The sequence below is a fragment of the Clostridium sp. AWRP genome (assembly GCF_004006395.2).
Classification (GTDB): Bacteria; Bacillota; Clostridia; order Clostridiales; family Clostridiaceae; genus Clostridium_B.
This window is the reverse complement of record NZ_CP029758.2, coordinates 1,787,814-2,018,499: the sequence shown is the minus strand read 5'-3', so window position 1 is coordinate 2,018,499 and position 230,686 is coordinate 1,787,814. Positions and strand designations below refer to the sequence as shown.

General features: G+C 30.6%; 231 protein-coding genes, 6 pseudogenes, 1 riboswitch and 1 other annotated feature (2 of these 239 only partly in view). Of the genes and pseudogenes, 64 read left to right on the top strand and 173 right to left on the bottom strand.

Features of this window, described 5'->3' with window-relative positions; translation table 11 throughout:
* The 32 genes from DMR38_RS09455 to DMR38_RS21785 form a co-directional block, all read right to left on the bottom strand.
* Positions 1 to 444 carry the start of a hypothetical protein gene (locus DMR38_RS09455; protein WP_127721035.1) on the bottom strand. It extends 651 nt beyond the left edge of the window, so the window shows 444 of its 1,095 coding nt (coding positions 1-444); its start codon is at positions 442 to 444; the stop codon falls past the left edge of the window.
* Positions 445 to 459: 15 nt separating this feature from the next.
* Positions 460 to 1,080 carry a YmfQ family protein gene (locus DMR38_RS09450; RefSeq protein ID WP_127721034.1) on the bottom strand — a complete coding sequence of 207 codons (621 nt, stop codon included), beginning with the start codon at positions 1,078 to 1,080 and terminating at the stop codon, positions 460 to 462.
* A 3-nt stretch (positions 1,081 to 1,083) separates the two neighbouring features.
* Entirely contained in the window at positions 1,084 to 3,282 is a 2,199-nt protein-coding gene (locus DMR38_RS09445; protein ID WP_127721033.1) for a pyocin knob domain-containing protein, read from the bottom strand.
* Position 3,283: 1 nt separating this feature from the next.
* Positions 3,284 to 4,354 (bottom strand): baseplate J/gp47 family protein, encoded by a 1,071-nt coding sequence (locus DMR38_RS09440; protein WP_127721032.1) that lies wholly within the window; start codon positions 4,352 to 4,354, stop codon positions 3,284 to 3,286.
* Between the two features lie 3 nt (positions 4,355 to 4,357).
* The gene (locus tag DMR38_RS09435) at positions 4,358 to 4,813 is read right to left on the bottom strand and encodes a DUF2634 domain-containing protein (protein ID WP_127721031.1); all 456 of its coding nucleotides are present in this window, start codon (positions 4,811 to 4,813) and stop codon (positions 4,358 to 4,360) included.
* Positions 4,814 to 4,836: 23 nt separating this feature from the next.
* The gene (locus DMR38_RS09430) at positions 4,837 to 5,166 is read right to left on the bottom strand and encodes a DUF2577 domain-containing protein (RefSeq protein WP_127721030.1); all 330 of its coding nucleotides are present in this window, start codon (positions 5,164 to 5,166) and stop codon (positions 4,837 to 4,839) included.
* A 15-nt stretch (positions 5,167 to 5,181) separates the two neighbouring features.
* Complete coding sequence (locus tag DMR38_RS09425) at positions 5,182 to 6,567, bottom strand: C40 family peptidase (protein ID WP_207670782.1); 1,386 nt, start codon at positions 6,565 to 6,567, stop codon at positions 5,182 to 5,184.
* A complete protein-coding gene (locus DMR38_RS09420) occupies positions 6,567 to 7,082 on the bottom strand; it encodes a hypothetical protein (protein WP_243124528.1) in 516 nt (171 codons plus the stop codon). Before DMR38_RS09420 ends, DMR38_RS09425 begins: the two co-directional genes overlap by 1 nt.
* A gap of 53 nt (positions 7,083 to 7,135) precedes the next feature.
* Positions 7,136 to 10,594 (bottom strand): transglycosylase SLT domain-containing protein, encoded by a 3,459-nt coding sequence (locus tag DMR38_RS09415; RefSeq protein ID WP_127721028.1) that lies wholly within the window; start codon positions 10,592 to 10,594, stop codon positions 7,136 to 7,138.
* A gap of 285 nt (positions 10,595 to 10,879) precedes the next feature.
* Positions 10,880 to 11,308: a hypothetical protein gene (locus tag DMR38_RS09410; RefSeq protein ID WP_127721027.1), complete on the bottom strand. Its 429-nt coding sequence runs from the start codon at positions 11,306 to 11,308 to the stop codon at positions 10,880 to 10,882.
* A gap of 11 nt (positions 11,309 to 11,319) precedes the next feature.
* Positions 11,320 to 11,757 (bottom strand): phage tail tube protein, encoded by a 438-nt coding sequence (locus DMR38_RS09405; RefSeq protein ID WP_175412963.1) that lies wholly within the window; start codon positions 11,755 to 11,757, stop codon positions 11,320 to 11,322.
* Positions 11,758 to 11,773: 16 nt separating this feature from the next.
* Positions 11,774 to 12,877: a phage tail sheath C-terminal domain-containing protein gene (locus DMR38_RS09400; RefSeq protein ID WP_127721025.1), complete on the bottom strand. Its 1,104-nt coding sequence runs from the start codon at positions 12,875 to 12,877 to the stop codon at positions 11,774 to 11,776.
* Positions 12,878 to 12,894: 17 nt separating this feature from the next.
* Positions 12,895 to 13,347 carry a DUF6838 family protein gene (locus DMR38_RS09395; protein WP_127721024.1) on the bottom strand — a complete coding sequence of 151 codons (453 nt, stop codon included), beginning with the start codon at positions 13,345 to 13,347 and terminating at the stop codon, positions 12,895 to 12,897.
* 3 nt (positions 13,348 to 13,350) lie between these two features.
* Complete coding sequence (locus DMR38_RS09390) at positions 13,351 to 13,785, bottom strand: HK97 gp10 family phage protein (protein WP_243124525.1); 435 nt, start codon at positions 13,783 to 13,785, stop codon at positions 13,351 to 13,353.
* Between the two features lie 11 nt (positions 13,786 to 13,796).
* Positions 13,797 to 14,195: a head-tail adaptor protein gene (locus DMR38_RS09385; protein ID WP_243124524.1), complete on the bottom strand. Its 399-nt coding sequence runs from the start codon at positions 14,193 to 14,195 to the stop codon at positions 13,797 to 13,799.
* Positions 14,196 to 14,239: 44 nt separating this feature from the next.
* Entirely contained in the window at positions 14,240 to 14,545 is a 306-nt protein-coding gene (locus DMR38_RS09380; RefSeq protein ID WP_127721023.1) for a head-tail connector protein, read from the bottom strand.
* 1 nt (position 14,546) lies between these two features.
* On the bottom strand, positions 14,547 to 14,657 hold the full coding sequence (locus tag DMR38_RS09375; protein WP_127721022.1) for a Rho termination factor N-terminal domain-containing protein: 111 nt from the start codon (positions 14,655 to 14,657) through the stop codon (positions 14,547 to 14,549).
* Positions 14,658 to 14,721: 64 nt separating this feature from the next.
* Positions 14,722 to 15,888 carry a phage major capsid protein gene (locus DMR38_RS09370; RefSeq protein WP_127723986.1) on the bottom strand — a complete coding sequence of 389 codons (1,167 nt, stop codon included), beginning with the start codon at positions 15,886 to 15,888 and terminating at the stop codon, positions 14,722 to 14,724.
* 9 nt (positions 15,889 to 15,897) lie between these two features.
* On the bottom strand, positions 15,898 to 16,704 hold the full coding sequence (locus DMR38_RS09365; protein ID WP_127721021.1) for a head maturation protease, ClpP-related: 807 nt from the start codon (positions 16,702 to 16,704) through the stop codon (positions 15,898 to 15,900).
* Positions 16,682 to 17,884: a phage portal protein gene (locus tag DMR38_RS09360; RefSeq protein ID WP_127721020.1), complete on the bottom strand. Its 1,203-nt coding sequence runs from the start codon at positions 17,882 to 17,884 to the stop codon at positions 16,682 to 16,684. Before DMR38_RS09360 ends, DMR38_RS09365 begins: the two co-directional genes overlap by 23 nt.
* A 17-nt stretch (positions 17,885 to 17,901) precedes the next feature.
* The gene (locus DMR38_RS09355) at positions 17,902 to 19,710 is read right to left on the bottom strand and encodes a terminase TerL endonuclease subunit (RefSeq protein ID WP_127721019.1); all 1,809 of its coding nucleotides are present in this window, start codon (positions 19,708 to 19,710) and stop codon (positions 17,902 to 17,904) included.
* Complete coding sequence (locus tag DMR38_RS09350) at positions 19,710 to 20,201, bottom strand: phage terminase small subunit P27 family (RefSeq protein WP_127721018.1); 492 nt, start codon at positions 20,199 to 20,201, stop codon at positions 19,710 to 19,712. The genes DMR38_RS09355 and DMR38_RS09350 overlap by 1 nt, the downstream gene beginning before the upstream one ends.
* A 124-nt stretch (positions 20,202 to 20,325) precedes the next feature.
* Positions 20,326 to 20,787, bottom strand: a complete 462-nt coding sequence (locus tag DMR38_RS09345) for an HNH endonuclease (RefSeq protein ID WP_127721017.1) — start codon at positions 20,785 to 20,787, stop codon at positions 20,326 to 20,328.
* A gap of 189 nt (positions 20,788 to 20,976) precedes the next feature.
* Positions 20,977 to 21,522 (bottom strand): site-specific integrase, encoded by a 546-nt coding sequence (locus DMR38_RS09340; protein ID WP_127721016.1) that lies wholly within the window; start codon positions 21,520 to 21,522, stop codon positions 20,977 to 20,979.
* A 69-nt stretch (positions 21,523 to 21,591) separates the two neighbouring features.
* On the bottom strand, positions 21,592 to 22,173 hold the full coding sequence (locus DMR38_RS09335) for a DUF4236 domain-containing protein (RefSeq protein WP_127721015.1): 582 nt from the start codon (positions 22,171 to 22,173) through the stop codon (positions 21,592 to 21,594).
* A gap of 213 nt (positions 22,174 to 22,386) precedes the next feature.
* On the bottom strand, positions 22,387 to 22,575 hold the full coding sequence (locus DMR38_RS09330; RefSeq protein ID WP_127721014.1) for a hypothetical protein: 189 nt from the start codon (positions 22,573 to 22,575) through the stop codon (positions 22,387 to 22,389).
* 66 nt (positions 22,576 to 22,641) lie between these two features.
* Complete coding sequence (locus DMR38_RS09325; protein ID WP_127721013.1) at positions 22,642 to 22,911, bottom strand: YjcQ family protein; 270 nt, start codon at positions 22,909 to 22,911, stop codon at positions 22,642 to 22,644.
* A 226-nt stretch (positions 22,912 to 23,137) separates the two neighbouring features.
* Complete coding sequence (locus DMR38_RS09320) at positions 23,138 to 23,470, bottom strand: hypothetical protein (protein ID WP_175412880.1); 333 nt, start codon at positions 23,468 to 23,470, stop codon at positions 23,138 to 23,140.
* 165 nt (positions 23,471 to 23,635) lie between these two features.
* A complete protein-coding gene (locus DMR38_RS09315; RefSeq protein WP_127721012.1) occupies positions 23,636 to 24,064 on the bottom strand; it encodes a sigma factor-like helix-turn-helix DNA-binding protein in 429 nt (142 codons plus the stop codon).
* A 100-nt stretch (positions 24,065 to 24,164) separates the two neighbouring features.
* Positions 24,165 to 24,320, bottom strand: coding sequence for a hypothetical protein (locus DMR38_RS21790; protein WP_175412962.1), 156 nt, complete (start codon positions 24,318 to 24,320; stop codon positions 24,165 to 24,167).
* Positions 24,321 to 24,426: 106 nt separating this feature from the next.
* A complete protein-coding gene (locus DMR38_RS09310; protein WP_127721011.1) occupies positions 24,427 to 24,705 on the bottom strand; it encodes a MazG nucleotide pyrophosphohydrolase domain-containing protein in 279 nt (92 codons plus the stop codon).
* Positions 24,702 to 24,863, bottom strand: a complete 162-nt coding sequence (locus tag DMR38_RS21785) for a hypothetical protein (protein ID WP_175412961.1) — start codon at positions 24,861 to 24,863, stop codon at positions 24,702 to 24,704. The genes DMR38_RS09310 and DMR38_RS21785 overlap by 4 nt, the downstream gene beginning before the upstream one ends.
* A gap of 421 nt (positions 24,864 to 25,284) precedes the next feature.
* Here DMR38_RS21785 and DMR38_RS09305 point away from each other — a divergent pair, with 421 nt between their 5' ends.
* Both DMR38_RS09305 and DMR38_RS09300 read left to right on the top strand, forming a co-directional pair.
* Entirely contained in the window at positions 25,285 to 25,500 is a 216-nt protein-coding gene (locus DMR38_RS09305) for a helix-turn-helix transcriptional regulator (RefSeq protein ID WP_013239786.1), read from the top strand.
* Between the two features lie 2 nt (positions 25,501 to 25,502).
* Complete coding sequence (locus DMR38_RS09300; protein ID WP_127721010.1) at positions 25,503 to 25,844, top strand: hypothetical protein; 342 nt, start codon at positions 25,503 to 25,505, stop codon at positions 25,842 to 25,844.
* Positions 25,845 to 26,183: 339 nt separating this feature from the next.
* On the opposite strand, the gene DMR38_RS09295 is transcribed toward DMR38_RS09300, so the two are convergent.
* From DMR38_RS09295 to DMR38_RS09240, 13 genes are all read right to left on the bottom strand, one after another.
* Positions 26,184 to 27,416 carry an IS256 family transposase gene (locus DMR38_RS09295; protein ID WP_127721009.1) on the bottom strand — a complete coding sequence of 411 codons (1,233 nt, stop codon included), beginning with the start codon at positions 27,414 to 27,416 and terminating at the stop codon, positions 26,184 to 26,186.
* A 921-nt stretch (positions 27,417 to 28,337) separates the two neighbouring features.
* Positions 28,338 to 29,054: a flavodoxin family protein gene (locus tag DMR38_RS09290; RefSeq protein ID WP_127721008.1), complete on the bottom strand. Its 717-nt coding sequence runs from the start codon at positions 29,052 to 29,054 to the stop codon at positions 28,338 to 28,340.
* Positions 29,055 to 29,216: 162 nt separating this feature from the next.
* Positions 29,217 to 29,906: a DUF2786 domain-containing protein gene (locus tag DMR38_RS09285; RefSeq protein WP_127721007.1), complete on the bottom strand. Its 690-nt coding sequence runs from the start codon at positions 29,904 to 29,906 to the stop codon at positions 29,217 to 29,219.
* Between the two features lie 32 nt (positions 29,907 to 29,938).
* On the bottom strand, positions 29,939 to 30,100 hold the full coding sequence (locus DMR38_RS21780; RefSeq protein WP_175412960.1) for a hypothetical protein: 162 nt from the start codon (positions 30,098 to 30,100) through the stop codon (positions 29,939 to 29,941).
* A 10-nt stretch (positions 30,101 to 30,110) separates the two neighbouring features.
* On the bottom strand, positions 30,111 to 30,350 hold the full coding sequence (locus DMR38_RS09280; protein ID WP_127721006.1) for a hypothetical protein: 240 nt from the start codon (positions 30,348 to 30,350) through the stop codon (positions 30,111 to 30,113).
* A gap of 32 nt (positions 30,351 to 30,382) precedes the next feature.
* Positions 30,383 to 31,402, bottom strand: coding sequence for a ParB N-terminal domain-containing protein (locus DMR38_RS09275; protein WP_127721005.1), 1,020 nt, complete (start codon positions 31,400 to 31,402; stop codon positions 30,383 to 30,385).
* The gene (locus DMR38_RS09270) at positions 31,392 to 32,156 is read right to left on the bottom strand and encodes a ParA family protein (protein WP_127721004.1); all 765 of its coding nucleotides are present in this window, start codon (positions 32,154 to 32,156) and stop codon (positions 31,392 to 31,394) included. Before DMR38_RS09270 ends, DMR38_RS09275 begins: the two co-directional genes overlap by 11 nt.
* 37 nt (positions 32,157 to 32,193) lie before the next feature.
* The gene (locus DMR38_RS09265; protein WP_243124521.1) at positions 32,194 to 33,222 is read right to left on the bottom strand and encodes a conserved phage C-terminal domain-containing protein; all 1,029 of its coding nucleotides are present in this window, start codon (positions 33,220 to 33,222) and stop codon (positions 32,194 to 32,196) included.
* A 152-nt stretch (positions 33,223 to 33,374) separates the two neighbouring features.
* Entirely contained in the window at positions 33,375 to 33,539 is a 165-nt protein-coding gene (locus DMR38_RS09260) for an aspartyl-phosphate phosphatase Spo0E family protein (protein ID WP_127721003.1), read from the bottom strand.
* Positions 33,532 to 33,963, bottom strand: a complete 432-nt coding sequence (locus tag DMR38_RS09255) for an HTH domain-containing protein (RefSeq protein ID WP_127721002.1) — start codon at positions 33,961 to 33,963, stop codon at positions 33,532 to 33,534. Before DMR38_RS09255 ends, DMR38_RS09260 begins: the two co-directional genes overlap by 8 nt.
* A gap of 17 nt (positions 33,964 to 33,980) precedes the next feature.
* Positions 33,981 to 34,193, bottom strand: a complete 213-nt coding sequence (locus tag DMR38_RS09250; RefSeq protein ID WP_127721001.1) for a hypothetical protein — start codon at positions 34,191 to 34,193, stop codon at positions 33,981 to 33,983.
* A 60-nt stretch (positions 34,194 to 34,253) separates the two neighbouring features.
* Entirely contained in the window at positions 34,254 to 34,748 is a 495-nt protein-coding gene (locus tag DMR38_RS09245) for a helix-turn-helix transcriptional regulator (protein WP_127721000.1), read from the bottom strand.
* 441 nt (positions 34,749 to 35,189) lie between these two features.
* Positions 35,190 to 35,408, bottom strand: coding sequence for a helix-turn-helix transcriptional regulator (locus tag DMR38_RS09240; RefSeq protein ID WP_127720999.1), 219 nt, complete (start codon positions 35,406 to 35,408; stop codon positions 35,190 to 35,192).
* Positions 35,409 to 35,561: 153 nt separating this feature from the next.
* On the opposite strand from DMR38_RS09240, the gene DMR38_RS09235 reads away from it, so the two are divergent.
* Complete coding sequence (locus tag DMR38_RS09235) at positions 35,562 to 36,038, top strand: helix-turn-helix transcriptional regulator (protein ID WP_127720998.1); 477 nt, start codon at positions 35,562 to 35,564, stop codon at positions 36,036 to 36,038.
* Positions 36,039 to 36,184: 146 nt separating this feature from the next.
* On the opposite strand, the gene DMR38_RS21775 is transcribed toward DMR38_RS09235, so the two are convergent.
* The 7 genes from DMR38_RS21775 to DMR38_RS09210 form a co-directional block, all read right to left on the bottom strand.
* On the bottom strand, positions 36,185 to 36,334 hold the full coding sequence (locus DMR38_RS21775) for a hypothetical protein (RefSeq protein WP_175412959.1): 150 nt from the start codon (positions 36,332 to 36,334) through the stop codon (positions 36,185 to 36,187).
* Positions 36,335 to 36,589: 255 nt separating this feature from the next.
* Positions 36,590 to 38,317 (bottom strand): hypothetical protein, encoded by a 1,728-nt coding sequence (locus DMR38_RS09230; protein WP_127720997.1) that lies wholly within the window; start codon positions 38,315 to 38,317, stop codon positions 36,590 to 36,592.
* Entirely contained in the window at positions 38,302 to 39,414 is a 1,113-nt protein-coding gene (locus tag DMR38_RS09225) for a hypothetical protein (protein ID WP_127720996.1), read from the bottom strand. The genes DMR38_RS09230 and DMR38_RS09225 overlap by 16 nt, the downstream gene beginning before the upstream one ends.
* Positions 39,415 to 39,699: 285 nt before the next feature.
* Positions 39,700 to 39,903, bottom strand: a complete 204-nt coding sequence (locus DMR38_RS21770) for a hypothetical protein (protein ID WP_127720995.1) — start codon at positions 39,901 to 39,903, stop codon at positions 39,700 to 39,702.
* Positions 39,904 to 40,108: 205 nt separating this feature from the next.
* The gene (locus DMR38_RS09220) at positions 40,109 to 40,633 is read right to left on the bottom strand and encodes a hypothetical protein (protein WP_127720994.1); all 525 of its coding nucleotides are present in this window, start codon (positions 40,631 to 40,633) and stop codon (positions 40,109 to 40,111) included.
* Positions 40,634 to 40,822: 189 nt separating this feature from the next.
* Positions 40,823 to 41,581 carry a hypothetical protein gene (locus DMR38_RS09215; RefSeq protein WP_127720993.1) on the bottom strand — a complete coding sequence of 253 codons (759 nt, stop codon included), beginning with the start codon at positions 41,579 to 41,581 and terminating at the stop codon, positions 40,823 to 40,825.
* 606 nt (positions 41,582 to 42,187) lie between these two features.
* Positions 42,188 to 43,411: a HEPN domain-containing protein gene (locus tag DMR38_RS09210; RefSeq protein ID WP_127720992.1), complete on the bottom strand. Its 1,224-nt coding sequence runs from the start codon at positions 43,409 to 43,411 to the stop codon at positions 42,188 to 42,190.
* 433 nt (positions 43,412 to 43,844) lie between these two features.
* Between DMR38_RS09210 and DMR38_RS21765 the strand changes: the two genes are divergently transcribed.
* The 3 genes and pseudogenes from DMR38_RS21765 to DMR38_RS09195 all read left to right on the top strand — a co-directional run.
* Positions 43,845 to 44,216 carry a hypothetical protein gene (locus tag DMR38_RS21765; protein ID WP_175412958.1) on the top strand — a complete coding sequence of 124 codons (372 nt, stop codon included), beginning with the start codon at positions 43,845 to 43,847 and terminating at the stop codon, positions 44,214 to 44,216.
* A gap of 86 nt (positions 44,217 to 44,302) precedes the next feature.
* The gene (locus tag DMR38_RS09200) at positions 44,303 to 45,904 is read left to right on the top strand and encodes a recombinase family protein (RefSeq protein WP_127720991.1); all 1,602 of its coding nucleotides are present in this window, start codon (positions 44,303 to 44,305) and stop codon (positions 45,902 to 45,904) included.
* Positions 45,905 to 45,949: 45 nt separating this feature from the next.
* Positions 45,950 to 46,234 (top strand): annotated as a pseudogene (locus DMR38_RS09195) (hypothetical protein); the annotation flags it as partial.
* 153 nt (positions 46,235 to 46,387) lie between these two features.
* Here DMR38_RS09195 and DMR38_RS09190 read toward each other — a convergent pair.
* On the bottom strand, positions 46,388 to 47,536 hold the full coding sequence (locus DMR38_RS09190) for a methyl-accepting chemotaxis protein (RefSeq protein WP_127720990.1): 1,149 nt from the start codon (positions 47,534 to 47,536) through the stop codon (positions 46,388 to 46,390).
* A 367-nt stretch (positions 47,537 to 47,903) separates the two neighbouring features.
* Between DMR38_RS09190 and DMR38_RS09185 the strand changes: the two genes are divergently transcribed.
* The 6 genes from DMR38_RS09185 to DMR38_RS09160 all read left to right on the top strand — a co-directional run bounded on the left by DMR38_RS09185 (position 47,904) and on the right by DMR38_RS09160 (position 53,777).
* On the top strand, positions 47,904 to 48,104 hold the full coding sequence (locus DMR38_RS09185; protein WP_127720989.1) for a helix-turn-helix transcriptional regulator: 201 nt from the start codon (positions 47,904 to 47,906) through the stop codon (positions 48,102 to 48,104).
* Between the two features lie 4 nt (positions 48,105 to 48,108).
* The gene (locus DMR38_RS09180) at positions 48,109 to 48,528 is read left to right on the top strand and encodes a hypothetical protein (RefSeq protein WP_127720988.1); all 420 of its coding nucleotides are present in this window, start codon (positions 48,109 to 48,111) and stop codon (positions 48,526 to 48,528) included.
* Between the two features lie 230 nt (positions 48,529 to 48,758).
* Complete coding sequence (locus DMR38_RS09175; protein WP_127720987.1) at positions 48,759 to 49,925, top strand: iron-containing alcohol dehydrogenase; 1,167 nt, start codon at positions 48,759 to 48,761, stop codon at positions 49,923 to 49,925.
* A gap of 183 nt (positions 49,926 to 50,108) precedes the next feature.
* Positions 50,109 to 51,584 carry a spore germination protein gene (locus DMR38_RS09170; RefSeq protein WP_127720986.1) on the top strand — a complete coding sequence of 492 codons (1,476 nt, stop codon included), beginning with the start codon at positions 50,109 to 50,111 and terminating at the stop codon, positions 51,582 to 51,584.
* The gene (locus DMR38_RS09165) at positions 51,581 to 52,675 is read left to right on the top strand and encodes a GerAB/ArcD/ProY family transporter (RefSeq protein ID WP_127720985.1); all 1,095 of its coding nucleotides are present in this window, start codon (positions 51,581 to 51,583) and stop codon (positions 52,673 to 52,675) included. Before DMR38_RS09170 ends, DMR38_RS09165 begins: the two co-directional genes overlap by 4 nt.
* A complete protein-coding gene (locus DMR38_RS09160; protein ID WP_243124516.1) occupies positions 52,653 to 53,777 on the top strand; it encodes a Ger(x)C family spore germination protein in 1,125 nt (374 codons plus the stop codon). Before DMR38_RS09165 ends, DMR38_RS09160 begins: the two co-directional genes overlap by 23 nt.
* A 52-nt stretch (positions 53,778 to 53,829) precedes the next feature.
* On the opposite strand, the gene DMR38_RS09155 is transcribed toward DMR38_RS09160, so the two are convergent.
* The 14 genes from DMR38_RS09155 to DMR38_RS09090 all read right to left on the bottom strand — a co-directional run bounded on the left by DMR38_RS09155 (position 53,830) and on the right by DMR38_RS09090 (position 68,339).
* Positions 53,830 to 54,333: a hypothetical protein gene (locus DMR38_RS09155; protein WP_127720983.1), complete on the bottom strand. Its 504-nt coding sequence runs from the start codon at positions 54,331 to 54,333 to the stop codon at positions 53,830 to 53,832.
* A 2-nt stretch (positions 54,334 to 54,335) separates the two neighbouring features.
* Complete coding sequence (locus tag DMR38_RS09150; protein ID WP_127723982.1) at positions 54,336 to 56,786, bottom strand: glutathionylspermidine synthase family protein; 2,451 nt, start codon at positions 56,784 to 56,786, stop codon at positions 54,336 to 54,338.
* A 71-nt stretch (positions 56,787 to 56,857) separates the two neighbouring features.
* Positions 56,858 to 57,232 (bottom strand): hypothetical protein, encoded by a 375-nt coding sequence (locus DMR38_RS09145; RefSeq protein WP_127720982.1) that lies wholly within the window; start codon positions 57,230 to 57,232, stop codon positions 56,858 to 56,860.
* 6 nt (positions 57,233 to 57,238) lie between these two features.
* Positions 57,239 to 57,856 (bottom strand): hypothetical protein, encoded by a 618-nt coding sequence (locus DMR38_RS09140; protein WP_127720981.1) that lies wholly within the window; start codon positions 57,854 to 57,856, stop codon positions 57,239 to 57,241.
* Positions 57,853 to 58,080 (bottom strand): hypothetical protein, encoded by a 228-nt coding sequence (locus tag DMR38_RS09135; RefSeq protein WP_127720980.1) that lies wholly within the window; start codon positions 58,078 to 58,080, stop codon positions 57,853 to 57,855. The genes DMR38_RS09140 and DMR38_RS09135 overlap by 4 nt, the downstream gene beginning before the upstream one ends.
* Positions 58,081 to 58,144: 64 nt before the next feature.
* Positions 58,145 to 58,963 (bottom strand): GDSL-type esterase/lipase family protein, encoded by an 819-nt coding sequence (locus DMR38_RS09130; protein WP_127720979.1) that lies wholly within the window; start codon positions 58,961 to 58,963, stop codon positions 58,145 to 58,147.
* A 77-nt stretch (positions 58,964 to 59,040) separates the two neighbouring features.
* On the bottom strand, positions 59,041 to 60,045 hold the full coding sequence (locus tag DMR38_RS09125) for an ABC transporter permease (RefSeq protein WP_127720978.1): 1,005 nt from the start codon (positions 60,043 to 60,045) through the stop codon (positions 59,041 to 59,043).
* Between the two features lie 16 nt (positions 60,046 to 60,061).
* The gene (locus DMR38_RS09120; RefSeq protein WP_127720977.1) at positions 60,062 to 60,976 is read right to left on the bottom strand and encodes an ABC transporter ATP-binding protein; all 915 of its coding nucleotides are present in this window, start codon (positions 60,974 to 60,976) and stop codon (positions 60,062 to 60,064) included.
* A gap of 210 nt (positions 60,977 to 61,186) precedes the next feature.
* On the bottom strand, positions 61,187 to 62,365 hold the full coding sequence (locus DMR38_RS09115) for an ROK family transcriptional regulator (protein ID WP_127720976.1): 1,179 nt from the start codon (positions 62,363 to 62,365) through the stop codon (positions 61,187 to 61,189).
* A gap of 194 nt (positions 62,366 to 62,559) precedes the next feature.
* Positions 62,560 to 63,927, bottom strand: a complete 1,368-nt coding sequence (locus DMR38_RS09110; protein WP_127720975.1) for a sugar porter family MFS transporter — start codon at positions 63,925 to 63,927, stop codon at positions 62,560 to 62,562.
* A 77-nt stretch (positions 63,928 to 64,004) separates the two neighbouring features.
* Positions 64,005 to 65,525, bottom strand: coding sequence for a xylulokinase (gene xylB, locus DMR38_RS09105; RefSeq protein WP_127720974.1), 1,521 nt, complete (start codon positions 65,523 to 65,525; stop codon positions 64,005 to 64,007).
* Positions 65,526 to 65,583: 58 nt separating this feature from the next.
* A complete protein-coding gene (gene xylA / locus DMR38_RS09100) occupies positions 65,584 to 66,906 on the bottom strand; it encodes a xylose isomerase (protein WP_127720973.1) in 1,323 nt (440 codons plus the stop codon).
* A 184-nt stretch (positions 66,907 to 67,090) separates the two neighbouring features.
* Entirely contained in the window at positions 67,091 to 67,597 is a 507-nt protein-coding gene (locus tag DMR38_RS09095) for a QueT transporter family protein (protein WP_127720972.1), read from the bottom strand.
* Positions 67,590 to 68,339, bottom strand: a complete 750-nt coding sequence (locus DMR38_RS09090) for a hypothetical protein (RefSeq protein ID WP_127720971.1) — start codon at positions 68,337 to 68,339, stop codon at positions 67,590 to 67,592. The genes DMR38_RS09095 and DMR38_RS09090 overlap by 8 nt, the downstream gene beginning before the upstream one ends.
* Positions 68,340 to 68,914: 575 nt before the next feature.
* Between DMR38_RS09090 and DMR38_RS09085 the strand changes: the two genes are divergently transcribed.
* The 3 genes from DMR38_RS09085 to DMR38_RS09075 all read left to right on the top strand — a co-directional run bounded on the left by DMR38_RS09085 (position 68,915) and on the right by DMR38_RS09075 (position 70,887).
* On the top strand, positions 68,915 to 69,343 hold the full coding sequence (locus DMR38_RS09085) for an EamA family transporter (protein WP_127720970.1): 429 nt from the start codon (positions 68,915 to 68,917) through the stop codon (positions 69,341 to 69,343).
* Between the two features lie 102 nt (positions 69,344 to 69,445).
* Complete coding sequence (locus DMR38_RS09080) at positions 69,446 to 70,288, top strand: DUF3307 domain-containing protein (RefSeq protein WP_127720969.1); 843 nt, start codon at positions 69,446 to 69,448, stop codon at positions 70,286 to 70,288.
* Between the two features lie 212 nt (positions 70,289 to 70,500).
* Complete coding sequence (locus DMR38_RS09075) at positions 70,501 to 70,887, top strand: SatD family protein (RefSeq protein ID WP_127720968.1); 387 nt, start codon at positions 70,501 to 70,503, stop codon at positions 70,885 to 70,887.
* An 11-nt stretch (positions 70,888 to 70,898) separates the two neighbouring features.
* Here DMR38_RS09075 and DMR38_RS09070 read toward each other — a convergent pair whose 3' ends face one another.
* The 12 genes from DMR38_RS09070 to DMR38_RS09010 form a co-directional block, all read right to left on the bottom strand.
* Positions 70,899 to 71,675: a SatD family protein gene (locus DMR38_RS09070; protein WP_137440571.1), complete on the bottom strand. Its 777-nt coding sequence runs from the start codon at positions 71,673 to 71,675 to the stop codon at positions 70,899 to 70,901.
* Positions 71,676 to 72,320: 645 nt separating this feature from the next.
* A complete protein-coding gene (locus tag DMR38_RS09065; protein ID WP_127720966.1) occupies positions 72,321 to 73,622 on the bottom strand; it encodes a pyrimidine-nucleoside phosphorylase in 1,302 nt (433 codons plus the stop codon).
* A 15-nt stretch (positions 73,623 to 73,637) separates the two neighbouring features.
* Positions 73,638 to 74,819, bottom strand: a complete 1,182-nt coding sequence (deoB, locus tag DMR38_RS09060) for a phosphopentomutase (protein WP_127720965.1) — start codon at positions 74,817 to 74,819, stop codon at positions 73,638 to 73,640.
* A gap of 23 nt (positions 74,820 to 74,842) precedes the next feature.
* A complete protein-coding gene (locus DMR38_RS09055; protein ID WP_127720964.1) occupies positions 74,843 to 76,027 on the bottom strand; it encodes a nucleoside transporter C-terminal domain-containing protein in 1,185 nt (394 codons plus the stop codon).
* A 260-nt stretch (positions 76,028 to 76,287) separates the two neighbouring features.
* Entirely contained in the window at positions 76,288 to 76,932 is a 645-nt protein-coding gene (gene deoC, locus DMR38_RS09050) for a deoxyribose-phosphate aldolase (protein ID WP_127720963.1), read from the bottom strand.
* Positions 76,933 to 77,076: 144 nt separating this feature from the next.
* Positions 77,077 to 77,475, bottom strand: coding sequence for a cytidine deaminase (locus tag DMR38_RS09045; protein WP_127720962.1), 399 nt, complete (start codon positions 77,473 to 77,475; stop codon positions 77,077 to 77,079).
* 94 nt (positions 77,476 to 77,569) lie between these two features.
* Complete coding sequence (locus tag DMR38_RS09040) at positions 77,570 to 78,541, bottom strand: sugar-binding transcriptional regulator (protein WP_279230809.1); 972 nt, start codon at positions 78,539 to 78,541, stop codon at positions 77,570 to 77,572.
* Between the two features lie 35 nt (positions 78,542 to 78,576).
* Positions 78,577 to 79,788, bottom strand: a complete 1,212-nt coding sequence (locus DMR38_RS09035) for an ABC transporter permease (protein WP_127720961.1) — start codon at positions 79,786 to 79,788, stop codon at positions 78,577 to 78,579.
* 1 nt (position 79,789) lies between these two features.
* Positions 79,790 to 80,497, bottom strand: coding sequence for an ABC transporter ATP-binding protein (locus tag DMR38_RS09030; protein WP_127720960.1), 708 nt, complete (start codon positions 80,495 to 80,497; stop codon positions 79,790 to 79,792).
* Positions 80,494 to 81,573 (bottom strand): efflux RND transporter periplasmic adaptor subunit, encoded by a 1,080-nt coding sequence (locus DMR38_RS09025; protein ID WP_127720959.1) that lies wholly within the window; start codon positions 81,571 to 81,573, stop codon positions 80,494 to 80,496. The genes DMR38_RS09030 and DMR38_RS09025 overlap by 4 nt, the downstream gene beginning before the upstream one ends.
* 275 nt (positions 81,574 to 81,848) lie before the next feature.
* Positions 81,849 to 82,532 carry a Yip1 family protein gene (locus DMR38_RS09015; RefSeq protein WP_127720958.1) on the bottom strand — a complete coding sequence of 228 codons (684 nt, stop codon included), beginning with the start codon at positions 82,530 to 82,532 and terminating at the stop codon, positions 81,849 to 81,851.
* A gap of 315 nt (positions 82,533 to 82,847) precedes the next feature.
* Positions 82,848 to 83,480: a TrkA C-terminal domain-containing protein gene (locus DMR38_RS09010; protein ID WP_127720957.1), complete on the bottom strand. Its 633-nt coding sequence runs from the start codon at positions 83,478 to 83,480 to the stop codon at positions 82,848 to 82,850.
* 342 nt (positions 83,481 to 83,822) lie between these two features.
* Here DMR38_RS09010 and dapB point away from each other — a divergent pair, with 342 nt between their 5' ends.
* Positions 83,823 to 84,650 carry a 4-hydroxy-tetrahydrodipicolinate reductase gene (gene dapB, locus DMR38_RS09005; RefSeq protein ID WP_127720956.1) on the top strand — a complete coding sequence of 276 codons (828 nt, stop codon included), beginning with the start codon at positions 83,823 to 83,825 and terminating at the stop codon, positions 84,648 to 84,650.
* 78 nt (positions 84,651 to 84,728) lie between these two features.
* Here dapB and DMR38_RS09000 read toward each other — a convergent pair whose 3' ends face one another.
* Positions 84,729 to 86,972 carry a cell wall-binding repeat-containing protein gene (locus DMR38_RS09000; RefSeq protein WP_127720955.1) on the bottom strand — a complete coding sequence of 748 codons (2,244 nt, stop codon included), beginning with the start codon at positions 86,970 to 86,972 and terminating at the stop codon, positions 84,729 to 84,731.
* 247 nt (positions 86,973 to 87,219) lie between these two features.
* Here DMR38_RS09000 and DMR38_RS08995 point away from each other — a divergent pair, with 247 nt between their 5' ends.
* On the top strand, positions 87,220 to 88,641 hold the full coding sequence (locus DMR38_RS08995; protein ID WP_127720954.1) for an SH3 domain-containing protein: 1,422 nt from the start codon (positions 87,220 to 87,222) through the stop codon (positions 88,639 to 88,641).
* A 117-nt stretch (positions 88,642 to 88,758) separates the two neighbouring features.
* On the opposite strand, the gene DMR38_RS08990 is transcribed toward DMR38_RS08995, so the two are convergent.
* A complete protein-coding gene (locus DMR38_RS08990) occupies positions 88,759 to 89,364 on the bottom strand; it encodes a TraR/DksA C4-type zinc finger protein (protein WP_127720953.1) in 606 nt (201 codons plus the stop codon).
* 135 nt (positions 89,365 to 89,499) lie between these two features.
* Complete coding sequence (locus DMR38_RS08985; protein ID WP_175412956.1) at positions 89,500 to 90,534, bottom strand: DUF362 domain-containing protein; 1,035 nt, start codon at positions 90,532 to 90,534, stop codon at positions 89,500 to 89,502.
* 175 nt (positions 90,535 to 90,709) lie between these two features.
* Here DMR38_RS08985 and DMR38_RS08980 point away from each other — a divergent pair, with 175 nt between their 5' ends.
* On the top strand, positions 90,710 to 91,549 hold the full coding sequence (locus tag DMR38_RS08980) for a MerR family transcriptional regulator (RefSeq protein ID WP_127720952.1): 840 nt from the start codon (positions 90,710 to 90,712) through the stop codon (positions 91,547 to 91,549).
* Between the two features lie 35 nt (positions 91,550 to 91,584).
* Here DMR38_RS08980 and DMR38_RS08975 read toward each other — a convergent pair whose 3' ends face one another.
* From DMR38_RS08975 to DMR38_RS08965, 3 genes are all read right to left on the bottom strand, one after another.
* Complete coding sequence (locus DMR38_RS08975) at positions 91,585 to 93,888, bottom strand: diguanylate cyclase (RefSeq protein WP_127720951.1); 2,304 nt, start codon at positions 93,886 to 93,888, stop codon at positions 91,585 to 91,587.
* A 177-nt stretch (positions 93,889 to 94,065) separates the two neighbouring features.
* Positions 94,066 to 95,085 (bottom strand): molybdopterin-binding protein, encoded by a 1,020-nt coding sequence (locus tag DMR38_RS08970; RefSeq protein ID WP_127720950.1) that lies wholly within the window; start codon positions 95,083 to 95,085, stop codon positions 94,066 to 94,068.
* Between the two features lie 17 nt (positions 95,086 to 95,102).
* Entirely contained in the window at positions 95,103 to 96,182 is a 1,080-nt protein-coding gene (locus DMR38_RS08965; RefSeq protein ID WP_127720949.1) for an XdhC/CoxI family protein, read from the bottom strand.
* Between the two features lie 487 nt (positions 96,183 to 96,669).
* Here DMR38_RS08965 and DMR38_RS08960 point away from each other — a divergent pair, with 487 nt between their 5' ends.
* On the top strand, positions 96,670 to 97,047 hold the full coding sequence (locus DMR38_RS08960; protein WP_013238448.1) for a BMC domain-containing protein: 378 nt from the start codon (positions 96,670 to 96,672) through the stop codon (positions 97,045 to 97,047).
* 10 nt (positions 97,048 to 97,057) lie between these two features.
* Positions 97,058 to 97,543, top strand: a complete 486-nt coding sequence (gene eutP / locus DMR38_RS08955) for a EutP/PduV family microcompartment system protein (protein WP_127720948.1) — start codon at positions 97,058 to 97,060, stop codon at positions 97,541 to 97,543.
* A gap of 216 nt (positions 97,544 to 97,759) precedes the next feature.
* On the opposite strand, the gene cooS is transcribed toward eutP, so the two are convergent.
* Positions 97,760 to 99,691, bottom strand: coding sequence for an anaerobic carbon-monoxide dehydrogenase catalytic subunit (gene cooS / locus DMR38_RS08950; protein ID WP_127720947.1), 1,932 nt, complete (start codon positions 99,689 to 99,691; stop codon positions 97,760 to 97,762).
* A 237-nt stretch (positions 99,692 to 99,928) separates the two neighbouring features.
* On the opposite strand from cooS, the gene sstT reads away from it, so the two are divergent.
* The 8 genes from sstT to DMR38_RS08910 all read left to right on the top strand — a co-directional run bounded on the left by sstT (position 99,929) and on the right by DMR38_RS08910 (position 108,154).
* Positions 99,929 to 101,164: a serine/threonine transporter SstT gene (gene sstT / locus DMR38_RS08945; protein ID WP_127720946.1), complete on the top strand. Its 1,236-nt coding sequence runs from the start codon at positions 99,929 to 99,931 to the stop codon at positions 101,162 to 101,164.
* A gap of 704 nt (positions 101,165 to 101,868) precedes the next feature.
* Positions 101,869 to 102,633 carry a histidine kinase gene (locus tag DMR38_RS08940; protein WP_243124514.1) on the top strand — a complete coding sequence of 255 codons (765 nt, stop codon included), beginning with the start codon at positions 101,869 to 101,871 and terminating at the stop codon, positions 102,631 to 102,633.
* Between the two features lie 12 nt (positions 102,634 to 102,645).
* Positions 102,646 to 103,290 (top strand): response regulator transcription factor, encoded by a 645-nt coding sequence (locus DMR38_RS08935; protein WP_127720945.1) that lies wholly within the window; start codon positions 102,646 to 102,648, stop codon positions 103,288 to 103,290.
* A gap of 24 nt (positions 103,291 to 103,314) precedes the next feature.
* Positions 103,315 to 104,451, top strand: coding sequence for an FtsX-like permease family protein (locus DMR38_RS08930; RefSeq protein ID WP_127720944.1), 1,137 nt, complete (start codon positions 103,315 to 103,317; stop codon positions 104,449 to 104,451).
* Positions 104,452 to 104,474: 23 nt separating this feature from the next.
* Positions 104,475 to 105,137, top strand: coding sequence for an ABC transporter ATP-binding protein (locus tag DMR38_RS08925; RefSeq protein WP_243124512.1), 663 nt, complete (start codon positions 104,475 to 104,477; stop codon positions 105,135 to 105,137).
* Positions 105,100 to 106,236, top strand: coding sequence for an ABC transporter permease (locus DMR38_RS08920; RefSeq protein WP_243124510.1), 1,137 nt, complete (start codon positions 105,100 to 105,102; stop codon positions 106,234 to 106,236). Before DMR38_RS08925 ends, DMR38_RS08920 begins: the two co-directional genes overlap by 38 nt.
* A gap of 131 nt (positions 106,237 to 106,367) precedes the next feature.
* Entirely contained in the window at positions 106,368 to 107,048 is a 681-nt protein-coding gene (locus DMR38_RS08915; protein WP_127720942.1) for a type II CAAX endopeptidase family protein, read from the top strand.
* Between the two features lie 227 nt (positions 107,049 to 107,275).
* Entirely contained in the window at positions 107,276 to 108,154 is an 879-nt protein-coding gene (locus DMR38_RS08910; protein ID WP_127720941.1) for a DMT family transporter, read from the top strand.
* Between the two features lie 112 nt (positions 108,155 to 108,266).
* Here the strand turns inward: DMR38_RS08910 and DMR38_RS08905 are convergent, their stop codons facing one another.
* The 3 genes from DMR38_RS08905 to DMR38_RS08895 form a co-directional block, all read right to left on the bottom strand.
* Positions 108,267 to 110,090, bottom strand: a complete 1,824-nt coding sequence (locus tag DMR38_RS08905; protein WP_127720940.1) for an aldehyde ferredoxin oxidoreductase family protein — start codon at positions 110,088 to 110,090, stop codon at positions 108,267 to 108,269.
* 350 nt (positions 110,091 to 110,440) lie between these two features.
* Entirely contained in the window at positions 110,441 to 111,142 is a 702-nt protein-coding gene (locus tag DMR38_RS08900) for a DNA alkylation repair protein (protein ID WP_127720939.1), read from the bottom strand.
* 72 nt (positions 111,143 to 111,214) lie between these two features.
* The gene (locus DMR38_RS08895; protein ID WP_127720938.1) at positions 111,215 to 111,685 is read right to left on the bottom strand and encodes a methylated-DNA--[protein]-cysteine S-methyltransferase; all 471 of its coding nucleotides are present in this window, start codon (positions 111,683 to 111,685) and stop codon (positions 111,215 to 111,217) included.
* A gap of 152 nt (positions 111,686 to 111,837) precedes the next feature.
* On the opposite strand from DMR38_RS08895, the gene DMR38_RS08890 reads away from it, so the two are divergent.
* Positions 111,838 to 112,626, top strand: coding sequence for a response regulator (locus tag DMR38_RS08890; protein WP_127720937.1), 789 nt, complete (start codon positions 111,838 to 111,840; stop codon positions 112,624 to 112,626).
* Positions 112,627 to 112,741: 115 nt separating this feature from the next.
* Here DMR38_RS08890 and DMR38_RS08885 read toward each other — a convergent pair whose 3' ends face one another.
* The 8 genes from DMR38_RS08885 to DMR38_RS08850 all read right to left on the bottom strand — a co-directional run bounded on the left by DMR38_RS08885 (position 112,742) and on the right by DMR38_RS08850 (position 119,908).
* Positions 112,742 to 113,131 carry a hypothetical protein gene (locus DMR38_RS08885; protein WP_243124509.1) on the bottom strand — a complete coding sequence of 130 codons (390 nt, stop codon included), beginning with the start codon at positions 113,129 to 113,131 and terminating at the stop codon, positions 112,742 to 112,744.
* The gene (locus tag DMR38_RS08880) at positions 113,121 to 113,717 is read right to left on the bottom strand and encodes a UbiX family flavin prenyltransferase (protein ID WP_127720936.1); all 597 of its coding nucleotides are present in this window, start codon (positions 113,715 to 113,717) and stop codon (positions 113,121 to 113,123) included. Before DMR38_RS08880 ends, DMR38_RS08885 begins: the two co-directional genes overlap by 11 nt.
* Before the next feature lie 32 nt (positions 113,718 to 113,749).
* Positions 113,750 to 115,249: a UbiD family decarboxylase gene (locus DMR38_RS08875; RefSeq protein WP_127720935.1), complete on the bottom strand. Its 1,500-nt coding sequence runs from the start codon at positions 115,247 to 115,249 to the stop codon at positions 113,750 to 113,752.
* A gap of 103 nt (positions 115,250 to 115,352) precedes the next feature.
* Positions 115,353 to 116,180, bottom strand: coding sequence for a MerR family transcriptional regulator (locus DMR38_RS08870; protein ID WP_127720934.1), 828 nt, complete (start codon positions 116,178 to 116,180; stop codon positions 115,353 to 115,355).
* A gap of 167 nt (positions 116,181 to 116,347) precedes the next feature.
* Positions 116,348 to 116,485, bottom strand: a complete 138-nt coding sequence (locus tag DMR38_RS08865; RefSeq protein WP_243124507.1) for a hypothetical protein — start codon at positions 116,483 to 116,485, stop codon at positions 116,348 to 116,350.
* 102 nt (positions 116,486 to 116,587) lie between these two features.
* A complete protein-coding gene (locus DMR38_RS08860; RefSeq protein ID WP_243124506.1) occupies positions 116,588 to 117,718 on the bottom strand; it encodes an alpha/beta hydrolase in 1,131 nt (376 codons plus the stop codon).
* Between the two features lie 37 nt (positions 117,719 to 117,755).
* Positions 117,756 to 118,340: a TetR/AcrR family transcriptional regulator gene (locus DMR38_RS08855; protein ID WP_127720933.1), complete on the bottom strand. Its 585-nt coding sequence runs from the start codon at positions 118,338 to 118,340 to the stop codon at positions 117,756 to 117,758.
* Between the two features lie 143 nt (positions 118,341 to 118,483).
* A complete protein-coding gene (locus DMR38_RS08850) occupies positions 118,484 to 119,908 on the bottom strand; it encodes a PLP-dependent aminotransferase family protein (RefSeq protein WP_127720932.1) in 1,425 nt (474 codons plus the stop codon).
* 95 nt (positions 119,909 to 120,003) lie between these two features.
* Between DMR38_RS08850 and DMR38_RS08845 the strand changes: the two genes are divergently transcribed.
* The gene (locus DMR38_RS08845; protein ID WP_127720931.1) at positions 120,004 to 120,486 is read left to right on the top strand and encodes a peptide deformylase; all 483 of its coding nucleotides are present in this window, start codon (positions 120,004 to 120,006) and stop codon (positions 120,484 to 120,486) included.
* Positions 120,487 to 120,607: 121 nt separating this feature from the next.
* Here the strand turns inward: DMR38_RS08845 and DMR38_RS08840 are convergent, their stop codons facing one another.
* Together DMR38_RS08840 and DMR38_RS21760 are read right to left on the bottom strand one after the other, a co-directional pair.
* A complete protein-coding gene (locus tag DMR38_RS08840; protein WP_127720930.1) occupies positions 120,608 to 122,416 on the bottom strand; it encodes a M28 family peptidase in 1,809 nt (602 codons plus the stop codon).
* A 12-nt stretch (positions 122,417 to 122,428) separates the two neighbouring features.
* Positions 122,429 to 122,605: a hypothetical protein gene (locus tag DMR38_RS21760; protein ID WP_175412955.1), complete on the bottom strand. Its 177-nt coding sequence runs from the start codon at positions 122,603 to 122,605 to the stop codon at positions 122,429 to 122,431.
* 199 nt (positions 122,606 to 122,804) lie between these two features.
* Between DMR38_RS21760 and DMR38_RS08835 the strand changes: the two genes are divergently transcribed.
* Positions 122,805 to 123,647, top strand: coding sequence for an aldo/keto reductase (locus tag DMR38_RS08835; protein ID WP_127720929.1), 843 nt, complete (start codon positions 122,805 to 122,807; stop codon positions 123,645 to 123,647).
* 218 nt (positions 123,648 to 123,865) lie between these two features.
* Positions 123,866 to 124,747, top strand: a complete 882-nt coding sequence (locus DMR38_RS08830; protein WP_127720928.1) for a Cof-type HAD-IIB family hydrolase — start codon at positions 123,866 to 123,868, stop codon at positions 124,745 to 124,747.
* A gap of 149 nt (positions 124,748 to 124,896) precedes the next feature.
* Here DMR38_RS08830 and DMR38_RS08825 read toward each other — a convergent pair whose 3' ends face one another.
* Positions 124,897 to 125,157 carry a hypothetical protein gene (locus DMR38_RS08825; protein ID WP_127720927.1) on the bottom strand — a complete coding sequence of 87 codons (261 nt, stop codon included), beginning with the start codon at positions 125,155 to 125,157 and terminating at the stop codon, positions 124,897 to 124,899.
* A 531-nt stretch (positions 125,158 to 125,688) separates the two neighbouring features.
* On the opposite strand from DMR38_RS08825, the gene DMR38_RS22270 reads away from it, so the two are divergent.
* Positions 125,689 to 125,856 (top strand): hypothetical protein, encoded by a 168-nt coding sequence (locus tag DMR38_RS22270; RefSeq protein ID WP_243124505.1) that lies wholly within the window; start codon positions 125,689 to 125,691, stop codon positions 125,854 to 125,856.
* 93 nt (positions 125,857 to 125,949) lie between these two features.
* Here the strand turns inward: DMR38_RS22270 and DMR38_RS08815 are convergent, their stop codons facing one another.
* Positions 125,950 to 126,861, bottom strand: coding sequence for a PhzF family isomerase (locus DMR38_RS08815; protein ID WP_127720924.1), 912 nt, complete (start codon positions 126,859 to 126,861; stop codon positions 125,950 to 125,952).
* A 338-nt stretch (positions 126,862 to 127,199) separates the two neighbouring features.
* Between DMR38_RS08815 and DMR38_RS08810 the strand changes: the two genes are divergently transcribed.
* Positions 127,200 to 127,556, top strand: a complete 357-nt coding sequence (locus DMR38_RS08810) for a winged helix-turn-helix transcriptional regulator (protein ID WP_127720923.1) — start codon at positions 127,200 to 127,202, stop codon at positions 127,554 to 127,556.
* 86 nt (positions 127,557 to 127,642) lie between these two features.
* Here DMR38_RS08810 and DMR38_RS08805 read toward each other — a convergent pair whose 3' ends face one another.
* Positions 127,643 to 128,233 (bottom strand): sugar O-acetyltransferase, encoded by a 591-nt coding sequence (locus DMR38_RS08805; RefSeq protein ID WP_127720922.1) that lies wholly within the window; start codon positions 128,231 to 128,233, stop codon positions 127,643 to 127,645.
* Between the two features lie 368 nt (positions 128,234 to 128,601).
* Here DMR38_RS08805 and DMR38_RS22265 point away from each other — a divergent pair, with 368 nt between their 5' ends.
* Together DMR38_RS22265 and DMR38_RS08795 are read left to right on the top strand one after the other, a co-directional pair.
* Positions 128,602 to 129,765: a hypothetical protein gene (locus DMR38_RS22265; RefSeq protein ID WP_243124504.1), complete on the top strand. Its 1,164-nt coding sequence runs from the start codon at positions 128,602 to 128,604 to the stop codon at positions 129,763 to 129,765.
* A 312-nt stretch (positions 129,766 to 130,077) separates the two neighbouring features.
* Positions 130,078 to 130,335: pseudogene (locus DMR38_RS08795) on the top strand (branched-chain amino acid transport system II carrier protein); the annotation flags it as partial.
* Positions 130,336 to 130,422: 87 nt separating this feature from the next.
* Here the strand turns inward: DMR38_RS08795 and ltrA (DMR38_RS08790) are convergent.
* Positions 130,423 to 131,736, bottom strand: a complete 1,314-nt coding sequence (gene ltrA, locus DMR38_RS08790) for a group II intron reverse transcriptase/maturase (protein ID WP_127720920.1) — start codon at positions 131,734 to 131,736, stop codon at positions 130,423 to 130,425.
* A gap of 499 nt (positions 131,737 to 132,235) precedes the next feature.
* Here ltrA (DMR38_RS08790) and brnQ point away from each other — a divergent pair, with 499 nt between their 5' ends.
* Positions 132,236 to 133,396: a branched-chain amino acid transport system II carrier protein gene (brnQ, locus tag DMR38_RS08785; RefSeq protein ID WP_279230814.1), complete on the top strand. Its 1,161-nt coding sequence runs from the start codon at positions 132,236 to 132,238 to the stop codon at positions 133,394 to 133,396.
* 122 nt (positions 133,397 to 133,518) lie between these two features.
* Here the strand turns inward: brnQ and DMR38_RS08780 are convergent, their stop codons facing one another.
* Positions 133,519 to 134,901, bottom strand: coding sequence for a radical SAM protein (locus DMR38_RS08780; RefSeq protein ID WP_127720919.1), 1,383 nt, complete (start codon positions 134,899 to 134,901; stop codon positions 133,519 to 133,521).
* Positions 134,902 to 135,031: 130 nt separating this feature from the next.
* On the opposite strand from DMR38_RS08780, the gene DMR38_RS08775 reads away from it, so the two are divergent.
* Positions 135,032 to 135,916, top strand: coding sequence for a LysR family transcriptional regulator (locus DMR38_RS08775; RefSeq protein WP_175412953.1), 885 nt, complete (start codon positions 135,032 to 135,034; stop codon positions 135,914 to 135,916).
* Positions 135,917 to 136,056: 140 nt separating this feature from the next.
* On the opposite strand, the gene asnB is transcribed toward DMR38_RS08775, so the two are convergent.
* Positions 136,057 to 137,646 carry an asparagine synthase B gene (asnB, locus tag DMR38_RS08770; RefSeq protein ID WP_127720917.1) on the bottom strand — a complete coding sequence of 530 codons (1,590 nt, stop codon included), beginning with the start codon at positions 137,644 to 137,646 and terminating at the stop codon, positions 136,057 to 136,059.
* 52 nt (positions 137,647 to 137,698) lie between these two features.
* Positions 137,699 to 137,976, bottom strand: a binding site (T-box leader).
* Between the two features lie 209 nt (positions 137,977 to 138,185).
* A complete protein-coding gene (locus tag DMR38_RS08765; protein ID WP_127720916.1) occupies positions 138,186 to 139,136 on the bottom strand; it encodes a LysR family transcriptional regulator in 951 nt (316 codons plus the stop codon).
* A 76-nt stretch (positions 139,137 to 139,212) separates the two neighbouring features.
* Here DMR38_RS08765 and DMR38_RS08760 point away from each other — a divergent pair, with 76 nt between their 5' ends.
* Positions 139,213 to 140,142, top strand: coding sequence for a 2-dehydropantoate 2-reductase (locus DMR38_RS08760; RefSeq protein ID WP_175412952.1), 930 nt, complete (start codon positions 139,213 to 139,215; stop codon positions 140,140 to 140,142).
* 191 nt (positions 140,143 to 140,333) lie between these two features.
* Here the strand turns inward: DMR38_RS08760 and DMR38_RS08755 are convergent, their stop codons facing one another.
* The 11 genes from DMR38_RS08755 to DMR38_RS08700 form a co-directional block, all read right to left on the bottom strand.
* The gene (locus DMR38_RS08755) at positions 140,334 to 140,948 is read right to left on the bottom strand and encodes an L-2-amino-thiazoline-4-carboxylic acid hydrolase (protein ID WP_127720914.1); all 615 of its coding nucleotides are present in this window, start codon (positions 140,946 to 140,948) and stop codon (positions 140,334 to 140,336) included.
* A gap of 60 nt (positions 140,949 to 141,008) precedes the next feature.
* Positions 141,009 to 141,695 carry a DUF4386 family protein gene (locus DMR38_RS08750; RefSeq protein WP_175412951.1) on the bottom strand — a complete coding sequence of 229 codons (687 nt, stop codon included), beginning with the start codon at positions 141,693 to 141,695 and terminating at the stop codon, positions 141,009 to 141,011.
* Between the two features lie 56 nt (positions 141,696 to 141,751).
* A complete protein-coding gene (locus tag DMR38_RS08745; protein ID WP_127720912.1) occupies positions 141,752 to 142,198 on the bottom strand; it encodes a MarR family transcriptional regulator in 447 nt (148 codons plus the stop codon).
* Positions 142,199 to 142,415: 217 nt separating this feature from the next.
* Positions 142,416 to 142,673, bottom strand: coding sequence for a DUF3795 domain-containing protein (locus tag DMR38_RS08740; RefSeq protein ID WP_127720911.1), 258 nt, complete (start codon positions 142,671 to 142,673; stop codon positions 142,416 to 142,418).
* 21 nt (positions 142,674 to 142,694) lie between these two features.
* Positions 142,695 to 143,216: an NUDIX domain-containing protein gene (locus DMR38_RS08735; protein ID WP_127720910.1), complete on the bottom strand. Its 522-nt coding sequence runs from the start codon at positions 143,214 to 143,216 to the stop codon at positions 142,695 to 142,697.
* Between the two features lie 34 nt (positions 143,217 to 143,250).
* Positions 143,251 to 144,753, bottom strand: coding sequence for a diguanylate cyclase (locus tag DMR38_RS08730; protein ID WP_127720909.1), 1,503 nt, complete (start codon positions 144,751 to 144,753; stop codon positions 143,251 to 143,253).
* A gap of 146 nt (positions 144,754 to 144,899) precedes the next feature.
* Entirely contained in the window at positions 144,900 to 145,094 is a 195-nt protein-coding gene (locus tag DMR38_RS08725) for a helix-turn-helix transcriptional regulator (RefSeq protein ID WP_127720908.1), read from the bottom strand.
* 525 nt (positions 145,095 to 145,619) lie between these two features.
* Positions 145,620 to 146,069 (bottom strand): flavodoxin family protein, encoded by a 450-nt coding sequence (locus DMR38_RS08715; protein WP_127720906.1) that lies wholly within the window; start codon positions 146,067 to 146,069, stop codon positions 145,620 to 145,622.
* Positions 146,070 to 146,191: 122 nt separating this feature from the next.
* On the bottom strand, positions 146,192 to 146,776 hold the full coding sequence (locus tag DMR38_RS08710; protein ID WP_127720905.1) for a DJ-1/PfpI family protein: 585 nt from the start codon (positions 146,774 to 146,776) through the stop codon (positions 146,192 to 146,194).
* Between the two features lie 102 nt (positions 146,777 to 146,878).
* The gene (locus DMR38_RS08705) at positions 146,879 to 147,382 is read right to left on the bottom strand and encodes a chromate transporter (RefSeq protein WP_127720904.1); all 504 of its coding nucleotides are present in this window, start codon (positions 147,380 to 147,382) and stop codon (positions 146,879 to 146,881) included.
* On the bottom strand, positions 147,379 to 147,993 hold the full coding sequence (locus DMR38_RS08700; protein ID WP_127720903.1) for a chromate transporter: 615 nt from the start codon (positions 147,991 to 147,993) through the stop codon (positions 147,379 to 147,381). Before DMR38_RS08700 ends, DMR38_RS08705 begins: the two co-directional genes overlap by 4 nt.
* A 132-nt stretch (positions 147,994 to 148,125) precedes the next feature.
* On the opposite strand from DMR38_RS08700, the gene DMR38_RS08695 reads away from it, so the two are divergent.
* From DMR38_RS08695 to DMR38_RS22625, 3 genes are all read left to right on the top strand, one after another.
* Positions 148,126 to 148,977 (top strand): LysR family transcriptional regulator, encoded by an 852-nt coding sequence (locus DMR38_RS08695; protein ID WP_127720902.1) that lies wholly within the window; start codon positions 148,126 to 148,128, stop codon positions 148,975 to 148,977.
* A gap of 313 nt (positions 148,978 to 149,290) precedes the next feature.
* Positions 149,291 to 149,860: a methyl-accepting chemotaxis protein gene (locus DMR38_RS08690; protein ID WP_347562542.1), complete on the top strand. Its 570-nt coding sequence runs from the start codon at positions 149,291 to 149,293 to the stop codon at positions 149,858 to 149,860.
* Between the two features lies 1 nt (position 149,861).
* A complete protein-coding gene (locus tag DMR38_RS22625; RefSeq protein ID WP_347562541.1) occupies positions 149,862 to 150,077 on the top strand; it encodes a hypothetical protein in 216 nt (71 codons plus the stop codon).
* Positions 150,078 to 150,275: 198 nt separating this feature from the next.
* Here the strand turns inward: DMR38_RS22625 and DMR38_RS08685 are convergent, their stop codons facing one another.
* The 3 genes from DMR38_RS08685 to DMR38_RS08675 form a co-directional block, all read right to left on the bottom strand.
* Complete coding sequence (locus tag DMR38_RS08685) at positions 150,276 to 151,241, bottom strand: alpha/beta hydrolase (RefSeq protein WP_127720901.1); 966 nt, start codon at positions 151,239 to 151,241, stop codon at positions 150,276 to 150,278.
* A gap of 41 nt (positions 151,242 to 151,282) precedes the next feature.
* Entirely contained in the window at positions 151,283 to 151,831 is a 549-nt protein-coding gene (locus DMR38_RS08680) for a MarR family transcriptional regulator (RefSeq protein ID WP_127720900.1), read from the bottom strand.
* A gap of 182 nt (positions 151,832 to 152,013) precedes the next feature.
* Positions 152,014 to 152,718, bottom strand: coding sequence for a 4Fe-4S binding protein (locus DMR38_RS08675; protein ID WP_127720899.1), 705 nt, complete (start codon positions 152,716 to 152,718; stop codon positions 152,014 to 152,016).
* Between the two features lie 784 nt (positions 152,719 to 153,502).
* Between DMR38_RS08675 and DMR38_RS22125 the strand changes: the two genes are divergently transcribed.
* Positions 153,503 to 153,940: a helix-turn-helix transcriptional regulator gene (locus DMR38_RS22125; RefSeq protein ID WP_207670781.1), complete on the top strand. Its 438-nt coding sequence runs from the start codon at positions 153,503 to 153,505 to the stop codon at positions 153,938 to 153,940.
* Positions 153,941 to 153,945: 5 nt separating this feature from the next.
* Here the strand turns inward: DMR38_RS22125 and DMR38_RS08665 are convergent, their stop codons facing one another.
* The 20 genes and pseudogenes from DMR38_RS08665 to DMR38_RS08570 all read right to left on the bottom strand — a co-directional run.
* Entirely contained in the window at positions 153,946 to 155,442 is a 1,497-nt protein-coding gene (locus tag DMR38_RS08665; RefSeq protein ID WP_127720897.1) for a hypothetical protein, read from the bottom strand.
* 115 nt (positions 155,443 to 155,557) lie between these two features.
* Entirely contained in the window at positions 155,558 to 156,013 is a 456-nt protein-coding gene (locus DMR38_RS08660; protein ID WP_127720896.1) for a GyrI-like domain-containing protein, read from the bottom strand.
* A 233-nt stretch (positions 156,014 to 156,246) separates the two neighbouring features.
* Positions 156,247 to 157,104, bottom strand: coding sequence for an HRDC domain-containing protein (locus DMR38_RS08655; RefSeq protein ID WP_243124502.1), 858 nt, complete (start codon positions 157,102 to 157,104; stop codon positions 156,247 to 156,249).
* A 348-nt stretch (positions 157,105 to 157,452) separates the two neighbouring features.
* On the bottom strand, positions 157,453 to 157,932 hold the full coding sequence (rlmH, locus tag DMR38_RS08650; RefSeq protein WP_127720895.1) for a 23S rRNA (pseudouridine(1915)-N(3))-methyltransferase RlmH: 480 nt from the start codon (positions 157,930 to 157,932) through the stop codon (positions 157,453 to 157,455).
* A gap of 88 nt (positions 157,933 to 158,020) precedes the next feature.
* A complete protein-coding gene (gene pepV, locus DMR38_RS08645; RefSeq protein WP_127720894.1) occupies positions 158,021 to 159,412 on the bottom strand; it encodes a dipeptidase PepV in 1,392 nt (463 codons plus the stop codon).
* A 520-nt stretch (positions 159,413 to 159,932) separates the two neighbouring features.
* Entirely contained in the window at positions 159,933 to 161,366 is a 1,434-nt protein-coding gene (locus DMR38_RS08640) for a glutamate synthase subunit beta (RefSeq protein ID WP_127720893.1), read from the bottom strand.
* Between the two features lie 11 nt (positions 161,367 to 161,377).
* On the bottom strand, positions 161,378 to 165,919 hold the full coding sequence (gltB, locus tag DMR38_RS08635) for a glutamate synthase large subunit (RefSeq protein ID WP_127720892.1): 4,542 nt from the start codon (positions 165,917 to 165,919) through the stop codon (positions 161,378 to 161,380).
* A gap of 233 nt (positions 165,920 to 166,152) precedes the next feature.
* The gene (locus tag DMR38_RS08630; protein WP_127720891.1) at positions 166,153 to 167,760 is read right to left on the bottom strand and encodes a polysaccharide biosynthesis protein; all 1,608 of its coding nucleotides are present in this window, start codon (positions 167,758 to 167,760) and stop codon (positions 166,153 to 166,155) included.
* Between the two features lie 42 nt (positions 167,761 to 167,802).
* On the bottom strand, positions 167,803 to 168,762 hold the full coding sequence (locus tag DMR38_RS08625) for an RluA family pseudouridine synthase (protein ID WP_127720890.1): 960 nt from the start codon (positions 168,760 to 168,762) through the stop codon (positions 167,803 to 167,805).
* A gap of 312 nt (positions 168,763 to 169,074) precedes the next feature.
* Positions 169,075 to 170,247: a M20 family metallopeptidase gene (locus tag DMR38_RS08620; RefSeq protein WP_127720889.1), complete on the bottom strand. Its 1,173-nt coding sequence runs from the start codon at positions 170,245 to 170,247 to the stop codon at positions 169,075 to 169,077.
* A 29-nt stretch (positions 170,248 to 170,276) separates the two neighbouring features.
* Positions 170,277 to 172,382 carry a cell division FtsA domain-containing protein gene (locus DMR38_RS08615; RefSeq protein WP_127720888.1) on the bottom strand — a complete coding sequence of 702 codons (2,106 nt, stop codon included), beginning with the start codon at positions 172,380 to 172,382 and terminating at the stop codon, positions 170,277 to 170,279.
* A 91-nt stretch (positions 172,383 to 172,473) separates the two neighbouring features.
* The gene (locus DMR38_RS08610) at positions 172,474 to 173,643 is read right to left on the bottom strand and encodes a HAMP domain-containing sensor histidine kinase (protein ID WP_127720887.1); all 1,170 of its coding nucleotides are present in this window, start codon (positions 173,641 to 173,643) and stop codon (positions 172,474 to 172,476) included.
* The gene (locus tag DMR38_RS08605; RefSeq protein WP_127720886.1) at positions 173,636 to 174,319 is read right to left on the bottom strand and encodes a response regulator transcription factor; all 684 of its coding nucleotides are present in this window, start codon (positions 174,317 to 174,319) and stop codon (positions 173,636 to 173,638) included. Before DMR38_RS08605 ends, DMR38_RS08610 begins: the two co-directional genes overlap by 8 nt.
* A 122-nt stretch (positions 174,320 to 174,441) precedes the next feature.
* Positions 174,442 to 174,903 carry a DUF4342 domain-containing protein gene (locus DMR38_RS08600; RefSeq protein WP_127720885.1) on the bottom strand — a complete coding sequence of 154 codons (462 nt, stop codon included), beginning with the start codon at positions 174,901 to 174,903 and terminating at the stop codon, positions 174,442 to 174,444.
* 132 nt (positions 174,904 to 175,035) lie between these two features.
* A complete protein-coding gene (locus tag DMR38_RS08595) occupies positions 175,036 to 175,596 on the bottom strand; it encodes a hypothetical protein (protein WP_127720884.1) in 561 nt (186 codons plus the stop codon).
* Positions 175,597 to 175,682: 86 nt separating this feature from the next.
* Positions 175,683 to 175,868 carry a hypothetical protein gene (locus tag DMR38_RS08590; protein WP_127720883.1) on the bottom strand — a complete coding sequence of 62 codons (186 nt, stop codon included), beginning with the start codon at positions 175,866 to 175,868 and terminating at the stop codon, positions 175,683 to 175,685.
* A 425-nt stretch (positions 175,869 to 176,293) separates the two neighbouring features.
* Positions 176,294 to 176,863 (bottom strand): 4Fe-4S dicluster domain-containing protein, encoded by a 570-nt coding sequence (locus DMR38_RS08585; RefSeq protein ID WP_127720882.1) that lies wholly within the window; start codon positions 176,861 to 176,863, stop codon positions 176,294 to 176,296.
* Between the two features lie 5 nt (positions 176,864 to 176,868).
* A complete protein-coding gene (locus DMR38_RS08580; RefSeq protein WP_127720881.1) occupies positions 176,869 to 178,242 on the bottom strand; it encodes a [FeFe] hydrogenase, group A in 1,374 nt (457 codons plus the stop codon).
* A gap of 35 nt (positions 178,243 to 178,277) precedes the next feature.
* On the bottom strand, positions 178,278 to 178,859 hold the full coding sequence (locus DMR38_RS08575) for a 4Fe-4S dicluster domain-containing protein (protein WP_127720880.1): 582 nt from the start codon (positions 178,857 to 178,859) through the stop codon (positions 178,278 to 178,280).
* A 298-nt stretch (positions 178,860 to 179,157) separates the two neighbouring features.
* Positions 179,158 to 179,324: pseudogene (locus DMR38_RS08570) on the bottom strand (hypothetical protein); the annotation flags it as partial.
* Positions 179,325 to 179,813: 489 nt separating this feature from the next.
* On the opposite strand from DMR38_RS08570, the gene DMR38_RS08565 reads away from it, so the two are divergent.
* Complete coding sequence (locus DMR38_RS08565) at positions 179,814 to 180,416, top strand: MerR family transcriptional regulator (protein ID WP_127720879.1); 603 nt, start codon at positions 179,814 to 179,816, stop codon at positions 180,414 to 180,416.
* Positions 180,417 to 180,491: 75 nt separating this feature from the next.
* On the opposite strand, the gene DMR38_RS08560 is transcribed toward DMR38_RS08565, so the two are convergent.
* From DMR38_RS08560 to DMR38_RS08500, 14 genes are all read right to left on the bottom strand, one after another.
* Complete coding sequence (locus DMR38_RS08560; protein ID WP_127720878.1) at positions 180,492 to 181,583, bottom strand: ABC transporter substrate-binding protein; 1,092 nt, start codon at positions 181,581 to 181,583, stop codon at positions 180,492 to 180,494.
* Positions 181,584 to 181,663: 80 nt separating this feature from the next.
* On the bottom strand, positions 181,664 to 182,458 hold the full coding sequence (locus tag DMR38_RS08555) for a DUF364 domain-containing protein (protein WP_127720877.1): 795 nt from the start codon (positions 182,456 to 182,458) through the stop codon (positions 181,664 to 181,666).
* A gap of 36 nt (positions 182,459 to 182,494) precedes the next feature.
* Positions 182,495 to 183,265, bottom strand: a complete 771-nt coding sequence (locus tag DMR38_RS08550) for a DUF364 domain-containing protein (protein ID WP_127720876.1) — start codon at positions 183,263 to 183,265, stop codon at positions 182,495 to 182,497.
* Positions 183,266 to 183,356: 91 nt separating this feature from the next.
* Positions 183,357 to 184,451: an ABC transporter substrate-binding protein gene (locus DMR38_RS08545; RefSeq protein ID WP_175412950.1), complete on the bottom strand. Its 1,095-nt coding sequence runs from the start codon at positions 184,449 to 184,451 to the stop codon at positions 183,357 to 183,359.
* Positions 184,452 to 184,529: 78 nt separating this feature from the next.
* On the bottom strand, positions 184,530 to 185,363 hold the full coding sequence (locus tag DMR38_RS08540; protein ID WP_127720874.1) for a radical SAM protein: 834 nt from the start codon (positions 185,361 to 185,363) through the stop codon (positions 184,530 to 184,532).
* Between the two features lie 22 nt (positions 185,364 to 185,385).
* A complete protein-coding gene (locus DMR38_RS22120) occupies positions 185,386 to 185,538 on the bottom strand; it encodes a hypothetical protein (RefSeq protein ID WP_207670780.1) in 153 nt (50 codons plus the stop codon).
* Between the two features lie 65 nt (positions 185,539 to 185,603).
* On the bottom strand, positions 185,604 to 186,425 hold the full coding sequence (locus DMR38_RS08535) for an ABC transporter substrate-binding protein (RefSeq protein WP_207670779.1): 822 nt from the start codon (positions 186,423 to 186,425) through the stop codon (positions 185,604 to 185,606).
* 102 nt (positions 186,426 to 186,527) lie between these two features.
* Positions 186,528 to 187,619: an iron ABC transporter substrate-binding protein gene (locus tag DMR38_RS08530; protein WP_127720873.1), complete on the bottom strand. Its 1,092-nt coding sequence runs from the start codon at positions 187,617 to 187,619 to the stop codon at positions 186,528 to 186,530.
* A gap of 207 nt (positions 187,620 to 187,826) precedes the next feature.
* Complete coding sequence (locus tag DMR38_RS08525; RefSeq protein ID WP_127720872.1) at positions 187,827 to 188,075, bottom strand: hypothetical protein; 249 nt, start codon at positions 188,073 to 188,075, stop codon at positions 187,827 to 187,829.
* 14 nt (positions 188,076 to 188,089) lie between these two features.
* Positions 188,090 to 188,176, bottom strand: a riboswitch (ZMP/ZTP riboswitch).
* Positions 188,177 to 188,303: 127 nt separating this feature from the next.
* Positions 188,304 to 189,089 (bottom strand): ABC transporter ATP-binding protein, encoded by a 786-nt coding sequence (locus DMR38_RS08520; RefSeq protein ID WP_127720871.1) that lies wholly within the window; start codon positions 189,087 to 189,089, stop codon positions 188,304 to 188,306.
* 51 nt (positions 189,090 to 189,140) lie between these two features.
* Positions 189,141 to 190,178, bottom strand: a complete 1,038-nt coding sequence (locus DMR38_RS08515) for an ABC transporter substrate-binding protein (protein WP_127720870.1) — start codon at positions 190,176 to 190,178, stop codon at positions 189,141 to 189,143.
* A 23-nt stretch (positions 190,179 to 190,201) separates the two neighbouring features.
* A complete protein-coding gene (locus DMR38_RS08510) occupies positions 190,202 to 190,735 on the bottom strand; it encodes a nucleoside-triphosphatase (protein ID WP_127720869.1) in 534 nt (177 codons plus the stop codon).
* Complete coding sequence (locus tag DMR38_RS08505; protein ID WP_127720868.1) at positions 190,732 to 191,808, bottom strand: iron ABC transporter permease; 1,077 nt, start codon at positions 191,806 to 191,808, stop codon at positions 190,732 to 190,734. The genes DMR38_RS08510 and DMR38_RS08505 overlap by 4 nt, the downstream gene beginning before the upstream one ends.
* Positions 191,809 to 191,881: 73 nt before the next feature.
* Entirely contained in the window at positions 191,882 to 193,099 is a 1,218-nt protein-coding gene (locus tag DMR38_RS08500; RefSeq protein ID WP_127720867.1) for a molybdopterin molybdotransferase MoeA, read from the bottom strand.
* Positions 193,100 to 193,563: 464 nt separating this feature from the next.
* Here DMR38_RS08500 and DMR38_RS08495 point away from each other — a divergent pair, with 464 nt between their 5' ends.
* Complete coding sequence (locus tag DMR38_RS08495) at positions 193,564 to 194,649, top strand: ABC transporter substrate-binding protein (RefSeq protein ID WP_127720866.1); 1,086 nt, start codon at positions 193,564 to 193,566, stop codon at positions 194,647 to 194,649.
* Between the two features lie 56 nt (positions 194,650 to 194,705).
* Here DMR38_RS08495 and DMR38_RS08490 read toward each other — a convergent pair whose 3' ends face one another.
* On the bottom strand, positions 194,706 to 195,170 hold the full coding sequence (locus DMR38_RS08490) for a hypothetical protein (protein WP_127720865.1): 465 nt from the start codon (positions 195,168 to 195,170) through the stop codon (positions 194,706 to 194,708).
* Positions 195,171 to 195,648: 478 nt separating this feature from the next.
* Here DMR38_RS08490 and DMR38_RS21755 point away from each other — a divergent pair, with 478 nt between their 5' ends.
* On the top strand, positions 195,649 to 195,906 hold the full coding sequence (locus tag DMR38_RS21755) for a hypothetical protein (protein ID WP_175412949.1): 258 nt from the start codon (positions 195,649 to 195,651) through the stop codon (positions 195,904 to 195,906).
* Positions 195,907 to 196,206: 300 nt separating this feature from the next.
* A complete protein-coding gene (locus DMR38_RS08480) occupies positions 196,207 to 197,181 on the top strand; it encodes an aldo/keto reductase (protein ID WP_127720864.1) in 975 nt (324 codons plus the stop codon).
* Between the two features lie 75 nt (positions 197,182 to 197,256).
* On the opposite strand, the gene DMR38_RS08475 is transcribed toward DMR38_RS08480, so the two are convergent.
* A complete protein-coding gene (locus DMR38_RS08475; RefSeq protein WP_065079469.1) occupies positions 197,257 to 197,643 on the bottom strand; it encodes a DUF6483 family protein in 387 nt (128 codons plus the stop codon).
* 252 nt (positions 197,644 to 197,895) lie between these two features.
* Here DMR38_RS08475 and DMR38_RS08470 point away from each other — a divergent pair, with 252 nt between their 5' ends.
* Entirely contained in the window at positions 197,896 to 198,588 is a 693-nt protein-coding gene (locus DMR38_RS08470) for a DUF421 domain-containing protein (RefSeq protein ID WP_127720863.1), read from the top strand.
* Positions 198,589 to 198,614: 26 nt separating this feature from the next.
* Here the strand turns inward: DMR38_RS08470 and DMR38_RS08465 are convergent, their stop codons facing one another.
* From DMR38_RS08465 to DMR38_RS08455, 3 genes are all read right to left on the bottom strand, one after another.
* Complete coding sequence (locus DMR38_RS08465; RefSeq protein ID WP_127720862.1) at positions 198,615 to 199,181, bottom strand: class I SAM-dependent methyltransferase; 567 nt, start codon at positions 199,179 to 199,181, stop codon at positions 198,615 to 198,617.
* Between the two features lie 135 nt (positions 199,182 to 199,316).
* Positions 199,317 to 199,889, bottom strand: a complete 573-nt coding sequence (locus tag DMR38_RS08460) for an L-2-amino-thiazoline-4-carboxylic acid hydrolase (RefSeq protein ID WP_127720861.1) — start codon at positions 199,887 to 199,889, stop codon at positions 199,317 to 199,319.
* Between the two features lie 47 nt (positions 199,890 to 199,936).
* Positions 199,937 to 200,668: an HAD-IA family hydrolase gene (locus DMR38_RS08455; RefSeq protein WP_127720860.1), complete on the bottom strand. Its 732-nt coding sequence runs from the start codon at positions 200,666 to 200,668 to the stop codon at positions 199,937 to 199,939.
* A gap of 344 nt (positions 200,669 to 201,012) precedes the next feature.
* On the opposite strand from DMR38_RS08455, the pseudogene DMR38_RS08450 reads away from it, so the two are divergent.
* Positions 201,013 to 201,120: pseudogene (locus tag DMR38_RS08450) on the top strand (FtsW/RodA/SpoVE family cell cycle protein); the annotation flags it as partial.
* Between the two features lie 415 nt (positions 201,121 to 201,535).
* On the opposite strand, the gene DMR38_RS08440 reads toward DMR38_RS08450, so the two are convergent.
* On the bottom strand, positions 201,536 to 201,997 hold the full coding sequence (locus DMR38_RS08440; RefSeq protein WP_127720859.1) for a spore coat protein: 462 nt from the start codon (positions 201,995 to 201,997) through the stop codon (positions 201,536 to 201,538).
* Between the two features lie 566 nt (positions 201,998 to 202,563).
* Between DMR38_RS08440 and DMR38_RS08435 the strand changes: the two genes are divergently transcribed.
* From DMR38_RS08435 to DMR38_RS08420, 4 genes are read left to right on the top strand one after another with little or no spacing between them, the layout of a single operon-like run.
* Positions 202,564 to 203,262, top strand: coding sequence for a YetF domain-containing protein (locus tag DMR38_RS08435; RefSeq protein ID WP_243124501.1), 699 nt, complete (start codon positions 202,564 to 202,566; stop codon positions 203,260 to 203,262).
* Between the two features lie 16 nt (positions 203,263 to 203,278).
* A complete protein-coding gene (locus DMR38_RS08430; RefSeq protein WP_127720858.1) occupies positions 203,279 to 204,001 on the top strand; it encodes a DUF421 domain-containing protein in 723 nt (240 codons plus the stop codon).
* 14 nt (positions 204,002 to 204,015) lie between these two features.
* On the top strand, positions 204,016 to 204,216 hold the full coding sequence (locus DMR38_RS08425) for a hypothetical protein (protein ID WP_127720857.1): 201 nt from the start codon (positions 204,016 to 204,018) through the stop codon (positions 204,214 to 204,216).
* A gap of 15 nt (positions 204,217 to 204,231) precedes the next feature.
* On the top strand, positions 204,232 to 204,426 hold the full coding sequence (locus tag DMR38_RS08420; protein WP_127720856.1) for a spore coat protein: 195 nt from the start codon (positions 204,232 to 204,234) through the stop codon (positions 204,424 to 204,426).
* Positions 204,427 to 204,595: 169 nt separating this feature from the next.
* On the opposite strand, the gene DMR38_RS22520 is transcribed toward DMR38_RS08420, so the two are convergent.
* Complete coding sequence (locus tag DMR38_RS22520; RefSeq protein ID WP_279230808.1) at positions 204,596 to 204,712, bottom strand: helix-turn-helix domain-containing protein; 117 nt, start codon at positions 204,710 to 204,712, stop codon at positions 204,596 to 204,598.
* A gap of 140 nt (positions 204,713 to 204,852) precedes the next feature.
* Here DMR38_RS22520 and DMR38_RS22515 point away from each other — a divergent pair.
* Positions 204,853 to 207,389: pseudogene (locus DMR38_RS22515) on the top strand (Tn3 family transposase).
* Between the two features lie 5 nt (positions 207,390 to 207,394).
* Positions 207,395 to 207,640 (top strand): annotated as a pseudogene (locus DMR38_RS08405) (FtsW/RodA/SpoVE family cell cycle protein); the annotation flags it as partial.
* A gap of 69 nt (positions 207,641 to 207,709) precedes the next feature.
* Here the strand turns inward: DMR38_RS08405 and rbr are convergent.
* The 9 genes from rbr to DMR38_RS22510 all read right to left on the bottom strand — a co-directional run bounded on the left by rbr (position 207,710) and on the right by DMR38_RS22510 (position 214,032).
* Complete coding sequence (gene rbr, locus DMR38_RS08400; protein ID WP_127720855.1) at positions 207,710 to 208,243, bottom strand: rubrerythrin; 534 nt, start codon at positions 208,241 to 208,243, stop codon at positions 207,710 to 207,712.
* A gap of 254 nt (positions 208,244 to 208,497) precedes the next feature.
* Positions 208,498 to 208,743 carry a hypothetical protein gene (locus DMR38_RS08395; RefSeq protein ID WP_127720854.1) on the bottom strand — a complete coding sequence of 82 codons (246 nt, stop codon included), beginning with the start codon at positions 208,741 to 208,743 and terminating at the stop codon, positions 208,498 to 208,500.
* Positions 208,744 to 208,777: 34 nt separating this feature from the next.
* On the bottom strand, positions 208,778 to 209,233 hold the full coding sequence (locus tag DMR38_RS08390; RefSeq protein ID WP_127720853.1) for a hypothetical protein: 456 nt from the start codon (positions 209,231 to 209,233) through the stop codon (positions 208,778 to 208,780).
* A 248-nt stretch (positions 209,234 to 209,481) separates the two neighbouring features.
* Positions 209,482 to 209,745 (bottom strand): DUF1858 domain-containing protein, encoded by a 264-nt coding sequence (locus DMR38_RS08385; RefSeq protein ID WP_127720852.1) that lies wholly within the window; start codon positions 209,743 to 209,745, stop codon positions 209,482 to 209,484.
* A 184-nt stretch (positions 209,746 to 209,929) separates the two neighbouring features.
* Positions 209,930 to 210,658 (bottom strand): AAA family ATPase, encoded by a 729-nt coding sequence (locus DMR38_RS08380; protein WP_127720851.1) that lies wholly within the window; start codon positions 210,656 to 210,658, stop codon positions 209,930 to 209,932.
* 147 nt (positions 210,659 to 210,805) lie between these two features.
* Positions 210,806 to 211,156: an SdpI family protein gene (locus DMR38_RS08375; protein WP_127720850.1), complete on the bottom strand. Its 351-nt coding sequence runs from the start codon at positions 211,154 to 211,156 to the stop codon at positions 210,806 to 210,808.
* 126 nt (positions 211,157 to 211,282) lie between these two features.
* On the bottom strand, positions 211,283 to 212,596 hold the full coding sequence (ltrA, locus tag DMR38_RS08370; RefSeq protein WP_127720849.1) for a group II intron reverse transcriptase/maturase: 1,314 nt from the start codon (positions 212,594 to 212,596) through the stop codon (positions 211,283 to 211,285).
* A gap of 862 nt (positions 212,597 to 213,458) precedes the next feature.
* Complete coding sequence (locus tag DMR38_RS08365; RefSeq protein ID WP_243124497.1) at positions 213,459 to 213,866, bottom strand: 3'-5' exonuclease; 408 nt, start codon at positions 213,864 to 213,866, stop codon at positions 213,459 to 213,461.
* Between the two features lie 31 nt (positions 213,867 to 213,897).
* Complete coding sequence (locus DMR38_RS22510) at positions 213,898 to 214,032, bottom strand: hypothetical protein (protein WP_279230807.1); 135 nt, start codon at positions 214,030 to 214,032, stop codon at positions 213,898 to 213,900.
* A gap of 140 nt (positions 214,033 to 214,172) precedes the next feature.
* On the opposite strand from DMR38_RS22510, the gene DMR38_RS08360 reads away from it, so the two are divergent.
* Positions 214,173 to 215,033, top strand: a complete 861-nt coding sequence (locus DMR38_RS08360; protein WP_127720848.1) for a carboxypeptidase-like regulatory domain-containing protein — start codon at positions 214,173 to 214,175, stop codon at positions 215,031 to 215,033.
* A 3-nt stretch (positions 215,034 to 215,036) separates the two neighbouring features.
* Positions 215,037 to 215,921 (top strand): carboxypeptidase regulatory-like domain-containing protein, encoded by an 885-nt coding sequence (locus tag DMR38_RS08355; protein ID WP_127720847.1) that lies wholly within the window; start codon positions 215,037 to 215,039, stop codon positions 215,919 to 215,921.
* A gap of 323 nt (positions 215,922 to 216,244) precedes the next feature.
* Here DMR38_RS08355 and DMR38_RS08350 read toward each other — a convergent pair whose 3' ends face one another.
* From DMR38_RS08350 to adhE (DMR38_RS08340), 3 genes are all read right to left on the bottom strand, one after another.
* Complete coding sequence (locus DMR38_RS08350) at positions 216,245 to 218,458, bottom strand: ATP-dependent helicase (protein WP_127720846.1); 2,214 nt, start codon at positions 218,456 to 218,458, stop codon at positions 216,245 to 216,247.
* An 86-nt stretch (positions 218,459 to 218,544) separates the two neighbouring features.
* Positions 218,545 to 221,184, bottom strand: a complete 2,640-nt coding sequence (gene adhE, locus DMR38_RS08345; RefSeq protein ID WP_127720845.1) for a bifunctional acetaldehyde-CoA/alcohol dehydrogenase — start codon at positions 221,182 to 221,184, stop codon at positions 218,545 to 218,547.
* A 156-nt stretch (positions 221,185 to 221,340) separates the two neighbouring features.
* Positions 221,341 to 223,953 carry a bifunctional acetaldehyde-CoA/alcohol dehydrogenase gene (gene adhE / locus DMR38_RS08340; protein ID WP_137440570.1) on the bottom strand — a complete coding sequence of 871 codons (2,613 nt, stop codon included), beginning with the start codon at positions 223,951 to 223,953 and terminating at the stop codon, positions 221,341 to 221,343.
* Positions 223,954 to 224,712: 759 nt separating this feature from the next.
* Here adhE (DMR38_RS08340) and DMR38_RS08335 point away from each other — a divergent pair.
* The 7 genes from DMR38_RS08335 to DMR38_RS08300 form a co-directional block, all read left to right on the top strand.
* A complete protein-coding gene (locus DMR38_RS08335) occupies positions 224,713 to 225,798 on the top strand; it encodes a GerAB/ArcD/ProY family transporter (protein ID WP_127720844.1) in 1,086 nt (361 codons plus the stop codon).
* A gap of 30 nt (positions 225,799 to 225,828) precedes the next feature.
* On the top strand, positions 225,829 to 226,029 hold the full coding sequence (locus DMR38_RS08330) for a hypothetical protein (protein WP_127720843.1): 201 nt from the start codon (positions 225,829 to 225,831) through the stop codon (positions 226,027 to 226,029).
* A 55-nt stretch (positions 226,030 to 226,084) separates the two neighbouring features.
* Entirely contained in the window at positions 226,085 to 227,686 is a 1,602-nt protein-coding gene (locus DMR38_RS08325; protein WP_127720842.1) for a spore germination protein, read from the top strand.
* 31 nt (positions 227,687 to 227,717) lie between these two features.
* Positions 227,718 to 228,905 carry a Ger(x)C family spore germination protein gene (locus DMR38_RS08320; RefSeq protein ID WP_127720841.1) on the top strand — a complete coding sequence of 396 codons (1,188 nt, stop codon included), beginning with the start codon at positions 227,718 to 227,720 and terminating at the stop codon, positions 228,903 to 228,905.
* Between the two features lie 275 nt (positions 228,906 to 229,180).
* Entirely contained in the window at positions 229,181 to 230,263 is a 1,083-nt protein-coding gene (locus DMR38_RS08310; RefSeq protein ID WP_127720839.1) for an endospore germination permease, read from the top strand.
* Positions 230,264 to 230,313: 50 nt separating this feature from the next.
* Complete coding sequence (locus tag DMR38_RS08305; RefSeq protein WP_127720838.1) at positions 230,314 to 230,532, top strand: hypothetical protein; 219 nt, start codon at positions 230,314 to 230,316, stop codon at positions 230,530 to 230,532.
* 26 nt (positions 230,533 to 230,558) lie between these two features.
* Positions 230,559 to 230,686, top strand: partial view of an endospore germination permease gene (locus DMR38_RS08300; RefSeq protein ID WP_127720837.1) — the 5' end (the start) only. Its footprint extends 958 nt past the window's final position; 128 of the gene's 1,086 nt are visible here — the first part of the coding sequence; the start codon lies at positions 230,559 to 230,561; its stop codon lies beyond the right edge, outside the window.

Here is a 230,686-nt window from a genome sequence, read left to right as displayed (position 1 = left end):
TATAGCAGCTATAATTTGATTCCATGTAGCTGTGGTACTAAGACCTTGTCCTTTGCTGTTTACGGCACTAATCGTACTAGATTTTACGCTAGTGCCAAATTGAAAAACCTCGTTAATTGCGGCCACTATAGTATCCTTTGCAGTGGTATTAAGCTTAGTCTTATCTCCAATACCATGAGCCATATTATCTGCCAAATGTGAACCAAGATCTGCCTTTACAACTTCTAAAGTTGTTCCATCTGCTGCTTTTATATCGCTTGCAGATAAAGTAACGGCACCTGTTTTATTATTTACAGATGTAATAGGAACTGTTATACTCCCAACCTTAGTTTCAACTGCTTTTAATTTAGAATCAATAACCTCTGCGTTATAATTTAGATCATCTATATTTACTACATCTGTTCCCTCTGGCTCTCTTAAAGCATAATTTGCTGTTGTTTTCATTTATATATCATCCTCCTATCCGTTATAAACTTTTAGGCTGTCCCATGTATTGGATTTAGCTTGGTCAACTGTAAGATTTTTATCTTTTAAGAAGTTCCAAACAGTATAAGTATATTTGATGTCATAGCCTAAGTGAGCTGGCTTTATATCCTCCAACATATGTTTAAAAGCTTCCATATTTTTAGGGATACCCTTAATTCCAATAAATTGTAGTGTAAAGCTATAGTTCTCCGGATACTGAATTACATCACATTCCCCACCTGAGAAAGCTTCTGCAGTATTTTTTATCATAGCAACGGTAGTTGTCCCAGATCCTCTTAGTTTTGCTTTTATAACTGCCCTTCTATCTTCATATGTTTTATTTAAATCTGTTGCAATCCCTAAAGGTGGCTCCCATATAATACTTAACCCCCATGTAGCAGTATCTATAAAAAATTGGTTAAGCAAATCTTGTTGATTATACCTAACCAGTCCCATTTCCCTAGCTGCACTATTTTCAATTTGGTTCATCATCTCAGTATTGCGGTACCATGGAGGTAAATGCTGCATTAGATCAGGAATATACGGTTTAATTTCTTCCTCATTTATTGTATTTTCTGCATATTTAATACTGCCATATAAATTATCACCATACATCTATTACACCCCCTTTAGGTCATTCCATGTAGTGCCAGTTTTATTTGTTAAAACTTTAGTCCATCCATCCCAACTACCGCCCCGCATAACTCTCATATAAATATTATTGGGAGCATTATTAGTACTTCCAGATCCAAAGCCTGTAGCATATTGTACACACCAACCAGTACCTTGATATTTTATAACAACAAAATAATACCATCCATTTGAGGGTGCATTAGTTACAGTACATCCTTGATAAAAACCAGTTGTCAAAAGATCGTTTAAATCTGTAGTACTTATATCTGTTACATTTGGCACAAAATCAGCAGCATGTTTTCCATCTACTGTATTTGAATTTCCTGCTGAATCCGCATACTCAGATTTATCAACTTTGCCATTGTTATTAGTATCATAGATACTTTTAAGCATATCCCCATATCCTGCATTACTCAATTCCTCGGATGTTACGAGTTTTTGTGATGTGCCTTTGTAGATAGCTCCATCAACAGGATCTATGGTAAATAAAATGGTTCCTGTATGAGTTCTAATTTCAAAATAAGTATTATTATTTTTAGTGTGCTTTCCTATTACATAGTCTGTTCCAGGAGCAGAAGTTACACGTAACCCACCAAAACTCTCATTTGAGCCACTTGCAGCATTGTCTCTAAGTTCTAATATCTTTCCAACACCATCTGGAATAATATTTATTACACTTGGTATATCATTTCTAACAAACTGAGAGCCATGTAAATTATCAATTGTATCTGCATTGCCTCCGTTAGCAGGCATACTTAAAGGAAAATCTGTTATATCTGATTTAACATGTACATGGACTTTTGGAGCTTGTGCATTAATACCATTAGTATCTAATGTTGCAACTCCACCAGTAACACCCATTTCAGTACGTTTTACCTGAGCGTCATCCGTAACATTAGAAAGTCCTACATCCGATTTAGTTGTACCATGAGGATTAGTACCACTACCAGGATGAATATATACTATAGTATCTTTCCCATCTACTTGTATATTCCCATTTGTAGTAGATGAATTTGTCTTATTCGCTCCTGTGCTTATACCATCCAATTTTGTTTTATAATCATTGCTAAAATCATTTGTAGATAGATCCTTTCCGGTGACTTTATCTACCTTATTACTAACTGTATTCCATAAGTTTCGTTCAGCAGCAGTTATATGTTTTACAGTATCTGATATGTGATTGTAAGCAGCATTCCAATTATCAATTAAAGTCTGTGTAATTATATCCAAAATGCCCTTATTTGAATGAGTGTGCTTTTTACTGTTCATATCGTCATGGTCTATCTTATCCTGTTTGGACATTTTGCCATCTGTTGTAGAAGATACAAGTGGAATTGAGTTCGCAGAAATAGGAATCCATGAGCTCCCATTATACTTATATGTTATATTGTCAGTGTCAACACTTACTGTCCACCCATCTTCAGGGTTAGGGTAAGTGGTTGCTAAATCATCATAAGTTGCCACATGCTCTTTATAATCTAAACTAGTTACTACCGCACTTATTTTATTGTCAATTTCATTTTTAGTATATTTATCATCCCAGTTAGGTTTATTGCTACTAACAGTATTAGTTAAAGTATTTTCAACAGCCTTTGCTCTTGTTACCTCTGAATTAAGATTATTTATTAAAGTGTTTTCAGCACTCGAAGCACGACTAGCTTCATTATTTAAATTTACAGTTAAAGCACTCTCAGAATCTTTTGCCCTTGTTATTTCTGAATTGAGGTTATTTTTAAGTGTAGTTTCTGACTCAGAAGCACGATCAATTTCATTATTTAAATTTGTAATTAAATCGCTCTCAGCTCCTGTTGCTCTTGATTTTTCTGCATTTAAAGCTGTTTGAGTATTTGTAATACTATCTTGAACTCTATTTATATCATCTGCTTCCACAGTATCACCTGTGGTTTCATAAGTAATATATAACGGCGTTATGTTTGAATATATTTTAATTATCTTTTTCCATGGAGTAATTGAAGGTGTCGAGAGTGTATAAGTATCTATTTTATTCCCTGTTAATTTGGAACCTGTATAGACGCTTAATGAAGATAAAGAAATATTATCATGTTGCAGTTCAGCTTCATAAACTCCATCTGCTAAATTTACTACTTCTTCTATAACGTAAGTATTTTCATCAAGCTTATTTAATTTGGAAGTGAATTTATCAATATTATTAGGATATGACATATCACACCCCCAAATTTATGGAACCTGATACTGGTATTTCTTCATTTGCTAATGGTACATTAATAGTCCCATTATTCAAAATCAAACTACTGCTGTCATAATCCAATACCCCTGGAGTACTAAACAATAAATTTCCTATTTTAGCATAAGAAATATAAGTGCTGTTAAATACTATATCATTTAAATAATTCTGAACTAAAGTAGTAAAACCATCTTGTACCTGCTGCAGTGTGTATCCTCCTGCCAAAACTATTTTAGCAGATGCATCTATTACCTTTTCTACTGCAGATACAACAGTTAAAGTTGCACCTATGGGTGCCTGCCCTTCTCCTTTTCCATCATCAGGATCTATATAATCTTTAACCTTTTGAATTAATTCATTATCTGCTGCCCTTTTATTTGAATTCATTATTATAGCTTTTACAGTACCATTGCCATTCCAAAGGGGAATTATCTTTGCATCTCCAACTCCTGTGACATCTTTGCACCAGTTTTTGTATTGATATTTGTTTCCAGATGTTGCTGGTGTCCTTAATCTTTCAAAGTATCTTTGCCTTAAGCTGTCGTCATTTTCTTCATCATATCCATTTGTTATAGTTTGTAAATTTGTTATAAATATAATGCCTTTAATTGTTACCGGCATCTGTGTAATAGCGTTTGATGGTACATTGCTGCCAGATCCAATCTGCAGAGCTTGTATAGGTATAGTTCCAGAATTAGTTATTGTAGTTTGCTTTGTACAAACAAATTGAATACCTGCAGGAGTTTGAAATATAGCTCCTTCACTTACTGTTGTGGTTCCATTTACAGTTAAATCTGTATGAGCATAACCACCAGGTTTTCTTGTTATTCCTGTACGCTGATATATAAATTTCTCAAGTTCGCTGTCACTTAAATTATTTACATCTAATTTGTCTAAAACTTTTTTTAAGTTCTTATAAGACTCAGCTTCTTCTATTGAGTAAGCTTTTGTTAAGTCATAAATAGGGTATCCTGCACTTTTTTCATAATCATCTGAAATATTATTTAACAAATCTTTTTGAATATTATCTTCTGTTTTATTCTCAAACAACTATTACACCTCACTTTCTGCATCAAGTATAGTAGCATCTTTTAAAGTTACCTTACATTTAATATCTATCTTGTCCTTAACTTGAGTAATAACGAAGTCATCAACTTTAGATATATATCTATGTTTAACAAGAGATTCACCTATTTCCCTTTGCAGTTCTGCAATAATAAAAATATTTAATTTTTGTCCTTTTAAATCTTCTATATTACAATAAAATTCAGTGCCTTTGTAGACACGATATTTATCTTTATAAGCTTTTACAATTAGAGCTATCCACTGTTCAACAGCTTCAAGCTCAGTAAGTTCTACTAGCTTCCCATCTTGTACGACAAATTGATTAGTTTTTAAGTCAACTTTAAAACACCTGCCAAGTTTTTTTACTTCAGTAGGTGTTTTATTTACTATATTATCTATTTGTTGTTGTAGACCAGGTAAAAACGGAAACATATCTTCAGCCATTAAAAAACCTCCTAGTCTGATTATTATAACTTATCTATAACAAATAATTTTCCTCCATCTTCTGTAGCTATAACTGCTACTCTATCCTTTTCTTTTAGCCCTTCGTGAGTAGCAGTTCCGGTTCCTGTATAATTACCTCTATCCGTTGTTACACTAACAGTTACATTCATCTTGTATTCTGTCGCATTTTTGCATATATATAAATTATCTCCACTAAATAGACCAGCTCCATTAAGTATGGAAATAGTAAGTGGATTAATACTTGTTACAGTACCTACTACAACACCTGTGTAGATTTCATTATTTCTTTTTTTAAACTCATTTGCTAATTTTACATCCCATCTAGCTCCCATACAAAACCTCCTGGATCAAGTTACACGAACTACACCACTACATTCACCTCTATAGTAATCACTTAATGTTGTTATTCTAACATTTGCACCTGTGTGTGGTGCCTCAATAAATTGATTGTTTCCAATGTATATTGCAACATGTCCTTTATTAAAAAAGAACACAAGATCACATGGTTGTATATTATCCAAGCTGACTTGTGTTCCTTCTCCAAACATTGTATAAGTATAAGGAGTAAGGCTTATCCCAAAATGTGCAAATACATAGCTTACAAAGCCACTACAATCAAAACCACTTGGAGTTTTCCCGCCCCAAACATAAGGCACACCTAAAAATTGTTTTGCATAGCTTATTATCTGATCTTGTTTACTGCTGTCACTACTTGTACTATTACTACTAGAGGATGATGAACCTGATTGACTTAACTGTTGAAGTAATGCAGGTTCTTCAAAACTTGCATTAGAAAAATCAATTGTAACCTGTATTTTATGGGTATTATTACTTAAATTATGTTGAGCTGACTTCACTTTAAAATAACCATTTACACCATATTTAGATATATCTACAGGTATACTTCGTTTAGCCCTAATATCTTCGCAACCTTCTATATCAGTTAAATTTAATGTTACTTCTCTGTTTGTTGCATCATAATTATTTAAATATTGATCTGCTAAATTTTGTGACTGTGCACTATTGGCCTTTTCAATACTTAAACTCTTAGTATATAAACCAAAAATATTTATATTGCTATCATCTTTTGCTGTTGCCATAATAGATCCGTCACTTTCCTCATTGCTTGTTACTATTACCTTATTAACCATACTTTCAAGGCTTCTACTTATTTCAAAGTCATTAGATATTTTATATTTACAATCTATTTTTAAATTGCTTAATTTATCAATCCATAGGACATTTCCTCGCATTTCTTTTATTATATCGTCACCTGTTTCTCCTGAACACTGTTTTAAAATATCCTCTATTATTTCATTTACGGTTTTTCCTTTATATAATTTTGATATTTTTGTTGCCAAAGGTATGCAAGCACCACCAATATTATATTTGGTCAAAAGTTGATATATAGCAGTTTTGGCATCACAATTAAATTGTATAGGCTCAACATCATTTCGGTTTAATAAATAGGCATAATCCATAGCTGTATAAGCACCTGTTTTGTCCTTATTAATCTTCTTAGTTATATATCCTTGAAATACTACTTTGGTATCTTTTTTTAAGACTATATGGCTTCTTCCTTCAGCTAAATCCAGTATAGAATCAAAAGTAAGTTGCACAGATATAGTATCCTGATCGTTTGTCCACTGAATATTATTTATATATGATAATATATCCACAAAATTTCCATTACCGTTATACCCAATAATATAATTTGTATATAAATACCACATTATTTTAATATTCCCCTTATACCATTTATGGCAGAACTTATAGCAGAATTTAAAGCATTTTTTGCAGGAGTTATATCTATTTTTATTGGGCATCTATACTCTTTAAATTCCACTTTATATAGAATGTCTTTATTCCTTCGTGGATGTTGACTCAAGCTTTCAACAGAAACCATCCAGTTTAAAATTTCAGGACTTATATTGTTTTTATTAATACCTCTATTCATAATGCACCTTATAGGCTTTTTTGAAATCATAGCTTGACTCCATAAATTAATCAAAAGGTATGGATTAATCTGACTTTGAGCCCATGGATATTTACCAGGATATTCAGGAAGAAATCCCTCAAGAGGGAAAGTTATCAAACTAACATTGCCTAAGATATTATAAAATCCATTATCATAGCTCTCAAACTCTTCGTTCTTTGCTGTTTTAGCTAATTCTGGCATGTTTTCTGGAAGTACTGGTAACTTGTATACCTCACTTCTATCCAAAGTACTAAAATAAATTTCAAACAATATATCACCTTCTTTTTTGTAAAATAAAAAGGAGGCTATTAATAAAAGCCACCTTATTGATTATCAATTACTGCTAATACTTTATTTCCAACATATTCTCCACATTGTTCCATGAATTCCTCATTACCTATTACATTACCTTTTACTATTACATATACTTTTATATCTCCCCTGCTTCCTAATATTTTTTTAGTATCACTCCCTTTATATACTTTACTTCCACCTCGTAGATCAACTACCTTACGGCCTGTAACTATTTCAGCTTCATATTCTCCAACCTCTGCTTTTCCTTCTTTTGAGCTTTGTGTTCCATTTGCATACCCAACATATGGTCTACCCTCAGCCAATGCCCTTACACCAGGTACATTGTATACAGATCCATAATCATGTTGAATTAGTTTTATACCTGCAGCAATGTTTGCAATAGGATTATAAATATCAGTCAATCCTGGCAGGTGATAATCAGACATATTTTCATCAATAAGTTGCATGAGCCCTTTTGAAGGATGGCCTGCCGCTGCGTTTGAGTCCCAAAGATTTATAGAATTCGGATCTCCGCCAGATTCATGCTGGATAATCTCAGCCAATGGCTCCGCCCAATCTGAGGATACACCAGTTAGAGCAATTGCAGCACTTATCCATTCTGCTACATTTCCTCCACCACTAAGAAAACCTAATCCATTTTGCATTATCCCTTGGAGCATTTTGCCTAACCCAGAAAGATTGCCAGTATCGATAAAATTTTCAATTATATTGCCTAAGGCTCCGCCTAGAGTTCCATTTGCCAAAGATGCAATATCCCCAAATATTTTCTTTATTACATCTCCTATGCCGCTACTTTTAAGTGAGTTAATAAATCCTTGCATAAAATGTATACCTACTTGAAACATTTTCCTACTTGGAGAACGTATGCCAAAAATATCTTTAACACCTTGCAGTACACTGGAAGCTAAACTTTGTGCTGTAGCAACTACGTTACTTGTTTGACTAGATATACCTGCACTTAATTGCTGTATAGCATTAATCCCCAAGGTATTATTTAGTGCAACAAAATTATTTATAGGTGTTGTAATATTAGTTGCCATATCTGTTACACCTTTTACAATGTTTGGAGTGGTATTAATGACACCTTCATTCATTCCATTAATAAAATCAGGCATCCATTGAGCGTATGGCTTTAAAGGGCCTTCATCTGGTGTACTAAAATGCAATATGCTTCTTATTTTATCTGCTATGTTTGAAGCTCCTTTTTTTACTGCATCTATTTTATCATTAATACCTTGTAAAAATCCTTGTATCATGTCATGTGCCCAAGTTGATGCCTTGGATGGTAAACTTGTAAAGAAAGAAACAAAACCTTGAAATTTTTGAGATATCCAAGAACCTATATTTACAATTGTATTAGATATACCATTTTTCAAACTTGTAAACATAGAAACACCAGATTGATATAACCTAGATGGTAATGTAGCAAACCAATTAATAATTGAATTCCATGTATTTATTATCCAGCTTACCACACCTGATACTATGCCTGATATCCCATTTCTAAAAGCATTCCATCCATTTATAGCTCCTAATTTTAGGTTAAGCCATAAACTGGAGAAAAAATTTCTAATACCATTCCAGATTGATTTTATGCCATTTACCATCCCAGTAAATAACTGTATTGCTGTTGTTCGTATAGCATTTATTACAGTGATTATAATTAATCTAATATTGTTTCCTATATTGCGAATGTCATTGCCTAGGCTTTTCAATATTTTAGAAATATCAGTCCTTACGCTTCCAAACTTACCACTAATTATATCCATGATAACTAAAACAACACCAAGAACTATAGTTTTAATGCCATTCCATATACTTGAGAATATGTTTCTTATAGAATTAAAAATAATTGTAATAGCTTGAATTTGAGATGAAAACTTAGTATTGACGAATGTAACTATAGAAGTAACCACAGTTGAAAATACTGATTTAATTCCATTCCAAATTGTACTTGCAGTTGTTTTTATTCCATTCCATACACTTACAGCAGTATTTGTTATTCCACTCCATAAGCCACTAAAAAAACTTCCAATACCTGAAAATATACTCTTTATTGTATTGCCAACATCTGAAATTACGTTTTTTACACCATTAGAAAAGTTGCTAGCTCCTTGTGTAATACTGCTCCAAATTCCTGTGAAGAAATTTTTTAAAGGAGTCCAATTTTTTATTACTATATAGGCTATTGATGCAATTACAGTTATCGCTATTATAAAAGGTACTGCATTGACAGGTACACTAAATATTGACGAAAGTAGTTTTCCTGCTTTACTTAAACCTTGTAGTCCTTCAACTCCTTTTTTTATATCCTTTATAGTTCCTTGAATCTTTACACCTTCTTGTACAAATTTAGTAGCAATTAAAGCTCCACCTAATCCAGCTAAAATAGTTTTTGTGGCTGCAGCATGTTGTGAAACAAAGTTTACTAAATCTCTTAACCCATATATGACACTATTTATAGTCCATTTTAATGTTTCAAGAGGTTTGCTATCTATGCCAGAAAATAAATTTTTTATTCCACTTGCTTGCCCTAAATTGCCAAAACTATTCATAAGGCTTTGAAGTGGAACTTTAGCATTATTAGCAATACTGACTATTGTATTACCTATACCACTAAATATAGTCCCAATTGACTTCAATCCACCATTATTAAATGTTAGTAACATTTTATTTAAAAAAGGCAAAAAGTTAGTTGCAATACTTGCTCCCATTTGTTCAACGTTAGCTTTTGCAATTCTCATTTGATTAGCAAATGTTTGCTGAGTCTTAGCAAAATCACCATGCTTATCGGCTGTAACAGACATTAAATAGTTATATCTTAATGTTACCTGTTTAGCCTGACTCATGCTTTCGTAGCTTTTTGTTATACCTTGTGATAATGCATAGGCCTTTAAATTTGCAACATCCATGTTTATGCCAATTTCTTTAAGTGGTTCAGTCTCTCCACTTATACCTGATCTAATTTTTTCAAAAGCTATCTCTGGATCTAAATTATCAAAACTGGCCATGTCTCCTGATAGCCCTACTAAGTCTTCACTCATTTTTGTAAGTGAATCTCCAGCTATACCACTAGATTTCATCATTGCCCCTAAGTATCCAGTAAATTGTTTAGCTTGGAGTTGATTTAATCCATACGCGTTTAAAGCTGTCTTAGACCATGCATCTATTTGTGATGCACCTTTTCCAAAAGTTTGATCTACTACATTTTGAACTTCAACTAAGTTAGAAGCAAATTCAACAGATTTCTTTGCAACCTCAGCAAATCCTAATCCTGCCAAAGCTCCAGCAACTTTAGTCTTTATAGTTCCAAAACTTTCTCCAATATTATTTCTAAACTTTGCAATATCATTTTGAGTATGTTGTATCTGACGCTGGAAAGCCTTTGTATTTTCTGTTGTTCCTTGTATGGTTTTTGAAAAATTATCTTTTAAACTTAAAATTGTAGCTATTACCCTACTTGCCATGTGCTCACCTGCCTTTTATTTTTAATAAAGAAAAAAAGTTTTAATTAGACATACAAAAGTATGTCTTCATCAAAACTTTTTTCAAAAAAAATAAATAAAACTAATTATCTTCATCTTCTCTTGTGCTAAACATTGCACTTACGAAGTTAGCTTTACTTTTCCAGTAGTTATCTACTGCACACATATAAAATACCCTTTCAAAATAGCTACAATTTAATAGATAATTAATACTTTGTGGATCTCTAACAGCATAAAAGGCAAGTGTATGCCACCACTTGTCCTTTTTTATTCGTTTTTTACTTTACCTTCCACCTCACTTGACTTTAAATTTTGTTTTCCTATTAATTGGTTTGCTATGTCATCTACCTCATTCATATCAGGAATCCATGTTTCAACAATTGCTTCAGGATCATCAGTACATCCATATGCTTCAAGAATATCATTTTCATGCATTATAGGGCAGCAATCATAAATTAATTGTCTCATTGCCGGAATGATTTTACCCATCTTTACACTCTGGTCACCATTAGTATTAATATCCATCACATCTATAACCTCTGTAATTTGATCTTGGCTTGGCCTTTTAAAAGTTACAGTTCCACCTAAACTTTTAATTTCTATATCTTTGAATTTTGCTGTTGTTGCTTTTTTTATAAGTTCCTTATTTAAAAGATCTTTCAAAGTTAATTTCTTTAATGTTTTTTTACCTGCCATAATATCTCCCCCTAAACAGTTATTGGATTAATTTTATCTAGAACTTTAAAACTACCAGCTTTAATAGGTATTTCTTCAGTTATAAGTTTTTTAACTTCAGAATTTAGGCCAAATTCTGTCACAACTACATCATAGAATTCCATTCGACCTGTTTGTTTTGTAACTTTATTAGTCACAGCTCCACTTACTTTTAATTGAGGCATCTCTCCTGTCAAATAAGCTTCCCCAACAATACTTGCACCAACACTTCTCATTTTATTTAGTTTAAGTGTCCCGCTGCACTCATATCCTAAATAAACGTAGGTTGTCCCAAATTCTCCTGCTTGATTTACATCATCAAATTTACCTGTAACTTTCAATTCACAAGAAGCTATTTCTGTAATTTTTACATTATTCATATAAACAGTCATATTGGTTCCAACTAAATAGTCAGTACCTTTGTTAGCCATATTGACCATCTCCTCCCTAATTTAACATGTTGTTTAATGTCAAATCTGTCATAGCAAACAGTATCTTTATATTTGACTTTAAAAATACTTTTCTGCCAATAACAGTTTGTTTTACCTGAGCATCTGTAAAAGAACTTGCACCGCTAACACCAGCAGCAACTAGTGCTTTTTTTTGTACATCTGTATCTATATATGATGCATTGTCAAAATTTTCATCCAATATACCACCATTTTCTTCTTTAGTAAGTTCCTTATAAAAGCCGTTTACTGCACTAACAAATAATACTTGATGATCTGGAGTGTTTTTGACTTTTCCCTGCCAATCATTTTTAAAAGTATTTCTTACATCTGTTGCAATTAACGCTTCAGCTTCCACTATCTCTATAAATTTTTCATCTTCTATAGCATCATCATCTGTTAAAGAATTAATTGCTAGTCCTATTCTTACTTTATTTTCACCGTCATCATTGTCATTTATAAGAGGCATTTTTCCATTATTTATATCCGCATTAACGTCTGTATTTTCCTGTACACTCACTAAATTTTCTATTACTAAATTTGTGGCACTTCTAGTTATTGCATTACCTGCAAAATATCCTAAAAGTGTTGGAATAGCTTCATTTGAAGTTTGTTCTCCTCTGCTTCCTTTAAAAGTTACTTTGGGATTATCTATGTTCGTAACAAACTTAAAATTTGGTGGTACAGTTGAATTAAATACAATTCCAAAATAATATCTCTTCTTTGCAACTTGGTCTTTTATGAAAGAAGTAATTGCATCCTGGTCTGCCTGTACTTCACTTGGAGTACCTATCCATCCCCTTTCTAAAGTTCCAGCTATAGTTAATGCATCTGCAATTTTGCCACCTGTTGCATCAATCCTAATTACTGTTACTTTTGCTGGTTCTCCAATAAAAGCATCTGTTATATACATTAAATTTGCTGGAGTATATAAGGCTGAGTCCTTTGCCGCAACTGTAGCATCTGTATATACTTTTGTGCTAAAAGTTTTGTCAGTATCATCCTTTATAATTAGGATTACATTTTCTTTTTGGCTTCTACCTTCTAACGTAGAAGCCAATTTTGAGAAAATAACATCTATGTTTGGTAAATTCAAAGACATTTAAAACATCCTTTCTCTTAATTATTTTCTAATTCATCCATTTCCAATTCTTCCATAACTTCAGCATCTTCCTCTGAAAAGTCCTGAAGTAAATATAAGTAAAAATGCACTTGTAATACTCCATCTGTAACCACAGAATCTATATCATCTTCTAAAATTTCCATCAGATATTCACCATCATCCGTACTAACTAGCACACCATCAAGGAATAAATCAGTTAAATCATTTTCCATATTTAAAAGTTCAATCCTGTTCTTATATGCACTTGTAGGAAAATAGTAAATCCTTATGGATGTTTTACTTTCTTTAATATCTTGGTTATATCTGTTGGATTTATTATCATCTTTATTTACATAAAAAGAAGGTCTTTTAAAGCCTTCTTTTATATCTGTACTTTGTATTGGTATATCAGGGAATTTATCTTTTATTTTTAAATTTATAGCCTTTACTATGTCTTTTATAGTAACCATTTTTTATAATCCTTTGTTTTTCAACATATCATCAATGAATTGTTCGCAATTATCATAGTATTTATTTAAAAATTCACTGTATTCTTTTTCAAAGGCGTGGAATCCTGGGACAAATCCTTTTCCTACAGTATTCCCTGCTTTGTCAGTTTGCATATGACCATTTTCCAGTAAATGAGCATGAGGGCTGTTGTTCATTGCTCTGCAGGCTAAAGAACCATCATATTTATAGACTTTTCCACTTTTAAATGATTTATAGTAATTACCAGTTTCCTCAAGTATACCTAATTCTTTTGATTTATTTTTAGTTGCCGTCTTTAATTGATTTGCATTCTTTTTTATAAACTTTTTAGATTCTTTAGGAAGCTCTTCTTGTGCTAAACTAAGAAAATCCTTTGTTAAATCATCCAAGCCACTTAAGCCTTCAAATCCATCTTCCAAAATATCACCACCTACTCTATTTTTTCAGTACAAAATATTTCAAGCGTCTTATGAGCAAAGTATGGATCTAAGATATAATTTATATCAAATCTATGGCCAACTTTAGCATTTTGATCTTTAGCATATATATCACTATCAGCTTTATTTTCAAAATACATAAGCCACATATCATCCGTTATGTTCTTCCCTGATCCATATCTCACAATTATTTTGTGAGTTGTATCTGCAGTTACTGTATCAGGATTAGTTTGTTTTTGCAATTTCCCAGTTTGGGGGATTATACTTGACCAAATTTTTTTTAAATATTGCGGGCCATAATCTTCCTCACAAATTTCATTTTCTTCTTTACGCATCTGCCAAACTTCAATCCTTTTGTCTAACTTCCCCGGGTCTAATTTATTATCACTCAAATTTACCTCTCATTTCTTTTAAAAGTTAGTTTTATTTTAATAGTTTACCCTGTATCAACGCTATCTGTAGTTGAATTTGACAATTTATATGCTTCTAACTGCATATATAAGCTTGTTAGTCCAATATTATCTTTAATTCCTTCCCCCCTATTTTCATTAAAATTAGTTACTATAATTTTTTGTATCAGATCATACAACGCTAATGCCTTTTCATCACCTTGTACATCTGAAAGCTCAACTCCAGTGGCCTGCTTAATTATCATTTCACTTGCAGAAAGTAAAGAGGATAAAGTATTGTCTTCATCCTCATAATCTACCTTTAGCCACTCTTTTACTTCTGATAAATTCATACTATACACCCTCTTTAGCTAATATTGCACTTATCAAATCAGCTTTATTCAAACTAGAATAGCCTGTCATGCCTTTATTTTTTGCAATAGTAGTTAATTGGTCAACTGTCATAGCTTCAAGTTGATCTTGTGTATATTTTGTTGTATCTGTTGTTCCCTCTGTTGCAGAGGGTGCACTAGGGAGTAACAGTTTTTACTGTTGCAAGTCTAAATGCAGAATACATTTTTATTTTGTGGTCAATCCATGCTGTCAATACAAAACTTTCCATGCCTGTTTTAACATTTTTATCCTGGTCATAAAGCATATTTAAGTCATAGTTAAAATGAGAATATCCAAAATCGCCTACAACTGGTATTGTTGCTAAATCACAAAATATAACTGGTGCTCCCAAAATCTGCTCTGGCTGTGCTGTATATAAAGTAGAATTGTTATTAGCTAAAGTATCAATCATATCAAAATAGTCTGATTTTCGCATAACTATCTTTGCATTATCAGAATAATCATCTTCCAAATCAGCTAATGCAGCTTTAACTGCTTTAAATAAAGTATCTTTTTGAACTTCTTTTATTAAATATTTGCTACCAGCATCTTTCTTATAAAAACTCATATCAGTAGGAGCTGCAGCTTCAAATGCTACTTTCTTTTCTTTCTTAGCAAGTCCACTTTCTAATGCATTATTTACGGTTTCTACTAAGTTAGTTGCGGTACCATTAAGTATAGTTTCACTTATATCACAGAATACTTTGAACTTATTTCTTGCGAATACAATTGTATCTGCACTTGCTTCTAATTCTTTTGCTGTAGCACCATCTTGAACAAAATCATCATCACTTAGAGTAAAAATTATTTTAGGTACTTCAAGGTTGGTTATATTAGTAAATGTTGAAATACCTCTCAATGGATTCTTTGCCATAGGTTCAGTCAATAATTCAGTAGTCATAGTAGTTGGGAGTAATTTTCCTCCATCTCCAAGAGATGTACCATCACCCAAAGAAGCTCTAACCCCTCCAAGTGCATTCTTTACATCATCTGATACTGGTTTATGTGCCATTACAGCTCTTACTAATGATGCTTTTGCTTTAATAATTTTAGCTTTTGGATCGTCATCACCATCTAAGTTGTTTTTAGTTTTAAGTTTTTCTTTTGCCTGTTTATCTAAATCATCAATTTGAGCTTTTAATCCATTAAATCTTTCTTCCAAGTCTTTTACATTATTTTTCTGTTCATTTCTAGCGTCTATAGTAGTTTTTGAATCAGCATACATCTTTACTAGTTTTTCATTACTTGCTTTTAAATCCTGACCTACACCATCAAGTGTTTGTTCAAGCTGATATCTATTCATTTTCATATATTATTCCTCCTCTAAATTTGAATATTTTAATGTATTATTAACTCTTTCTATTAGGCTTTCAATTTCTGCATCCTTAACAACAGGATGTTTTGTATTATTTTTAGGTGTAATATTAAGTAAATTTTTAGGCGTATTTTTGTATTTACTAAAAAATTCACTTTTTATACTTGCTGCAACTGGTTCAGTTGTATCAACCTCAATATTAAATACTTCTGCAGCCTCATCACCTGTAAACCATTTTTCATCATCCATCATTTGTTTTATATCATCAGCTTTTATGCCATCTTTAGCATTTTCCATATAAATATTTACAAGTGATTTACTTATCTGATCAAGCATATCCGCTACATTTCTGAGATCATTGGCATTTCCTCCTGCATGTGTCCAAGGATTGTGTATCATAAGTTGTGCACTTGATGGAATTACTATTTTATCTCCTGCTAATGCTATTATGCTTGCTGCACTTGCTGCTAGGCCTTCAACATAAGTTGTCTTATTTGCACTATTATTTTTTAATATGTTATATATTGCTACACCTGCAAAAACATCACCTCCGCCACTATTTACATGAATATTTACATCTGTCATGCCATCAATTTCATTAAGAAAATCAGCAACATCCTGTGGAGCTTTATCTTCTGGACTTCCACTACTCCACCAATCATCAGGATCATATGTAGTAGAAACTATGTCACCATAAAAATATAAATCTGCAGCAGTATCAGTTTGATTTTTAATTTCCATTTTTCCATTAACTTTTTCTTTACCAAATTTATCTTTACTCTTAAACTCCAGTATTTTGGACATTATTTTCACCTCCATCTACATCTACTTGTGGTGCATTTAACAAATCTAAAGAAATTAAGTCTTTTGATACATACAATTTATCCCCTCCTGGCTTTGGTGGCATATCTTCCAATGATCTTACTTCATTGGGTGTAAACCACGCGCTCCTTATCCCTTTAAAATAAAAATTTCCCCTTGTATTCATATCTGCTCTGGCCAAACCATTCAGATTGAATTTAAGGGAAAATCCATTTTTCCTTTGTTGATGTGTAAGCAATTTTCTATTTGTTTCCTGTTCCCACATTCGTGTATTAGGCAACATTGTATCTTTTATATACTCCAAATCAGCCTGTTCAGAACTATTATAGCTGCTTTTTTCACTGTTTAATTTACTTAATGGCATATTATATACTCTTGCTACCCTCTCAACAGTTATTTTTTCAACATCAAAAACCTTAGGATCTATAAAATTGAATCCACTTAATTCCTTAAAGTCTTTACCATTGTCCAGAAACAATATGCCGTTTTTCTGAAATCTTTTTAACATTTCAGTATAATCATCCATAGCATCTTTATTTAATTTGGATGCCAATTTTATAACGACATTAGCTTTTAATCCATTCTGAAGTTGATTTAAGCTAAATTCTTTAATTTCTCTGTCATAATCCACTGTATTTTTAAGTATATCAAGTGGATTTATGCCTTTTTCGCCTACAACTCCAGTTATATGATGTATGTGTATTATGTTACTGTTATGAATATATATTGAACCATCTGAATCAATTACCCTGTACCAAAGTTCATTAGTATCTTTTTCAATTACTGGTTCAACTAAATCCGGATTTAAAATGTGTAATGCTATTGGAGTCATAAACATATCATATTCAATTAAGGCATAAGCATTACCCGTCATATTTTTTAGAGTTTCCATCTTCCTTATAAATTTAAACTGCGTCATAAAGGAATTAGGGCTTTCAATAAGCTCTGCAATATCATTTTCATAAGCATTTACCACATTATAATTTTGATAGAGCTTAAGAGGCAAACTGGCCATTGAATTACTTAGCCTTGTGACTACAGCAAATATAGTTTCATTGTTTGCAATATTTGTATTCCAAAATTTAAAGTTTGAAAAAGGATCTAATACAATACTGCTCTGTGCTCTTATAAAAAAATTCTTAATAGTACTTAATATTCCCAACCTTCCACCACCTCTTCCTATATGTCTGGACTATAGAATGTATCTCCTGTAGAATTATCAAGTAATGCTACCATTCTTACATGTGATATTGTTGTTGACACTGCTGCATCTATTCTTTCACTGCTATCTTTTTCTTTATACAATTTTATATTTTCTTTTCTATCAGGATCTTCTAACGCATTACTCATACAGTAAGTGAGAACTGGATTGCCGTTATGCAGAACTTCTTTTGCATATACTTTAGCTCTAAAATCCTTTGTAGGTTCTGATAATGAAGCATATGTTTGAGGTATTTCTATTACTAAAATGCCTAAACTTTCAAATTCTCTTGCTATATCATCACAATGCCATGGATCATACGCAATGGAATCTATATCAAAGTCATATTTTTTCTTCTGATCTAAAATATAATCAACTATATATTCATTTTTGATTTTAGCTCCTGGTATTTTAGTTATATACCCTTGTTTACACCACAAATCGTATGGAACCTTATCGGTCTTCTTTTTAGCCTCCAGAGTATCCTCTGGAATAAAACAATGATTTAAAACCAAAACCTTGTCATTACCTAAATCGAATTCAAATGTAGTACTCGTAAGGTCAATTTTGTCTGACTTATCTATTCCAACAACACATTTTAAGCCTCTTAAATCAAATTTGATTTTATCAGAATCATCTACTGTAACAATACTCTCTAATCCTTCCAAAATGTCTACATTACTTTGTGTTATTCTACATTCATCCCATTTTTGCATATTCATATAGGCCTTTTTACTCTTTTGATTTACCCATATATTGCACTGCTTTGTAAAAAACTCGAGCCTCTTATCTTCTCTTTCTTTGGCTGTGTTCATTTTTTCTTTTAATTTATTTAATCCTGTCTCATATGTACTAACAACAGGATTTGCCTTAATGACATTCATAATATCAAAAGGATCTTCTTTTGCTCCAACTTCACAAATTATAATAAAGTATTTATCATCATTTAAATTAATATATGGATTAATAACTTTTGAGCAGTAATCATATTCTTCTTTACAAGGACAAAATACTTTTCTTCCTGCTGTTGTTATAATTGCAATTAAAGGATTATACCTTGCACCCATACCACTTTCCATTGTATCAACTGGTTCGCTTGTATCAAATAAATGGTATTCATCTATTACAGCTAGTTGAGGATTATAAGAGTCACCTTTTTTCAAATCATCTTTAGTAAATAAAGTCATTACACTGTTACTTTTTCTATGAATTATTTCATTTGTAGACTCCCTGATTTTTAATTTTCTTCTTAATATCCTGTGACCTCTTATCATGTTGCAAGCTTCATTAAACACAGCCTTTGCTTGTTTTGAAACTGGTGCCAAGCAATAAACTTCACTTCCAGCAACTCCATAAGCACATAATTCATAAGTTGCAATAGATGCTAACGTCTGTGACTTAGCATTCTTTCTCCCTACCTGTTCATACATTCTTTCAAATCTTCTATATCCAGTATTAACATTTATCCAACCATATACATTACCAAGCACAAATTTAACAAATATGTGAGCTTCTATTTTGGTTCCCGCTAACTCACCTTTACTATGTTTAAATTCCTGCAGCCAATCAATAGCTCTCTGTCCCTGATTTTCATCAAATGCATAAGGAAATCCCTGTGTATTTTCTTTAGATAAATCATTTAAGAATCTTTTACACGCCCATTTATGCTTTGTACATGCAACTATTTTATTATTTAAAATTCTATTACAGTATTCAATTAGCTGTTCTTTTAAAGTTCCCGTAAAACAAGTAGAACTTTTAATGTTATCCTCTAACGTTAACGCCATTAGATATCACCAAATTCTTTTTCAAATTCTTTTTCTCTGTCATCTTTGACTTCAGTATTTATTTGTATAAGCCTCTGTCTGCTTGCTGGGGTTAATCCAAATTCTGTAGAATATTTTTTTATAATATCAGCATATCCATTTTGTATCCGTATATATGGACTGGGGACTTCTTTAGTGCTGCCATTTTTGTTTGTTTCCATTACAGTAAGTGTCCCAGTGTTTAGTGCAATAGTAGCTTCAATGTATTTGTCAAATGCACCTGAAAGAACTGAAAGATCGTGTACATCTAAATTTGCTAATATTTGTGTGACATTAAGTTCACTTACTATTTCTTTAAAAATTTTTTTACTTCTCTTACTTAGCCAAGTTGGAGGCTTTATTTTGTCATTGGGAAGTTGGCTTAAAATTTCCTCTTGCTTAGTCCTAAGCTCTTTTTCTTCTTTTGTAATATGCTTTTTTAAAGTTTCAGTTTTTTGCTTTATAGCTCCCATTTTTATCCTCCCTTCATTAATAATAAATATTAATTGAAAATAAAAAATCCCCTTTTTACTTTATAAAGGGAAAATATCGTCCGAAAAAGTTTGCATGAGGTCTTCGTCGCAAACCCGCATATTTTCAAGGTGGGGGGGCTTTTGTTGGTGGCACTCCATTTCTAAATTTTTCTAATAATTCTATTAATAAAGCTTGAGTTTTTGCCTTGTCATTCTCATATAGCTCATGTATCTTTTTATGCGTAGATTCAGATAAAGGGAAGAGGTTCTCTATATCATCTCTCTTATCCCAATCGTCTTTAATTGGAATAATATGATGTACTGTATTGGCTTTAGCAATTCTATTCTCAATATAGTAAACATAAACATCTATATAGTTATAGGCAAGCAATACATTAACTCTTAATTGCTCCCACCATTTAGTCTTATAAAACTTCCATTCCTTGCTATCCTTTCTATTGTAATCATAGAATTTATAGTTTGCTTTCATCCTTTCTTCCATCTTAACTTTATGCTTCTTACAATAGACTTCACCTTTATTTATTAACTGATTACATCCTATATATTTACATATTTGCTTTGGCATTTAATCATCTCCATTTGCAAGATTGTATATGCCCTTCTTGCATTTTGAATTTAACTGTATAGGTAATTGTGTTAAACTATTATAACCTTATTAAACCATTGATGTTATGCCATTATTATTTATTATCAATTAGCTATTTATCATTATCTCGTTATGTTAAGTTCAAGGCATAATTTGATATTTTTTATATCATAAATAGGTCATTTCCTTAACAGATTCGTCTAGTTCATCTTGTATTACACCAATGTATCTTAATGTAACTCTCTGGTCTGAATGGTTAAATATTTCCATTAGTTTCACAACATCTTTATTATTCTGGTAATGCCAATACCCAAATGTTTTCCTTAAAGTATGGCAGCTTATATGGATATCAAATAGATTACCAATATCAATAAGTATTTGATATGCTCTTATTCTGCTTATTGGATTGTTTCCGCCTTCCCTACTACGTATAATGAACTTATAGTTTTCTTCATTCTTACAATATCTTTTTAATTCTCTTTTAAGCTCATTATTAATTAGAAACCTTTTAGCCTTTTTAGTTTTCTTTTCAATAATACAAATATGATTTCTATTCTTAACATCACCAACCTTTAACCTTAGAATGTCACTGATCCTTAGCCCTGTATGTATCCCAAGTAAGAACATAATATAATCTCTTTCGTTTTCCCTTTTTAGATACATTAAGATATCTCTAATTTTCTTTTTACTACGGATAGGCTCTACTACATTCATGTCACCACCTCGCAAATATGAATTTTTTCTTATAGATACATAAAAAAATAAGACCTATATAAATAGGTCTTAACTAATTTCTTGTTGTGTTAATTCTAATAATCTTCTAGTACTTTCATACTCTTTTTTCTTAAGACTCTTTTCGCAATAATATATACAATCTTCATTATTTCTAAAATGATATGCCTTTATAGCCTTATATTGATATGTTTGTGCCCAACATTGTTTATTAAATAATAAAGTAAATAATAGAACTGCTGCTGATATTAATGCAAATACAGCCAATGGAATAAATATAAACATAGCTATAAATAATATTGCTGTTATAATAATTTCTTTCCATATTATTTTAGGCAATTTTATCTTATCTTCTTTATTATCTATAGGACATTCTCTCCATACTTTAGCTGCCTCTGAGATTCTGTTTGCAACTCTTTCAATTTTACTTTCTTTAGGTTTTGTATCGTATTTTTTATATTTACTATAGCTTATTCCTGTACCTGGTATTCCTACAGTAGTTCTAGTACCATGCTTTCCTATATTTTTTGTATAGCCTTTACCACCAATAGAAACACTATTTATACCTTTCTTTCCAACATTTAATTTTATTCCTGGTGCTATTTTAATTGACCTTCTAATTCTAAACCCCATAATATCACTCCCATGGCAATATTATACTACCGAAATTTAGTTTTATAAAGGAATGTCCTAACTTCTTTTATTCTAAAGGTGTACTAAGTTTAAATAAAACACATTTATCAACCTTTATTAATATTCTTTATTGGTTCAACTACATTCATATCACCACCTCATTACCCTTTTAACAATTAAAAAGGAGAGCCCTTTTGAGCTCTTCTTTTTAAGTTATGCTTGTTCAATTCCAACTTTGTTAACATTTGCTAGTCTTATAAACTCTTCTACATCTTTTTCTGCTACACTTATAGTTAGTTGTCCAGGGACACTAGTACTAAAGTCTATTCCTTTATTTTTTAAAAGTTTTGTAAATTGGGGCATTCTCTCATAACTATTTGCTCCTATTTTAAAATCAGTCATAAATATCGCCTCCTTTTACAAAGTCTTCTATATTTAGAGGTAATATTCCTTTATTTGTAGTATGAATTATCTTTTATAGTTACCTTCAAAATATTTTCTTCCCTTTATTGTTATTGATACTTTTCCAGCAAAATCTACTTCTGATTTTAAACCAATATGTTGTTTAGTACCTTCTATATATCCCATTTCTTCTAATTCATTAATAGTTTGAGCAATTTTTAATTTAGTTGTCCCAAGTTTTTTATTATCTATCTTCTTCCAAAACAAATTTGTATCATTATCATCATCTTCTATCAATACTTTTAATATCTGGATTTCTAATTCTTGTTTATTCATATTATCTTTATCTCCTTTAATGGAATTTTATTTTTATATTTAACACATATTTTATAAATAAAATTATGGAGATGTACATTTTAACTTAGAGTTACTCAAGGCTTGGATATATTTTAAGTTATTCAAACTTTTCACCCCCCTTTGCAATCACTATTGTATATAATGTCCAAAAGAGTGAATTTTAATCATATTATTAAAATTTTTTAATAATGGTATAAGTAAATTTTTATCTCACCTGCCTTAATGCACCCTTATGTCTTTTATAACAAGGTGCAGACATTAATACTTTATAGTAAGTATCAGAACTATATTCTTTTCTTTTAAAGTCCTGTAGCTTATTTATGTATTCCTTATTTGATGCTATCCTTACTAAATTTCCAACAAAATAAGGATTCTTAGGAAGTTGTCTATTAATTGATAAATCTATAAGCATCCTAGCAACTCCTATACTTTTTACATGTGTATGTCCTTCCTTGAATATTTTATTTGTATTTATAACTAAATACTCATTACACACTGGAATAACTATAAAATTTTCTTTCTTATAGATCTGATTCATTATTTTCACTTCCTTATAAATTTGTATAAAAATAAAAACACTCAGGTAATCCCAAGTGCTTGCCATGGCTTATTAAATTTTTCTATATTAATATTATATAGCATATTTCCCTGGATGACCGGACATTAATCGGACATTAATCGGACAAAAATCGGACATCTCTTTTTATTCTATTCCAAAGAACACTATTACTATTTTCTGTAATGCTTTGTTCTTTAGTCTTCGAGCTTGCCTTTCTGACTTGTATATCTTATAAGTAAACTCATAGTAGTTTTTACCTTCTATATACCTATATTGTATTATTTCTCTCTCTATATCTGGCAATATGGATAAAGCCTTATCTATTTGTTTTATCTTAGTTTCCATGTGTTTTATCCTTGATTCTAACAATTCTTTTTGTAGTATTTTATTTTCAACATCTGAATTAAACTTATTAGTTTTCCCAGTACATTCCTTATACTGAATTGCAGAGATTGAAGGTTCATCCATTGTAGCTAATTCCATTTTTAGATTTTCTATTGCTAACTTTATACTTTTGTAATTATATAAAAAACTCTCTACCTCATTTATCTTATCAAATTCTTTTTTATTCATATTGCCATACCTCCCGTAAATAAATAAAGAGCTATAGAATTAATACATAAATCCTATAGCTCCATTAGCTCTTCTACAACCCCATTTGGCTGTATGCATATTATTTAATTATCTTTATTGCTGCTTCTTTAATTTTTAGTCCCTTTGGAGTAACCATTATTGTTATTTCTTTTCCACGAATTAAACTTTGCTCTATTTTTTGAATTTTATCTTGTAATTCTTCATGTAAATTTTTATTTTTCGTTCTATTTTCCATAAATGCCTCCTATTATTGTTAAAATTAACTTTAAGGCACTTTAAACTCTTCTAGTACAATTATACCTTTTTGCTTTTTAATACGGCTCATAGGCAAGCTATGTAAGTCATTTTTTATTCACCTGAACTCTTACGGCTGCTTTATGCTTCCACCCTCTATTTACTAGCTTTCTATTATGAATGTGCACTACCTCCTCAATATTTAGTCCCTCATTATACAACTTGTCTAATATTCCTATCGAAACTTGAATATTATCCAAAACTTCCTCTGCTATATGAGACATATTTCCTTCCTTTATTGCCTCAATCAGTTCTCTAGATTCCTCATTTACCTTATCCATATGAGTTTCCCATTTATCATTTTTATCTAATACCATTAGTTTCATTTTATAATCCCCTTTTCTAAAGACCTATCACGTTCAATTCGTCTAATAATATCCATTAAAGTATGCTTCATTGTTTCCCCAAGGTATCTGTCAATTTCTTCTTCAGAAAAACAATATATATGATTTTTTCTTTCCGTTATAGAACCATCTTGTTTCATTAAATTTAATCAACTCCAAATTTTTTATTTAATTTTCCTGATTTTATATTCTCATATTATCGTTTTGCTTTTTCATATTCTTTAGCAAGTTGAGGATTTTCCTTTATTCTTTTTTCTATTTCTTCTTTTTTATTAATTTTTTTAAGTGACATAATATGTTTTTCTATTCTGACATAAAAATACCGTATTGCGTATTAAATTTCTTTAACATAAACCTGGCCATCTTTTGCTGTATGAAAGATATTTTTTTCGGTTGTCATTAAATAAGAAACTCCAGGTGTGACTAAAACCTTCATTCCTGTAACTATTGTATTGTGTCATAAAATAAAACAAATTGTAAACAAGTGTACTTGTCATATTGCAAAGTAAACTTGACATAACCATTTGTATATGATACCATTCAATTACTGGAGGTGTTTTCTTGGATGATAAAACTAATTTAAATAATCGATTAAAAGTTGCACGTGCTGAACTTAACATTTCGCAACAACAACTTGCAACTATGGCAGGCGTAAGCCGTCAAACAATAAGTTCTATAGAAACTGGTCAATACTGTCCAACTGCTAAATTAGCATTAATTCTTGCAAAATGTTTACAAAAAAAGTTTGAAGATTTATTTTATTTGGAGGAGGAATAAAAATGTTTAGAAAAAACAACAAACAAGGTAAAAATACCTCTATTTACGGCATTATAGACGAAAGAACAAAAAGTGTTGTGTATCAAGGAGATGCTTACGCTTGTAGATTTATGATGTTTGCAACCCTCTTAGATATATTTATAAGAGGATTGAAACTAAGCAATTCACTTATAGAATCAAACTTTGACCTAATATTAATTGTGATAATTGGAGGTTTAATATCAACAGCTTATCAAATTAAAAATAAGGTTATTTCTTATCATTCTTCTGCTCGTAGTTTTATTGTTATTGCAGTGTTTACAGCATTTATTGCATTCTTAATAACATTTTTCTATGCAAAATAATCATTGTTTTTATGACTGTGTTTACTAAATATAGAATCTTCACAACCTTTTTCAAATTAAATCTTAAATCACTGCAAAGGTAAAGTATTAATAACTCTAAAATAATATTTAGGGTTATTATTTTTTATAATAATTGTCTTTGAGTAAATTCGAGAATATAGATGGATTTGTGTAAAATAGATTTGATTTAGTTTTATATAACTGGAAATTTTGATTTTCAGTTATATTTTTTTATATTTGAGTAATACTAATACTGATTAATATTACATTCTTATTGTTTGTATAATATACTTAATTATGCAATAAAATAAGAAAAAATATAAAAATTTTAGCTAAATCTTAGAGTATCTCTTCGCCTAGTTTATCATTAAACACAATAGTTAATTGTGCCAATGTCATTCCCCAATTTTGGGATGGAGAAGTCCATTTTTCCATGACTTTCTCAGTAGCTAGGTAAAGAGATTTTCTAAGTGCTTCATCATTTGGAAATACTGTTCTTATCTTCGTAAACTTTCTAAGCTGTCGGTTGAAACCCTCTAATGCGTTTGTAGTATAAATAATTTTCCTGATTTCCGGTGAGTAATTAAAATATGTTGATAACTTATCCCAGTTATTATACCAGGATTCAATTACTATACTATACTTCTGATCCCATTTTTTCTTTAGATTATCCAGGCCGTTAATTGCAGAATCTTCAGTAGGTGCTTTATATACGCATTTTAAATCTTTCATAAATTCCTTTTTATCTTTGGAAGCTATATACTTAATAGAATTTCTTATTTGGTGTATTATACAATTTTGAATACTAACATCCGGAAATACGGATTTTATTGCATCTGGAAGCCCTTTTAGTCCATCCATACAGGCAATCAGTATTTCTTTTACTCCTCTATTTCTTAAATCATTGCAAACTGACAGCCAGAATTTTGCTCCTTCGGCTTCACCAATCCATATGCCCAAAATATCTTTATATCCTTTCATATCAAGGGCCATACATATATAGGCAGCTTTTGTGACTATTTTATTTTCTTCCCTAACCTTAAAATGTATTGCATCCATATAAACAATAGGATACACGTCATCCAGTGCCCTATTCTGCCATTGTGCAGCTGAATCCATAACTTTATCAGTTATTTTTGATATCATTGTTGGCGATACATCGATGCCATATAATTCTTCCAGTTCTGACTGAATGTCTCTTGTAGACATACCTCTTGCGTATAATCCTATAATTTTCTTATCCAGTTCATTGCATACAGTTTCATATTTTTTTACAACTTTAGGTTCAAAGTCAGCTTTTCTATCTCTTGGTATATCAAGATTTACATCACCAACACTGCTCCTAATACTTTTCTTTGAGTATCCATTTCTATAATTTTTATTTTCTGAATCCTCACTTCTTTGATATTTTTCTCTGCCAAGCAGTTCTTCCATTTCTGCCTCAAGCATATTTTGTATAACATCCTTTAAAAGTCTCTGCAGCAAACCATTTCTGCCAACTACGTCCTCCATAGTTTTGCATTTTTTAACTTCTTCCTTATAATCGATATCTGGTACTTCAATTTCTTTCATTTGAAACTCCTCCTAATTTATTTAAGAATATTGTTCCAAATCTTCCATTCCATTATACAAAAATAATGGGTATAGATTTGGTTTTTACACAAATCCATACCCATTCCCGTAAATTCTGTTGGAAGTATTAACTAGACTTCATATTATAATGTTAGTTAATTTTATCCCCTCTAACACTAGATTAATTTCCTTATATAGCACATTTTCAAAGATAACTGTTCATACTTTAAATTTAAATGGTCATATCTTATTTTTTTCAACAGCTGCACCTCTGGTGCACCTACTCTTTGATTTACGAACATAAAAAACGCCATAAAATTTTTTAAATAATACGGCGTTTCAGTAAATTATTCACTTTTAATTGTTATGTTAAATAAGAATAAAGTCTATCTATCGTAAATTTCCAGTAAGTAAACATAATCTTTGTAGTAAGCTTTTATCTTTTTATTTTTATAGTTAAGTCAGTAAACTAGAAGATTATTCATTATTTACATTACTTTTTCTTTTTTTTACTAACTACTGTACCACTACCAATGGCTACTGTAATACAAATAATTAAAGTTATAACTTGCCATGATGACCATCCACCAAACTCCATAATTTGTCCTCCTATTATTATCTTTCTATATTATCGAACTCATAATATTTTACTATTTTGCCTTTATTAATAGTAATTATATCATAACTTTTACAAATAAAAGCTGATTATATTTACAATAAATACAAATCATTTACTTCTTCACACCTCATTATTCTATTTTCAAAGACCATCGTTCGTATTTCAATTCTCAGCATTTATGTCGCAATTATTTCATAGTGCGTACTTATTCTAACTTTGTAATAAGTGTATACTATAATTGAAATGCGACGTATAAACACCGCAAAATTCGCTTTGAATAATACAGTGTTTTTATTAAACAACTATATATTTTTTAATATATAGTCAGATCTATTCTTTGCTTCTCTAATATAGATTTCATCAGGAATAAAATTTTGTTCCAGTAACTTCTTGGTCTGCTCTGACAACCTCATATCCATAACAATTTCTTTACCTGCTTTCTCTAAAGTCTTCAAATATGCAGAAATTACAGCATGTAATTCTTTAACTTGTGTACTTAATAAAGCACCTTGGGAAGCATATATTTCTCCAATCACTTCAGTATCAGCATTACGTGCAACTCTTCTAATCCAATGAGAGACTACTTGAAAATGAGATCTTTCAGGGTACCCACAGTTAGATACTATAATAAGTTTTGGTGTCTTGTATCTTCTAATATGCCGGCATTCTCCATCATTATCTTTTTCCCAATAAGGGCTTGCTGTCACAATTAATCGATCTATAAAAACTTTTAGCATACTGGATATGTTATCAAAATATAGTGGCGTAGCTAAAATAAGAATATCTGCCCCTTTCATAGAATATAATATCTCGTTCATATCATCTTTAATTACACATTTTCCAGGACTTTTAAACCAGCAGAACTTGCATGCTTTGCAATATTCAATATTCTTTTCAGCTAAAAAAATATTATTAGTTTGTGCACCCACTTCTTGAGCTCCTTTCAAAAGAGCAGTAACCATGACATTAGTATTACCTGATTTACCTACGTGACTTCCATTAATAGCTACAATTTTCATATTTGATTCCTTCTTTCTTGTTGTGTAAATAAAATTTTACCAAATAATAGAAGTAGTTTATAGTCTTATAATTTGGAAATTTATGTGATATAATATTCTTAGAAAAAAGCCTAGATTTGTATATTTACAATAGTTACGTCGTAAAAATATATTACAAAACAATTAACATTCTAATAAAACAGTTTCATCTGACTTTCCCTGCTCAACTTTATCTGAAATACTAAACTTTTTTCCATCTTCAACCCCTTGGTCATATATCTCTGAATACTCAAAATCAACATCACAATTTAAATTTTTTCTAAAATCCATATTATTATAAGTTTCTGTAACATCAGCATCCCTCATGAGCACAAGGCCCCATTCTCTATTGTTTTGTTTTTGTTTTTCAAATCTATAATTTAATCCTTCTATAAATCCCATAGCATAATCGTTAGTAATGCCCCTCGTACTCATTCTATTTTTTCTATAGCTATATTTAATCACTCTCATTGTACTTTCTATAGAGTCAATCGCATATTCAAGTATTATGTTACAAACCATTGCGTCTTCTTCCTTGCCAAGAAAAACTATTTTATGGGTTCTTTTAGTCTCAAAATAAATATAACATCCAAAATTATTTGCTATAACATCAGCTAATTCTGCCTTCCATTTAGACGTTCTAAATGTTATATCTGACACCTTTTTAATTATTTTACTATTAATCTTTTTAAACTCTTTAACTTCTTTGAGAGATAATTTATATTTTGCCAAGATCTCTTGAGCTTTTATCATAGCCAACTGTGCTTCATTTTCATTACTGCTTTCACTTAACGCAAGAAGTTTTTTAACTTTTTCTATTATTTTTGTATCCACAACCTCACCCCCATGTACATAATTTTTTCATTTTACATATTAACTTTTGATTTCTGATACTCTTTACTTTCTGCATATATAAAATTACCATCTAAAATCTCAACTCTATATCCCCTACTGCTATACTTTTTAACTAGCCTAATCTTATGTTTAAAATTTCTAAACCTTATACATATAACCATTGGTCCCCACATATTTTCTCCCCTAACTTAAATCTGCAGTAATATACCACATATTAAATATTTCTTCAGGCAATATATAAGTGCATACTTGCCATGTAGCTATAACTGGATTATAAAATTTTAATTTCTCACTGGAACTATCAATCTTATAACTATTACCACTGCTGTCACTAGTTATAATCATATTGCTATTACTAATACCTTTCCTCCATGCCTCGATAAACGTATATTTTTTTGTTACATCAATTTTCCCAATATCCATATTTTCTCCTCTCTAAAAGGTGCTCACTGTAATCACCTTTTAAAATTAAAAATATACTTTAACTGGCCTCTCTGTAAGTCATCAATATCTTTTAGATTGCTTTCGCTTAATGTCCTTTTATCTTCTCTAGCAGACATTAACTTTCTTACAAGTAAATCTGCATCATCTTTTAAATTTCTTACTGCCATATTTATTTCTAAATTAAATTCTATATTTTTGATATCATGGTGCTCACTGTGAACACCTTTTTGAGCTTCCAACTTTTTATAATCCTCATTAAAACTTTCTCTAGCTTTCTTTAATCTTTCACATTCTGCAGAAAGTTGCTTTTTGTAATCCTCCTGACCTCTTTTTAACTCATCTTCCTTTTTCTTTATCTCATTTTTTAACCTTTCTACTTCATTCCTATTCAATTCAGCATTTCCTTTTAAGAGTTCATATATAGTGATTTGACCGGGTTCTTCTAGTGATGCTATACTTGCTGCCTTTGACATATCCAAATTATTTTTTAAGAACATTTCTTTAAGCTCTGGAACAAGATCCTTATTAATTTTTTGATATTTACCAACTTGGCTACCTGAGAGATTTAAATCTTTTCCTATCAAATCCCTTGTTTTACCTTCTAACTTTTCACCATTTTTTCTTTTTTGATCATATAGAAATTTAAGCCGTTCTATCTGTTCCATTTTTTCAGCATTTGTAAGTTCCCTAGTTTTTGCATTCGCCTGAATAAGCATTATCTCACTGTCTATCGCATTTATATTTTCTCTTACCTGACATGGTACCTTTTTATAACCTAACTTTTTTAATGCAAGGTACCTTCTTTCACCAGAGATTATTTTATATTTGCCATCATCAAAAGGTGTTACAACTAGATTGTGATAAAGTCCGTTAGCTTTTATATCTTCCATAAGCTCTTCTATATTTCTCATACCATAAAAATTCTTTTCATTTGGTACTATTTGTTCTATATCAATGTTTTTCAAATTGAAATCCTGTTTACTATCAAGGTGATTTACTCTATCTGCAATGCCTTTAAAATTAAATGACATGCTTCATTACCTCCTGGGTAAGAGCTCTATAGTCCTTGCTACTTATGGCATTTTTACAGTATGTTATAACAGGCTGTTGCTCAAATGTTGACTGTATTACTTTAACATTTTCTCTAATAGACACATTGAAAAGCTTATCTTTAAGAGCCTCTTTAAGTTCTGCTTTCATTTTCCTATTTATTGCAGTCCTCTTATCCATTGTTATAAATGCACCTGTAAAATTTAATTTTGGATTAAACTCGTCACTTATCTGGTCTATAGTATCAAGTAAATATCCAAATCCATCTAATGCAAATCGGTCTATCTTAATTGGAACTAAGATATAATCAGATGCTACCAGTGCATTGGTAGTTACAACGCCTAAACTTGGTGGACAATCTATAATCACATAATCATATTCTTCTTTTAAAGCGTCCAATGCTTTTTTTAACCTATTCTCTCTACTTCTCCTAGTATCATTTACTATCTCATTTTCACATAATATCAGCTTTATATTAGCCGGTATTACACTTACACCTTTTACACTTGTATTTTTTATTACCGTATTTACATCTATATCCTTGTCCATAAGCACATCATAGGTTGAAATTCCTTCTGGAGAATAACAGTTTAAATACTGCGTAGCATTACTTTGTGCGTCTGCATCAACTATCAAAACTTTCTTGTTTAGTTCTCCTAAACATGCTGCTATGTTAACAGTACTTACAGTCTTACCAACTCCGCCCTTTATATTTACAATGCTTACCTTTTTCATTCTTTATCAACCTCTTTTTAATATCAATTTACAGCCCTTAACTTATCCCAAGTAATTTCTTTTCCAACTCTTTAAAATCATAATCACGTTGTTTAAAGTTGTTAAAAGTACTCTTATTTGAATTATTTTTAGTGTTTCCTGCTACAACTTTTTGGTTAAGATAACTTTCGAATTTGGTACCAAACAACGTCTCTGGCCTAAGGTATCTTTCCATATCTGTACCTGTCCATTCTTCTGTCTTTTTGCATATAACGGTTTTAAAATCATTTAATCTAAAACCATCATTCCACCTAGCTTTAATTTTTGACCTTGTAGATTCCGTTGTAGCTCTGTAATTAGTTTCTGCTTTAGAATTCAAATACTGCACTATTTCAGCATAAGGTATTTTATTTTGATTATTAGATTTTTCATCTAACAGTTCAGAGTTATCCACATTATGCACATTATCCACAGGCTTGATATTATTTTCATCTTGACTATTATTATTACTATTACTTTTAATTTTAGTTTTAGTTTTAGTTTTAGTTTTAGTTTTGTCCACGTATCGTTCACGATACGTGGGCGTATCGCCCAATTCTTCATTATTTTCATCTGTTTTTGATTGATCATTTTCAGGTGAATCAAATGCTTTTTGATCATCCAACTTACCTATTGATTTTAGAAATAAATCCCTTATAGTTTGACTTTTTATACCTTGGCTTACATAGTCTATAAGCTCCCTGTCTTCTACTGCCGTCAATTCCTTATTCACACAATCTATGATAGGTTTGCCGCCTTTATTAAGATTAAATTTACCCCAATTTTTTATAGCAATCTCTCTAGTCTCCGCATTATACCTAATTAACTTATGATGATCTACAAATCTAACCATCAAACTATCTACCGATTCTATAGAATATCCCATTTCAAATGCTATAAGTTTTTTAGTTATTTTATATATACCTATTTGTGTCGTATGAGGATTTGTTAAGAGGTATATGAAAAATAGCTTATCCTCTGGTGTAAACTTTTCTGTAACTTTTGGATCTTCCCAAAAGCTCGTATATACATATCTATATTTTGCCATAAGTAAATACATCTCCTAATCTATAATTTTTTAATAGAATTGATTTATAGATGTGCATTAAGTTAATTCTTATTGAAAATTCACCTCCATACATGCTATAATGTGGCTAAGGTACTTTGCAGAGTACCCTAACCAAAATAACGATATTAGTTTTAATTGAATCCTTTGCAGAGGATTCTTTTCATATCTTCGACTATAAACTTATCCACCTCTTGACTTATCTCCAATGTTTTTTGATCTAATGTTCCATGCTCATAAGCATACCTATCCAGTTTTTCCCTAAGATCATTTACCTTATTTTTTCTAAAATCAGTCATTTCCACACACCTCTTTCTTTCTTGCTTTTTGAATTCTGTTATATACAGTTTGTATGTTGATATGAAATTTATCTGATAATTCTCTTGCACTAAATCCTTGATTACTCAATTCCAACATTTTTTCTATTTCAGCTCTTGTCCCACGTTTTCTAGGTTTCATTGATATTGATGTATTAATTTTCTTATAAAATAGTCTTACTATAGTACCTGCTTTTACTCCGTAATAACTACCTATTTCTTCATCACTAATACCTTCCTGCCTAAATTTCAATACATCTTGTATATCTTCATATGTCCAGCTAAATACAGGAGCTCTTTTAAACTCAGTTTCATGCGCCAACCTGTCTAAGTATTTGAAAGCCACTTCCTGAGGGCATTTTTTCTCAGCAGCTATTAAAAGTGCTACCATATTTTCAAATACCATAGTTTTACCTCCTTCCTTTAATACCAACTTCCATCTTTTAAGATATGCAACCAGTCGCCATCACTTAAAACAACTTTAAGATACTTACTGTCTATTCTTTTTACTGAAGTTGGCACATGATCCTCTGGATGCTCCCATGCCTTGTAAAATTTCTCACAAAACCTTCTAAAAACTTCTCTACCCTCTTTGTCCAATTTGCTAAAACCTTTTACTTTCTCTGGATTAAACATTCCCTTCCCTCCTTTAAATCTCTTAAAAGATTTTTTATGTTTTCTGGCATTTCAGCCATATTAATAACTTCCTTTCCTTTCAATATTTTTCTGGACCCAAAGCTTTAATTCCTGAGATTCAACTGAAATCTTATCCAATGTTTTCACAATATGATCCAACTTCGGTTTTTCATATTCTGTAATGATTCCATCCTCTGTAATATCTAATAGTTCTTTTTTCACCTCATTAATATTTTCTAGTGAAGATACAATTTGAATTGTAATTCTGTCCATTTCTAAAACTTCAATGTGTGGAACACTATATTTCCCTATAGGACACTCCTTACAACAGTAATAATTCATAAGTTCTGGTGCATTATAAATTTCAGCCATTTTAACTACCACATCAGTAGGTATTTGCTTACATACTCCTGTTTCATAATTTAATAATGAACTAGGGCTTACTCCAAGTATTTCACTCGTGCCTTCTCTACTTCTAAGTTTGTCATTAAAACTTGATGCTTCTATTCTTGCCTTTTTATAGACAGTATCAGTATCTTTTATGTTTCTACCCATATGTTTTCATCTCTTTTCTTTAATCAAATTACACTTTTTAGCAATGAAAGTTGTATGAAATTGTAGTTAATTTATGCTATTTTATTGCTAAAATTAATATATAAAAGAATGTTTATATATTTTTTATCTTTAGTTCACTGCTTTTATAACCTTAGCTGCAATCTTTTTACTATAAGTTTGATAATTTTTTTAATCTTTCTGGAGGCATATTAACAATAATTTTTGCTAATACTTTTACGTATCTAAGTTGTAATTCATCTTTTAGTTCATCAGTTTCTGGATAACTCACAGTAACAGATTTAATTTTGTTTTTCAGCTTAATCGCCTCCTAGTTTATTCTTATGAAAGTTAATGATTGTCCTATTTTAAATTTTCAAAAGATATGATTTAATTTTTAGCCTTTTGAATTGATTTTTTAGGCTGAAAGGATTAATTTAAAATTTAAGCAGTTTGTTTATCATGGTTTACATTGTTTTCAAAAAAAATTTCATTTACATCTTTTCTTAGAAATTTACTTATTTTTAAAACAATATTATAAGCTGGATTAGCTTTATTGTTTTCAATTTTTGATAAATATTGCCTAGATATATTTATTGATTTAGCGAGTTGATCTTGCGAAATTTTTGATTTTTTTCTATAATAAGCAATTCTGTTAACCATATATTACGTCTCCTTTGTTTGTGTCATTCTTGGTTTACAAGTTTTATTCTAATACTTTCTTTTATTTTTGTCAACTATGATTTACAAAATAAATACAAACTATTTTTTGTAAACAATAGTTGACATGGTATAATATAAATGAGGTGTCGTAAAATGAAAACATTGGGTGAGTTAATTAAAAAATATAGAAATAATAACAACTTATCTTTAAGAGATTTCGGTGACAGATGTGGATTAAGTCACGCATACATTGATAAGCTCGAAAAAGGTATTGACCCTCGTAGTGGAAAAAAAGTGGAACCTACCCTTGATACAATATGCAAGATAGCTAAGATTTTAGGTAAATCCACAAATCAACTATTAGAGGAAACAGGTTATATTAAACCTAATCCAAAATCAGAGGAAATCATGGAAAAATGTAACGAACTCTTAGAGGATTATATAAAGAAACACAAAAATGATGATGAAAATGAAGTCATATCTAAAGGTTTATATACTACACTCATAATAAAGAAACTATTTGAAGATGGGCTTATTGGTGAGGACGGCGAAATAGACGATTCATATGTAGAAATGATAAAAGCATCTTTAAAAACTGATAGCAAGCTCTTAAATAAGGACAAAAAATAATTTTTAGTCCTTATTTAAGAGTCAGAATGGTTAATTTACTTAAAAAATATAAGTTGAGAAGAAAAAAGTATAACTAACTAATGGCTTTGCCATATAAATTTTTACTGTCACATCATCGGCTAACCGAATCCTTTCAGTAATAACTCTTATGTTGTTAATTTTTTAAGAAGTCTATCTTTGTTTTTGTAATAAATATCTGCTGTTTCAAGACAAAAATCATGCTTTAAATCAAGATAGGTAAATTTTGAACTTTTTATTGTTACTGGAATATTATTACTATACAATTCAGTACTCAAATCATATTTTTGCTTCTTGGATTATTCCCATCCACTCTGATACGTCATAAATGCTCTTATTAAGCTATAAACTCCCCCTGGTGTATAGCTTAAAAATAAACGGCCATTCGTTTAAAATGGTCGTAATTTATTATGCCACTATACCGGGTAATCTATCGCTTACTAAGTATTAAATTTTTAATGGAATTCCTTTATTATAAAAATATTTTTGTCCAATATTTAAATAATTTCAAATTCCTTGCATTATTCATTTTCTTATTCATTCATAATATTTAGCGTATCTTCTAAATAGTTATTCATACTATTATCATATAAAGTTAAGAAAGCACGTTCTTTAGTTGCTCCTCCTATACAAATTAAATTAGCTTCTCCATTAAAATACTCTTTATTATATTTATATACACTTTCTTCATTCTCTTTCGTCTCAGCCATTGATAATATTAATTGCGTATCACCAGGCTTGTATTTTCCAATAAATTTCATAATGACATTTTTATTTGATTGCTCAATATCTTCTTTAAAAACAGCATCTAACATAAATGGAAATCGTTGAACATTCTCTGTTCTTGCTATAAGTTTATTAAATGCAAAATTATAGGCAAGTATTGTTTTATGAAGTTCTACTCCTTGAGAAGGGAAAGCTGAAATCTTATATAATAAATTATATCGTCCTCCTTTTAAGGGTTTTACTCCTAATTCATCTAAGTAATCTAAAAAAATATCTGAAAACTCCTTACATTTATCTAATCTGGATTTTTCAACTTCTTCTTGTGTTTTAAAGTCTTTTAAACTGTCTTTGATTTTTATTTTTTCAGTAGTCAATTCTCCTAATTTATATTTAATATTATTAATTAATTTAGCATTAACTTTATTTTTTATCCAACTATCAAATGAAAGATCATAATTAAAATACTTTCTCAAAATATTATACTCTTTTAACATATTCAATTTTTGGTTATCTATCTTTTTTCTTAAAGAATTAATTTCTGATTGCAAATTCTTAATTTTCTCTCTACATTTTTTCATTTCTTTTTTAGTGTCATTATCTTCTTGGAAATATTTATATGATGACTCTATACTAAAAGGGAGTTTTTGATTACAAGTAGGGCATACCCCTCCTTCAGGGTTTTGATACTTATGGTGTCTAGAAACTTTTCTTAATAAAGACATTCTCTGTTGATAATAACTTTGTTCATTACATTTTGATATGTATTTTTCTTCATACTCATTTATAATTCTCTGATTATCATTGTGAGACTCTATATATTCCCTCGATTCATTAGCAAACTGTTCATCTACTAACTTTGTAATCTGAAATTCATCATTACTTTTTTCAGTATTTATATAAAATTTTATTTTCTCTTCTTTATCTCTTAATTGTATTTCTAATCCTCTCTTTTTCTCTCTATCAACAAATGACTCAATACCTAAATAATAGTCTAAATAGTCTTCTTTGAAATTTTTATAAAACTCAAGGCTATTAAAAGATTTTCGTATATATACCCAACCCACTGGTTGAGATACATAGTATGGCAAAAACATTGCTTCTATTGGAGCAACTTTATATTCATTTTTATTTTCTAATTTTAATGTAAATCCAAATAATTTATGCATATATTCTTTTAATTTAATATGTTCTACAGAGTTGTCCGCATTAATCCCATTAAATCTTAATACTGGTCTATTCACTTTTTTGATAAATACAGTTTCATCATCTCTAATAAAAACAATCTTTTCATCTACATTATTTTTTGTTATTATACAATCTATTCTAAAAAAAACATCTTCTTCAAGAATCTCTTGTAAATACTCATTACCATCGTTTATCCCCATAGTATACATAATGGCCTGGAAAATCGTACTTTTTCCAGATGTGTTTTTCCCATAAATAATATTTACATATTTTCCAAATTTTATATAAGAGTATTTGTTATTTTTTTCTGAATAGGCAAAGAGACTATTTATTGTTAATTTTGTCCCCATAACATTTCCCTCACTTCTATATAAGCTGCATAAATTGCTGCTTTTATATTTAATTCTGATAGTTGAGAGCTTATATTATTTTTAAATTTTTTGTATAATTCTTGAATACAGTCAACATCATTTGTGAAATTATTCATTATATCACTGTTATCCTTAACAAAACCAAATATTTTAATATGTTCTACTTGTTGTAAGTCTTTAAATCTATCGAAGCTATTATCAAAATTAAGTTCAAAAGTAGCTCGCTTTGAAATGGCAATGTTTAATTTATTGCATATCTCTTTTTTTTCTTCACGCCATAAGTTAAATGCCATTTTTTTTGTAGTAATAATATTAATGGTTTGATTTATTTTATCACAGCTAATACGTTTTGATTGGTCCACTAATGTTGCCGTATTTCCTTGATTTAAAGTATTTTCAATATCTCTAAATAAGAGCAATAAGGCATCTACTGCAGCCTTAGGGTCATTAACTCTATCCCCAAATATTCTATTAAATTCTCCTACCAAACAATCTTTTTGATCCAAGCTCTTCTTTGGGAAATCAATGTATCCCATTGAAACGTTATTTAACTCTTTCAGTTCTCCTGTGTTATCTTTCAACATTTTTTTTATTTGACTTTTAATTCTATTACTAATTTCTTCATCTAATTCCGTAAATTTCACTTTGCTATTACTCTCATTAATAGTTATAGTTTTTCTTTTGTTTTTTCCACTTTTCCCATTATTCAATATAATAGAGTTATTAGTTATAAATTCTAGATTATGTGTATAATTTTTTACTTTTAATATACTATTATCTGCATATAAAGATGCTCCAACTTCCACCATTTTTTTTATTAAATCATACATATTTTTACCCAATGTCCATGGTTTAGAAGATTTCTTTGCTTGATAAGAATCAATTGAAGAAATAAATTTATCACCTGTCATGTAACAGAACAAAAAATCGTCATGATGCTCTAAACAAATAAAATATTTTTTGTCTTTTAAATCGTGATACTTTTCAAACAAAATGTGTAACACACAATGCTTTTGAAATTCTATGCCAGTTGAACAGTTAACACCTGCATTTACAGCCTTATTTTGTTCATTCATGTTTCTCCTCTCCCACGATTATTCTAATAATTATCTATTCAAAACAATTATTTTATGTAATTCTAAATATACTTAAGCCCTTTTTTGATTTTACAATTTCCAATTATTAAGTATAGCTTTAATTCAGAAGTACGCTGTATATAATCAAGTAAATATATAACATATCTTACTTTAATCCTATTGTTTACTATATTCTACATAATTAATTATAATCCTTCTTTAAAATGTAAAAACCTTTATTACTTAGATATGACTTTAAATACGATAGTACTGTAACTCGTAATTTTAATTTGAATAAATATGTTGAAAACTTCTAGAAACACGATTTTCCTTCCAATAACTTATAGAAAAAATTTTTAATATGAATAAAATGTATTTTGATGATTTACAGGAAATAATAACCGCTTGTTTTAATTCCATTATTCCTACACCAAAAAGATACGTTTCCTCCACTGTTCCTACACTCACATATAATTTTAATCTATTCATTCTATAATTTTGTGTTGTTTGAAACTTATTTCACATTTTTTGAGTAGTTTCTATCCACTCTCTTATTTGACACTTACTATTCATCATTACAATAATAAATTTACAGTAAAACTAAAATTAAGTTACATCTATTAAACAAATTGGAATTTGTCGTGCTTCGCTTTATGCTCACTTTATATATATTTACCACCGAAAATTGTTCCCTTTATATATATTTACCACCGAAAATTGTTCCATCAAGAGCGTTTTCATATGTTGCAGTATGTAGTTCAGCATTATTCACATAATCTTGGTTACGATAATTATTATAACAATGTCCAAGTGCTAATCCGAAATCATCAACACGTTTCTTAACATCAGGTTCACTCCTTACAGCAGCAGCTGTCATGAAAAATAATCTTTCAAAAGATAACACCTTATATTTTTCATATTCAATTGCTCCTTTTGAATAAAAATCATAATCCAAACGTGATACACTTCGTAGTAATTCAAATTGATTAAATTTAATACCCAAGTCTCCCCAGGTATCTATTTTACACTCGGAATATTTACTTGCTAAAATTTGATAATCTTCATTTGATATAATTAAGTCAATATCATCACCACATTTACGCAACCCATAATACTCCATTGCAAGGCCACCCACGATGATAGGTTTTGATGAAAAGGTTATGCTTATGCAAGTTAAATCAATGGCATTATCAACAACGGATTTATTTCCAAGTATCATAAAAAACCCCTTTCTATGTTGTGCATAAATAATATGTACTACAAATTTCTAATTTGTACATTTCATTATTTATAAATTTTCTTAATAATTTAATATTAAACAACTTCACAAATTACTATTTGTAATAAAATACTAATGCTATTTTGACTCTTAAGATTATACAATAGACTATTTAACTCTATTTTTTATTTATTTCATATTTACTTCTATACCTGCAAAGAAATCATCTAAAGTATATATTTCACAATCATCAATAGGATTTATAAAAAAAGTTCTTGGTTCATCAATGAATGTATCATACAAAATAAAACGATATTCTTGCTGAAGTTTAAAAAATTCATCTTTACATAAAAGAAAACGATGAACATTATTTTGATTTATACTCATTTCTCTTTTACCAATATTATTAAAGTTTGTTTGAAAAATAAAATTAATAAACTTATCGGTTAAACGATTATTTTTGTAGTAAAAAACTTTATTATCGCAAATATGGTTTTTGATGTTAGTATGAATATTTTCAATAAAAGCTAAAGGATTTTTTATAATTAATACAGAATCAGCATTACGAAAGTGATTTTTTATCAAGTTTGATTGTTCTTTATTAAACTTAATCTTATAATGATTTTTACCTTCATATTCTATACAATTTTCCTTTGTTCCAGCCATGATACAAAATACTGCTTTATTTTTATTCCCTTCAAAATCAATAGAAAAAGGTATGTTGTTAACTACATATTCATTGTCTGTAGACTTGTTGGGGATAAATTTTGCACTAACAGTGAAAATATTGAACATACCATCGTATTTGTCACCTTGACCCCTTATAAATTGTTCTTCTTCTATTTTTCGAAAATTTTCAGCATTTGAAAAATACATATTACCATTTTTTAGCTTTTTGAGGTTACTTAATTCACTAAACTTGGCCAAAAATAAAATATTTCTATCCATACATTAATACCCCCATAAGTTTAAATTAAAATTCAATATAAGTATTACAATTACCTTCAGTCTTCATTAGCCTTATAAAAAATTATTTCTCCAGATTTCTGTGAACTTTCTTCTCAAATTTGACAATATTAGTAGAAGGATATCAGTACTTTACGGACACCTTTCTCTATCAAGTTGAGCTATCAAAGTATTATCTATAAACTTCGGTTTTGAATTTTATGTAATAATCCTTTTTAAAATGGCATAACATCAATAGTTTATGTATTATAACATATTATCCAGAACTAATGTTTTTTACCTTGACTTAAAACTTTGGATGAAAAATGGAGAAAAATTTATAAAACTGCACTTCTAGTAATGTCAACACTTCCCGAGTAGTAGTCAATTTAACCACTGCTCAAAATATTTGTATATTATATTTGCTATTTTAAATTTATACGTTTCTGTCTTCCGTATAGTCCATATAATTAACATTAAGTTATTTACAGGAATTATATGTCTAAATATAAATAACTCTTAAAATGGCTCCACACATGTGTATTCCTTATATATTCTATTATTAATACAAAAATTATTTATCTATTAAGAAGCATACTTAATTCAATCCTAACTATATTTTTTATTTTTAACCCATTCCTGAATATCCTGAATAGATTTTATATTTTGAAAATCTGGCAACGTTAATATTTTTACAATTAAATCTCTTGCCATTAGAAATGCAGTTTTTAAATCTTCCTCTGAAACTGACTGACTTCTACCATGTGCAATGTCTGATCTTTTAGAATATAAATCTTTAAATGTTTTTTCAATGTCAATTCTTTCTTCCAATTTGCTACCAATTATGAATGATGCATATTCTGATATTTGACTTGCTATAGATGGTGAAACAATGCCTCCTTTATTTAACTGCAACAATGCTTCAATCGCAAAAATAAACTGAATAAAAGCTTTGCCTTCATCTAAATCATTTAGCCCTTTACCAATCCATTCAATAGCCACCAATAACCTCTTTTCTATTTCTGAGTTATTATTTTTTTTAGCTATTTCCCATATTTTTTTATTTCCAAATTCATTATTTATAAGATATGACTCCTCCAAATCAACTTTTCTCGATCTTGTAGTATTTAATCTCATATCACTGATAGTACATCCATCATCACATAACATCCTGGCATATTCATATGAGGGATGCATATAATTAAATATAGCAACATTATAATAATGTGAAATATCTTTTATCATAAACCTAATAATATTCTCGAATTGTACAAATTTTCTATTAGCTAATATTTTTGCTTTTTCACCATCCCTGGCCTTAACCATAACTTTAATAAAATATTTATTACTATTATTGCTTTCCAAATTAGCGTTTGGGTACTGTTGGTCTAATATTCGTTTATGATTATCCAAATTATATATAGTAAAATCTCCAAATTGTAATGGTTTAACTGAATTCATTTTTATTCCATAAATTTGTCTAAATGCTGTCCAATTTTCATTTTTTAACGACAATAGATACTTGAATATTTTTTTTAAGTCTTCGATTTCAATTTCAGTTTTATTTTCAAAAGACTGTATAATAACTTTTATAATTTCATTTTCTATAGTTTCTAACGATACTGTATCCCATAGTTCTGTACAATTTTCCCATATTTTATTAATTATTTTATTATAATTCTTTGCTTTTTCTTTATCTTGAAGAACTAATTCCTTCCCAGGCATAGTACAAATAGGAACAGTATCATGATCAGGTTTATTATTAAAATTTACATTATATTTACTACTACTTTTAATTTTTTTTATCAAGTATAAAATTTTTTCATAATTCATAATCTTATATACCTTCTTATAATATAAAATATATTTTTAATATTTACTTCTACACAAAATTTCTAAATTCCTGCTAATTTTTACAAAAAATAAAGGACTTTGTATTTCATGAACTCCCTATTCTTCAATAATTTTAAGTAATAATCATTTCAACCACACCTAATTCTGATACATAATTTATAACCCCTTTTCTTCTACTGTAAGCAATGCTTCTAACTCCTCCATACCTCTTATCAGCAGTTCAGTTAATACTGTATTTAAAATAATTACCAAAACTCAGCCTTCTTAAAATATAATTTCATGATATAATGTTAATTGATCTGGAATATAATTTATAAATGTATAGAGCAAACAAAAGGATCTATTATAATGAATAATGAAGAAAAAATATTAATCGATTTATGAACCCTTGCTATCATAAAGGAGAATAATTATGGAAAATGATAAAATGTTTGAATTCATGACTAAAATGTACGCTGACTTAAAACAAACTCAGGAAAAGATGTATTCCAAAATGCAAAATGGATTTGAAAATGTTAATAAAAAAATCGGTGATTTAGATAAAAAAGTTGATAAGAATACTCTAATGCTTGAAAAGCAAGAGAAAAACATACAATTATTATCTGAAGGTCATAAAAACCTATCAGAACAAATGGATCGTAAATTTGAAGAAGTAAATAAGACTATAGATAGGAATTACTCTCTCCATGACAGAGCTATTAAAGATATCTCACAAACATCCAGTAAAGGTGAAAAAGCTTATGATTTTATAAAAGAACTCTCTAATAAAAACTTTGGCAACTAATCTGTGTTTCAAACATATAAGATACTTTCTTATATGTTTTTTAGTTTGCATATACCAAAACTTCTATTCAAGGAGGTACACAGAATATGAAAATAGCAATATACTCAAGGAAATCTAAATTTACTGGCAAAGGTGATAGTATAGAGAACCAAGTACAAATGTGCCGGGAATATTGTAATAGGCTTTATGATGAAGCTATAGAATTTATAATATACGAAGATGAAGGATTTAGTGGTGGAAATACAAACAGACCTAAATTTCAAGAATTAATAAAAGATGCTTCAAGCAAAAAATTTGATGTTTTAATATGCTATAGATTAGATAGAATTTCTCGTAATGTTGCTGACTTTTCTGCTACACTAGAATTACTTCAGAAACATGACATTGCCTTTGTAAGTATAAAAGAACAATTTGACACTTCTACCCCAATGGGAAAAGCCATGGTATACATAGCAAGTGTATTTGCACAATTAGAAAGAGAAACTATTGCAGAAAGAGTTCGTGACAACATGCTAGAACTTGCAAAAAGTGGGCGCTGGTTAGGCGGCCAAACTCCACTAGGCTTTAAATCAGAAGAAATGGTTTATCTGGATCAGGACTTTAAAGAACGTAAAATGTATAAGCTAACCCCTGTCTCAGATGAAATGGAAACCATAAAATTAATATACGATAAATACTTAGAATTAAAATCTCTAAGTCAAGTCACTAAATATCTAAATCAAAACTCTATTAAGACTAAAACTGGTAAAGATATTTGGAATAAAAGTGGCGTTCAAGACATACTTGTAAATCCTGTTTACGTTAAAGCTAACAAGAATGTTATTGCTTATTTGAATGATCTAGGAATGACTGTAGTTGGAAGCCCTGATAGTAAACATGGTATTCTAACCTATAATAAAAAACGTGGTAGGACTACATATAGAGACATTGGAGAATGGGTTGCAGCTATTGCCAGACATGAAGGTATAATAAGCTCTAAAGATTGGCTGGTAGTTCAAAAACTACTTCAGGAAAACAAAGAAAAGGCTCCTAGACTTGGGAAAACCAATAATGCCCTACTTACAGGAATTCTTAAATGTGCAAAATGCGGCAGCAACATGAAAGTTATACATGGTAAAAATAAATCAGGTAAGGTATTTTATTATAAATGCACATTAAAAGACTCTAGTGGAGGCACTAGATGCAATAATGGCAATGTAAGAACTGACCAAGTAGAGAAAATTTTAAAGGAAAAATTAAAGGAATATTCCCTTAATAAAGGGCTGCTTAGAAAACAAATAGAAGAGTATAAACAAGAACTGGTTAATAGCAAGTCCTACGAATTTAAAAATATTGATAACATAAAGAAAGATATAACTAGTAAGAAAAAGCAAATTGAAAATCTAGTAAATCAAATGTCACTTAGTCCTGTTGCTGCTAAATATATTATCCCCCAAATTGAAAGTATCAATAAGGAAATAGAAACCTGTCAAAAAACATTAACCGACATTGAAACCTCTACTAATCTAATTTCACAAGCAGATCTAAACTTAGAAATGATATTTAAATGTTTAGACAAAATGCAAATAATAGATGAGTTAGACGACGAAGAAAAAAAGCTTATATTTAATGTTATGCTGGATAGAGTTTTATGGGATGGAGATACTGGAAACCTTGATATAAAGTTCTGGGGCAGTAAAAAAAAATGACTTTTCTAAAGATGTATGACCACTTGCATTTTGGTACAACGAGCAGAAGCCATATGTACAGGATCCCTTGCCGGTCATAATGCAGTAAGATGTGCACTCAATATTCCTACTCTAACACTTCCAACCAATACAGCTATTGGAGATATCATAAGCTATGCAACTTCCAAAATACACACTAAGGAAGGAAGAAAAAATAGATATACTTTTGCTGGTGCAGAATTTTTTAACAGAATGAAAGAAAAAGGTCTATATTCCATAGACAGAAAAGAAATACAAAATAGAATTAAAAACACAGGTCTTTCAAATATATTTAATAAAAAATTAGTTTAATAGCTTTAAGTAGATTTCTGAACAAAAATAAACTTATGCTGAAAATATTTTACAACCACAAATACAGTTAAATATACTTGCTTATTGTAAAATACTTCTACGTATAAGTTTATTTTTTTGTAAGCATACAAATATTTTTTCAAATATGAACTATTATAGTTTAAGTGAAATTTCATTTAATTTTTCTGACATAGAAGTAACTTCTTCTATACTAGCTGTGATTTCCTGTGCAGCCGCTGCCTGCTCTTGACTTGAAGTTAATGAATATTGACTCATCTTGCTAGAAGACTCAACCTTTTCCTTAATATTATCGGTTAACTTTGCAATTTTAGGTACTGTACTTCTTGACTGTTCTGATAATTTTCTAATTTCCTGAGCAACTACTCCAAAACCTTTTCCAGCATCTCCTGCCCTAGCTGCCTCAATTGAGGCATTTAATCCAAGCATCTTAGTTTGATCTGCTATGCCTTTTATAAGTGAAGCTACACCATTTATTTCTTGTGATAAATCTGTTATTTCATTAATACTATTATTAAGATTCTGCTCATTTTCATGTATAGTAGATGCCGATGCTGTTAATTCTTCAATAGTAGAAGTTATTTGAGCAAGATTATCTTCTAAGCTCTTGGACATTTCTTTCAAATTATTTGCTTCAACTTTAGGAATCATAAGGCCAAAAGTTCCAATTAATTCACCTGTATCATCACTAAATAAAGGATAGCAAACTGATAAAACTGGTACACCATACATTGAAGCATCATGCTCTACAGACACTGGTTTTTTAGTTTTCACAGCTTCAGCAGCTGTAGTATCTTTCTTAAAATTATCTCCAACCTTTAATTGAGACAGCTTAAAATCTTTCGACTCTTGTATGCTAATAAATTTATTTAAATCTGTAGTAAAAATTACAGCTCCATCAGAAAACATTTCAGATAATATTGGTGCAAAATCATTAAATGCCTTCATTAATGGATGCATTACTGGAAATGCACTGGAAAACACTCCTACAGTTTGTCCTTCATCATTGACTATTGGTTCCGACACAATCTTCAATCTGATTCCATATAAAGAACGAGGAACATTTTCTATAAGCATTTTATTTTCTCTCATAGCTTTACCAGTTACACTATTTGAATTCAACTTTTCACCGACTTGAAATACATTTAAATCAAATTCCTTAGACGCTTTTCTCCAAGTGTAAGTAGCTCCGTCGGTGGTTAAATATATAACACCTCCTGGTATCATGTCTGCTTGCGTTTGGCACATATCTTTTATATATTTTACTCCATTTATAGAAATCATATTACATTCTCCTTTTGAAAATTTAATATTATTATATATCATAATATTGCATTTTTATATACTTTATTCAAGATTTTGTTCAATTTGTATAAAATTTTATCTATCTTCATTCTAAATTTAACACAAAGTCACTTATATGTATTATATAGTAAAGTAAAAACAGCAATATACTCAAGGAAATCTAAATTTACTGACATTTCAAATATATTTAATAAAAAATTAGCTTAATAGCCCTAAGTAGGTTTTTAAACAAAAATTAAACTTCATAAACATATATAATTGTAAAGTTAGCTTGACACTAAATGTAAAGTATACTATACTATAATTGTAAAGTGTGCTATACATTTAGGAGGTGAATCCTCAAAATATGAAAAATAAAATCAGAGAACTTCGGAAAGAAAGAAAAATCACACAAGAAGAATTAGCAGATTTCTGCAATGTAACAAGACAGACAATAATATCACTGGAAAATGGTAAATATAATCCATCCATTTTTCTTGCCTATAATATAGCAAAGATATTTAACATGACAATTGAACAAGTATTTATTTTTGAAGAGGAGGAATAGTTTTATGAATTATGCTAAAAGAAATCTTATATACTTTATATTTCAAACTATTTTCGGTATCATTGCACTACTATTTTTTTTATTTGGAAATTTTATAGACAATCATAGTAAAGATATGCTTTCAGGAATTGGTATTGCTTTTACGATTACAGGAATTATTGGAATTATTACCATTACAAAATTGTTAAAAGATCCTAAAAAAGCAGCAAAAATTGAAATGGCACAAACAGAGGAACGTACACAATTCATAAAAACAAAAACAAAATCTTTTGTTTACACTATAATGATTTACCTTGAATCTGCAATTATTATTGTAACCGGACTTTTAGGATTTAGGACAATTTGTATTACACTTTCAGCCATTGTGCTTTTAAAAGTTATATTGAGTCTCATCTTTTCCAGCTATTATATAAAAAAATACTAATCTAAAGATATACCGTTTTACTTTATAATACGGTATATTTTTATTTTCTACTCCACATAATAAAATATACTTATCAATAGTTTAAGATTTACAAAGGTATCCGTTCTAAAATATTACAATATACTGATAAAACTGATTTTTATAACCTGGATAAGTATATTACAATCAGTTAGATAATATCTTAACAATATTTTTAAAAAATACTTTATGTACTTATAAGGAGGATAAAAATGGCAAGATTTACTTTACCAAGAGATATTTATTTTGGAGAAAATTCATTAGAAACCTTGAAAGACCTAGAAGGGAAAAAAGCTGTTATTGTCGTAGGTGGAGGATCCATGAAACGATTTGGATTCTTAGATAAAGTAGTAAACTACTTGAAAGAAGCAGGTATTGAATCAAAATTGATAGAAGGCGTTGAACCAGACCCATCTGTAGAAACTGTTATGAATGGGGCTAAGCTAATGAGAGAATATGAGCCAGATTTAATAGTATCAATAGGTGGAGGTTCACCAATTGATGCAGCAAAAGCTATGTGGATATTCTATGAATACCCTGAATTTACTTTTAAAGAAGCTGTAGTTCCTTTTGGTCTTCCTAAATTAAGACAAAAAGCAACATTTATAGCTATACCTTCTACAAGTGGTACTGCAACAGAAGTAACGGCATTTTCTGTAATAACAGACTATAAAGCTAAAATTAAATATCCTTTAGCTGACTTCAATTTAACACCAGATATAGCTATAATTGATCCAGAATTAGCTCAAACGATGCCACCTAAATTAACTGCACATACTGGAATGGATGCACTTACTCATGCTATTGAAGCATATGTTGCAGGACTTCATTCAGTCTTCTCAGATCCGCTTGCTATTCAAGCTATAGTCATGGTAAATCAATATTTAGTTAAATCTTACAATCAAGATAAAGAAGCTAGAAATCAAATGCATTTAGCTCAATGTTTAGCTGGAATGGCATTTTCAAATGCACTCCTTGGAATAACTCACAGTTTAGCACATAAAACAGGTGCAGTATTCCATATTCCTCATGGATGTGCCAATGCAATCTATCTTCCTTATGTTATAGATTTTAACAAGAAAGCTTGTGCACCAAGATATGCTGAAATAGCTAGGGGTCTTAAACTTCCAGGAAATACTGATGATGAATTAGTAGATTCATTAACCAACATGATTAAAGATATGAACAAGAGTATGGATATTCCTTTAAGCTTAAAAGATTATGGAGTAGATGAAAAAGAATTTAAAGATAGTGAAGATTTTATAGCTCATAATGCCGTATTAGATGCCTGCACTGGATCAAATCCTAGAAGTATAAATGATGCTGAAATGAAAAAGCTGTTAGAATACATCTATTATGGTAAAAAGGTTGATTTCTAATTTATTTTGTTCTATTGAAAAGCCGGAAGCTTAAAAACTTCTGGTTTTTTGTACAATTTTTTAAATAACAAAGTTGAGTATCTAATTAAATTGTTCGTAGGGATATCTTTATGAGTAGTCATAGGATAAATATTTTAAAAAAAGAGCATACTAATTATATTATTAATGCGGAGGTGAATAAATATGCAAAATAAAGAAACTAAAATTAATTCTAACATTAATAATATAAAAAGCTTAGTTGGAGATAAATTAGAGCTTGTAATAAAATACATATTTATAGGAGAGAAAAACAGTTTGACAGCAGCTGTAATCTATTTAAATGCCCAAGCAGATAAAAATATTATAGATAGGGATATACTAAATCCTCTAATGCTCCATATACATGAGGATATCTCAACTATTCAAAATGTAGATGACTATTTATGCAAAAAGTATATTGCTGCAAGTAATACAAGTATAGAAACTGATATAAATATGCTTCCAGATAGTATAAATAGCGGTAAAACTGTAATAGTACTTAATGGGATTTCAAATTTTATTGTAATAGACACTTCCGATGGAACCTACAGACAAATTTCAGAACCCATTAACGATGTGTCTTTGAGAGGTCCAAGGGAAGGCTTTGTAGAGAACCTTGAAACAAATATAAGCATACTACGAAGAAGAATAAAAGATAAAAATCTAACTTTGCACAAATTTAAACTAGGAAGACGAAGTCAAAGTAATTTTGTCATAGTATATATTGAAGATATAGTTGACAAAGACTTTTTAAGCAGTATAGAGGAGAAAATAAGTCAAATAGATAGGGATTACGTAGCCGCAAATAGTACAATTGAACAGCTTATAGAAGAACATACTTACAGTGTTTTTCCCCAAACTATAGGGTCTGAAAGACCAGATATAATAGAAGCTGCATTAATGGAAGGAAGAATAGCCTTTTTATTAGAAGGAACTCCCTACGTTACAACTTACCCAACTACATTTATAGAATTTTTTCAAACACCAGAAGATTATTATGGAAGAACAATTCAAGCATTTTTTACAAGAATAATAAGATTTGTAGCTGCTTTCATAGTAATAACTGTTCCTGCAATTTATATAACTTTTATTAAATTCAACGCTGAACTCATACCTGTTGACTTTATAGAGTCACTTGTAGAATCTAGAAAAGGAATAGCTCTAACACCTTTTATGTCGCTTTTAGATATAAGTTTAATTATAGAATTTTTAAGAGAAGGCGGCCTAAGACTTCCTGGTAAAATTGGCCAAACCCTTAGTGTAGTTGGAGGTATTATTATTGGAGATGCTGCTATTAAATCTAAAATAATAAGTTCGGCTACACTATTTGTTGCTGGTATTTCTACCGTCTCTTCCTTTGTAATATCAAATTATCAAATGTCCATTGCAATAAGACTTCTTGCCTATCCTATGCTCATACTTTCAAATTGGCTTGGTGTGCTTGGAATAATTATAGGATGGTTTTTTATATTATCCTATCTCTGTTCCCTTGAAAACTTTGGAATACCTTATTTTGAATTCAATAAAAGCGATATGAAAGATACCTTTATAAGAGCACCCATTAAAGATATGATTAAACGACCTAAAATTATACCTAATATAAACCCTATAAGGCAGCGTTTTAGGGGGAAAAATAAATGAATAAAACTCAAAATACATTTATAACATCAAGTGAATTTACATTTCTTTTACTTTCATCTTTTATTGGTATTGGAATTTTGTATTTACCTAACTCTGTCATAAAAAATGCCAGACAAGACGGATGGATAGGCTGCATAATAGGTGCAGTATATCCCCTGTATATATTAATATTAGCAAATTACACCTGTAACAAGTTCCCAGGTGATGACATATTCGGCCTTAGTAAAAAATTCCTTGGTAAAATTTTAGGTAGTATCTTGAATTTCATATTTATAACATTTTTTATATTTGTAACCTCTACTGAACTTACAGGCTTAGCTAATACATTTAAAATATATGCCACATCATTTTTGAAAGATTACCAAATATTTTTATCTGTACTAACCGTTACAGCTTATACAGCTTATACAGGTATAAAACCCTTAGGTAGATTATGTGAGATAACCTTTTATTTGGCCTTAATATTACTTTTGCTGCCCGTTACAACTTTAAAATACGGAACTTATTTAAACTTGATGCCTGTATTCGCTTCAGGTTTTAAAAATATATTAATATCTTCAAAAGAAACAACTTTTTTTTATTGTGGTGCTGAAATTGCTTTTTTTATTTACCCCTTCCTTCAAGATAAAAGCAAATTACTAAAATATGGATTTACAAGTACTATAATTACTATGTCTGTTTACACGTGGTTTACTCTTTTAACTATATATTATCTGGGTATTGAAATTTCACCTAAGTTCTTATGGCCAATATTATCATTAGCTGATAGTATAAATATACCTATTATCAATAGTTTTAGATATATATTTGTATCATTGTGGGCATTGGTAGTATTGAGATGTATATCTATTTATTATTTTTCATCTTGCTATGGCATGAATAGACTTATAAATAAAATCTCCCCCCAAATATTTGTCTTAATTTTATACCCTATAATTCTATTTTTATCAAGCTTATACGGAAATGCTACTAAAAGAAGACATTATACAGACATCATAATGTCATTTTATTTGATATACAACTTAATTTATATTTCACTAATAGTAATTTTAATAACTTTTAAAAAAGGTGGTAGTTTTGAAAAAAAATAAATTTTTTATACTAATCTTAATCATATTAATTTTTATAATATCCTTTATGGGTGCAAAAGGAGAAGTTGTTGAAAACCTACAAATACCTGTGGGAGTTGGATGCGATATAGAAAAAACTTCTTCAAATACTACTTATATTATACCAGTTCTTATACACTCATTTGAATCTGGCAATAAAGTAGTAAACAATATACTTACTGGAGAAGGCTCAACTATAGGGAAAACCAGAGAAAATAGGCATTTAAAATCGAGTAAAAAATTTTTATTAGGTATTAATAGAATATATATTTTCAGCGAAGAAGCTTCTAGAAATGGAATAAAAAATTTTATAGATATAATTCTTAGCAATCCAAATACAAATGACAGGGCATTTTCTGCAGTATGTAAAGGGAAAGTTGAAGATATATTTAAATATAAGGTAAAAGGTTATGCTAGTTCTGCTGAATATATTTATGAAATGGTAAAGAATTTAAATCAATTTAATTTTTTTCCTTCACAGTATACCATAATGGATATTATAGTAAGGGTAGATGCAGAAGGTAGAAATACACTGCTTCCTTATGTAGAAATTACAGATGATAAAAATAATGGTCTTAAAACTACAGGTGTTGCCATATTTAACAAAGATAAAATGGTTGCAAGAACAGATATGAAAGAAGCTAAAGTCATAAATCTTCTAAAAGAAAGTAATGTAAAAGGTATTTTAACATTACAGCAAGATTCAAACAAGTATATAGATTTTTACGCAGCATCTAAAAGAAAAATCAAATGCTACAAGGAAAATGGCAATTACAAATTTATAATAAATTTAGATTTAAAAGGTGATATAATAAGTAATGAATTATATAAAAATATGTATAAAAGCCCAAAAGATATAAAAGAATTTGAACAAAATGCTGAAAAATTAGTAGTAGAAATGTGCAACAGAACCATAAACCAAATAAAAAATAAATATAAAGTTGATGTTTTGGGCCTTGGAAAGTTTGCTGCTGCTAAATACGGAAGGGAAACAGGCACAGATTGGAATGAAGTAATAAGCAAGTCTGATATTCAGGTTAACGCAAAGGTTAAAGTGGATACCCAGGGAAGAGGAGAATATTAGGCTTTACATTTTATGTTGAATATTTAAAAAGGAGGTACATTTCTACTCCTTTTTAATCATCAAAGTCCTTTATATCACTTTTATTAATCAAAATTTCATATTCATACTTTGTATCAACTTTACCACTCCAGTTTTTATATGAAGCCGCAAAAACAGAAACTGTATCATTTTTTCCTAGGTTATTCTTAAAGGTATCCATGGATTTTTTTGAAATTGATTTATTTGCAATTTTTAATATTGATTCTTTTTCTCCTTCAGTATAACTTTCTACCATAGTTACACCTTCTGTAACATCTATATTATTAGATAAGGTTTTAGATCCATCTATAGGTTCTACTTGAAATACATACTCCATCTTGTCATCATCATTATTTCCTTTACCTAAATAAAACCCATCAATTTTATGTAACTGATAAGTTCCAACATAAGATTTACTTACAAGTTTTTCATACTTTTTCACATATACAGTAACTAAATAAATTAGCAGTACAACAACCATGCCAATTATAACTATTTTTTTATTTTTATATTTTCTATTAATATTTTCTCTATTCATCCTTATACCACCCTATCAATATATACAGGCATATATATGCAGTTTTCTCTAGTAATTAAATCTCCTAACCTGCAGTACATTCCAATAAATTCACTTTTACTATAAAAACATCCAAGTATAGGAAATAAATTTTTTCTTTCTTCACCAAATGTTGACCTACATATATAGTTTAAAGTTTTTATATTAATTCTCTCTTGAAAAATATAGTTATCCAGATTGTTTATATCCTGGCAAGATAGCTGTCCCCTAGTATATATCCCCTCTCCTTCCCTCTCTAATATGGGTTTGCAAATATAATCTATGGTTTTCATAGATTTATTACTAAAATCAGTATAGGGGATATATTTCAGTATTATACTTTTTTCATGCTGTGTAAAAAAATTTGTTTCAAGCATTTCATATAGCACAGCAAAAATAGACTTACTTTGCCCTATCATAGTTACCGGTTGATTTATACAATTTTCATTATTTATCCAGCTTCCAACATCCTGCATATTGAATTTTTCAAACCAATTTAGTGGGAAATATCTATAAATCATATCAATTTTATCATCAAAATAATATAACCTACCATTTTCAACTCTTAGATTATACACATTACCTCTTATCACTTTAATTCCATACTTGTCGCCTATTTTTTTTATTATGTTATATACAATATCTATATTATAGTAATCTTCATAATAACATGTACTAAATATTCCTATAGTTTTTGGGAAATACTTTATTATATATTTTTCAATATTTTCACTTAAAATGTTTTTAAAATTCTTATTTGGATTTTGTACATTACGTTTATATCTATTTACAAGATAGTCATTTACAATAGTACTTTCATATAGTCCAGCAGGAGTTTCATTATTTAGCTCCATAAGTTTCAAATTGTTATCCGTATCCAGAGCCCAATCCATTCTTCCTAAAATACTCAAGTACTTAAACTCTTTTGATGAATAAATACTTTCACTTACATTTGATGTTCCTAAAATTTCATCAAACCATCCCTTATTTTCATATACAAATTCAGAAACCTTCCTAAATATGTTCAAGACTTCACAGGAAGCATTTTTTAACTCTTCAAATTTATCACTACTTAAGATGACTTCATCTAAAGATATGTACTCCCTGGCATTATTATAGGCACCGGTAAATCCTAACTTTACGAGATCTAAATTTACTTTTTTAAACTCACTACATCTATCTTTTATCTTTTTATTATATTTTATGTTGATTTTAGAATTTCTTATTCCTATTGGAGTTATAAATGTAGTTTCATTATTTGTAAGATAGTCATAGTTCCATCTGGAACATATTCCCCCTATTTCATTGCATGTAAAATAAACTCCTAAATTGCAAAAGGCATCAACAGTATGAGGATATCCCCCTCTTAATTCAACTATATTGTCCTTTCTTATCTCTTTAAACTCTTGAAGAACATAATAATTCTTATACTCTTTAATGTCATCTAAAATACTTTTCCATTCTTCTTTTGAATATAGCTTTCCTATAAATACATCTTCGCTATAACGTCCAAGTATAGGCTTTATTACATATTTATCCTTATTATATCTAGCCTCATCAAAATTCGTGTCGCTTAATAACTCTGTATATGGGATACATTCTTTTACAACACTTGCGGTGTCTTTATCTAGTCTATTTTCTTTCAATAATTTATGAAAATAGGCAAATATACTCTTACCTTGAAGAATTATTACTCTAGGATCATTTAATATAAGCACCTTATTTTTTTCATATAAATTTAAAAGAAGTTTAATGTCATTAACCTCATATAAATTTTCACATGGAAATTGTCTCAAAATAACATCTATGTGTCTATTAAAACAATATACTTCTTCATTTTTAATGTATATATTATTACTTCCTCCAAAAATTACATTTATCCTATCATCTTCAAGCCATTTTCTATAGAGCATTGATAAGTGGACTTCTTCATAATGACATGGATCCGCCAGCACTAATACATTAATTTTTTTACTGCCATAATACTTTTGAATTATTGAATCAAATTTTTCTCTGAAATTTTCAGCAAAGCCTCTATTTACATTGTTATTGCAATTAAAGTATTCACCTATTGCAAGCTCCCTTTGGGCACAGGGCTTGTCATAGTTGCCTTCACTAAAAAATATTTTGCCATCATACTGAAGAAAGCAATCATATCTCGTCCAAAAAATATCTGGAATTTCTCTATTTAAATTCATTATTTCATCTTTAAGAGGGAAATCAGAAAGCATGCTCTCATAATCGCTATATTTAGTATTGAAGTTATTTAACACATCTAAGGACAGCCTATCAATTACATTAGTGTAATTCTTTATTTTATTGTATTCAATTTCTGTTAAATAAAAAGGATATGGAGAATAGACATCTCCTTTTCGTCTGCAGTGTATTGAATAATATTCAAAAAGTAATTCATCTACCACATTGTTATATTTCATCCTACCAAACTCCTTATTATAAGTACCATACTTACTGCCTTTCTTAGCCAATTTTTACTACAGTATATAATCTATCCAGCAACACTACCAGCATGTACACCACTATACCCAGAAGTACTTATATGATCTGAAGAAGATGTAACTCCTCCATTGCTAGCCTTAATGCTGCTTAAATTAGAACTTGTATATGGACTTACCACTCCACTGGTAGAATTTGTCCAACTATGCCACCCATAAAAATCCACATTGGATTTAGTTCCATTTGATACCTTATATCCTTTAAAAAAACTATTAGGATAGTATACAAAAGGCGAAGTACAACCAGACTGCTGCTGTGCTGCATTCTCCTGATCCTGCTCAGTTATATAATTTTGATTGTATGTATATATTGAGCTTCCAACCAAGGCTGATATAATTAATCCTAATGCTGCTTTTTTCTTATTCATCTAACTTCAATTCCTCTTTTCCTTTAACTTACTCACATTAACTCCAATATTGTTAGCTTTTAAGTAATCCAAATACTCCTTTGCGTCTTCTTTTATATTTTCATCACATACATATAGCACACTATGGATTTTCAAAAAATTCAACATTTCAACTTCCGGCAAATCCTCTTCTGCTATCTCATATTGATTATTATATTGATTTACACTATTTATTTCAACGTCCACATATCGATTACTATCAAGTATAATCATGTACTTATCATAATTTTTTAAACATATGTTTGAAAATAAAGCAAGCTTTCTTAATATAGGCTTACTTTTAACCACTCCAAAATCGTGGCACACCATATTAAAATCTGGTACTATAGTATATTTATCTCTATACTTATATCCGTATTCAATTCCCCTTCCTCCTGGTATATCCAGTATAATTAAACCTTCCCCATTTCCAACAGATTTAATTTTAGTCATATCTGACTGTAAATCATTTTCCATATCTACATTCTCTAAATTTACAACAGATGTAAAAACAAGTGACTTTATAAAGCAGGACATCACCCCTGCATTCAAATAAAAATTTTTATATATGTTGTAATAGCACTCCTTAATAGCTTCATCTATCAATATTCAAGGCTCCCTTCCTTTTCAACTACAACAGAAAAACACTTTTTCAAGTTTATACAATGAGAAAGTCCTCTTTCGTCTTCTATTTCTATAAAATCATCTGTTACTCCCATAACAGTTACATCCTTTAATGACGTATCTTCCTGTTCATTATTATAAGATTCTATACTAGCATAGATATATATATTAACCTTAGCTCCCAAATATTTTTGTAACCCAACCATTTATACATCCTCCTATTTTATAACTTAATGATACAATTATATTATTATTTTCCTATAATGTTAACTACTTTTTATAATTTTTCAATGCCTCAAACATTCTTTTTGAAATGGCCTCATAGCCTATAGAATTTGGGTGAAAATTATCTGCAGCAAAGTAATTTCCTGAATTATATTTAAAAAGGTCATATGTAGGAATATATATAGCATTGTCATCTGACGATACAAGTTGTTCTGTTTTATAGTTCCACTCATTTAAAAGTCCCAATTTATCTTCAGTTAACTCGCTTCCAAAAGGATTATATAATCCAATAAACACAATTATACTATTTTGATTTCTACTTCTTATTAATTTAAAAACATCTGATAGATTTTTCATGTACTTATTTTCAACTGTCTTCAAACTATCTGTCTGAACGACAGAGGAAACTGTACTTAAATTTTTAAAATTTTTTATTTCATTTCCACCAATAGAAATAAAAATCATATTTGAATCCTGTATATACTGTAGGGTCTGCTTACTTTTTACTATATTTAAAAGTCCAGAAGATACATCACCATTAACAGCAATGTTGGTAACGTCTATGGGTTTTTTAGCTTTATTTTTCCAAAGTTTAGAAAAATCATTTGCAAATCCACTATTAGTTTCATCCCCGGTTCCTCTTGCTAGTGAATCACCCATAACTAAAATATTATAGGAATTACTGTTTAATTTTCTTATTTTAGTATCCACAGCTTTATTCTCACTTCCCTTATTTGTAACTTTACTACTGGTACTGCCAGATGCATTAGTAATACTAATAGAATATGCAAATCCTGCTGCAAATACTATTGTAAATATAAATGCAGCAATAAATAAAATTTTAAATTTTACTTTTTTGTGCATTACACTTCCCCCTATCTCATAAGGTATTTTCAAAGAAATAACCATTTAGTATGCTAGCCTATTTTTTATCATACTGCTTAAACCAATACATCTTGTTTTTGAAATACGCTGAAACTTATAACTAAAGCTGCAATCGACCATAAACACAGCACTGATGCAGAAAAAGAAAGGCTCATTCCAGAAACAGGTTGATAAGATGCCGTTAAATATTGTGTTAAATCCAAATTTACAGCAAAGAAATATTTAATCATAGGCCAATCCTGCAAAAACATCTGGAGGAATCCACCTCCTATTAAAGTTGCCAGCATTATACCCACAGATGTGACAGTATTTCTCACTATTACAGAAGCCATAAAAGATAAAGTTGCAATATTTACAGAAACAAACCATCCAAGTGAATATACTAAGATAGCATACTGCCACTGGTAAATTCTTAATACATTTGAGGAATCCAGCTTATCTCCTATAACTTTAAATCCCGTTGCCATAGGTTCATTCCATCCACCACTGTGAAATGCAAAGCTTGATATTATTACACACATAAGTGCTGACTCTAAAATTACTATACAGGATAAAATTAAAACCCCAATGTACTTACTAAATAGTATCTTCCACCTTGGAACAGCCCTAGTTAACAATACCTTTATTGTTTTGGAGGAGAATTCTCCAGAAACAGCATCTCCTGCTAATATAATTATAAGCAGCGGTAAAAACAAATAGATTGCCTCATCCATAAAATCAATAGTAAATTTTGCACTAGTTGGAGTTATTGGGTTTATGTTATGATTTATGTAATATTGTAACTGTTCAATCTGAATGTTTATGGAATTTTTTCTGTCCTCTTTTATATATTGGCTGTTCATAGTATTTTTCAAATATAATATCTGCTGATTTACCATTGACTTCCAATTATGATTTTGAGTTTGTCCCGGTGTACCTGAAAATCTCATTATCGTATGTTTATATGATGCATTTTCGCCATAACAAAAAAGAGATACGAGTACAAGTAAAATTATAGAAATAAGAACTAGTTTCTTTTTTGAAAGCATCTTAAGTACTTCATTTTCAATCAATCTTATCAAATTTTATGCCCCCCAATTAAACAATTTGATTTCCCTCTGTCAGGTTCAAAAACAAATCCTCTAGTGTCTTGTTTTTGTTGTCAACATACTTTATCATAAGTCCTCGTTCTACAAAGCAGGAATTTATCTCTTGAAGCTTTTCCAGGGAAACATTTGCTTCAAGTCTTTCTTCAACTATGTTTCCTTTAACCTTCCAAATTTCTTCTAAAATTTTTCTTCCTTTTTCATTGTCACTTAAAACCCAGAATACCCCCTGATTATTTAATAATTTATCTACATCTGCACTTTTTAAAACTGTTTCTCCATTTTTAATTATAGTCACTTTATCACACATAAGTTCTATTTCAGAAATAATATGACTTGATACAAGTACTGAAATATTTTTTTTACTCGCCAGCTGCTTTACTAAGTTTCTAAGTTCACTTATTCCAGATGGATCAAGTCCATTAGTTGGTTCATCTAAAATAAGAAGCTTTGGATTATGCATTAAAGCCTGTGCAATTCCAAGTCTTTGTTTCATTCCAAGAGAATATGTACTTACTTTGTCCCTAATTCTATTTTTTAAGCCTACCAAATCTACTACATTTATTATATTCTTTTCTGTAACATCTCTACTCATGGATGCCAGCATCTTTAAATTATCTATTCCACTCATATAGTTATATAAATCAGGTCCTTCTATGATACAACCCACATTTGACATAGCCTTTACATAATTTTTAGTTATAGAGTATCCACATATATCAATTTTTCCGGAAGTAGGCTTTGAAAGTCCTACAATCATACGAAGTGTCGTTGATTTTCCTGCTCCATTAGGTCCTAAAAAACCCATTACTTCTCCCTGCTTCATTGAAAAACTTATTCCTTTAATTATCTGTCTGCCCTTTATTGTTTTTGTAACATTGTCCAGTAACAATATTTCATCTCTCATCTTTATACCTTCTTTTTAGGAGTTATATGATATATACTTTACTATTAGTAAATTTATAGTCTGTTTAACTCTTCTATTTTCTTCCATAAAATATTTATTTTTATGAAAATTATATCATCTTATGTGCTTTACATAAATACTTAATAATTCTTAAACAAACTTAATAATAAAAAAAGAAACACAAATTATAAAACGTGTCTCTTTAATATATCATAATACATTGTCATTTAGAAAAAATATATTTTCCATAGGCAAAAGTGCTGCCCCATATACAGCTGCATTTTCCCCAAGATTTGAAAACATCACATTACACTGACTTTCATCATAAAAGCTGTTATCCATAAATATTTTTTTAATTAGTTTTTTTTCTATGAAATCCTTATAGGGAAATATCTCACCACCTATAAGGATATTTTTAGGATCTAAAGTCAATATTATATTTTTAATGCCTTCAGCTAAAAAATCAATATATGTATCCAGCACTGCTTTTGCTTTTAAATCACTTTCGGATCTCTTTAAAAAGTCATCCAAGTTTCCATTTACATCATCAAATGCTTCCCTGTATGCACCAAGTAGTGCCTTTTTAGAAGCATATAACTCCCAACACCCTTTTCTTCCACAATTGCACCTTTTGCCATCTTTTACGATAGCCATATGTCCAAATTCACCTGCACGTTTATTAAATCCCTTATATACATTGTTTGCTATAACTACACCTGTTCCAATACCTTCTGTAATGGATATAAAAACAAGACTATTTTTTGCATCATCAAAATTAATAAACGTCTCTGCGTAAGCTGACGCATTTGCCTCATTTTCTATAAAAATAGGAAATTTGAAATACCTCTCAAATTTTTTAAAAGATACATTTTTAAATCCCAAATTAGGTACATTTTTTAATAAGAGCTCTTTTTCATTTACCGTACCAGGTAAGGAAAATCCTATTCCCAATATTTTATCCGGTGAAATATTAAAATTATTCACCAAATATTCAATAGCCTCTGCCGTTTTACAAATCACATCAGTAAAATCATATAATTTTTCCGGCATACTAAAGTCTATTTCATGTATTATTTTAAAATTCAAATTTGTAAGTATAATTTTTACCTTATCTTTTGTAATCCACACTCCAAAGGAATATCTGCTGTCCGGCAGGAATTTAAGAATCGTAGGTTTCCTGCCACCAGTTGACTTTGCAACTCCGGCTTCCTCCAAAAAACCCTGTTCTATAAGTTCATTGCTATTGCTTATAACTGTTGGAATGCTTATATTAAGCCTTTGGGATATTTCCTGCTTCGTAAGTTTATTATTTCTATATAACAAGTTCAATATTTTTTTCTGATTTAGTATTCTTATTGTTTCTTGATCCACTGATTTTAATCTACTCATCTTAGTACCACCAATCAAATTTGAAATTATAGCTATAATAATCTAATTATATCATTAATGTATATCATTTTTAAATAAACGTTATAAACAACAAGCATAAATTTGTGATTTTTTCCCTATATAAAATGGGTGTTGATGATTTTTCCACATCAACACCTAAAATTATAGTTAATAACCATATTAAATTAATCTTTTTAACTAACTTTCTTTCCTTGTTCACCAGCACGTACTCTAAGAGTAGTTTCAATTTCTTCAAGTGATCGATTACGTGTCTCAAACACTTTGTAATGAACAAACCAAATTGCTGCAAAACAAACTACTCCATAACCTATGAACAAATTACCAGTGCCAAAGAAACTTAATAATGTTGGAAATGTTAATGATACTACCGCATTAGAAGCCCAGTTAACTACACTTCCAAATGAATTACCTAAACCACGAATATTTAATGGGAATACTTCACCAATCATAACCCACATTACAGGTCCCCAGGTAGCTGAGAAGAAAGCAATGTAAACGGTTAATGCAATAACACAAATAATCGAACCAATAAATGAGCCATTAGACAATTTCATTGAGAAACTCATAATCAATAAAGAGACACCCATTCCAAGTCCACCGTAAATCAACATCTTTTTACGATCAATTTTATCCATAATGGCAACGGCTACAGCAGTAACGATAACATTAAAAATTCCAATTCCAATGTGAGCAAGTAAAGCTGCTTGAACACCAAAACCAACAGCAGTAAAAATAGTTGGTGCATAATAGAGAACTGTATTACAACCCATAACTTGTTGAAAAATAGCTAAACCAACAGCAATAACCAATGCTGGATGAACAAATTTACCAAATAACTCACTAAGTCCACCACTTTTAATTTCAGCTTGTTTCTTAATCTCAACAAGTTCATCATCAACAGCTTTTTGATTATGCTCATTCATTTGATCCAAAACTTCTTTAGCTTCATCAAGCTTTCCATCTTTAACTAAGTAACGAGGGCTTTCTGGTAATACAAGAGCACCTAAGAAAAGTATTGCAGATGGAATAGCAGCAAAACCAAGCATCCAACGCCAACCAGTATATAAACCTGAGAAACTGTAATTAGTAATATAAGCTAATAAGATTCCACTCATAACCATTAATTGAAATAAACTTGACATCGATCCACGTTTTTCAGCAGGTGATAATTCTGCTAAGTATGTTGGAATTAATGCTGATGCAGAGCCAACTGCCATACCAAGAATAATACGTGAGATAATAAGTGAACTAAATCCTGTTGAAAATGCTGATCCAATTGCTCCAATAAAGAAAATAACTGCTGATAACAAAATTAACTTTCTACGTCCATACCTATCTGACATTGGTCCAATAATTGCAGCTCCAAGAACGGCTCCTACTAATACAGCACTAACAACCCATCCTTGCTGCCATGAATCAAGACTCATTTGCTTTTGGATAAATAAGATTGCTCCTGAAATAACTCCAGTATCATAACCAAATAAAAGACCGCCAAGTGCACCAAAAATGTATACCATTGCACTATTAATTTTTACATTCATTAAGCACATCTCCTCTTTTAATTTATATAGTCAAAAATTTCTTTCATAATCCTCATAATAATAATAATAAGATCTCCTTATATGGATAAACTATCTATTTCTTTAAACTTATCTTTTAGACAACTATATAAAGATGAATAAACTTTATATAGTTTATCATACTTTTCAACATTTTCCCTTATAGGCTGTATTTTATCCGTTGTCTTTATCAAAGCTTTACATGCTTCATCTACTGAATTAAAAAGTTTGCATCCAACTGCTGCAAGTATTGCTGCACCATAAGCTGGACCTTCCTTTGAATTTATAATGCTTACATTCAAGTTGAATACATCTGCAATTATCTGCCTCCAAAGCTTACTCCTAGAACCTCCACCACTTATTCTTACTTCCTTCATATCAACATTTAAGTTTTTAAGTATTTCAAGTGAATCTCTAAGAGCAAAAGATACTCCTTCCAAAATGGATCTCGTCATATCTCCTCTTTTATGTGTAACATTTAATCCAACAAAACTTCCCTTTGCACAAGGATCGTTATAAGGTGTTCTCTCTCCTATTAAATAAGGTGAAAAAAATAACTTATTACTTCCTACAGGAGAACTTTCTGCTTCTGAAAGCAATTTTTCAAATACATCTCCACCTATATCTGAATTAACATTATCAACCCACCATTTAAGGCTTGATGCTGCAGATAGTATTACCCCCATTTGATGCCACTTGCCATTGGCGTGGCAAAATGAATGAAGCCTATTTTCCTTATCTACATAAAACTTTTCACTTGATGCAAATACGACACCAGATGTTCCAAGTGCTACAGATAATACTCCAGAATCAACTGTTCCAGTACCTATAGCTCCAGCTGCCTGGTCACCTGCCCCAGCTATTACTTTTGTAGATGTTGAAAGTCCAGTTTCACTTGATACTTCTTCTGAGACATTACCTACAACTTCATAGGATTCATAAACTTGAGGTAAAACATCTTCTTTTATCTCAAGTAAATCTAATACTTCATTAGACCATTTTCTATTTTTCACATCAAACATTACTGTTCCAGAAGCATCAGACACATCAGATGCAAATTTCCCGGTAAGTTTAAAACTTATATAATCTTTAGGAAGCATCATATGTGCTATTTTAGCATATATATCCGGTTTATTTTCTTTAACCCAAAGTACTTTTGGAAGTGTAAAACCAGTTAAAGCCATGTTACCAGTATACTTTGAGAGTTTATCTTGTCCAAATTCTTTATTTAAGTAATCACACTGTTTTTGTGTCCTTTGATCACACCACAATATAGCAGGCATTAAAACCTTATTTTTATTGTCAAGAATTACAAGTCCATGCATTTGCCCACTAAAACTTATGCCTCTAATAGTTTCCGATTTTATATTATGATTATTTATAAGTTCTCTAATTCCATCTTTAGTACTATTCCACCAATCATCAGGATTTTGTTCTGCCCATCCGACCTGAGGATAACTTATACCATAGTCTTTAGATACACTAGTTAAAAGTTCACCTTTTTCATTCATTATGATAAGCTTTACAGAAGAAGTTCCTAAATCAATTCCTAAAAAATTCACAGTAATCTCTTCTTTCATGAAATTATTGATATTTCAGTAGAGGCAGTTTAAAACCACCCCCTACATGTTTTAAATTCTATTTATCTTCAAGTATATATTGATTTACTACTGATTCTAAATATTCTTGTCTTCCTGATTTATTATTCATAACATTATTACTCAAAGCATATTTTTCTAATTCGTCAAATCCTACTTTGCCATCTACTATGTCTTTACCTATTCCTGTAGAAAAGCTTGAATATCTTTCTTTAATAAAGTTTTCAATAGGAGCATCTTGTAATAATTTATATGCAACTCTAAGTCCTTTAGCGAAACTATCCATTCCTGCTATATATGCTAAGAATAAATCTTCTGGTTCAAAAGATGCTCTTCTTACCTTTGCATCAAAGTTCAATCCTCCCGGTGCTATACCGCCATTTTTAAGTACTTCGTACATTGATAATGTTGTATCGTATACATTTGTAGGAAATTGATCTGTATCCCATCCAAGATGTGGATCTCCCTGGTTTGCATCTAAGCTTCCAAGTGCATTATTATTTCTTGCTAAGCATATTTCATGCTGGAAAGTATGCCCTGCTAAAGTAGCATGATTTGCTTCAATATTTATCTTGAAGTAATCTTCTAACTTGTACTTTCTTAAAAATCCTAAAACAGTTGCTACATCAAAATCATACTGATGTTTTGTAGGCTCCTTTGGTTTTGGTTCTATAAGAAATTGTCCTTTAAATCCTATTTTCTTTGCATAATCTACTGCCATCTGTAGTATTCTAGCAAAGTTGTCCATTTCAAATCCCATGTCAGTATTTAGAAGTGTTTCATATCCTTCTCTTCCACCCCAAAATACATAGTTTTCTCCACCTAATTCATTTGTAACTTGTATTGCTTTTTTTAGCTGTGCTGCTGAATAAGCATAAACATTTGCATTACATGTAGTTCCAGCACCGTGTACAAATCTTGGGTTATTAAATAAGTTAGCCGTACCCCATAATAACTTTTTGTTGTTCTTTTTCATCAAATCCTTACACATTGCTACTATTTCATCTAAATTTTTATTTGTTTCTGCAAGGTCTTTTCCTTCAGGTGCTATATCTCTATCGTGGAAGCAAAAATAATCTATGTCTAGCTTGTTCATAAATTCAAACGCTGCTTCCATTCTTGCTTTAGCAAGTTCCATTTTATCGTTTACATTGTCCCATGGTCTAACCATTGTTCCTGACCCAAACTGATCAGTTCCATTAGCAGTTAATGTATGCCAGTAAGACATTGAAAATCTTAAATGATCTCTCATCTTTTTTCCGCCAATTACTTCATCAGGATTATAATATTTAAATGAGTAAGGATTTTTCGAATCCGGTCCTTCATAATTTATTTTAGATACATTAGTAAAATACTCTTTCATCACAATCACTCCCTATTTTGTTGTTAAATTTAGTATAACATCCTATTAAATCTTTTTCAAGTCCCTTTATAAAGTTATTTTAAAAACGTAATTCTCTTATGCTTTATATATGTGATATATTATTAACTTTGAAAAAAAGGATAACTTTATATCCAATAAAGCTATCCTTTAAAAACTAATATTACTATTTTAACGTCATATTTTCTATTTTCTTATTATGAAATTTTATCTTCATTCTATACAAAAATGCAGTATTTTTGAAAATCTTTTTAAATACAAAATACCCCAAAACCATAACTATAAGTTCTCCTAATGCCTGAGTAAAAAAGGTGTAGAAAAAAGGTACTTTATAAAGCACATGAAGTTCCTCTGCTATAATTGCACTTCCTAAAACAGGCCATATAATTGAAACAAGCATATTTTTCGTTTTCCACATTGCATAAGTTGCCAAAAGAGTAGCAAAGCTTCCAACAAATACATCTACTATACTAAAGCTGTAAAAATTTGCAACGGCACACCCTACAGTAAGTGAAATTATATAAAATGGATCTATAAATGCCAGGAAATTAAGCATTTCACTAACTCTAAGCCCTATTGGCCCCCAATAAGAAAGTTGTCCTAGCGCAATAGTTGAAACTATGTATATTGCAGCTACTATAGCTATTTTTACTAATTTATTAGTCCTACTCATCTATTTTACCTCCAACTCCATCCAAATCTGCACTGCATCTGGTATCTATATCATCTAATATCTCCACTCTATCATAATAGTTAGTCTGAAGAGATTGGAACAACTGGCTATGGTAAAACTCCTCTATGAGCTCATTGTCTCTCTTTACTTTTGTTGTATTTTCACAAAATATGTTTATTGTAACTCTTTCAAAATATTTTAGTGCCAATTCTACATTTCTTTGTAATTCTGTAATATTTTGTCCAACCATACCAAAGAGTAAGTTAACCCAATCAAAATTTTTAAATTCAAATGCTTTTCTATCCCCTATTCCTTTATTTAATACATTTTCTCTGTAGCTTATATCAAAGCTCTCTGCTCCTACTATAAATTTTAATTCTGTAGGTCTAAATTGTTCCCTAAATAGTTTTATATCATTTTCGTATTTAACATGACTTTCCATGATCAGCTGTCCTATATTTTTGTCCCTACATAATTTAATAAGCTCAAATACAGTGGCAGCATCTAGTTCACTAGCACTTCCAGAGTTCATTATCTGAAGTACACCATATTTTCCCGTAACCTTTTCAAGTACTTTATGATTCAATTTATGATTTCTAAGAGCATTGTAATCCTCATCCAGATGATAATCACAAAATATGCAGTTTCCCCAAAAACACCCACTTCCTCTTAGAAGCACTACTTCTCTAGGCAGTCTTTTAGTAATCTGCCCATATCTTTTTAACTTTGGTAAACGATTCATTTAACTTGTCCTCCTTGAATTTGAAAACATGCATATAAGAAATGAAACTATCCTGGACGTGAAAAAAGGCAGAGATATTTTCCACCTTTTAATTACAAAATAAACTATTTAAATAGTTAATCCCTAGTTTTATTTATAGACAGGATGGTTACGAACTGTCTTATACGATTTTCCTTAATTTATTATATGACATAAAGTGTTTAAAATCAAGGGGTTTGCTAAAGAAATATGTTTAAAATATATAAATGCTTTAATTTGTAAAAAGTAAATATATTTCGCCTTTGCTTACAATTTTAATAATAATACTTTTTTCTTTAAATCAAAAAATTTGTGCTAAAAAAAACCTGTCGTAAAAATTAAAATAAGTGTTACTATATGATTAGTTTGAATACGTAAATTTTTGATGTTGAATTTGTTGACAATTTTTGATATAATTCATATGTCGTTTATTAATTAAATACAATAAATATACTATACAATTTAATGCATTAGCGGAAAGATAAGCCCGGAAAGTAATCTATTTCCGGGTCTTTGTATTTTTAACAAAATTTATAAGTAAAGGCAAGGTTAAAATTATGTTTATGTATGTATTTTCAGTTGTACTTATAATTGCAGCAAATATCTTTTATAACATATGTCAAAAAGCAACACCACAAAAAGCAAACCCATTTATAGCGTTATTCGCCACCTATGCAATAGCGTCAATAGTAACTTTAATTTTATTTCACTTTTCTAAAACAGATAAAGGATTTTTGGGATCAATTAAGGATTTAAATTGGACTAGCATAGTCCTCGCTTTTTGTATAGTAGGACTTGAATTTGGATATATCATGGCCTACAGATCCGGTTGGAGCATAAGCGTATGCCCTCTAGTAGCAAACAGCATTCTTGCAATTCTGCTCATTCCCATTGGGATATTCATTTTTAAAGAAAATTTTGAATTAAATAAGCTATTTGGAATAATATTCTGTATTATAGGCTTAGTACTAATAAACAGAAATTAAAATGACAAATATTGGTCTGAGTGATATAATTAACCTACTACTTAGTCATTATAGTACTCACTTAGATTTTCTATATACTGAGATATATGGAGGTTAAAATAAGTGGTCTTTTTACAATTAGCTATTTTATCCCACTGCTTAGCAGATTTTATATTTCAAAGTAATGATATTGTACAATTAAGGAAAAGTTCTAATTTAAAAAAGTGTTTAAAAGGTAACATCATCCATGCCATAATCGTATTTAGCATATTATTTACCTTCCTAATTGTTGGATATAAATTTAAAACAACATTAGCTTATTCACTTCTAATAGGACTTTTTCATTTTACGATTGACTTAATTAAAAATTTACTTTCCCTAAAGATAAAATCTATTCATGATAAACCTATTTGTCATCAAAAAACATCTTTCCTTTATATTATTTTAAGTCCCCTATTCCGATGGATTAATTCTTTAATTTTTATTATAGATCAAATCCTACATATAGCAGTTATTGCTTTTATTTGGGGACAAACTAATATGCAAAGTAGTGAAAACATTATCAACTGTGGCTACCTCAACAGAACTTCTACTATAGATATTCTAAGTTATTTAATTATATACTTGTATGTATGTTTTGGTGGAAGATTCTTTATAAATGTTGTTATATCTGAACTTTATCTTCAACCTTATAAAAATAAGGTAATGAATGTTCAAATCATATCCCCCTTAGAAAAAACTTCTGCCAGTGACTATATAGGAATATTTGAAAGATTTATTATAATCACTTTAGTTATCAATGGAGCATATCAAGCGATAGCATTTATATTCACAGCAAAGTCAATAGCAAGATTCCGTGAATTAGAAGAAAAATATTTTGCTCAATATTATCTAGTAGGCACTCTATTTAGTACGTCCCTTGGCATTTTAGGTGGAATTTTACTGAAATATATAGTCAATAAATAGTTAAATATTTTTACTCACCAATTTTACTTACAAATCATAAAATATCACAAAAGATAATTTGTGTAAATATCACTTGAAAACGTGTTTGGATTTTTAGCTAAACATTGTATGCGTTTTAATTAAAACCTAAACGCGTATAATTTTATTTCACAAAACAACTATGTAACAAAAATAATGTAATGTAAGTATGAATGCATTCTAGGAGTGATATATTGAATTATTTAACTATGATTTGTGATTTAAGAAAGTCAAGGAAACTTGTAAATCGAGAAAAAGTTCAATATCAGTTGATTGACATGTTAAAGGAAACTAATGAAATGTTTCAATCAATAATAGTTGTTCCTTTTATTATTACTATAGGTGACGAATGGGAAGGATTGTTAAATTATGATTGTAATTACATGAAAATCTTAGATTTTTTTCATAAGGAATTAAGATCAGTTGACTTTTATTGCGGTATTGGCATAGGACCTATTTCTATTAATAATTTTGAATTAACTGTAAATCAATTAGATGGTCCATCATTTTACCTAGCTAGAGATGCTCTTATAGATGCCAAGAATCAAAATCTACCTATTGTAGTAAAAACCTATTTATAATCTATTACTTATTAAATAGAAATCAATAAATTTGTTAATAACTTTACCATTCCATGGTTTCGTTGAATAGTAAAATATTCAGCACTATTTAACTTTTGACTTATTCCCCCTATAGTCTCATTTAATTTATCTGCATTTTTTTCTATTATTTTTCTATAAGATTTATGCTTCATATATTCAATATATATTATTTTTTGCTTCCGTGTCAGCTTACTTTTTAAGATCTCATTGTTTTCTATAATAACATTTATTATATCATCTAAAGAAATTAATTCATTGCAATCTACTGCATCCACTGCAACTTCTTCATTAAAGGGAATGTTCCCTTTTGTTTTAAGAAAATGATTTTGTACTGATACGTAACTCATTATAGATTTTAAAAAAACCTTATTCGTTTTACTATAAATATATTTTGTCCTTTTTTTAGACGATTGTTTGGCAATATTTATAGCCTCCCGGGCCATTATAAAGCATGAGCCATCCATCCTGCGGGTATCTTCATAAATATCTGTTTTCAGTTCACCTATTCCAATTCCTGAATAAAACTTTACATCATCTTGCCAAAGCAGCCTTTGAAAATCATGAACAATATCATAGCAGTTTTCAGGCTTACTTGTAATAAGCTGCCACTCATCCCCAAGGGTAAAATTTATTTGAGAAACCAAGCTATCACAGTACTTTTGATATATTAAATCAAAATACCTTTTTAACTTTTGCTGCAGTATCTCACGATTTGGTATATTCCTAGAATCAACAATATCCATTGTCACTACACCATACAACTTCAACTTAGTTTTCTCCCTTCAACCTAAATATAATTTTAACCATATTATACCACATAAATTCTCCAAATAGTAGAAAATTTGAAAACTATATAGAGTTTCTAAACGAAAAATCAACTTATACTCCGGATATTTTCTACAACCTTCAGCTCGATTAAATATTTTGATAAGGCTAAGGAAAAAATTCAAAAAATACTGAGAACTTTTGAAAACTCGTACCTCAAACAATTCAAAAGTTCTAGATTTTTAAAAAATTTTTTCCTAAGCCTCATATACAAAATATTTAAAAGAGCTTCATTATTGTAAAAATATGCCTGCGTATAAGTTGATTTTTTAGTTAGAATATTCATATATAGATTGTAAAGTTTAATTGTGAAGTTAACTATCTATACGAGGGTTTCTGCTTGAAATTTGAACTTATGCATAAAATATACTGACAAAATTGAAATCACATTTAAAAACTTTTCCATAAGTCTTAGTGAGGTATTTTAGAAAATCTTAGAAGCTTATATATGTCTGAGGCACGAGTTTATATAAGCTCCTTTAGATTTTCAAAATACTGAACTTTAGACTTATTAAAAGTTTTTAGTGTGATAAAATTTGTCAGTATATGGCTAGCATAAGTCAACTTTCAAACTAGAAACTCTATTTCTATTCTGTTATAATCTTGTGGATCAAAACTGGTTTTTCTGCATGATCACTGATAGTGATATTCTCGTAGATCTTAGCTTTTACGTCTTCTACATCTTCACGATCTGAATAAATAGTCATAAGTGATTCGCCTTTTTCTACCTTATCTCCAACCTTTTTATTAAGAACTATTCCTACAGCTAAATCAATTTTGTCTTCTTTTGTAGCTCTTCCTGCACCTAAAAGCATTGCTGCTATACCAATTTGGTCAGCTACCATATTTGAAACATATCCACTTTCCTTTGCAGGAACAGGAATTTTATATTTTGCTTGAGGTAATTTTTCAGGATTGTCCACAACTGATGGATCTCCACCTTGATTTTTAAGGAATTCCTTAAATTTTTCTAGTGCTTTACCATTCTTTATTGCTTCAAGTAATTTCTCTCTTGCTTCTTCTAACGTCTTTGCTTTTTTACCAAGTACAACCATCTGGCTTCCAAGAGTTAAAACAAGTTCTGTTAAATCTTCTGGTCCTTCTCCTTTTAATGTATCAATAGCTTCTTTTACTTCAAGAGCATTTCCAATTGCAAATCCCAAAGGTTGAGACATATCAGAAATTATTGCCATAGTCTTTCTGCCTACATTATTACCTATTTTAACCATAGCATGCGCAAGTTTTTCTGAATCTTCTTCCGTTTTCATGAAAGCTCCTGCACCAGTTTTAACATCAAGTACTATTGCATCTGCTCCTGCTGCAATCTTCTTGCTCATTATTGAACTTGCAATTAATGGAATTGAATTTACAGTTCCAGTTACATCACGAAGAGCATATAATTTCTTATCTGCTGGAGTTAAATTACCAGTTTGGCCCATAACTGCAACTTTACTGTTATTAACAAAATCAATAAATTGTTCTTTTGTAAGTTCAACATGGAATCCTTTTACTGATTCAAGTTTATCAATAGTTCCACCTGTATGTCCAAGCCCACGTCCTGACATCTTTGCAACAGGTACGCCTAGAGATGCAACCATAGGTGCAAGAACAAGTGTTGTTGTATCTCCTACTCCACCTGTTGAATGTTTATCAACTTTTACACCCTCAATTGCTGAAAGATCAATAGTTTCTCCAGAATGAACCATTGCCATAGTAAGGTCTGCTCTCTCACGATCAGTCATATCTTGAAAATAAATTGCCATTGCAAGTGCACTTGCCTGGTAATCAGGAATTGAGCTCTTAGTATAACCTTCTATAAAAAATTTAATTTCTTCTGTAGTTAATTCTCCTCCTTCACGTTTCTTTTCAATTATATCTACCATTCTCATTTTTACATACCACCTTTATATTAATTTTTGTAAAAAGCTTTCGCCATATTTAGGCATCTTAACTTTAAAATTATCTGCAATTGTTGCACCTAAATCTGAAAAAGTTCTGCGTATTCCCAGATCCTTACCTTCTTCAAATCTCTTTGAATAAACAAGCAAAGGTACAAATTCCCGAGTATGATCTGTTCCAGTATATGTTGGATCATTACCATGATCTGCTGTAATTATTAGCAAATCATCTTCTCTTAACTTTTCAAATACTTCAGTGAGTCTTTTGTCAAATTCTTCTATGGCATCTCCATATCCTATTGGATTACGTCTATGTCCATAAACTGCATCAAAATCAACTAAATTAGTAAAACTGAGTCCATGAAAATCTTCATCAAGTACAGAAATAAACTTATCCATACCATCCATATTTGATTTAGTTCTAATTGCTTTTGTAACTCCTTCTCCATCAAATATATCTCGAATTTTTCCAATAGCAATTGAGTCTAAACCTGCATTCTTCAAACAATCCATTACTGTTTCACCAAAAGGTTTTAACGCATAATCATGTCTATTTGAAGTTCTCTTAAATGTATCAGCTGTTTTTCCAACATATGGTCTAGCAATTATTCTTCCTAATTTATATGGATCATCAAGTGTTATATCACGACAGTACTGACATATTTTATATAGCTCATCTAGTGGTATAACTTCTTCATGTGCAGCAATTTGAAGTACAGAATCTGCAGATGTATATACTATAAGCTCTCCTGTCTTAAGCTGTCTTTCCCCAAGTTCCTTTATAATTTCAGTTCCACTGGCCGGCCTATTTGCTATAACTTTTCTTCCAGAGAAATCCTCAATCTTCTTAATTAATTCATCTGGAAAACCATTAGGGAAAACTCTAAATGGCTTATCAATATACAGACCCATCATTTCCCAGTGACCAGTCATAGTATCTTTTCCACGTGAAGACTCCTGCATTTTTGTAAAATAAGCTTTTGGATGGTGAGCCTTTTTTACTCCTTTGATTTCATATATATTAGATAATCCCATAGCTTCCATGTTAGGTATATTTAATCCATTCTTTTTTTCTGCAATGTGCGCTAATGTATTAACACCAATATCGCCAAATTTTTCTGAATCTGGTGCTTCGCCAATGCCAACAGAATCCATAACTATTACATGTATTCTCTTAAATTCATTCATTAAAATCACTCCTTACATATACATTATACAATTAATCCAACAATAGTTGCTGTAAGTACACTTACTAGTGTTGCTCCATATAATAATTTTAATCCAAAACGTGCAGCTACATTGCCTTGTTTTTCATTCAATCCTTTAACTGCACCTGCTATAATTCCAATTGATGAGAAATTTGCAAATGAAACTAAAAACACAGATACAATAGCTGTTGCTCTATAGGATAAGCCAAGGTTTCCCTGTGCAAGTGTAGTCATTGCAACAAACTCGTTTGATACAAGTTTTATTGCCATTATGCCTCCTGCTTTTACTGCTTCATTAAATGGTACACCCATAAAAAATGCAAATGGAGAGAAAATGTATCCAAGAATATCCTGGAATGAAATACCGCATATTCCTTTAAATATTGCATTAATTAATGCAATTATTGAGACAAATCCAATTAGCATTGCCCCAACTGTAATAGCAACCTTAAATCCATCCATAATATATTCACCGAGCATTTCAAAGAACGATTGTTTTTCCTTCTCTTCAACCTCTAAAATGTCATCTTCTGGTTTTACAGTATATGGATTTATAATTGAAGCTATAATGAATCCGCCAAATAAATTTAATATAAGTGCTGTTACTACATACCTAGGTTTTATAAGAAGCATATAAGAACCAACAACAGATGCGGATACTGTTGACATCGCTGATGCACAAAGAGTATATAAACGATTTTTAGGCAATAATCCAAGCTGCTTCTTTACTGAAATAAATACCTCTGATTGTCCAAGAATTGCTGATGCTATTCCATTATAAGATTCCAATTGGCCCATTCCGTTTACTTTACTCAATGCTAATCCAACATACTTAATTATAAAAGGTAGTATCTTACAATATTGCAGTATACCAATTAAAGCTGAAATAAACACGATTGGCATAAGAACATTTATAAAAAATACTGATGTTACTCCTTTATTTACCATGCCACCAAATACAAAATTTACACCTTCTGATGCACATTTAAGAAGTGCTCCAAAACCATTTGCTACTCCACCTACTAAAATATTACCTATTTCAGTATTTAATAAAATAAATCCAAAAATAAATTGTAAGACAACCATTATAATTATAGGCTTTATTTTTATACTTTTCCTATCATTGCTGCCAAGTAGTGCAAGTCCAGCTACAATGGCTAGTCCAATAATTCCAATAATAAATTTCATTTTGTGTATCCCTCCTTAAATATTTTTAGCTAAAATGTCCAAGTTTTCAAATAACGATTACATTATTTGAAAACTATTGCAATGCAATATTTTTGAGAGGACAGTGAAGGTAAGTTTTGCTAATGTAAAATATTGTTTACTCAGAAAGTACTCTTGAGAAACAAAAAAACATGAATTTCTTTTAAATTAAAGATTTTTCGTAGTGTAGCGAAGAAAAATACTCCTTCACTGTCCTCTGTACTCTGTCAATTCCCCTATATTTATTCAGATACAATAGTAATACCTGCACTTGCACCTATACGGGTTGCACCCGCTTCAATCATATCTAGAGCCTCTTGTTTAGTATGAATACCACCAGATGCCTTAACTCCCATATCTTTTCCTACTGTTTCACGCATGAGTTTAACATCTTCCACTTTGGCTCCATATTTTGAGAACCCAGTTGATGTTTTTACAAAATCTGCTCCTGCTTTTTTAGCTATCTTACAAACTCTAACTTTTTCCTCTTGTGTCAAAAGACAAGTTTCTATAATAACTTTTACTAGCGCTTTTCCTTTTGCAGATTCTACAACAGACTTTATATCATTTTCAATATACACATCATTTTTATCCTTTAACTCTCCAATATTAATTACCATATCAACTTCTTGTGCACCATTTTTGATTGCATCTTTTGCTTCAAACACTTTTGTTTCAGTAGTATTAGCCCCAAGAGGAAATCCAATAACTGTACATACTTTAACTTCGCTCCCCTTTAGCTGCTCACTTGCTAGTTTAACCCATGTCGGATTTACACAAACTGAAGCAAAATTATACTTCTTTGCTTCTTCCGTTAATTTAATTATCTGGTTTTTTGTTGTTTCCGGTTTTAACAATGTATGGTCAATCATTTTAGCAATATTCATAATAAATCTTCCTTTCATACAGTAATTCACAATAATTTTTAACATTTGTAAAATTTATTGTGAAATTTTGTTCATACGTTTTCAAATTAAAAGTATTCTTTATTAGCTCGACTTCAAAATAAAAGAACACTTTTATAGTTGATATTATTTATTTAAATCTTCTTTGGTAAAAGCTCCTGGTAATAATTCATCTAATGTTTTAACTATATATTCACCTTCACCTTTTCCAAGTATTATCTCTGTATCTTTTGAAGCAAACTCTGCTATAACCTGTCTGCAAACTCCACAAGGATATGTATAATCGTTTTCTACTCCTACAATGGCAATTGCCTTTATAGCTCTATTTCCTTCTGATATAGCTTTAAATATTGCAGTTCTTTCTGCACAATTTGTTGCGCCATATGAAGCATTTTCTATATTACAACCTGTATAAACCTTTCCATCTTCAGCAAGTACAGCTGCTCCAACTTTAAAGTTGGAATAAGGAGCATAAGCATTTTTTCTTCCTTCAAAAGCCTTAGAAACTAAATTTGTATAATCCATTAAATTTGTATCCTCCCCTCAATTTCTATTACACTTACATAATAAATCTTTTTTGAACATTTGTAAATAGGTATATGAAATTTAGTTCATATGCCTATTTTAAAAGTTTTCTGGCAGTATATTTATCTGTAATCAATATATTAGCATTTTTCCCTTTTAAGGCTCCTTTAATTGCCTCTACTTTATGTGATCCCCCTGCAACTAAAATTGCCTTTTCCTTTTTCTTTAAATTTTCTAGTGATATACCTATAGTACGATCATTTATCTCTTCATCACAGATTCTACCATTTTCATCAAAGAATCTTGAGCAAATATCTCCTACACCTTCTTGTTTTAACTTCTTCTTCTCTGACTCATTTAGATATCCTAATTGAAATAGTAATGCCTCATCCCTTACTGTACCAACCGTAAAAATTGCTATATTGGCATTTGCTCCCATTTCTATAATATTCTTAATATTTCTATCATGCTCAACCATTTCCTTTATAGTTGAATTGTCAAAAATCACGGGCAAAGGCAAATACCTTGGTATCGTATGAAATGCTTCTGCAAATAGTTCAATAGTTTCAAAAGCATATGTATTTACTTCCGAATAACTAATGCCTCCTTTTAACTGAATTACTTCAATTCCCTTAAGATTTTTAGGCTCAAGATTCTTTGCAACTTCATACATAGTAGTTCCCCAACTTACTCCAAGCATATCACCATTTTTTAAAATTTCACTTAAATATTCTGCTGCCTCTTTGCCAATATACTCTCTTATAAGTTCATAATCATCCTTTGGCGAAAAAACAACGCGAACATCTCTTAGTTTATATTTTTTCTTTAATTGACGTGACATATTATCTAAATCATCAAAAGGATCTACAATATCAATCTTTACAAATCCCTTTTCTTTAGCATACTGCAAAAGCCTGGATACAGTAGGCCTTGATATTCCAAGTTGGGATGCAATTTGCTGTTGACTATAATCTGACTTATAGTATAACCTTGCTGCTTCAATACTCAATTGCTGCTTTTCACTGTCCATAAATTCACTCCCATACTTTAACTTTCTTCTAATCATATTATATGACCTTTTCAAAACAAATTAAGAAATTTTTATTCATATCTTAAAGCTTCAATAGGATCTAACTTGGCTGCTTTGCTTGCCGGGTACAGCCCAAAGAATATACCAATTGCTGAGGAAAATGAAAATGCTATAAATATTATTTTAAATGACACTGGTACAGGCATCTTTAAGAAAGAACCTGCAATTTTACCTATTGTTATACCTAATATAGTTCCAATAGTTCCACCTATAAGACACAGTATTATAGACTCCATTAAAAATTGTACTTTTATATCTCTAGTTTTTGCCCCAATAGCTTTTCTTATGCCTATTTCTCTAGTTCTCTCTGTCACAGATACAAGCATTATGTTCATAACACCTATACCACCAACTAAAAGTGATATAGCTGCAATAGCACCTAATACACCTGTTATAACAGATAATGATTTATTTAGATTCTCAAGCTCTTTAAATCCAGTTTGAGCTGTGTACTTGTTTTTGTTTTGATGTTTATTTCCAAGAATTTTTACCATTTTGGAACTTATTTCTTCAGCTTTATTCATGTCAGATAACATTACTGACATATAACCAATATCGGTATTTGTAAGTATTCTATCAGCAATAGTTATAGGTATAAATATTGTGCCGGGAGCATTATCTGACATAGACCCGAGATTGCCATTTGGATCTTTACATACTCCAACTATGTTTAAATCTATATCTTGGTCATCTGAACTTAATTTGATACTTTCTCCAAGAGCATCATTTGCATTGTGAAATAATTTTACAGCTGTTTTTTCATCTATAATTGCTGCAGTTGACCTTACCTCTACATCATGTTCTTTTAAAAATCTTCCATTAACCATTTTTACATTTGAAAGTTTATTATAGCCTTCCGTTGATGCCACGATTTGGACACGCTTGGATCTATTTTCATTTTTCAAGTTTCCATCTCCTCCAAGCGTAGGAACAACTGATGTAACTTCAGGTATTTTCTCCTTTATAAGATCTACATCATCCATAGTAAAATAATCTCTTTTTTGTATAGCACTATCTGATGACTGGTTAAGCTGGAGATTAATTACGTTACTTCCCATACCCTCAAATTGTCCTGTAATATATTGTTTTGCCCCAGCACCCATAGATACTATAGTAATTACAGAAGATATTCCAATTATTATTCCCAGCATAGTTAAAAAAGATCTTAATTTATTTGATTTTATACTTTGTAGTGCAGATTGAAAGCTTTCTTCAACATTCATATTATTTCTGCCCCCCAACTATGGTTCTTTTTTCTACTGGATTATCTGAAATTATAGTTCCATCTTTAAAAACTATGGTTCTTTTTGTATGCATAGCTATGTCAGGTTCATGTGTAACCATAACAATAGTTACTCCTTCATCATTTAATTGCTGAAAAATCTCCATTATTTCTTCACTGGAAACGCTGTCTAAATTTCCTGTAGGTTCATCTGCCAGTATTATAGATGGATCATTTACTAAAGATCTTGCAATAGCCACCCTCTGTTTTTGTCCACCAGACATTTCATTAGGTTTATGATGAAGTCTATGAGATAATCCAACTCTATCTAGAGCCCATTTAGCTTTTTTCTCTCTCTCTTTTTTAGATACCCCTGCATACATCATGGGTAATTCCACATTAGCTATAGCTGTAAGTTTTGGAAGTAAATTAAATGCTTGAAATACAAAACCTATTTTCTTGTTTCTTATATCAGCTAAACTGTTATCGTCTAATGATGATATATCTACACCATCTAAATAATATTTTCCATCTGTAAGTTTATCTAAACAACCAAGTACATTCATAAGAGTAGACTTACCTGATCCTGATGCCCCCATTATAGCTACATATTCTGTCTTTTGAATTTCTAAATTAATTTCCTTTAGAGCTTTAAGCTTTACGGCACCAGTATCATATATCTTAACTAAATTCTCCAATTTAATTATCACTTATTGTTCCCTCCTGCTTGAGTCTCTACAATATCTCCATTTTTAAGAGTATCTGGAGGATTTGATACATATTTTTCTCCTTCATTAAGACCATCTATAACTTCCATATAATCATCTGTCTCTATACCTGTGCTTATATATCTTTTTGAAACCTTATTTTTGCTATTCACTATGTAAACATATTTTTTCTTTGTACCTTTTTCTTCTTTCACACTATCAAATCCCATACAAACTACATTTCTCTTTTCATTAAATACAATTTCTGCATCTGCTTCATAACCTACTTTTATACTATCATCTGCTTTATCTAGAGTCACTATTACATTTACTTTAGCTTCCTGGCCGGTAGCCTTAGCATCAGCCTTAACTTGAGCTATTTGTCCCACATCTGTAACTGAACCAGTATATTTTTTTTGATCATTACCTTTTATTTTAACAATAGCTTTTTGTCCTTTTGCAACTTTCATAGCATCATATTGACTCATAGCTATAGAAACTTTGTATTGTGAAATATCATCCACAATAACCATATCTCCTGCTTTAGGCACTTGATTTTCCTTAGCATCAACTCTCATTACTCTTCCATCTATATTAGCTCTTATATTACTTTGTTCTATTTTTGCATTTAAATTGTCTATTTCAGCTTTAATTGAATCTGTTTGATTGCCTGTATTATCTTTACTAGCCCCTGGTACTGCTTGCGATTGTGATACCGCATTTTGAGCATTCTTTAAATCAATCTTTAACTTTTTTAGTTCACTATCATAGTCAGATGTATCCATTTGAACTAGAATATCTCCCTTTGTAACCTGTTGTCCCTCAGTTACTAAAACTTTCGCTACCTTCTGGGTGTTATTTAAAGTTATATCATTACTATATTTCGGTTCTATACTTCCTGAAACCGTAGTACTTTGGACTATATTTCTTTTGATTACCTTGGATATAGTTACTTTCTTACCTTGTGATTTTCTCGACTTTACATAAGAAGATATTCCTATAGCTGTAATTATAAATATAACAGCTACTATAATTGCTAATTTTTTCTTGTCTTTTACAAAATTCAATTTAAGTTTCATTTATTTTCCTCCCCATTTTTTCTTACAGCCTTACTAAGAATTATAAACTTTTTTTCAAACTATTGAAATAAACAGAGTTCTTGGCATCAGATGGAGTTTTGACTCCACCTGATGCTTAGAAATCGTTATCCAGGGACGTAGCTGCTCTTTACTTACACTTAGAAAAGTGGAAGTATTAGAGCAGGTAGTCATCGGATAAAGATAAAACTGACACTGCACAAAACAATGCCAGCTTATCTAGCTGCACAAAGCACTATTCAATTTCAACAATGTTTTTAAATTAAAACTTTAAAAACATATACTGCAGCAGCGTAAATCACAAAAACTATAATTGCTGCTTTTTTTGTCTTCATTTTAAACACAATGGAAGTACCAATTGTTGATATCACTGCACTCCATATATAGAAAAAATCTATACATGAAAACAATTTATAAATTGTACTTTTCATATCTGTTGATGAACTTAAAACCAATGTAAGGCTGGTTGAAATATTTTTTATATTTTGTGGTTCTGTAAAAAGCATTATTATTGCAGTTAAAATTCCACCTATTAAAACTGGAACATAGGCTAAAATATTTATACAATATAAATTCTTAAAGTTTCCAGTTTCTTTTGAAATAGAAGCTATAAGTTTAATAACAGCACTAATTATTAATGCAAATAATGCCGGCGTAATTAATGCACTAATTACCGTAAAAATTATAGCCCCAGTTTTTATAATTGGAATTGCAGCTTGAGAAAAGTTTGGCACTTGTTGAGCTTGTAAAACAGCAAAACTTGTAAGTTTGGGTATTTCTATTATAGCAACAATTAACTGAATTAGTGTTACAGGTATTAAGTATCTCCATACTTTAGGATTTTTATTAACTCTTTCCATAGTTTCTCTTGGCGAAACTATAACACCAATAATATTTTTTAAAATTCCATCTTTATTTTTTTCTAAATTTTCTTCTGACATTTAGCTTTCCCTCCTACTTTTAAATAATTCTCTCCTACATTCTACTTACTGAAATATGTTTATATTGTATATATACATTATATACAATATAAACATAAAAATCAATGCACCCATTTAAACAGTAAGCATTAGTTCAGCAATTTGTAAAGAATCATTTCTAGCCATTCTTGCCCCCATGTATCATTTAATAATATATCATCAAATGATACATTACGTCAACAGATATGAACAGAGTTCTTGGTTTGTCTTTAACTGATTTAAAGTTTTCTTTTTTCTTTCATCAAAAGCTTTAAAAACTAAATTTTAGAAATATTATTAATTATTATCTCCATAAAGAAATTTTTTGATTTTATAATACACATCTTCTTCACCTATTGCTAAAAAAATATCTTCCTCTTTAAATACAGCATAAGGTCCTGGAGAAAGTATTAAATTTCCTTCTCTACGTATACCTATTATAGTAGCATTAGTATTTTGCCAAAACTTACTTTCACATATAGTTTTCCCTATAACACTGAGTCCCTTATATATCTTAAATTCAAAAGGCATGAATGGATTAATGTTTACAAACCTATTTGAATAGTCTAAAAGTTCGTTGATTTTTTCACCAATCTTTTTTTCAATTTCATTTCTATCATTTAATAAATCTAAAATTTCATCTTTAGATTTATTCATAGAACCTATGTCCTTAAATTTATTTATAAATTTCAAACAATTATCCACAGACTTAACAATAATTCCACTTCCCTTTATTACTTCTACAATGTCCATTTCATTTAAAAGCATAATGGCCCTTCTTATAGTTTCAGGAGAAACATTATAATGGCTTGAAAGAGATGATCTACCATGAAGTTTATCCCCTATAGAAAAATCACCATCCAATATTCTATTAGCTATATCAATTGCTATCTTCTGGTATACAGGTTTTGTAACATTTTGCAACGACATTTTAAATTTTACTTCAAATTATTTTGTAACTTGAAGCAAAGCCTCCTTCCAATAAAATCCTTATAAATCAATACTAAGTATAAATTATTATTTATATTATGTAAATAATAATTTAACAATTTGTTGGAATTAGCAATTAAAATTTCATATGAACCCCTGATCTACAGTAAAGTAGAATTAATTAAAGTTATGTATAAATTATAAACACATATTAGCTATTAATGACAAGTGACAACTTATATGATAAAATGAAGTTGTCACTAAATTTAAAATAAGATAAATAACAAAAATGGCGTCAATACTTGAAGCTTTCTTGTAAACGTCAAAAAGGAGGTAATTTATTTGATCAAAGTAGGTCTAATCGGTTTAGGTAAGACAGGAAAATATATTGCGGAAGCTGTTTTACAACAAAGTAACATGAAAATAGTAGCTGCAATCTGCAGTCCTAATAGTGAAAAAAGGGGAATGAATTTAGGAGAGCTACTTGGTAATTCTAAAACAGATGTAAAAATAACTACTTCTGATGAGCTCCAAGCTACTATTTTTAAAACGAAGCCAGACGTTGTAGTAGACTTCTCAAACCCTCAAGCTGCCATAAAAAATGCCATTATACTATCAGAAATGAAAGTAAATATAGTAATAGGTACAACAGGTTTTTCAAAAGAACATATTGAGAAACTTAAAAATATACCTTATAAGTTTAAAAACGGCATAGTTTATGCACCAAACATCACTTTAGGAGTAAACGTTCTAATGTTACTAAGCAATATTGCAGCTACTATATTAAATAATTACGACTTTCAAATCGTAGAAATGCACTATAAAAACAAAAAAGACTCCCCTTCGGGAACTGCATTAAAATTATACGATGAAATAGAACATGGTCTTCAAATATCTGGAGTGGAAAATAAACCTATTCCAATAAATTCTGTACGTGCTGGAGGTATAGTAGGAAAACATTCAGTTCTTATAATTGGTGAAAATGACAAAATAGAAATAAGTCATGAATCATTTTCAAAAAAAGCTTTTTCACTAGGAGCTCTTAATGCAGTAAACTACATTTATAAAAAGTCCGGATACTACGAGATGAAAGATGTATTAAATCTAAAAAAAATACTTCATGAATACATTGACAGTCTAGACAATGAAGTAGTTAGTTATCAAATTTAAAAACTAAATCATTTTACTGAATCATATCTTTAATTCTAATTATGACCACCCTTAAAATGGGTGGCCCGTTAAAAATCTCTATTTAGAATATTTGCTAATCCAGTTTACTATATCGTCTACAACATACTTTGGTACATTACCCTTTCCATACTCCTCAGGAGTCATCTTGCCTTCTCCTTCTATAAAAAAGTGATTTAGCTTATCATAAGAATTATATTCAACATTTTGTTTATTCTTCAATATATTCTTCCACTTTTCTAAATTGGAAGCAGCTACTTGATAATCCCTCTTTCCTTGAAGAATAAGCAGGGGATTTTTTATATCTACTGCATCCTGCACTTGAGTTGAATTCTTAACACTTAACCAATAATAGGGATATGCATGAAAAATTATAGTATTTTCAGCTATATTTTTAGGAAAATCTTTATTGTTTTTTACTAAGTCATATAAGTTTTGTATATACTTTAGATTATTTTCATCCATATATCCTATTGAATTCAAATATTTACTTTGCTCTAAAAATGTGTCTAAAAAATCTACTGGCCCTGCCATCATTATTCCACCAGCTGCCCCGCTATTGCCGCAATCTTTTAATATAGTTGGTGTAAGCATTGCCCCCTGACTGTGTCCTAAAACAAAGACCTTGCTAGAATCAATTTCTTTAGTTTTCTTTAATAATTTCACTGCATCTACTGCATCATTTACTGTTTCCTTATTTAAATCAAGTTTTGTATCTATTGCAGTTAAAGATGGATATTCATTTGACCTCTTATTATAGCGAATCACTGCAATTCCCTTTGAAGCAAGTCCTGCCGATATATCCTTAAACACCTTTGTGTCCCCATAGGTCTCGTCCATATCATTAGCGCCACTTCCGTGGACAAGCACTACTGCCGGGAATGGTCCCTTTCCTTTAGGTATGCTCAATACTCCTGGAAGTTTATACTTTTCATCTCCTATAGCCACATTTTTTTCAGTAAAAGCATCTGTATTCACATAAGATGGAAGTTTATAATTACTTCCCACTGTGGCAGCTTCAGATGTGAAATCATATATTTTTCCATCATTATCATATTTTATTTTTATATTTAAATTTGTAGGAAGCCCTTCTACTTTATATGTTAATGTAACCATGTTACCAAGAGGCAGCTTTTCCTGCTTTATATTTAAAGGTTTTGCATCCATTCCTTTAAAGCTCATACTGGAAAAACAACTTTTCATTATGCTTTCTCCATATCCGGATCTTAAATCAGTGCTTAATCCTTCCACAGCCTCATCTATTTTCTTATTTAGCAAACATTTCATAAAATCCTGAGCTTTAGATTTTAAGCTCAGGGGATTCAAAATATCCTCTACATCTTTAGAAATCATATTTTCTCCTCCAAGTATTATAATTTTATCCAACTTTTGATCCTGTATATAAGATTTAAGTTCCTCTACATTACTTTCATCAGTTATTACTATAGGTGCCTTAAATTTAGCAGAAAGAGCAATACCAGAAAGTGCATCTGGAAAGTTTTTTCCACTTGCGACTACTAATCTTTTCAAATCTTTATTGAAATATTTGCATATATTTATAGAAGTTTCATATCTATCTTTACCTTCTATTCTCACTACATTTTGTGATACTTCTTTCAATTTACTCTCTATATTGCTGCTTACAGAACTGATTCCTCCTATAACATATACCTTAGAAGGCTTAATTTTCTTAATTTTTTCTTCTATCTCATTTGGCAGGTTTCCAGAAGGAGTTATAAAAACAGGATATCCTTTATATGAAGCTATGCTCGCTATACTTAAAGCATCAGGAAAATTGTCACCATTTGCTACAATTGCTGGAGTTCCTTCCTTTACATCTATTTTGCTTACTACTTTTACATTAGTTTCATATCTGTCTTTTCCACCTAATCTTATTATTTTATTAAAGCCTCTTTCTTTAAAATACCTTTCAAATTCACTATTTACAGAAGCTTGCCCTCCTAAAATATATATAGTTCCTTCTTTTTTTAAATGATTTTCAATATAACCTAATGTTTTATCACTACTTTTTATATTTTTACCTACAAGCATTGTAGGAGAATTTCCTAATTTCTGTAGACATCCAGCTGAAAGTGCATCTGCAAATTGTTCCCCACTTGCAACTATTACACTGTCCAATTGTCCTTGCTGAAAATAGTTAGCTATATTACTGCAGGTCTCATATCTGTCACTGCCATATAATCTTTGTACACTAAAGTTGTCCTCTGCATAAGCAGGATAAGATAAAAAAGTACAAGTTGCTAAAGCTAGCACAACACTTAATTTAGTATTTCTATTTAGCATAATGCTCCCCCTCTTTTATATACTATATTTGTTATAATTCTTATATTTGTTATATATGTATTATAACAAATATAGATTAAAAAAACAACGGGTATAGTGTCTGGAGTTTGGTATATTACACCTTAAATACATTTTGGTGTTAGGTCATTCCAACTTTTGATGATTGATAACATAGAATTGTATTATTATAATTTAATTAGGTTCTAATATTGAACGTTTTCAAAATATTCTTGAAAGGATGGAAAAAATGAAAAAAAGCTTAGCTAAAATTTTAGTTCCATTAATTGCATTTACCTCAGTAATGAGTGTGCCTTTTTACAAAGTAAGTGCAGCTGCACAAACTCCAATATCAAGAACTCAAGTTGAGCAAAGGGCCACAAGTTTAGTGGATTTAACCTGGACATACTCTGCAAATAGAAATAGCAATATATCTTCTCAATATTCATCAAGTGTTACACTGCCAAATCAGTTTAAAGGTGTAACAACAGCTACTTTTAAAGGTATACCTTATGCTTGGGGCGGTATTGACGGAATTAATACCACTTCTTACAATGCTCCGTGGACAAGCTTTCTTGATGCAGTTAACAAAGGTGCCTTTACAGGAAACGTAAATACAGGTGGTGGACTAGGATATATACCTGGAACTGCAGGAATGGATTGCTCTGGTTTTGTACAAGCTTCTTTTAATATTGCAGATTATAAACAATCAACAAGCACCTTATTAAACAACTATTTTAAAAAAATTGATTTAAACAGTCTACAACACATGGATATCCTAGACAAACCAGGTGATCATGTAGTTATCTTTGATAAATGGGGAACTTTAAATGGAGTACAAGGTGCATTTACCTATGAATCAACACCAGATCAAACTTACGGCGGAATACAAGGTGCTAAAAGATATTTTATAAGCATGAACACAATTAATCAGGGATATATACCTGCACGTTATATAAATATAGTTGAAGATGCATCTTCTCAAACAACTGGAACTACTACACAATCTTCTACATTTAAAATTGGTGGATATGCACAAGTTGCAAATGTAACAAGTTATGCAAATTTAAGAACAAACCCATCAACAAGTTATGCTATTTTAACCACTGTTCCAAAAGGTACTATTTTAAAATTAACGGATTATTCAAATGGATGGTATCAAGTTACTTATAATGGGCAAACAGGATGGATATGGGGAAATATTCTTGGTGCAGCACCAGTAAATCAAAATAATACAACTTCTGATACTTCATCAAATTTGAAATTTAAAGTTGGCGGATATGCACAAGTTGCAAATGTAACAAATTATGTGAACTTAAGGACAAACCCATCAACAAGTTACTCTATTTTAACTACCATTCCAAAAGGTACTATTTTAAAATTAGCGGATTATTCAAATGGATGGTATCAAGTTACTTACAATGGACAAACAGGATGGATGTGGGGAAATATTCTTGGTGCAGTACCAACAAATCAATATATAACTATTAGTGGTGCATACCAGTTAAATATAAGGTCAAATTCATCTTCCACAGCACAAATAATTGGAGTACTCTCTCAAGGACAATATGCACAGAAAATTGGCCAAACTTCAGATGGCAGCTGGTATAAAATCAGTATAAATGGAATTGAAGGCTGGTCTTCCTCAAAATACTTAACCTATATTCAATAATAAAAAAGATTGCACAAGTTTTACTTTATGTAACTTGATTGCAATCTTTTTATATTACCATAAAACACTCCTGCAATAACACTTGCAGAATGTCTAAAGTTTAAACTGTTGATTTTCTTAAGGTAATTGATTTTTATACTCCTCATTACTTATTCTCTCTATAGGATCAACATATGTTTCATCCTCATCCTCATATTCTTCAACTATATTTTTTCTTCTATTAAACTTGTTAACTGATTGGTAACTGTCTTCTATATCAAATCCAACCTGATCGTGGTCTCCATGGTATCCTCTATTCCAGGTATCCTTAAGGACATCTTCTTCTGAAGGTCTGTTGTTCATTTCATCAGGTTTTGAATTATCTATACTTTGCTGGCAGTCAATACAGCGCTCTGCATATGGAAGGAATTCTAATCTATCTATATCTATTTTCTTACCACAGACTTCACATATGCCATAAGTACCTTCTTCTATTTTTTTTAAGGCATCATCTATCTTCTCTATAATAAATTCTTCATTTTTTTGAAAAGCTAGCCCTCTTTCCTTGTCAAATATGCTGCTGGCATTATCTGCTGGGTGATTGTCATAAAAAGACAGCTCTGTAGACAGTTCTGCATTGGATTTTATTGTTTCATTCTTTTCCATCTGATCTAATAAATCATAAGCTGCATCTTTTTGTGATTTCAATTTATCTTTAAACCTTTGTAATAATTTCTCATCCATAATTATATTTACACCTCTCAATTATATTTCAGCATACATATATTTTAACTAAAAAAACACCATTTATTCCATTACACCTATTTAACTTTTTAATGCTTTTATAAATGCCAAATATATAATCTTTATGGATATAATCTAATTTATTTCAATAAGCTCATAATCTTTACTACCTAAACCTATTTTTTCCCCATAGTCAAGAGTATATCTTCCCCTTTTAAATATAATTCTACCATTATTCTTATCAAGAGTATCAAGACAAGCCTTATCAATAGCCACAGGATCTGTTGAAGCAAAAACTCCAATATCCTTTGCTATTGGTTTCATATTGTGTCCTTCGCAGTCACAATTTTTAGTTATATTAAAAGCAAAGGTTATGTAAATATTTTTCTTTCCCTTTGCTGCGGCATAAGCATATTCTGCAAGTCTTTCATTAAAAGATTTAGTCATAGATCCAAGCCAGCTGTGATAAATAGCTCCCTGTGGACATATTACCATACAAGAAGCACAACCAACACATTTGTCTTTATTGATCTTTGCCTTTCTATTTACGGTTATGGCATTTTGAGGACACTTTTTTGCACAAGCGCTGCATCCTTTACATTTAAAGAAGTTAATTTTAGGTACAGAATTTGCGTGTTGGGCAAGTTTTCCCCCTCTTGATGCACATCCCATTCCAAGTTGTTTTATAGCACCTCCAAAACCAGCAAGTATATGACCTTTAAAGTGACTTAAGACAATAAGCTGTTTTTTGTTTGCAATTTCTTTTCCTACCTTACATTTGTTAAAATTTTTTTTACTGATTTCAATTTCTTCAAAATCTTCTCCGTATTCACCATCAGCTATTATTACAGGTAGCTCAGTAAATCCATGATCTTTTGCAAGTTTCAAATGTTTTTCCCTCGTAGTTCTTTCACCTCTATAGAGAACATTCGTCTCTATAAATGCACTATCTATGTTATTTGCCTTTAAATAATTTATTATACCGGCAAAATTTTTCGATTGTATAAAAGTATTATTACCCTTTTCTCCAAAATGGACTTTAAGAGGTATGAATTTTTCAAGACTTATATGTTCCTCTTTCACTACTTTTTTTAAGAGTTTGCCAGCAGCATCACTTATCTCTTCTGTTTTAGAGTATGAATCAATAGCCTTAAAATAAACTTTTTTCATAGAATAAACCTCCAACAATAAATTAAATTTTTTATTCTACTAAAAATTATAGCATAGTTTTTCATATGAAATACCATAATTCAATTTTTGATTATATTCCTATTGACTTTGACATTATGGTAAAGTTTAAAATATAATTAATCACTTCGAAGGAAATAAATTAAAGGAGATTTTTATGTACACTATAGGACAATTTTCGAAAATTGGAAATACTTCAACTAAAATGCTTAGACATTACGATAAAATTGGATTGATCAAACCAACTTTTGTTAATCCGGAAAATCAGTATAGATATTATGAAAAGCATCAAGTACAAGACATTCTAAAAATAAATAGGCTTAAAAAATATAAATTTTCATTGGATAAAATAAAACAAATTATGGAAGACAAAAGCAACATTACTTTAAAGAAATTACTATCAAAACAGATAGTTTTCCTTGAGGTTGAAATACAGCAATACAATAATATTTTATTTCAGCTTAAAAATTCGATGGATCAATTACAGAAAGGTGAGGATATTATGAATTCTAAAAGAAATTTTAATATTTCAATTGACACTTTAAAAGATATAACAGTTTTAAGTATAAGAGACACAATTTCAATGGATAATATAGGCAACTTAATAGGTAAGGTTTTTGAAAGTATTTATAGAAATGGTCTTTCGCCAGCAGGAAATATAAGAACGCTTTATTATTATCAAGATTTTGACCAAAATTTCGACAGAGGTTTTGATGAAAATAATGCAGATATAGAAGTGTGCATTCCAGTAAATAGGCAATTAAAAACGACCACTTCATCAACTAAAATTTTAAAAGGTGGTTTATATGTTCACACAACTTTTGTAGGTCCTTATAGTGAAATTGGTGAAGCTTATGCTGAACTTCTTGACTGGATAAATAAAAATTCCTATAAAATAGCTGGACCTCCTCATGATGAATACATCAAAGGTCCTGATTCTAAATGCAGTCACAATGAATTTGTAACAGAAGTGTATTTTCCAATAAATAAAAAATAATATCTAAAAATATGATGTATAGCACAAATTATACATCATATTTTTCTTCTATCCTTCATTCTCTTCTTTTTTTCATACATTCTTTTGTCAGCTATTTTTAAAAGTTCGCTAACATCATCTGAATCATCTTTAAACTGAGAAAGCCCATAGGCAAAACTAATCTCCTTTTTATCTCCATTTAAATTAAAAGGACAATCTTTAAATATCTGGGAAACCCTACTTATAATATTAATTACACTATTCTTATCTTTGTTTACAAACACTACTGCAAACTCATCTCCACCGACTCTCGCGAAAATATCCGCTTCACGAATTTCTTTCTTAAACATATTTGCAAATTGGCCAAGGACTTCATCACCTATAATGTGACCATAGGTATCATTAATAACTTTAAGATTATTTAAGTCTATTATGCATATAACAAAAATACTTTCTGAAATTTTTGCTTCATGTAAAATTTCACCTAACAACTTATTAAAATAGCTTCTGTTATATATTTTAGTTAAGCTATCATATCTAGACATATATAGAATATTTTCTAACAATTCCGCATTTTTAAAAGCTATAGCAATATCATAGGACAAATACTTCAACAACTTTTTGTCATCCTCATTGAAACTTTTTTTCTCATCTATATTAAATATATGAATAAATCCTTTGACACATCCATCAATACATATACCACAAGTTAAAAGTTCATGAGGACATTTAACTAATAACTTTTTCCATGAATCGTACTTACCTTTTTCGTTAAACAGATTTTTTTCTAGATCACTTATTACTATAGGATTACGAAATTCTTTAACGTTCATATCATTAACTTTATATAGGTACAAATCCTTTAAATCATATCCTGTTCCTTTTATTTTATCAGGAAAATATCCCTTTGTTGCCTTATAAACTAATTTATCACTTTTCATAAATAAAATGCTTCCCATAGTACCACTTGGAATTACGTCTAATGCCTTACAAAGTATCATTTGAAATAAGTTATCAATTTCACAGGAAGACAACATGTGGCTATTTATTTCCATAATAGCTTTTGTGGCATTATTCATCTGCTCTACTTTATATTTTTGTTTTTCTAATACATTATTAGCTTCCTGTAATTCCTTTGTAACTTGATTTACAAGATTAGTAAACACTTTAATTACACCAAAATCTTTTCCCTCGAAAAAGCTTTTTGAGGAGTTTTCATTCTCATTATTAGATATAGATACATTTTCATGAGAAGTTTGGTTGCCTTCAGAAATTCCTAATATTGTCATTGTTGTATTTAAAAGTTCATTTGAATGGTTAAAGGTAAAAAATTCACCATAAGTAAAAAATCCAAAAGTTGGAGCAATATTATTTACAGCAGATGTTTCAATACCAATTTTATTCTGCATAAAATTTCTTCTCACTGAGCAGGAATAAATAAAAATTGCTTCGATATTCTTATTTTTTAATCTATTAGTCATTTCTAAAGCTTGAGATGTTATCATATTTATATTTCCATAACCAAACTGAACCTTGTCATTAACTTTAACATCTCCAAGAAAGCTCAAAGATCCATCATCATAGCACCCAAAAGCCACTCTTGCTAAGTAGGTGTCATTTCTCTTAATCATTAACGGGAATTCAGTTGCAGACATAGGCAAATCTTTGGCTACTTCATCTCCAAGATATTTTTTGTAAATATCAATTGCCTTAATATTATCTATTGTAAAGACTCTATTATTTAATGCTTTAGTAACAGTCATTAATTTTCCAATAGGTGACCATGAAAAACTGCGTTCTGTGGTAATACTTAAATTTTTTCCAGTAAGTGAAGCTGCTGCCACACCATTTTCCGTAATGCCTTCCTTTGTAAATACAAAAGTTTTCTTTAAATATCCATTATCACCAGCTTTACCACCACAAACAATAATCTCATTATTTTCCGATTCTATACCTTTAATAATTTCATAACCATTTGTGATCAAACCATCAGAAAATAATATAATAGCTTTTGTATCATCTTCACTTAATTCTTTAACAATATTTACTCCTAACTTATATTCATTCTTATTACTTAAAAGCTTTGCCTTAACTCTCACTTTTTCAAAAACAGAAAACGATATTATTGTAGTTTTACTAAACACGTTTCCTTCATATATTTCTCCAGCAGTTGTTGCACCTATAATTTCTGCTTTGGGCAATATGGATGTTATTTTATCTGTGAGGTCCTTAATAAATTCCATTTCTATTACTGCTGTAAAAATCTGAATCAAAACATTATCACTATTATTGATATTATTGCTATAAATAAAATGCTGCATTTTTTCAAAATTATTATATATTATTTGATATTGTTTCACAGCACTACCCTCCTTATGGAAAAGGGCCAATTTGTTATCGCCTACTTTAAATCCATATATAATATATATTTTTATTATACTAAATTATATATGTAAATTATATATTATATTTAAAAGATTTCTACATAATATTATTTCCATTATATATAAAGGAATTTAATTTACTGTCTATAACATCTATTTTCCAAATCCACAATTAGGGAAGGAACAAACATCACATGAAAGGCATAAGCCACCATGTCCAAGGCTTGCAAGATCTTTTAGAGTTATCTTATCATCTGCCATGACTCTTGGAAGAACTAGGTCAAAAATGGTACGTTTTGCATACATTACACAACCTGGCAATCCTAAAATTGGAATTGTATTTTTGTAATATGATAGCAAAAACATTGCACCAGGAAGCACAGGAGCACCATAAGAAACAATTTTTGCACCTGTATTTTTTATTGCACTTGGTGTTGTATCATCGGGGTCAACACTCATTCCACCTGTGCATATTACTAATTCTGCTCCCTCATTAACAAAGTCCTTGATAGCTTGAGTAATTTCATTTGGGTTATCATTTAAAATCTTTTGTCCTAAAACTTCTGTATCATATTCCGCAAGTTTTTCTCTGATAACCGGACCAAAAGTATCCTTTATTCTTCCATAAAAGACCTCACTTCCTGTAGTTACAATACCTACTTTTTTATGCTTAAATGGCATAATTTTCATAAGTGGTTTATCTCCTGCAGCTTCAACAGCCTTATCCATTTTCTCTTGTTCAATTACAAGAGGGATAATACGTGTACCCGCTAATTTATCACCTTTTTTAACCGGAAAGTTATTGTGACGGGTAGCAATCATCATTTCGCCAAGTGAATTGACTTTACAAAGCCTTTCAATGTCAACTTTAAGTACACCATCTTCTTCAGCAATTAACTCAATTTTTCCTTCCTTAATCTCAGAAGGACACATATAATCATTTTTACAAATATTATAAAGAATTTTTGCTGCTTCATTTTCGTGAAGCATTCCCTCTCGTTTTTCCCATATATAGAGATTTTCTTTTCCTATTGATAATAAAACAGGAATATCTTCTTCAGTAACAATATGTCCTTTTTTAAATGCGACACCTTTTTTTACTCCCTTAATAATTTGTGTAATGTCATGACAAAGTACATGACCTACAGCTTCTTTAGTTTTAATCTTTTTCATTGTAATTCAACTCCTCTCTAAATTACCTCTATTAATACCTCCATAGTTCCCCCACAAACCATTCCTTCAGATTCAGCAACATCTCCGGTCATATCCACATGCTCTATGAAAAAACTCCTTTCGCCTGTAGTTTTCCTCATCATTTCTCTTGCCTTTTGCAGCACAGAGGATTCACTGCATCCTCCACCTATAGTTCCGACACTCATACCATCAGGATAAGTAATCATTTTGGCTCCTGCTTTTCTAGGAACTGATCCTTTAGATGAAAGTATAGTTATACATGCTTTAGGTTTTGGTGATTTTTCAGATGCATTTTTTAGTACTTCTTTATCAAACTCCGGAATAGCAAAATTCTTACCAAATTTGCTCATGGTTTCTTTATTTTTGAAGTTTATAAGCTGTGCTATTATAGAAATAGCTATTTCATCTGGAGTAATAGCATTTATATCTATGCCAATTGGAGCATTAACTAATTCCAACTTCTCTTTGGAGAATCCCTCTTCCAATAGCTCTTTTTTCATAGCAGTTACCCTACGCCTTGAGCCTATCATTCCAACGTAACTAAGATCGTACTTTAAGACTTTACGTAAAACAACTCCATCATATCTATGACCTCTTGTTACAATAACTATATAATCACACTTTTCCAAGTTGATTAAATCGAAAGATTTCTCGAAACTTTCACAGATGACTTTTTCTGCTTCAGGAAACCTTGGTTTATTGGCAAAGAAAGGTCTATCATCTATAACTGTAACAGAAAATCCCACTCTTGATGCAAATTCTGTCACTGGCTTTGCTATGTGTCCACCACCAAAAACAACTAAACGTGGTTTAGGAACAAATGGTTCAATTAAAACATTCCTATTTTCTCCTATTTCAACCATTTCAAGTTTGCCGGTTTCTAAAGAACTGCATATTTTTCCATAAATATTGTCATTAACTGAAAAGGATTTTTTTTCTATATCTTCTTTAGTTAGAATAACTTTTTTTATAATAGAACCTTCTTCTATACTAAGTAAATCAATATAAGTTAATGTTACACATTGATGTCCTTTGTCTACTTCATTTACTAATTGTTTATATATGTCTTCAAACATTTTTTTACCTTCTATCTAAAAAAATTTTAATAGTAAAATACGTTTACATCCCTTTGTAACTACATCTGCAATTCCCAATTTCAATTATATTCATACTGAGAATTGCAGATGTTTTAATAATGGTGAAATATTTAATGTTGTTGTTTATTATAAGCAATATGTATGCCACTGCCCAAAGTATCCAAATTAGGTAGTTTTTTTATGCAACTTATTATGTTGTGTTCGTTTTTTAAACAAAATGCTTAAAAAATAGCGTTCATTTTTTGACTACTGTTCGTTTTTTAACCGTATTTCAAATATTATTATTTACTTATATTTCATATTAATGCAAAGTATTAAAGAGGATTTTTCTCCAACTGTAATTCATATGCCATGTATAGCCTAAAAATGCCTGGTTGACAATTGTACATCAATGCCTTATTATTAAAATGTTATAGCAAAATAGGTCGAATTTAGTAGCAAAATACGTCGAAAAGGAGGCTATTACATGGATTTACAAAATATGATAGAGCATGAAGGTAAAATGAGAATTATACAAGAAACTGTTCCAGGTAAACAAATTACCCTTGCACATATAATTGCTGGTCCTGACAATATTATATATAAGAAGTTAGGGCTAAATCCTAATATTGATTATGGAAAAGCTGCTATTGGAATCATGACTATGACTCCTAGTGAAACTGCAATTATTGCGGCAGATATAGCTACTAAAACTGGCAACCTAGATTTAGGATTTGTAGACAGATTTAGTGGTACCTTAATTATAACAGGCGGAATTTCTGAAGTTGAGTCTGCTGTAAAATCAATTATTGACTATTGTAAAGAATTTCTTGGCTTTACAACATGTGAAATGACAAGAACGTAGGTGATCATACATGAAAAAATTAATTTTGTTTGGCAGGAGCGAATGCGGAAAAACTACTTTAACCCAAACTTTAAGAGGGCAAGAAATCTCTTACCACAAAACTCAATATATTAATAATTTTGATGTAATTATTGACACCCCAGGGGAATATGCAGAAAATAGATCGTTAGCAAGTGCTCTTGCTATATATTCTTATGAAGCAGATGTAGTAGGTCTATTGCTTAGTGCCATAGAACCCTATTCTATATATCCCCCTAATATTAGACCTCTTGTAAACCGTGAAGTTATAGGTATAGTAACACAAATAGACCGACCTAATGCTAATCCCGATCGGGCAGAGGAATGGTTAAAACTTGCTGGATGTAAAACAATTTTTCGCATAAGTTCTTATACAAAAAAAGGGGTATGGCAAATTTTAGATTATCTTCGGGAGGACGGAGACGTTTTACCCTGGGATAATGAGGATGATTTTATAGCTCAATTTACAGCTCAATAAAAAGTCATTTTCATAAATTTAAATAACCTCCCTTTCTATTTAATACATATACACACAAACATATTCTTGTTTTTTAAGTTCCCGAAGCTAAGATTCAGGGTTAAAAATGGACGGCTATTATTTTTAGCCGTCCATTTAATAAGGCATTTGAAAGAAAATAGCAAGTCAAATATGCTAGCATACTGACTAGTTATTTATTTGAAAATGCCTAATGCCTTACAACCCCAGTCCCTTTCTTTTACTTAATATGTGTGCTTCAATATTATTAGCTACCTCTTTTGGATCGTCTCCTAATGCAACTTTACCTCCTGTTAAACTCTCTACATCCTCAGTAAGAAGCTTTACAAGCTTTTCTGCACCTGTTAGAAATGGAGTCGGAGATAAATGTGTATATGCCCCATAGGCTACTGCAAATAAACCATCTATAGTAGCTTTTTGTTCCATCCACTCAGGAGCCGTTACTGCAATAGGAAGATCTGGTATATCTACATCAAGGTGATTAGCAATTTCTGTAACAAGCATAGATATTCTTCCCGTATCTGTACAAGTTCCAAAGCTTAGAACTGGAGGAATCTTTAGCATATTACATACTTCTTTTAATCCTTGGCCAGCCATGTTTATTGCATCTAAGTTGCAAAATCCTGCTACTTCAAGAGCATGATTGCCACACCCACCGGCTACAACTAAAATATCCTTTTTAATCAATTCCTTTACCAGGTTAACTGTATTCCAATCTTGAGGACCATTTCTTAGAGTTGAACAATTTGCCAAAGCCACAATTCCTTTAATCTTTCCTGCTTTAATGACATCAACAAGTGGATCAAGCTTATTTCCTAAAGCTTTTAAAACTGCTTCAGTAGAAAACCCTGCTATTGCTTTCTGTGTTATTTTAGGAACTTTTGGCGTAATATTATCCTTTCTCTTTTTGAAGTTTTCAATAGCTAAATCAATCAATTTGTCAGCCATTTCATCAACTTTTTCAGGATTATATGGAATTAAATAATTTAATCCTGGAATACCTATAATAGTGCTTACGCCTACTAAGGTTACCTGATATTTCTCAGCATAATGATCTATTGCAGGTGGAGAACAGTTTTCTTCCATTGCAAGAACATCAACTGTACCTGTAGCAAGAAGTGGTTCTATAGATAGCCAATCTCCCATTAAACCTACAAATACATTATCTACTTCAAATCTTTGTAATAATTCCTGCCCTGTTTCAATTGACCCAACTATTCTAAGCCCTTTTGCACCAGCCGCCTTTGCCCTTTCCTGTATCTGCTGCATCTTTGCCTTTTGAATAGTAGCAGCACCGGCCCAAGGTTGATGTCCATTAAATACTATATTTACATACTCTGGATCCATAATTCCTAAGTCCACATTTACCTCGTGGGGTGTAGGCGTGCCAAAAAGTATATCCTGTACCATTTCAAGTCCTATTTGTGCTGTATAAATAGTTGATAGACCTAACCGCAGCGCTTTTTTAGCTAATGATACATAATCTCCATCAACATTTGTTAAGCAACTTGCTACTGCATTTTGCTCTTCGTGAACTACTCCTGAAGGATAAATTCCAAGATCTTTCCAAACTTTTTTTCTCTTTCTTGGTGAAAACACATCTACCATAACACTGGGTTCTTCTATATCTTTACCCATTTCAGCTTCCAAAAAGTTTGCCAGATTGACTGCCATTTTATTAGTATCTCCGCTTGTATCAATTCCAACTTTCTGACACATCCATTTGAGTTTATTCACATCTTTAATTGTAAATGGGGTCTTGCCTTCTCCAGTTTCTCTTAAGGTCCTAAATGCTTCATATGCATGATGGCTATATGTTCCAGCTCCCATTATGTTTTTAAGTAACATATTTCGCATTGCCATAGCATCTGGGCCAATACCACATACCCCTTTTTTCTGTTCTCCTTTAAGATTAATTCTACAAGGGCCTTGAGAACACAATTGACAGCTCAGTCCCTCTAAGCAAAACTTACATCTAATTTTTTCTTGAGATAACCATCTGTCAAATACGTTTGACATACCATCTTTCCTGATTCTTTTAAGCATTTCTTCTACAGAGTCGTGATAGCTAACTCGCCCTTCTGTTCTTTCTCTTATAGTTTCTTTCTTTTCTAGTGTAGTTTGACTCATATAAAGCTCCTCCTATTTAATATTTTATGCCAATGGATATTATAGAATATTCTATATCTCATCTTTTATAGTTTTTCTAGTAAAAATATATTTATACATATATGTAATTTTCTTCATTTATGTTATCCAACATGTATTTATAAGCCTTGTTCATGAACTTTGTTACTTCACATTAGGCAAGTTTCATGATAAAATTGTATAGTTGGACTTTATAATTAACTTTAGGAGGAAATTTTTATGAAAGAACTACTAAACAAGTGGAATCAATTAAGCTTAGTAAAACGAATAATTATTGGCTTGGTTATAGGTATTATATTAGCTATAACAATTCCACAACAAGCAAAACCCATCGTAATTTTAGGATCCTTGTTTGTAGGAGCCTTAAAAGCCATAGCACCCATATTGGTATTTTTCTTAATTATGTCAGCCATCTCTCAACATAAGAGTGGACATAAAACTAATATGAAATCCATTATATTACTTTATCTTATAGGAACATTTGCAGCTGGTCTCGTTGCAGTTATTATAAGTTTCATGTTTCCGGTTACCTTAACGTTAGCAAAAAGTGCAGAGAACGTTTCTCCACCAGGCGGCGTTGTAGAAGTCCTTAAAACCCTATTGATGAATATCGTTGATAATCCTGTGAAAGCCCTTTCTACTGCCAATTACATCGGGATATTATCTTGGGCAATATTCTTTGGATTTGCTTTAAAAAATGCATCTGATTCCACAAAAACTATGATTGCTAATTTTTCAGATGCAACATCAACAATAGTTAGATGGGTCATTAATCTTGCCCCACTTGGAATAATGGGTCTTGTATTTGATTCCATTTCTACAAATGGAATTACCACCCTTCTTGGCTATGGGAAATTACTTATAACTCTAGTTGGTTGTATGATATTTGTAGCCCTTGTTGTTAATCCAATCATTGTATTCTTAAATATTCATAGGAATCCATATCCTCTTGTATTTAAATGCTTAAAAGAAAGTGGTATTACAGCGTTCTTTACTAGAAGCTCGGCTGCAAATATTCCTATAAATTTAGGATTATGTGAAAGACTTGGATTGGATAAGAATACATATTCTGTCTCTATTCCGTTAGGTTCCACCATAAATATGGCAGGTGCTGCTGTTACCATTTCTGTTTTAACCCTAGCAGCAGTTCATACTCTTGGTATCACAGTTGATATAGGTACAGCATTTATCTTAAGTGTGCTATCTGCTGTCTGCGCCTGTGGTGCTTCCGGTGTTGCTGGTGGTTCACTATTACTAATTCCTGTAGCATGCAGTTTATTTGGGATACCAAATGATATTGCTATGAAAGTAGTTGGTGTAGGATTTATAATAGGTGTTTTACAAGATTCTTGTGAAACAGCTCTCAACTCATCTACAGATGTACTTTTTACTGCCACAGCGGAATTTGCTAAAAGACGTAAAGAAGGAAAAAAAGAAATTATTGTTGGCGAGTAGTATTTAAATTATTTTATTTTTATTACAACCATTAAAGCCTACTATCACAGTACATTATCTGTATAGTAGGCTCACTATTTCTGTTATTTTCAGTAAAAGTTTTATTTTCTTTTCTATTAATTTTTCAACATCCCCCCTTCTAAATAAGGTTAGTTCTTGTCTTTCCTAAGCTTACATAAATGTTATATGTATATAAGTTCTTATTTTTTAGAATTCAAAAATGACGTTTTAATTATGATATAATTTATTTTAGTAAACTTTATGAGGTGAAATTAATGGTCAGTAAATCTAAAAATATTATAACATGTATAAATTACTGTGCTTTCACATTAGTTATGATATCAAGTTCAATATATAATGCTTCAAACTGGATTGTGCTATTGTCACTATATTTTATATTTTTAGTCTTTTACTCAATAAACACTTTTTTCCTTCATGGTTTATACAATAAAAATAGAAAACTAACATTATTAAACTTTTTTATTTATTCCTTTGAAATATGTCTTATATTTTTCATTAATAAATTTGATTCTAGTTTTTTATCAACAACACTTTATTTATTCTTATTAGAAGATATTGTTGTAAATGAGAAAATCCTTATTGGAGTTATTACATTTTTTATAATGTACATAATGTGCTGTGTTTCCATTTTAGATAAGTTATATTATGATATTAGTAAGGGTATTACTTATATTCTTATAGCTTTGCCAATTTTTATCGTTGTTTATATACTATTCTTTCTTATAAATTATCTTTTAAAACAGACAAGCATTATAGAAAACAATTTGAAGGACATTACAATAAAAAAACTAGAAAAAGATTTACTTTATACTAATCTTAAACTAGCTTATGAACGTGTTGAAGCTGCAACTGCATTAAAAGAAAGAAACAGAATAGCAAGGGACATACATGACACTGTTGGTCACATTTTAACCACAGTTTTAATTCAACTAGAAGCCTCCAAAAGACTTATAAATAAGGATACTGATACTGCACTTGAAAAACTTGGGCTTGCTCAAAGCCAGGTTAGAAAAGGCCTCAATAATATAAGAAATTCTGTACGTGTTTTAGAAAGCGGCAATGACATACTTGATTTATATTCTGAAATAAATTCCGTCATAAAAGAAACAGAAAAACATTGTGAGGTTGTCATTAAATCTCAAATAGATGAAAATATATCTTTTAAAAAATCTCAAGAAAAAGTTATCCTTTCTGCACTTTTAGAAGGCCTGACTAATGGAATGAAACATGGTAAAAGTAGTGCTTTTTTACTTAAAATATATGAAGACAATAAAAATATATTTTTTTCCCTTGAAGACAATGGAAGTGGTTCGGATATAATAATCGCTGGCTTTGGTCTTAGAGCGATGAGAGACAAAGTTTTAGAGCTTAATGGCAATATGCACGTATCTTCAAAAATTGGAGAAGGATTTGGTTTATATATATCCTTTCCGAAGTGCATGAATTGAAAGAGGTGAATCATGAGTAACATTAAAATATTAATTGCAGATGATCAAACTTTAATGCTAGATGGATTGAAAACCATTCTTGAACTTGAAGAAAATTTTACTGTAGTAGGTACTGTAAAAAACGGTAACGATGTACTTGAGTTTTGCAAGCATGATGTTCCCGATTTAGTATTAATGGATATACGAATGCCTGAAATGGATGGTGTTAAATGCACAAAAATGCTTAAAACTTTATATCCTGAAGTTATAATTCTGATCCTAACTACATTTAATGATGGAGATTATATCATTGAAGCATTAAATTATGGTGCTTCAGGTTATATATTAAAAGATATTGAAGGAGATGAACTTATAAAGGCAATAAATGATGCTTACAAAGGTTCAATGATGCTGCCTTCAAGTGTAGCAAAAAAACTTGTTCAAAGCCTTTCATCAAATCCAAATTTTAAACCAAATGAAAAAAAGGTCATTTCAGATTTTTCAGAGAGAGAAACTGAGATAGCTAAAATGTTGTCCATGGGCTTTAATAACAAGCAAATTGCTTCTTCACTATTCATATCCGAAGGTACTGTTAAAAACTATATAAGTAATATTTATAGTAAGCTTGGAACATCGGACAGGACTTCTGCTGCAATTATGATAAAGAAAATACTTTAATTACTTAAAAGGTGGGAATAAATTATGAAGCCACTATCTTTTTTAACTTATTATAAAGGCAATAAAAAAAGCTTTATAAGTTCAGTTATTTCAATTTCTATTGTAATAGCTTTTTTATATGCAGCTAATACTTTTATAAAATCAATTGAAGTTTCCTTTTACAAACTTTATCTTTCTGAATATAACACCTATGCCAGGATTAAAACTTTTGGTGGTGAAAATTCTATACCTAAAAATATTATGAATACTGTAAAAAAGGATGGAAATGTAGAAAAGATCATTCCTTTTAAATGGTATGCACTCGACTATAATATTATGGGAATTTCTGCTGATAGTGAAGTATTAGCTTTAAATAACAACGATATAAATTATTTTTTAAATAAACAAAACATTACTGTACTTTCTGGGAGACTTCCATTTCAAGGTAAAAATGAAATTGCAGTAGATTCTCTAGTTGCAAAAAATAGGGACTTGCATATTGGAGATAGTGTAGGGACTATGATAAATAAATTTGATAGTATTTACGGTAAATATAAAGTTGTTGGTATACTCAAAGGTGAAAATATGATTTCAATAGCACCAATAAATGATGCTGCTTATTATGAAAATAACACTTCAATATTACCTAAAGGTGGGGTTATTATATTCCCTAAAAAAAATAAAATTAATAAAGTTAACAAATTAGTTAACTCTCTACCCAACGACACAATTCTTCCAGAAACTATGAATACTATGAGTGCTGAGTTAAAAAGAAGTCTAGATTTCTCAAAAATACTAGACATTATAACTATATTAACTATTTTTTTAATGGTAATTACCGTTGGTAGTTCAAAATACATTCAATTTTTAAATAGAAAAGAAGAACTCGGTATATTAAATGCTATTGGGTACACTAAAATACAAATACTAAAAAATGTTATACTTGAAGTTTTTCTTGTTAATTTTATTTCATACATTCTAGGATTGATTATAGGTATTATCTTAAGTTATATAGATAAATATTATATATTTCAAAGCTGCGGAGCTTTAGGAGTAATATTAGATGTAAAAGCATTTATTGTATGTTCTTATATTCCATTATTTACAACACTTTTTACAATAATTCCCGTAAATTCAATGATTAATAAACTTGACCCAATCAACATGATTGAAAAATCTTAGAGGTGATTTTGATGCTTTTTAAAATGGAAAATGTAAATTTAATTTATGATATAGATAAAGAAGTACCAACTTATGCACTTAAAAACATAAACTTATTCCTTAATGGAACAAACTTTATAGGAATTATGGGACCCTCTGGAAGCGGGAAAAGTTCTCTTTTATATGCTTTATCTGGTTTTAAGCTTCCTACCTCCGGTAAAATTTACTACAATAATTTAGATTACAGCAAAATTTTACCTTCTCAAAATGAAGGTATTCGAAGGAAAGAATTTGGATTTATATTTCAAAGGCACTTTTTAATTGATTATATGACAGTTATGCAAAATGTATTAACTCCAATAAATGATGACAGTAGTGAATCAAAAGAAAAAGCACTCTCCATCTTAAATAACCTTGGTATTGCTAACCTTGCAGATAAAAAACCTCATCAGCTTTCTGTAGGACAAAGACAGCTGACTGCAATTGCAAGAGCATTAATAAATAATCCTAAAGTAATTTTTGCGGATGAACCTACTGCTGCATTAGATCATAATACTACTAAGAAAGTTATATCTTTTCTTGAAAATTATAAAAAAGATAACATGCTTATAGTTGTAACCCACGATTATTCTTTACTCCAAAATGCAAATCATATCATAAACATGCTGGATGGGACAATTGAAAGCATTGACAAGGAAAGAGAGTGATAAAATGAAACCTCTTTCATCAACAACATATTTGATAAACAACATAAATAACATATTACCAAGTTTTATTTCAATGGTTTTTAGCGTGTTCTTAATATACTTTGCTTCAATATTAATATCCAGCAGTACTTATGCACTTAACTTGAACAATTTAAACATGTACCAAGAAGTCATTACTGTTACATCAAATTCAAAAATGCCTATACCAGACAATGTAGTTAATGAAATTAAAACTAATCAATCTATAAAAGGCATAATTCCAATAATAAGTGTCAATGGTTATTTAGAATATGATAATCCCTTTGGAGGCAGCACCTTTAACAGCTACAATGTTTTTCAAAATGATGTACCTAAACTTTTAAATACGTTCAATTTAAAACTAGTTGAAGGTAAACTACCTACTTTAAATGAAGCTGAAATAATAATACCTTTAAAATATGCAAAGCAAAATGGCATTAAAGTTGGACAAAGTATATCAAGTAATTTTGAAAAGAATATGGTCATTGATAAAAAATATAAAGTATGCGGAATTGTAGATGGTCCAGTTAATATTGCAATTACTTCTAATGAATTCAATGCTTCAAAAGAAAATGCTTTAAAATACAGCATAATGTTTTCTACAGATAACAATAAAATCATTGAGCACATTACGGCATTGGGCGGCAAAAATATAATAGTTTCTGATTATAAGAGTGTAAAATCTCAAATTCATGACTACATCAGTAATTTAAATGTTTTTATATATCTTTTCCATTTTATTTTAATTATGGTTTTAAGTATTTCGGTAGCAAATTTAAATCATATTATATTTACTAATAGGAAAAATGAATTTGCTATTTTACGTGCTATTGGCTATAGAAAAAGCGTTCTTTTAAAAAAATTATTTAAAGAAAATGTTGTTTTAAATTTCTTAGGCTTTATAACAGGTATTATACTTGCAATTATAGTTACTCAACTTTTAAATATAACTATATGGATTCCCAAAGGCCAATATGTATTAAGCTTTAAGCTAGAGTATATTATTACAGCTTTTTTAATTCCTTTATCTGTTACTTCAGTAAGTATGCTTACTTACAAAAACTCAAATGCACAAATTTAAAATTTCTATAGTAAAAGTTACTGAAGTCATAATAATTATGACCTCAGTAACTTTTTTATTACTAAAAATTCTTATATTATATGAATGTAAAAACAAACAACTAAATCTTTAACAAAGAAAGAGGCTATCTTATGAATGAAAAAACTAAAAAGCTTAATGAAAAAGCTGTAATACCTACAATGTCAGTACTAGCTATAATTTGCTTGGTTGTAGGCTTATCATTTATTTTTATTCCTTACTTTACTAATGGCAAGAATATGCAATCAGCATTACAAACCTGGAATAACTTTTATATTTACTATTTAGCTGCAATCTTACTTATCATGCTTCCATTTTACTTAAAAGATTTAAAAAAGAGAGGTGTAAGTTCTGAATTATTAAAAAAAGAAATTATAGATAAGAATAAATTAATTGGAGATATTTTATTTGGACTTTTAGGTGGAATATTAACTTATATCATAGCTGTACTTATAGTTTTATTCACTCCTATTAAAGGTATTGGACAAGGTTTAAAGGATTCTACTCCTATTCTAATTCAATTTTTAACATTAGTTATTATTGCTCCTCTTGTTAAGGAAATTGTCTTTAGATTATACTCAAAGTTATTTTTAGAAGAAAAGTACGGTATGCTTGCATCTATTTTAATAAGTAGTATTATTTTCGGTATTTTCGATTGGCAGACAACAGGGATTTCATTTATTGTTGGCTTAGTTTGGTATGCTTTTTACATTAAGAGAAGAAGACTTATAGTACCTATAATAGCACATGGTTCAGTAAACTTAATTCCAATAATATTTTCTATAATAAGCTAACAAAAATGACGTTTTAATTATATGTGAATCAATTTATCATGGTAATACACAAATATTAGCTGTTTCTATTGCAAGAAAGCTGAATTGTCGTCTTTGGCAACTATCATAAAAATCTTAAAATTACCTTATTAAGTCATAGTATTTCTGTTCTAACAGTTTTAAATTTGTGCTATAATATGTATGGCTTTTTTAAGGCTTTTTATTGACATCCAAAAGGAGGACAAGTTTTGAATAATTACAAAGGAATAGCTTATGCACTTTTATCATCAACAGCATTTGGGATTATGCCTATTTTGGCTAGAATTGCATATTTCAATGGTTCTAATCCAACCACCGTATTACTATTTAGATTTCTAATTTCAACATTAATATTATTTTTGTACTTAAATTTCAGTCACATTAATATTAACTTAAAAAAGGAACAGGTTCTGTTACTTATATTCATTGGTATTACTGGATATACTATAACAACTCAAGCTTTATTTATATCTTATAATTATTTAGGTGGGGGCCTTGCAACTACCTTGCATTTTATATATCCAGTTGTAGTTTGCATAGCAGGTTTTATATTTTATAAAGATAAAATGAGTACTAAAAAAATTGTATCCCTATTACTTGCTGCAGCTGGTATTTACACATTAGTTGGTTTTAAAAATAATACTATAAATATTTTAGGAATTTCCTTAGCTCTATTTTCAGGTTTTTCCTACGGACTAACACTAATCGCCCTTAATTTAAAATCCATCAGGTCTTTAGATAATAGGGTTACTACTATGTATCTTTGTCTAGGTTCAACAATAGGTACAGCTTTATGTGGGCTGTTTAACAAAGCCGTAGCTTTAAACTTTAATTTTAAAATTGTAGTTTGCTATTTGGGAATTTCTGTAGTTTCAACTATATTATCAATAATTTTACTTCTAAAAGCTATAGAACTAATAGGAGTATCATCTTCATCCATACTAGGAACTTTCGAACCTATAGTTAGTGTATTGTTAGGTGTATTGTTTCTCAATGAGCAAATGTCACTTGCAATATTGGTTGGAAGTGCACTTATACTAATTTGTACAATTATATTAGCAAAAGATAAATGCGTAAGTTCTAATTAAAAATTTAAATTGTATATGAAAAAGACACCTATTAACAAAAATTGGTGTCTTTTTACTCTGAACTTTGAAATATAGTAATCAATATTACTTCAAACTTCATACTTTCCTTAGTCTAAATTTTCCCAATATACTCTTCTAATCCAAGCTTCTTTAAAGTTTCTTCTGTAGGAACACCATTCTTATCCCATCCTCTCACTGAGTAATACTCAGGTACTAATTCATCTAATCTATGAACATGCCCTTTTGATGGCCCTTCTACAACTTCTTCCTCAAGCAATCTCTTTGGAAGAGTATCTTGTGAACTACCTACACCTGCTTTTAAGTTAAATATTTTTTCTAAAGTCCATACTCTATCTCCAGCTAACATTAAAGAGTCTACATCATGTAAGTCTCCCCCAACTACTGCATTATACATATCAACATAATCTTGGGCACCAAGACCAAAAGTTGTAAAAATACATAATCCAAGGGAATCTATAACTGCTGTTAAATCATGGAATACTTTAGCATATGCTGGCTTTCCTTCTATTGAAAATCTATCAAGCTTTTCTGGATATCCAAGTATTTCAGGACTTATCATATATCCTTTAATATGACATCCTCCTCTATTGTTAACGGCATAGGTTAAACCATGTCCTTGAACTCCTCTTGGATCGTATGCTGGAAGTTCCTGCTTTTTTACACTCATTGAATACTGAGGCGCACCATAGGATTCACAAAGTCTATATGAACCGTCTGCCATCTTGTCTCCAAATCCTTCTCTTCGTCCCATTTTCTTTATCCATTCCACCATAGACTTAGCATCACCCCATTTAAGTGATAATCCATCCGCAGCTATTTCCTCATTCTTAATGTAACCCCTTTGATAAAGCTCCATAGCCGATGCAATAGTTGCTCCTGCTGAAATTGTATCTAGCCCATATTCATTACATAACATATTAGCTGTATTTACAGCATTTAAATCATATACATCACAATCAGATCCAAATGACCATAATGTTTCATATTCTGGTCCCCCACATTCAGTTCCATCATCAAGTCTTACCCACCTTCCACAAGCAATTGGGCATCTATAGCAAGGATTTTTTCTAACCAAACACTCCTGTGTCATAGTTTCTCCACTAACCTTATCTGCTTGATCTGTATAAGATTCCTGAAAATTTCTTACGGGGTTTATTCCATTTTCGTTAATTATATTAACAAGCACAGCTGTTCCGTACGTTGGAAGTCCTCCACCAGCTACTGGATCTTTTCTTAAAATATCTGATTTCTCAAGTGATACAGCTTTTACTTTTTCTTCATCAAATAATTTTACTTTTCCGCTTCCTCTAACTACGATAGCTTTTAAGTTTTTAGAACCCATAACAGCTCCAACACCACCACGACCTGCTGTTCTGTCGATATCATTCATAACTGCTGCCATAAGTGACAAATTTTCTCCAGCTGGTCCTATGCATAAAACTTTAGCCTTTGCATCAATTTCATTTTGAAGCATTTTTGTAGTTCCCTCTGTTAATTTTCCCCAAATATGAGAAGCATCCTTAAATTCTACTTTATCGTCTACTATATTTACATAAACTGGTTTATCTGATTTGCCTTCAACGATTACCATATCGTATCCAGCTGTTTTTAACTCAGCTCCCCATTTTCCACCTGAATTTGCAATACCAATAGTTCCTGTTAAAGGTGCTTTAGTAATTACCATAAATCTACCACTTGTTGGAACAGGTGCTCCTGTAAGTGGCCCTGTTGCTATAATAAATTTATTATCGGGTGATAATGGATCTACTTTGGGATCTATTTCATCAAGTAAAGTTTTTACACCTAACCCTCTAGCTCCTATAAATTTTTTAGCCTCATCAATTTTCAATTCTTCAACTTTATAAGTTTTATTGCTTAAATTAATTCTTAATACTTTTCCACTATATCCGTACATAAAAAACCTCCTTAAATTAGAATGATCTCAGTTAGTATTATAACTTTAATGAAATTCTTGATATTACCTATCTTGTAACTGAATCTAATATGAAATACTAGATTCATCTTCTTTATTATTAGATATATTTTAATATTTCATACCCTCATCATAGATCATAACAATAATGGCAAAAAACTCAGTGCTTATTAATAAACCACCGAGTTTTCACAATTAATTATCTCCGTTTTAAGTTTTTTCAATTGTATAAAATTAAAATTATATTGTATTTACTAAAATAAAATTTATATTAAATCAAAATTTCGTATATGAAAAAGACACCTATTAACAAAAATTGGTGTCTTTTTATTTCATTTACGTTTCATGCTTCTAATAACCATTTTTGCATCTTCTCCAACTCTCAAAGACTCTATTATTTTTTGTAGTGCTTTATTATATGTAAAATTATCTAATGTATTATTTTTGAGATATTCCATTGTTTTTTCTGGGAATTTAATATAACAAGTAGAAACGGCCCAGGCAACAGCCATTTTAACATAATAACCTTTATGATTTACTTTATCTAATGATTTTAGCACCTTATCAACATAATTCTCTTTTATATAAAAATCAAGAAGCATTACAACAAAGAAACGGACTTCAAATTCTTTTTCAGAAAACGCATAAGACTGTAAATACTCCCATACACGCTGCATATTGGACTTTGTAAACTTTAATCCACTACAAAAGCTGTCACAAACGCCCCAATTATCAATTTTAGGAACAAAATTTGTAATATACCTTAACCTTTCTTCAACGTCAGTTCTCACACATCCAATTACCATTCCCTGAAGCATAATTTCTTCATAGTATTCATCCTGTGAGGTTTTTATATACGTACGCCAATCTCCTTTAGCTATTTCTCTGGCAAGATTTCTTAAAAGAGGAAGTCTTACTCCTACAATATTATCATTGTCGGGACACAAATTTTCTTGAAATTTCTTATATTCATTATCCGCCAGTTCAAAAATTTTTTTCCTTACAATTTCTTTATACAAATCATTTTCACTCATACTAATTTCCCCCATTACTAGAAAAATAACTTGAAGAAGTTCATATAATTTCACAGTTAAAGAACTTCAACCTTAACTATCTGCATTTTGCTTCTCTATTTCTAAAAGTTTTTCTTTTATATGTAAACCGCCTGCATAGCCAACTAATTTGCCATTTGAACCTATAACACGGTGGCATGGAATACATATGGGAATAGGGTTCTTATTGTTTGCCATGCCAACAGCACGGCAAGCCTTTATATTTCCTATATTTTGGGCCACATCTTTATAACTAAATGTTTCACCGTAGGGAATCTCCTGCAGTGCATTCCATACTTTCTTTTGAAATTCCGTCCCCTGCGGTTCCAGAGGCAAATCAAATTCTTTTCTTTTTCCCTCCAAATATTCTTGGAGCTGATTACCTGCATTTTTCAATAAAGATGTTTCATTTATACATATATCTTGAAAATTCATTTTTCCAAAACTTATATGAGTAATGGCCTTTCCATTTTCAACAATACCTATTTTACCAATTTTCGTTTCATAATAAAATCCATTATTCATGCCGCTTCCTCCATATTTTTTCTTCTCTTTAATAATATAACTTTATTATAAGTATTTTTAAAAACTATGTAAAACATATTAATTATTTCCCATATATCTACGATAATATACTTAATAATGTAGTTATAAATATTCTCCAAGGGGTGAAGTATATGCATACCGTTCTACATATTGAAGAAAGTGAATTTTTTTGTAATATTGTAAAAAATACCTTAGTACAAGGTAACTATTCCTATATATCTGCTGATAATTTCAATGAAGCTTATAAAATACTACAGGATTCCAATATAGATATTATTATAACATCTCTTTATGCAAAAGGAGGCTCTATAGAAAATTTTCTTAAGGATATAAATTACAGCAATAAAAAAGATATTCCAATATTTGTTGTAACAAGTAATGCGATTGATGAAACAAAGAAAAAGCTTCTAAACTTAGGTGTAACTGATTATATTTTAAAAAAGGATTTAAATGAACAAATTGTTCAACGTATAGATTCCGTATTTCAATCAGATGAATATATGGAAGATTTAAAGGAAGCAAAAATTGCAATTATAGACGACAGTAGTTTTGATTCTTTAATCGAAAAAGATCTATTTAAAAAATATAACATAAATAATGTGGATTCCTATAAATCTAGTAAGGATTTAATGAAAAGCAATAAAAAATATGATATATATTTAGTTGATATTATATTAGAAAATGAATTTGGCCAAAATTTAATCAGAGACATAAGAAAATCCAATCTAAAAGCTTCTATAATAGCTGTTACATCTCTAGACAATCCTAAAACTCTTGCAGCTATTTTGAATTGTGGTGCTGATGATTTTATAACTAAACCTATAAATGAACAGTTGTTTATATCAAAATTAAAATCCAATATTAAAACTTATGCTCTTAATAAGCAAGTCAAAAACATATTTAAAGAAATGAAAAAATAATTCAGCCATTTTGGTATGAAAACAGAAGATTAAGAATGCAGTGCACTTGATATAAAAATAAGCTGTAGATGATAAACGTAAAATCATCCACAGCTTACTTTATGAATTCTATTTATTAGTAGTTAGATTCATTTGAATAAATTTTCTCTATTAATATATTTGTCAATTCCTTTAAAATATTTATAACAATATCAATCTCTTCAGCTGTTATATTATCAACGTGAATACCGCAGGTTACAACTACATTTTTATTTAATTTTGAAGAAAGTGTATGTGATACATATCTTGCAACTTCATCATCCTTATGGCCTAACAAATTTAAAACTGACGTTGTGGCACTTCTTTCATTTGAATCTGACAAACTTGGTCTAGGAATACTTAAAGTTACAGTGCCTATATGTGGGATATCTCCTCCTGAGACTATTACACACAAATCTTTTCCTATGGCAAAAGCCTTTAGATTAACTTTTATTCTACCCCTTTCTAAAGTTAAATCATACATCATTTTCACCCCATCTATTAAATCCACTTACTTCAATTCCAAACCTATCAAGAATTTTACCAATGATATGCTTATTCAAATCATTGATGTCTGCAGGTTTATTATAATACGACACCATTGGAGGCATAATAATTACACCTAATTCAGATAATGAAAGCATATTTCTCAAATGGATTGTGCTTAAAGGACATTCTCTAGCTACTAATACCAATTTTCTCTTTTCTTTAATTATAACGTCTGCCGCTCTAAGAAGTAAGTTATCAGAGTAACCACATGCAATACCAGCAAGAGTTTTCATACTGCAAGGAACAATTATCATACCTTCAGTTTTAAAAGTGCCGCTGGCTATGCTTGCGCCAATATCTTTTATAGAATATGCTTTATCTGCCAAATCCATTACATCTTCTAATTTATAGTTTGTTTCCCCAGCTATTGTTTCTTCTGAACCTTTTGAAATAACTAAATGGGTTTCCCATTCAGAGTATTCTCTAAGTATCTTTAATATTTCTATACCTAATATTGCTCCACTTGCACCGCTCATACCTATTATTAATCTTCTTTTATTACTACTTCTTTTGGTATCTTCCATAAACTACAACACCTTTTCTTTATCTATTTCAATTATTTTGTTTTAAATAATTCTGGTGCAAAACGAGCAGGATCTACGTCATTAAACTTTGATCTCTTAAAACGTTCTTTTAAGTGAAATGGCACTGTACAGTCAAAAATTACCTTACAAGAAATTCCTTTGTCCTTGAGTAATGGATTATAACTAGGATTTTGTGAAGGATCTAAAGGGTGACAACGTACACCAGGAATAAATATTGTATCAACATCACCTTGATAACGTGTATTTAGAGCCCATAATACATCATTACTATCGAATAGATCTACATCTTCGTCGACTAAAATTACATGTTTAAGTTCAGAAAATGCTGAAAATGCCAATAAAGCAGCTTGTCTTTGACGTCCTTCATCACTTGGTATACTTTTTTTGAATTGTAAAACAGCCATATATTTACCGCCGCCTGATGAATGAGCGTAAACATTTAATAATTTACCTGGCATAGCCTTATTCACCATTTGGATTATACTTGCTTCCGTTGGAATACCCGCCATGCTAACATGTTCCTCACTTGGTCCAATACAGGTTTGCATAATTGGATTACGGCGATGAGTAACAGCTTTTACTTTAATTACTGGTACTTCAGGATTAGCTGGCCCAGTATAACCTGGAAATTCCGGCATAGCTTTTCCTGTATTTGTATTTTGATCTTCCTTCACACGTATTCCAGGAAGTAATTCTCCTTCTATAACATATTCAGCATTTGCAATAGCTTTTTCACCAATTGTCAAACATTGAACTAATTCAACAGCATTATTTCTAATAGCTCCTGCTGCACTTAATTCATTGTATCCAAGTGGTGTTGTTGGTGGTTCAAAACATGCCGCAATTTCAATGGCAGGATCTACTCCTATACTAATAGAAATTGGTAATGGTTTACCAGCCTTTTCTGCTTTTTCACGAAAAACGCCTAGATGACGTGCTCCTGGTACAAAGTACATAGAAATTTCATCTTTACTTTGCAAACATAAACGATGTATTGTAACATCTGACTCTCCATTTTCTGGATCAGATGCATAGCACATACCTAGTGTGATATATGGTCCTGCATCTTCTTCTGTATTAGTTGGTGCAGAAATTAATTTTCTTATATCAAAGCCTGGCTCATCTGCATAATGTACAACCTCTTGGCAAACTGCCTTATCTTGCGGAATTGTTACAGGTTGAATTGGGTGAGTAACTGCCTCATTTAAAAAGAAACCCAAACGTTCTGGTTTTGCACCAAGTAGCAATCCAACTCTTTCCCTGCTAGCTAAAACTCCAATAATCACTCGTGCATCCTTATGACCTTTCACCTTATTAAAAATCATTGCAGGTCCAGTTTGTGTTGGACGCATTACTGTCCCACCAGCACCAACATGACGATAAACTCCACATAGTTCAGCAAGTGGTTCTACAGGCTCATTAGTTTCAATTAGCTGCCCCGGTACCGACTTTAACAATTCTATAGCAGAACGTAAATCTGTTACCTTTTGTTTTTTATTTTCTATACCCATTAAAGATTCCCCCTAAAAAAGAAAACTATTTTTATAATTTACAACCTTTATAAAAATAGTTTAAGGTGTATATCGACTATACATTCAAGAGATATTTTAAAATTTAACAAATTTTTTCTATAGGAATCTGTAATTGACAAAGATCCACATTATTGATTTCATCATAAAAAGTAGTATCTAAAAGACAACCATCAACTATATTACCTACAATTTCATAATTGTTATCATTGATCCATCTTATAAGCTTATACAAAAATTCAGTATCATAGGGCATCCCATATTTATACATACACACATATTTTCCAGCAGGCAAAGTAACAGTGTTTTCAATATAATCATCTGCATGAGATAAGACTACATATCCCCCTGCTCCCTCAAATATATATTCTTTCTCCAATCCATCCTTCATAATAATTGTGCCAAAACCCTCAAATGGAACTATTCCATGCCTATTAATAATATTCCATATTTTCATTTGAGTAAAATGCAATTCTTTCTTTGATATTTTATTTTCATAAGGTATAAATACTGCTTTTCTCTCTGGCAACTTTTCTATTATAGGCCTATACAATTCATCTTTAAATTGATCAACATTTAAATACAAATTTAACCTTTCTTCAATAGAATCACGAGTCAATAGCAACTTATCTATTTCTTTATCTATCAATTCTTTATGGGTTTTCAACAAAGACATAGCTTTATTGATATTTCTGTCTTTTATATTATTTTTTATATCTTTAAGCTTGATACCTATTGATTTTAGAAAACAAATTTCTCTTAAAAATGGAATTTGATAGGGACTATAATACCTATATCCATTATCGTCAATATGGTTAGGTTCAAATAAACCTATCTTGTCATAATATATAAGTGTTTGTCTTGAAATATTATGTATTTCTGCCATTTCACTTATTGATAAATATTTTTTCACAACTATTCCCCCATTAGCTTATACTGTTAACCACTCCATAGTATAAAAACTCCTAAACAAAAATACTGGACAAACCAGCTGTTTTTATCCAGCCACCTTATCCAGCATATAACAATCTATATACCCCCCGATGAACAAGAACATTTTAACAAGTATTTTTATTCTTGTCAACGACTGAGATATACCTTTTGCCCAATACTCCATCCAATTGCCTTTTTCCTAACATTTATAAATTCACTGTAAACACCATCTTCCCTAATTAAATCTTCATGTCTTCCACTTTGAACAATATGTCCTCCGCTCAATACAAAAATATTATCTGCATTTCTAACTTTTGAAAGATGATGTGCTCTTTTTTCGCAGCAGAAATCTATAGTAAATATTATTTATTAAACACCTTAAATTAGTTATTTTTTCAACACATCTTCCTGCAAAATACGTGCAAATTTTTCTGGTTCTTCAAATAGTGGACTGTGGGCAGACTGGTTAAAAGTATAAAACCTTTTCTTTGGTGCCTGTAATTTATCAAAATAATCCTTAGCGAGCTTATAGGAAACTGTATAATCGTATATTCCATCACAAAAATAGACGGGGATATCCAATTTTTTAACCTTCTTAGTCAAATCCGTCGTATATTCGGTATCCTCCAGTTTCGTCTTACCAGAGAAGTATTTTCCACGCCATATGTTTATCTTTTCACTGAAGGTATACTCTGGACTTTCCATCACTGGCAAGAATATACCAGTAACTACAGATTTCATTTTATGTGTTGTGCCAACTCCAAGACTATGCATCATTTTATCACGCATGGACCAGTATGCAATTGGTAAATTGGTCTTTTTATCAATAGGAGAATTCTCAAGCTTTTCTAACATTCTTTTGTTTCCTTCTATCTTATACTGTTCTACTATATATTCATATGACAGTTTCTCTGATTCAAGCTGTTTTGACATCTGAGACATGGCAATGTATCCATTGTACAATTCAGGTGCTTTTGCTGCTGATTGGATACCAATATAGGTTCCCCATGAATGTGCCATAAGATAAATCTTTTTCTGTCCAAATCTATTACGAAGGTAATTTGTTACCTCTATAGTATCAGATATTAATTGATCTTCCGTCATAGTATCTTTTGATATGTTACTATTGTAGGATAACCCTGCTCCTCGCTGATCCCACCAGCATACTGTAAAATAGTTTTCAAGAACTACAGCATATTTCTGGCTAATCGCATATTCAGGCATACCAGGTCCGCCATGTATGAAAAGCAAGACTGGCTTTGTTTTATTCTTACCCTTTATAAACATACCCTGTTCCACACCACCTATATTTACATGAATTTTTTCTGAAATACTACCTGGAAGCGGCTTTCCGTTTTTATCTAAGAAAGGTTTAGGTTTTCCGGAACTATGTACTATTAACACACCCACACAAATAAATATGCAAATAAGTAAAATAGAAAATATAATTAATATAATACACATCATCCTCCGCATAAATGACTTAACTAAAAGTCCACTAATTTTTTCATTTACCATTTTTATTTCTCCTTCTATATCCAATCAGCTAATGCCTTTATTCATTCCAAATAATATCTTCAATCTTTGTTTCCCAATCCTTGTCATAATGAACATTTTTCATTGTTGCAATAGAAGCAAGACCATGTACAGTTGCCCATAAAGATATTATTGTATCCTCTATTTTTTCTTTTGACATTCCACTTTCTCCAAAAATACGAAAAGCAGTAGCTTTTAAAAGTTCAAAAGGTGGAAAATTCTTCTTTGCATCAGCATCTAAGGAAAGCTCAACCTCCATACACGGCTGAGAAAATAGAAAGGGAAAATATTGAGGATTATTAATAAAAAACATCACATAACTCTTACCAATTTCAAGAATTACTCTTGGATCCTTTTGATTTGGACAAGATTTGATTGCATTCTCCAGTACTTCCATAAACTGTTCTGTTACATAATCCTGCATAGCTTCCAATAAACTTTCCTTGCTTTGAAAGTGACTATAGGGAGCTGCTTGACTTACCCCACATAATGCAGACACTTTTCGCAGAGAAAATTGCTCTATGCCCTTTTCATTAATTAACTCAATACCAGCTTCAATTAGTGAATTTCTTAAATCTCCATGATGATATGGCTTATTTGACATTTATACGTCCTCCTGTATCTTAACGATGTTAAGATTATATCTTACAATCTTAACGATGTCAAGATAATCTATATTATTGAAGGGAAAAATAGCTGTACTCAAGAAAAAGATAGGCAATATAATTGATATCCAGTTTTGTAAATTTAAAACCAGGCTTTTTTCAAAAGTTTTATTCCATTTTGCATATTATCAAAGCTTAAATGTCCATATCCCATGAAAACCATATTACCTTCTTTATAATTACCTTGATCAAAATAATAAAATGATATTGGATAGACTTTAACTCCATTTTCTAAAGCCCTATTTATCAATTCCAATTCATTTAGATTATTTTTCACCTGAAGTGCAATATTAACTCCTGCTCTCTCTCCATAAATCACAACATCTTCTTCAAATTGTTGTTTTATACAGTCTATAAGAAATTGTTGCTTTTTAGCATATATATTTCTCATTTTTCTAAGATGCGTTTCAAATAAACCTTCTTTCATAAATTCTGCAATTGTCAGCTGATGAATTTTTGATGCAGTTTGATTTATAAAGCTTCCCTTTTTAATAAAAAGATTCATTACATTTTCAGGTAAAATCATATAACCAACATGCATTCCTGGAAAAAGAGTTTTTGAAAAAGTTCCAAGATAAATCACCCTATCTTCACTATCCAAACTTTGCAGTGAAGGTATGGGATTTACATTATATCTAAATTCACTGTCGTAGTCGTCTTCAATAATATATCCCCTAGCCTTGCTAATAAAATTAAGAAGTTTTATACGATTTGAAACAGGCATGGACATGCCCAAAGGATGTTGATTTGATGGGGTTACATATATAAACTCAGGAGTCATTTTAAGGGTTTCAAGCTTTTCTATATTCATTCCAACCTGTGTCAATTCAATTGGCTCTATGTTATATCCATACCATTCAAAAACCTTTCTTACAGCAGAAAATCCAGGTTCTTCAAAAGCAATATTTTTATTACAAGATTCACTAAACAGGTCACATAATACAGCCATCAAAGTCTGAGTTCCTGCACCTATAATTATTTGGTCAGGAGAACAAACTACCCCTCTTGAACTTTTAACATAACTTGCAATTTGACTTCTTAATTCAAATTCACCTCTAGGATCTGAATAGGTTAATATATCTACATTTTCTTTTTTCATTAGGCTTTGCTCAATTTTCCTCCAAATCGCAAATGGAAAACTTTCCTGATCTACTGAGCCAGGTTTAAAATTATAAGGATATACTTTGTCATCTATATGAATACTTTTTAAGGGTTTAAGTTTTAAGGGGATATTCTCTTTTTTCACAGTTTTTATTTGATCTTCTATATATTCCACATAATAGCCGCTTCCATTTTTGCTATATATATATCCTTCACATAGTAGTTGATCATATGCCCCTTGAACCGTATTTCTGCTAATACAAAGTCTATTTTTAAGCTGCATTATAGACTCCAACCTGTCTCCTCTTTTAAGTGTACCTTCTAATATTGCTTTTTTGTAACATTCATATATCTGCATATACAGTGGTTTTTCACTGTGCCTCTTAATAAATATTGGTATCTCCATAAAATCATCCCCTTAATTTTTATAAAAATCATACCTTTTTATAGTTACAATTATATAGTACTATTTTATCAAATGTACAACAAGGAGGCTATTTTATGATAAAAGAAATACTATTACTTGGAAATGATGCTTTATACAAAAAAAGTTTACCTGTAGAAAAAGAAGACATGGATTCAATAAAGAAAACTGTTTCAAATTTACATGATACCTTAATTGACTTTCGTAAAAAATACAATGCAGGCAGAGCAATTGCCGCTCCACAAATTGGGGTATTTAAAAGATTGATATATATGTATATTGACAAGCCTATAGTTTTTATTAATCCAGTACTTAAATTTGATAACAAAGAAATGATGGACGTAATGGATGACTGTATGTCCTTTCCAAATCTTTTAGTAAAAGTTAAACGCTATAAAGAATGCTCTATAATATACAAAGATATAAATTTTGCAGATAAAACACTGAAGTTCAAAGGAGATCTATCAGAATTAATACAACATGAATATGATCATCTTGATGGCATACTGGCTACAATGAGAGCCATAGACAATAAATCTTTCTATCTAAAAAGCAAATAATCAAACTCCACTGTAAAGCAGCATTGGCATACTCTTTAGAAAAATAATCATTATATAAGTAGCATTGTTTAAGATTCACTTCACATCCATAGATTTGTAAAAATCTATGGATATTCCCAATTTAAATTATAGAACTAATCTTTTTCATTTTAACTATTATTTTTTCAATATCAGTTTTTTCCCTAAAAACTATTTCTTTTAAATACATAGCTTGTCTTTTAAGTGCTTTTTTCAATGCCGATATTTCTGCATCTACATCTGGATTTTTCTCGTTGAACTTACTTCTTAAAGATTGTGCCACTTCATATAAATCTTCATTTGGTTTTTCTACTAAATTATAACCCCAAGTATTACTATTTCCCTGTGTTACACGCCTTGAAAAAAACTCATAGGTTCTTCTATCAAAATCATAGACATATTTATTAAAATCGATAGGCTTTATATATTTGTTAACAATTTCTTCTAGGCTCTCTCTTCTATTTTTCAACGCTTTAATTGCCTTTTTTAATAAATCAACATTTTTTTCATAGTTTTCATGAGGAAATACAACATTTGCTTCCCAATTTAATCTTATAAAACTGTTCTGCATCATTTTGTATAATTGAAAAAGCTTTAAATTAAGATTAGTATAATCAGTATTTTCACCTGTAATGCTAGCATTTTTTAAATTTAATTTTTCTATTTTCGAAGATAATTCTTGTGCATAATGGGAAGCCTTTTTAATAGTTTTCACTAAAGATTTTTCTACAATATTAGAATCTATAGTTTTTCTCATTTTAAAGAAACGCTCATAAAAATCCATTGGTCTAATAGGCACAGCATCTAAATCAAACAATATTTTCCCATATAATATATGATTTAACTTATAGGTTTTAGTGTCAAACCCAAAAGCTTTGTTATCCATGGAGCTATGATAAATATTAGTATAATATATGCTAGATGTCATAGAATCCCTTGCTGTAATACAAGGAATACCTTTCTTAGTATAACAAAACTCTTCACTGCCAGTAGAAGTTGGTGATATAAATTCAAATTTATAGGCTGTATGATGCAAAATAGGTTTTACACTTTTCTTAGTATATTTTAGTAATTCATCGGATACCATTATTTGAAAATTTCTTTCATTAGGCACAGAAAAATTTCCATCAATATTAATAACAGCAAATGCTTTTTTTGCCCATTCTGGATGAATATGAGTAATTTCCTCATAGGCTCCCATTGCCCAGTCATAATCTGAATTTTCTTTTCCCCATTCCTCAGCACCATGAGTAATAACTCGTATAGTTTTGTTAGTTTTATATCCACTATCTATTATTGCCTTTGCTATGCCTAATATCGTGGAAACTCCAGAGGCATCATCAAAGTAAGAATGATAATATCCATCATAATGAGCCATTAAATATATAACTTCGTCAGTTTTTCCAGGTATTTCTCCCCATATATTGTAAGAAGCCTTATCTGGTTCAACATAAGAATGTGCATTTAATTTAACTGTTATTTCCTTATCTGCAGATTTATTTATAAGATTTTTTAATATATCAGAATCTCTTTTACTAATAGCAAGAACATGAGCATAAGATGGTCCTTCTACTGGCTGAGATATAAGGTAATCTTCGTGCTGAACTTTATATTTTGTAACAACAAGAACTGCCTTTGCTCCTTTTAAATAAGCTTGATACGCTGGATACGATATCCAAAAATCATTAAATGGATCGATACTAATTAACACTAATTTATTTGTAACGTCTCCCAAAGATTTATAGTCACTTATTGTTCCGCTTCCACCATCTACAACTTTAAAAAAGTCATCCTCTGCTTCTATACTCGCAGCATAACCTCCTAAAACAATCTTCTGTTCTTGTCCATTTGCATCTTTATATGAAATATTAGCACCTTTATAAGTCCAACCCCAACTGTAAAACTTGTCCATAGTTGGATTTTTTTAACCAATTCTTTCAAACTCCCTATAAAGATAATTGGCAGCTTCAGTACTTGCTTTGGACCCTGCAGAGCGATTTCCAGTAGCTTTATCATCTCCAAAATTTGATAGGATATCTATAATTTTTTGAGAATTAACTATATCAACATGCTTGCAAAATTCTCTAAATCCTGCTTTCATAAATAATCCTCCCATTTATTCTACTTTAATAGTTTCTTTGCACTACATATTATTCTATATACTTCTAATTGTGTTAGATATACTATATAAAATAAAGGAATACTTTGACATAATAAATAAAATATGTTGATTTTCTAAAAGTATATTGGTAATATATAAATGCTATTTTGTATTTACTATAATTGGGAGGATGATTAAAATGCAAGATATAAAAAGCTGCACAATTTTAAATAATGGAGTAAAAATGCCCTGGATAGGCTTCGGTACTTATAAAGCTGATGGTCCTTCTGTTATTAACTCAGTAAAAGAAGCTCTCAAAGTTGGTTATAGTCATATAGATACTGCTGCTTTCTATAAAAATGAAGATGGAGTTGGTACTGGGATAAAAGAAAGTATAGTACCTAGAGAAAAAATCTTTTTAACAAGTAAAGTTTGGATTTCCGATGAAGGTTATGAAAAGACTTTAAAAGCTTTTAAAGCCTCTATTAAAAAACTAAAAACAGATTACCTTGATCTATATTTAATTCATTGGCCTAATCCACTACATAATGAAACGTGGAGAGCTTTAGAAAAACTTTATAAAGAAGGATATGTACGAGCAATAGGTGTTAGCAATTTTACCGCTGGTCATTTGAAAGACTTAATGGCAAATGCTGAAATTATGCCAATGGTGAATCAAGTAGAATTTCACCCTCTGCTAGTTCAAAACGATCTAAGAGAGTTCTGCCAAAAAAATAATATACAATTAGAAGCATGGTCTCCCTTAATGAGGGGTAAAGTATTTGAAATTCCACTTCTAAAAGAGCTTGCAAAAAAATATAAAAAAACAGTATCTCAAATCGTGCTTAGATGGGATTTACAAATGGGAGTTGTGACTATTCCAAAATCAACTACTCCATCAAGAATAAAAGAAAATGCAGACATATTTGACTTTGAAATAAGTAAAGATGACATGTCTAAAATTCAGCAGCTTGATAAAGGAATAAGGTCAGGTTCCGAACCTGATGAAGTTTATGCTAACCCAGATGCATTAAAAAAATAATACTACTTAAAAAAGTATGTCTTTGGCATACTTTTTTAAGTATTCCTTGAATTACCACCTACATGTTAAAACTATTTCTCATTATTGTTTTGTATTTATGCCTATTGTATAATCTAATAGTACTTCATCTGATGTCAAAAACTCTGTTTATATAAAGTAAAATCTAAAATTACAAATGTATTATTAGTTCATAGAATACTAGAGGAGGTAATATTTTAATGTATAAAATTGTTTTTATAGATATGGATGGAACTTTACTTAAAGACGACAAGTCAATATCCAATGAAAATAAACGAGCTATTGAAGCAGCTACAGAAAAAGGTGTTAAAATTGTTCTTTGTACTGGAAGACCAATAGATGGAATTAAACATCATCTCTCTGATCTGAATTTAATAGCAAATGATCAATACAGCGTAACTTGTACTGGCGCTAATGTACAAAACAATACTGAGGATAAAATTATTTTTCAGTCGCCTTTTAACAGCAAGGATCTAGAATATTTATATAACATGGCAGAAGACTTAAATCTAGACTTATGTTTTTATAACGATGGTACGTACTCAGTTTATAAGAACAACTTATATGGGAAATTAGAATCTGTTGCAAACAATACAAAATATGAGATAACTGAATTCAAAAACTTAGTAAAACGTAACAACATACTAAAGGTAAACCTAATAAATGAAAACTCAGATGTTTTAGAGCACTATGTACATCACTTTGGATTTGACATGTCCCCTTACAGTGATTTCAAATTTAGAAGTATCTATGATAAAAATTTGCTGCTAGGCGATAGTCTACCACAACATTTTTATGAAAATTTTTCAGTGCTTAAAACATGTACTTATACCTTTGAAGTATTGAGTAAAAATACTAATAAAGGTACTGGTGTAAAAAAACTGTGCCAATACTTGGACATACCTACTAAAGAAGTTATTTGTATTGGAGACTCTCCAAACGATTTGGACATGCTTAAATGCGCAGGTCTTCCTGTAGCCATGGGAAATGCTTCAGATGAAATAAAGCATACTGCTAGTTATGTCACTTTAACAAATGAAGAAAATGGAGTAGCTAATGTTTTAGAAAAGTTTGTGCTGTAACCACTAACTATACATAAAGAGCTATATCATTTTTTACTACTACAGCCTACGCATCCTTCATCTATGATCTTAGGAAGGAATGCTGTAGCCTGTATAGAGTTTAATGTTACCTTATTTTAGACTTGGTATACTACTTTAGATTTTCTACTTTAATAAACATCTGTAACCTTTGCAACATAGTCATCATATCCTGATTTAGCTAGTACCATAATAGGATGCTCCTGATTCAGTATTTGAACTCGATATGCCTGTGCTTCATCCTTATCAAAATATTCATCTCTATTAACATTTATTTTGCTTCTATCTGCAACCCCATAGTCTTCTAGTATTTCTGTAACTCTATTTTCTAAATCTCCCGTTGGGCATTCAAGCGTCCTAATTCTACCAATTGCTTCATCAATTTTTTTCATTCTATTATCCTCCCATAAGGCATTTTCAAAGAAATAACTAGTCAGTATGCTAGCCTATTTTTTATCATACTGCGTCGGTAGAGCCCTTAGATAGGATTCACTATCTACAGAACCTGCCTCCTTTCCTTGTCTGATAAACAAAGTTCTTGGCATCTTTGACTTGTTATTTTCTTTCAAATGCCTAAAATAGATTAGTTGTATTTTTATTATGTCCCCATATTTTTTCTTAATTCTAGTCATATCTTAACATTTTAAATTTTTCTATTACTTATAATATTAAAAAATAAATATTGGCAACAAGACAAGTAGCAAGTATAATATAATCAATGAGTTAGGGAATCCTAAACTTATGTAAGAAGGAGATGACTAAAAATTAATAGTTTAAATTATTTTAATAACAGAGAAGATTGCAAAAAATTCTTGGATAGTTTTGATTTTAAATATTTTATACCTTATTTTTGTGATTGGGATGGTTATAATAGGTATACTGTCCAACTTAATAAGGAGTGTACAAAAATATTATATTGTTCTTTGGATTCCGTAAAAGATGAATTAGTTAAGGATTCTTTTTATTTTTTTAATGCTGAAAAACTCAAGGTTAAAAATAAAGAGGGAATATTAGTTGACGCTTTTCAACTTGCTGAAGCAGGAGAATCCATAAGAAGATATGTAAGAGGAAGGAAATACATGACAAAATAAGATTACAGTATTAATTCTATTTCTTAAATGTAAAGGTTTAGAGATGAGTATAGATTTACGTAAAATGTAAATCTATACTCATCTCTCTTTTTCCTAATCATTTAATAATAATTCAGTTTTAAATGTTATTACAGCGTCTCCAGAAATTTTAACTTCTACTGGTTCTTTATCTTCTATCTTTACCTCAACCTCAATAATTCCTGGCCTTCTTATAGCTTCACCCTGCACAGCCTTAAATTTAAATAAAGAATTATTTTGGTGAATAAGGTTATGATGAACAAGATATGCACCCAAAGGTCCATTTGCATTGCCAGTAACAGGATCCTCATTAATCCCTATTGCAGGTGCAAACATTCTGCCGTGTATTAAAATATCACTGTCCTGTGTACCAACTGTAAAAACATAATATCCATTACACTTAATATCCTTGCTTAACTTAGAAAGTGCAGCATAATTCGGCTGCAGTTCATTTAAAGTTTCAATACTCTTTATACCAATCATAACCTTAGAATGACCTGTAGATGCAATTTGAATTTTATAGTTTTCCAGTAGATCACCATTTTTTATATTAAGTGCCGCTAAGAGCTTCTCTTTATTTATACCCTCTATAATAGTACCAAACTCAATTTTGCCCTGTGTCATAATAATTTTATAATCCTCATTTTTCTTTACTATATCAACAGGTAAAATTCCAGCACCCGTCTTATGATAAACTCTTGACGTATCAAGTCCATTTTCTACAGCACGGGCATAATGAGCAGCAATAGTAGCATGTCCGCAAATTGGGACCTCATTTGTTGGAGTAAAAAAACGTATATGAGCATCATACTCTCTGCTATTTGAAGAAAAAATAAACGCTGTCTCAGAGTTATTAAGTTCTCTAGCAATTTTTTGCATCTCATAATCAGTTAATCCATCTGCATTTGTTATTACTCCTGCTGGATTTCCTGTAAACTTCTCTTTGGTAAATGAATCAATTTGATACAAATTGTACTTTCTTGTCATGACTTTCCTCCCCCAGGTATACTATACATTTACAAATTAAACACTATTTTATCCGATGGCTACCTACTGTAACACTCCCACGCACTCTGTGAAAGCGACTATCACCAAATCAAAGATTTGAGATATCTGCTTTTCTATCAAAGTGGGAGATAACAGTAGCTACACCCCTGGATAATTCATCTAAACTTAGTGGGAGAAACCAAACTCCCACTAAGTAAGATTTATTGATTAATCCATAGCAATTAACATCTATGTATACTATAATAGTTTTGTTGGAGTACACATACAAGTACGCACTTTTTAATCAGATACTTACTATTTGGAAAGAAGGATAGGGTATGAATAGAGACATAATTGAAAATTTCCCAAATCAGAGGAAAAGACAAAAGGATTTTAAATGTTCTATAGGATTTGCCATGACTGTAATTGGAAGTAAGTGGAGAGCAATAATATTGTGGCATATATTGAAAACTGATCCTATAAGATATGGGGAGCTTAAAAAATCTATTCCTAATATAAGTCATAAGATACTATCTCAAGAATTAAAAAACTTGGAGATGGATGGTCTTATTAAAAGAATTGCTTATGCAACAATCCCACCTAAGGTAGAATATATACCTACAAATAGAGGAAAATCTTTAGAAAACATCTTAACTGAACTATGCCTTTGGGGTAAAAAATATATGAACCCATAATTAAAATAATGCTGGAAAATAACAACAAACTAATGCTATACTTACCCCCTTACATTAACTTCAAATTGTATTTTCCACTTTATATACTATACTTCAAATCCGGTTCTATCTTCTTCTGTAATTTCTCGAATTACTTTACATGGTACACCAGCTGCAATTACATTTGCTGGAATATCTTTTGTAATAACACTACCTGATCCAATAATTGTATTATCTCCAATAACTACACCTTGATTTATATGAACACCTGCTCCAATCCATACGTTATTACCTATCTTTACAGGTTTTGCATAACAGGCTCCTGCTATTCGTTCTTTTGCATCTGCTGCATGATTAGAGGTATAGATTCCAACCCGCGGCCCAAATAAAACATTATTTCCTATGTCTATCCCCCCACCATCTAACATTATACAATCGAAATTAGCATAAAAATTATCTCCTATTGTAATATTGAAACCAAATTCACATCGAAAAGTTGGTTCAAAATGAACCCCTTTTCCTATACTTTTCAATAGTTTCTTTAATATTTCTTCCCTTTCATTCTGCGACTTACCAAAACTATTATTATATTCATTTGTAAGAAATACCGTATTTTCTCTTGCTTGAATTAGTTCCTGGGTTAAATCATTATACATTTTACCTAGTAAAATCAATTGTTTCTGCTCCTCTAAAGTCATAATATAACCTCCAAAATAACTGTAGTATTTTTTAATCATAATATATGATTAATTTTACTTTATATTTCATTCGTAATTTAACATATAACATATATATTTTTTCATATCTATAAATTTATTCTATGTGGTAAATGCTTTTTTTAGTATATATTGTGTTATATCACATGAAATTCATAATTTTTTAACATATTTTGCTTAAATTTCTGATACAAAAAATTTTGCTTATCAACTCAGCTTCCATCAAAAACAACCACTTTTTATCTGAATTTTGAGCCTAATTATAATCAATTTTTAAATTTGACACATATATATATCTACCTTATAATTTAATTACGTAATTTGGAAAGGATAAGGAAGCGAAGATTAATATGATAAATATTATTAAAACTGCAATTGTAACTATAGTGATATCTTTTATATCTGGGTTACTGTTAGATTATTACAAAAATTTGGCACCTAGACTATTATGTAACATAAGAAGTGCTATGCCTACAAAAAACAATAAAAGAATTCGTGCATACATTATTACCATTAGTAATATATCTAGTAAAACAATTAATAAGTTAACCCTAAATATACAAAGTCAACAAACTAACTTAAATATTACAGATGCAAAAATAACAAGAGGATTAAAATTTGATTCTTCACTAAAAGATAATACTTTAGATGTCTACATTCCTTTTTTAAGTAAGAATGATAAATTTTCAGTTACAGTATATGGAGAGAATCAATATGCAATGCGCAATAAGCCTGCCATTGTACTCAGATCACCTGAAAATTTTAAGCAGATAGATTCTTTAAGACAAAATGGAATTTTAGCTTTATTGTTTAATATACCCAAAAGTATAAGTGAAACAATCTCAAATACAGTTAAAAAACCTGAAGCAATAGTTCCTGATGAAAAAGATGACTTTACAAAAGTTATGAGGAAGCCCTTAGCCACTGAAGAAATAGGAAATAGAAAAATACACCATGGCAGTAAGAGTCCTAGTACTAATAAAAAGGCTCTAATAATTGCTGTATCAATTATTTTGCTTGTATTTGCTGGAGTTTTAGGAAAATCTTATTTGAAAGGGGCATCTGCTAAAACACAAACTCCCGATGTAAAAACTGTTGTTCCAAGTCAATCCACTGATGCCACAAATTCATCTGGACAAACAACTAAAAATTCAAATTCAAAAGTTTCATCTGGACAAACAACTAGAAATTCAGGTTCAAAAGCTTCACATGGACAAACAACTGAAAATCCAGGCTCAAAGGCTTCATCTGGACAAACAACCGAAAATCCAGGCTCAAAAGCTTCATCTGGACAAACAACCGAAAATCCAGGCTCAAAAGCTTCATCTGGACAAACAACCCAAAATCCAAGCTCAAAAACATCGTCTGGACAAACAACTGGAGGTTCAGATCCAAAAGCCTCATCTGGACAAACAACTGGAAATTCGGATCCAAAGGCTTCATCTGGACAAACAACTGGAGGTTCAAATTCAGGAACTTCATCTGGACAAACAACTCAGAGTTCAGGTAACTAACACAGTAAAATAATATACACCTTATGAAAAATAAGCAGCTATCGCCAATTGATAGCTGCTATTCTTATGCTTTCTTTAATCTAAGCACCTGAAGGTAGCCAAAACTTTTTCTTTTTATACTATATATTTTAAGTTATTCATTTTAGCATACTCTATTACTAGTTGAAATGTAATATATTGCATTTATATTCTAATTATGCTATCATTCTCGTGTGCATTATGCTGCTTACATATATTGAGAACTCAATTGCATATGTATGTATTGTTTCTAATTGAATAAGGTATTATTTAAACATTCGAGGAGGACTATTTATGAAAGAAAAACTTCGTTTTAATCAAAATTTATTAATAGGTTCATTACTATTTGGACTATTTTTTGGTGCAGGTAACTTAATTTTTCCGGTGCAAATGGGACAAGAAGCCGGAAATCATACTTTAACAGCAACTATTGGATTTCTAATTACAGGTGTGGGATTGCCTATTTTAGGAATTGTTGCATCAGCACTTTCAAAAAGTGAAAGTTTACTTGATATGGCAGATCCAATTAGTTCACATTATTCAAAAATATTCTTAAGTAAACATAGGCGTCACCGCCCATGTTCCTCTGCAAAACCGTACGTGCCCTATTAAGGCATACGGCTTTTCACATCATATTAATCATCTATAGAATAAACTTACGCTTATTTTCGGTTCTAATAACGGAAAAGTTCTCAATAAACCATTGTAAAATGTTTCTATTGTATAGCTCTTCCTTTGGCTTCTTCTATTTAACCATTTAAAGAGCAACCATTTTACAACATTTTGATAGCACTTCACACTTCTTGTATTATCAGTGACCCCATAATACTGATAGTGTCCTCTTAGTTTCTGATTAATTTTCTTAATCAATTCACCTACTGGCATTATCCTATTCTTCTTAATCCATTCTTTCATAGTCTTAACTTTACTTCTGAATTTCTTCTTACTAGTCTTAACCTTACATCGAAAGAATCCTTTCTTACCATCTTCACTACAATAGAATGTAAATCCAAGAAAGTCAAAGGTTTCTGGCTTTCTTAATCCTCGATTTGCTCTATTTTTCTTTGCAAATCTACCAAACTCTAGTATCTTAGTTTTCTCTAAAGCAAATTCTAATCCAAATTTATCGAATCTTTCTATTAGCTTTTGATAAAACCCATCTGCCTCCCATTTATTTTGAAAGCAACATACAAAATCATCACAATATCTTATCAAATAGGCTTCGCCTTTGCATTTCCTTTTGATTTTGACAGCAAACCAATAGTCCAGTACATAATGTAAATATATATTTGCAAGAACTGGAGATGCTCCATTACCTTGCGGTGTTCCTCGTTCACTGTCTAGGTATTTACCATTTTCCATTATTCCAGCTTTTAAGAATTTCTTAATTATCTCTATAAATTTCTTATCTGCAATATCATGTTCCAGGAACTTTATTAACCATTCATGATCAACATTATTAAAGAATCCTTTTATATCAGCTTCAACAATGTAACTCACCTTATGATATTGAACATCCTCTATGATTTCTCTAATTGCTTGATGGCAGCTTCTATTTGGTCTAAATCCATAGGATTCATTAAAGAATTTAGGTTCATATACTTCTATTAATATCTTTGCTATTACGTTTTCTACTAGCTTATCTTCATAGCAAGATATTCCTAGAGGTCTCATCTTCTTGCTTCCGTCTTTTGGAATATATGTTCTTCTTATAGGTTCTGGCTGATAGCTCCCATTTCTCATTTGCTTTAACAAACGTTCCACATTAGCTTTTAGATTTACAGAATAATCATCTTTTGATACTCCATCAATGCCTTTTGCTTTCTTTCTATCCATTTCTTTATGGCTAGCTATAATAGCACTTTCATTGATATAATATGCAAGGTTTTGAACCTTTCCATCTAATCTAGCTTTTTCTATATTATATTGTATTCCAAGTAGCTCATTAATCATGTTCTTCAGCTCTCCTGTCTGCATAATTTGAAGCTCACTTGAAGCTATGTTGTGCTAACCCCTTCCCTCCGCCTGCTTTCACAGATTTCTACAGTACTATGAGTTAGTCGGACTTCCTATAATGCTTTTGCTCATCTTGCTCGTTCCCTTACTTGATTTTGCATACTAATTTCTCAGACATTATAGGATCTCAGCTGTTCTAATAACATACTTATCATCAAACTCGCCAAGCACTCAGACCCCGGAAGAGTTATATAAATCTTACCATATTGATTTGTATAATGTTGTCTGCTACACAAATAATTGTATCGACCTCTTCATTTAGATAATAATTTCGCGGCTCAATAGCTTCACTTTCGTTTTGGCTCGTTTTCTCCCTGTCCTACGCTTAAATCTAACGTTACCGATTCGACTCCAAGGACTCGGTACAGGCTACTGGTTAGGCATTACCTGATAGGATTTTCCTACTATATGTTAATAACTTACTAATGCCAACCGAATCACTTCCGTTGGCAAGAGGAAACATCACGCACTCGCATGCTGCTTCGCAGCTCGCACTACCTGTTTATTATATTTAACAATTGGCCCACTGTTTGCAATTCCCCGTACTGCCACAGTTGCCTTTGAGGTAGGAATTCATCCTTTTATTTCTAGTGGAGATTTGAAACTTGGATTATTTATTTTCTCATTAATATTTTTTGTCTTTACCATTTATTTTTCATTAAGACCAGGACAAATTTTAGATTGGATAGGTAAATATCTTACTCCTATTTTTTTAGTACTTCTATCTATCCTATTAATTGCTACCTTTATAAAACCGATGGGACAAGTTAACCAATATGCGGCCCAAGGTAAGTATATTGCTCAGCCATTATTTACTGGTTTATTAGATGGATATAATACTATGGATGCCTTAGCATCTTTAGCTTTTGCAATTATCATTATTTCTAATATACGAAAGTTAGGTATTAAAAATCCAAATTTAATTGCTGTTGAAACATGTAAATCGGGTTTAGTTAGTGTTGTTGGTATGGCTGTTATCTATTCATCATTAGCTTATATGGGAGCTACAAGCTTAGGCAGTATAAAACGTGCTGATAATGGTGGAAGTATTTTATCTATGGTAAGTAATCATTATTTTGGTTTTGTTGGCAAAGTGTTATTAGCAGCTATCGTAGCAATTGCATGTGTAAAGACAGCTATTGGACTAATTACCTCTTGTTCTGAAATGTTTAGTGAAATGTTTCCAAAATCCATTCCTTATAAAAAATATGCAATTTTATTTACAGTTTGTTCCTTTGCAATTGCCAACTTTGGATTAAACAGCATAATTAAGTTATCCTTACCAGTACTTATGTTTTTATATCCATTGGCAATTACTTTAATTGTATTATCGCTATTAACTCCATTTATACATAAACAAAATGATATTTATAGATGGACAACTGTGCTAACAGGTATTGCAGCATTTTTTGATTTTTGTAAGGCGCTGCCTGATCCATTTGTAAAAAGTGATATAATATCACAGCTTGTTAACTTTGCTCATTTGTATTTACCTGGTTTTGATTATGGGTTTGGATGGTTATTACCAGCATTCTGTGGCTTTTTTATAGGATTAATTATTTGGATTATTCATGGAAAAAAAGCTAGTAATTTATAGTTAAGTTTTTGTTTCTATCATGTTTAATTTGAAATATAGTAAAAATTTATACTATGTAGTATGAATTTTTACTACATAGTATTATGTCTCCTATTTTCTCATAAAATGAACATTTTATTTATCTATCCTCTTGCAAAATTATCATTGCCTTTTTGTTTAAAAAAATCTTCCCATGTCTTTTCCGCATATGGCGCAAACTCTTCTGATGATTTTGTTATTCTTTTATGAAATTCATTGTCATGAAGTATTTTTTTTGCCCCGGAGTCATCAGGTTTTGCTCCAACTTCTTTGCATACATCAATTATAATATTCGTATTATCTATCATCATACACGGTCTTAACATATTCCTATTATAAGGTTGTATTGATCTTAATTTTTTGAAAAAAGGATTCCTGAAAGCATCAATTAAATGCCTTCCCTTTAAGTTAACTGTTGAAAAGTGAGAGAATATACACGGCTCAACATCTTCTTTTGAATTAACATGGAAATAATATTTTCCTGCTATACATCCACCTACATATGGAGCATCATTAAAAAAATCTATAGTAAAATATGGCTTGTTAGCTCTTATTTCCCTGCATCTTTTTCCAAGATAGTCTCTCTGTTCTGCCGTAAGCATCATATTAAAATCTTCATTCTCACCATTAACTGGCATGAACAAAAAGTACCAGCTCATTTTTGAACCCTTTTCAATTAACATATCGGTAAATTCATCACTAAGTACTGTATTTATATTAGTTCTCGTAACCGCTGAAGATACTCCAAACAATATTCCCCTTTCATGGAGCATGTCCATAGCTCTTAAAACTTTCTGGTATGTTCCCTTTCCTCTACGAGCATCAGTATCATTTTCAAATCCCTCAACTGAAAGCATAGGTATTACATTACCACATTTCTTAAGTCTTTCCGCAATTTTTTCATTAATTAAAAGTCCACTGGTAAACGGTGTAAACATTACATCATCATACTTTTCATATATATCTAGAAGATAATCATTGAAAAAAGGCTCACCACCTAAAATAATGATATAGTAAATTCCAAGATCTCTTGCCTCCCCTATAATTCTATCAACTTCCTCTGGCGCAATATCATCCTTTTTACTAAAACTAGAAGCATAACACCCTTTACAGTGAAGTGGACATCTCATAGATGGACTTAAAAGCATAACAAAAGGTATTTTAGTATCCTCTTCATCCATATATTTTTGTCTTTCAGGACCAGCATACCAATTTGCATTTGCAAAAAAATTAGTAAAAAACTTTTTTAAACACTTAGTATCCGTATTTTTTAAAATATCCTGGATATATTCATGCTTGTACTTATCTCTATTATAGTAATTTTCAACAAACTCGATCTGAGATAATGCGGATTTATCTTTTGTTAACATTTTTATAGCTGTAAATATCTTATTTACATTTTCTTGTGGATTTTTGTCAAGATAATCAACAATTTTATTCACAATAACTTGTTTAGTAGCTTTTTCCAAAGTGCTTTTTATCTTCATACAAGAGCCTCCTCGTATAATAAACTTACATTTTCCAACATTTTTATTATAACGTTGCTTCTTAATAAATTAAAATATATAATATTTATTAGATTAATAAGTATTTTCTTATCATATTATGGAGGCCATTATGGATATTCTTCAATTAAAATATTTTCTTGTTACTGCTAAATATGAACACATGACTAAAGCTGCTCGCTATTTGCATATTGCGCAGCCAGCACTGTCCCAATCTATTAAACACTTAGAAGAAGGTCTTGGTGTGTCACTTTTTGAGCGAAAAAATAGGAGAATCCATCTAAATGATTGCGGCAAATTGCTGCAATCTGAATTACTACCTATTATAAATACATTAGACTCACTTCCCGAACGGTTAAAACAAACTAATAAGTATGCTGCATGTACTATACATCTAAATATTTTAGCTGCATCAGCTCTAATTACACAATCTATCATTTCTTTCAAAAAGCTATATCCAGAAGTAATTTTTCGTCTATTACAGGATCCACAGAAAACAGATTTTGATCTATGCATTTCATGTAATGCCTCTGACAAAATCCCCAAAGACAGCATTTTACTGCTTAAAGAAAAAATATTCTTAGCTGTTCCTAATATCAGCAAATATGCTTCCATGAAATCTGTTTCTTTAAAGCAAATAAAGCAGGATGGTTTTATCAGTTTTTCTGGAGCAAGGCCCCTTCGAATTATATGCGATAATTATTGTAAGCTTGAAGGATTTAAGCCTAAAATTATCTTCGAAAGTGATAATCAGGAATGTATTAAGAATCTAATAGACTCTAATTTTGGTATAGCTTTTTGGCCTGAATATTCTTTTGGAAAATTAACTGCAAAAAATGCAGTAATGATTCCTATCAATGAACCAAAATGCAGACGTAATATTTATGCTATACAAAATCATCATTCAATAAACAATAAATATGTAACCAAATTCTTAGATTATTTAATTAAATTTATGTTCGATATTCAAAATACTAATTCTAAAACTATAAAATAATAAGTAACTTATTATAGGAGTATTTACTTTACTAATATGTTTAAATTCAATAAAACAAACGTAAGTGACGAACTACTTACGTTTGCTTCAAAAATATCCTTGTCCTATTTAATAAAATAAATCAACTTAGGTTTTCTTAATTATTTACCGCTAGCACCATAATTTGACAATGCCCTAGCACTAGGGTCGTTTACGTTACAACCTTCCCATTCTTTGTTTGGCATCCAAAAGTCTACTATCATATCTGCTTGTCCTGGATAATATTTTTCAAAAATTTCTCTGTACAGCAATGATTCCTTTGTAAATGGTTTAACATAGTATTCATATTTTTTACACAGCTTTTCAAATTCTTCATCAGAATAATATGTTTCTGCATATTCCTTTAAATAATCTACCATAGAATGCCCTACAGCATCACTAAATGCTGCTTTTTCACGATATAAAATATCATGTGGCAAGTAATCACCCTCAAATGAATGTCTCAAAAGGTACTTACCCATGTTATATTTGTTTAATTTCTTTTCCGGATCAATGGACATAACATATTTTACAAAATCTAAATCGCCAAATGGTACTCTTGCTTCTAAAGAATTTGAACTAATACAGCGGTCTGCACGAAGTACATCGTACATATAAAGTTCACGAATTCTCTTTTGTGATTCCTTTTGAAATTCTTCTGCATTTGGAGCAAAATCAGTATATTTATAGCCAAATAATTCATCAGAAATTTCACCAGTGAGAAGCACTCTTACATCAGAAATCTCATGTATTTTCTTGCAAATCAAATACATTCCCATACTTGCTCTTATTGTAGTAATATCGTATGTTCCAAGAATTTTAATAACCTCGTCAAGTGATTCAATTACTTCTTCTTTTGTCATATAAACAACAGTATGATCACTATGAATGTAATCTGCAACTTCCTTTGCATATTTTAAATCAATTGCATCTTCAGTCATACCTATAGCAAATGTTTTAATTGGTTTTTCAGGATTCATTTTTTGAGCAATTGCACATACGAGTGAACTATCTAAACCACCACTTAACAAGAATCCTACAGGAGCATCAGCATCCATACGTTTTTCTACACCAGCTACCAATTTATCATGAATATTGCTGCAAATAGTTTCTAAGTCATCCTTGCAGTAATCACTTTCTGTTGCTGCTATATCACAATAGCACGTAAATTTACCATCAGCATAGTAATGTCCTGGTGGAAATGACATAATTTTATATGTAAGACCAACCAAGTTTTTAGCTTCACTTGCAAACATGATCTTACCTGATGAAGAATAGCCATAAAATAAAGGACGAATTCCAATTGGATCTCGTGCTGCAATATATCTGTCCTTTTTTCCATCATATATAATAGTTGCAAATTCTGCATCTAATTTTGAAAACATATCCAGCCCATATTCATAGTACATAGGAAGTAATATTTCACAATCACTGTCAGAAATAAACTTATGTCCTTTTTTTATTAGTTCTTCTTTAATTTTACGAAAGCCATAAATTTCACCATTACAGATAGCTGCATCTGTTTTCCTTGTGAATGGCTGCATTCCACTAAAACTTAAATCCATAATAGAAAGTCTTTGAAAACCCAAAATACCAGATGGCAAAGTAAGAATTTCCGTCATATCCGGTCCTCTGGACTCAGTTCTCTGCAATGCCTCTGCAAATTTTTCATGTTTCATATCCGTTCCTGTATAGCACATAATTGTACACATATTAATATTCCTCCTTGGTTATAAAAACAGCATCAATTTATCCTAAATAAAACAATAGGACGAATTGATGCTTATCCGCGGTGCCACCTAATTTACCATATAATAATGGTCTCTTTCCAGCTACTACTGGTATCCAAATAACGCATGGAATACGACGCTCCTACTTTAATTTGAACCTATCTCAAACATTTAGTTTAAGGTACAGTTTGCAAATATTTCAGTTTGCAATTCCGGAGTGTTATTCAAAAAAACTCTGCCACTGGATTCACACTATCTCCAGTTCACTGTTGGTGAAATATTTTTTTTACTTATCTCCATCATCACTTTTCTTTGATGAATTTAATTTTAAACTGTACGCATGCCTTTGTCAACACTTTTTTAATTTTTTCCTACTTTTTTTAAATAAATCATAATATTCAGATATAAATTATGCCATTTATTCATAAAGGAGTACTTCTTTTAAACTTTTAAGCTTTCATTTCACACTTGTTGAAATCACGCTATATATTAATTTTTCTTTGAAATCTTTTAAGTCTAAACTATCTCTTCTGTGCCCACTTTTGTACAAATGCCACAAAAGCCTTTGTACTAGGACTTATATATTTTCTATTCGGGAGACAAAGGCAAATGGTTCTACTAACCTTAGGCTCCAATTTTCTCCTAACTAGTCCCTCACATGAATAAGAATTTAATACCAGTTCCGGTAAAATACTGATACCACATTCACTTCGAACCAACGCAATAGTTGATTGATCGCTTAAAAATCTAGTATGTTCTAGTAACCTGCCCTTTGCTTGCCGCAAAATTCTTCCGATAGAATAATTAGTTCCTTCACTTGGAATAACAAAAGTTTCCCCTGCCAGTAGTTCCTTTGTAATTTTTTCATATCTACAAAGGGGATGGTGCTTAGACATGATTACATAATAAGGATCAGATATTAGTGGAATATCATTACAATTAGTCATTCCATTTTCTGCAGTAAAAGCACAATCAATTTCATCCTTGGAAAACCAATCTTTAATCCATTCATAATTAATGGCATCATTTATCTGAAGCTCTACCAGCGGATATTCTTTGCGAAATTTTCTAATTATTTTAGGCATCCACTGCACCGCCACACTAGTAATAACTCCAATTCGCACATTTCCTCTGTATACTCCTTCCTGGCTAATAATTTGATGTATCCTCTCATCATTTATCACAATTTCCTTTGCCAAGCTTAAAATCTGTTCCCCTTCTTCTGTTACAGAAACTCCATTTCTTCCACGATACAGAAGTTTAACTCCTAGCTCATCTTCTAAAGAAGAAATCATATGGCTGGCCGCAGTCTGGGTATAGCTTAATTGCGTAGCAGCTCTTGTCAAATTTCCAATTTCAGCTGCTTTTACAAAAAGTGCATATTTATTTATATCCACAAACACATCCCTCTTTTCATCATAAGTTAATGTATTACATGAAATTTCATCATAGTTCCATTGAATAATCTGCATTTTATTTTACTATTTTGATATGCTAAAGTGTAATTTGAAATTCAAATTACATTTTTATGTTACAGGAGGTAAGACTATGAAAATTGCAATCTTAGGAGCTGGTGCTATGGGGAGTCTATATGCTACCTATCTTTCTAGTATCCATGAAGTAACACTGCTGGATAGTTATAAGCCCCAAGTAGACGCCATCAATACAAATGGTCTAACCAAAGTTGAAAAAGACAATACTGAATCAAATTATACCATTAAGGCCTCAATAAGTGGAACTGATATCGGAATCCAGGATTTATTAATTGTATTTGTAAAAAGTATTAACACTTTTGATGCAGTCAAAGAAAATCAAGCTATAATCGGACCAAAAACCATTGTCATGACATTACAAAATGGTGCTGGTAACAATCACGACATTGGAAACTTTGTTAAAAAAGAACATATTATCGTTGGTACCAGCAGTCATAACAGTGTTAGTCTTGGTTTAGGTAAATTTTTTCACTCAGGATGTGGCCCTACCAATATTGGTCCTGACTTTCCCTGCGATGAATCACAAAAAGCAGTGAAAATTATAGCACAAGCCATGTGCCAGTGCAATCTAGACGTCAACATCATCGATAATATTCAAAAAGTACTATGGGGAAAATTATTTGTAAACTGTGGTGTAAATGCCCTATCCGCAATAATGGAGTGTAATCTAGGTAAAATTCATTCCAATCCTTATCTCTGGGAAATCTGTACAAAAATAGTTCACGAATGTGTCCTTGTAGCTAAAGCTGATGGTACATGCTTTAACCAAGCAGAAGCTCTTGAAACTGTGCAGCATGTATGCATAAGCGATGCCGCTGGTTATGCCAGCATGTATCAAGACCGTCAGCATAAACGCCGTACAGAAATTGATAAAATTAATGGTGTAGTTGCCAATCTTGGACAAACTTACTGTATTGATACTCCTTATAACGAAATGCTTGTAGATCAGATACATGCATTAGAACATTCCTATTTATTATCTTAATAGATATTTTAGATTTAGTACATCGTTCTCTAAATAACTATAACCCTATTTGGAGAACAATGCACCATTTTCGAAAAGAGACTTCGTCTTTTATCTAATTTACAATATATTTTGCATCACATTTTTTATAAGGTCTTAACCTCAACATTTGAACACCTCTACAATTTTATTATTTAATAGATTATTTGCTATTACTTTTTCTGATAATGAAAATCACAGCAGGTTCCATCTTTTGCTAAAGTATACTGCCGCATAAGCACTGAACCTCCTAGCTCGGCCATATCATAATCATAGGAACACATTGCAGGTGTTATTTCTGATATTCCAAGCTTTTGAAACAGATAACATATTCCACAAGTATCAAAATACATATAAAAACTATTTATATCAGATCCAGCTTCATAACGAAATTTCCACGTATAAGGATTAGTTTTACTTTGACTTACTTTTGCCTGTTGTGCTAATTTTATTTGTGCTTCCTCGGAATATTTATTTTGATTTTTCATGAAATGTTTCATTACCACACTTTCATTCATCGCCTTATGATAATACGTTGTAATATTATCAAGCTTTGGTTTTTCTTTAAGACTCAGATATACAGCGGCTAACATAGCTGCATTTAAAATATTTGCAATGAATTTATCATTTTTATCAAACTCAGGAATCTCTTCTAAAATTCTTTGATAAACAACTTTTGCTTTCTTCATCACTATCTTTGGATCATCACCTGTCATAATATGTAACTGTTTCTCAAATGAACCGTGAAAAGCAAGCCACATCATCCTTGGAAAAAATCCATACTTCATTTTATTACCTTCCTTTTTTATATAAAATAATAACTATAAATTTATTTAATATTGATATGTTCAACAAATAATTAATTTTATTCCCATATACACAAGAAGCAGCATTAATATTTTCATAGATAACTTATTTACTTTGTTGGCAAATTTAACACCCACCCACTCTAAAGGGCCTAAAAATATTCCTATACCACAAACAATAAATCCTAAACCTATGAATGGAGTCAATATTTTTGAACCAAGCATTGATATTCCTGATATACTAATCCATATACCCATGCATAAGAATCCCATTGTTTCACCAATTGAGTTTCCGCAATACAAATGAAAGGATTGAAAAATTATTCCAATTGTTTCTTTCATGTTGGTATTATCAGTTTCATTTACATACTTACTTGATAAATTATCTACTAAAAATGTCCATCTCATAAGTCCTAAAACATAAAAAACTCCAGATACTATCCCAAATGCTGCTCCAATTATTAAATAAGGAGTATCATTTCTATTTAAAACTTTATAAAATATTGCAGACATTGGAATTAGCATTAATGAGCTCAATGCAAAACAGGTCCAAAAAAATTTTAACTTTGCTCCCCCCTCATAATATTTTGACAAAATAACATCAACAGGGGATCTTAGTATTTGAGGATAATTAAACAACTTAGTTATACCTGTTTGACTAATAGTAAATCCTAATGCAACTAAAATAATAAACACTCCTGAAATTCTATAAAATGTAATTATATTCACAATAAATGCATCCTCCAAATTTTAATATTTATCCTAAAAATATAAATCAAATCCTTTTACTCTTCTAAATTATTAATAATCTTCCTAAATAATTTAAATAATTCTTGCTTTTCTGCATTAGTATCAAGGGCATCCAATAGTCTTTCATATACCGTATATTCAAAATTCAAATGTTCTTTCTGAGCAAGATAACCTTCTTCAGTAAGTTTTAGTCCATAAGATCTTCTATCTCTTTTGCTAATAATTCTATTTATATAATTTCGCTTTTCAAGTCTATTAATAGCATTTGTCAGCGTACTTTTTGGTATATCTAAAGCTAGAACTATTTCACCCAAAATTACATCAGGATTTTTTGAAACAATATTAATTATACTAATCTCAATAGTTGTTAATCCATTTAACCGCTGAAATTGATCTTCTACCTTTCTAAAATTAGATTTTTTAATAATTTGATGCCAAAGTTCACTAAATTCTTCGATTTGATTTTTATTTGACTTGCTCATTTCTTCCTTCTCCCTTAATCCAAATTGTTTATTATTTATATTGTCCTTCTCTAGTATAGTACCGCAATCGTACTATACCTTACATGAATAATACATCTTGTAAAGTAACTTGTCAATCATTTTTTACCATAAAAAGAACAACCATAATAATTACTATGATTGTTTTTCACAAATAAACTATTTTTAAATATTTTAATGTACTAACATTATTTTGATTTTATTCATTAGCCCACTTTCTACATTGTTGAATTTTGGGTTCTGGATCAAAGCCTTCTTCAACCCCCATAGTAGAAAGAATCTTACATGGAAATTCTGAGCATTCTCCACAGTGATTTAAGCCCTTACCTTCACAACATTTTTTTACACCACATTCTCCACCCCAAAATGGCTTTTCCATATTAATACACCCTGTACAATTTACTTTTTCTTTTCTCTCACATTCATTACAACACACTCCACATCTTGATTGAAACATAACATTCCCTCCAATTACTTTTTATATTGTTTGATGACATCCATATTGATTTTTAATATCAAAAAATAATTGTATTAAACTTTTATAATATGGAATAAATTCACCACTATCTATCATAGAAAAAATCTCTTTTTTTGACGCCCATTTTGCACATTGAACTTCTTTATACTGTAAAGTTAAATCAACAATATCTATATCCTTCTGAATTAAGTATACATTATCAAATCCATTATCAAAATTAATCGTAAGATGTGGTCTTATATCCTGCAGATTAATTTTTATTCCTAATTCCTCCATCAGTTCTCTTTCTGCAGCCATTTGACTTGTCTCACCTTCAATTGCACTTCCCCCAACTGTAATATCCCACATATTGGACCAACCTTCTTTAAATGGCTGCCTTTGTTGAATTAACATCTCACCCTTCGAATTGAATATGCAAATGTGAACAACCATATGATAATCGCCTTCATTAAAATCCGTTCCCCGAACCATTGTCCTATTTGTTTTATTTCTTTCACTATCATATACATCCCATAATTCCATTGTAGCTTCTCCTTTGCAAATTTAGAATTTAAGTTCATTTCATAAAAATAGTTACTTTATTTCTACTTTTTTTGCTTGTATAAAGAGCTTTGTCTGCAAAATCTATCAATTTATCTATAGAATAAGTATCTTTGGGGAATTTAGCTGCACCAATACTAACAGTACAACCATTTAAAGTTTCTTCACCTTTTAATCGAATTGCTTCTGCAATGGACAACAATCTTTCATCTGAAACATTGCGAATTACAACAGCAAATTCATCTCCACCAAAACGAAATACGGACCTATCTCCAGTAGTAGATTTCATTATTTGAGTAAGTTTTTTAAGTACGTCATCTCCAGCTAAATGCCCTGATGTATCATTCAGTTCTTTAAAATGATCAATATCCAGTAAAAGAACCCCTAAACTCTCCAAACTGCAATTACTTATTTCTTGTTTTAAAATGCTTAAAAGGTTATTAAATGCACGTCTATTATAAGCACCTGTCAAAGAATCAATATCAGCAGCTTCTTCAAGATCATTATATTCTTCTTCTAACCTTTCAATTGTATGGTTATAAACTCTAACCATTTCCTGAAACTCCTTACCATAATTATATGGATCAATCTTTTTGTATTTTCCAACTTTCAAAGCATTAAATGAAAAAATTAGTTTATCTAATGGTTTACTATATCGCTTTATTGTATATATACCAAGTAAAATAATCAAAATACCCACTATAACTGACCCTATAAATGTTTCATAAACTACAATGTTCCTACTTGTCATTATATCAGCAGTAGGAGTAATAACAATTACATACCAGTTCAAATTTGAAACTTTACTAAATCCAACAAACTGATCCTTCCCTGAATAATCTTTCATGATCTTTGAACCTGATTTTCCATGCAATTTACCAAAAACTATAGATTTTTTACCAATTTGTCCTTTATCAGGATGATAAACAACATAACCATGGCTGTCTAAAATGGAAATATAACCACTTCTTCCAAATTTCTTATTACTAAACATGGATGCTAAAGAAGTTCCTTGTAATCTAACAATTCCAGCAACTACCCCATCAATACTATTATTTTTCACAATTGGGACCGATATTACAACAATCTTAATTCCACTGGTACTTGTAAAAACATCACTGATATATATTTTACCACGAGTTGCCTGCTGAAAATAATCTCTATATGCCAAATTTGAAACATTTGGTATATGCGCGTTACCAGATATACATAAAATATCTCCTCTAGAATTAAAAATTGTTACTACATCTACTTCAGGTATGATTTCATTAAATTTATTAAGAAGTTCTTGATTTTTTCTGATTTTCTCATCTGATGCAACTGTTTTCAAAAAAATCTGTACTTTATTAAAATTTTCCATAAGCTGCATACTAATATTTTCTGAAGCTTTTTCATTAGTACTCAATAACAAAGAATTAGTATTAGAAATAAAAAATTTATTAAATACTACAAATTGAACAAAGCAACTTAAAGCAACTAAAATTACAAGCACTAATATAACTTTATATAAAAACTTCATTTAATCAATCCAATCCTTAATTTTCCCACTTAAGCTAAATTTAAGATATAGATTTATTATATCATAATGCCCGTTATCACTGATAGGCTAATTTTTTCTGTTTCTCAAAACTAACAAATTTGCTATCATTCAGTACTTTTTAAAATCTAATCACAAAGTGTAAATAATTCATCTACTGTAGTATTTAATAATTTAGCTAATCTCATGGCTAATTCTAATGTAGGATTATATTTACTATTTTCAATGGCATTTATAGTTTGTCTTGTTACATTTAAAGCATTTGCTACATCTTCCTGTCTAAGTCCAAGCTGTTTGCGTAAAGCCTTTATATTATTTTTCATCTCTATTAAACTTCCATTTCAAAAAATATTCAACCGATATCATGACAAGATTTTGTGTTATCAAAAGAAACCCAGCTAATCCAATTTCTTTAGTATGAATAAAATTATATATAACCCAAATTGTTAAAAATATAATTGTATAGCTCCAAGCACATTTTATGGCTCTCAAACTAATACTCATTTCCATTTCATCCATTTTCCTCACAATAATTGCACCTCACTTAAATTTAATATAAACAGAGTTCTTGGTTTCATGTGGAGTTTTTTTCTCCATCTGAAACTTAGGAATCGTTATCCAGGGGCGTAGCAGCCGTTATCCCCCACTTTATAAGAAAAGCAGATATCCCAAATCTTTGATTTGGTGATAGTCGCTTTCGCTGTGTGCGATGGGGGTATTACGGCTGGTAGCCATCGGACAAAAGTCAAAAATGTAAAAAACTATTGACATTTATATTTTAACAATTAGTAAAAATAAATGTCAATAGTTTTTTACATTCTTATATTCATCATAAATATAATGCAGAATTATTTAACAAATAAGTTTTGAACAAACTCTTTTGCATTTTGAAAATCTTCATTATTGGGCCTGCCTTTTGCAATTCCTCCAAATATCTTAAATGGTCCAAATGTGTCGTAGCCTTTACAAGCAAAACTTCCAACAACCTCAAAACCTTTTTCTTTTAATTTTTGTCCAATAGGGTTATTGTATTTATTCTTGCCTTGTCCACTGGTTGAAAAAATAAATGCTTTTTTACCAGACAAAGTTGGCAACTTATCAATTAGTTCAACAATATTTTTATGAAACTTCCCATAATATATTCCAGAACCAAAACCAATTAAATCATAGTCATTTATAATATTTATATTTACATCATCAGCTTTTGCTAAATCAGCATTTAAGCACTCTGCTACCATTTTGCCTATTTTTTGAGTGTTACCATGATGTATAGATTCATAAACTACTAACTTTTTCAACTTTCACTCCTCCTAAAATTAGTTACATTAAATTTCAAATTTCACTGCACGGGATAAAAACTCAATTAATGTTTTGCGAAAAACATACTATCACTTACTTTGCAACTTTATAAGCTTAAAATTTATCCTGCAAATATATCATTTGTACAATCATCATTCCATATATATTCAATATCATTAGCAATTTTTATAGCTTTATCTTTACCAAATCTATCCGAAATGAAACCCAATGTCATATCAATTCCAGCTGAAATACCTGATGATGTATAATACTTTCCGTCAGCAACCCAACGTGCTTTTTCCACCCAGTTTACTTGGTCACTTACTGATTTTACCCATTCTAAGGCTTGTTTATTAGATGTAGCTTTTCTATTCTTTAAAACTCCACACCCTGCTAATACTGCTGAACCAGTGCATATAGATAAACAATATGTAGATTTCTCTGCAATTGACTTTAATTTATTTAAGAAAGATGTATTATTAATTAATTCTCTTGTACCCATTCCTCCTGGAATAACTAATATACCACTTTCATCTGCCGAACTAATAGGCTCGGTTACAACTTTAAGATTTTGTGCATTGGTAATAACACCTCCAGCTTCTGAATAATAGTGTATTTGATAGTCTTTTATTTGTCCTAGTATTTCTATTGGTCCAAATATATCTAGAGTCTCAAAATTATTAAATAGTATAATATTAATATTCATTTACTCAACACTCCTTTATCACAAGTATTCATAGTCCATAAACTCCATTTCAATAATATAACATTATTTTCTATTTTATTCAAACCATATTACCCCATAAAATTAAAATACTACACCTACTAAAAGCGAAACTAGTAGTATAACATTTGTAGATACACGCCTTGATATTGCCAAAATAAAACTTATGGATGCAATGGCAATCGTCTCTACATCAATACCATTACTTACAAATATTTTAAATACAACTATTACACTAAAGCTAGCTATAACAATTACTACTCCATCAAGTAATCCTTGTGTTGCTGGATACTTTGCAATACGAGTATAATAATGCTGAACAATTAGAATCAATAATGGTGGTAGAAGTAATGCAATACATGCTAATAGTGCTCCGCGTAATCCAGCAATTAAATAACACAAACTGACAACCCAAAGTCCATTAGGTCCAGGAGTAATTTGTCCAATTGCCAAGGATTCAGTAAATTGTTTCTGGCCTGCCCATCCATAATTTATAAAATCAGAGTGCAAACTAGGTAAGGGGCCGTAACCTCCCGAAGAAAATAAAACTGATTTAAGTAAAGCCCCAAAAAATATAACCCAGCTCATTTATTAACCCTCACCTCTTTTTTAGAAATATACCAATAAGCAGCAGCACCACATAATCCACCTAAAACATATAATAAAATTACAGATGGATTAAAAAATATATAAATAACTCCACTACCAATCATTATTGCAATTGTTACGCCAAAAATCATAGATCCCTTTTTATGATTTTTTATAATAATAGGTTGTACATTTCTCCAATTTGTAGCTAAAGCTATACCAAAAATAGCAGCAAATACTGCATGAAGTGCAGAATGTACTTTTAATGACTTACTAATGGAAGTATAAATCGTAGTTAATACAATTGTAACTGCCGCACTAGGCAAAATAAGTCCCACCAAGGATATAAATATTCCTATCCCACCAGCCAACTTTTTTCCTATAAGTATCGTATATGCAATAATATTCATACCAGGTGTTATTTGACACATTCCAATAATGTTAGCATATTCTTCATCTGTTATCCATTTATGCTTATAAATAAACTGTTCTTGAATAAGATATTGGGTAGTTGCACCACCACCAAATGATGTAAAACCAATTTGTAACCATGTAAAAAATAGTTTGGTAATTGTAAAAGTATCTGATTTAAATCTATTTGTACTAATCATTTTATCTCCTTTTAAGCTAAGAATTTTTCTTTAATCTTCTAATTTCAGTATATATGTTATAATGTATAATGTATAATGATACTATTTTATAAATAGTCATAACTAAAAGTAATGGATAAAGGATTAATAACTATGGATGAAAAAGATTACAAACTAATTTTGACATTATATAAATTAAAGAATATTACAAAGACCTCTGAAAAATTATTTATTACTCAACCTGCCTTAACAAAGAGAATTAAAAAAATAGAAAAAGATTTAGGTACCGATTTACTTATTCGTTCAAAAAAAGGAGTATTGTTTACCCCTTTAGGCGAAAGCATCATCCCCTATATTAAAACTGTAGTAAATACTCTAAAGCAATTGCGTGAGCATATATCCTCCAACCATAACTTTATAGGTGGAAATTTAACTGTTGGAGTTTCATTAAATTATGCACGATATCGCCTTCCTAAAATTTTAAAAAGTTATACAGAGGCATTTCCAAATGTTGATGTCAATATATATACTGATCATAGCAAAAATTTATATAATAGACTTAAAAACGATGAATTTTCTATAGTCATCATACGCGGAGAATACAAGTGGGATGAAGTTACCATACTATTAGGTACTGAACCGATGTGCCTGGTATGCAGTAAGGAAAATGCAAATCTCTCTCTTAATTCTTATTCATACATTGGCAGAACTACTGATCCCATTTCACAAGGAAAAATTCAGACTTGGCTTTTTGAAAATAACATATCTATTAACAATACAAAACTTTGGGTTGACAATATTGATACTTGTTTAGAAATGGCTAAACACGGACTAGGATGGGGTATTCTTCCAAAAATTTGCTTAGAAAACTTTGATGGTTATGTTAAAGATTTATATTTTTCAGATGGAGTCCCATTTTCTCGCAGCACCTATATTTTATGTAAAAATTCTTATTACATGCTGCCCCAAGTTAAACTATTCATACAATGTTTAAAACACAAATAACAAAAAATGTAAACTAAATTTTTTACTTTACCTCCAATACAATCTCCTTTTCCAATATAATAAATTTACCTTTGCAAATTAACTTACAAGTAAATTATACATTATATAACTCGAGTGATCTTATTGGTGCTTTATATACTTAATAACTTTTAAACCGTTATCGACAAAAAACTATATTTTTAGTTTTCTATGATAAGTTAATTTATAAAAAATATGATAAAATGAAGTGTAACTTAACAAATATAAAAAAGAATTTGATCTGAAGAAGGGTATTACAATAAAAAAGGATATTTTAGAAGTATTTTTACAAGTCGTGCCTGTACTTAAAGATATGTTACAAGAAGATATAGGGGTAACAGTTGTAGACAAAACAACATATTTATATTATAGACCTAGCGATACTCTAAATTTAAGAATTAATAAAGGTGACAATATTCCAATTGGTGATCCATTACATACGACAATGAAAGATGGAAGAATATACAGTACAATACTTTCTAAAGAAATGCATGGAGTTCCATTTAAAGCAGTTACATACCCAATTAAAGATTCTGAAGGAAATGTTGTAGGTGCCGTTGGTATAGGAAAAAGTTTAGACCAACAATTTAAAATTGAAGAATCAGCAGACAGCTTATTTTCTTCCCTTGAAGAAACCAGCGCAAGTATTGAAGAAATTAGTGCTGGATCAGAAAAATTAAACAATGTCATAGAAGATATAGTAAAAACTGCAAAACAAACAGAAAACAATATAAAAGAAAGTAATGAGATTATTAGCATGATACAAAATATAGCTTCGCAATCCAACTTGTTGGGACTTAATGCAGCTATAGAAGCAGCAAGGTCAGGTGAAACAAGGCAAAGGTTTTACAGTTGTTGCAAGTGAAATGAGGAAGTTAGCAAAATTAAGTAGTGAATCCTCACAAAAGGTTTCTAAGGTATTATCAGAAATAAGTGAAAATATAAACCAAACTTTTAAAACAATAAATGAGGCTCAATCCATTTCAGAAGGACAAGCAGCCACCACTGAAGAGATAACTTCCACATTAGAAGAAATTACTGCAAATGCCCAAACTATGGCAGACATTTCAAAAGTAAAATAAGTTTGCTATTTGGAGAATGGGTATAGATTTGTGTAAAAACCAACTCTATATCCAAAACAATCATATAGATTCACAAACAATTCTATATCATATATACTTTTCACTTACATACCCTCTTTTATAAATTAATCACCATAACAGCTGAGTAGACTTATACCTCACAATGTAATCCCCTCACAGAAACTGTACAAATAATTCTTAATTTACAACGTTCTCTATAATATTAATATCTGCTAAAGCATAAAAAAATAAATTGGGTTTATCTACCATTGTCATATGTCCAGCACCAGGTATTAAATATAATTTTTTATGTGGGGCATTAATTTTTTTAAAGTATTCTTCGGCAATAATATAAGGGGTTTGCCAATCATTTTCACCTAAAATATAATAAATTGGCACTTTATATTCTGCTGATTCTGATCTTATATCAAATTTACTCCAAAATTCCACTATTTCTTTATTTACTTTATCCATTTTCATCAACGCAAAAATATCTGACAATCTAAAAATAGGACTTCTAATTAGGCCCATAATTGCAGAAAAGTTGCTGTTAACAGCTAAACCATATTTAGATTGAACTTTACGTAGTTTTTCAGATTTTTTCTTAAAATTAATACCATGACTATTTCCTGGATAATCACCTAAAGCTTCAAGCTCTTTTAGAGACTTTTTATCATTGGACTGCAAAGCTAATTCTTTAACTTTTTCATAGCCAACGCATTCATTTTGAAACATACTAATAACTTGCCCAACTCCAATATAATAAGCTACTTCATCTGGATATTTTTTTATAAATATACTTCCTAAAATAGTTCCCCAGGAGTGCCCAAATAAAATTATTTTTTCTTTATTATATTTTATTTTTAAGTATTGAACAATTTCAAATAAATCCTTTAGCATTAAATCAATTGTAGGGCATTTATCCGGATTTTTAGTAAATGTTTTTCCAGCACCACGCTGGTCCCAGTGAACTATTGTAAAAATTTCCTCCCACTTTTCCTGAAAAATATGAGAAAGTGTTGATTCTGCAAAACCTGGCCCACCATGTAAAAACAACATAACTGGATTATCGTATTTTGTACCAGCATGAAACAAATATTGATCTATACCATTTATATGTACATATTCTTCAAAATAAATTAATCTGTTAGATTTATTTTTCATAATTTTAAAGCTCCCTTTATTATTCAAAAAATTATTAATCTCTATTTGCCCTTATTTCTTAGTCCTTCAAACTCATTTAATGCTTTTATTTTGGAATCATTTCTAAATTCACCAATTTTATAGTCAACTTCTTCTTCAAAACCATTCTGTTCTTCACCATCAAAACTATATAATTTCTTTAATAATGTCCATAACATTTCCATTTCTTCGATTGAAAGGTTTTTGGAAATATCAGCAAGAAATCTTATTGAATTTTCACCGCAGCTTTTAATAATCTGTTTTCCCATTTCTGTAATTTTAATATTAACTGCACGCTTATCCAGCTGACTAGGTACAGAAATGATATAACCTTTATTTTCTATAATAGCTAGCACTCGTTTCATACTCTGTTTTGTTGTTCCTAATATTCTAGCAATATTATTAATGCTTGTCTCATTTTCTGGCAAATGAAGAATTGCTACTAAAGCCATAACTTGCCTACTTGTTAAATGTTCATAATATCCATCACCTTTTACTTGAAGTTTATTAGTAAGCGAAAAAATTGTTATATAAATTTGTTGCATTAAGAATAATGTATTGTGATTGTTCATAGATATCTCCTTTTATTTAGACATGATGCTGTCTAAATATTAGCATAACACTAAAGTCTAGTCAATATTCTGTCTTTTGTTCATTTAAGTAGCTTTATCTGGTGACTACCTAATATAACACTCCCATTTAAATTACAAACCAATGTAACACATTCATATATCAATGTATTAAAGCCACTTACCTACTTTGTCCACTTTATTTTCAACGCATCACATTTACATTGATTTAAACATTCTCCACATTTGATACACTCATTAGTATTCCATTTATTATTTTTAACCATATTAGCTACATCAAGACCCATCAAACAATGCTCAGTACATTTTCTGCATTTAGTACATTTATCACTTTCACTTACTATTTTCAAGGTAGGTAACTTAAAAAATCTTCCTATCTTAATTCCAACATAATTAAATATATACATTGGACAGATGTATCGGCACCATGTCCTTTTGCCTGCTGCTATTGTTATCAAAATAATAGATATGGTTACTATATAGTATCGAATTACGTCATGTACGCTGCTTATGGAAATTTTAGTGTTTTGCATATGGTAAGGCAATATTATTCTTTGAAAACCACTTATTGCTATGGGTGCTACTATTAAAACTAGAAAAGCACCTCCTGTTAATAATTTCAAATTAGGCAACTTACCTTTGGAACTAGTATTAGGCAGCAAATCTTGTAACGCACCAAAAGGGCATATATAACTACACCACGCCCCTCCAAAGAAAACTGCAAGTAAAATCATTAATCCAAATATAATGTGCATACTTGTAAATGTTTTTTCAAAACTTCCTTGTACTATAAGAACTGGTGAAAAATAATTTAACGTAATTGGTAACAAAAAAAAGGATAAAAAACTGATTTTCTTTCTTAATTTCATATGTATACCTCACTTATAATTTTTTTAATCATACAAAAGCTTATTTAGAATAGCATGTGCTTTCATAAATCATTAAAACATCAAAAATAAGCAAGTAACAATAGGCAAAAAACCCTTTATTGCATAAAAAATAGGGATAGGGAATACTCCCTACCCCTGAATTTACACAGTTTTTATACTCTTGACTAATAATCATTATGTCTAAATCCCTTGAATTCTAAAATCATCTGTTCTATACTATATATTGCATTTGAGAAAAGATTTACTCCATTAAATCTTTTCTCAAAGTAAAATGTAACGAAAGGACATCTTTTTTATGAAAGATATTCATTTACTATTTTGTATTATTTCATTATTTACAGGTGTATCATCTATTTCAATTTCCTATTTTATCTACAATAGTAATAAAAAAAAGTCTCTAAAATTTTTCATAGCATTAAATCTTTCTTTTTTTGCTATTCAAAATTCAATAACATTAGGATTATACTCAAAATATGTAATTCAAGTAAGTTCATTTATTCCATGTTTATCTAAGTTTTTAGATATTGTTGGCACATCATTTAGTTCTTTATCAGGATTGTTCTTAATAAATTATCTTTTTGGTATACAAATAACAAATTTTAAGAAAACATTATTCATTTCCATTTTTGTATTTCAATTTGTAGGAATAACAATATACTATTTATTTAGCACCTACTATATTTTTAAGTTTGTAGTACGAGCTTCTATTATTGCTGTAATTGTATACGAGTTATTTATTGGACTAACAAGTTATAAACAGATTGTGAATAAGGATTTAAAACAAGCAATAAAATCTTTTATTCTATTAACTATAATATTTCTGCCTTTAATAATATTCGAATCATATAGTTCTTACATTCATTTCATTAAAAATATGGATATTTTAAAAATAGCAGCACTTCCTTCTTATTTCCTTGCAATTAATATTTTTAATCTTAAACTGGTTTTAAAATATTTTAACGCTCCAGCATTTATTGCTAATAATAAACTTACGGATTACTTTAAGCAAAAATATAATATTACAGAAAAACAAGGTGAGATTATAGAACTTATCATGGAAGGAGTAACATATAAACAAATTGCTGAAAAACTTTTTATATCGCCTAAAACCGTTGATAATCATATACAAAATATTTATAAAAAATTAAATGTTAATAGCAAAATGCAGTTATCAAATTTTATACGTTCAAATGAAAAATAAAATTATTAATTCATTTTCTCTTCTAAATACTGCCATGTTACTCCATTATCTTTTGATTGGTACAAAGCTTTACATCCTCCATTATAATCTCCATCAGATCCCTGTCCAACTAAAACATTGATATTTCCATCTTTCTCATAAGGTATTCCAGGTAAATCAAAGGGATTATATGTTTTACCATCATTTAATGCTACTTTCACCTCTGGAAAATTTACCTTTTTATAAGATTTTCCTCCATCTTCTGTGCGATATAATTGCCCCTTACTTCCACCACTATAAGATAAACATAAAAATCCAAGCTTATTATTTAAAAATGTTATTCCTGCTGCTGATCCAAGGGACCCTGAAAACGGATCTTCATTTATTGTCTTCCATGTTTGCCCACCATCGATAGTACCAGTTAATGAATAAGATCTACTACCCGCTGCAGCTGCTATTACTTCTAAACGATACCCAACTTGCTTTGATAAATAAAATTGATCTTCAGCATTATTTGATTGATTAGAGCTCTCTTTATTGTCCTTTAAAGGTCCTGATGTTTTAATATTATTTAAATCACCTGTTAAGTTGTATCTAACAGGTGTATATTTACTTTCTTTGCCCGGTACAAATACAGAAACAGTATATCCTACTATTTCAGAATAGTCATCATTAACAGCTGAATTTGTATTTCCTTTTGAGTCAATATAAACAATACCATCTGTATTATATCCAAAACTTCGTTTACCAGAATAGAGAATACCATACTGTTCTTCAGGCCAATTCCTCACTGTTTTCTTAAGTGGAATTACTTTCATTGTCTTAATTAATGGTTCTAAAAGTTTGTCATCATTATAATTTGCATTTACATAACCTTTCAAATATATAGTTATATTTCCCGAATTTTTGATATTATAACTAATTAAATAGCTTTCTAACTCACCTTTAGCATTTTTTCCATAAAGGAATGTATCAAAAGATGTAATTTCTCCATTAGAATCAAATTTAAGACTAAAGTTATTTACAACATACAATTTTTCTGGCATATGAACTTTTTTATTAATATCTGCAAATATCCCTTCTATACCACTTTCATATATATTATTATGTTCAAGCTTTACAGTTCTTTTATTTTTTAAATCTCTTAAGAACCATGATAGCTTTCCATTGTAATTTATTGCACTATGGTATATTTTCACTCCATAAAAACATGTTATAAGAACTATAATTATTATAATTGTACAAGTCCATATAGTTTTGCAACGCGAATAGAAATTATGTCTATCTACATTCTGGTCAGCTACAAATGCTGGTTTTTTCGCAATTCTAATTATTAGAATTATAAACCAAGCCAAAAAGAATACCATACATCCCAATAATACAGTTATATTATTTTTAAATCGTCCAAATTTACATAAAGTATATAACTCGTAAAATGCAATCCAATATACTAGTGTAAATATTGACCAACTTATCATTGATGAAATTAATCCTCTCTTTGTAATTTGCTTGTACTTTCCCATTTTTCTCTACACTCCATTTTATTTCTATAGGATTTATATTTTCTATATATTATACTGCAAATTTAAAGCTGCATTAAGGGTCATGCAGCTAAATTAGGATCTGTTTTAACATTTTCTATAATATTGGTGTGCAAATTTCGCAATAATGTTTATTTATCATCTGCACAGCATAACGTTCAAGAATAGGTCTTCTGTAATCAAATTTATAATTTCTTTTTGATAACTCCGAAAATATCTCCGTCCATGCTTTTTTCACAGCATCTACTGTATGGTTTATTTTAAATACACAATATTTACCGCCAATAGTTTTTCCAAATTTAATATAATTATTATCAACTTTAAATTCATCCGAAACAACTAAACATGTATCATAACGGCAATCTTTAGGTTCTGTGAATTGAGGGTTATCTTGAGCTATTCCTAATATAATTGAACTTTCATTAAATAAATTTTTTTCTCTAGCCCAACTTTTTAATTGTTCCATTATTTGAACATTTTCTGAACCATAAGGACCCGTTCTTCGTATATAAGCAATTTTATATGATGGTATCATTTCAATATTAACATTCATAAATTTACCTTCTTTTTAATAGATTACATCGATGTCTGAATCCATCATATAATGATTTAAAATGTATTTCAACTTATTTTTTAAAATTGGTAGATTACTATTTATCTATATACTATACAAATAATTCTTAATTTTATATTTAATTGAATAATTTGGTTTTGAACGTTTTTCATCCAGTACAAAAGAAAGAATACAAATTAACAAAATCCATTAGCAATTTTCTATTCAATAATCTAATATTTATCTATAATTTTCAAGATATCATCGCCATACTTATTCACCTTTACCTCACCAAATCCAGCAACTTTCTGTAGTTCTTCTTTGTTCCTAGGCATCTTTAAAATTAAATTCTTTAATTGATTATTATTATAAATGAAGTAAGGTTTTATTTTTTCTTCACGACTCTTATGTAATCGGTATGCTTTTAATTCTTTAAAAATATCGGTTTCTTCTACTGTAACTTTTCCTGCTGTTATAGTGTTTCTCTCTGATACTGGAGTTGGTACTTCTTCATCTGACTTCTGTGATGTTGTTATATTAATTTTATACTGTTCGTATTTTCCAGTATAATGATTCTCAACATTCTTATGTAAATCTAAGTAAGATTGAGCCCAATCTAACATTCTATCTTCTGAATTAGTTGCTACTTTAGAATTTTCGTACATTTTCTTTATATATTTAACCAATTGATCAGCACGGATAACTTTTTCTTTTACTTCTTTCTTTGCATACTTTGCATTAAGTACAGTTTTGGGATTAGCCAAAACTACTACTGATTTATTAAAATCTTCAAAGTATCTTCCTGCCATATATTTCATCAATATATTATTCTTGCTGTCTGTCCTAATTTTCTTCATTAATTCTAAATGTCGTTGATTCTGTGTGATAGGTGAATAAATTCCCTCTTTTCTCTTTCTACCACCAAATTCTATAGTACGAACAAAGTCGCCCCTGCTATTAATTTCAATATTTCTATAAAGATTTTTACATTCGATAACAAAGCAAATCTTCTTTGTAAACACAAGATAATCTATCTGGGCACTCAAATCCACATCCTTAAGATAAATATCATGCAAAATATACATTGGCATATGACTATTCTTTAATTCGAACTTAATATTCTTTTCTCCTGCAATTCCATATTCAAGGCATTTTATATCTTGTTTTATTATATTTTTCCCCTCTCCTCTGCACTAAGTAAAGGTTCCAATGCTTTAAGCTTTTCTAATTGTACTTCTGCATCACTGCTTTCCTTAAGAAAAACTGGTTCTTTCATTCTATTAAATAACCCCATTCTATTGTTCACCTCACGTATGATATAAGCATATTGTACCATGTCTTACAAGCATTAGTACAATTGAATATGTTGCCTGTGGGCTACTGTGGTGGCTATCACTCATCAAACCCGCTTATATCCACATTTCCCACAAAAATCCTTGTCATTTGTGGTAAGGTTCACCTTTCATTATCTTAAATCCCCTGTATATCTGCTCCAAAAGCATTACCCTAAAGAGCTGATGCGGAAAAGTCATCTTGGAAAAACACAGCTTGTAATCAGCCCTTTGTAAAATTTCCCTGGAAATACCTAGAGAACCTCCTATTATAAAGGCAATATTACTCCTGCCTTGAAGTCCTAAATTTCCAATGAAATCAGAAAACTGTTCAGAAGTCATAGTGTTTCCCTTTAAATCCATTGCTACTACATACATACTATCACTTATGTGCTTTGATATTCTTGTTCCTTCTTTTTCCCTTATAATATCTTCATCTTTTTTAGAAGCATTTTCTGGAGTCTTTTCATCTTGAACTTCCACTATATTGATTTTACAGTATCTAGACAACCTTTTTGAATACTCCTCTACTGCATCTTTTAAATACTTTTCTTTCAATTTTCCTACAGTAATTATTGTTAAATTCATACTTTTCTCCATTTCTAAATAGTAACATGTACTATATCATAAAAATAGCACGAATTACTCGTGCTATTTCATCTTATAAACTATAGAATTATTTTGCAAGTTCATATATTGCATGGGCATATATTTTAGCATTCATTACTAGGTCGCCAATTTCAATATATTCATTAGCCTGATGATCAAGGTCTGGTTTTCCAGGGAATATTGGTCCAAATCCAATTATATTCGGAAGTTCCTTAGCATAAGTTCCTCCGCCTATTCCATAAGCCTTTCCCTTCTGACCAGTCTCATCATTATAAACCTTAAGAAGAATTTTAACTAACTCACTATCTTCTGCAAAATAAAGAGGTTCATCAGATTCTACTCTTTCTATTTTAGCACCACACTCTGCAAATTTCTTAGAAAGGGTATCCATGATCTCTTCACCTTTCTTGGTAACAGGATATCTCATATCTAGCCACAAATCTGCCGTCTCTTCATTGATTTCAGCAACTCCTACATTTAATGATAATTTTCCTGATGGTTGATCTTCACAGGCTATTTTTAGTGAAGTACCTTCTGTTTCAAATCCAACATACTTATTAAAGAAATTTATATAGTCTGCAAGAGGGCAAGATTCTTTTGCAATAGTTCCTAAAAAGTCAAAAGTCTGCATTACAGCATTTTTGCCTAGTTCAGGCATACTTCCATGAGCTCCTACTCCAAATGTATGTAAAACTAAATCGCCATTTACAATTTCAGTTTTCATATTGTATCCCTTTTTATCTGCAAATTCCTTTATTGCTTTAGCAATGCTTCCCGTATCTTTTGCAGCTATTACAGTTTCACATTTATCAGGAACCATATTAGGTCTTATTCCACCTTTTAATGACTTAATTGTAATCCCACAGCTGCAGGAGCTTAATTTTTTAACAACATGAAATCTTCTTATACCCTTTTCCGCATTTATAAGTGGATACATGGCATCTGGTGTAAATCCAGATATTGGAGCTTTTTCTTTCTTATTATAAACATGCATTTCAGAACTTCCTGTCTCTTCATTTGTTCCAAAAATAACCCTTACTTTTTTTGAAAGCGGCATTTTAAGGTCCTTTATAGCCTTTAATCCAAAGAGAGCTGCCATTGTTGGTCCTTTATCATCCAATGTACCTCTTCCAAAAATCTTATCTTCATGTATTTCTGCTCCATAAGGTGGATGAATCCAATTATCTCCTTCTGGCACTATATCCATATGTCCCAGAACTGCTACATAATCTTCTCCTTCACCATATTCTGCATATCCGTAATATCCTTCTTCTTCTTTATATGTGTGAAATCCAAGTCCAGCTGCAATTTCAAGAGCCTTGTCAAGTGCTTTTTCTGGTCCTTCACCAAAAGGCATGCCTGGTTTTTCTTCATCTTGAGTACTTTTAATTTTAACTACCTCTTGAGTTGCCTTAACCAACTCTTCTTTCATTTCATCAACTTTTTTGTTAATTTCCATCTGTATTCCTCCTATTCTTAATAACCCTTATAAACAGAGTTCTTTGCATCAGATAAAGTTTTGACTCCACCTGATGATTAGAAATCGTTATCCAAGGACGTAGCTGCTCGCAACGTACATTTGAAAAAGCAGATATCTCAAATTCTTCGATTTGGTGACAGTCGCTTTCCCAGAATGTGTGGGAGTATTAGAGCCGGTAGTCATCGGACAAAGAGTAATCTAAATTTCAATATTTTTAAATATATAAATGTTATATTATTTGTTTTTTAACATAATTTATCTAATATAATTATTGTATACCGTTTTCTATGCTTTTTCAATATATATGAATTATTTATTGAATATGCTTATTCTAAGTGCTGAATTTTATTCAATTATCGGTCAAAATTTTTACAATAATGAAAAATTTAAAGAGTGCTATTAAATTTTTGCTTCAATAGCACTCTGAACTAGATTTTTTTAAGTGTTAACAGGAAAAAATTCATCATAACTCTTAACTCTTAATTTTCAATTATTAAAATTATCCTCTGAGAGATGTTTCTCCCATTAAATATTTATCAACATTCTTTGCCACTCTTCTACCATCATTTAGTGACCAAACTACAAGAGATTGTCCACGTCTCATATCTCCTGCTGCAAATACCCCTTCTTTTGCAGTCATATAATTCACATCCGTTACCACATTACCTCTAGCATCATATTCTACTCCTAGACTGTCAAGCAATCCTTCATGCTGAGGATGCAAAAATCCCATAGCTAAAAGTATCAAATCAACTGGTTGTTCAAATTCTGTACCTGGTACTTCTACCATTTGTCTCTTGCCATTATTATCTTCCCACTTAACCTTTACACCTTTAAGTGATTTCAATACACCTTTTTCGCCTACAAGCTTTTTGGTATTTATACACCATTCACGTATACATCCCTCTTCATGGGAAGTAGTAGTTTTCAGAGTTTTTGGGAAAACAGGCCACGGCATTGTTTTATCACGATTTTCAGGTGGTTTTGGCATAACCTCATATTGATAAACCTCTTTAGCTCCCTGCCTTATAGAAGTACCAATACAATCGGAACCTGTATCTCCTCCACCGATAACAACAACTACCTTTCCTTTGGCATTTATTTCTTCTTCCGTAATTTTCTTGCCAGAAACTCTTTTATTTTGCTGCCTTAAAAAGTCTACTGCAAAATAAGTTCCCTTAAGTTCTCTTCCTTCCACCTTAAGGTCTCTTGGAATAGTAGAACCTCCCGTTAAAACAACAGCATCAAAATTATCTAAAAGCTCATTTACATCGTAATTTACTCCTACATTTGTGTTTGTTTTAAATATTATTCCTTCTTCTTTCATAATATTTACTCTTCTGTCCACTACATATTTTTCAAGTTTAAAATCAGGAATACCATATCTTAAAAGTCCACCAACTTCATCTGCTCTTTCAAAAACAGTAACAGTATGACCTACGGAATTAAGTTCTGCAGCAGTTGAAAGTCCAGATGGTCCTGAACCTACTATAGCTACCCTTTTTCCAGTTCTAACTTTTGGTGGATTAGGTTTTATCCATCCTTCTTCAAAAGCCTTTTCGATTATATTAAGTTCTAGCTGCCTTACAGAAACAGGTTCTCTATTTACTCCAAGTGTACAAGAACCTTCACAGAGAGCAGGACATATTCTTCCTGTAAATTCAGGGAAAGTGTTAGTTAATGAAAGTCTTTCAAACGCCTTGTGCCATTCATTCTTATATACAAAATCGTTCCAATCGGGAATTAGATTTTCAAGAGGACATCCCCAATTACAAAAAGGAGTTCCACAATTCATGCACCTTGCTGCCTGTACATTCAATTTATCCTTAGGAAGCTTATAGTATACTTCTTTATAATCTTTTACCCTTTCCTTTACAGGACGTTCTTTTGGATTTTCTCTTTTATATTCTTTAAAACCAGTTATTTTTCCCATAGTGATACCTCCTACATATTAGAAGCAGCAACTGCTTCTAATTTGGTTTGTTCCAGTATAAGTTTATACGCAGTAGGTATTACCCTCTTAAACTTGGTTTTATATACATCCCATTTTTCAAGAATCTTTTTAGCTTTTGCACTATTTGTATATTTATAATGTTCCTGTATTAAACTATATACTGTATTTACATCATCCTCATCTTCCATTTGTGCAATCTCAACCATTTCCATATTGCATTTTCTATCAAAAGAATCATCTTCATCAAGTACATAAGCTATACCACCGCTCATACCAGCTGCAAAATTTCTTCCCGTTTGACCTATAATAACTACTCTTCCGCCAGTCATATATTCACAGCAGTGGTCTCCTACACCTTCAGCTACAGCTATAGCACCACTGTTTCTTACTGCAAATCTTTCTCCTACAGTACCATTTACAAATACCTTTCCTGATGTAGCTCCATATAAAATAGTATTACCTGCTATGATATTCTCTTCTGCAACAAAGGTTGCCTTTTCAGGAGTTTTTATAACTATTTTAGCACCGGAGAGACCTTTCCCAACATAATCATTGGCATCCCCTTCAAGAAGTAGAGTAAGTCCGTTTATTCCAAAGGCTCCAAAGCTCTGTCCTGCTGACCCCTTAAAATTTAACACTATAGTATCTTCTGGAAGTCCCTTGGCACCATATTTCTTTGCAATTGTTCCGCTTAGCATTGTTCCAACAGAACGATTTACATTTTTTATCTCCAGATTTGCAGTAACTTTTATCTTATCCTGCACTGCATTTTGTGTCATTTGAATAAGTTTATAATCTATTGCCTTATCAAGTCCATGATCCTGTGGTATTACACAGTAGGATTTAATTCTCTTTGGCATGTATGGTTTATAAAGTATGGCGGACAAATCCAAACCTTTAGCTTTCCAATGAGTAATAGCCTGTTTTGTCTCCAGCATATCTACTCTTCCAACCATTTCATTCATTGTCCTAAAGCCAAGTTTTGCCATATACTCTCTAACTTCCTGGGCAATAAAAGTAAGGAAATTTATTATATGCTCTGGTTTTCCTTTAAAATTCTTTCTTAATTCAGGATCCTGGGTAGCTATTCCCATATCACAAGTATTTAAATGGCATTTTCTAAGCATAGTACATCCCATTACTACAAGGGCAGTAGTTGCAAAACCAAATTCTTCAGCTCCAAGAAGTGCTGCAATTGCAACATCTCTACCTGTCTTTAGCTGTCCATCTGTTTGAATTCTAACTCTGCTTCGCAAATCATTTAACAGTAGTACTTGTTGTGTCTCAGATAATCCAAGTTCCCAAGGTATTCCTGCATTTTTTACAGATGACATAGGTGATGCCCCTGTGCCTCCATCATGGCCACTTATAAGTATTAAATCTGCATGGGCCTTCGCAACTCCAGCAGCAATTGTTCCTACTCCTACTTCAGACACAAGTTTTACACTTATAGCTGCACTAGGATTTACATTTTTTAAATCATATATCAATTGAGCTAAATCCTCTATTGAATATATATCATGATGAGGTGGTGGTGAAATAAGATCTATCCCTGGAGTTGAATACCTTATTTTGGCAATATACTTATTAACCTTCCTACCTGGGAGCTGTCCACCTTCTCCTGGTTTTGCACCTTGTGCTATCTTTATCTGAATTTCATCTGCGTTTGCCAAATACTCTGTAGTTACACCAAAACGTGCTGATGCCACCTGTTTTATGGCACTTCTTCTGGAATCACCATTTGGATCTAGTACATATCTATCAGGATCCTCTCCACCTTCTCCAGTATTGCTCCTTCCACCTATTCTATTCATAGCTATAGCTATAGTTTCATGAGCTTCTTTGCTTATGGAACCAAAGGACATAGCTCCTGTACAGAATCTTTTAAGAATTTCACTTACTGGTTCAACTTCTTCTATAGGTATTTCATTTCCCTTTTTAAATTGAAACAAGCCTCTTATTGTACATAAATTTTTATCTTGTTCATTTATTACTTTAGCATACTGCTTATACATACCATAGTCATTAGTTCTTGATGCAACCTGAAGTTTGTATATAGTTTCAGGATTAAAGAGATGAAACTCTCCTCCTTTTCTCCATGAATAGTTACCACCTACATTGAGTTCGGAAATAGGTTTTCTTATTTTATTAAAAGCATTTTTGTGTCTTGCAAGTACTTCCCTTGCAACTACATCAATACCTATACCGCCTATTCTAGATGATGTACCCTCAAAATACTTATTTACAAATTCTGAATCAAGACCTATTGCTTCAAATATCTGTGCACCATGATAACTTTGCAGCGTGGATATACCCATTTTTGAAAGTATTTTAAGTATTCCTTGATTTATAGCCTTAATATAATTTTTCTTTGCTTCTTCTGGTGTAACTCCAACTATATCATTTTCCTTTATCATTTCATCTATAGTTTGATATACAAGATAAGGATTAACTGCAGAAGCACCATAACTTATTAAAAGTGCAAAATGTGTAGTTTCTCTTGCTTCTCCAGTTTCTACAATAATTGAAACTTTCGTACGTGTTTTTTCTCTAATTAAATGGTGCTGCACTGCTGAAACTGCTAGTAAACTTGGTATTGCAGCCTCATAAGAATCAACATTTTTATCACTTAAAACTAATATATTGTATCCTTCTTTTATTCTCTTTGAAGCCCTCTCGCAAATTTTTTCAAGAGCTTCCTTAAAACCCTCCACTCCTGTATCACATTTAAATGTAATAGGAATAGTTGTAGTTTTAAAGTTTTTGTCTCTCAAGCTCTTTATTTTTGATATTTCCTCATTAGTTAATGTAGGACTTTTTATCTCTATAAAAGGATCATTTGAAATTTCTCCATCTTTACCATTTAATATATTAGCCTGGGTAGAACCTATATAATTTGCAAGAGACATTACTAATCTTTCTCTTATAGAATCTATAGGTGGATTGGTTACTTGTGCAAAAAGTTGTTTGAAATAAGCAAAAAGCAATTGATTTTTATTTGAAAGCACTGCAAGAGGGGTATCATTTCCCATAGAGCCCACAGGCTCTTTACCATCCTTTGCCATAGGCCCTATTATTTTGCTCAAATCTTCAAGAGAGTAACCAAAAGCCTGTTGTTTTTCCTTTAATACTTCAGGAGGTATTTCTTCCCTTGTCCTAACTGCTTTAAACATATCAAGAGTATACTTTAACTTAGGAAGCATTTCTTCATAAGGCTTACTCTTGCATATATCTCTTTTTAATTCTTCATCGTCTATTATTCTTCCCTGGGCAGTATCAACCAAGAACATTTTGCCTGGTTTTAATTTTCCCTTTTCCTTTATATCTTCATCTTTAAATTCTAGCACTCCTGTCTCTGATGCAAGTACTACAAGGCCATTTTTAGTTATCATATATCTTAAAGGTCTTAGTCCATTTCTATCAAGAGTAGCACCAACTTGTACACCATCAGAAAATGCAACCGCAGCAGGTCCATCCCAAGGCTCTACAAGAGAGCCATGGTACTCATAAAAAGCTCTTTTATATTCTTCCATATATTCATTTCCTTCCCACGCTTCTGGTATTAAAAGCATAAGTGCATGTGGTAAGGATTTTCCATCTTCATATAATAGCTCCAATACATTATCAAGAGATGCAGAGTCACTTCCCCCTTCACTTATTATTGGGAAGAGCTTCTTAATGTCCTTTCCGAAAGCCTCAGATTTAAGTACACCTTCACGTGATCTCATCCAATTTCTATTTCCTCTTATGGTATTTATCTCACCATTATGTCCAAGAAACCTAAAAGGTTGTGCCAAATCCCAAGTTGGAAAAGTATTTGTACTGTACCTTTGATGTACTAGTGCAATGGCACTTTTAAAATTTATATCATTTAAATCAATATAAAATTTCTTTATTTGATCTGCCAGTAATAATCCTTTATAAACTATAGTTTTACTTGAAAGACTGCATACATAAAAAGATTTTGCTACAGTAGCCCCAAGAGTTTTTTTAACTTCATTTTCAACTTTTTTTCTGATTACATAAAGTTTTCTTTCAAAATCAGTTTGATTTTGTGCATTTTTGCCTATAAATATCTGTCTTATAATAGGTTCAGTACCCTTAGCTGTTTCACCTATGCTTCTGTTATCTGTAGGTACATCTCTCCAGCCTAAAATTTTCTGTCCTTCCTCTTCTGCTGCCCTTTCAAGTATTCCCTCACACTGCAGCCTTATTGCAGTCTCTTTTGGAAAAAATACCATACCTACAGCATATTCACCCGGTTCAGGTAATTCTATCCCTAAATTGTCACAATTTATTCTAAAAAATTCATCTGGAATTTGGACAAGTATACCTGCACCATCTCCTGTTTTAGTATCAGCTCCCACTGCTCCTCTGTGAGTTAAGTTAACTAAAATTTTAACACCTTTTTTTACAATATCATGGGTTTTTTCACCTTTTATACTGGCTATAAATCCTACCCCACAAGAATCCTTTTCATAAGCAGGATCATATAATCCTTGTTTTGAAGGGAATCCTAAATTATATTTCATGTTTTCAGCCCCCGTCTAAATTTTTTTGAACAAAAATGCATTTCTCTAGCCCCTAGAAATGCATTTTGAAATTTTCTTAATTATTAGTTATCTAATTATCAAACTTGATATATTGCTGTAAAATACCAATTATATTATAAGCTATTGGTATTTTAATAAGACTAATTTTATCATATTTCATTTCATGATGCAAGTTTTTTAAAAAAATATTTCAATTTTCTATTTATACTCTTTTATTTTACTTTTCTCAATATAAAACCCGGTATTAACCTTCGTACTGCACCAGGCAGTAATTCCATATCTCTTTTTCTTATGCCGCCAATTAGTGCCATAGTAAAAACATATGTAATTATCCCTATTAAAACAGATACTATTGTAGAAATAGCATTTGGAATATACTCAATCTTTATAAATCCAAATAAGAAATCCATGACAAAAGAAGACGCAACTACAACTGTTCCCATCATTACAGAAGCAATTGCTGGTTTAACAGCATGCCTTATAAGACTAACTTCTGCATTTAAAGATTTTCTAATGATTATATGGTTTAATATTATAGGTATGACAAATCCAACTATACTTCCTACTACTGCCCCTAGTATATTTATATTAGGTATTGCAATAAGAATATAATTTATACATATTTTTACTATTATACCTATTACAGAATAAAAAGTAGCAGTAAACAGCTTTCCAACACTTTGCAAAATGGTAGTCTGTATTTGCATTATTGACATAAGTACAAGCACTATAGAACCACATTCCATAATATAATAGGCTTTCCCAAACTTTAAAAGCTCATATATATGGCCACTTAAAACAGAAAATCCAACTGCACAAGGTATTGCAATTAAAAAGCAAAGTCTGAAGGAGTAGTTTATCTTATCTTTTACCCTTTTTCTATCCTTAACTGCAAAAGCTGCTGATATTGCTGGAAGTATTGCTGCAGAAAGCGAAGATATTATAGCAATAGGAACGTTCAAAAGCTGCTGATATTTGTTTAAATATCCATAAAGTATAGTAGCATTGGTATCACTTATTCCTCCAACCATAAGTCTTGTTTTAGTATTGGTTAAATCTACTATGCTCCCAGCATAGGTCATTCCTACACATAAAGTTATAGGAACTCCATATTTTACAATTTTTCTCACAAGCTGTGATGTGGTGAGTCTTGTCCTACTTACTTCCACATAATTTTGAGGAAGCCTTATTTTTTTATTTTTTTCATAACAGTATATTAAAAATGCAGCAGAAGCGAGGGCTCCAAAAGAAGTTCCAATAGGTCCTCCAGTACAGCCTACTTCCACTCCATATCTCATTAAATAGGCTGCAAATGCAAGTGCAAATATAGTATTTACTATTTGTTCTATGACCTGTGACACTGCTGTAGGCGTCATGTTTGCCCTTCCTTGAAAATATCCCCTATAAGCAGAAGCAATGGAAGTGAAAAATATAGCTGGTGCCAAAGTTACAAGGGATAAATACGCCTTATTATATTTGGTTATACTAGCTAAAGGTCCTGAAAATATGATTAAGAAAGATGCCATTACTATCCCCAAAACCACCAGAATAAATCTCGCTATTTTAAATCCCCTTATTGCATCTCTATAATTACCTACTGCATTCAATTCAGATATAAGCTTTGATATAGCTACAGGTATACCTGCATTCGTAAGTACGAAAACAAAGGCATATACTTGATAAGATGCACCATACAATCCATAACCCTCTTCACCTATTATTTTCATCATAAGAGGTATATATATAACAGATAATATTTTTACGGCCATCCCTGCCATAGAAAGTATGGCAAAACCTTTAGTTGTTGACTGTTCTTTCATAATTTAAAACTCCCTATCAAAAACTATTAATATCCTAAAATATTAGAATTTATTAAATATATCCTTTTTTATCTTCTTTAATACAGGTGGAAGTCCCTCTGTTATGGTCTTGTTTTCCATATAATTAAGTTTCTCAGGACAGCTCCTAAAGTTTAATTTATATGCATATAAGTATTGATAATCCAAACCATATTTATTGTAGAAAAAACTATTTATATTTGAAACACCATATTTACTATCTCCTATTATAGCATTTCCTAAATATGCTAAGTGAGCCCTCAACTGATGGCTTCTACCTGTAATTAGCTCAAGTTGTATCAATGAATATATGCCGCAGGTGTTAACATTTTTTACTCTCATAGATATCTTTTTTGAATTTTTTTCCGGTGTATTGCTTACACTGGATTTGTTATTTGTTCTATCTTTTTTTATGTAACCTTCATAAACTCCATCTTTTATTTTTCCAATTACAAGAGCTATATAATATTTCTTTATACTTCTTTCCCTTATCATCTCATTTAATAACTTTAATGCTTCATAATTTTTTCCATAAATAACTATACCACAAGTATTCCTGTCTAATCTATTACAAGGTGATGGAGTAAAAGTAACCTCTTCTTCTGGATTAAATTCTCCCCTATCATACAAATGTGAAAGTACATAATCAGTTAAAGTGGCATCCTTGGAATTTTTATCTGAATGTACCAAAACTCCAGGCCATTTTTCTACCAAAAGCATATTTTTGTCTTCATAAATTATCTTCAAGAAAGCATTGTCTATTCTTTCAAATTTAGATTTTGTTTCCTTAGAAATTATGTATTCTGCATTTACTATATCTCCTTCCAGAAGGAAATACTTTTCTTTAGCTTTTTTCCCATTTACTTTAATATCACCTTTTCTTATAGCTCTGTATATACCACTAAGCGGCACATCCTGAAGCCATTTTCTTGAAAATTTATCTAATCTTTGACCAGCTTCGTTCTTTCCTATCTCCACTTTCATATCAATCTCTCCTAATTCTTAAAATTAGCAACTCTCTTATATATCTGCAATTAGTAATTTAAGAATTCTATATTGCAAAGTTTTTAAAAAGTTTAACGTTCTTTGGTAAATTATATTATTTACAACTTTATATGGACAACACCTAATTATATACTACTATTATTAACTAAATCAATAAATAAAAATATAATTTTTAGCTTAGGCATTTGAAAGAAAATACCTTACATCCTTATACTTGTTTTTCTACATAAAAAATATACTTAAAGTTCATACCCATTACAATAAAAACTCTAAGTACATTTAAACACTGTACTATCTTAAAAAATCATAAGCTGCCTTGCACTGTATGGCAACTCCGATAGGAAGACAATCTTCATCTATGTCAAATAAATTTCCATGGGCAGGATGTATTATTTGTTTTTCTTCATTTCTACATCCTAAATAATAAAAGGCAGAAGGTCTTTCCATAGAAAAATAAGCAAAACTTTCTACGCCCATGCTTGGCTTTTCAAGTATCTTTACTTTATCTTTACCTATAACATCATATGCTGCATTTAAAATATCCTGTGCTGCCCTATCGTCATTATAAAGGCAAGGATAACTCTCCTGTATGTCTATTTCGCATTTTCCCCTAAAAGAATTAACTACTCCATTTGTTATTTCACAAAGCCTTTTCTTTACGTATTCCCTATGCTCTGTCTTCATAGTTCTTATAATACCTGATATTGTGACTTCATCTGGTATTATATTTTGGGCTGTACCTCCATGAATTGACCCTATAGTTATTACCCCTGCATCTGTAGGAGGAAGTTCCCTGCTTATGATTTCCTGAAGTGCTATTACCACATGGCTTGCTATTACCACAGGATCAATTCCCATATGTGGCCTGGCTCCATGAGATCCAACTCCTTTAATTTTTATGTCAAAAGGATTAGAAGCTGCATTCACTACTCCAAGTTTAAGTCCTATATTCCCAACTTCTATATTTTCCTCTACATGAAGTCCTATTACTCTATCAACCTTTGGATATTCAAGTACTCCTTCTTCTATCATTAACTTAGCTCCACCTGTAGTTTCTTCTGCAGGTTCAAAAAATAATTTTACATTTCCCCTTAATTCATCTTTTATAGAGTTCAGGATTTTAGCAACCCCAAGAAGTATAGTTGTGTGTGCGTCATGGCCGCAAGCATGCATTTTTCCCTTAACCTCTGAAGAATAGTCACAAACTTTTTTATCTTCTAAAGGAAGTGCATCCATATCAGCTCTTATTCCTATAGTTTTAGTACCTTTTCCTCTTATTATTGCACATATTCCTGTACGGGCCGTGTTCTTATATTCTATACCCCATTTATCTAAAAATTGTTTTACTTTGCCAGAAGTTCTTTCTAAATCATATCCAAGTTCTGGATGCCTATGAAAATCTCTTCTCGTTTCAATCAATTCTTGTTTCATAGATTCTGACATTTTCAAAAAGTTTCTCTGCATATTTGTTCCTCCAATATTAGTATCGACACTTATTCCCAACCTAATTCTATTATGTCTCCTTCAGACAACTTATCATAATAACCTGCATTGTTTCCGTTTAAATGCAAATACAGCTTTCCCCTAATTTTTGTTAGATCAAATTCTATATGATTAAATATATCAACAAATATATACTCCTTTTTCCCTGTAAGTACTACAGTTTTTCCATTTGCAACTACAGTTATTTCATTTGTATCCTTACTCTTTTCCTCCAAAGTAGATTCACGTAATTCATTCTCTTTACCCTTGCTTATATCTTCTTCCTTTGGCACCACTTCTAAATCCACTTCTTCTGAACTTAAATTTTCCTGTGTTTCTTCTTTAGAATTCTTTTCTTTTCCATCTTCTACTTTAGTTATTCTATAAATTCTGTCCCCTTCATTTATAATATATTTTTTATCTAATTTGTTTCCATCTAAATAATATACAAATTCTTCTCCACTGTCAGTTGAAAAATATTTTTCATAGTCAGAAATGGTTTCCGGTAAGATTATAGTTACATTATCTCCTTCATTTATGGTACTATCCAATTTTACTCTATTTTCATTTATATATGCCGCAGGTTCTAAATTTTCTATTAAATCATTTATAAAAAAGCTCACGGAATAGGACTTTTGTATGTAGTCTATCACTTTAGGTACAGCATTTTTCCCATTAATTGCATACTTTATTTCTATGTCGTCTCCCTCTTTAATTTCCTCATCCATGCTTTTTCCAATTCCATTCACAGTTATTTTGGTATTGGAAGCTAAAGTGCCAAAAGCTACTCTTTTTATACCATTTACTGTAAACCTTATATTTTTACCGTTTTTTCCTATTAATGACTTAGGATTTATTCCTGCCTGCAGCATTGCATCCATTACCGTATGTCCATGAGAATTAAAAAGACTTATTACATTTCCATTTAACATTACATCAATAAATCCATGTCCCAGTCTTCTTATGGAAATAAGTGCAATACCTAAAACAGTAACCCCTGTACTTCCAAGAGAATTGTCAAGACATACACAATCCGTAACCGCTTCTCTTCCCTTTATAGCAATTCTTTGGAGAGGCATGTTCAACTTTTTAGCTAAGAATTCCTTCAGTTCCGGAGTATGAGCTCCTCCACCTACAAGAAAAATTGCATTAGGCGGTTTATCTCCATTTAACTCAACTATTTTATTTCCAATTTCATCTGCTATCTTATTAACAATAGGATTTATAAGCTTTATAACTTCTTCAGAAGATACTTTATTTTCTATACCTAAAACATCTGTATACTTTATAGTTTCATTTTCATTACACTGTTTTTTTATCTTTTCCGCAGTGTTAAAATCCACTAAATAATTTTGTGCTATAGCTTCAGTAACTTCATCCCCTGCCTGGGATACCATCCCATAAGCACTTATAGTATCCTTACTGCTTATTGCTATATCCGAAGTTCCTGCTCCTATATCTACTAACGCTAAATTTAAAAGTCTTAGATTTTGTGGAATTGCAGCTTCCATAGCTGCAATAGGCTCTAAAGTCAAACTTACTACTTGAAGGCCTACTTTTTCCATGACAGAATACAAACTATCTACTACAGACCTTGGAAGAAAGGTTGCTATAGCTTCTACAGATATATTTTCTCCTTTATGTGCCAATAGATTACTTATAAGATAACCATTTAGATAATAGCTTTTCACACTATACCCTACACAATACAACCTTCCCTTTGTATTTTTAGTTACCTGTTTTTCCGCAGACTTCACCGCAGTTAACTCAAGACTCCTTATGGTATCCCTATCTATTTCCTTATCATAATCAATGTTCATATCCTCTTTTACAGATACAGTTCTTAAAAATCTTCCTGCTGCCGCTATTGCTGCATTTTCCAATTTCATGTTTAGGTCTTCTTCTATTTTTTTCTTTATAGCATTTACTGCATTTGCCACAAGACCTACATCATGTATCTGTCCATCAATCATTGCTCTTTCTTCATGTTCCACGCAATGTTCTGATACTATATTAAATTTTTTATCCTTCACTATTCCAGCAGTACCTATTACGGTTCTTGTACCTATATCTAGTGCAAATATTACATCCTGCGGATTAAAGTTAGTAATCTCCATAATATTTACCTCTTTTTCTGTAATCTAAAGGCTCATATTCCCAAAATATGAGCCTAATAAAATTATATAACAATACGACAAAACATTCAATTTATATTGGCAAAGTGACTTTTACTATAGTACCTATGTTTATTTCACTCCAAACATGAATTTTGCCATTATGCTTATCTATTATCCACTTTGAAATTGAAAGTCCCAGCCCTGTACCTCCACTACTTTTAGTCCTAGATTTATCAGCTCTATAAAATCTATCAAATATATGAGGCAAATCTTCCTTTGAAATTCCTGTACCATTATCTGCAATGGTTACTATAGCTTCATTTTCTCTTTTATAGGAATCAATTTTTATACTTTCACCTTTCTCAGTATATTTAATACTGTTGTCTATGAAAATCCTTATAGCTTCCTTTATGAGCTTTTTGTCAGCATTTATACTAAATTCATCATTATGTTCATTTTCTATTTTATGGGCATCGTCAATTAACTTCGTCTCCTTTACTATTTCAGCTATCAGCTCATTCATCATGAAATTTTCTTTCTCAACTTTTTGAGTATTTTTATCTCCCCTTGCAAGAAATAAAAGTTTCTCAATCAAGTCTTTCATATTTTTGGACTCACTTTTTATAGCATCAATAGATTCTTCCAGCACGTCTTTATCATCTTTTCCCCAACGGTCTAACATATTAGCATATCCTTGAATTACGGAAATAGGTGTTCTCAGTTCATGTGATGCATCAGAAACAAATCGATTTTGTTTCTCTATAGAACTTTGAATTCTGTCCATCATATCATTAAAAGTTTTTGCTAAATCTTTAAGTTCATTTTTTGATCCCTTAATATCAAGTCTTTTATCCAGGTCATTAATGGATATCTTTTTCACTGTATCTGTCATAGTATATACGGGAGATAAAAATTTTTTACTGGCCTTTGAACCAATTATTATTATGATGATTAATCCTATAATATTCCATACTGCTAAAATTCCTAAAAGGACTACTATATAATTATCCTTCCTACCATTTTGCATATAGTAATTGAAGCTTCCAATTATACCTAAAGTAATGAAGGAAAAAATTATCACAAAAGTGAATACATAGGTTACTGTTATTTTAAAGCTAATGGAAAATCTAAGTTTGTTTTCTATACTTTCAACTGCCCTGCTTAAATATTTAGGTAAAATCTTCAAAGCACGCTCTAATAGTAAAAACAAAATCTTTATGATCTTAACTATTATTCTAAATATAAGTTTAATCTTATTCATCCCTTAATTGATACCCCACTCCTCGGACGGTATAAATAAATTTGTGATTAAATCTATCATCTATTTTACTTCTCAAATAACGAATATAGACGTCTACTACATTAGTATCCCCTGTATAATCATATCCCCATACTTTTTCAAGAATGTTTTCCCTTGAAAGTACTATATTTTTGTTTACCATTAAATATTTTAATAGATCAAATTCTGTTTTTGTCAGTTCTACTACTTCATCACTATATGTAGTAAGATATTTACTTACATTAAGTTTCAATTTACCTATTTCTATAATACCAGATTTATCTGATGTAACTCTTTTATGCTTAAACGTAACACGAATACGTGCAAGAAGTTCTTCTATAGCAAAGGGTTTTGTAATGTAATCATCTGCACCAATATCAAGTCCCATTACTTTATCCATTATTTCATCTTTTGCAGTAAGCATTATAACAGGAACCTCAGAGCTCTGCCTTAACCTCCTTAGTACTTCCATTCCATTTAAGGAAGGAAGCATTACATCAAGTATTATAAGATCAAAGTTTTCATTTAAAGCTTTTTCTAGTCCGTCTCTTCCATCTACAGCTTTATCTACAATATACCCTTCATGTTGAAGTTCCAGCTCAACAAATCTTGCAATCTTCACTTCATCTTCTACAATAAGAATTTTTTCATCAGCCATATTATCCTCCTGTACTTTTTTAATTTTATTATACCTTTTTTATTACTCACAATCCTTATAATAAGCTAAATTCTAGACAAAAATAAAACCTGCTTTATGAAAAATCATAAGCAGGTTTTATTTTATGCATTCTTAATCTCTTCTGTTATTTTATCTTTGGCATTGTTCATAGCTTCAGTAACTTTATCTATTTTACTATTAATACTGCATTCTTCTCCACTTTCTTTATGAAATCTTATTTTACAACTTGTAATTATAGCAATGACTACAACAGCTATTGCAACAGGAAATGCAAATAAACAAAGTAAAACTGCTAGAGTAGAAGGTAAATTTAAAATTGTTTTATCATCTTTAGATATTACAAATTTTATCTTGTTAGCCTTTAAAATAATATTTTTAATCTTTTTAATAAAAGGTGAGTCCTTTATGCTTTCATGCTCTGGCTTGATTTTGTTCTGTTCCTCTAGATACAAAAGTGCTTCTACCAAATCACCGTTACATTTTTCAAGTGCCTCTTTGGCCTCCTTATAGCTTACATTTGCCCTTTTTCTTAACGAATCAATTTGTTCAATTGAAATTGTCATCCTAATTCCTCCCTATAACTATTTTTTAATAATCAATTTTCTTTATGTCTATATAGTACCGGGGAATAATTAGAAGACAATTAGTTAAAGATTAGAATTTCATTAGAAATCTGTTTATGTAATTAAATTTGATCAATTAATTATATTTTCTATTTCTTTTATTACTTTTTCAAAATCGTTATTAAAGTTATTTTCTATAATTATATCAGCTTGATCTATAACTTCACTTGCTGACTTTTTCATTTGACTATCTTTGGAATTTTTTATCATAATAAAGACGCCTGGATTAACAACTTTTCGTAAGCTATTTGATTCACATACTATAAGAGCATTTTCAGGTATTTTAGTAATAAATGCATTAAATCCTTCGTATATATTATTCTTCAATGCTTTTAGCCAGTAAACATTCTCTGCTCCAGCAGCTAATAGTAAAGATGTGTCCTTATTATTGTCTGAATTTAACTCTTTCGTTATCTCAAAATTTCCTTTTAAGCTTGAACATACTCCACAGCCTTCTCCTCCGCGTATGCATTTCCCATTTTTTTCCTGAATAGTTGTTACTTTTAGTGCTACCATCGGTCTAATTAATTTATATTTATTTATTATTGAAACAGCAAGAGTAGTTTTTCCACTGTTTCTAGCAGTTGAACCAATTAGAATCATATTGGGAATATTATGTTTCCTAGTTTCCATTTTGCTCACCTCACTATCAATTATTACTTTAAGCATTTTCAAAGAAATACCTAGTCAGTATTCTATCCTATTTTCTTTCAAATACCTTAAAAGCAGCCAAGCTGACAAGCTATGATCTTTATTTTATTCTCATTACATAGTTTTCCTATATCCGAAACATTTACTTTTAATTCTTCTGCTATTTTATAAGCATCAGAACATGCTAGACAATTCTTATTATTTTTTATTTTACATCGACTCTCTATAGCCTCCAATATAATATTTTTGTCCATTTTCTTCCTCCTCTTCTGATATAGCTATTTACTCAACTTACACACATATAAAATTTTGACGTAATATAGAAATATTGCGAAGCAATTAATTCACAATGCACGATGCACAGTTCACAATTAAGGATGATTTTCTTCCATTAAAACTTCAGAAAATCTAAAATATAACACCATTGAAGCAAAGCTTCAATAAGCTTCAAATTTAAAATTTTTCGCAGCACAGCGGAGAAAAATCTACCGAAATTGTGCATCGTGAACTGTGAATTGTGAATTCATTTAGGTCGTAATCTTTTTAAACTGCGAAAGTTGAGTTACTTATTAATAGTATAATCTTAATTATTGTCTGTAACAAATTTAAATATTCCTCATACAATAACGTACCTAAATTTGATTTACACAAATCTAGGTACATTCCTCCAAAACCGATCTTATTTTTGTTTTTCCATAATCTTTAAAGCACTGGATCGGCGCTTATTTTTAATACTATCATTCATAACTTCGGGCTTAACTATGGTGAAAGCATCAACTGGACAAACTTCTACACAAGCTGGTCCTCCAGGCCTACCTGCACACAAATCACATTTATGTGCTGCCATATCTTCCTTATTTTGCTTTCCTTCTTTAGTACTCACACTTAAACCCTGTTTTTGCTTTCGGCCATTTTTGCACTTTGGAACCATATCCATAGCACCAAACGGACAAGCAAACATACATGCCTTACATCCAATACACAATTCTGTTTTTACAACAATTTTATTCTTCTTATGAACAATTGCCCCTACTGGACATGCATTTGCACAAGGGGCATCATCACATTGCCTACACTGCACTGGCATAGTAGCCCTTTCTGCCCGAACTAGATTGATGCGAGGTGAAAAAGGTGCATCTATTGATCCTGCAGCAACCACACTAATATCTAAATGTGCAACTGCACAAGCAATCTCACAAGACTTACAACCAATGCATTTATTAGGATTTGCAACGACAAAGGTATTCAATGTACTTACCTCCTTGGTGTATACGTAGTATGAAGCAAATGATGAATATTATCTTCTACCAAGAATTCTTTATAAATTTTCTGTATTTCAGGATTATCATGTGATTTTCTATATTCCATATTTTCATCATGTACATACGTACTGCATGTACGATTAGTATAAGCATCAGCTTTTTCATCAGGTATCAATACCTTAGGTTGTCCGCCTCCACTAACACATCCAACTGGACAGGTCATCACTTCAATAAAATGAAAATCTGCTTTTCCAGCTTTAATTTCTTCTAAAACTGGTACAACATTTTTCAGTCCAGCAACTACTGCTACTTTTAGTGTCAAATCTCCTACTTTAACTTCTGAACTTCTTACTCCTTCGCCGCCTCTTATGAATTTAAGATCGACATCTGGAATTTCTTCTTTAGTAATCAATTTATATGCAGTACGCAGGGCAGCTTCCATAACACCACCAGTAGCACAAAAAATAGTGCCTGCACCAGAATAAGTTCCAAGTGGCTTGTCAAATTCTTCTTCAGGTAAATCATTAAAATCAATGTCAGCGTCTTTGATTAATTGTGCAAGTTCCCGTGTAGTAATTGCAACATCTACATCCTGATATCCGCTATCTTTCATTTCAGGACGTTCACATTCAAATTTTTTGCAAATGCAAGGCATAACTGAAACACTATAAATCGTGCCAGCATCTACCCCATCAATCTGTGCACCATATGTCTTAAGCAGAGCACCTTCCATTTGCTGTGGAGATTTACAAGAAGATAGATGTGGAATAAGTTCTGGGTAATCCTGTTCAATAAATTTTACCCAAGCAGGACAACATGAAGTGAACATGGGCAGTACTCCACCTTCAGTAACCCTTTTAATAAGTTCGTTACCTTCCTCCATAATAGTGAGATCAGCAGCAAAATTTGTATCATAAATTCGATCAAAACCTAGCTTTCTTAGTGCAGCTGCCATTTTCCCTGGTGTTAAACTTCCAAGTGGCATACCAAATTCTTCAGCAATAGCTACACGTACTGCTGGTGCACATTGAACCATAGTAAAAAGTTTAGAATTTGCTAAGGCCTCTTTTACTTCTATAGCATGGCCTGTATAGTAGGATGCAAATAAGGGCTCTTTAACAGAGGAGAGCATATTACGCTCTTTTATCTTTTGCTCACGAGGAGTAATATCTTCATCAAATGCAGATGCATAAGCACTGCAAATTTGTACACACTGACCACACAAAACACAACGTTCAGTATTAATTTTTTGAGGTTGTCCTTTTTCACCTTCTATAGCATCTACAGGACAAACATCTGCACATCGTTTGCATCCTGTACACAACTCTTTATCAATTTTGACAATACCTTCAGTCTTAACTGTCAAAACAATCGCCTCCTATCTTATTTCAAATTAAGCTTCTAGTCAAAAACACCTTTCACCAAATTCCAAAGATTATCAACTGCCTCTATGTTTCGTTTCTTTTTTACTTGTTTTAGTTCAATAAGTTCCAATGCTTTCTCTGGACATGCCCTAACACAAGCCGGTCCATCAGGCTGATCAATACACAAATCACATTTATGTGCCACAACTACTTCCTTTTTTACTAAACCATCATCCGTTTCAGACATAAGCACATTTTGAGTAACTAGCTGACCATCTTTATACTTAGGTACAAGATCCATTGCACCAAATGGACAAGCCATTATGCAAGTTTTACATCCTACACAAGCTTCGGTATCAACCACAATCTTATTGTCAATCTGGCTAATAGCCCTTACCGGACAAACATTGGCACAAGGAGCATCTTCACACTGTCGACATTGAATAGGCACAGTTACTTCAGCCGTTTTAACAAGAAAAAGCCGCGGCATAATTGGAGTCTCTACTGTTCCCACTGTCTTCCCTTCATTGTCAGAATGAGAAGCAGCACAGGCAAGTTCGCAAGCTTTACACCCAATACATTTATGGGCATCAGCTACTACAAAAGAGTTAAGTTTCATATTCAATTACCCCCTTATAAGTTATTTTAGCCTTTAAGATAATTCTAAGGCTTTTATTTTTCTAGCCCCATAAGGCCTAAAATTTATATCATAGTACTTCCTCACTTTTTACCTAACATCAGATAAAATTATTAAAGTATGCATAAATAAAAATAGAAAATGAGAAAAGCTCTATGTACCAACATTAAAAAAATCCTTGATTTTTAAGCTTCTTTGCATCTGCAGGGCTAATTTCCAAAAATTCTTCTGGATCTGCACCATTTAATCCCCAACAACGTCTCGTCATAGTCCCTGTATGATTATGTACAAAATCAAAACCAAAACGTCCTTTTGAACAAAGCTTACCTTGGTTTACTGAATTTACATCATTATCCGGAGTTACTCTAATAATTTTGATATCCTTTACATTTGAAAAAACGTACATCCTGTTCCAAAATAAGGACAAGTAGTTAGTATACTTTTCATATTATTACACTCCTTTCTTTAAATTTGGGCTTTTCCGCCTTCTAAAGAGATAAACAGAGTTCTTGGTTTCAGGTGGAGTTTTTTCTCCATCTGAAACTTAGGAATCGTTATCCAGGGGCGTAGCAGCCGTTATCCCACACTTTTATAAGAAAAGCAGATATCCCAAATCTTTGATTTGGTGATAGTCGCTTTCACAGAGTGCGATGGGGGTATTACGGATGGTAGCCATCGGATAAAGATTTTCCACAGCTTAATATAATAAATTTTTTAAATAATAGAATATAATTGGTTTCTAATATAAAGTATTGTAATTTAGTAAAAAATATCCTTAAAAATATTATATCATAAATTAATTAAATAAGCAGAATTCTTAGCATCAGATGGAATTTTCCCATGTCAAGAACTTTATTTACAATAAGCATTTTATATAAAAATTATCTTGATAATATTTCCAATTAATTGTATAATATTGTAAAAGGAGTGGTAACTATGGAAAACAAATCAATAAACATAAGCGATTTCAAAATAAATACTTACAAGACAAAAGATGTTGCAAAATTATTAAACACCAGCACTCAAGCAATTAGAAATTACTGCCTTACCTTCAAAGATTATTTAAATTCCAATCATCACTGTAAATATAGAAATTTTACTGAAGATGATATTAACAAATTAAAAATGATTCAATACTTATCCAAAGAAAAACATTATACAACACAACAAATTAAACAATATTTCTTAGATAATGATTCTTCTCTATTTAGTAATCAAAAAGATTTAGAATTTGCAGCACAAGCAATATCCAATTTGCTAAAGCCTGAAATAGAAACTATTATTAAACAATCTGTTTCAGATATTATGCAAAACAATACAAACATAATTAAAAGTGATATTGAAAAAAGCAGTTCTCTAATTAATGATAATTTGTCTAAGATATTAAATGATAAAAATTCCCTATTTGATTCTATTACAAATACTAAAGAATTAGTTGAACAAATTCAAAATGATCAATCTGAATATATCAGCCGAAAGGAGAGAAAGAAGCAAAAGAAACAAAAATGGTTTAAATTATTTAGATTTTGTGAGGAGTAGATTTATTTTCTGCTCCTCGCCAACTTAATGTTTCAAATGGGCTTATACATTATATTTATTTTTTATTTATATTAGTTAATCAGGATTTTTATCATTTATAATTTTGTTTGCCTCTTCCTCTGTAAGATCATAATTCAGAAATGTCTTATAAAAATTTCTAGTTTCTTTAACTATATCTACATTTTTAAATTTGTCAGGATGAAGTGTCTTTGCTGCCCATTGTATCTGTAATGCTTCTTCTGCACCATATCTGTCCCACAAAAATGCTCCTGTTGGATTTATATAAACCTTCCTATTCTTAACAGCATTTATCTGGCTCCAGGTTGAATTTTGAGTTAACTGGTCTACATTCTTTATAGCACTTTTTGCATTAGTTAAGGTATTACTCCCAAGTATTATAACATCTGGATTCCATTTAAGTATTTGCTCTGTAGAAGTTACTTTCATATTACCAGTTATTTCAGATGCTGCATTTATTCCACCTGCTGCTTTTATCCATGAGTCAATCATAGTATTCTTTCCATCTACCGTAAGTGGTGAAAAAGATATTATATGTAATACTTTTGGCTTTTGTGAATCCGGTATCTTGGATGTTACATCTGTTACCATTTTCAATTTGCTATCTAAATAAGAAATATATTTGTCCGCTCTCTTTACTGAATCCCCTCCAAGAATTTCTCCTGTTAATTTAACAGTCTTTTTCATGCTGTCAAAGTCCGTAAAACTTAATTGTACTGTAGGAATTCCAAGTTCCTTTACCTTTCCTGCTGTCTTAGAATTTATCGGCATAAACAATATATCAGGTTTTGTCTTTAACACTTCTTCTGTATTTACATTTTCATTTGTAAAGTCAGTAACTGCACTTTTCATCTGTGGATTTACTTTATAAAGCCACGGAACAGATTGCGGAGTAGAAATTGTTGAAACTATCTTATTTCCAGCTCCAAGCATAGTTACCATTTCATTATGTGCCGGCCATGCATCGGCTATTTTATCAATTTTGGCAGGAACTTTCACTTTCTTCCCTGCAGCATCAGTTATAACTTTTTGCTGCGATTTTCCACTACTCTTTGTGGAATCTGTGCTACTTTGTCCACATCCTGCTAGCAAAAACACAGCTGCAAAAATAATTGCAATTAAATTTCTAGCTCTTCTTACTTTTTTCATTATACTTTCACATCCTATCTTAATTTTTTATATCAATTAAACAGCCTTACCTGTTTCAGATAACTTAATTTGATTCTCTTTTAAATATCTTTCTGACTTAACTGAATTTCATCTTTCAATTGTACATTTTTATAATCTTCAAAACTTATGTTAACTCTTCTGGCACCCCGTTTAAAAAATTTTGTTGGATTGCCTTCTTGTATAACATCCCAAGCTTTTTCCTTTTCAACAATGACTGTACCAGCTAATACGTCAACCCCATAACTGAACAGCATTTCAGTTATAGGAACACTTGGTCCAATTAATATTACATTTGCATTTTTACTCAATTCAAGAAGCCTTGGAAGAGTTTTATTTATAATAGTCGTTCCTGTTATAAAAACATAATCCTGATAAGGTAAAATGTACTCACAGGCTGGATCAGGGTAATCTCCCTCGTCAGGTTTTCTTTCCAATATTGATAGTTTACATATTCTTCTAAGTGCTTCTACTCTCGGGAAATGTCCAATTACTGTAACATTTTTTCCTATTATTTGTTCCTTTAACGATATAAATGAAGATTCATTAGGTTGTCCATTTATATCACCGGGATAAATTTTAGAAACATTATTTTCAGTATTTATTGCAGAATTTATTGCTGCTAATCCAAGTGCAGCCTCGTAATTGTTCCAGGACTTTACATACCTGGCTATTTCACAAACCCTCATTCCTGCTATATGCTCAGGAATGCTTACCTTACCATACACTTCTAAAGGTCTCATTGCCATGCCAATCCCCTCGGACTCCACCAAAAACCAATTTACTCCCATTAAACACCTCTTTATTCTTATATTTTCTGGTATCGTTGAAATAAGATCATTATATATCTCCCACATAATTTGTCCCCCATTGTTGTTGCTAATTTCCATGTATTAAAAAGGATTACTTGATATTTGTTTTACCTTATCTTTGGGAATTTTAACCATGAGTGCCCCGTTATTAAAAAATTCATGTCTACCACCTTCTTTGATTAACTTCCATACTTTATTACGTTCTGTAACTACAGTACCTGCAAGCATATTAATACCATACTTATATAAGCACTTAGTCATAGGTGTACTAGGTCCTACAACAGTAACGTATGCATTTTTACTAAGCTGAAGAAGTCTCGGTAAGGTTTTATTTATTAAAGTAGTTCCTGTTATAAACACAAATTCCTGCTGGGGTAATAAATATTCACAGGATGGATCTGGGAAATCTCCCTTTTGTGGAATTCTTTCAAGTATGGAAAGTTGACATATCTCAGCCAAAGGTTCAAGATCCGGGAAATGTCCTATAACAGCTACTTTTTTTCCCTTTATTTTATCTTTCATGTATTCAAAGTCATTAATATTGGGTTGTTGACTTATCTTAATGCCACCAAATGTTTCTACATTATAGGGAGTATTAATTACAGAATTAATTGCTGCTAATCCTAAAGCTGCTTCATAATTACTCCAAGATTTTATAAGTTTTGCCACCTCATAGACTTTCATTCCAACCACATTACCCGCTATCTGCAAATAGGAACTTCCCTCTTTAGGCGTCATTGCCATCCCTGTTCCAACAGATTCCACTAAAAACCAGTTTAATCCTGCTACAAAATCCTTTATAACTAAATCCTTAGGTATTAATTCTATTAACTCATCATATATTTCCCACATAATTGCTCCCCCATTTTTATATTAGTTATATTTAATTCATACTGCTTGTCTTTACATTAGTTAAAATATTTACTTTTGTTTTAATACTCATTTAAATTGGATTTTCACAATTTAGTATTTCTTTAACTTCATTATCCTTTAATTCATATTCAAAGAAATTTTTGTAAAAATATTTTGTTTCTTTTGCAATATCAATATCTTCAAATTTTTGTGGATATATGTTCTTAGCCATCCACAATAATTGCAGTGCTGATTCTGTTCCAAGTCTTGCCCATGAAAAAACACCGCTAGGACTTACAAATACTTTATTGTCTTTTACCGCCTTTAATTGCTTCCATGAAGGATTTTTTGCTACTTTACTTTTTTTAAGATTACCATCTACTATTATCTCATCTGGATTCCACTTAAGCATTTGCTCCATGGAAACTTCTTTATATCCATCTATCTCATTAGCTGCTTCATTTATTGCTCCTACCATATTTATAGTTTCATTTTGAGGCATGTTTTTACCCCATACCGAAATACTTTCATTTTGCACAGATAAATAAATTACCTTAGGTCTTTCATTTTCAGGTATTTTAGAAGTTATAGAAGATACTTTACTTATATTTTTGTTAAAATAATCTTTATACTGTTCTGCTTTCTTATATTCATCTTCTCCTAGCACTTTACCTGTTATAACAACACTATTTATTATGTCTTCTATGCTATTATGTTTATAATCAATCATAACTACAGGTATACCTGCTTCTTTAACTTTTTGTATACTGTCGCCTTTACGTAAAAATGCTACATCTGGTTTAGACTTTACTAATTGTTCAATATTAGTGGTTTGTCCATTAAATGGGTAAGATATATTTTTAAGTTGTGGATACAATTTAATAGCCCAAGGATAATATTTTTTGATAGCCGGAGATGTTGCAACTATTTTATTGTTTTTACCACTAACTGTAAAAAGTGCATTGCAAAATCCAGGCCAAGAAGTTGCCACTTTAGTAACCTTCACAGGAACCTTAACCGAATTTCCATCCATGTCTACAATAGTTTTAGTACTTTGTGATTTTTTATTTGAACTTGCACTTGGAGATGAACTCTTATTTTCACAACCCATAAGACCTGTAACTAAAATCATGCATGCAATAATTAATACAGTAATTAGATTGTTTGTTTTTAATTTTTTAAACATATTTACATTCATTCCCTTCGATTTGCTTAAGCCACAAAACATAATGAAATTTTGTGGCTTTTACAAAAATTGAATTGATTACACTTTAATTTTAGGTAATATATAAAATCCATTGCTTCCACCTAGAATTCCATATTCATAATAAAATCCTTCAGTACTGTCAGAAAATAAATCTGGTCTCTCCATATAATTTCTAGCTACTGCCATTACTCTTGCCCATTCAAAAGGATTTGCTGGATTATTTTTCATCATATCTGTATTAATAAATGGTGTAAATGGAAGTATAGATGAAGAATCTACATCTAGCTTTTTTAGAATCTCCAATCCCCTTGCATCATCCTCTTCTGTTTCTCCAAATCCTACAAGAAATCCACTCCATATCTTTAGTCCAAGTTCTTTAGCTGTATTTAAAGTATATAAACGATCCTTTAAAGTATCTCCTCCTGGTCTAAATTTCTTATATATTTCTTCATTTGGAGATTCTAAACCACAGAGATAGCCATCCATTCCTGATTTTTTCAAATTTTGAATACTTTCTTTATCAATAGCTCCAAAAAGCCCATACACTTCCATGTTAGAATTTTCTTTAACTGATTGTACATATCTATAGTAATGCTGTGGCACTTTATATCCCATCCAACCTGAAGGCATAAATACCCTATCCACACCTGCCTTAACAAGTTTTTTTGTACAATTTTCTACTTCTTCTAAACTCCTCTCTCCATAAAAGTTAGGATTCACCGTTTTGAAGCTCTTCCATTTACAATGCCTACAAGCAGGTTTTGTAGTGCAACCGCTATTAATCACATTGGGGGAACAATAAACTTTTTTCTTTGTCCTAGCTATTTCCTGTGCTCTCTGAAATAAAGTACTAGGTTCTAATTCAAATAGATCCTTTAAAACATTATTCATTATCAATTACCCTCTCTTTTTATTAAGGATTCAAATGATCTAGTATTTTTTTAGTTTCTTCATCCGTAAGGTTATATTTAAAAAATTTTGAATAAAATTGTTTAACTTCTTTCGTCATATCTAAATCTTTAAACTTATCTGGATGAAGTTGTTTTGCCATCCACATAACCATCAATATCTTCTGAACCCCTGAATCCCAGAAAAAAACTCCTGTAGGTACAATATAAACTTTATTATTTGCTACTGCAGAAATCTTTTTATACCGATAATCATTTTCTTTATAACACTTTCTGCTGGTTCATTTCCTAAAGAACCTGCATGATCAACAAATATATATTGAGGGTTCCATTGAATTAGCTGTTCAATTCCAACCTGAGTCTGATTGGCTCCTTCTACATCCTTATTTACACATTTACCACCTGCCAAGTTAATCACTTCTGGAATATCTGTATCCTTTCCTGAAGTCCACAACAGCTTTTGATTAGAAAAATATACTGTAGGCTTTTCAGTATCTGGAATTTTTGAAGTAATATCTGTTACCATCTTTAGTTTTTCATCAAAATATTCACAATATTGTTCTGCAATTTTTTCCTCCTTGGTTCCAAGAACTTTTGCATAAAATGTAACCATTTTCTTTGTATCCTCTAATTTCCCTGTGGATACTGAAGGTACACCTACCATTTTAGCATCATTAATTTTTTGTATTTCGTCTGGTTTTGAAAAATGAAATACAACATCTGGTTTATACTTCATAAGTTCTTCTACATTTAATTTGGAGTGAACATTAGGAATTCCATGTACTTGATTCAATCGCTTATATATCTTATTTGACCAAGGCCAACCGCTAATATGATAATCTCCATCTGCTACAATCTTATCTTCATCTCCCAATAAAACTACTTTTTCATAAGCTGGACCAAATGTTACAGCTATTTTGTTTACCTTATTAGGAACAACTACAGTAGATCCATCTAAATTTGTAATACTGCGTGTGCCGTTATTATTTTGAACATTATTTGTAGATTGTGAAGTTGCTTTTGTTGAAGACTTTTGTTCTCCCATCTTAAATTTAAGTTATCCCTGTCAGCCATTGTTTTAATGAATAAATCGCTCATCTCTTCTTTTGAATCCTTTGTTACAAGTGTTCCTCCTTCCATTAATTTATTACTGATTGTTGAGTAAAGCATTAACATCACTGTCAGTAAGTTTATAATGATAGAAGTTAGAGTAAAATTCCTTGATGAGGCCATTTAAATCTATATTTTGAAATTTATCTGGATACAATATTTTAGCAGTCCATGGTATTCCAAGTATCATATTCACACTTGGGGACCTATCATACCAATTGAAAGGATCATTAGGCACCAAATACACCTTATGATTTTTGACAGCCTTAATACCCTGCCATACAGGATCAGAGTAAACACCCTTGTAAAAGCTAGCATCTGTGGCTATAATCACATCTGGATCCCACTTTAGTACCTGCTCTGAAGATACTTCAACCATACCCATTTTATCTAATGCAACCTGTGCCACATTAACCCCACCACAAATATCTATAGGTTGTGTATGCATAGATTGAGCTGGAGCAGTTTGCAAGCCTTTTGAGCCTTGCGCATAATAAACTTTTACTTTTTGATTATCCTGAATAGTAGCTGCCACACTTTTAGTCTGGTTTATTACCTTATTATAGAATGATATTAATCTTTCAGCCTGCTGATTTTCCCCGAGAACCTTCCCCATAAATTTTATATAGTTTGGAAAGTTCACAAAAGTTACAGTATCAGTTGCACCTACAACTGGTATACCCCCTAGCTTCTGCTGGTCTTCTTCTGCATCCCTTTTTATTATATCCACGGATTGTGCATTAGTACGCCCTCCCTCAATTATTACATCAGGTTTCAGGGCCATATATTTTTCATAATCACCTTTGGTGGTACCATACCATCCTCCTACAATAGGTAATTTCTTATATTTATCTGGCATATACTTACCTGTCATTTTAAAATTCCATCCCATCAGTTTGTCAGGAGCAAGCATATACGTCATCATTGTAGTTGGCGGATTAATAGATAAAACATTTTTAACATCTGCAGGTATTTTAACGCTTCTATTAGTCATGTCCACTATTTGAACTTTATCTGTTTTAACCGAATTACTGCTACTTTTAGCAGAACATGCCACAAATATAGAGCTAATAAACGTCGCAGCTATAATAGCCATTGTAATTTTTTTGTTGCTAAATTTGTATTTCACTCTTATATTCCTCCTTTGAATATTACCCTTTACTTCCTTAACATTGCTCCATTTAGGATCATTCAAAATTAATTTTGTATTATTAACACCCCCCATAAAAATAACATCTGGATTCCACTGTTAATCAGTTTGTAAACCTTTAGGTCATTCAGCATAATAAACCTTTACTTTCTATTCAGCTGGTATATTTGAAACTTTATTCTCTACTTATTTCCTTACATTATTATAAAAAGATATCAACTTGTCTGCCCTTTGCTTTGCTCTTAAAACCTTTCCCATAAATGTATTGTATGGGACAAAATTTGGGGTATCCAAATCATGCACAACTACCACAGGTATGCTTCCAAGTTTTTGCTGCCTCACCTTAGTTATAGAATTATTTTCAGAGTTGTTCATAACTATATCAGGCTTCATGGATATATATGTCTCGTAATCGATATCATTTTTATAAAGCAAAAAAACGCCCAGACATTTATCGCCCAGGCGCTCGGCTTTGTCCTAAATTAGTATTACACTCCCTGTGGTTAATTCCACTTTCGCCAGTTATGTAATAACATTTATTACAAATTTAATACATTTATATTATATTATAATTTTGTTTAATTTGCAACGTAACATAGCAAATCATGTCATAAAATTATATATTATATTGTGTTTAATTACTTTATAATTATTTATATACTTTTAATTTGAAATCACAGGCACACAAGCTTTCATCTCTTCTCCATTCGAATTGGGTATGCTAACAATCTTTACATCAATACCATATGCTTCTTTAAGCATATCCTCTGTAACAACTTCATCTACATTACCTACTGTAAATACATTGTTTCTTTGCATAAACGCCACTTTCGTAGAGCATATAAATGCATGGTTAGGATAATGTGAAGTCATAACAACTGCTAGTCCTCTTTTAGAAAGCTTTTTTATTTGATCCAATACTCTAATTTGATTTCCAAAGTCCAAATTAGAAGTTGGTTCATCCATTATGAGCATTTTAGGACATTGTGCAAGTGCCCTGGCAATTAAAACCATTTGTCTTTCCCCACCGCTTATTTCTGTATATATTTTGTCTTTTAAATAGGATATATTTAAGATATCTATAGCCTCCTCAGCAATATCTTTATCCTCTTTTGAAGGAGAAGAAAACATTGAAAGATGAGCAGTTCTGCCCATCAATACTACATCAAAAACTTTGTAGGGAAAAGGAGGGGTATGAGCCTGTGGTACATACCCAATGCTTTTAGCCAACTGTTTTCTAGACCAGTTATGTATATTTTCTCCATCTAAGAGTATTTCCCCACCTTTAAGCTTTAAAAAACCCAATATAGTTTTAAAGAAAGTAGTTTTACCTACACCATTTGGCCCCAATAGACACAATATTTCTCCTGAGCTCACACTCATGGATATATCTTTTACAACAACTTTTGTATTATAACCGCAACTAACATTTTTTATTTCTAACTTCATACCCGTCCTCTCCTCCTTTTATCAAATTATGTCATTTAGAACGTTTCTATTTTAGTCTAAAGTGCCACCAAGCTTTGTATAAGTAGTTCCATAAAATTTTTGATAAAAATCATCTACTTCTTTTGTTATGTTTGTATCTTTAAATACTTCAGGATTTGTTTTTGTATTTAACCACATTATTCCTAAAATTGTCTGTGGACAAGGCATATCCCATGAACTCATTTTTGAAGATATCAAATAAACTTTTTTATTTTTCACAGCATTTATATTTTTTAAACCATCATTATTAAGTACATCCTGAGGTTTTACTCCAGAATATTGTGTAAGAATTATTATATCAGGATTCCAGCTAATTAACTGCTCTGCAGATATTTCACTCCACTTAGCACTTTTACTTAAAGAACCTGCCACATTTATTCCACCCCCTAACTCAATCAATGAGTTTTGAAACATATTCTTTCCTGGAGTTAAATACATACTTCCTCCTGCCATATATACTTTAGGCTTATTTCTTTGATCTACACCTTTAAGTTTATTATTAATAAAATCTAACTTTTGTGTATAATAATCCATAAATTCATCTGCTTTTTTTTCTTTACCAGTAACTATTCCTAAATTTTTCACAGTAGATTTTAATTCATCAAGGTTCTCTGCATTTACAACAAAAACCTTAATGTTTGCTTTTTCAAGATTTGGTATGACTTGTTTGTTCTTTTTTTGTATAAAAACAATATCTGGTTTAGCAGCTGCTACTTGTTCCACATTTAACGCATTAGCATCTTTAGTAGCAGACGATTTACTTGCACCTGGCTTTGGTGAAGAACCTAATGGGTCTTTTACAATTTTTCCATCTGCACCTAAAATATTATTTTGCTCCCCTAAAGCACATAATATCTGTGTTGCTATAGGATAAGCACTTAATACCTTTTCAGCTGGCTTGGACAGTTCTACTTTTCTTCCTAATCCATCAGTAACAGTAATCTTTTTATTACTATCTGCCGTTATACTTGTAGAAGTTGTGCTTTTTCCACAAGCTCCAAAGGTACATACTATTAGCAATAAAATTAAAATTTTAGATATTTTTTTCATTTTTTCTTCCCCCCATGATTTTTTTAACTTATATTTTTCTTCAACCTTACATCATTTTGTTGTAAAATTCGAAGAATTTTATCTTCCATAAAATTTCTATTATTTTCATCAATTCTAATTACTTGTACATCTTCTCTCTTTGCTATTTTCTGTACAAAATCCCCATCACATTCTTTTAATACTCCTATAACAGGCTTATCACTATTAAGTATTTTAAAAATGATATCTTTGAACAATGGTGCATTTTCTTCCATAAATCCTAATTCATCAAGTACTATTAAATCTCTGTTATATAAGCTTTTTAAAAGTACATCCTTAGATATAACATTAAATACGTCCATATCTATATACATTTTTTCTTTTTTTACATCATATCTGCCCATAATATAATTATCATTCACGTTATAAAGTGAAATAACTTTAAAAATTTTCATTCCTTCTGTAAACTCTTTTTCTTGAATAAATCCGCCTATAGAACAATCTATATTTTTAATAACTTTTTCTAATAATGTAGATTTACCTATCCCCTTCTCACCAGTGAAAAAAATTTTTTTCATATCCATCCTCTCCTTCCTTTAATCAAAAGATAAATAAAAAATGGTGCTCCAATTAATGATGTGAGAATTCCTAATGGAATCTCCACAGAAAAGGCACATCTAGCTACGTCATCAACTAATAAAAGGAATGTACCCCCAATCAACAAGGAAGCAGGCAATAAGACTTTAAAATTAGGTCCCACAAACATTCTTGCTATATGAGGTATTACAAGTCCTATCCAGCCAATGATACCACTGATTGATACAGCTCCAGCAGTAATTAGAGTTGAACAAAGTATTATAACTATTCTTAACTTTGAAGTATCTACACCTAAAGATTTTGATTCTTCATCACCAAAGGAAAGTACATTAAGTTTCCACCTCAATAAAATTAATGGTATAATTCCTATTATAAATGGTACCGATAATATTTTGATGTCTTTCATAGTAACAGAAGATAATCCTCCCATCAAATAAAAAGTTATAGCTGGAAGTTTATCATAGGGATCAGCCACATATTTCGTTATAGAAATAAAAGAAGAGAATAAAGCTGAAACAACCATACCTGTAAGCACAAGTATTAATGTAGCATTATTACCTCTTCCTATAATTATACTTATTAAATAGGTTATACTAACTGCTGCAAGTCCAAATAGAAATGCTGAAATCTGTATACCAAAACTGTTAAATGACAAAAGTATTCCAAATGCTGCACCAAATCCCGCACCAGAAGAAGCTCCAAGTATATCTGGAGATACCATTGGATTTTTGAATAAGCCCTGATATGCAGAACCAGCTATAGCTAAGCCTGCTCCAACTAGTAATGCCGACAAAATTCTAGGAATCCTGACGTTAAATAAAACTGTGCTAATAGTTGCATATTTTGAATTATCCATTCCTGAAACATTTGATAATATAACATTAAAAAATTGTGATACTGATATAGGATATCTGCCTATAGCTAAGGAAATAAAAAAAGAAAGTATTGGTAACAAGGCAATAATTATCATAATATACGTTGTTCTTGATTTCTTCTGCTTTGATTTTGACATAGATTTTTCAGACGAATTAGCCAGTTTCATTTCTTCTAGCATATACTTGTCCTCCCTTTAAACTATAATTAGCTGTCTTACAAAAATTATTTTTTATTGTTTGGCATTTAATAATTTAATTCTTTGTTATAAGTTCGATGGGACAGCGCAGCTCAACTTCGACTTTATCTCCTGCTTCATATCCATCAACATTTCCCGGTATGCATAAATGAGCATTTGCATAAATCAATCCTTCAACAACAGGTTTGTCACGGCCAATTACTGGCGTACCTTCATACTGCCCGTCCTCATATTTTACAATAATACGTACATAAAAATCGAATGGGTGCTTTGATACAATTGGTTTTGTAAGAACTACTTGTAACCTTTGCGGCTTTATGGTTGGTTGAAAAAGATATTTATTAATAAGGGGCATAACATACCAATCTACCGTGTACTCGGCTCCAATTGGTGGCCCTACGATGCCAATTACAGGCTTTCCATAAGCGGCTGTAAATGAAGTATGTTTGCCTGGTCCATGTTCTACTTCATGAGCTAGTACTTCTCCTACTTCTTCTAACATTTTTATATTATAGTCCTCAGTACCTTTTGATGATCCTCCATTGATTATTACAATATCCGCCTTTTTTAAAGCATCAAGAAGTGTATTTATAATTTTTTTAGGATCATCTGGAACGATATCATAAACTAGCGGTTGTCCTCCCCAAAGAACAACTTTTGTTCTCATCATTATACTATTAGACTCAACATTTTTACCTAATGGTAATGGTTTTCCTACAGGAACCAATTCATTACCTGTAGGTATAATAGCTACTACAGGTTTTTGGAGCACATCAATCTTATCAATTCCCCCCATAGCAAGTATTTCAAGATGAGATGGTGTAAGTAACGTATGGGACTTTACAAGCACATCACCTCTTCTCATTTTTTGTCCTATAGGCTGGGTGAGCTCTCCTTTTACTGAGGGTGCTTTTAATATTTTTATGTTACCTGATTTATCTATTTCAACTTCTTCTATTTTGATAACGGTATCATAATCCTTTTTAATGCCAATTCCAGTATTTGCGAAATCATATTGTACTCCTCTTTTCCAGCTAGAAGTATCAGGTATTCCATTCTGAAAATCATGGTAATATACAGATATGCCGTCTAGCCTACTAGTAAGACTATTAGGAAGTGTATTCATAGATACAATGTCGTAAGCACACACTCTTCCTAATCCATCAATTAGAGATACTGTTTCTATTCGTGATTTTAGGTCACACCTTTCCATTATTCTCTTTAGAGCCTCATTTCCAGGTAGTGATATATGTTCCTCATTTTCACTTTTCATTAATTACCATCCCCCCATTACTATCATAATTTATGTAAGTATTTTACAAACAAAAGCGCCCAGACATTTTATAGCCCAGGCGCTCGGCTCTGTCTTAACTTAATATTACACTTCCTATGATCAATTTCTATTTTGTCAGTTACCTAAATAACATTTATTACAAGTTTAACATATTTACATTATATTATATTCTTATTAGGTTTGCAATAAAACATGACAAAATATAATATAAAGTATATTTTATATTTTGTTTCAAGTACATTATGTTATATTTTATACTGTTTAGTCTTAAAATCAATTGTATAATAAAGATTATTATATTATAATGAATATAGTAAATTATTGTACCATTAAATCCATGTTTCACCCCAAAGTTGACTATATTCTGTAAATTAATACATATTATAATGGATTTTTATGGTACTCAGCTATAGGTAAATATTTTAAGAAGGATGTGTTAACTCATGAAAAAACTAAAATTCATACTTATCACTGTTTTTGCAATTATTTTTTTAATAACCGGATGTAATAATGGTGATACATCAAAAAAAGCAAGTGAAAAAAGCACACAGACGAAAACGATTACCGATACTGCTGGACGAAAAGTGGACGTGCCCCTAAATATTAAAAAGATAGGAGATTCCTGGCAAGCTCATAATGAGGTTCTATGTATTTTAGGCCAAGGAAATAAAATTGTTGCCACCATTCTCACAGAAAAGGGAAGACCATGGCTCTACAAAGTAAATCCTCAAATGAAAAATGCAGTGACAGCATTTACTTCAGACGGTGTCAATACAGAAGAACTTATAAAAGCAAAACCTGACATTGTATTTACACCACTAAATGATAAAAATGCAAATAAAATATCAGATTCAGGAATTCCAACTGTAGAATTAAGCTTTACTGATTTTAATAGTTTAAAAAAGTGCGTTAAACTTACAGGTGATATTTTAGGATCAGACTCAAAGAAAAAAGCAGATGAATATGTATCCTATTTAGATGGCAAACTCAGTACTATAACCAGCATAACATCTAAAATACCTAAGGAACAAAAACCTAAAGTTCTCCATGTAACTTCACTTTCACCAATAACCGTAGATGGAAACAATACAATAATTAACTCCTGGATAGAAGCAGCTGGTGGAATAAATGCAGCTTCAGAAGTAAAAGGAAATAATAAACAAGTATCCATGGAACAAATATTAAAATGGAATCCAGACATTGTAATATTAAGCAGCAATACATTAATGAAAGTAAGTAATGGTAAAAAAAATATAAACAATTTATTAAATGACCCTTCCTGGCAAAAAGTAAATGCTGTTAAAAATTCAAAAGTATACTTCAATCCAGATGGAGCTTTTTACTGGGATAGATACAGTGCAGAAGAAGCATTACAAATACAATGGGCAGCAAAAATCATACACCCGAATAAATTTTCTAACATAGATATAGTTAAAGAAACTAGGAATTTTTATAAGACGTTTTTAAATTATGACCTTTCCGAAAAAGAAGCAAATAGAATCATCAATGATGATCCTCCTACTAAATAAATATACTTTAAAATGCATCAGGTGAAGTTTTCTAAGCAGCACCTGATGCATTATGTTTATTTTAGCATTTTTTCAAGAGTTGAAATATGGCTAGCCTCATTATTAATAATATGGGACAATATTGTATATGTTTTTGTACTTACATCACTTGTATTTTTCACAAATCTACCTTGTACATCAACAAGTAAAGAATATAAGTCTTTCTCTAAGTCAAGAAAAGATTTCAAATAATCTCTAACATTATTGATTTCAGGTTTATATACTTTCCTGTTAAACTCATCTATTAAAAAAGACATTTTATCATATATTACAAAATCAATTTCTTCAAATTCCATACCACTTATTACTTTTTTTAGCTTCTCATAATATTCAATATTTTTATCTAATTGTTTCATTAAAACAACTGACATTATTTTTATGGACTGTTTATTGCATTTTTTCCCTATGTCCTCATATTCAGCTTTTCTTCTAACTGCAATATTTATTGACTTATTAATTATATCTATAATATTGTATCCCATACCATCACTACCTCCATTTCAAACTCTCTACCTCCTATTTCGTGTACTTTTATAAAAGTTTATACTTGTCTATATTATTGACATCATTTTTAAAGTTAATCACTGATTAGCTTTTGTATTTCAAGGATATTGTGAAAAATGCCAACTTATACGATTTGTTTGTCCTAATTACTCCTATAGAAGGCATTTTCAACAAATAAGCAAAATGCAGTAGCTGCACAGTGGATTGGTTTAGGTGGAGCAAGTTCTTCAGATCTTCTTCAAATGGGAACCTTAGAAGAAGTAGAAAATGGATAAGCTGTTGCAGAAGTTTTTTGGGAAAAGCTGCCTGATGTTGCTCAAAACATCATTAGTGTCCCAATTAATTCAACTATCAATGTTAATATATCTAAATCATCCAATTCAACATGGAATTTAACATTTACTGTAACTACATCTGGCGGCCAGACTCAAACTAAAACTATATCCTTTAGCAGATATGGGTACGGTAAAATACCAGTCAGCTATGGTCAACGGTACTTTATTGAATGCTTCAAGTAACAAGGTCAATCCTGTTGCAATGGAATTAAGTAATGAAAATGTTGTAATTTATCCTTCTACAATTGGAACAGATGGGGAATCATTTACAACAACAACAAACACAAACTCAACTTCTAGACAAAGATTTGATAATTTCCCAAGACATATTTTAAGAGATAATAGAAGCCGCCTTCATCCAAGACAATATCGACAATAATTCTATGAAAAATAAAAGGCCAATTAATTCACTATATAGTGAAAATTGACCTTTTGTTTTCTAATATGGAACCCATGGAAACTATTTTTATCCGATGGCTACAAATAGTAATTTGAGTTGACATTAATTTTAGTAAAGTATACTATTAATGTTAGAAACCTAATTGTTAGATTTCTAATCATTGTATTGCTAATATCTTCATTATCAATGAATCTTACTTAGTTGGAGTGTTACAGTAGGTAGCCATCAGATAAAGAAGAATAAAATATGAAATTAAACATATACTAGGAGGTTTTGTATATGGAATATACAAATTTAGCAGGGACAGGTTTAAATGTATCAAGGGTTTGTCTTGGAACAATGACATTTAGTGGACAGTTAAACGAGCAGGATAGCATTAAAGTTATTAAATATGCGTTGGATAGCGGGATCAACTTTATAGACACGGCAGACATTTATAATGGTGGACAAAGTGAAATAATTACAGGGAAAGGTATTAAAGGCTGCAGGGAAAATGTAATTCTAGCAAGTAAGGTGGGAGGGCCATCGGGTTCAAGACCAAACGACAAAGGGCTCAGCAGAAAACATATTATTTCATCTGTCGAAAATAGCTTAAAACGATTAAATACAGACTACCTGGATATTTATTATATGCATACACCTGACCCACTAACGCCATTTGAAGAAACAATGGAAGCAATGACTTCTCTTATTAAATCAGGGAAGGTTCGTTATATTGGAATCAGCAACTTTGCTGCATGGCAACTAATGGATGCCCTATGGACTTGCGACAAACATAACTTGATAGCACCAAGTGTAACCGAGAACGTTTACAACTCAATTACAAGAGGAATAGAGTCCGAGCTAGTACCTTGCATCAAGCAAAACAAGGTAGGCCTAGTTATATATAATCCAATAGCAGGTGGATTACTTTCCGGCAAGCACAGTAAAGATCATCCTTTTGAAAATTCGCGTTTTTCCGATTTAGGTGGATATTATCAAAGATATTGGAATGATGACAGTTTTCAAGCAATAGGAAAGCTAACACAGATTGCACAAAGCCATGGCATGAAGCTGCTTGAACTTGCCTTACGCTGGTGTATTTCTTATAACTATGTAAACAGTGTAATTATTGGAGTAAGCCGCTTGGAGCACTTAAAACAGAATTTAATATATTTAGAAAAGGGGTCACTCTCTAATGAAATTCTTTTGCAATGTGATGAAGTCTGGAAAGAGCTTCGCGGCAGCAGATTTTCATATCATCATAGTCTATAAGGACTTCTAAATGTAAAATGTAAATCAATGTTTAGCACATTTATTTAACGTATCTATAGTATATCAAAAAAGAGCTTATTCAAGATGCGAATTGTTAGTAACCTGAATAAGCTCACAAGTAAATTTTTTCATATCATTTAATCCTTGAAATATTTCCTCTCTCGAAAAATTTGCTTTGGTAAGATCTTCATCACTTTTTAAGAGTAATATATTATAAAAATCTTTTCCTATTTTAATTAAATCATTTGAAGGATTCTTTTCCAGTTCTTCAAATAGCAAATTTTCTGCTTCATTATATTTACCTTGAAAAACAAGTTTTTTTAATAATATTGGTAACACATCTTGTATAGTCATTGATTGTACATCTATATTTTTAAATTCCTTACTCTGTTTATTGAACAATACTTTTCCAGCAAACTCCCCTATAGATTCTATTATTCTCAATATATAATCATCATTCATATTAAACTCCTTCACATTTTATAATTCGGTTAATATCAAAAACTATTACCATAATTAATTATCATCTTATTTTTTAGAAATGCACTCAATATCTATTTTTAATATATGCCTTACCTTTTTATACACCATTTTCCTTAATCTAATGTGAATAAGCCAGATAGATTGGGAAAATATAAAATTGATATTATATTTTTTATTTATTATATAAACTCTCTACTTTAATATAGAGATAGTGTTAAGGAGGCATCACCCATGACTCTTAGAATTATAGATGTATTTCAATTACTACTTAAAACAACAGTAACATTCATAGTGCTATTAACCTTGGCAAGAATACTAGGAAATAAGCAAATGAGTCATTTAACATTTTTTAACTATATTACTGGTATTACAATAGGTTCTATTGCTGCAAATATCATTAGTATAGACAATAAACTATTCATAAACCATCTTATTGGTCTAACTTGGTGGTGTATATTAACTGCCTTAACTGGATATATAAACCTAAAGTCAGGAAATATAAGAAGTATCGTTGACGGCCAGCCGACTATTCTAATAAAAAGAGGAAAAATCATGAAACAATCTCTATCCTCCAGTCGTCTTAATATGGATGATTTATCAATGCTGCTTAGAAAGCAAAATATATTCTCTATCACAGAAGTTGAATACGCAATATTAGAGCCAGATGGAAACTTAAGTGTAATGAAAAAGCAATCACACCAACAAGTAACAAAAGCAGATATAAAAATTCCCTCTTCTACTGCTAAATATATTCCTTCTGAGATAATTGTTGACGGTAAAATAATAAACCATAACTTAAAAGAGCTAAATTTAAATAAAAATTGGCTAAAGAAACAACTTGAGCAACAAAATATTTCCTCTATAGAGGACGTTTTCTATGCTGAAATTCAAAGTGATGGAACCTTATTTATAGATAAAATTTAAACTCTCTAGTTGCATCCAACATATTATTAACATTTCTTTCTATAAACTGCACTATATGTGCACTTACTACTTATAGAGCTTTCTTCATAAAAACCATTGCTTTCCATCAACTCTATAATTTCCGATATAGGCATTCCATCATTTTCTCTTTGTGGTTCTTTAATATATAATCTTCCATTATTTTTTAAAATTCTAAAAAATTCACTTACTATACTATTTCTTAAATTCTTTAAAACATCATGTAATGTATAAAAAACGTAAATAACATCAAAGGATTCACTCCCTAATTTAAGTTCAGAAAGTTGTCCAACTAAAAAACTAACATTATTATAATATTTCATTCGTTTTTTTGCTTTTTCTGTCCAATATTCTGAAATATCAACACACGTTAAATGTCCACCACATTGTTTAAGTATTTTTGCCAAATGCCTTGACCCTGCACCTGAACCACTTCCAAAATCCAATACTTTTTCATTTCCTTTAAGCTTTAAGGTCTTAATATAATTTTTATACATTGAACTAAATAATCTATTATTTCCAAATTCATCTATTAAGCTATACAACAATGATGGATTTTCATACCCCAAATTCATTTAACTTTCATCTCCGCTAATTAATAAAATTTTGCAATTCTAAATTATTCAATGGTAATTATATCATATTTTTAAAATCAATTCATTAAGATAGTTGTATTACACAACTTACCTTTTACATTATGAAATGTATACCTATATTTTCCTTCTATTTAAGAAACAAAAATCACAACATTTATGTCCTGTACCCAATGTTCCTTTTCGAATAAACTCTATTTTCTTCATTGAATCATAAATTACATGATCTGTATCACAGAAAATTTTGCAAAGTTCGAGACAATTGTTTTCCTTACAGGCATCATACCAAAGACATTTTGTTATGTTATATTTTACTGATACGCTATCATTTTTTATCACTTCAGTTATCCAATTATCACTTTTACTAATTGTTCCAATCATTATTTTTCTAAAGATATAAAAAAATCCAGGTATAGATTCAAATGCTAAATATTGTTTATTAATTTTTCGTCCTACAATAGTAAACATATATTTCTCAACTGTATCATACGCCTTTTTCCGGTCTTCTAATTGTTTTTGTAATGCCTTATACAATGCAATCCTTGGTAAAATTGTCTTTTCAAGAGTTTTTAACTGATTGCTACTTTTTCCTATAGCAAAACCAGGTATTGTTTGTAATGCTTTCTGTTGAATTTTATAAATCTTACTACCTAAATTCTTGCCAAATTCATTTATTAAAAATTGCTGCATAACATTTCTCCTTTACTCACTTTACAAATAACTATTTCTTTCTAAAATTAATTTCTCATATCTTTTAGTGTAACTAGCTGCTGAAGATTATTTACGACATCGTATTTTTTTCCTATACTTAATACTTTATTTGAAATATACTCACGCTTATTCCTACATAACAAAACTGAATGAATACCAAGTTTATTTGCACCAATACAGTTTTTTAAATTATCATCAATAAATATTGTATTTTGAGGCAGCACACCCAATTCATCCAATGCAGTTTGATACATAATACTATCAGGTTTAGTAACTCCTAACATTGACGAAATAATAAATGTAGAAAAGTACTTTCGCAATTTTACTGCTTCAAATACACTATTTAGAGACGGCCATGCATCAGATACTACTCCTAATTTATATTTTTTACTCAGCATACTAATTACACCTTCTGCTTCATCAAAGAACACATACTTTTTGGGGTTATACACTAAATCTTTAGCAACACTTTCCACATTATCCGTGCTTAAATTTAATTCAGGAAATCCTTTAAAAAATATATTATAATATTCAACGAAATGCCTATATTCTTCTTCTTGCGTTTTAATTAACTTGCACGAATTTATATAATCATATGCTTTTTTAAAGGAGAGTTTCTTTCTATCCTTTGAAATGCTGTTAAATACGTTTTTATCAACATATTTAAAAAAATTAGGTGTGATAAACCAGTTGCCAGACTGAGGGTAATTTAACACACGGCCAGAATCAAATAAAATTGCCTCAATATTTGTACTCATAATAATCTCTCCTATTCATAGTACAACTTATGCCTTAATTATAACGCCAATTATCTAATAAAACATATAATGAAAATATCAAAATAAATCTCCCTATTTTATTAAATATTCAAAACTTTTTCTTCATTAAAATATAATGATTATTACATCTTATTTTAACAATTATATGTTAGAATAAGATTGTTTTTATTGAAAATTTATGTAATATTTTATGGGTTATATTAAGTACGGTAATAATTTTCCTGATTTTACTTATTGATTATAGAACTATAGTTCAATATGCCAATTTAATATATTGGGGTGGTGTGGGAGTTCTACTATTTAACGATGTAACCAGTAAGGCACTAAAAGGTACCCAAGTATCTGGTGGATACATTCCCGAAATACATACAGATTTTATATTCTCTGTCATTGGAGAAGAATGGGGACTCATTGGATCTACAATACTTTTATGGGCAATACCAGCGAACGTGTCACCGGGGGCAAAGTAGCTAAACTACGGTAATTAACATAAATAAAAGGCATATCAATGGTTGATACGTCTTATAAGAAGAATGTGACTCAATTACAATAGTTAAATACAATTTTTAATTACGTCAATAATTAACGTTATATTAATTACAAAAAATTGATTACATACTAAAAAAGCTACATCCAGGAGAAACATTGCTAGACATAGGTTGTGGCTGTAGCACTGTTGAAACCCAAAGTAGTACCTGTGGATGTAGGTATCATTAATTGCATGAAAAAAAAGTAAACTTAATTAAGGTAGAGCCTAAATAAATAGCTCTACCGTTTTTCTAAGGACATATGTAACATACATATCTAAGTTTTTGCTTGAAATTATTTATAGTTAATAATTTGTTATTATTTTACAGTATACATTTCATGACTATTCATATAATTAAAAAGTTCTTGCCCATGCCTTTGTTCATCTTGTTGAATATGTTGCATTGCCTGCCTAACTACAGGATTAGCAGATTCAAAAACGTCAATATCATAAGTGCCTGAAACATATTTTTCTGTAGATAATAAATCACTGCAAAGTATTTTATCACGTTGATTATTTGTAGCTCCTTGGGAAGTACTTTGAGCCATTTGTTGCTGAGCTTGTTGATTGTGAGCTAGATTTGGCTGTTGTCCTTGAAGCATTTGATTGATAATATTATGGTGATGTTGTTCTTCACCAGCAAGTTTGGTAAAAAGTTGCTTCAATTGTGGATCTTGTGCTTGTAGAGAATAACTGTTGTATTTTTCAATACAAATCTCCTCTTGAAATTTCCCATCTTCTAAAAACATTTTTTCTTTTTGACTAAGTTGTATTTGCATATTAATATCACCTCTAAAATATATTTTGGCTATAAATACTTATATTATGCAAAAAATATAGAGGTTAAATTAAATGGCGACAACAAGGTACATTCATCAGTTGGAGCTTGCTGCAGCACTTTTAAATTCAAAAATGACACTTGCAGTTGTAAGGGCTAATTTACGTAAACTAAATGTTACTTAAAGCAAAGAGTAAGAATTAAAATGGCACGAATTCTATTCGATTTGGGTATACAATAAAATAATTCCAGTTAATAAAAATGTTTCTTAAGGTTTTATATTTGAATTTTTTATGAATAAGATATTTTAAAAATTTAATACTAATGTTGTAACAATTAATATATTTCTAATCTAAATTGCATGGGAAATGAGTTACTCTAACTTTAAGAGAGGCTTTTATTTTAATGGAAATACCTCATTTAATATCTGGTTCACTACATAATATTAGCTATAGTTACTTGGTTTTAAAGCATGATATATATTGAATTTACTGCTAAAACAGCATTTAATAATTTAGGAGAAGTTAAATCCCATGTGATAAATAGTAATGCTTAGGAGGAATTACTTTGAATTGGAATTCATTTATGGAAGGAAGTAAAGATTTATCAGTGTTTGCTTTGGCTTTAAGAGCTGTTATTCTTTATATTGCATTAATCATTGCAACTCGCTTGATGGGTCACCGTCAAGTAGGAATTCTATCAGGTCATAACTATTTAGTAGCTGCTGGAATTGTGAGCTTAGCTGCTATTAGAATGTTAAACCCTCAATCTTCCCTTACTTCTGGATTAGTAATTACTTTTGTTTATGCCTTTGTAAATATCTTTTTGTCTTATTTAGATATTAAATGGCCTAGGTTAATCGATCGAAAACCAACGCTTCTTATGAAGGATGGAATAATACTTAAAGAAAATATGCTTGATTGTCATGTAACATTGGATAATCTATTAGGACAATTAAGACTAAAAGGAGCTCATAATCTATCAGAAATTGATACCATCCTATTAGAGCCATATGGGAAAATAAGTGTTATTAAAAAAACTGAAGCACTACCACTTACAAGAAAACAGATGAATTTACCATCTAAAACGATATCAATACCTACAATTCTCATTTATAATGGGAAAATAGACGAAAGAAATCTACATGCTATGGGGTTAGATTATGATTGGCTAATGACTAAATTAAAAGAAAAGGGCATTACTAATCCAAAGGGTATATTTATAGCTATGCTTGAATCAGATGGAACAGTCTATATGAGTATATAGTAAAGAAGGTATGATAATGGAACTATTAAAAGATATATTTGGAAGTGCTGAAGAAATTAGCCCCTTTATATTCGCTTTACGCAGTATCGTAGTTGGAATTTTGCTATTTCTGGAAGGAAAAGTTTTACCCCATAGGGCTGGCGGCCAGTTTGCAGGCTATGACTTTACATTTTTCTGGATGATGGGTGGAATAACAGCAGCTCCATTATTTGAGGCTAAAATAAGTTTTATTAATACTGCTGTTATAATTGTTGTCATATACATTCTTCATTATCTTATATCCTATTTAGTTGTAAAAAATAGAACTTTCGCTAGAGTTGTAATGGGGAAATCAATACCATTGATATCCGGTGGGAAGATTCTCCGACCTAATATGGCAAAAGCTTTCTTACCATTAGAATTACTACTATCTGATATAAGAAGTATAGATGCTCCTAATATTAGTGAAGTGGAGGCTGCAGTTTTGGAAACCAGCGGTCATGTAAGTGTTCTAAAAAAATCAGACTATCAGCCTGTAACTCCCAAGGATTTAAATATCAAAACCATGGGTGCTGGATTTCCAACTCTCCTTGTCAATGAAGGAAAGATTGAAGAAAAAAATTTAAAGAAATTAGGATATGATGAGAAATGGCTGAAGGATGAATTGCTTAAAAAAGGTATTGCAAATATTAAAGATGTTTATGCCGCATTGATTGATTCTTCAGGAGAACTATACTATTCTGTGATTACTAAAAAATAAGGAGGATATAAAAAATGCTTACAGAACAAGAAATAATGAATAATGCTTTTAAAGAATTGCAATTTCAGGAAGATTTTATGGCGAAAAAATATGCCCAACTCTCTCAGCAGATTACTGATCCCAAGTTCCAGCAGATGCTAAAGGAAATGGAACAAAGTTCCCGTAACAATTATAGTACATTGTCACAAACTATGTCAAAGTTCTCAATTGTTTAAAAGGAGTGAGGTTATATGAACACTATAGACTTTTTACATGATTCTTTACAAGATGAAATGATGTTACAGTCTATGTATAATAAATATATGATGGAGATTAACACTTTAGAGGCACGTCAACTTTTTACACAATTAAGAGATGAAAAAATGAAAAATATAACTCAATTACAACAAGAAATTAAAAACCTGAAGGCTCAGGGAAATGCTTAATTCCAAAGAACTAAATAATGAAATTGGTATTAGTAAATTATTGAGGTTGGTATTGAAGGGAATATAACATAATACGGAGTTTGAATAGGGTTCCGTATTATGTTTTTAAATAATATACTTATTTTACAACAAATTACAACTGCGTATTAATTATAACTTTATAATATCACTATGATATCTGGTTCTTACTAATTTCTTCTATAACCTTGTAGAGAGTAGGTTTACTTATATTAAACATAGCACATAAATTTTTTACTGTCGTTTTTTTCTGCTGATATATTACCAAATTTATTAACTATAGAAATGGCTTATTTACGTTTTGTAGTATAAAAATAAGAATAGTAAAGCAAATGGTCATTTATTTTACTATTCTTATATGATATTATTATTATCAAATATTGAATTATATGGGTGAGGTGATATTCCATGAAGAGACATTGGGAACTTGACGAACTTATAGATTACTTTACTATAATGCCAAATGAGTTTGAGCAATTAGGGAAAAAAACAAGTGTAACAAGATTGGACTTTACTGTTATGTTTAAATTTTTTCAATATGAATGAAGATTTCCTAATTATAAGAATGAAATTCCAAAGGAGGTTGTCCTTTATATATCGAAACAATTAAATTTAGATTTAGAGCTATTTAATAATTATGATTGAAATGGTAGAATTATAAAATATCATAGAGCACAGGTTAGAGATTTTTTTAAATTTCGTGAGGTAGTTGCTAAAGATATACATACTATAACACAATGGGTTTCCAAACAAGTATTTTATCATAATGCAGATGTAAATAATCTAAAAGATGTTGCATATAATAGGTTCAAGGAATTACAAATTGAGCCTCCAACACCTGATCGTATGGAACGTATAACTAGATCAGCCATATTTACTTATGAAAATAAATTTTTTGAAGAAACCTTTGATAAATTATCAGAAGAAAATTTGAATAAAATGGATACTTTAATTAATGATTTAACTACTTATGAGGAAAAGGACGTAAATTACAACAGTTCAGATAATATTTCTTTTAGTGAGTTAAGATCTGAGCCAGGACGTATTGGATTAGAAAGTGTATTTAAAGAAATTACTAAACTCAAAACAATTCAACAAATTAATCTTCCTAAAGATCTTTTTAATAATATTCCTCAAAAATTACTTAATAGATATAAATTAAGAGTAGTTTCAGAAGATTTACAAGAACTTCGCAGACATCCAAAACCACTTCGATACACTCTATTATCATCTTTCTTTTGGCTTAGAATCAGAGAAATCACAGATAATCTCATTGAACTTCTAATACAAATTATTCATAGTATAAGTATCAGAGCCGAAAGGAAAGTCGATAAAGAACTTTTAAATGATTTTAGACGTGTCAACGGGAAAACAAATATTTTATTTCAAATGCCAGATGCAACTGTAAATAATCCAGACGGTATAATAAAAAAAGTATTATTTCCAATTGTAAGTGAGAGTACATTAAAAGATTTAGTAAAAGAATTTAATAATACTGGTTCTGCATATAGACAGAAAGTATATACCGTTATGAGATCATCTTATAGTAATCATTATAGGAGAATGGTTTCCTAAATACTCAACACTTTACAATTTTGTTCAAATAATCAAATACATCAACCTATTATAAAAGCTTTGGATATTATCAAAAAATATTATAATATAGGTACTCATGAAACACTGGCCTATGACTAATCTACTTGATGTTCTTAAAGCAGCAGATCTAAGAATAAACTTTACTGATAATTTTAAAACTATAGCTTCACGTGAAATGCTAGACAGAGAAATAATTCAAAAACGTCTTATTTTAGCCTTATATGGATTAGGTACAAATACAAGTTTAAAACGTATTTCAGCAGGGAATCATGGGGAAACCTATAAAGATTTGCTTTATATAAAAAGAAAGTTTATAAATAAAGATAATCTACATAATGCAATATCAAAAGTAGTTAATGCCATACTTAAAATCAGAGTAGAAGATATCTGGGGTGAAGGTACAACAACTTGTGCTTCAGATAGTAAAAAATTCGGAGCATGGGATCAAAATTTAATGACAGAATGGCATATTAGATACCGAGGACGAGGTGTAATGATATACTGGCATGTTGAAAAGAATTCTACATGTATATATTCACAATGTATATATTCACAGTTAAAACAATGCTCATCTTCTGAAGTATCTGCAATGATAGAAAGATTATAAAGCATTGTACAGACATGGAAATAGAAAAAAATTTTTTAGATTCTCATGGCCAAAGTTAAGTTGCTTTTGCTTTCTGCCACTTACTAGGATTTAACCTAATGCCTAGAATTAGAGCAATACATTTACAAAAATTATATAGACCGGATGCTGGAATAAGTGAAGCATATTCTAGCTTACAACTAGTACTAACAAAACCTATAAATTGGGAGCTTATAAGACAGCAGTATGATCAAATGATAAAATATTCGACTGCATTAAGATTAGGTACTGCTGAGACAGAAGCTATATTAAAAATATTTACTAGAAATAATTTAAAACATCCCACATATCTTGCCCTTGCTGAATTAGGAAAAGCTATAAAGACTATATTCCTTTGTGATTACTTGAATTCAGAAGAATTGAGAATAGAAATACATAAAGGTCTTAATATAGTTGAAAACTGGAATTCAGCTAATTCATTTATTTTCTATAGTAAAAGTGGTGAAATATCAACAAATAGAATAGAAGATCAGGAACTATCAGTGTTAAGTCTTCACCTCTTACAAAATTGTTTGGTATATATAAATACGCTAATGATACAACAAATATTATCTAAAAAAAATGGTTTGATATGATGGCTCCAGAAGATTTCAGAGCTTTAACTCCATTAATATATAATCACGTAAATCCGTATGGAAATTTTGACTTAAATATGAATGTAAGAATTCCAATAGATACCTATAAAAATTCAGTACAAGCATAATAGAATTATTATATAGAATCATAAAGTCAGCAAAAGAATCAAAAGATTCTCTAGGAAGATTTATATGTATAGGTATAGCAGCTTCCCTCATTTTATCTGTATTTCAAAATATCAGTATTACTATTGGAATTATGCCTATTGCAGGAATAACTCTTCCCTTTGTAAGTTATGGAGGAAATTCTAGTTTAGCTAATTTTATCTCATTAGCCTTAGTTTTAAATATAAGTATGAGAAAATATTTTAATATTTAAATTGTTTTACAAATATAAAAGCATCGTAAAATTCAGTTGAATAATACGATGTTTTTTACTACTATAATGCTACCAATTTTTACTTTCGAGTTCAAAATATGATTTAGGATGTGAGCATACAGGACATTTTTTAGGTGCGTTTTCGCCAATGTAAACATATCCACAGTTACGACATATCCAAACCTTTTTCGCACTTTTACTAAAGACCTTGTTTTCTTCTATATTCTTTAAAAGTTCATTATATCTTTCCTCATGATGTTTCTCAATTTCTGCTACCATACTGAATAATCTAGAAATATCATCAAAACCCTCTTGTTTAGCTTCTTCCGCAAATTTTTTATACATTTCAGTCCATTCATAATTCTCTCCACTAGCTGCAGATTTCAGATTTTCTGAAGTATTACCTATACCATTTAAAAGTTTAAACCAAATCTTTGCATGCTCTTTTTCATTATCAGCTGTAAGTTGAAATATTTCACCAATCTGTTCATATCCCTCTTTTTTAGCAGCTGAAGAAAAATATGTATACTTGTTTCTTGCTTGAGATTCACCTGCAAATGCCGACCACAAATTTTTTTCTGTTTTGCTTCCCTTTAATTCCATTTTATACCCCTCCAATTTAATCAAATTTATTTTTAGGAACTCTACATGTGAGCAAGTCCAATTATAATACTTTATTATTAATTAAAAGTTTTACTTTATTTTAAATATTATACCAACTTATTCTTGCTTTGAAATACAATTACATGTTAATATTTTCTTCAATAAAAATGATTTACTATTATTATATCATTTATTAGCTTAAAACTATATAAAAATTTTCAAATAATTACATAATTTAACGTGAATTCTATAAATTAATCAGTATCAGATTTATATACAAGTTTACCATTACAAACACACATTCTTGAAATAAAAGCATGAATCATCATACAACCATAATCATCCTCTGTAATTTTTCCATCTTTAATCAATTTCCTATCTTCTTTGATCAATTGTGAAAAAGTACTATCATGTACGTTAAATACTTCATTGCTATCATTAGTATCTTTGTCAGTAATTGCTTTATTAATATAATCATAATTATTATTTATACTTAACAATATGAAGAACCTCCCTATGTTATTTAATATTAAATTATAATCCACACTGTATAAGTTTCTGTTTATAAGCATCACAAAAATCTGAAAAATTCGATGGAAATACACCGGGTTTTTCCATATCTACTTTCTTCTCAAATTCTTTTACTGAATCTACAAAAGAAGAACTTCCTAATGAAAAAGAAGATGTATCAATTCCTTGTCTTTTCATCATATCAAGAATCATACAATAATAACTACTCATATCAGAGCCTTTACTATTAACACTACCAAAATCGGAACAAGTTTCAAAAAATGCATCTTTTGCTTTTTTTGCATTAATAATATTTTGGTCTTTTTGAGTTATTTCAATTGAATCAGAAGATGCATTTGAATTACTTACTTTAGAAGATATATTTTGTTTTGTATTTTGTACAGCCTTAATTTTACTATAATCAACTTTATTACTTAAATCATAATTTAAATAATTTTTATTGTTATAGACATCTATCATAATCAAATTCCTCCCTACTCCCCACAATAAAAATCATAATATTATTTTTGTCGTGCAAAATATAATAATCTTTACATAAAATGTATATATTTTATAATTAGTAAAAAAATTTCATAGTGTAAATCAAGGAAACCTGATAAACAAAAATGTTGATCAGATTTCCTTAAGTTTATGATGTTAGATTAAAGTACTGGTTTTATCTTATAGAAGATATCAAAAATCTAAAATAACTAATCTTGAAAATTACATTATTTAATATTGTATCGTGACTTCATAACATCCTCAATTTTCTTTTCTATTTTCCATTTTAGTTTCTCCCTTAATGGAATTTTGTTCAAACTTTGAATTAAAGCCTCTACGTCGATTCCATGAACTGCAGCAGCATCTTCTATACTCTCATTTTGAGACGAAGGGCATTCAATACAACCCATACCAAAATTCTTTAATATTTCTATTGCCCTAGGTCCCATATTAACAATATCCTTTATTAATGTTTTTCGATTAACTTCCATAATACACATCTCCTTATTAAATATTGGATCTTGTCCATTTAATCCCTTTATGAGTATTATTCTTAACACTTATTTTTTCATTCTTACATCAAAAATACTTTTGAAATACAAATGAGAAGTTCGTTTTTCAATTCACCCTTACTTTTAATTATAGTAATTTAAAATATGATTACAATATTTAAAATTACTTTGCCATTACTCCAAGTATATCCAACATTTTTTTAGGATTATTAACAAATGATTTCATTATCTGATAAGTCTCAGTATCTTCGTAATTAACTTTTCTTAATCTATCATCCAATTGATAAATTATAGAATCTGGATAAGACAGTACTATTGGCGAATGAGTAGCAATTATGAATTGAGAATTATTTTTAATTAAATCATGCATTCTTGAAACTAGAACCATTTGCCTTGTTGGCGATAAAGCAGCTTCCGGTTCGTCTAAAATATATAAACCATTTCCTCTAAATCTATTCATAATTAATGACATAAAAGATTCTCCATGAGATTGTGAATGTAATGAATTTCCACCATATGAATAAGTAACATCTATATCATCAATATTTGAAGCTAAATTATAGAAACTTTCTGCTCTTAAGAAAAAACCATCTTTAGGTATTTTAGTTTCTCTAATCAATTTTAAATTTTGCCATAAATCAGAGTGGGTATCTCTTGTTGAAAAATTAAAATTTCTAGACCCACCTTCAGGATTGAAACCACATGCTATAGCAATTGCTTCAAGTATGGTAGATTTTCCAGTTCCATTTTCGCCTATTATATAGGTTACCTTAGGGTGAAACTTTATAGTTGATAAATTTTTTATTACTGGCAAACAATATGGATATTCAGAAAATGAATTTACTTTTTCTGTATTTAATTGAATTTCTCTTATAAAATAGTTAGAATTCATTTTATTTCCTCCACTAAATAGTTTTTTAAACCTTAACTGTTGTTTATTGACTAATAAAACACCGCAGGATTCAATTATTTTGAATTCTGTGGTGTTCTAATAAATTATTTCCTTTTTTAACTATTTTAAATATAATCATCACTCAAATTACATTCTTCTATTCCCATATTTATCAAATGTTTTTCTTAAATGAATTTCTGTGCTAGGAAGGGAACATACAATTATTGTTACAGATATTATTGTTGAAATCTTGCTTGCAATATCAATATTGCTTTTGTAAATAATATCACACAGTGCTGATATTATTAAGCATATAATACCAATATATATTAACATATTACTACAAAAATAATTTGCTTCATTCCATACATCTTTATTCTGCATAGCAAATGGCGTTCTATATCCATAAACCTTACTTATATTATGTGGTGGCCAAATTTTAAGTCCAACTCCAACAGCCAATACAACTAATCCAATTAAATAGCTGGTAAACAACATAATAAAACACCTCTTTATTATTATAAATATTCTTACTTCTTAAGTAAACATAGGCGTCACCGCCCATGTTCCTCTGCAAAACCGTACGTGCCCTATTAAGGCATACGGCTTTTCACATCATATTAATCATCTATAGAATAAACTTACGCTTATTTTCGGTTCTAATAACGGAAAAGTTCTCAATAAACCATTGTAAAATGTTTCTATTGTATAGCTCTTCCTTTGGCTTCTTCTATTTAACCATTTAAAGAGCAACCATTTTACAACATTTTGATAGCACTTCACACTTCTTGTATTATCAGTGACCCCATAATACTGATAGTGTCCTCTTAGTTTCTGATTAATTTTCTTAATCAATTCACCTACTGGCATTATCCTATTCTTCTTAATCCATTCTTTCATAGTCTTAACTTTACTTCTGAATTTCTTCTTACTAGTCTTAACCTTACATCGAAAGAATCCTTTCTTACCATCTTCACTACAATAGAATGTAAATCCAAGAAAGTCAAAGGTTTCTGGCTTTCTTAATCCTCGATTTGCTCTATTTTTCTTTGCAAATCTACCAAACTCTAGTATCTTAGTTTTCTCTAAAGCAAATTCTAATCCAAATTTATCGAATCTTTCTATTAGCTTTTGATAAAACCCATCTGCCTCCCATTTATTTTGAAAGCAACATACAAAATCATCACAATATCTTATCAAATAGGCTTCGCCTTTGCATTTCCTTTTGATTTTGACAGCAAACCAATAGTCCAGTACATAATGTAAATATATATTTGCAAGAACTGGAGATGCTCCATTACCTTGCGGTGTTCCTCGTTCACTGTCTAGGTATTTACCATTTTCCATTATTCCAGCTTTTAAGAATTTCTTAATTATCTCTATAAATTTCTTATCTGCAATATCATGTTCCAGGAACTTTATTAACCATTCATGATCAACATTATTAAAGAATCCTTTTATATCAGCTTCAACAATGTAACTCACCTTATGATATTGAACATCCTCTATGATTTCTCTAATTGCTTGATGGCAGTTTCTATTTGGTCTAAATCCATAGGATTCATTAAAGAATTTAGGTTCATATACTTCTATTAATATCTTTGCTATTACGTTTTCTACTAGCTTATCTTCATAGCAAGATATTCCTAGAGGTCTCATCTTCTTGCTTCCGTCTTTTGGAATATACGTTCTTCTTATAGGTTCTGGCTGATAGCTCCCATTTCTCATTTGCTTTAACAAACGTTCCACATTAGCTTTTAGATTTACAGAATAATCATCTTTTGATACTCCATCAATGCCTTTTGCTTTCTTTCTATCCATTTCTTTATGGCTAGCTATAATAGCACTTTCATTGATATAATATGCAAGGTTTTGAACCTTTCCATCTAATCTAGCTTTTTCTATATTATATTGTATTCCAAGTAGCTCATTAATCATGTTCTTCAGCTCTCCTGTCTGCATAATTTGAAGCTCACTTGAAGCTATGTTGTGCTAACCCCTTCCCTCCGCCTGCTTTCACAGATTTCTACAGTACTATGAGTTAGTCGGACTTCCTATAATGCTTTTGCTCATCTTGCTCGTTCCCTTACTTGATTTTGCATACTAATTTCTCAGACATTATAGGATCTCAGCTGTTCTAATAACATACTTATCATCAAACTCGCCAAGCACTCAGACCCCGGAAGAGTTATATAAATCTTACCATATTGATTTGTATAATGTTGTCTGCTACACAAATAATTGTATCGACCTCTTCATTTAGATAATAATTTCGCGGCTCAATAGCTTCACTTTCGTTTTGGCTCGTTTTCTCCCTGTCCTACGCTTAAATCTAACGTTACCGATTCGACTCCAAGGACTCGGTACAGGCTACTGGTTAGGCATTACCTGATAGGATTTTCCTACTATATGTTAATAACTTACTAATGCCAACCGAATCACTTCCGTTGGCAAGAGGAAACATCACGCACTCGCATGCTGCTTCGCAGCTCGCACTATTTGGTTAATTATATCATATTTTTCACACCAATTCATCAAGGGTAATTGGATTACCCAACTCATCTGTTGATTTATAATAGCTTGAATTTATTTTTTTATTTTAGAAGTAAAATGAGGTCAGTATCTTCATACTGACCTCAAATGATTAAATGGGTTGCTGTTATTAAAACAGCATATATCTGATGTATATTTCTTACATAACAAATATATAATATTTAAACTATTTCATCCAGTATTTATTACTGGTCATATATCAAATTAATGGAAACTCACTTATGAATTAGGATACATTTACCTTTCGTTACAAACATTTTCTAGCAGCATCCTTCATCAACTGTCCATTATAAAGAACAGATAAATCAAATCCTATCTCTCTATTATCTGAAAATAATACTTTTAAACAATTATCTCCCTTATCTATTATTTTTCCACTTCCAAATACTTTGTGAACTACATAATCTCCTGTCTCTAAGCCGCAATCTTTCATAAGTTCCTCCGAATTTAACAAATCACATTCATTTATAAATCTGGATACATCTACTGCTTTTTTCATAATAGTACTTGAATAACACAAAGTCAAATTATCTATGGCTCTTGTAACCCCTACATAAAAAAGTCGTCTTTCTTCTTCCAGGTTATTTTGTATGCTATTTGCATGGGGAATTAATCCTTCACTGCAGTTTATTATGAACACATTCTCAAACTCCATACCTTTCACGCCACGAGGTTTTAGTAAACTTTCATATGAGATTACTGTTTTGAGTGGTTCCAACCTTATTATTTAAATTAATTCCATATTTATCGCAAACCGCTTCAGATTCATCAAGTTTATGCTCAATTATAACTCTATCTATTTTTTCCAACTGTGGATACATATCCGCGAATTCTAGTAAATGCTTTTGCACTATTTATACTTATAAAACTGTAAAAAAATTCACCATAATCTGTTTGTTTGCGTATTATATATTGATTATACTCATAAATTAAAAATAAGTAACAAAGGAAGGTATTAATTATGGCATTCAAAGATTTATATGTAATTGGACGCAGTCCTCAGTTTGCTATTACAGGAAGAGAAGAAATATCAGAAAATCTTGATTTAACCGAAAGTCCTACTGCAAGCAGTGGTATTCTAAAAGGAACAGTAACATCTGATGGAGTTCCTATAGCTAATGCCACAGTTAAAGTATTTGATATAAATGATAATCCTATTGAGCACACAAATACAGGTAGCAATGGTCAGTATACTATTGCTAATCTTCCAATTGGATCTTATAAGGTAACAGCAATTGCACCTGGATATCTATTACCAAATACAATTCCAATAACTATTCAAAATAATAAAACCACTACTGCAAATATAGCATTAACAGCAGATCCTGATGCAAATCTAAGTGTAATATATGGTATCATAAGAACTGTCAATGGAGAAGTACCAATTCAAAATGCAAATGTACTTTTATATAGTGAGACCCTACCAGAGCCTACACTCATATCAACAGGTACAACCAATGATAATGGGCAATATATACTAGGTCTTATTCCTACTGGTGACTATCATTTGCTAGTATCAAAATTAGGTTTCTTTCCAACTCAAACAGCCACAATTAACGTTGGCACAAAAGAACTAATCAATAGTGACGTATCATTAGTGCCAGATGCCGAAGCAAATACAGGCACCGTTAGTGGGTTTATAAAAGACATTTCTACAGGTCTTCCAATTGCAAATGCAGGAATAGCTTTATATTCTATAGTAGGCGGAGTTGAAACCATTATTGCTACTACAAGATCCACTATTACAGGTAGGTATTTGTTTACGAATATAAATCCAGGCAACTATTTAGTAAAATCTACTAAGCAGGAAGAAGTATCATAATAAATGTTTATCAGTGATATTTATACTCTCAAAGCAAGCGATCCATTTGAAATAACGGTGCATGAAGAGGCTACTGTTAACCTAGAATTAAATAAGGTTTCCCCCTGTTACAATACGCTCTTAACAGGGAAAGTTCTTTATGAAAATTCACCAATACAGAATGCAACAGTTAAGGTGTTTGATAACAACTTTAAACCTCTTTTTCACACTGAAACTGATAAAAATGGAATTTATATCTTTAAAAATATATTAAGTCCTGGAATATATAAAGTTATTGCCACAGCAATTGGTTACACCACATCAATAACTAAAGAAATCCGCATAACAGAAAATTTGATTACTAAGCTATCATTCACACTGAAGAAAAGTTCGACATTTATAAAAGGTATTGTCTATGGTAAAATACTTGAGGCAGTAAGCAGAAAACCTATTGAAAATGCAACCGTTTATTTAGCTTATTTGAATGATTGCAACAATACGATTTATAAAACTACGTCAAATTCAACAGGACAGTATCTAATATATAATATTGTTCCTAATAATTATAAGTTGACAGTTGAAAAACAAGGCTATTTAGTATCAGATCCTGTACAATTAACAATTAAAAAATATGATCGCGTTATGTTAAATTTAGATTTAATCAGAGATTCAAATTATAATAATAGTACAATTAGCGGAACAGTTACAATTGATAAAAAACCAATTTCAAATATAACAGTATTTTTATACCTTCTTGATAAACAAGGAAATGAGAAGGTAGTTCAGATTCAAATAACCAATAATAACGGAATCTATATTTTTTCAAATTTAGAAAATGGATTCTATATAGTAAAAGGAAAGTTACAAGATAACTTAATTTTTGAAAAACATGTTACTCTATCTGAATAAATATTGAAAATATTTCAACACTAAAAACAAAAGAAAAGAAGAAAAACCTAACCAGTGATATGATACCTCTAAAATAGACATGGTAAATAACCAAATCTAGGTACGTTCTCAATATATAACTCCTTTCTGAGTTATATGGTGACTTTGTTTATTTGCAATCCAATTTTACCATAAATCAGTGAGGAGTTATTTTATTTTGCAACAAAAAATACACCGCATTTACGCGTGTTACGACGTTTTGCAAACGCCTAATTTATCTAAATATGTTCTTCTAATTTATGTTTTGTAAAAGTAGTTATGCTATCATCTACATTTACCTTTGATCACAAACATTTTCTAGCAGCATCCTTCATCAACTGTCCATTATAAAGAACAGATAAATCAAATCCTATCTCTCTATTATCTGAAAACAATACTTTTAAGCAATTATCTTCCTTATCTATTATTTTTCCACTTCCAAATACTTTGTGAACTACATAATCTCCTGTCTCTAAGCCGCAATTTTTCATAAGTTCTCCCGAATTTAACAAGTCACATTCCTCTATAAACCTGGATACATCTACTGCCTTTTTCCTAATAGTACTTGAATAACATAAAGTCAAATTATCTATGGCTCTTGTAACTCCTACATAAAAAAGCCGCCTTTCTTCTTCTAGGTTATTTTGTATGCTATTTGCATGGGGAATTAATCCTTCACTGCAGTTTATTATGAACACATTCTCAAACTCCATACCTTTCACGCCGTGAATAGTGCTCAAAGTAACTGCATTATCTTCCTTCTCACCTTTTTCTAAAGTCTGTGCCACATTTTCAATATTATCTAAAAATGATTCTATACTATCAAATTCCCCGCAGGCTTCCTTAAACTCTCCTATAATATCTTGAAGTTCATCCATGTCCCTATTTAATTTCATGCAGTAATTTTTTAAATAGTCCATATAATCTAATTTGTCCAATATATAATTTATTCTGTCCTGTTTCTTCATCCTGTTTAATTTTTTAATATTTCTTTCAAGCACAGTTATATTTTTAAGCTGAAAAATAGGTAAATCACCTACTTGCCTTAAAATATCAAAGCAATTTTCCTTTATTCTATTATCTATAACTTTTTTTATATTTACTTTTCCAATATATCTAAAAGGCCTATTTATTATTCTCATAAAACTATTCTTATCGCACATATTTACAGCCAATTTAAGATATGCTATTAAATCCTTACATATAAAATGTTCATAAAAATTATACTGACCATCCAAAAGTTTAAACTTTACATTGTATTTTAAAAAAGCGTCTATTATACTTCTTGATTCCAGGTTAGTTCTATAAGACACAGCTATGTGACTATATTTGTATTTTCCTTTGCTTATAATTTCTTTGATTGAATTTGATACAAAAACGGCCTGTTCTTTTTCTCTTTCAAATACCTTGAAGTATATATTTCCATTATTTTTTCTGTTATTTTCAATAAGTTTTACATTCCTATTTTTGTTATTACATATAATCTTTTTGGACAATTCAACTACATTTTTAACACTCCTGTAATTTATTTTTAAATAAATTTTTCTTCCATCTTTAAAATAGTTATCAAAATTCACCATGCACTCTGGCTTAGACCCCCTAAAAGAATATATGCACTGATCTTCATCTCCTACTGCAAATATAAACCCCTTACCTCCTATTAGTTGTAAAAGTTCTATTTGGAGATTATCTGAGTCCTGAAATTCATCAACTAAAATATACTTGAACAAATTCTGATAACTGTCTAGAATAGATTTTTGATTTAGAAACATATCTTTAACCTTTAATTGTAAATCATCAAAGTCCATAAGCTTATTCCTAGCTTTGTAATTTTCATATTCATTAAAACATTTTAAAAATGCACTTTTATCAATTTTACTTTTAAATAAATCTATGTCAGTCTCACTATTTTTTAAAAGAGATATGTCATTTAAAACTTCCTTTACTTTCTCTTCTCCTATAAAGTCCAAATAATTCATAAGTGCATTTTTAACTATCTCGTGTGCCTTATAGGGATCTATAATATTTATTTCTTTATTGTATTTTTTCAATATGTTATAAAATAGAGAATGAAACGTTCCAAAAAAAGGTGATTTTTCTTTATTTCCTATGGATATGTATCTGTTTTTCATATTGAGAGCAGCTGCTCTTGTAAAAGTTATGACAACTATGTTCTGTGGATTTATTTTATTGCCATTTAACAAATGCTCAATTCTATCTACTGTGCTCACATCTTTAAAAGAATCATCATTTAAAGATTTATTCATTATCTGTAAATCATTAGCCTTTAGAAAATTAGGTACATAATCTGTATTGTATATAGGGCCGAATCTACACAAGTAGTCCACTCTATTAATAATAGTCTGAGTCTTTCCTGCTCCAGGACAAGCAATGACAATGCAGTTATTTTCACCATTTAAAACTGCTTTTCTCTGCATAGGATCAAGGTGCTCATATTGCTTTTCAATTATTTTATCTCTTAAATACTTAAACTCTGTTTTTAGCACTTCCATATTCATAATTAACCACCTAAACAATAGCAAAATAAAAAGAACATATTATAAATATGTCCTTTTTACTTTACTATATTCAATTTATTATATATTTATTTTTTCTTCTTTGTTTTCCTTTCAACAGTTGCCTTAGTTGCCTTTGGTGTATCAAATGCATTTATATACATTTGTTTTATTTCTCCTATTAGTGGATATCTTGGATTAGCTCCTGTACATTGATCATCAAAAGCCAGTTCTGACATTGTATCTAAAGTAGCATAGAATTTATCTTCTGAAACTCCTGCTTCTTTAATAGTCTTTGGAATATTTAACTTGGTTTTCAAGTCGTCTATAGCATCTATTAGCAATTGTACTTTTTCATCATCTGTTTTTCCGCCCAAATTTAGGTAATCAGCTATTCTAGCATATCTTCTTTTAACATTTGGATATTTATATTGTGGAAATGCCGCTTGTTTCCTTGGAGCCTCTACAGCATTGAATTTTATAACTTCATCTATCATAAGTGCATTTGCAATTCCATGTGGTATGTGGTGCTGTGCTCCCAATTTATGTGCCATGGAGTGGCATACCCCTAAAAATGCATTGGCAAAGGCCATACCTGCAATACATGAAGCATGAGCCATTTTTTCTCTTGCCTTTACATTAGTCGTACCTTCTGTATAAGCTATTGGCAAATATTTAAATACTAATCTTGTTGCTTCAAGAGCCAATCCGTTGGTATATTCTGAAGCCATTACTGACACATAAGCCTCCAATGCATGAGTCAATGCATCTATGCCTGAAGCTGCTGTTAGTCCCTTTGGCATTCCCATCATGAGTTCTGCATCAACTATAGCCATGTTTGGAGTCAATTCATAATCAGCCAGTGGATATTTAGCTCCTGTTCTTTCATCGGTAATTACTGCAAATGGCGTAACTTCCGACCCTGTCCCTGCGGATGTTGCTACTGAAATCATCATTGCTTTCTGACCCATCTTAGGGAAAACATATACTCTCTTTCTTATATCCATAAATCTCATAGCTAAATCTTCAAATCTTACTTCTGGATGTTCATACATTACCCACATGATCTTGGCCGCATCCATTGCCGAACCACCACCAACTGATATAATTGTATCCGGTTCATAAGAAAGCAGCTCTGCTGCACCTTTTTTAGCTGTAGCAAGGGTTGGATCTGGTTCTACATCTGTAAATATTTTATAGGAAATTCTTAATTCATCAAGATTTTTTGTAATTTTATCTACATAACCTAATTGATAAAGAACTTTATCCGTTACTATAAATGCCTTTTTCTTCTCCAAAGTTCTCAATTCTTTTAATGCAACTCCAAGACTACCATATTTGAAATAAACCTTTTCAGGTACTCTAAACCAAAGCATATTTTCTCTCCTCTCAGCAACACTTTTTATGTTTAACAAATGTTTAGGTCCAACGTTTTCTGATACAGAGTTTCCTCCCCAGGAACCACAGCCTAATGTCAAAGAAGGAGCTAGTTTAAAGTTATATATGTCTCCTATAGCGCCTTGTGCTGAAGGCATATTTATCAATGTTCTACCAGTCTTCATAGTTTCCCTGAACTTTTCTACTTTTACTTTTTCCGTCATTGCATTTACATATAATACAGATGTATGACCAATTCCTCCTAATTCAACTAGTCTTCCAGCTTTTAAAAGAGCTTCGTCAAAATTCTTTGCTTTATACATAGCTAAAACTGGAGACAACTTTTCATGTGAGAATGGTTCTTCAAGTTCTACTGATTCTACTTCTCCTATAAGTACTTTAGCATCTTCTGGAACTTTTACTCCTGCCATTTGTGCTATCTTAAAAGCACTTTGCCCTACAATTCCAGCATTTAAGGCTCCATTAATTATAATTGTTTTTCCAACCTTATCTGTTTCATCCTTACTTAATATATACGCTCCTCTATCCGCAAATTCTTTCTTGACTTTATCGTATACGGAATCTACTATTACTACTGACTGCTCCGAAGCACAAATAATTCCATTATCGAAAGTTTTTGAGAGTAATATTGAATTTACTGCCATTTTAATGTCAGCACTTTCATCAATCACAGCAGGTGTGTTACCTGGGCCAACTCCTATAGCAGGTTTTCCTGAAGAATAGGCAGCCTTAACCATACCCGGTCCACCAGTTGCAAGAATTAAATCTGCTTCTTTCATTACCACCTGTGAAAGTTCAATGGAAGGTTCATCTATCCAACCTATAATTCCTTCAGGGGCACCAGCTTTAACTGCTGCATCAAGTACTATCTTAGCTGCTGCAATAGTTGATTTTTTGGCCCTTGGATGAGGTGAAAAAACTATACCATTTCTAGTTTTTAAAGCTATTAGTGATTTAAATATTGCTGTAGATGTTGGATTAGTTGTTGGAACTACTGCTGCAATAACTCCTACAGGTTCTGCAATTCTAACCATACCAAAACCTTCATCTTGTTCCAGAATCCCACAGGTCTTTTCATCCTTATATTTGTTATAAATATATTCTGAAACAAAATGATTTTTAATGACCTTGTCTTCTACAATTCCCATTCCGCTTTCTTCCACTGCCATTTTAGCTAGGTCTATTCTAGCACTATTGGCTGCCATAGCTGCCTGCCTAAAAATTTCATCTACTTGTTCTTGAGTATAGCTAGAAAATTTCTTTTGAGCAGCCGTTACTTCATCTAACTTCTTCATTAATTCTTCAACGTTAGTTACCTTAGTTACCTTCATTAATGACACCTCTTTCTTATTTTTCATGCTGTTAAATATAAACAAAATTCTTACTTTTATTGTTTGTTTCTATGTTATTATTATTCATAATTACTCTTTAAAAATAAAAATAGTGTTCAAATTTTATTTGAACACTATTTTTATACTATTTAATAACTACTCTTCCTCATCTTCTACAATTAACTCAGTTTTATCAAAAACATTTATATACATTTGTTTTATTTCACTTATCAGTGGATACCTTGGATTAGCTCCTGTACATTGATCATCAAAAGCTAATTCTGACATTTTATCTAAAGTAGTATAGAATTTTTCTTCTGAAACTCCTGCTTCTTTAATAGTTTCTGGAATATTTAACTTAGCTTTTAGATCATCTATAGCATTTATTAATAATTGCACCTTTTCCTCTTCTGTATTTCCTCCCAACTTCAGGCAATCAGCTATCTGAGCATATCTATACTTGGCATTTGGATACTCGTATTGCGGGAATGAAGCCTGTTTTATCGGATCATCTACAGCATTGAATTTTATAACTTCATCTATCATAAGTGCATTGGCAATTCCATGTGGTATGTGATGCTGTGCTCCCAATTTATGTGCCATAGAGTGACATACTCCTAAGAATGCATTGGCAAATGCCATACCTGCAATACATGAAGCATGAGCCATTTTTTCTCTTGCCTTTACATTAGTTGTACCTTCTGTATAAGCTATTGGCAAATATTCAAATATTAATTTTACTGCTTCAAGAGCCAATCCATTAGTAAATTCTGTGGCCATTACTGATACATAAGCCTCCAGTGCATGGGTTAACGCATCTATACCTGACGCTGCCGTAAGTCCTCTTGGCATTCCCATCATAAGTTCTGCATCAACTATAGCCATGTTTGGAGTCAATTCATAATCAGCCAGTGGATATTTAGCTCCTGTTCTTTCATCTGTAATTACTGCAAATGGAGTAACTTCCGATCCTGTTCCTGCGGATGTTGCTACTGAAATCATCATTGCCTTTTCTCCCATTTTAGGGAAAACATATACTCTTTTTCTTATATCCATAAATCTCATAGCTAAATCTTCAAATCTTACCTCTGGATGCTCATACATTACCCACATGATCTTGGCCGCATCCATTGCTGAACCACCACCAACTGATATAATTGTATCTGGTTCATAGGAAAGCAGTTCTTCTGCACCTTTTTTGGCTGTAGCAAGGGTTGGATCTGGTTCTACATCTGTAAATACTTTATAGGAAATTTTTAATTCCTCAAGAACTTTTGTAACTTTGTCCACATAACCTAATTGATAAAGAACTTTATCTGTTACTATAAATACTTTCTTCTTATTCATAACTTTTAATTCTTTTAACGCAACTCCAAGACTACCATATTTGAAATAAACCTTTTCAGGCACTCTAAACCAAAGCATATTCTCTCTCCTCTCAGCAACACTTTTTATGTTTAATAAATGTTTAGGGCCAACATTTTCGGATACAGAGTTTCCTCCCCAGGAACCACAGCCTAGTGTCAACGAAGGAGCTAGTTTAAAGTTATATATATCACCTATACCACCTTGGGATGAAGGTGTGTTAATTATAGTTCTTGATGTTTTCATCATAGTACTAAATTTTTCTACTTTTGCTTTTTCTGTCATTGGATTTACATATAAAGAAGATGTATGTCCAAATCCACCTGCTCTAACCAGTTTATCAGTTTTTGCAATGGCATCCTCAAAATCTCTTGCTCTGTACATAGCTAAAACCGGAGATAACTTTTCATGAGAAAATGGTTCTTCAAGTTCTACTGATTCTACCTCTCCTATAAGTACTTTAGCTTTTTCTGGTACATTCACTCCTGCTAGTTGTGCTATTTTAAAAGCAGGTTGTCCTACAATACCAGCATTTAAGGCCCCATTTTTCAAAATTATTTTTCCAACCTTATCCGTTTCATCCTTACTCAATATATAAGCTCCCCTATAAGCAAATTCCTTTTTAACCTCCTCATATATTGAGTCTAAAACTATTACTGACTGCTCCGAAGCACAAATCATACCATTATCAAAAGTTTTTGAAAGTAGTATTGAATTTACTGCCATTTTAATGTCAGCACTTTCATCAATTACCGCAGGTGTGTTACCTGGACCAACTCCTACAGCAGGTTTTCCTGAAGAATAAGCAGCCTTAACCATACCTGGTCCACCAGTTGCAAGAATTAAATTTGCTTCTCCCATTACCACCTGTGAAAGTTCAATGGAGGGTTCATCTATCCATCCTATAATTCCTTCAGGAGCACCAGCTTTAACTGCTGCATCAAGTACTATCTTAGCTGCTGCAATAGTTGATTTTTTTGCCCTTGGATGGGGTGAAAAAATTATACCATTTCTGGTTTTTAAAGCTATTAGTGATTTAAATATTGCTGTAGATGTTGGATTAGTTGTTGGAACTACTGCTGCAATAACTCCTACAGGTTCCGCAATTTTAACTATACCAAAGCCTGCATCTCTCTCTAAAACTCCACAGGTCTTTTCATCCTTATATTTGTTATATATATATTCTGAGGCAAAGTGATTTTTAATAACCTTGTCTTCTACAATTCCCATTCCGCTTTCTTCTACTGCCATTTTAGCCAGTTCTATTCTAGCACTATTGGCTGCTATAGCTGCTTGTCTAAAAATTTCATCCACTTGTTCTTGAGTATATGTAGCAAACTTCTTTTGAGCATCCTTTATTTCTTCTAGTCTTTTCATTAATTCTTCCACGTTTGTAACTTTCATTAATTAACGACACCTCTTTCCTGATTTTTAGCAGTTCTAAGTATTAACTATGATTCTTCCAATCTTACCAAAGTCAATATATTATGTTTACAAAATTTATATCATAGGATTTCCTTACATCTTTGTTTTATTTTTACATAATTTATGGCAAATATCTCCCTTTATGTTAGATAAAATGCAAAGAGTGAAATTCTCTATGTATCAATAAATAATAGTAGGCACTTATTCAAGCTATTTTTACCATGCCTAGTATGCTAAATTTGGTAATTTTCCGAAAATTATAAAAAACATTACACTATTTATTTTAAATAAATCATTTTCTTCTAAAGGAAATTATATTATTACTAACAAAAGATATGCTTCTAAGATGTCATATTATGTTCATATATATGTAATTATGCTTAACTAATTGTTATCATGATATAATTATGCATAATTATTTATATTTTGTCAATTATTTTTTTGCATTTTTTATTATAATTTTATTTATTTAGTAGATATTTTACAATTTAATGCATTAGAGCTCTATCTTTGTTCATATTTCTTGCATTTTTATTCCATCGCTACCATTACTAACCCCTATCACACATAGTAAAAGCAACTATCATCAAATCAAAGATATAGGTTCAATTCACCTAATTTAAAAATAGCATACCAAAAATGCTAAAAAACACTTTATTATACATACTAAAAATTTCATTGGTTAAGATATATATAACCGAAAGCATCTAATATGAAGATTTTTTTAGAGGAGTTAACATGACAAACTTAAGTAACCACCAACTATTCACATTAATGTTTATATTTGAAGTGGGAAGTACTACACTTTTTGCTCTAGGTATCAATGCAAAACAAGATGCATGGATTGTCATTTTGATTGCTTTATTGATTGGATTAGTGTTTGTATGGATTTACACAGAACTTCAAAATGCATTTCCTGATAAAAATTATGCCGAAATAATTATTGACATATTAGGGAAATTTTTTGGTATACCTCTTATTTTATTTTACGTATTAGATTGCCTTTGGCATACAGCTCGTAATCTTAGAGAATTTGGTGAATTAATAAATTTGACAACTCTTCCTGAAACTCCATTATGGATTATACTTTTTCTATTCCTATCTGTTAGTGTATATACTCTATTAAAAGGAGTTGAAACTTTAGCTCGTGCAAGTGAAATAATATTTCCTATTCTTATAATATTTATGCTGAGTATTTACATATTGATTTATATATCAGGAAATGTAGATTTTAAAAAATTAACACCAGTTTTAGGAAATGGCATTAAACCTATTTTCGCATCCCTACCTAGTGTAGTAATGTTCCCCTTTGGAGAAATCTTTGTCTTCTTAATGTATTGGCATTATTCTAATGATAAAAGTTCTGTACGAAAAACTACAATAAAAGCAATTTTATCTTCTGGAATACTTCTTTGTTTTTCTTTAATAATGGATATCTCTGTATTAGGCCCTAAATTTACTTCAATTACAACTATCCCATTTGTAGAAACTTTGCGACTAATTAATATAGGAAATATAATAACCAATATAGACGCTATAGGTATAATTATTATATTTTTTGGAGGATTTTTTAAAATGTCCATATACCTATATGCCATTATTACAATGTTAACTACTGTATTTAAAATTAAAAGTTATAAATCAACTCTTATTTTATTTAGTGCTTTCTTACTCTGGTTTTCTGTTGCATTTGAACCTAGTTATGCCTATCATATATGGATGTTTCCCTTTGATGTTCATTATTTTACCATAATTTATTCTAATATATTCCCATTTCTGTTATTAATGATTTATTGGCTAAAAAAGAAAAGAGCTAACTTATAAATATCAATGTTATTTCAAGGTGGTAAAAATATGTGGCTTATAGAATTTTTAAAAAAAGCATTAGAAGGAAGAGGATTTTATCCTACCCTAATGGTTATCCTTTCTTGGTCGTATACTGTTGTGGTAGTAGGAATATTACTTTGCCAGCTTTTTCTCTACCTCTTAGGAATAAAATACAATAATGATACCTTAGGCAAAGAGACATATAAAAAGAAAAAAAACAATGAATAATGTCCTGTCAATAAACAAATACTAATGCTATAAAATAAAAATAGAGGTAAATAAAGTGTTTAATTATATATATAAAAAGTTTAAATTCATGCAACTTAAAAATACTAATGTAAGCGGTGAAAATTCAAAGGAGAAAATTCCGCAGCCAAAACTTTCTACTAGTCTTGAAGATAATCTAAATGTTTTAAAAAATATTTTAGGTTCAAGCAGTGATATAATTTACCGTAAATTTTCCTTTGGTTCTAAACTTCAAATAAGTGCTGCAATTATATTTTTAGAGGGTATGACAGAAAAAGCAACTATAAATGAACTTATAATTAAACCTTTTATGTACGACAGCAAGCTGTGCAATTTAGAAAATAAATTAGAACTAGACAGTATGAGCGTTATAAAAAACTGTATGCTTTCTGTTGGAAATGTTAAACAAATTGCATTAATAAATCAAATAATAGATGGATGTTTATCTGGTGATACCATATTTCTCATGGACGGTTGTGAAGAAGCTTTAGTTATTCATTCAAAAGGATGGGAAACTCGTGGTGTAGAAGAACCTAAAACTGAAGCTGTAGTAAGAGGCCCTAGGGAAGGTTTTTGTGAAACTATAGCCACAAATATGACACTTTTGCGGCGTAAAATCAAAAATCCTAATTTAACCTTTGAAACAATGGAAATTGGAACTCAAACAAACACCAGTATATGCATTGTTTACTTAAAGGGAATTGTTAATCCTAAGCTCATAAAAGAAATAAAATATAGGCTAAGTAAAATTAATACAGACTCTATTCTGGAATCAGGCTATATTGAACAATTTATAGAAGATGCCCCTTATTCTATTTTTCCCACTATAGGTAATTCAGAAAAACCAGATACAGCAGCTGCTAAAATATTAGAAGGAAGAGCTGCTATTTTAGTTGATGGTACTCCTTTCATACTTACTATGCCAATGCTCTTTATCGAAGGTTTTCAAAGTTCAGAAGACTATTATTCTAGACCTTATTTTGCAAGTATTTTAAGATTTTTAAGGTTTCTATGCTTTTTTATAAGTGTATTCTCTCCAGCTACTTACGTCATGCTATCTACTTTTCATCAAGAATTAATACCTACTACTCTATTATTTACCATGGCAGCAGGTCGAGAAGGTGTCCCATTTCCTGCAGTTATAGAAGCTGGTATCATGATAATAACCTTTGAAATCCTACGAGAAGCAGGTGTTAGATTGCCTCGCCCAGTAGGTCAGGCAGTAAGCATTGTAGGAGCTTTAGTAATAGGTGAAGCTGCCGTAACAGCAGGATTGGTATCAGGACTTATGGTCATTGTAATAGCACTAACAGCTGTTTCCAGTTTTGTAGTTCCCGTATATACAGATGTAATTTCTATTTTACGAATGGCGTTTCTTATATTAGCTGGAATATTGGGCATATTTGGCATTGGAATTGGATTATTAATTGTACTTGTTCATATTGTATCCTTAAGATCTTTTGGTACTCCATATTTTGCTCCATTTTCTCCTTTAAGCACAGAAGATTTAAAAGATAGTTTTGTAAGAATTCATTTATGGAATATGTTTACTAGACCTAGAACTATAGGATGGCACAATTTAAAAAGACAGGATTCCTCTGCAAAACCAGAGCCACCATTAAAAGGGAATAGCAATTAAAATACCAGTGCATTTTTATGAGGTGAATCTAATGAAAAAATACATGAATTTAGCAATAAAAATAGTTGTATGTATTTTAGTAGCTTTAAATTTAACTTCCTGCTTGGGTGCCCATGAATTAAATAAATTAGCCATAGTAATAGGAGTTGGATTAGACAAAGGAAAAGGAGATGATTATCCTGTAGAAATGACCGTCCAAGTGGCTAATGCATCTGGTATCAAAGATATGTCAAAAAGTAAAAACAATGAATCAAGCAGCACTGGTTACTTAAATTTAAGAGAAAAGGGAAAAAGCATTTCTGATGCAACAAAAGCTTTTAACCGTAAACTAAATCGTCATTTATTTTTTTCACATAATCAAGTAATTATATTTGGAGAAGATATTGCAGAAAAAGGAATCGAAAAGTACATGGATTTTTTCTTGCGATATCGTGAAACTCGTATCTTAACATGGGTTTTAATATCCAAACAACCTGCTAGTGAAATATTAAATGCAAAACCAGAACTTGAAACTACTTCTGGAAGAAATATAGGAGAATTGATTAAAAACCAACAGGAGGTATCTCAGGTACCATCTGTAAATTTAAAAGATTTTTCATCTAAATTGATAAGTAAGACTACATCACCTATTGCACCTATAGTTGAAATTTTAAATGACAATAATAGAAAAATAGTATACCTTTCAAAAACAGCAGTATTTAAAAAAGGAAAGATGGTTGGAAGCCTTAATGAAAAGGAAACCCGCGGACTTCTATGGTGTACTAATAAAATGAAAGATGGAATTGTAAATGTAGGTACATCAAATAAAGACAACAATAGTAAAGTAAGCATAGCAACAACTCATACATCAGGTAAAATAATTCCACAAATAAAAGATGGAAAAGTAAGTATACAAATAAAAATTAAGCAAGAAGGAGATTTACAAGAACAGCTTTCTTCTGAGGATTTATCAAATTCAAAATCTTTTTCAATTCTTGAAAAACGTGAGGAGGATGCTATAAAAAAAGAAATAGTACTTGCATTAAGAAAGTCCAAAAAATTAAATGCAGATATATTTGGTTTTGGAGATGCCATATATCAGCATTACCCTAAGCAGTGGTCTAAGATTGAAAAAAACTGGGAAGAAACTTTTCAAAATATTCCTGTAAATATAAATGTAAATGCAAAAATAAGGAGAACAGGTAGAATTACTAAATCCATTATGTCCAGAGATAACTAATGCCAACTATACTGAGGTATAAAGAATGATATTTCTATTGATAGTAACTTTTATAGGTATAATATTGTATGAAATTCCAGATATGATTAAAAATAAACATTTACATCAATTAAAAATATTTTCTATATTTTTAATTATAGCTTTTATACTAAGCTTATTTTATATCCTAGACATACCTATACCTAATCCCGTAAAAGGCATAGAATTTGTAGTAAACAATTTATTACATTTAAATTACAATTAAAATAAACTTATGTGCAGAGGTAAAAGTATTTATGAAAATTGAAAAAGGTATAATATCAAATACACAATTGACATTTCTAATTATTGGTTTACTTCAATCAGCATCAATTACTGTAGCTTTCGTAAGTGGAATAACAAAATCAAATACTTGGATTTCTCTGTTAACAAGCTTTATTATAATTTCATTTATGATGCTAGTTTATACATCATTAAACAAAAGATACCCTGACAAAAACCTAATAGAAATAAATACTATTGTATATGGACGTTATTTAGGTAAAATAATATCTATATTATACATTTTTTTCTTTTGGTTTTTAATTCCATCAAATGTAAGAGGTATATCAGATATTTATTCCACATATCTTTTTCCTCAAACAGATCTTACTATATTTGTAATTGTAATTATATTAACTTGTATGTACACAATAAAAAAGGGTATAGAAGTTATAGCTAGAATTGGCTCTATTTTAACCATATTGATAATTATTGTAACTGTAATTATTACAGTTCTTATTTCAAATGAAATGCATTTGTCAAATTTTTTGCCTCTTTTTCAAATAAATTTAAAAAAATTTATTCAAGGTACCAATATCATGGTATCTATTCCCTTTGGTGAGTTGATCACATTCCTAATGATTTTTCCATATGTTAACGACAAAAATAAAGTAAAAAAATTCTCATTTTGGGGTTTGATTATAGGAACTACTCAATTTCTAATTATTATTTTGAGAAACACAGCTGTACTTGGAAATATAGGATATATTCATGTTCTTCCATCATATCAGGTAGCAAGACTTATAAATATAGGAGAAGTTATTACCCGAATGGAAATATTGTTCGGAGTAATGCTGCTATTTAATGTGTTTCTAAAAATTTGTATTTTTTATTATGCCACAGTACTATCTATAGCACAATTTTTTAAATTACAGTCCTATAATTCCCTGGTAGTTCCACTTGGAATCATAAGTATCATATTTTCAATTACTATGTATAATTCACCGGCAGAAGAGTCAAATTTTGCAAGTACATACTCTATTTATGCTGTTCTTTTTGTAATTTTGTTTCCTTCTATTTCAATAATTATAGATTGGATTAGGAATTTAGATACTTAAAAGCTGCTATCTCGCAATAATAAATTATTAAGTATAATGAGGTATAAAAAATGATATTTCTATTAATAATAATCTTTATATGTATATTATCATTTGAAGTTCCAGAAATGATTAAAAATAAATACTGGCATGAATTAAAAGTCTATTCTATATTTATAATTATATCCTTTATTCTAAGCTTATTCTATGTTCTAAATATACCTATTCCTAATCCTGCAAAAGGCATGGAATTTGTAGTTAAAGATTTATTACATTTAAATTATCAATGAATCTTACTTAGTGGGAGTGACTTTTCATGAAAATTGAAAAAGGTAAAATATCAGGCCCTCAATTATCATTTTTAATTATTGGTTTGCTTCAAGCTTCTACACTTACTGCATCTTTTATAAGCGGAATAACAAAAATGAACACCTGGATAGTCTT

What these genes read in the sequence shown, in the direction of transcription:
- DMR38_RS08365 (WP_243124497.1), bottom strand. Translation starts at nt 213,866, where the DNA reads ATGGAGTTTGAGAATGTGTTCATAATAAACTGCAGTGAAGGATTAATT.
- xylB (WP_127720974.1), bottom strand. Translation starts at nt 65,525, where the DNA reads ATGAAAGAAGAGATTACTGTGAATTTTTTAGGAATTGATTTAGGAACT.
- DMR38_RS09240 (WP_127720999.1), bottom strand. Translation starts at nt 35,408, where the DNA reads ATGGTTAACAGAATTGCTTATTATAGAAAAAAATCAAAAATTTCGCAA.
- DMR38_RS08705 (WP_127720904.1), bottom strand. Translation starts at nt 147,382, where the DNA reads ATGAGCTGGGTTATATTTTTTGGGGCTTTACTTAAATCAGTTTTATTT.
- DMR38_RS08860 (WP_243124506.1), bottom strand. Translation starts at nt 117,718, where the DNA reads ATGGTAAATGAAAAAATTAGTGGACTTTTAGTTAAGTCATTTATGCGG.
- DMR38_RS08810 (WP_127720923.1), top strand. Translation starts at nt 127,200, where the DNA reads ATGAATAGAGACATAATTGAAAATTTCCCAAATCAGAGGAAAAGACAA.
- DMR38_RS09295 (WP_127721009.1), bottom strand. Translation starts at nt 27,416, where the DNA reads ATGAAAGAAATTGAAGTACCAGATATCGATTATAAGGAAGAAGTTAAA.
- DMR38_RS09000 (WP_127720955.1), bottom strand. Translation starts at nt 86,972, where the DNA reads ATGCTAAATAGAAATACTAAATTAAGTGTTGTGCTAGCTTTAGCAACT.
- DMR38_RS09200 (WP_127720991.1), top strand. Translation starts at nt 44,303, where the DNA reads ATGAAAATAGCAATATACTCAAGGAAATCTAAATTTACTGGCAAAGGT.
- DMR38_RS09010 (WP_127720957.1), bottom strand. Translation starts at nt 83,480, where the DNA reads ATGTCGTTGCAAAATGTTACAAAACCTGTATACCAGAAGATAGCAATT.
- DMR38_RS08740 (WP_127720911.1), bottom strand. Translation starts at nt 142,673, where the DNA reads ATGTTTCAATCAAGATGTGGAGTGTGTTGTAATGAATGTGAGAGAAAA.
- DMR38_RS22510 (WP_279230807.1), bottom strand. Translation starts at nt 214,032, where the DNA reads ATGTATCCACAGTTGGAAAAAATAGATAGAGTTATAATTGAGCATAAA.
- DMR38_RS08420 (WP_127720856.1), top strand. Translation starts at nt 204,232, where the DNA reads ATGAACACTATAGACTTTTTACATGATTCTTTACAAGATGAAATGATG.
- DMR38_RS09040 (WP_279230809.1), bottom strand. Translation starts at nt 78,541, where the DNA reads ATGATTAGAAGAAAGTTAAAGTATGGGAGTGAATTTATGGACAGTGAA.
- DMR38_RS08725 (WP_127720908.1), bottom strand. Translation starts at nt 145,094, where the DNA reads ATGAAAAATAATATAAAGGCTTTACGCAAACAGCTTGGACTTAGACAG.
- DMR38_RS08925 (WP_243124512.1), top strand. Translation starts at nt 104,475, where the DNA reads ATGGAAAATGTAAATTTAATTTATGATATAGATAAAGAAGTACCAACT.
- DMR38_RS08380 (WP_127720851.1), bottom strand. Translation starts at nt 210,658, where the DNA reads ATGAATTCTAACTATTTTATAAGAGAAATTCAATTAAATACAGAAAAA.
- DMR38_RS22265 (WP_243124504.1), top strand. Translation starts at nt 128,602, where the DNA reads ATGATAAATATTATTAAAACTGCAATTGTAACTATAGTGATATCTTTT.
- DMR38_RS08330 (WP_127720843.1), top strand. Translation starts at nt 225,829, where the DNA reads ATGTGGCTTATAGAATTTTTAAAAAAAGCATTAGAAGGAAGAGGATTT.
- DMR38_RS08540 (WP_127720874.1), bottom strand. Translation starts at nt 185,363, where the DNA reads ATGAATAATGTTTTAAAGGATCTATTTGAATTAGAACCTAGTACTTTA.
- DMR38_RS08835 (WP_127720929.1), top strand. Translation starts at nt 122,805, where the DNA reads ATGCAAGATATAAAAAGCTGCACAATTTTAAATAATGGAGTAAAAATG.
- DMR38_RS21765 (WP_175412958.1), top strand. Translation starts at nt 43,845, where the DNA reads ATGGAAAATGATAAAATGTTTGAATTCATGACTAAAATGTACGCTGAC.
- DMR38_RS09355 (WP_127721019.1), bottom strand. Translation starts at nt 19,710, where the DNA reads ATGGCGTTAACGTTAGAGGATAACATTAAAAGTTCTACTTGTTTTACG.
- DMR38_RS08880 (WP_127720936.1), bottom strand. Translation starts at nt 113,717, where the DNA reads ATGGAAGATACCAAAAGAAGTAGTAATAAAAGAAGATTAATAATAGGT.
- DMR38_RS08460 (WP_127720861.1), bottom strand. Translation starts at nt 199,889, where the DNA reads ATGCAGCAATTTTTAATAAATGAATTTGGCAAGAATTTAGGTAGTAAG.
- DMR38_RS21780 (WP_175412960.1), bottom strand. Translation starts at nt 30,100, where the DNA reads ATGTGGGGACCAATGGTTATATGTATAAGGTTTAGAAATTTTAAACAT.
- DMR38_RS08505 (WP_127720868.1), bottom strand. Translation starts at nt 191,808, where the DNA reads ATGCTAGAAGAAATGAAACTGGCTAATTCGTCTGAAAAATCTATGTCA.
- DMR38_RS09130 (WP_127720979.1), bottom strand. Translation starts at nt 58,963, where the DNA reads ATGCACAAAAAAGTAAAATTTAAAATTTTATTTATTGCTGCATTTATA.
- DMR38_RS08465 (WP_127720862.1), bottom strand. Translation starts at nt 199,181, where the DNA reads ATGAATTTGGGGTATGAAAATCCATCATTGTTGTATAGCTTAATAGAT.
- DMR38_RS08430 (WP_127720858.1), top strand. Translation starts at nt 203,279, where the DNA reads ATGGAACTATTAAAAGATATATTTGGAAGTGCTGAAGAAATTAGCCCC.
- rlmH (WP_127720895.1), bottom strand. Translation starts at nt 157,932, where the DNA reads ATGAATTTAACAATAATTACTGTAGGAAAATTGAAAGAAAAGTATTTA.
- DMR38_RS09155 (WP_127720983.1), bottom strand. Translation starts at nt 54,333, where the DNA reads ATGAATAGAGAAAATATTAATAGAAAATATAAAAATAAAAAAATAGTT.
- DMR38_RS09400 (WP_127721025.1), bottom strand. Translation starts at nt 12,877, where the DNA reads ATGTCTTTGAATTTACCAAACATAGATGTTATTTTCTCAAAATTGGCT.
- DMR38_RS08745 (WP_127720912.1), bottom strand. Translation starts at nt 142,198, where the DNA reads ATGAGCAAGTCAAATAAAAATCAAATCGAAGAATTTAGTGAACTTTGG.
- deoB (WP_127720965.1), bottom strand. Translation starts at nt 74,819, where the DNA reads ATGAATGAATTTAAGAGAATACATGTAATAGTTATGGATTCTGTTGGC.
- DMR38_RS09180 (WP_127720988.1), top strand. Translation starts at nt 48,109, where the DNA reads ATGAATTATGCTAAAAGAAATCTTATATACTTTATATTTCAAACTATT.
- DMR38_RS08890 (WP_127720937.1), top strand. Translation starts at nt 111,838, where the DNA reads ATGCATACCGTTCTACATATTGAAGAAAGTGAATTTTTTTGTAATATT.
- DMR38_RS09375 (WP_127721022.1), bottom strand. Translation starts at nt 14,657, where the DNA reads ATGACAGTTGACCAATTAACTACTATTGCAAAAAATAAAGGCATGACA.
- DMR38_RS08675 (WP_127720899.1), bottom strand. Translation starts at nt 152,718, where the DNA reads ATGAAATTAAGAAAGAAAATCAGTTTTTTATCCTTTTTTTTGTTACCA.
- DMR38_RS08385 (WP_127720852.1), bottom strand. Translation starts at nt 209,745, where the DNA reads ATGGAAGTTAATCGAAAAACATTAATAAAGGATATTGTTAATATGGGA.
- DMR38_RS09225 (WP_127720996.1), bottom strand. Translation starts at nt 39,414, where the DNA reads ATGAATGAACAAAATAAGGCTGTAAATGCAGGTGTTAACTGTTCAACT.
- DMR38_RS08920 (WP_243124510.1), top strand. Translation starts at nt 105,100, where the DNA reads ATGGGACAATTGAAAGCATTGACAAGGAAAGAGAGTGATAAAATGAAA.
- DMR38_RS08600 (WP_127720885.1), bottom strand. Translation starts at nt 174,903, where the DNA reads ATGACAATTTCAATTGAACAAATTGATTCGTTAAGAAAAAGGGCAAAT.
- DMR38_RS09090 (WP_127720971.1), bottom strand. Translation starts at nt 68,339, where the DNA reads ATGAATCGTTTACCAAAGTTAAAAAGATATGGGCAGATTACTAAAAGA.
- DMR38_RS09255 (WP_127721002.1), bottom strand. Translation starts at nt 33,963, where the DNA reads ATGGTATTTGAAAATATGGTAGCACTTTTAATAGCTGCTGAGAAAAAA.
- DMR38_RS09450 (WP_127721034.1), bottom strand. Translation starts at nt 1,080, where the DNA reads ATGTATGGTGATAATTTATATGGCAGTATTAAATATGCAGAAAATACA.
- DMR38_RS08390 (WP_127720853.1), bottom strand. Translation starts at nt 209,233, where the DNA reads ATGATAGATGTCTATAACAATAAAAATTATTTAAATTATGATTTAAGT.
- DMR38_RS08560 (WP_127720878.1), bottom strand. Translation starts at nt 181,583, where the DNA reads ATGAAAAAAGTAAGAAGAGCTAGAAATTTAATTGCAATTATTTTTGCA.
- DMR38_RS08990 (WP_127720953.1), bottom strand. Translation starts at nt 89,364, where the DNA reads ATGGATGAGAAATTATTACAAAGGTTTAAAGATAAATTGAAATCACAA.
- DMR38_RS08710 (WP_127720905.1), bottom strand. Translation starts at nt 146,776, where the DNA reads ATGAATATTAATATTATACTATTTAATAATTTTGAGACTCTAGATATA.
- DMR38_RS09220 (WP_127720994.1), bottom strand. Translation starts at nt 40,633, where the DNA reads ATGATACTTGGAAATAAATCCGTTGTTGATAATGCCATTGATTTAACT.
- DMR38_RS09210 (WP_127720992.1), bottom strand. Translation starts at nt 43,411, where the DNA reads ATGAATTATGAAAAAATTTTATACTTGATAAAAAAAATTAAAAGTAGT.
- DMR38_RS08655 (WP_243124502.1), bottom strand. Translation starts at nt 157,104, where the DNA reads ATGCCAATGTATATTTTGCATGATATTTATCTTAAGGATGTGGATTTG.
- DMR38_RS08515 (WP_127720870.1), bottom strand. Translation starts at nt 190,178, where the DNA reads ATGAAAAAAATATCTAAAATTTTAATTTTATTGCTAATAGTATGTACC.
- DMR38_RS08590 (WP_127720883.1), bottom strand. Translation starts at nt 175,868, where the DNA reads ATGGACAAAAATATTATATTGGAGGCTATAGAGAGTCGATGTAAAATA.
- DMR38_RS09325 (WP_127721013.1), bottom strand. Translation starts at nt 22,911, where the DNA reads ATGAATAAACAAGAATTAGAAATCCAGATATTAAAAGTATTGATAGAA.
- DMR38_RS09340 (WP_127721016.1), bottom strand. Translation starts at nt 21,522, where the DNA reads ATGAATGTAGTAGAGCCTATCCGTAGTAAAAAGAAAATTAGAGATATC.
- DMR38_RS08965 (WP_127720949.1), bottom strand. Translation starts at nt 96,182, where the DNA reads ATGTTTGAAGACATATATAAACAATTAGTAAATGAAGTAGACAAAGGA.
- DMR38_RS21790 (WP_175412962.1), bottom strand. Translation starts at nt 24,320, where the DNA reads ATGGAAAATAGAACGAAAAATAAAAATTTACATGAAGAATTACAAGAT.
- DMR38_RS09425 (WP_207670782.1), bottom strand. Translation starts at nt 6,567, where the DNA reads ATGTGGTATTTATATACAAATTATATTATTGGGTATAACGGTAATGGA.
- DMR38_RS08700 (WP_127720903.1), bottom strand. Translation starts at nt 147,993, where the DNA reads ATGATTAGTACAAATAGATTTAAATCAGATACTTTTACAATTACCAAA.
- DMR38_RS09035 (WP_127720961.1), bottom strand. Translation starts at nt 79,788, where the DNA reads ATGAATGTTGAAGAAAGCTTTCAATCTGCACTACAAAGTATAAAATCA.
- xylA (WP_127720973.1), bottom strand. Translation starts at nt 66,906, where the DNA reads ATGAAAGAGTATTTTACTAATGTATCTAAAATAAATTATGAAGGACCG.
- DMR38_RS09270 (WP_127721004.1), bottom strand. Translation starts at nt 32,156, where the DNA reads ATGAAAAAGGTAAGCATTGTAAATATAAAGGGCGGAGTTGGTAAGACT.
- deoC (WP_127720963.1), bottom strand. Translation starts at nt 76,932, where the DNA reads ATGAATATTGCTAAAATGATTGACCATACATTGTTAAAACCGGAAACA.
- DMR38_RS09145 (WP_127720982.1), bottom strand. Translation starts at nt 57,232, where the DNA reads ATGAATAAGAAAAAAGCAGCATTAGGATTAATTATATCAGCCTTGGTT.
- DMR38_RS09335 (WP_127721015.1), bottom strand. Translation starts at nt 22,173, where the DNA reads ATGGGGTTTAGAATTAGAAGGTCAATTAAAATAGCACCAGGAATAAAA.
- DMR38_RS08895 (WP_127720938.1), bottom strand. Translation starts at nt 111,685, where the DNA reads ATGAATAATGGATTTTATTATGAAACGAAAATTGGTAAAATAGGTATT.
- DMR38_RS09435 (WP_127721031.1), bottom strand. Translation starts at nt 4,813, where the DNA reads ATGGCTGAAGATATGTTTCCGTTTTTACCTGGTCTACAACAACAAATA.
- DMR38_RS09250 (WP_127721001.1), bottom strand. Translation starts at nt 34,193, where the DNA reads ATGTTTAATCCAGAGAAAGTAAAAGGTTTTAGCAAATTGGACAAAGAG.
- DMR38_RS08565 (WP_127720879.1), top strand. Translation starts at nt 179,814, where the DNA reads ATGGAAAACAAATCAATAAACATAAGCGATTTCAAAATAAATACTTAC.
- DMR38_RS09115 (WP_127720976.1), bottom strand. Translation starts at nt 62,365, where the DNA reads ATGAGTAGATTAAAATCAGTGGATCAAGAAACAATAAGAATACTAAAT.
- DMR38_RS08985 (WP_175412956.1), bottom strand. Translation starts at nt 90,534, where the DNA reads ATGAAAAAAGTTTATTTTAAGGCTATTGATTCATACTCTAAAACAGAA.
- DMR38_RS08350 (WP_127720846.1), bottom strand. Translation starts at nt 218,458, where the DNA reads ATGAATATGGAAGTGCTAAAAACAGAGTTTAAGTATTTAAGAGATAAA.
- DMR38_RS08960 (WP_013238448.1), top strand. Translation starts at nt 96,670, where the DNA reads ATGGATTTACAAAATATGATAGAGCATGAAGGTAAAATGAGAATTATA.
- DMR38_RS09315 (WP_127721012.1), bottom strand. Translation starts at nt 24,064, where the DNA reads ATGAATAAAAAAGAATTTGATAAGATAAATGAGGTAGAGAGTTTTTTA.
- DMR38_RS08500 (WP_127720867.1), bottom strand. Translation starts at nt 193,099, where the DNA reads ATGAAAAGTGAAAATGAGGAACATATATCACTACCTGGAAATGAGGCT.
- DMR38_RS08595 (WP_127720884.1), bottom strand. Translation starts at nt 175,596, where the DNA reads ATGGAAACTAGGAAACATAATATTCCCAATATGATTCTAATTGGTTCA.
- DMR38_RS09415 (WP_127721028.1), bottom strand. Translation starts at nt 10,594, where the DNA reads ATGGCAAGTAGGGTAATAGCTACAATTTTAAGTTTAAAAGATAATTTT.
- DMR38_RS08805 (WP_127720922.1), bottom strand. Translation starts at nt 128,233, where the DNA reads ATGACTTTAGAGGAGCAGAAACAATTGATTTTACTAGGTAAAATGTAT.
- DMR38_RS09350 (WP_127721018.1), bottom strand. Translation starts at nt 20,201, where the DNA reads ATGGGAGCTATAAAGCAAAAAACTGAAACTTTAAAAAAGCATATTACA.
- DMR38_RS09320 (WP_175412880.1), bottom strand. Translation starts at nt 23,470, where the DNA reads ATGAATCAGATCTATAAGAAAGAAAATTTTATAGTTATTCCAGTGTGT.
- rbr (WP_127720855.1), bottom strand. Translation starts at nt 208,243, where the DNA reads ATGGAATTAAAGGGAAGCAAAACAGAAAAAAATTTGTGGTCGGCATTT.
- DMR38_RS08495 (WP_127720866.1), top strand. Translation starts at nt 193,564, where the DNA reads ATGAAAAAACTAAAATTCATACTTATCACTGTTTTTGCAATTATTTTT.
- DMR38_RS21755 (WP_175412949.1), top strand. Translation starts at nt 195,649, where the DNA reads ATGGGTACGGTAAAATACCAGTCAGCTATGGTCAACGGTACTTTATTG.
- DMR38_RS08550 (WP_127720876.1), bottom strand. Translation starts at nt 183,265, where the DNA reads ATGTGGGAAATATATGATGAGTTAATAGAATTAATACCTAAGGATTTA.
- ltrA (WP_127720920.1), bottom strand. Translation starts at nt 131,736, where the DNA reads ATGATTAATGAGCTACTTGGAATACAATATAATATAGAAAAAGCTAGA.
- DMR38_RS09230 (WP_127720997.1), bottom strand. Translation starts at nt 38,317, where the DNA reads ATGGGGACAAAATTAACAATAAATAGTCTCTTTGCCTATTCAGAAAAA.
- DMR38_RS08825 (WP_127720927.1), bottom strand. Translation starts at nt 125,157, where the DNA reads ATGAAAAAAATTGATGAAGCAATTGGTAGAATTAGGACGCTTGAATGC.
- DMR38_RS08850 (WP_127720932.1), bottom strand. Translation starts at nt 119,908, where the DNA reads ATGGAGATACCAATATTTATTAAGAGGCACAGTGAAAAACCACTGTAT.
- DMR38_RS09370 (WP_127723986.1), bottom strand. Translation starts at nt 15,888, where the DNA reads ATGAATAGATATCAGCTTGAACAAACACTTGATGGTGTAGGTCAGGAT.
- DMR38_RS08875 (WP_127720935.1), bottom strand. Translation starts at nt 115,249, where the DNA reads ATGGGTATAGAAAATAAAAAACAAAAGGTAACAGATTTACGTTCTGCT.
- DMR38_RS08915 (WP_127720942.1), top strand. Translation starts at nt 106,368, where the DNA reads ATGAATGAAAAAACTAAAAAGCTTAATGAAAAAGCTGTAATACCTACA.
- DMR38_RS08535 (WP_207670779.1), bottom strand. Translation starts at nt 186,425, where the DNA reads ATGGGAGAACAAAAGTCTTCAACAAAAGCAACTTCACAATCTACAAAT.
- DMR38_RS09015 (WP_127720958.1), bottom strand. Translation starts at nt 82,532, where the DNA reads ATGTCAGAAGAAAATTTAGAAAAAAATAAAGATGGAATTTTAAAAAAT.
- DMR38_RS09365 (WP_127721021.1), bottom strand. Translation starts at nt 16,704, where the DNA reads ATGTCCAAAATACTGGAGTTTAAGAGTAAAGATAAATTTGGTAAAGAA.
- DMR38_RS08970 (WP_127720950.1), bottom strand. Translation starts at nt 95,085, where the DNA reads ATGAAAAAGATTAAAACTAAAGAAGCTGTAGGTCATGTACTTTGTCAT.
- DMR38_RS09405 (WP_175412963.1), bottom strand. Translation starts at nt 11,757, where the DNA reads ATGGCTAACAAAGGTACTGACTATTTAGTTGGAACCAATATGACTGTT.
- DMR38_RS08320 (WP_127720841.1), top strand. Translation starts at nt 227,718, where the DNA reads ATGAAAAAATACATGAATTTAGCAATAAAAATAGTTGTATGTATTTTA.
- DMR38_RS09280 (WP_127721006.1), bottom strand. Translation starts at nt 30,350, where the DNA reads ATGGATATTGGGAAAATTGATGTAACAAAAAAATATACGTTTATCGAG.
- DMR38_RS09380 (WP_127721023.1), bottom strand. Translation starts at nt 14,545, where the DNA reads ATGAATTTATCAGAAGTAAAAGAGTGGCTAAAGGTAGATTATGAGGAT.
- DMR38_RS08440 (WP_127720859.1), bottom strand. Translation starts at nt 201,997, where the DNA reads ATGCAAATACAACTTAGTCAAAAAGAAAAAATGTTTTTAGAAGATGGG.
- DMR38_RS08575 (WP_127720880.1), bottom strand. Translation starts at nt 178,859, where the DNA reads ATGAAACTTAACTCTTTTGTAGTAGCTGATGCCCATAAATGTATTGGG.
- DMR38_RS08980 (WP_127720952.1), top strand. Translation starts at nt 90,710, where the DNA reads ATGTACACTATAGGACAATTTTCGAAAATTGGAAATACTTCAACTAAA.
- DMR38_RS08455 (WP_127720860.1), bottom strand. Translation starts at nt 200,668, where the DNA reads ATGAGTACAAATATTGAGGCAATTTTATTTGATTCTGGCCGTGTGTTA.
- DMR38_RS09290 (WP_127721008.1), bottom strand. Translation starts at nt 29,054, where the DNA reads ATGAAAATTGTAGCTATTAATGGAAGTCACGTAGGTAAATCAGGTAAT.
- DMR38_RS08855 (WP_127720933.1), bottom strand. Translation starts at nt 118,340, where the DNA reads ATGTCAAATAAGCCATATCATCATGGAGATTTAAGAAATTCACTAATT.
- DMR38_RS08305 (WP_127720838.1), top strand. Translation starts at nt 230,314, where the DNA reads ATGATATTTCTATTAATAATAATCTTTATATGTATATTATCATTTGAA.
- DMR38_RS09175 (WP_127720987.1), top strand. Translation starts at nt 48,759, where the DNA reads ATGGCAAGATTTACTTTACCAAGAGATATTTATTTTGGAGAAAATTCA.
- DMR38_RS09215 (WP_127720993.1), bottom strand. Translation starts at nt 41,581, where the DNA reads ATGGATAGAAATATTTTATTTTTGGCCAAGTTTAGTGAATTAAGTAAC.
- pepV (WP_127720894.1), bottom strand. Translation starts at nt 159,412, where the DNA reads ATGGAAATTAACAAAAAAGTTGATGAAATGAAAGAAGAGTTGGTTAAG.
- DMR38_RS08755 (WP_127720914.1), bottom strand. Translation starts at nt 140,948, where the DNA reads ATGAAGTATGGATTTTTTCCAAGGATGATGTGGCTTGCTTTTCACGGT.
- DMR38_RS08775 (WP_175412953.1), top strand. Translation starts at nt 135,032, where the DNA reads ATGGATATTCTTCAATTAAAATATTTTCTTGTTACTGCTAAATATGAA.
- DMR38_RS08480 (WP_127720864.1), top strand. Translation starts at nt 196,207, where the DNA reads ATGGAATATACAAATTTAGCAGGGACAGGTTTAAATGTATCAAGGGTT.
- DMR38_RS08545 (WP_175412950.1), bottom strand. Translation starts at nt 184,451, where the DNA reads ATGTTTAAAAAATTAAAAACAAACAATCTAATTACTGTATTAATTATT.
- DMR38_RS09055 (WP_127720964.1), bottom strand. Translation starts at nt 76,027, where the DNA reads ATGAAATTTATTATTGGAATTATTGGACTAGCCATTGTAGCTGGACTT.
- DMR38_RS08780 (WP_127720919.1), bottom strand. Translation starts at nt 134,901, where the DNA reads ATGAAGATAAAAAGCACTTTGGAAAAAGCTACTAAACAAGTTATTGTG.
- ltrA (WP_127720849.1), bottom strand. Translation starts at nt 212,596, where the DNA reads ATGATTAATGAGCTACTTGGAATACAATATAATATAGAAAAAGCTAGA.
- DMR38_RS08630 (WP_127720891.1), bottom strand. Translation starts at nt 167,760, where the DNA reads ATGAAAGAACAGTCAACAACTAAAGGTTTTGCCATACTTTCTATGGCA.
- DMR38_RS09165 (WP_127720985.1), top strand. Translation starts at nt 51,581, where the DNA reads ATGAATAAAACTCAAAATACATTTATAACATCAAGTGAATTTACATTT.
- DMR38_RS21785 (WP_175412961.1), bottom strand. Translation starts at nt 24,863, where the DNA reads ATGAAACAAGATGGTTCTATAACGGAAAGAAAAAATCATATATATTGT.
- DMR38_RS08625 (WP_127720890.1), bottom strand. Translation starts at nt 168,762, where the DNA reads ATGAAAGTGGAGATAGGAAAGAACGAAGCTGGTCAAAGATTAGATAAA.
- eutP (WP_127720948.1), top strand. Translation starts at nt 97,058, where the DNA reads ATGAAAAAATTAATTTTGTTTGGCAGGAGCGAATGCGGAAAAACTACT.
- DMR38_RS09445 (WP_127721033.1), bottom strand. Translation starts at nt 3,282, where the DNA reads ATGTCATATCCTAATAATATTGATAAATTCACTTCCAAATTAAATAAG.
- DMR38_RS09045 (WP_127720962.1), bottom strand. Translation starts at nt 77,475, where the DNA reads ATGGATTATACAAATTTAGTTTCTAAGGCTTTTGAAGGAAGAAAAAAT.
- DMR38_RS09150 (WP_127723982.1), bottom strand. Translation starts at nt 56,786, where the DNA reads ATGAAATATAACAATGTGGTAGATGAATTACTTTTTGAATATTATTCA.
- DMR38_RS09235 (WP_127720998.1), top strand. Translation starts at nt 35,562, where the DNA reads ATGAAAACATTGGGTGAGTTAATTAAAAAATATAGAAATAATAACAAC.
- sstT (WP_127720946.1), top strand. Translation starts at nt 99,929, where the DNA reads ATGAAAGAACTACTAAACAAGTGGAATCAATTAAGCTTAGTAAAACGA.
- DMR38_RS08335 (WP_127720844.1), top strand. Translation starts at nt 224,713, where the DNA reads ATGACAAACTTAAGTAACCACCAACTATTCACATTAATGTTTATATTT.
- DMR38_RS08475 (WP_065079469.1), bottom strand. Translation starts at nt 197,643, where the DNA reads ATGAATGATGATTATATATTGAGAATAATAGAATCTATAGGGGAGTTT.
- DMR38_RS08470 (WP_127720863.1), top strand. Translation starts at nt 197,896, where the DNA reads ATGACTCTTAGAATTATAGATGTATTTCAATTACTACTTAAAACAACA.
- DMR38_RS08995 (WP_127720954.1), top strand. Translation starts at nt 87,220, where the DNA reads ATGAAAAAAAGCTTAGCTAAAATTTTAGTTCCATTAATTGCATTTACC.
- DMR38_RS09330 (WP_127721014.1), bottom strand. Translation starts at nt 22,575, where the DNA reads ATGACTGATTTTAAAATAGGAGCAAATAGTTATGAGAGAATGCCCCAA.
- DMR38_RS09275 (WP_127721005.1), bottom strand. Translation starts at nt 31,402, where the DNA reads ATGTCATTTAATTTTAAAGGCATTGCAGATAGAGTAAATCACCTTGAT.
- DMR38_RS08815 (WP_127720924.1), bottom strand. Translation starts at nt 126,861, where the DNA reads ATGACAAGAAAGTACAATTTGTATCAAATTGATTCATTTACCAAAGAG.
- adhE (WP_127720845.1), bottom strand. Translation starts at nt 221,184, where the DNA reads ATGAAGGTAACTAAGGTAACTAACGTTGAAGAATTAATGAAGAAGTTA.
- DMR38_RS08665 (WP_127720897.1), bottom strand. Translation starts at nt 155,442, where the DNA reads ATGGGAAAGTACAAGCAAATTACAAAGAGAGGATTAATTTCATCAATG.
- DMR38_RS09185 (WP_127720989.1), top strand. Translation starts at nt 47,904, where the DNA reads ATGAAAAATAAAATCAGAGAACTTCGGAAAGAAAGAAAAATCACACAA.
- DMR38_RS08375 (WP_127720850.1), bottom strand. Translation starts at nt 211,156, where the DNA reads ATGTTGTTTACCAGCTATTTAATTGGATTAGTTGTATTGGCTGTTGGA.
- DMR38_RS08520 (WP_127720871.1), bottom strand. Translation starts at nt 189,089, where the DNA reads ATGAAGTTAGAAATAAAAAATGTTAGTTGCGGTTATAATACAAAAGTT.
- DMR38_RS09135 (WP_127720980.1), bottom strand. Translation starts at nt 58,080, where the DNA reads ATGGTTGGGTTACAAAAATATTTGGGAGCTAAGGTTAATATATATATC.
- DMR38_RS08760 (WP_175412952.1), top strand. Translation starts at nt 139,213, where the DNA reads ATGAAAATTGCAATCTTAGGAGCTGGTGCTATGGGGAGTCTATATGCT.
- DMR38_RS08730 (WP_127720909.1), bottom strand. Translation starts at nt 144,753, where the DNA reads ATGAAGTTTTTATATAAAGTTATATTAGTGCTTGTAATTTTAGTTGCT.
- DMR38_RS08610 (WP_127720887.1), bottom strand. Translation starts at nt 173,643, where the DNA reads ATGAATAAGATTAAACTTATATTTAGAATAATAGTTAAGATCATAAAG.
- gltB (WP_127720892.1), bottom strand. Translation starts at nt 165,919, where the DNA reads ATGAAATATAATTTAGGATTCCCTTCAAAACAAGGATTATATGATCCT.
- DMR38_RS08900 (WP_127720939.1), bottom strand. Translation starts at nt 111,142, where the DNA reads ATGAGTGAAAATGATTTGTATAAAGAAATTGTAAGGAAAAAAATTTTT.
- DMR38_RS09345 (WP_127721017.1), bottom strand. Translation starts at nt 20,787, where the DNA reads ATGCCAAAGCAAATATGTAAATATATAGGATGTAATCAGTTAATAAAT.
- DMR38_RS08310 (WP_127720839.1), top strand. Translation starts at nt 229,181, where the DNA reads ATGAAAATTGAAAAAGGTATAATATCAAATACACAATTGACATTTCTA.
- DMR38_RS09085 (WP_127720970.1), top strand. Translation starts at nt 68,915, where the DNA reads ATGTTTATGTATGTATTTTCAGTTGTACTTATAATTGCAGCAAATATC.
- DMR38_RS09120 (WP_127720977.1), bottom strand. Translation starts at nt 60,976, where the DNA reads ATGAGAGATGAAATATTGTTACTGGACAATGTTACAAAAACAATAAAG.
- DMR38_RS08935 (WP_127720945.1), top strand. Translation starts at nt 102,646, where the DNA reads ATGAGTAACATTAAAATATTAATTGCAGATGATCAAACTTTAATGCTA.
- DMR38_RS08840 (WP_127720930.1), bottom strand. Translation starts at nt 122,416, where the DNA reads ATGGACAAGTTTTACAGTTGGGGTTGGACTTATAAAGGTGCTAATATT.
- DMR38_RS08660 (WP_127720896.1), bottom strand. Translation starts at nt 156,013, where the DNA reads ATGAATGTTAATATTGAAATGATACCATCATATAAAATTGCTTATATA.
- DMR38_RS09260 (WP_127721003.1), bottom strand. Translation starts at nt 33,539, where the DNA reads ATGACTGATTTTAGAAAAAATAAGGTAAATGATCTTAGGGAAAAACTG.
- DMR38_RS09300 (WP_127721010.1), top strand. Translation starts at nt 25,503, where the DNA reads ATGTTTAGAAAAAACAACAAACAAGGTAAAAATACCTCTATTTACGGC.
- DMR38_RS08765 (WP_127720916.1), bottom strand. Translation starts at nt 139,136, where the DNA reads ATGCAGATTATTCAATGGAACTATGATGAAATTTCATGTAATACATTA.
- DMR38_RS09065 (WP_127720966.1), bottom strand. Translation starts at nt 73,622, where the DNA reads ATGAGAATGGTAGATATAATTGAAAAGAAACGTGAAGGAGGAGAATTA.
- DMR38_RS08640 (WP_127720893.1), bottom strand. Translation starts at nt 161,366, where the DNA reads ATGGGAAAAATAACTGGTTTTAAAGAATATAAAAGAGAAAATCCAAAA.
- DMR38_RS09095 (WP_127720972.1), bottom strand. Translation starts at nt 67,597, where the DNA reads ATGAGTAGGACTAATAAATTAGTAAAAATAGCTATAGTAGCTGCAATA.
- DMR38_RS09110 (WP_127720975.1), bottom strand. Translation starts at nt 63,927, where the DNA reads ATGAATGTAAAAATTAATAGTGCAATGGTATACATTTTTGGTGCACTT.
- DMR38_RS08605 (WP_127720886.1), bottom strand. Translation starts at nt 174,319, where the DNA reads ATGGCTGATGAAAAAATTCTTATTGTAGAAGATGAAGTGAAGATTGCA.
- DMR38_RS22625 (WP_347562541.1), top strand. Translation starts at nt 149,862, where the DNA reads ATGAGGAAGTTAGCAAAATTAAGTAGTGAATCCTCACAAAAGGTTTCT.
- DMR38_RS08885 (WP_243124509.1), bottom strand. Translation starts at nt 113,131, where the DNA reads ATGATGTATGATTTAACTTTAGAAAGGGGTAGAATAAAAGTTAATCTA.
- DMR38_RS08685 (WP_127720901.1), bottom strand. Translation starts at nt 151,241, where the DNA reads ATGAAAAATAAATCTAACAGATTAATTTATTTTGAAGAATATGTACAT.
- DMR38_RS08930 (WP_127720944.1), top strand. Translation starts at nt 103,315, where the DNA reads ATGAAGCCACTATCTTTTTTAACTTATTATAAAGGCAATAAAAAAAGC.
- DMR38_RS08490 (WP_127720865.1), bottom strand. Translation starts at nt 195,170, where the DNA reads ATGGGATACAATATTATAGATATAATTAATAAGTCAATAAATATTGCA.
- DMR38_RS08830 (WP_127720928.1), top strand. Translation starts at nt 123,866, where the DNA reads ATGTATAAAATTGTTTTTATAGATATGGATGGAACTTTACTTAAAGAC.
- DMR38_RS08615 (WP_127720888.1), bottom strand. Translation starts at nt 172,382, where the DNA reads ATGGAGATTACTAACTTTAATCCGCAGGATGTAATATTTGCACTAGAT.
- DMR38_RS09430 (WP_127721030.1), bottom strand. Translation starts at nt 5,166, where the DNA reads ATGGGAGCTAGATGGGATGTAAAATTAGCAAATGAGTTTAAAAAAAGA.
- DMR38_RS08355 (WP_127720847.1), top strand. Translation starts at nt 215,037, where the DNA reads ATGTTTATCAGTGATATTTATACTCTCAAAGCAAGCGATCCATTTGAA.
- adhE (WP_137440570.1), bottom strand. Translation starts at nt 223,953, where the DNA reads ATGAAAGTTACAAACGTGGAAGAATTAATGAAAAGACTAGAAGAAATA.
- DMR38_RS08555 (WP_127720877.1), bottom strand. Translation starts at nt 182,458, where the DNA reads ATGTGGGAGATATATAATGATCTTATTTCAACGATACCAGAAAATATA.
- DMR38_RS09170 (WP_127720986.1), top strand. Translation starts at nt 50,109, where the DNA reads ATGCAAAATAAAGAAACTAAAATTAATTCTAACATTAATAATATAAAA.
- DMR38_RS08735 (WP_127720910.1), bottom strand. Translation starts at nt 143,216, where the DNA reads ATGGAATTATGGGATGTATATGATAGTGAAAGAAATAAAACAAATAGG.
- DMR38_RS21760 (WP_175412955.1), bottom strand. Translation starts at nt 122,605, where the DNA reads ATGAAAGCAGGATTTAGAGAATTTTGCAAGCATGTTGATATAGTTAAT.
- DMR38_RS08680 (WP_127720900.1), bottom strand. Translation starts at nt 151,831, where the DNA reads ATGAACAATCACAATACATTATTCTTAATGCAACAAATTTATATAACA.
- DMR38_RS08845 (WP_127720931.1), top strand. Translation starts at nt 120,004, where the DNA reads ATGATAAAAGAAATACTATTACTTGGAAATGATGCTTTATACAAAAAA.
- DMR38_RS21770 (WP_127720995.1), bottom strand. Translation starts at nt 39,903, where the DNA reads ATGAATAGATTAAAATTATATGTGAGTGTAGGAACAGTGGAGGAAACG.
- DMR38_RS09265 (WP_243124521.1), bottom strand. Translation starts at nt 33,222, where the DNA reads ATGGCAAAATATAGATATGTATATACGAGCTTTTGGGAAGATCCAAAA.
- DMR38_RS09410 (WP_127721027.1), bottom strand. Translation starts at nt 11,308, where the DNA reads ATGGCAGGTAAAAAAACATTAAAGAAATTAACTTTGAAAGATCTTTTA.
- DMR38_RS09245 (WP_127721000.1), bottom strand. Translation starts at nt 34,748, where the DNA reads ATGGGTAGAAACATAAAAGATACTGATACTGTCTATAAAAAGGCAAGA.
- DMR38_RS08620 (WP_127720889.1), bottom strand. Translation starts at nt 170,247, where the DNA reads ATGCAGAGAAACTTTTTGAAAATGTCAGAATCTATGAAACAAGAATTG.
- DMR38_RS09025 (WP_127720959.1), bottom strand. Translation starts at nt 81,573, where the DNA reads ATGAAACTTAAATTGAATTTTGTAAAAGACAAGAAAAAATTAGCAATT.
- DMR38_RS08425 (WP_127720857.1), top strand. Translation starts at nt 204,016, where the DNA reads ATGCTTACAGAACAAGAAATAATGAATAATGCTTTTAAAGAATTGCAA.
- DMR38_RS09310 (WP_127721011.1), bottom strand. Translation starts at nt 24,705, where the DNA reads ATGAAACTAATGGTATTAGATAAAAATGATAAATGGGAAACTCATATG.
- DMR38_RS08905 (WP_127720940.1), bottom strand. Translation starts at nt 110,090, where the DNA reads ATGTACGGATATAGTGGAAAAGTATTAAGAATTAATTTAAGCAATAAA.
- DMR38_RS08360 (WP_127720848.1), top strand. Translation starts at nt 214,173, where the DNA reads ATGGCATTCAAAGATTTATATGTAATTGGACGCAGTCCTCAGTTTGCT.
- cooS (WP_127720947.1), bottom strand. Translation starts at nt 99,691, where the DNA reads ATGAGTCAAACTACACTAGAAAAGAAAGAAACTATAAGAGAAAGAACA.
- DMR38_RS09395 (WP_127721024.1), bottom strand. Translation starts at nt 13,347, where the DNA reads ATGGTTACTATAAAAGACATAGTAAAGGCTATAAATTTAAAAATAAAA.
- DMR38_RS09190 (WP_127720990.1), bottom strand. Translation starts at nt 47,536, where the DNA reads ATGATTTCTATAAATGGAGTAAAATATATAAAAGATATGTGCCAAACG.
- asnB (WP_127720917.1), bottom strand. Translation starts at nt 137,646, where the DNA reads ATGTGTACAATTATGTGCTATACAGGAACGGATATGAAACATGAAAAA.
- DMR38_RS08695 (WP_127720902.1), top strand. Translation starts at nt 148,126, where the DNA reads ATGGATGAAAAAGATTACAAACTAATTTTGACATTATATAAATTAAAG.
- DMR38_RS08510 (WP_127720869.1), bottom strand. Translation starts at nt 190,735, where the DNA reads ATGAAAAAAATTTTTTTCACTGGTGAGAAGGGGATAGGTAAATCTACA.